This window comes from Falsiroseomonas sp. E2-1-a20 (genome assembly GCF_051433195.1).
GTDB lineage: Bacteria > Pseudomonadota > Alphaproteobacteria > Acetobacterales > Acetobacteraceae > Falsiroseomonas.
The window spans coordinates 1-182,684 of record NZ_JBHMFT010000012.1; the positions used below are offsets into that span (position 1 = coordinate 1).

Here is a 182,684-nt window from a genome sequence, read left to right on the forward strand (position 1 = left end):
CTCGCAGATCCGGCGGGCGAGCAGGACGGTGCCCACCGCGCCGGCACCGATGGCGAGGGTGGTCACGGCGCCGGCCAGCAGCATGCCGCCCATCATGGTTCCTGCGGCCATTCGCAGCATCATCGCGATCACTCCATTTGCTGGGGGACTATCTGGGCGGGGCGCGGCGGGAGTCCAGCGGTGCGGGCGGCGGCGGGAGGGATCGTTCCGCGGCGCAGGAGCACACGATGCTGCCATCGGCCAGGCGGTTCGGCATGGTGGGCTCCGCGCAATGCGGGCACTCCACGGGTTCGGGGCGGGTCAAGTCGATCGGGATCGCTCCTTGCAAGGTCAGGCATGCGGCCCGCGGGGTTGCCGCGGCAGGGTCACGTTGGCATGTTCCCGCCGCATACATCCCCCCCAGGACATGGCGGCGCCGCGGCGGTGCCGCGACGGCGGTTGTGAAGGATACCAGGCATGGCGAAGATCAAGGTGAAGACCCCCGTCGTGGAGATGGACGGGGACGAGATGACGCGGATCATCTGGGGGTTCATCAAGGATCGCCTGATCCTGCCCTACCTCGATGTCGACCTGAAGTACTACGACCTCGGCGTGGAATACCGCGACCAGACCGATGACCAGGTGACGGTGGATGCCGCCAACGCCACCAAGCAGTACGGCGTCGGCGTGAAGTGCGCGACCATCACTCCGGATGAGGCGCGCGTCGCGGAATTCGGCCTGAAGAAGATGTGGCGCAGCCCGAACGGCACCATCCGCAACATCCTGGACGGCACCATCTTCCGCGAGCCGATCATCTGCCAGAACGTGCCGCGCCTGGTGCCGCATTGGTCGAAGCCGATCGTCGTCGGCCGCCATGCCTATGGCGACATCTACCGCGCCGTCGAGATGAAGATCCCGGGCGCCGGCAAGGTGACCATGACCTACACGCCGGAAGGCGGCGGCGCGCCTGTCGAGATCGGCGACTTCCAGTTCAAGGCGCCGGGCGTGTTCATGGGCCAGCACAATCTGAACGCCTCGATCGAGGGCTTCGCCCGCGCGTCCTTCAACTACGGGCTGGCGCGGAAGTATTCCGTGTATTTCAGCCACAAGAACACGATTCTGAAGGCCTATGACGGCAACTTCAAGGACATCTTCAAGTCGATCTTCGACGCGGAATTCGCCGACAAGTTCAAGGCGGCCGGGATCGTCTATGAGGACCGCCTGATCGACGACATGGTGGCCTCCGCGCTGAAGTGGGAAGGCGGCTACATCTGGGCCTGCAAGAACTACGACGGCGACGTGCAGTCCGACATCGTGGCGCAGGGTTTCGGCAGCCTCGGCCTGATGACCTCCGTGCTGCTGTCCCCGGATGGCAACACGGTGGAATCGGAAGCGGCGCACGGGACGGTGACGCGCCACTACCGCGAGCACCAGAAGGGCCGCGAGACCAGCACGAATCCGATCGCCTCGATCTTCGCCTGGACCCGTGGGCTCGCCTACCGGGGCAAGTTCGACGGGACGCAGGATGTGGTGGACTTCGCCGATGCGCTGGAGAAGGTCTGCATCGAGACGGTGGAATCCGGCGACATGACGAAGGACCTCGCCATCCTGATCTCCAAGGACCAGCCCTGGCTGAACACCCAGGCCTTCCTGGCGAAGCTGGACGAGAACCTGAAGAAGAAGATGGGGTGAGACGGGACGGCATCAGGTCAGCTAGTCTGACCTGATGCCGATCTTCTCGACCCTCGACTGGCTGGCGCTGACGGTCTTCGCGTCCTGCTGGCTGGGCTACTCCAACCTGGTCGACCGGGTGCCGCGCATCCACCGGTCCAGCGTCATCGCGGCGATGGACGAACACCGGCGGCGCTGGATGCGCGCCATGCTGGACCGGGACAACCGCATCGCCGACATGGCGGCGATCGGCAACCTGATGAACAGCACCAGCTTCCTCGCCACCACCAGCATCTTCATCCTGGGCGGCCTGGTGGCCCTGCTCGGGGCGCCGGATCTCGGGCAGCGGGTGGTGCAGGCGCTGCCCTATGCGGCGGTGCCGAACGAGGTGCTGTGGGAGCTGAAGATCGGGCTGCTGCTGCTGATCTTCGTCAACGCCTTCTTCGAGCTGACCTGGGCATTGCGGCAGTTCAACTACACCTCGATCCTGGTCGGCGGCATCGCCTCCGGCGCACCCTCCCCGGCCAGCATCGGGCAGGCGGAGGCGGCGGCGCGGGTGCTGAACCGCGGCGCCCGGCACTTCAACACGGGGCTGCGCAGCTACTATTTCGGCCTGGCGGCACTGGCCTGGATCGTCCACCCGGTGGCGCTGATGGCGACCAGCCTGTTCGTGCTGCGCGAATTGCACCGGCGGGAGTTCAAATCCGCGGTGCGGGAGGCTTTGACGCCTTCGCCCTGATCAGGCCTGCCGGAGATCGGCCAGGCGCAGGTCGGTCAGGACCATGTGGCCGACGCTGTGGGTGATCATTTCCGGGATGCCGGCGGCCATGGCCACGGCCTGCGGGGTGACGCCGCAGCCCCAGAACATCGGCACCTCCTCCGGCGCCAGGTCGCAGGCAGTGGTCCAGTCGGCGCGGCTGGGGTCGACGCCGATGGCGGCCGGGCTGCCGACATGGACGGGGCCGCCATGGGTGGCGGGGTAGCGCGCCGTCACCGCCCGCACCTGGTCCGCCCAGCGTGGCGGGATCGGCTTCAGGCTGACCACCATCGGGCCACGGAACGGGCCGGCCGGAATGCAATCGAGGCTGGAGGTGAAGGTCGGGATGCGGCTGCCCCGGCGGAAGCTGCGGGCCGGAATGCCCTCGGCCTCCAGCGCCGCGTCGAAGGACAGGCTGCAGCCCATGACGAAGCCGACATGGTCGGGGCGCCAGATGGCGCGCAGGTCGGAGACTTCCTCGACGAACTGGCCGTGCCGGTAGATCCGGTAGCGCGAAAGGTCGGTGCGCAGATCGCTGCCGGGGGCGACCTGGCGGGCCTCCGGGTCACCGGTGTCCGTGACGTCCAGAAGGGGACAGGGCTTCGGGTTGCGCAGGCAGAAGCGCAGGAAATCCAGCGCCTGGGCCTCGGGCAGGATGGCGAGGTTGGCCTGGATGTAGCCGCCGGCGAGGTCATGCGTGGTGCCGCGCCACTGCCCGGCGCGGATGGCGGCGCGGGTCTCGGCGGCGGTGCGGCCGGCAAGGTCCTCGCGCCGGAGGTCGTCGAGCGGCATGGCTGGCCCCCTTTCCAATCCGGGAAGCCTGCGGGCAATCAGGGCAGGCGGCAAGCCGCGCGGCGCAGGGCGGCCACCTGGTCCAGCGGCAGGGCCTGACCGGTGACCCGGCGGCCATCGAGGCGGGATGAGATGGTGGTGGCGCAGCACAGCGCGTTCAGCACCGCCTCCTCCGTCGCCTCCGCCGCGGCGACGAACAGCGCCGACATGCGGTCGTTCGGCCAATCCGCGACGGCGCCGCGCTGCGGCGTGCGGCGGACATCGGCGTGGGTGGCGAAGGCCAGGGCATAGTCGCCCGAGCCGTCCGAGAAGGCGGCGCCGGTGCGGGCGATGCCGGCCATGGCGCGGCGGGCCAGGCGCTGCAGGTTGCGATCCGACAGCGGCGCATCGGTGGCGACCACCACCATGACGGAGCCATCGGCATCCGCCTGTTCCGCCGCATGTTCGGCCAGGTCGTATTTCCGCAGCAGCCGGCCCAAGGCCAATCCATCCATCAGCAGCGCCCCGCCGTAATTCGCCTGCACCAGCGCGCCCACCGTCCAGCCGCCGAGTGCGGCGGGCAGGAGGCGGGAGGCGGTGCCGATGCCGCCCTTCCAGCCGAAGGCCATGGTGCCGGTGCCGGCGCCGACGCTGCCCTCCGCCACCGGGCCGTCCGTGGCGATCTCCAGCGCCTGGCGCATGTGATCGGCGGTGACGCCGCGGGCGCGGATGTCGTTCAGGCGGCCGTCATTGGTCTCCCCGACGACGGCGTTGACGGAGCGGACCGACTCGCTCCCGGGCTGCGCCAGCGTCCAGTCCACCAGCGCCTCCACCGCCCGCCCCACGGCGAGGGTGTTGGTGAGGAGGATGGGGGTTTCCAGCTCGCCGAGTTCCTGCACCTGCGTCACGCCGGCCATCTTGCCGAAGCCGTTCATGGCGAAGAGTCCGGCGGGGACGCGGCTGGCGTAGGGGTTGCCGGGGTGGGGCAGGATGGCGGTGACGCCGGTGCGGGTGGCCTCGCCCTGGATCAGCGTGACCTGGCCCACGCGGACGCCGGCGACGTCGGTGATGGCGTTGTGGGGGCCGGGGGCGAGGAGGCCGGGGGCGAAGCCGAGGGTGCGGGCGCGGAGGCTGGTTACCAATTCGGCACTCCCTGAGATGCGGCCATCTCTTAATTGGCTGGGTTTGGCGCGGAAATGCCCTATATCCAGAAGATGTCGCAGAATGCCAACCAGCCGCCCCCGTCGCAGCCAAAGCCTCCGGCCGAGGCGCCGACGCAGCAGCAGCCGAACCCGTTCATCCCGAATGCCCCGCGACCCGCCCTGTATTACGCGGTCAGGTCTTCGACTGCGCCGGCCAATCCCGAACCCGCTCCTCGGCCAGCCACGCGGTAAGGCGGCCCATAAACAGGAATGCAAACGCCACGACGGCAAAGCCGATCGTCACGCGCCACTGCCCGGAGAGCGCCAGGATCGAAGCCATCGCCGCGCCGCACACGGGCGGGAGCAGCGCCGTATGCAGCGCGGTCTCGAACCGTGACGCAGCCAGGCGACCAAGGCGATCATTCGAGCTGATGGCGCGGTCAAGCTCGTAGGCGATGGCCAGATAGACCTTGTCTGCAGGCTGCGTGTCGTACCCGGAGTTCAGCAATTCGCCTGGACGTATGGCGCCGATGGCGAAACTGGTCGGTCGTAGGGCCCAAGCCGCTCTGAAGGCCGCGAACGCGAAGATCAGGCCCGCCACGCCTAGACCCAGCCCGGCCCAGGGCGGCAGGCCCTCCGCTGCACCACCCTGCTGAACGCCGAGCAAGACCACCACACCGCCCAGGCTGCCGGTGGCAAGTGACAAGGTTGCCTGGAGGAGGCCGAGGGATTTGGTCTCCAGCCCCTTCAGCGCATCGCCCTGTGCCAGGATGACAGCCTGTGCCTGACGCAGGATCTCCTGCGCCGAGGCTTGGTCACGTTCAACATGGGCGCCTTGGCCACTCACCCCGCCAACGCCGCCCTCACCGCCGCCAGCGCCTCCGCCGCCTTCCCGGCGTCCGGGCCACCGGCCTGGGCCATGTCGGGCTTGCCGCCGCCGCCCTTGCCGCCGACGGCGAGTGCCGCGGCGCGGACCAGGGTGGGCGCATCCGCCTTGTCCTTCGCGGCGGGGCCAAGGCCGACGAAGATGCTGGCCTTGCCTTCGGCGGTGGAAACCAGGGCCACGATATCGGCGGTGTCCGCCTTCAGGATCGCCTCGGCGACACCCTTGAGGTCGCGCGGCGGCATTTCGCCCAACTCGCGCAGCGCCAGGCGCAGGCCGCCCACGGTCTCGACCTCCGCCGCCGCGCCGCCCGTCGCCAGCTTCTTGCGAAGGTCGGTCACCTCGCGCTCCAGGCGCTTGCGGTCCTCCAGCAGGCCGGCGATGCGGTCGGCCAGCTCGGCGGGGCGCGCCTTGAGGACGGCGGCGGCGTCGTTGAGCTGGCGGTCGCGCTCCTCCAGCAGCTTCAGCGCCGCCTCGCCGGTCACCGCCTCGACGCGGCGGATGCCGGCTGCGACGGCGCCTTCGGAGACGATGCGGAACAGGCCGATGTCGCCGGTGCGGCGGACATGGGTGCCGCCGCACAGCTCCAGCGAATAGACGCCGTGGCGTTCGGTGGCGGCGGGGTCGTGGCCCATGCTGACGACGCGGACCTCGTCGCCGTATTTCTCGCCGAACAGGGCCATGGCGCCGACGGCCACGGCCTGGTCGGGCGTCATCAGGCGGGTGACGACCTCGGCATTCTCGCGGATGCGGGCGTTCACCTCGGCCTCGACCCAGGCGAGGTCGTCATCCTTCATCGGCGTGGGCTGGGAGACGTCGAAGCGCAGGCGGTCCGGCGCGTTCAGCGATCCCTTCTGCGCGACATGCGTACCCAGGCGGCGGCGCAGCGCCTCATGCAGCAGGTGCGTCGCGGAGTGGTGCGCGCGGATGGTGGATCGGCGCGCGTGGTCGACCTCGGCCACCACGGGCAGGCCGAGTTTCGCCTCGCCGTGGGCCACGATGCCGTAGTGGACGAAGACGTCGGACAGCTTCTTCTGCGTGTCGCGCACCACGATGCGGCAGGCCTCGCCGGCCGAGATCAGGCCGGCATCGCCGACCTGGCCACCGGATTCGGCGTAGAAGGGCGTCTGGTTCAGCACCACCGCGACCTCGGTGCCGGCCGGCGCGGAGTCGACCGGCTTGCCGTCGACGAGGATCGCCAGGATCGAGCCCTCGGCGCTTTCGGTCGAGTAGCCAAGGAACTCGGTGGCGCCGAGCTTCTCGCGGATGTCGAACCACTGGGTTTCCGTCGCGGCCTCGCCGGACCCGGCCCAGGCGGCGCGGGCGCGCTGCTTCTGCTCGGCCATGGCGGCCTCGAAGCCGGCGGTGTCCACCGACTTGCCCTCGCCGCGCAGCGCATCCTGCGTCAGGTCGAGCGGGAAGCCGTAGGTGTCGTAGAGCTTGAAGGCGACGTCACCCGGAAGGGTGCCCTTGTCGCCGAGCTTGCCCGATTCGTCCGACAGCAGGCCGAGGCCGCGCTCCAGCAGCGAGCGGAAGCGGGTCTCCTCCAGGCGCAGGGTCTCGATCACCAGGGTTTCCGCCCGGAAGATCTCGGGGTAGGCGGCGCCCATCTGGCGGGTCAGGGCCGGGACCAGGCGGTGCAGCAGGGGCTCCCGCGCGCCCATCATGTGGGCGTGGCGCATGGCGCGGCGCAGGATGCGGCGGAGGACGTAGCCGCGGCCCTCGTTGGAGGGCAGCACGCCATCGGCCATCAGGAAGGTGCCGGCACGCAGGTGGTCGGCGACGACGCGGTGGCTGGTGCGCCAGGGGCCGTCCGGGTCCTGGCCGGTGGCCTCGGCGCTGGCCAGGATCAGGGCGCGCAGCGTGTCCGTGTCGTAGTTGTCGTGCTTCCCCTGCAGGATGGCGGCGAAGCGTTCCAGGCCCATGCCGGTGTCGATCGAGGGGCGCGGCAGCGGCACGCGGGTGCCGGGCGGGCCTTCCTCATACTGCATGAAGACCAGGTTCCAGATCTCGATGAACCGGTCGCCATTCTCGTCCGGGCTGCCGGGCGGGCCGCCGGCGATCTTGTCGCCATGGTCGAAGAAGATTTCGGAGCACGGGCCGCAGGGGCCGGTGTCGCCCATGCGCCAGAAATTGTCGGAGGTCGGGATGCGGATGATGCGGCTGTCCGGCAGGCCGGCGATCTTCTTCCAGAAGACCGGCGCCTCCTCGTCCTCCGAATACACCGTGACCAGCAGGCGGTCCTTCGGCAGGGAAAAGTCGCGGGTCAGCAGGGTCCAGGCGTGCTCGATCGCCTGGTCCTTGAAGTAGTCGCCGAAGCTGAAATTGCCCAGCATCTCGAAGAAGGTGTGGTGCCGGGCGGTGTAGCCGACATTGTCCAGGTCGTTGTGCTTGCCGCCGGCGCGCACGCATTTCTGCGCCGTGGTGGCGCGCTGGTAGGGGCGCTTTTCCTGGCCGGTGAAGACGTTCTTGAACTGCACCATGCCGCTGTTGGCGAACATCAGCGTCGGGTCGTTGCGCGGCACGAGGGGGGAGCTTTCCACCACCTCGTGCCCGTTACGCCCGAAATAATCCAGGAAGGTGGCGCGGATGTCGTTGCTGCTGCTCATGGTCTCGGCATGTCTCTCAACGGGCCGGGATCGTTAGAGCAGAATGAGGAAAACCGGAAGCTTCAGTCCCGATCCGTCTTCAGGACGCGGCCATCGCGCGGGTCGATATCCACCTCGATCTCCCGGCCCTGGGCGTCGCGGCCCTCGACCTCCCACTTGCCGTCTTCGCATTCCACCTTGCGAAGCTGGGTGACGCCTGCCTCCCGGCCGATCTCCGCCGCGCGGGCCAGGTCGATGCCGCCCTGGCAGTCGCGCGACGCCGCGGCGGGCGGCGTCTGCGCCATCACGGGCATGCCGGCGAGAAACAGGGTGGCGAAAGCTGCGGCGAAGGGCTTGGACAAGGGGCTGCTCCGTTCAGGGTCAGCACCAACCAACGCCGCAGCGGATTAAGGTTCCGTCACTCCGCCGCGGCGGCATCCTCCCCCTCGCCGGCCAGCATGGTGCTGGCGAGGCCGTTGGCCTGGTCGCGGATGCGCTTTTCCACGCTTTCGGCCATGGCCGGGTTGTCGCGCAGGAACTGCTTCGCATTCTCCCGCCCCTGGCCGATGCGCTGGCTGTCGCAGCTGAACCAGGCGCCGGACTTCTCGATGATCCCGGCCTTCACGCCGAGGTCGATGAGCTCGCCGACCTTGGAGATGCCTTCGCCATACATGATGTCGAACTCGATCTGCCGGAATGGTGGCGCCATCTTGTTCTTCACCACCTTCACGCGGGTCTGGTTGCCGGTGGTGGTCTCCCGGTCCTTGATCGCGCCGATGCGGCGGATTTCCATGCGGATGGAGGCGTAGAACTTCAGCGCGTTGCCGCCCGTGGTCGTCTCCGGGTTGCCGAACATCACGCCGATCTTCAGGCGGATCTGGTTCAGGAACACCAGCAGGGTGTTGGAGCGGGAGACGCTGCCGGTCAGCTTGCGCAGCGCCTGCGACATCAGGCGGGCATGCAGGCCGACATGGGTGTCGCCCATCTCGCCTTCGAGTTCGGCCCGCGGCACCAGCGCGGCGACGCTGTCCACCACCAGCACGTCGATGGCCCCGGATCGCACCAGCGTGTCGCAGATCTCGAGCGCCTGTTCGCCCGCATCCGGCTGGCTGATCAGCAGGTTCTCGATATCGACGCCGAGCTTCTTGGCGTAGCCCGGGTCCAGCGCGTGTTCCGCGTCGATGAAGGCGCAGGTGCCGCCGCGCTTCTGCGCCTCGGCGATGATGTGCAGGGCCAGCGTGGTCTTGCCGGAGCTTTCCGGGCCATAGACCTCGATGATCCGCCCCTTCGGCACGCCGCCGATGCCGAGCGCCAGGTCCAGCCCGAGCGAGCCGGTGGAGATCACCTCCACTTCGTCGGTCGCGGCCTTGTTGCCCATGCGCATGATCGAGCCCTTGCCGAAGGCGCGTTCGATCTGGCTCAGCGCGGCGTCCAGAGCCTTGGTCTTGTCCATGCGGCTCGCTCTCCCGAAATCCGATCTCAACCTATGGGTGAAATTGAGGCAGGTCCATCACCTGCCGGTCAATCCCTTTGACCGGGGGCGCCCCGAAAAAGGGGCGGCAGCACCGGTCGGCTGAGCGGAATATCGCCCGGAACAGCGGTTCCGACAAGAACATTTAGGAAACTTTCAGCGTCTCCACCGGCAAAATCGCCTTCAGCTCCGCCACCAGCGCCCCCAGGCTGTAGGGCTTGGCCAGCAGGCGGATGCCCTCCGCGTTCAGGTCGCGGCCGAGCGCCGCCTCGGCATAGCCGGACATCAGCAGCACCGGCAGGTCGGGCCACTTCCGGCGCAGCTTCGCCGCCAGTTGCAGCCCGTCCAGCCCCGGCATCACCACGTCGGACACCATGGCGAGCGGCATTGTGGCGCTGCGGTCCAGCGCCTCCAGCGCTTCCTCGGCGCAGCCGGCGGTCAGCACGTCGAAGCCGGCGCGGCGCAGCGCCCGTTCGGCCAGGCGCAACAGCGGCACCTCGTCCTCCACCAGCAGGATCGGGCCGCCTGCATGGGTCACCAGGGGCACCACGCCCGCCGGCTGCGGCAGGGGCGGCGCGGCGACCATCGTCGTGGGCAAGGGGGCGTCGGCCGGGCCTTCGTGCCGCGGCAGCCAGATGCGGAAGCGGGTGCCCTGCCCCGGCTTGCTGTCCACCGCGATGAAGCCACCGGATTGCCGGACGATGCCGTGCACGGTGGACAGGCCGAGCCCGGTGCCGCCGCGGTCCCGGCGCGTGGTGAAGAAGGGGTCGAAGATGCGCGGCAGCACGTCCTCCGGGATGCCGGCGCCGCTGTCGGCGACTTCCAGCATGGCGTAGCGGCCGGGCGGCAGGACCTCGGCGCCCAGCGGTTCCGGGCGCAGCACCACGGCGTGGCCGGTGCCGATCCGCATGGCGCCGCCATCCGGCATGGCGTCGCGGGCGTTCAGCGCCAGGTTCATGATGACTTGGTCGAGCTGCGTCGGGTCGATCCGCACGCGGCGGGCCGGCTCGTCCAGCGTCAGGGCCAGCCGCACGCGGCTGCCGAGCAGGCGGTGCAGCAATTCGCCCATCGCAGCGACGGCCTCGTTCAGGTCGACCACGCGGGGGCGCAGCGCCTGCTGGCGGGCGAAGGCGAGGAGCTGGCGCACCAGGGCGGCGCCGCGCCCGGCGCTTTCCATCACCTGGCGCAGCTCCGGCCCGGCATCCCCGGCCGGCGCCCGGGCCAGGGCGGATTCGGCGCTGCCGGCGATGGCGGTCAGCAGGTTGTTGAAGTCATGCGCGATGCCGCCGGCCAGGGCGCCCACCGCCTGCAGCCGCGCCGCCGCCGCCTGTTCCTCCGGCGGTCGCGCCAGGATGCGGGTCAGGCGCAGCACGGAGTTGCCCTCCTGCATCGGCAGCCGGCGGCGCTCCGCCTCGAAGCGCGGCGAGCCTTCGACGGCCAGCGTCACGACCCAGCGCTGGCCGGAGGCGAGCGCGGCCATCGCCTCGCTGCTGCGGTCATCGGCCAGCAGGCGCTTCAGCTTCAGGCCGGGCCGCAGCGGTAGCATCGGGCCGCAGAGCGCGGCGAAATCGCTGTTCCAGGCCACCAGGCAGTCTTCCTGGTCGACCAGGGCAAGGCCGGTGCCGGCCGCCTCCAGCACCGCCATCACCGTGGCGTCCGGGCCGGGCCGCAGGGTGCGGCTGAGCAGGGCTTGCAGCTTGCGTCGAGTTTCAGTCACGCCACTCTCCTGCTCCGGCGCCAGGCGGCGCCGGATGATTGCTTGCTGCGGTCATTTCGCATCCGTCCTGGCCGCGGCGCCACGCTGGCGCCAGACGAAGGCGATGATTTCCGCCACGGCCTGATAATGTTCCGCGGGGATTTCGGTATCCACCTCCAGCCGCCACAGGGCACGGGCGAGGGGTGGATTGGCGACGAGGGGCACGCCGGCGGCCTCCGCGGCCGCGCGGATGCGGGCGGCCATGGCATCGACGCCCTTGGCCACCAGCGTCGGCGCCGCGCTGTCGCCGCCATAGGCCAGGGCCACGGCGTAGTGGGTCGGGTTGGTGATGACGACGGCGGCCTTCGGCACCGCCGCCATCATGCGCTGCCGGCCGCGGGCCAGGCGAAGCTGGCGGCGGCGCGCCTTGAGCATCGGATCGCCTTCCGCATCCTTCGCCTCCTCCCGCAGCTCCTTGATGCTCATGCGCAGGCGGCTGAGGTGGCGGAAGCGGACCCACAGCATGTCGAGCGCGGCGATGCCCGCGAAGGCGACCAGTGCGGCCAGCATCAGGCGCAGCGCCGCGGCGCCGGCCGAGGCCGGCAGCGCGCCCGGCGCCTGGTGCAGCGAGGCCTGGAGTTCCCTGAGGTCGCCCAGCGCGAACCACAGCGCGGCGCCGACGAGCCCCAGCTTCAGCAGCGTGCGCAGGAATTCCGCGGCGGATTCGGGCGCGACCAGGCGCTTGGCGCCAGCCAGCGGGCTGATCTTGTCGAGCCGCGGCACCATCGGCTTGGCCGAGACCAGCCCGCGGGTCTGCAGCAGCGTGGCGGCGACGGCACCGAGCGCCGCGGCGGCCGCCACCGGCAGCACCGCCATCAGGCCATGCCCGGCCAGGATCTGCACCGCCTCCGCCATGACCAGTTCGTGGCTGCGTTCCATGGTGGCGCGGAGCGCGCGCAGGATAGCGGCGCCCATCGGCGGCAGCGCCAGCATGGCGGCGAGCGTGCCGGCGGCCAGCGCGGCCCAGCCCACCACCTCCCGCGACAGGGCGACCTGGCCATCCTCGCGCGCGCGCTCGATCCGCCGTGGCGTGGCGGGTTCCGACCGGTCCGCCGCATCGGCGGCCTCGCCATCCCCGGCCATGGCTCAACGCGCCCCGGGCAGGGCGAGGAAGCTGGCGCGCAGGGCCTCGGCGAAGGTCGCGATCATCGGCGGCGCCAGCAGGCCGAGCAGGGCCAGCCCGGCCAGGATCTGGCCCGGCACCGCGACGAAGAAGGTCTGCACCTGCGGCGCCAGCCGGGCGAGCAGCCCGAGCGCCACGTTCAGGACGATGGCGCCGATGACGAAGGGCGCCGCCAGGCGCAGCGCCAGCGCCAGCGCATCCGCGCCGGCCTGCGCCAGGGTGGCGGCGGCGGCACCGGCGGGGAACGGGTTGCCGGCGGGCAGCACGGCGTAGCTTTCGGCCAGCGCCCGCAGTGCGACGCCATGCAGCCCCGTCGCCATCACCAGCACCACCGCCAGCAGCCCGAGCGCACGGCCGAGCGCGGTGGCCTGCAAACCAAGGCCCGGGTCCACCACCAGCAGCCCGCCCAGCCCGATCAGCGCCGAGATCGCCTGGCCCGCCATGGCGAAGGCCAGCAGCGCCAGCCGCGCCAGGCCACCGATCCAGAGGCCGATGAGGATTTCCGTTGCCAGCAGCCGCAGCGCATCGGCGGCCTCCTGCGGCACCGGCGGCAGGCCCGGCGCGACGATCGGGAACAGCAGCGCGACCAGGGCGAGCCCGAGGCCGAGCCGCAACGGTGCCGGCACCTCCTCCTCCCCCAGTCCGGGCAGCAGCATCACCGCGGCACCGAGCCGCGCGAAGACCACCACGGCCTGGAAGGCGATGGCCGGCAGGGTCTGCAAAAGGGCGAGATCGGCCTCGTTCACGCCGCCCGACTCATGGCGCGCCTCCCAGCGCCCGGCTCATGGCGCGCCTCCCAGCGCGACCATCCGGTCGAACAGCGTGCGGGTCCAGCCTGTCATGGCGGCCAGGGTGAAGGGGCCGAGCAGCAGCATCAGCGCGCCGCCGACGACGAGCTTGGGCAGGAAGGCGAGCGTCGCTTCCTGAATCTGCGTCAGCGCCTGCACCAGCGAGACGACGAGGCCGATCACCAGGATGGCGACCAGGGGCGGACCCATCACCTGGGTGGAGACCCACAGCGCTTCGCGCAGCGCCTGGCCCATGGCCTGTTCCGACATCGGCCCTCCTGGCCCTCCACGCGCGCGCCGCTTTCGGCCCGCATCAGATCGGCATCCGCATCACGTCCTGGTACGCCGCGACCACGCGGTCGCGCAGCGACACGGCGGTCTGCAAGGCGAGCTCGGCGCGGGAGATGGCGAGCACCGCCTCCGTCACGCTGCCCTGCCCCATGAGGGCCTGGGTCGAGGTGGCCTCGGCGCTGCGGCCGACCTCGATGCCGGATTCCAGCGCGCGGGTCATCGCCGCGCCGAAACCGGTGCCGGCGGGTTCGGCGCCGGCCGGACGGGCGGCGGAGGCATAGGCGGCGGCGGCCTGGACGGCACCGACCGGCATCAGCGCGATGACCTAGCGGCGGTCATCGCAGCGCCTCGATGGCGCGGGTCAGCATGCCGCGGGTGGTCTCCAGCACGGACAGGTTGGCGCTGTAGCCGCGCTGCGCCTCCCGCATGTCCATCACCTCCACCACGCTGTCGACATTCGGCGTCTTCACGTAGCCCCGCGCATCGGCGGCGGGATGGGCCGGGTCGAAGCGCGTCGGGAAATCGCCGGGCGCGGTGCCGATGCGGGAGACGGCAACGGTCTCCGTGCCCGCGCCGGATCCGCTGCCCAGGGCGCGGTCCAGCCGGTTGGCGAAGCTGACGGTGCGGCGGCGATAGGGGTCGGCGCCGGCGGATTCCCCGGTGCTGTCGCGGTTGGCGAGGTTTTCCGCCACCACCCGCAGCCGGGTGGACTGCGCCGCCATGCCGGCGGCGGAAATGCGCAATGCGCGGTCGAGATCCATGCCTGGCCTCCTCCTGACGCCCCGCTCAGCCCTGGCGGCCGAGCGCGAGGCGGAACATGCCCGTGAAGCTGCGATGCACCTGCATGGCGAGCGCATGCGCGGTGTCGGTCTCCGCGATGCGCACCGCCTCCCGGTCCAGGGACACGGCGTTGCCATCCGGCGCGGCCTCGGCCACCGAACGATCCTCCCTTCCGCCATCGCGGGCGCGACCGCCGGCGTGCAGGTGGTTGGGGGCGGTGCGCGCCAGGGGGGGCTGCATCGTGCCGGCCAGCATGCGGGCGAAGGGCGTGAGATCCCGCGGGCGGAACTCCGGCGTGTCCGCATTGGCGATGTTCTGCGCCAGCACGGCCTGCCGCCGGTCCAGCCAGCCGAGACGCCGCGCGGCGAGGTCCAGCGGTTCGGCGCGCGGGCCGGGGCGGCTCAGTCCAGTGCCCAGACCGGGCGGGGTGAGGTTCAGGGGCTCCATGCGGCGCATCCTGCCGCGCGGACATGAATCAATGGTTGCCACCCCGGGCTGCATTGCGCGGTCCGGGGCGAATGGCATCTTCGCGGGCCGCATCAAGGATTTGTTCACCCGGGCCTGCGCCAATAGGGGCATGTCGGATGATCTCAGCCCGGGCCACGCCGCCGCCTTCCCTGACGCAGGCCTGCACGCACGCGCCGTGCAGGCGGCGATCGAGGCGATGGGCGGCACCGTGCTGATGGCGCGCGCCCTGGTGGAATCGGGGCGGCGGGTGGATCTCGAGGGGCTGGACCGCGACGCCACCGCGCTGTGTGCCGCCGTTCTCGGCCTGGCCGGGGACCAGGGAAGGCTGCTGCGCCCGGCGCTGGAGGGGCTGCTGCGGCAGGTCGACGGCCTGCTGGCCGAGGTGGCGCGCAACTGAAGCGACACGGCGCCCAGGACGGGTCGCCGGATGCAGGGGTGTCAGGATGACCGAAGCGAGCCTGCCGAGCGCGGCGCTGACCGCCCTCGCCGCATTGCTGGCCGTGCTCGCGGCGCTGCTGCTGGCCGGGCGTGCCGCACGGGCGGCCGGCATGGGCGCACGGCCGGGCAAGCGCCTGGCGGTGGAGGAGACGTTGGCGCTGGACGGCCGGCGGCGGCTGACCCTTTTGCGCTGCGAGGGCCGCCAGCTGCTGCTGCTGACCGGTGGGGCGCAGGAGGTGGTGGTGGGGTGGCTGCCGCCGGACCCGGCCGCGCCTGCGCCCGGGTCACTATCGTCCGGGGCGCCGCCGCGATGAGGTGGCTGGTCCTGGCGCTGCTGCTGCTGCCGGGCACGCTGGCGGCGCAGAGCCTGAACCTCGACCTCGGCGCGGGCCAGGCCGGGACCACGGCGCGGCTGCTGCAATTCACCGCGCTGATCGGGCTGCTGTCGCTGGCGCCGTCGCTGCTGGTGATGATGACCGCCTTCGCGCGCATCGCCATCGTGCTGGCCCTGCTGCGCAGTGCCATCGGCGCGCCCTCCATCCCGCCCAACCCGGTGCTGATCGGCCTCGCGCTGTTCCTGACCCTGTTCGTGATGGAGCCGGTGCTGCTGCAATCCTGGCAGCAGGGCATCCTGCCGATGGCGGAGGGGCGCATCGGCGAGCTTGCGGGGATGCAGGCGGCGGCCGAGCCGTTCCGACTCTTCATGGCGGCCCAGGTGCGCGACGACGACCTGGCGCTGTTCCTCGACCTCGCGGACCTGCCGATGGTGGGCGCGGCGGAGGCGCCGTGGCGGGCGCTGACTCCGGCCTTCATGGTCAGCGAATTGCGCCGCGACTTCGAAATCGGGTTCCTGGTGTTCCTGCCCTTCCTGGTGATCGACCTGGTGGCGGCCAGCCTGCTGATGTCGCTCGGCATGATGATGCTGCCGCCGACCGTGGTGGCGCTGCCCTTCAAGCTGGCCTTCTTCGTGCTGGTCGATGGCTGGCGGCTGATCGCGGGAAGCCTGGTGCAGGGATTCGCGCCGGGCTGAGCGCGGTGCGGCGCCGGTGAAATGCGCGAAACCAAATAGTCGTTGCGCCGCTTGCGCCGCGCGCCGCACCGTCAGGTTCCGTTTTTCCGGGGTGCGTCATGCCACGCTGGATCATCGCCCTGTCGCTGGTCTGCGCGTTGTCGGCGACTCTGCTCGGCGCCCTTTGGGCGACGCTGCTGCCGGCCCGGGCCGCCCTGGCGCAGGCGCCGGCGCGGGAATCGCGCATTGTCCAGTGCAGCGTGCCGGCGTCCCGCGACGTGCCGTGGCAGGTGGGGTCCGGCTTCATGGTGCTGGGCGATGTCGCGCAGCACCTGACCGTCAGCGCGCCGGCACTGCCGTTGCAGGCGGTGCGGCAAACCTCCAAGGCCGTGCCGACGCTGGAGCTGACGTTGTCCCGGCCGAGCTGGTTGACGCCTGTGGAATGGCGCAACGCCTGGTTCGAGGCGGTGGTGTATCCCGCCGACCGATCGCCGGTGGCCTTGCGGGAAGCCGACCTGACGCGCGGCACGGTGCTGCCGCCAACACCAAATGACGACGAGACGACCGTTTCCGCCGTCTTCCCGGCACTGGAGGCGGGATGGCGACCTTCCTACTGGGAGGTGGTGCTGCTGCTTTGCGTCGATCCGGTGGAATCGCTGAACCCGCTGCGGGCGAATGGCCGGGAGCTGCGCGCCTATGCGCGGCAGCCGATGTTCGTCTCCAAGCTGCGCACCTCGGCCTCGGCCGGGCTGGCGACGAGCCTGCTGGCCTATCTGCTGCTGGGCTTCGCGGCGATGCAGATCCATCAGCGGCAATATGCGCATAGCCGCGCGCTGCTCGGCAGCGGCGCGCCGAGTGCCTATGGCTATGCGCTGCGGCCGACGGTGATCGCGCAGGACAGCTTCGGCTATTGCAGCCTTTCGCGCTTCCAGGTGCTGCTGTTCACGCTCGTGCTGGCCGGCGTCTATGCGTATGTGATGGCGCGGACCGGGGAGTTGCCGAACCTCAGCACCAGCGTGCTGACGCTGCTCGGCGTGACGCTGACGGGTTCCACCCTGGCGCGGCTGACCGAAGGCTCGGTGATGCACACGCAGAACCGCATGTGGCTGTTCGGCACCGGCGTGCTGGACCCGGCGCCGCGGCTGCCGCGCTGGACGGACCTGGTGGAATCCGATGGCGAGATCGACGTGACGCGGGTGCAGGCGCTGCTGTTCAGCCTGTTTGCCGCGATCGCGCTGGTGGTCACCGGCACCGGCGACCTGGCCAATTTCGAGATTCCGGACCAGCTGGTGACGCTGATCGGCATCAGCCAGGCGGTCTATGTCGCCGGCCGCGCCCTGCCGCGGGATTCGGCGAAGCGGCTGAACGAGGAAGTGGCGGCGATCCGCGATGCGGAAGCGCGCGCGCTGGCCAACCCGGCGGACGCAACCGCATTGAAGGATTTCGAGACGGCGCGCAACGCGGTGGCGGCCTCGCTGCGCGACGTGTTCAGCGAGCGGTTCCAGGACATGCGGCTGCGGACGCTGAGGCCCGGCGACCGGGTGCCGCCGGCGGTGGAGCCGGCCTGAGGCTGCGCGCCGTCAGCCCCGCGGCAGGTGCATGCCGATGTAGGGCGGCAGGTTGAAGGCACCGACATGGATTTCGGGAGTCCAGTAGCGCGTGGTGTCCAGCACGCCGGCGACATCGGCGCGGCGGCGGATCTCGGCGACGTCCACATGCCGGCAGCCGGCATCCTTGGCGGCCCAGCCCAGCGTCATGAAGCCGCCGACATAGGTCGGCACGGCGGCGACATAGGCGAAGACGTCGGGGAAGGATTTGGCGCGGCGGAGCGAGGTCTGGCGCAGTTCCTCCGCCTGCATGAAGGGCACGCCGCACTGGTTCACCACCAGGCCGCGGTCGGACAGCAGGCGGGCGCAGTTCGCGTAGAACTCGTCGGTGAACAGTACCTCCCCCACCCCGATGGGATCGGTGCTGTCGACGATGACCACGTCGTAGCTGCCGGCCTCGGCCTGGCGGACATGGTCTATGCCGTCGCCGACGATGACGGTGGCGCGCGGGTCGGTCCAGGCATCGCCGCCGATGCCGGGCAGGTGTTCCTTGGCGAGGCGGATGACCTCCCCGTCGATTTCCACCATCACGGCACGCTCGACGGTGCGGTGCTGCAGCACGCGCCGCAGCACGCCGCCATCGCCGGCGCCGATGATCAGCACGCGCTTCGCGTCGCCATGCGCCAGCAGCGGCACATGGGCGAGCATTTCCTGGTAGACGAACTCATCCGCCTCCGTGATCTGGACCACGCCGTCCAGCAGCATGACGCGGCCATGCAGGTGGCTTTCGAAGATGCGGATGTCCTGGAACTCCGACTTCACATGCGCCAGGTCGCGCTTCACCAGGAAGCGCTGGCCCCATTCGGCGTAGAGCGTCTCGTTCACCCAGGTCTCGTCGGCCATCGTCGCTCTCCGCACGCGAAAAAAGGGCGGACCCTGCGGTCCGCCCCGAACCCGTCCGGCCCCTGGGGGCCGGGATCAGCCGATCAGGCCGCGCTTGTGCTCGGCAAGCTGCACGCGCTCGGCAAGGAAGCCCTTCTTCAGCGCCGGCAGCGCCTTGTAGGGGTCGCAGTCGCCGCAGACGAAGATGTCGAGCGCCGCGTAGTCGCGTTCCGGCCAGGTGTGGATCGACACATGGCTTTCGGCCAGCACCAGCACGCCGCTGACGCCACCATTCGGGGAGAAGTGGTGGAAGTGGCCGTGCAGGATGGTGGCGCCGGTGGCCAGCGCGCCCTCGCGCAGCACCGCGTCGATATGGTCGGGGTCGTCGAGATTCGTCGCCCCCCACAGGTCGATGATCAGATGCGTTCCCGCATACCGCACGCCGTTGCGATGGACGAAATAGTCCTTCGTTTCCGCCGAGCGGTTCTCATCAATCTGGGCGTCGCTCGGGAGATCCGAGACCATCCCCAGTTGGACGAGAGCTTCCATGTTCAGGGCTCCTTCCAGCCAGCAGATGACCGGGATGATCGCTCGCCGCGGGAGTGCGGCTGTTCAAAGCAGATCGGGTCAAGGCGGCGGCATATGGGGCAAAGCCGGGGGGGGTGCAAGCGAAATCGGGACCGAACGCCGCAAAAAAACATGGTCCCCCCCCGGGGGGGACCGGTAAACGCTCCGGCCCCCCCCGGGGGGTCGCCGGAAGATCATCTTGTCACAGGGGTTTCGCTCCGAAACCCGTCCAGTCGGGAGGGCAGGCCGCGCGCGACATCAAGCTCCCGGCCCAGGCGTGGCAGGTCGGACAGGCCGGCGACGCGGTCCGCCGTGAGCAGGGTGAAGGCGTCCGAGAGCGTGCCGCCCATGCGGCCCTGTTCTTCCGCCCGCAACGCCGCCAGCGCCGAATCGTCGCCGGCCAGCGTCAGCAGCGCCGCCAGGCGGGCGACCAGGGGCTGGTGTTCGGCGAGGAGCGGCGCGGGCGGCGGCGGGGCCACGGCATCCAGGTGCTGGCGCAGTGCGGCGGCGGCACCCGGCCAATCCTGCTTCTCCTCCAGCAGCGTCGCGAGTTCGGCCGCCGCCGCGGGGCCTGCGGCGCGGTATCGCGCAACCGCCTCCGGCACCCGCCCGGCACGCGCCAGGGCACGGGCCTCCAGCAGGTGACGCTGCCGGGTGAGATCGGGCGACAGCCCCTCCCCCGCCGTATCGGCAAGCGCGGCCAGCGCCGCCGGGTGGTCGCCGGCCGCCAGGCCAAGGCCGGCGAGGCGGGCGCCGATGCGGCCGCGCGCCTCGGCATCCGGGGCGCGGGCGATGGCGCCGCGCAGCACGTGGCTGGCGCGGTCCAGCAGGTCCAGCGCCGCCAGCCGGTCCGCCAGCGAACCAAGGGCCCGTTCGGACGCCTCGCCCGGCGGCAGCATCTCCGCATGGGCGTCGTAGAGGACCACCGCTTCCAGCGGCGGCGCCTTGTCCAGCGCGCCGAGCAGGGCGGCGACCTGCCGCTCCCGCAGGCCGGGGGCGAGGTCGGGGAAGATCGCCGCCGTCTCCCGCAGCAGGTCGAAGGCGCCGCGCCAGTCGCCGGCCTGCTGGCGCAGCTCCGCGAGGCGGGACCGGCCCTCGGTCTCCAGCGCATCGCCGCGCCAGGCGGCGAGGGTGGCTTCGAGCGCGGCGGCGGCGCCGGCGGCGTCGATCAGGCCGGTTGCAAGCCGCAGTTCGGCGGCGCGGCGCATGGCGATGGCCCGCGCCCGGCGGTCGCGGCCGGCGGCCAGGGCGTCGTAGGCGGCCAGCGCCGGGGCCGTGGCGCCCTCGGCTTCCAGGATGCGGGCACGGGCGAGCGCCAGGGGCGGATCCTCCTGGTCCCGCGCCGCGAGCAGGCGGCGGGCGGCGGCGGGCTCGCCCCCGGCGGCCAGCGCCTCCGCCGCCAGGGGCGCGAGGCGGGCCTGCAACGGCTCGGGGTAGGCCAGCAGCAGCGGCAGGCCGGCGGCGACGGCGGCGGCGCCATCCTGGCCGCGCGCGGCGGCGAGCAGGCCGCGCCACAGCGCCACCTCGTCGTTTTCGGGCAGGCGCGGGTGGTCCAGGCCGCCGGCTTCCGCCAGGCGCCCGGACAGCAGGGCGGTGGCGCCGGCCAGGGCGCGGGCGCGCGGGGTTTCGGCCAGCGCCGGATCCTCCCGCGTCGCCAGGCCCACCATGGCCTGCGCTTCCTGTGGCAGGCCCAGCGCCAGCAGGGCTTCCGCCGCCTGCAACCGGGGCGGGCCGCGGCCGAGCGGCGGGCTGGCGGCCACGGCGGCGGTGGCGCCGCGGGCACGTTCCTGCAGCGCGGTCAGCGACTCGGCCGGCAGGTCGAAGATGCGGGTCATGGACGCGGCGGCCGCGGCGGCGCCCGGCGTCTCGGGGCCGAGCGCCAGCTCCGCGCCGGGCGCGGCGCCGGCCACGAAGCGGCCTTCCAGCACCCGCAGCGTCACGGTATCGGCGCGCGGCAGCAGCGCGGCGCCGAGGCGGGTCGGCAGCAATTCGAAGATCGCGGCGCGGCGGCCGGCGGGCACGGCTTCCGCCCCGTCCCGGACGGTGCCGACCAGCAGCGAGGTGCCGGTCTCCGGGTCGAGGACGGAGACGCTGCCGAGGCCGCGTGTGGCGCGCAAGACCAGGCGGATCGGCGGGCCGGGTTCGACCTCCGGCAGGATGGCGCGCAGCGCGACCTCGCCGGCGGGCTGGTCGAGCAGCCAGGCCTGGCCTTCCCGCCGCAGGCGCGGATTGGGCAGGGCCGCGGCCGGCAGGCGCAGCGTCGTCGCCTGCGGGCCGCTGCTGGTTTCGGCATTGGCGAAGGTTGGATCGGCGCGGAGTGCCGTGAGGTCGAGCGGCTGCGGCTGGTCCAGCACCAGCATCCACAGGCCGCCGCGGCGGAACAGCGCGGCACCGGTCTCCGCGCCGGCCGGGATGGACAGCGTGGGGCCGGGCAGCAGGCGGATGGCGAGGCCGGGCGTGGCGGCGGGCGATGTCACAGGTGCGGGGACTGGCGACGGGGCGGGCGGCGCCAGCGGTTGCACGGACACCGGTTCCCGCGGTGCGGCCTGCACGATGACGGGTGCCTCGGCGGGCGGCGGCACGGCGCGCTGGAAGGGCGCGTTCCCGGCCGGTGCCGGGCGGGCGGCCGGTGCAACGGACCCTGCCGGTGGCGCCACATTTTGCGCCGGGCGGGCTGATGCGGCGGGCGTGTCGCGCCTGGCATCCAGCAGGTCCAGCACCACGCGGTTGCCGAGCCGGAAATGTCGCAGGCGCGTGCCGGGCGCGGTGGTGATCTCGGCGCGGGCGCCGTCCGAGGTCAGGCCGCGCAGGTTGCGGACCGGGCGCCGCGCTGCGGCCAGGTCGAAGGCGGCGGGGCTGGCGAAGTGCAGGACGATGCGGCCCTCGCTTTCCTCCACGCGGTAGTCGACCGTGGCGGGCCAGTCGAACACCACCCGGCCGAAGCCGGGATGGTCACCGACGCGCACGCCGACCCGGTCCTGCGCCAGGACAGGGGCCGCGACCAGGAGGGCCAGGGCGAGGCCGGCCGCGCCGGAAAGGCCACGCAACATCCGCCTGCCCTTCCCGTGCCGCGCCATGGTCAGTCGAAATCCGCCAGCAGCTTGTCGATATCGGCCTGGCTGACGCCGGCGCCGGGAAGCTGCGGGCCATGCGCCAGGCGGCGGCCCTCGGTTTCGGGCTCCGCGGGCGGGGCCGGCGAAGGGTCGGGTGGTGGCCCATGGGCGGCGGCGGCGCCGAAACGGGAGGTGACCTGCGCAACCCGCGCCTCGATCGCCTTCAGTGCCGAGACCACCTTGCCGATGCGCTGGCCGGTGATGTCCTGGAAGCTGCAGGCTTCGTAGATGCGGGTGACGGCGGTGCCCAGCGCCTCCGCCTCCGCCCCGCCGACGCGCGCGGCGACGCCTTCCAGCGTCTCGCACACATCCAGGATCTCGTTGGTCGCGGCGGCGGTGTGGCCGACGATCGCATCCAGCTCATCCGTCGCCGTCGGGATGTGGCTGATGGTGATGTCCTCGACCTGCAGCGAGGCGATTTCCTGCTTGGCGCGCGCCACGGTGCGGCCGAGCCCTTCCAGCTCCGCCAGCAGCGAGGCCTCGACCAGCGTCAGGTCGCCGGACATGCTGCCGAGCACGGCGCGCACGGCCGCGTCGATGCGCGCATCGCCTGCGACGATCCGCGCCGCCTCCGGGTCCACGGGCGCGATGATTCCGTCAGGCATTCGCCATCACCTTCTCGATCTTGCCGCGCAGCGTCTCGGCGTTGAAGGGCTTGACGATGTAGTTGGAGACGCCGGCCTGCTTGGCGGCGACCACGTTTTCCGTCTTGCTCTCGGCGGTGATCATGATGAAGGGGGTGGATTTCAGCCGCGCGTCGGCGCGCACCTCCTTCAGCAGGTCGAGGCCCGTCATCGGCGCCATGTTCCAGTCACTGATGACCAGGCCGAAATTGCCGGCGCGCATCTTGGCCAGCGCCTCCGTCCCGTCCATCGCTTCCTCGACATTCTCGAAGTCGAGCTGCTTCAGCAGGTTGCGGATGATCCGCAGCATCGTCTTGTAGTCGTCCACGATGAGGACCGACGTGTTCTTGTCCATCTGGCCATGCGCCCTTTCAACCGATCCATCCGCCATCCTGGCGCCACCTACTGTGCCGCGACGCGGCCGGCGCGCAGGCGCGCCAACTCCGCCGTCAGCAGCCGCGCCCGGTCCGGGCGCATGGCGCCCATCACCGGTGCGGCCTTCGCTTCCCGCATCTGGTCCATCAGCCGGACCAGGACGGGCATTTCCAGCTCGTCGAAGATCACCGCCGCGTCGCGCGGCCGCATGCCTTCGTAGAGCTTCACCAGGCCCCGCATCCCGGCTTCCTCGCGGGTCGCGCGGTCCTGTTCCATCGCCTCCAGCCGGCGTTGCAGCGCGACCAGTTCCTCGACGCGCTGGGCCAGGCGGCGCTCGGCGGCGGCGACCAGGGTTTCGCGGGCGACGGCCTGCGCCTCCCGCTGCTCGATCGCGGCGCGGCGGGCGCGCAACTGCTCCAGCACTGCGCGTTCCGCGGCCTGTTCGGCGGCGGGTGCGGGCGACGTGGGTGGCGGCGCCGCAGCCGGCGCGGCGGCGGCCGGCGGCGTTGTGGGCGCCTGGGCCTGGGGCGCCTGGGACTGGGGCGCCTGGGACTGGGGCGCCTGGGCCTGAGCCTGGGCGATCCCCGGCCACGCCACCTCGCCCGCGCGCCACAGGCGTTCCGCCTTGACCACGGCGAGCAGCGCCATCAGGCCGAAGCAGACCGGCAGCAGGCGGAGGCGCGGGATCGTCATCGGCCACCCCGCAGCGCCCGCAACAATTCGCGCTCGGCCTCGCTGCGCGGCGCGGGGCCGGCGGCGGGCGGCGGTTCGGCGGCGGCCGGGCGGGCCTGGCGCACCAGGCCATCCAGCCGGTCGGCCAGCATCTCCGCGCGTTCCGTCAGGAAGCGCAGATCCTCGCGCAGCGGCGTCGCTTCCGCCACGCGCTCGGCGACGTTGCGGCCGGCCTGTTCGGCGGTGGCGCGCAGCCGCGCCAGCGTGGCCTCCGCCGCATCCCCCGCGGCGGAGATGCCGGCGGCGCCGGCCTCCATCGCGGCACCCTCGCGGCGCAGCGCGGCGATCTGGCGTTCCAGCCGCCAGCCGAAGGGCACCGCGATGGCCAGCAGCAGCAGCAGCGCGCCCTGGGCGGCCCACTCGATCAGGCTCATGCGCCGCGTCCCTCCAGCCGGGCCTGGATCGCCGCCGGCGATACCTCCCGCCCATTGTCGATGCGCACGGCGAGGCGATTCTCCCGCCGGCCGAGTTGCCCCTCGAACAGCGGCACGTCGCCGCAGCGCAGCCGCACCGGCGCGCCGGAGGGCGAGGCCAGCATCAGGCGATCGCCGACATTCAGCCGCAGCACCTGCGACAGCAGCATGGTCTGCTCATCCAGCACCACGTCCAGCGCCACCTCGGTCTGGCGCAGTTCCTCCGCCAGGTGGGTTTCCCAGATGCTGTCGCGGCCGAAGCGTTCGCCCATGAATTGCTGCAGCAGCAATTCGCGCACCGGCTCCAGCGTCGCATAGGGCAGCAGGATGTCGATGAGGCCGCCGCGATCCTCCATGTCCACCCGTAGCCGGGCCAGCACGGCGGCGTTCGACAGGCGGGAGACGGCGGCGAAGCGCGGATTGACCTCCAGCCGGTCGAAGCGGAAGTCGATCGGGCACAGCGGCTCGAAGGCCGCGCGCAGGTCGCCGAGCACCACGGTGATCAGGCGCTCGACCAGCGTGCGCTCGATGGTGGTGTAGGGCCGGCCCTCGATGCGCATGGCGGCGGTGCCCCGCCGGCCGCCGAGCAGCACGTCCACCACCGAATAGATCAGGCTGCTGTCGACCACGACCAGCCCGTAATTGTCCCACTGCTCCGCCTTGTAGACCGCCAGCATGGCGGGCAGCGGGATGGAGTTCAGGTAGTCGCCGAAGCGCAGCGACGTCATCGCGTCGATACTGATCTCGACATTGTCGGAGGTGAAGTTGCGCAGCGTGGTGGACATCAGCCGGACCAGGCGATCGAACACGATCTCCAGCATCGGCAGGCGTTCATAGGCGATCAGGCCCGCGGAGATGATGCGCTCGATGCCGCTTTCGGCATCGTCGCCGGAGGGGCCGTTCTCGAAGCCCAGCAGGCTGTCGATCTCGGCCTGGTTGAGCACGCGCGCGGCATCGGCGGGCGGCGGGCCGGGGGCGGGCGCATCGTCGAAGGGGTCGGGCGCGCCGGCGGCATCGACCGAGGCGCCCCAGGCGGCGGCGAGTTCGTCCTCCTCCGGCGTGCCGCTCATTGGACCAGCATTTCCAGGAACAGCACGTCGGTGATGCGGGCCGGATGGGCGGCGAGCGTGGCGCGGGCGATCAACTCCTCCCGCAGCCGGTGCGTGCCGGCGCTGCCGCGCAGCTCATCCGGCCGCACCTCCCGCAGGTAGGTCTGGAACAGATCGAGCAGGCGCGGCATCGCCGCGGTCACCGCGGCCGCGTCCTCTGCCTTGCTGATCTCGAGCTTGGCGCGCAGGCGGACGAAGACCGGGCGGCGGCCTGGCGCGTTCAGGTTGGTGATGATTTCCGGCAGCTCGACGAAGGCGGGCGGGCTGCGCGGTGGCGGCGCGGGCTCGGCGGGGGTTTCGGCGGCGGGCGGTTCCGCGTTCAGGCCGAGCAGGCCGGGCAGGATGCCGCTGAACCACAGCCCGGCCCCGGCGCCGAGCAACAGGACGGGCAGCAGGATCAGCAGCAGCTTCTTCCTGCCGCCGCCTTTCTTCGGGTCGGCCGGGGCCGCCCCCGCCGCCGCATCCATCTTGGCTGCCGCCGCCATTCGTCCGTCCGAGCCTTCCTGCCGTGTCCGTGTCGCGTCGTCCTCCGGGCACCATGACGCAGCGGGCTTGAGGGAGGGTTAAAGCGACCGGTGTTTGCCGGGTGGCGGCGAATTCTGCCGGACGGGCGGCAGAAGCTGCGCGGCCCGGGCGCGCACCGGCTGGCACACGGCTTGCCCTGTGCCTGGCGGAACGCGGAGCCTGATCGACCCATGGACAGCCCCGGCTACATCGTCCTGTCGCGCCTGGTGGCGCAGAGCCGCGCCTCGGCGGTGACGGCGAACAACATTGCCAACGCCGATACGCCGGGCTTCCGCGCCGCGCGGCCGCTGTTCGGCACGGTGCTGGAGCGGCAGCTGGATGCGGCGGTCCCCTCCGGCGGCCGCGACCTGGCCTTCGCGCAGGACCGCGCCACCTGGCGCGACACGGCGCCGGGGCCGCTGGCCGCCACCGGCAACCCGCTGGACCTGGCGCTGGCGGCGCCGGAGGGATTCTTCGCCGTGGAGACGCCGCGCGGCGAACGCTTCACCCGCGCCGGCCGCTTCACGCTGGACAATGAGCGACGCGTGGCGGACGCCGAAGGCAACCCGGTGCTGAGCACCACCGGCCAGCCGATCCGCGTCGCCGAGGGCGACAGCCGGATCGAGGTGATGGGCGACGGCACGCTGCGCACCGAGACCGGCCCGGTGGCGCAGTTGCGCGTGGTGCGGTTCGAGGACCGGCAGCGGCTGAACGCGGAGGGCGACCGGCTGTTCGCGGCGCCGGAGGACATGCCGGGCGAGGCGGTGGAGCGTCCCGGCGTGGTGCAGGGCGCGATGGAGGGCAGCAACGTCCGCCCGGTGATCGAGCTGACCCGGATGACCGAGGACCTGCGGGAATTCCAGTTCGTGGCGCAGATGGCGGAACGCGAGGGCGAACGGCTGGGCAGCGCGGTGGAGCGGATATTGCGGCGGAAGTAGCGCGGCGGCGCGGCCCCCCTCACCCCGACCCTCTCCCCCCATTGGGGGGAGAGGGAGAGAAAAAGGAACAAGAAGAATGCGCAGCCTGCATATCGCCGGGACCGGCATGATGGCCCAGCAGACCAACGTCGAGGTCATCTCCAACAACATAGCGAACATGAGCACCACCGGCTACAAGCGCCGGCGCGCGGAATTCCAGGACCTGATCTACCAGAACATGCGCCGCGTCGGCTCGCAGTCCGCCGATACCGGCAGCGTGCTGCCCTCCGGCGCGCAGGTCGGGCTCGGCGTGAAGACCGGGGCGGTGTACCGGATCTCGGAACAGGGCAGCCTGTCGCAGACCGAGAACCGCTTCGACATGGCGATCCGCGGCAACGGCTATTTCCAGGTCACGCTGCCCTCCGGCGAGACCGCCTATACCCGCGACGGCACCTTCGCGCTGTCGCCGGAAGGCATCATCGTCACGGCCGATGGCTACGTGGTGCAGCCCGGCATCGCGGTGCCGGCGGCGGCGCGCGACGTGACCATCAACGCGACGGGCGAGGTGCTGGCCAAGCTGGACGGCCAGGTGGACCCGCAGAATGTCGGGCAGATCCAGCTCGCCATCTTCGCCAACGAGACCGGGCTGGAGGCGGTGGGCGACAATCTGCTGCTGGCGACGCCGGGCTCCGGCGCGGCGCAGCAGGGGGCGGCGGGCACGCCGGGCTTCGGCCAGGTGCTGCAGGGCTTCGTCGAGACCAGCAACGTGAACGTGGTGCAGGAGATCACCAACCTGATTACCGCGCAGCGCGCCTATGAGATGAACAGCAAGGTGATCTCGGCCAGCGACGAGATGCTCTCCACCCTGTCGCGGCTGCGGTGAGCATGATGCGCCGGCTGCTGCTGCTGCTGCTCTGCCTCGGCGCCCCGGCGGCGGCGCAGGACCTGCCCACGCTGCGGCCCTTCGCGACGGTGGAGGACGCCACCGTGCGGCTGGAGGACCTGTTCGACGGGCTGGGGGCGCGCGGCGCGACGGCGCTCGGCCCGGCGCCGCCGCCGGGGCAGCGGCTGGTGGTGGAGGCGGCGCAACTGGCCGCCATCGCCCGGCGGCACGACATCGCCTGGCAGCCCAGCGGCGGCGCCGATCGCGTGGTGCTGGACCGGCCGGGCCGCGCCCTGACGGAGGAGGAGGTGCTGGATGCGCTGCGCCAGGTGCTGGGGCCCCAGGGGGTGGAGGAGGCGGCGGACCTCGTGCTGAGTGGGTTCAGCGCGCCGCTGCTGCCGCCCGCCGCCCTGCCGCAGATCCTGGTGGAACAGGCGCGCTACGAGGCCGGCAGCGGACGCTTCGGCGCCAGCCTCGCCGTGACGGCGGAGGGCATGAAGACGCAGCGCATCCGGCTCGCGGGCCGCGTGGTGGCGACGCATCCGGTGCTGGTCGCGGTGCGGCGGATGGCGGTGGGCGAGGTGCTGCGGCCGGAGGATGTGCGGCTGGTGCGGCTGCCGTCCAGCCAGGGCCGCCCCGGTGCGGCGGAGCGTGCCGACCAGGCGGTGGGACAGGCGCTGCGGCGGCCGGCGGCGGCGGGGCAGCCGCTGCTGCTGGCGAGCCTGGCGCCGCCGCTCGTGATCGAGCGCGGTGCCACGGTGACCCTGCACTACGAGACACGCGGGCTGGCCATCACGGCGCAGGGGCGCGCCATGGAAGGCGCGGCGCGCGGGGCGGTGGTGCCGGTGATGAATCTCGGCAGCCGGATCATCGTGGAGGGGCGCGCGATGGGGCCGGGCCAGGTGCGGGTGGAGGCGGGGCGATGAGGCGCCTTGCCCTGGTGCTGCTGCTGGCCCTGCCGGCCTGTGAACGCCTCTCGGAGGTTGGGCGGGCCCCGATGATGGCGGCGATGGACAACCCGACCGCCGCGCCGGGCTACCAGCCGGTGTCGATGCCGATGCCGGCGGCGCAGACGCCGAACCATGGCGGCAACAGCCTGTGGCGCCCCGGCAGCCGCACCTTCCTGCGCGACCAGCGGGCCGCGGCGGTGGGCGACCTGATCACGGTGCTGGTCAGCATCCAGGACACCGCGCAGTTGCAGAACACCACGGCGCGCGAGAGGGAGGGGACGGATACCATCGGCCTGCCGCGGCTGTTCGGCCTGGAATCCTCGCTGACGCGCATCCTGCCGAACACCATCGATCCCTCCGCCCTGGTGCAGACCAACGGCGCGCAGACCACCAACGGCACCGGCTCCGTCCGCCGGACGGAAACGGTGACGCTGCGGCTGGCAGCGACCGTCACGCAGGCGCTGCCGAACGGCAACCTGGTGGTGGCCGGCCGGCAGCAGGTGCGGGTGAACCATGAGTTGCGCGACCTGCAGGTGACGGGCGTGATCCGGCCGCAGGATATCGGCAGCGACAACACGGTGCGGCACGACCGGCTGGCGGAGGCGCGGATCGCCTATGGCGGGCGGGGCACCATCTCCGATGTCCAGGCGCCGCGGATCGGGCAGCAGCTCCTGGACATCGTCTCGCCGTTCTGAGCCGGTTTATCTGGCGCATTCTCCGAGTCGTCAGGCGTATCCGCCCGACTCGTCAATGCTTCAGATCACGGCCGGCCGGCGGCGCTGGATCAATTGCAGCAGCAGCACGCCGCCGCCGAAGACGATGCCGATGCCGTCCGTCAGCAGGCCCGGCTTGATCAGGGCGAGGGCGGCGATGAACAGCGCCACCCTTTCCCACATCGGCATCGGCCGCAGCAGGTAGGCGTGCAGCGAGGCAGCCAGCAGCAGGCAGCCGGCGGTGGCGCTGGCGACCGCGAAGATCACCTCGCTCCAGGTGCCGATCAGCAGCAGGGCGGGCTGGAAGACGAAGATGAAGGGCACGATGAAGCCGGCCGCGCCGATCTTCATCGCGGCCCAGCCGGAACTCCACATGTCCGTCTTGGCGAGGCCGGCGGCGGCGAAGACCGCCAGCGCCACCGGCGGGGTGATGGCGGACAGGATGGCGAAGTAGAAGGCGAACAGGTGCGCCGCCGGCACCACCACGCCCATGGCGATCAGCGCCGGCACCAGCAGCGAGACCATGACGATGTAGGCCGGCGTGGTCGGCATCCCCATGCCGAGGATGATGCCGGCCATCATGGTCAGGATCAGCGCGAAGATCAGGTTGTTGTTGGCGACGTTGACGACGAGCTGGGTGAAGGTGATGCCGAGGCCGGTGAGTGCGATCAGCCCGATGACGATGCCGGCGCAGGCGCAGGCCATCGCGATGCCGAGCGAGTTGCGCGCGCCGTCCAGCATCGCATCCCACACCCCGCCGAGGGTCACATGGTGGCGGCTGTTGGCGCGCAGCGCGGCGGCCGGGAAGCAGGACAGGGTCGCGACCAGCGCCACCAGCGGCGCGGAATAGCCGCCGAACAGGCCGATGATGATGACCAGGATCGGCAGGAACAGGTGCCAGCTTTCGCGCATCACGTCGCCGAGGCGCGGCACCTCGTGGTCCGGCAGGCCGGCGAGGCCGGCGCGCTTCGCCTCGAAATGCACCGCGGCGAAGGTGGCGACATAATAAAGGAGTGCCGGGATCAGCGCCCAGGTGACGACCTGGAGGTAGGAGACGCCGAGGAACTCCGCCATGACGAAGGCGGCCGCCCCCATGATCGGCGGCATGATCTGCCCGCCGGTGCTGGCCACCGCCTCCACGCCCGCGGCGAATTGCGGACGGAAGCCGCTGCGCTTCATCAGCGGGATCGTCACCTGCCCCGTCACCATCACGTTGGCGACGGCGGAGCCGGAGACGGAGCCGAACAGGGAGGAGGACACCACGGCGACCTTGCCCGGTCCGCCGCTGCTGCGGCCGGTCAGGGCGAGCGCGAAATCCATGAACAGCTTGCCGACTCCCGATCTCTCCATGAACGAGCCGAACAGCACGAAGATCACGACGAAGCCGGCGGAGACGCCGAGCGTCGAGCCGAAGATGCCGTCCGTGGTCAGGTACAGCTGGTCCAGGATCGCCAGCGCGCCGACGTCGGTGAAGAAGTAGGACCACACCAGGAAGACGCTGGCGGTGATCGGCAGGGCGAGGCCGATGACGCGGCGCGTCGCCTCCAGGATCAGGACCGTCAGCAGCCAGCCGCCGATGATGTCCGCGGGGCGCGGGTCGTCGATGTAGGGAATGCGGTTGACCAGCCAGTCATACTCCACGAACAGCCGGCCGACGGCCCAGATGGACAGGGCGCAGAGCAGCCAGTCCTCCGGTCCCGGCGCGCGGCGTTCGCCATCCTGGCCCTTCCGCAGCGGGAACATGATGAAGACCAGCGACATGGCGAACAGCAGGTGGGTGCCGCGGAAGATCACCGCCTCGGGCGGCGACAGGGCGATGGCCCACATGTGGTAGATCGCCATCGCCGCGGCGATGGTGCCGGCCAGGCCGTGCATGGCGCGCGCGTAGGTCATCCGCTGGTCCTAATCGAATGGGCGGTCGGGGCCTGCCGCTGCGGCAGGCCCCAGGTGGTCAGCGGCTCAGCGGGCAGCGGCTTCGCGGTAGAAGCGGGCGGCACCGGGGTGCATCGGCACGCCGATATCGGCCGCGGCGGTCGCCGGCGTGCTGTTGCGCATGGCGCTGACGATGTTGCGCAGCGTGTCCACGTTGTCCCACAGCAGCTTCACCATCTGGTAGACCTGCTCCTCGTTGCGGTCGCAGTTGGTGATCAGGTGCGCGGTGTAGGTGATCTGCACCGGCGTGCCCTGCTGCTGCGGATAGGTGTTGGCCGGCAGCGCCTCCCCCTGGTAGCCCGGGTTGATGGCGCGCATGCGCTCCACATAGGGCGCCAGGTCGATGATCCGCATCTGCCGCGCGCTGGCCAGGTCCATCACGGAGCTCGCCGGGATGGTGGTGCCGAGGGTGAAGACCTGCGCATGGCCGTCCCGCAGCAGGCCCACCGCATCGGTGTAGCTGGACTGGAAGCTGGCGCGCACGTCGCTGTAGGACATGCCGGCGGCCTGCAGGATGTGCTGCGTGACCACTTCCGCCGTGTTGCCGCGCGGCTGCAGCGCGATCGGGCGGCCGCGCATGTCCTCGATCCGGTTGATGCCGGAATCGGCCAGCGCGATCACCTGGAACCACTGCGGGTACAGCGAGCCGATGTTGCAGACATTGCTCACCTTCTCCGGGAAGGGGGCGTTGCCGGCGATGCCGTCGACGGTGCTGATGGAGTTGCCGAAGGCGACGCTGGCGCGGCCGCCGCCGATGCCACGGACATTGGCGACGCCGGCACCCGGCAGGGTCTGCACGGTGATGCCGGGGATGGCGCGTTCCCAGATGTTCTTCAGCGCGCCGGCAATCGGCACCCAGGCGCCGCCCTGCGGGCCGGTCATGAAGCGCAGGGTCTCCTGAGCCGAGACGGGGGCGGCGAGGGACAGGCTGCCGGCAAGGCCGAGCGCCATCACCGCGGTGAGGTTCTTCATTTTATCATCTCCCAGCAAGTTCTTGGACGGCCCTGTTTAGCGCCTGTGCCGCCTGCGGCAACCCCGCAAGCTGTCCGCGGACCTTTCGGGGCGTTATCCTGGCGCCTCGGCAAGGACATTCAGGCCCATGTGTGGACGCTACCTGTTGCAGCGCAGCCCGGCGGAGCTGGCGCAGTATTTCGGCACGGTAAACCCGACGCCGAACCACGCCGCCTCCTGGAACATCGCGGTGACGCAGGACAGCCTGGTGGTGCGCCGGCATCCCGAGAGCGGCGAGCGGCACCTGGACCGGCTGCGCTGGGGCCTGGTGCCGCGCTGGGCCGCGGATACCAAGGACGCCGCGAAGCTGATGAATGCGCGGGCGGACGGCATCGCCGAGAAGCCATCCTTCCGGGACGCCTTCCGCAAGCGCCGCTGCCTGGTGCCGATGGATGCCTTCTACGAATGGCGCAAGGCGGAGGACGGCACCAAGCAGGCCTATGCGGTGGCCCAGGCGGATGGCATGCCGATGGCCGTCGCCGGGCTGTGGGAGGGCTGGAAGCAGCCGGATGGCGCCTGGCTGCGCAGCTTCACCGTGATCACCACCGACGCCAACGAGAAGCAGGCGCTGGTGCATCACCGCATGCCGGTGGTGCTGCCGCCCGAGGTCTGGGACGCCTGGCTGGGCGAGGAACCGGCGGAGCCGGAGGAGCTGCTGGAGTTGCTGGTGCCCTGCCCGGCCGAGGAATTGGTGGCCTGGCCGGTGGACAACCGCGTCGGCAAGGTGTCGGAGAACGATGCCAGGCTGGCGCGGCGCGACCCTGGTGCCCGGCCGCCGCCGGGGCTGGATGACGCGCCGCCGGGGTGGGTGGGGTAAGGCCCCCCTCACCCAACCCTCTCCCCCCGCCGGGGGGAGAGGGCTTAGGGTCAGTCGTCGCGGTGGACGCGCTCCATGCGCTCGTGGCGCTCCTGCGCCTCGATCGACAGGGTGGCGATGGGGCGGGCTTCGAGGCGGCGGAGGCCGATCGGCTCCCCGGTTTCCTCGCAATAGCCGTAGGTGCCGTTCTCCACCCGCTCCAGCGCCTGGTCGATCTTGGAGATCAGCTTGCGGGCGCGGTCGCGGGTGCGCAGTTCCAGGGCGCGGTCGGTCTCGACGCTGGCGCGGTCCGTCAGGTCGGCCTCGATGATGCCGCCCTGGCCCATGGAGGTCAGGGTCTCGCCGGCCTCCCGCAGCAGGTCGTTGCGCCACTTCAGAAGCTTCTGCCGAAAATACTCCAGCTGCAGGGGGTTCATGAACTCTTCGTCGCTCATCGGACGGTAGTCCGGCGGCAAGGTCACCAGCATGGCAGGACGTCCCCAAGCTTCTGCCACCCCAGGCCCGGCGCCCGGCTGGCGGAAGCGGCCGGACCATAGTGGCGGGGATGGGGCGGAAGCAAGGCCTCGTTTCGGTGCAAGCGTCTGATCTGCGCCCGCTTTTCAGTTGCGTTAAACCTGCGCGACGGTTCTGCGCGCGATCTCCAGCCGCGCCCGCAGCCGCACCTGCTGCACCAGGGCGGCCAGCTCGGGCTCGAGCCCGGCCGGGCTTTCGGCGGCGAGACGCTCCAGCCGGTCCAGCCGGCCGGGGTCCGTGGCGCCGCGCAGCAGGTCCAGTTGCAGGCCGCGCATCTCCTCCAGCGCCTGGCCGGCGCGGCGGCGGGCGCGGGTGGCGGGGGGCTCGGGCGGCGGCGCGGCGCCGGCATCCTGCAAAGCCAGCAGCGCGCCGGTGGCGGCGGTGGCGGAGAGTTCGGGCGGCGCCCCGGCCTCCGCGGCCTGCCCGGGCAGGGCGAAGCCGGCGCCGCCGCGACGGGGGCGGCCGGAGGCCACGCCGCCGATCCCGGTTGGTCGTAGTGGACCCATGGACATGGTCTGCATCCCTTCCTGCCGGGCGGCACGGCAGCCCCTGCCCCATCCCGGCACATCCTGCCGCCCGATCCCCCGCAAACCCTGGCACGTGCCTTGCGAAGGTCGTCCCGCCCCCGGGCTCCCGGGGCGCGGAGGTCAGCTTGTCCGGAAAACCTTGCCCGAGAATGAGGATCGTGGGTCGCCTCGTGCTGATGCTCGCCCTGGCGCTGGCGCCGGGTGACGGGCTGGCCCAGCAGGTGCGGATCAAGGACATCGCCGATGTCGAGGGCATGCGGGAGAACCAGCTGGTCGGCTACGGGCTGGTGGTCGGGCTGAACGGCACCGGGGACCGGCTGCGCAGCGCGGTGTTCACCCGGCAATCGCTGATCGGCGTGCTGGAGCGCCTGGGCGTGAACACGCGCGACCAGGAACGCCAGCTGGATACGCGCAACGTCGCGGCGGTGATGGTCACCGCCAACCTGCCGGCCTTCGCCCGCACCGGCGGGCGCATCGACATCGCGGTGTCCGCGCTCGGCGATGCCACCAACCTGACCGGCGGGATGCTGCTGGTGACGCCGCTGCTGGGCGCGGATGGGGAGGTGTATGCGGTGGCGCAGGGGCCGGTGGTGACGGGCGCGATCTCCGCCCGGGGCGCGGCCGGGTCCGTCACCCGCGGCGTGCCGACGGCCGGGCGCATCGCCAATGGCGCGACGGTGGAACGCGAGGTGCCGTTCCGCTTCGCCGCCACCAGCCAGCTGCGGCTTTCGCTGCGCAACCCGGACCTGACCACGGCGCGGCGCATCGCGGCCGCCATCAACGCCAGCGCCGGCAGCACGGTTGCCACCGCGACGGACCCGCGCACCGTCAGCCTGGCGCTGGCGGGGCGGGATTCCATCGGCTTCCTGGCGCAGATCGAGCAGTTGCGCGTGGTGCCGGACCAGGTGGCGCGGGTGGTGATCGAGGAAGCCTCCGGCACCATCGTCATGGGCGCCAATGTCCGGCTTTCGACCGTCGCCATCGCCCAGGGCAACCTGACCATCCGCATCACGGAGACGCCGCAGGTGGTGCAGCCCAATGCGCTGGCCGGCGGGCAGACCGCGGTGGTGCCGCGTACCGACGTGCAGGTGGACGACCAGGCGGAACGGCGGCTCGGCATCCTGCGCGGCGGCGTGACGCTGGAGGAGCTGGTGCGCGGGCTGAACGGGCTGGGCGTCGGGCCGCGGGACATGATCACCATCCTGCAGACCATCAAGGCGGCGGGCGCCCTGCAGGCCGAGCTGGAGGTGCGCTGATGGATGTCGCACCCGTCCGACTTCCCGCAGCCGGCAACAGCCCCGCCGCGATGCGGCAGGCGGCCCGGAACTTCGAGGCGCAGGCGCTCGGCGCCCTGTTGCAGCCGATGTTCCAGGGCCTCCGGACCAGCGGCACCTTCGGTGGCGGCGCGGCGGAGGCGCAGTGGCGCCCGATGCTGGTGGACGCCATCGCGAAAGATCTTTCGCGCATCGGCGGCCTCGGCATCGGCGAGGCGGTGCTGCGCGAGTTGACGCGGATCGCCGGCGCGCAACCCGGCACGACCCAGAACACGGAGACACCATCCCCATGATGCAGCCCCTGATCGTCGCCGCCCAGCGCCTCGCGGAAGCCCTGCGCGCGGAGAACGAGGCGCTGGCGCGGCTCGACCTCAATCGTGCCGGGGCGCTTTCGCTGCCGAAGCAGCAGGCCTCCGACGCCTTCGCCGCCGCCTATGCCGCGGCGAGCCGGACCAACACGCGCGCCGAGGGCGCTGAACGCGCCCAGGCGGAAGCCCTGGCCGGCGGCCTGCGCGACCTGGGGGCGGAGAATCGCCGTCTGCTGGAACGCGCGATCGACCTGCAGTCGCGCGTCATCGAGACCATCGCCGGGGCCAGCCGGCCGAAGGGGCCGGGCACCTATGGCGACCAGGGGCGGAACCGGGAGGGGCGGGGCGGGCCGCTGTCCCTCTCCTCCCGCGCCTGAGGGCACGGCTTGCGGCGGATGACGGGGGGGCGCAGCTTGGCGGTCCCGCATGTTCCGCCGCAATGCAACATTCCTGGTCATCTCCGCGCTGACGCTGGCCTCCGGCATCGCGGTGCTGTTGCTGCGCGGCCAGTCCGCCGTGTGGCATGCGCTGGGCGCCACCTGGGACCTGATGCTGACGGTGCTGCCCTCCATCCTCGGCGGGCTGCTGCTGTCGGCTGCGCTCCGGCAACTGGTGCCGCCCGGTGCGCTGGCGCGCTGGATGGGGGCGGAAAGCGGGCTGCGCGGGCTGCTGGTGGCGACGGCCGCGGGCATGGCGATGCCGGGCGGGCCGGTGGCCGCCTTTCCCGTCGTGCTGGTGCTGGCGCAGGCGGGGGCGGATCGCGGCGCGCTGATCGCCTTCGTGCTGGCCTGGTCGCTGAACGGCTTCCAACGGATCGTGGTGTGGGAACTGCCGATCCTCGGCCCTGATTTCGCCCTGCTGCGATTCCTGTGCGGGCTGCCGCTGCCGGTGCTGGCCGGGCTGTTCGCGCGCTGGCTGCCGATTCGCTGGACGCCGGCGGATGCGCCTGGATTGCAGGCCGCACCGCTCAAGGACCAGGCGCCATGACCTTCGGCGTGATCGCGATCTGGGTGGTGGCGCTGGGCGCGCTGGCGATGTGCCTGCGGCGCAGCCCGTCCGTCGCACGCCGCGCGGTGCAGGATGCCACCGGCGGGCTCGGGCGCGTGCTGCCGGTGATGCTGATGGCGCTGCCCATGGCGGCCTTCGTGGCGGAGTTGATCCCGGCGGGCTGGGCGGAAACCTGGCTCGGGCCGGAGAGCGGCGTCGGCGGCATCGTGCTGGCCTCGCTGGCGGGCGGGCTGATGCCGGGCGGGCCGTTCGTGGCGTTTCCGCTGGTGCTGGGGTTCCTGAAGGCCGGCGCCGGGCCGTCGCAGATGGTGGCGCTGATTTCCGGCTGGGCGATCCTCGGCCTGCACCGGACCCTGGCGTGGGAATTGCCGATCCTCGGCGGGCGCTTCATCCTGCTGCGGCTGGCGGCGAGCTTCAGCCTGCCGCTGCTGGCGGGGCTGGCGGCGGAGGCGATGCTGCCGCTGTTCCCCGGCGTCGCCGCGCGGTGAGATTGCCGTAATCCTGCCGTTGCGGCATGGGATGCCCCGCGCATGCCTGATGATTCCGCCCTTGCCGACGCCGAATGGACCGCGCTGCTGGAGGCGCGGCACCGTGGCGTGCCCGGTGCCGGGCCGTTGGCCGCGTTGTTCGCGCCGTTGCTGGTGCCGGCCGCGGCGGCGGATGGCTGCGTGGTGATCGGCCGGCTGGCGCAGACGCTGGATGGGCGCATCGCCTGCGCCAACGGCGCCTCGCAATGGATCGGCGGGCGCGGCGATATCCTGCACACGCACCGGCTGCGGGCGCTGTGCGACGTGGTGCTGGTAGGCGCCGGCACCGTGCACCATGACGACCCGCGGCTGACGACGCGGGAGGTGGCGGGGCCGAACCCGGTGCGCGTGGTGCTGGACCCGCAGCGCCGCCTGCCGGTGACGCACAAGGTGTTTTCGGACGGTGCGGCGCCGACGCTGCTGGTGACCTCCCTGCCCGGCGCCGCGCGCCATGGCCAGGCGGAGGTGGTGGTGCAGCCGGATTTGCCGGGGCTGCTGCGCGACCTTGCCGCACGCGGACTCGGAAAGATCTTCGTGGAGGGTGGCGGGCGCACCGTCTCGGCCTTCCTCGCCGCCGGCTGCCTGGACCGGCTGCACCTGACGGTGGCGCCGGTGATCCTGGGCTCCGGCATTCCCGCCTTCACCCTGCCCGAGGCCGCCTGCATCGGCGACGGGCTGCGCTTCCGCTGGACACCGCATGTGATCGGGGACGACATGCTGTTCGACATCGCGCTGGATCGCGTCAAGCCGGGGAACCAGGTGGCATGAAGGCCCAGGCATTGTGGATCACCGGCCCGTTCCAGGCCGAGCTGCGCGAGCACGAGCTGGAGATTCCCGGCCCCGACCAGGCGCTGGTGGTCACCGCGGCCAGCGGCATCTCGCGCGGGACGGAACGGCTGGTGTTCGCTGGGCGCGTGCCGGAAAGCCAGTGGCCTGCGATGCGGGCGCCGCTGCAATACGGCGAGTTTCCGGCGCCGGTGTCCTACGGCTATGCCGCGGTCGGCATGGTGAAGGCGGGGCCGGCGCATCTGCATGGACGGCGCGTATTCTGCCTGCACCCGCACCACGATGCCTTCGTCGCACCGGCGGCCATGTGCGTCCCCGTGCCGGATGCGGTGCCGGACCGGCGCGCGGTGCTGGCCGCCAACATGGAAACCGCGGTGAACATCCTGTGGGATGCGCGGCCGCTGGTGGGCGAACGCGTGCTGGTGGTGGGCGCCGGCGTGGTGGGGCTTCTGGTGACCTACCTGCTCGGCCGGATGCCGGGGCTCGACCTGCATGTCTGCGATCTCGATGCCTCCCGCCGCTCCATCGCCGAAAGCTTCGGCGCGGCGTTCTGCGCGCCCGAGAATGCACCGGCGGAGCGGGACCTGGTGATCCATGCCTCGGCGAGCGCCGACGGCCTGCGCCTGGCGCTGTCGCGCTGCGGCTTCGAGGGGCGGGTGGTCGAGGCCTCCTGGTTCGGCGATCGCGGCGTGGAGTTGCCGCTGGGCGAGGCGTTCCATGCCAAGCGGCTGGTGCTGATCTCGACGCAGGTGGGCCATGTGGCACCGGCGATGCGCGGGCGGCGCACGCATGGCGAGCGCCTGGCGCTGGCGCTTTCGCTGCTGGCGGATGCGCGGCTGGATGCGCTGCTCGGGCCGGAGACCGCCTTCGCCGATCTGCCGCATGCACTCGGTGCCTTGCTGTCGCCACCATCGGGGGCACATCAGCCGCTCTGCCCCGTCGTCATCTATCCATAGAGTGAGTCACCGCATGTTCAGCCTTACGGTCGTCGACCACATCATGATCGCGCATTCCTTCCGCGGGGAGGCCTTCGGCCCGGCGCAGCGCCTGCATGGCGCGACCTTCGTGGTGGAAGCCGAATTCCGCGCGCCGAAGCTGGATGACCTGCACCTGCTGGTCGATATCGGCCTTGCCAAGGATCATCTGCGCGCCATCCTGGCGCCGATGGACTACCGCAACCTGGATGCCGAGCCGGTCTTCGCCGGCAAGAACACCACCACCGAATATTTGTGCCTGCACATCCACGGCCTGCTGGCCGAGGCCTGCCGCACCGGCGTGCTGGGCGATGGCGGCAAGGCGGTCACCGGGTTGAAGATCCTGCTGCGCGAAAGCCACGTCGCCTGGGCAGCGTTCGAAGGACCGGTCTGACCTTGCTGATCCATTTTCTCGTCCCGGCGCCGTTCGAGGCGATCTCGGGTGGCTATGGCTATGACCGGCGCCTCGTCGCCGGCTGGCGCGGCCTGGGGCATGAGGTGCGCGTGGTCGAACTGGCCGGCGCGCATCCGCTGCCGGACGAGGCGGCGCTGGCCGCCGCGCGCGATGCGCTGGATGCGGTGCCCGCGGAAGCGCGCGTCGTCATCGACGGTCTTGGCCTGCCCGCCTTCGCGCCGCTGATCGATGTTCTGGAGCGGCGCCGTGCCGTCGGGCTGATCCATCACCCGACGGCGCTGGAACATGGCAATCCGGGGCCGGTGCGGGATGCGCTGCGCGAGGCCGAGCAGGCGATGTTCCCGCGCCTCGCCCGGCTGGTCGCGACCAGCAACCTGACGGCGCGGCGGCTGGAGCCGGAATTCGGCGTGGACCCCCCGCGCGTCGGCGTGGTGGAGCCCGGTACCGACGCGGCGCCACGCAGCGCCGGGTCCGGCGGGCCAGGCTGCGCCATCCTCGCCATCGGCACGCTGGTGCCGCGCAAGGGCCATGACGTGCTGCTGCGCGCACTGGGCCTGCTTCCGGATTTGGACTGGACGCTGACCATCGTCGGCCCGCCGCGCGACAAGGTGCATGCCGATGGGCTGCTGGCGCTGGTCGAGGAATTGAAGCTGACATCTCGGGTAGCCTTCGCGGGCGAGGTGACCGGGGAGGCGCTGGACGCGCTGTGGGCGGGCGCCGACCTGTTCGCGCTGGCGACGCATTGGGAAGGCTACGGCATGGCGGCGGCGGAGGCGCTGGCGCGCGGGGTGCCGGTCGCCATCACCGCCGGCGGCGCGATCGCGGAGGTGGTGCCGATGGAGGCGGGGGTCGTCTCGCCGCCGGCGGATCACGTGTCCCTGTCCCGCGCCATGCGCCGCGCCATCTTCGACACGGACCTGCGCGCGGAGATGGCGGAAGCCGCCTGGGCAGCCGGCCAGAAACTGCCGCGCTGGGATGATCGCGCGGCGGCGTTCCTGGCCGAACTCGAAAAGGCCACGGGCTGAGCATGGCTGAGAGCTTCGACGGGGATTGGCTGGAACTGCGCGAGCCGCATGACGCGGCCGCGCGCAACCTGGGGCTGGCACAGGCGCTGGCGGCGGTGCTGCCGGCGCGGCCGCGCATCATGGACCTCGGCGCAGGCACCGGGGCCTTGCTGCGCTGGCTGGCGCCGGTGATCGGGCGGGCGCAGGCCTGGACGCTGGTGGATGCGGATGGCGGGCTGCTCAGCCGCGCCTTCGCCACCACCGCGGACCATGCGGAGGACCAGGGCTGGCCCGCCACCTTCGCCTCCCGCAAGACGCTGCTGGTACATGCGCCGGGCGGCGCCTGGCGGGTGGAGGGGCTGATCGCGGATCTGCGCGATGCGCCGGCCGGGCTGCCGCTGCACCAGGTGGATGCGGTGGTGAACACGGCCTTGTGCGACCTGGTGTCCGAGGATTGGATGGCCCGGATCGCCGCAGGCTGCGCCGCGCACCGCCTGCCCTTCTACGCCGCGCTGAACGTCACGGGGCGGGAGCGCTTCGACCCGCCGCATCCCGCCGATGCGCTGGTCAATCGCGGCTTCGCGCGCGACCAGCAGCGCGACAAGGGGTTCGGCGGCATCGCGCTCGGCGCACGGGCGCCCGCTGTCATCGCGGCGGCCTTCGCGGCGCACGGATACTCCGTGCAGCGCGCGCCGAGCGACTGGCGCATTCCGCGGCGCGCGCCGGAGATGGCGGCGGCGGTGGCCAGCGGCCACGCGCAGGCGGCGATGAGCCGGGAGCGGCGGGAACGGTTGAAGCTGCTGGACTGGGCGGTGGACCGGCGGGCGCAGGCGGGGCTACAGCGGCTGGCGGTGCGGATCGGCCACGCCGACGTGCTGTGCCTGCCGCCGCCGAAGTAATCGCCTGGGGAGTGAAACCATGAGCCTTCTGCTCGGCTGCATCGCCGATGACTTCACCGGCGCGACCGACCTCGCCTCCATGCTGGTCAAGCACGGCATGACCACGGTGCAGGTCATCGGCGTCCCAGATGGCGCCCTGCCGGAGGCCGATGCGGTGGTGATCGCGCTGAAGTCGCGCACCATCCCGGCGGGGGATGCGGTGGCGCAGAGCCTGGCGGCGGCGGAAGCGCTGCTGGCGGCCGGCGCGACGCAGCTGCTGTTCAAATACTGCTCCACCTTCGACAGCACGGATGAGGGCAATATCGGCCCGGTCGCCGATGCGCTGCTGAAGCGGCTGGGCGCCGGCTTTGCGCTGGCCTGCCCGGCCTTTCCGGCGAATGGCCGCAGCATCTACCAGGGGCATCTGTTCGCCGGCAGCCATCTGCTGAGCGAGAGCGGGATGGAGAACCATCCGCTGACGCCGATGCGCGACCCGAACCTGGTGCGCGTGCTGGGGCGGCAGACGGAAGGCTCGGTGGGGCTGGTGCCCTTCGCGGTGGTCGAGCGTGGTGCCGGTGCGATCCGCGATGCGATGACGCGGCTGGCGGAGGGCGGCCGGCGCTACGGCATCATTGATGCGGTGACCGACGCGCATCTGCTGGCGATCGGCGAGGCGGCGGCGAAGCATCCGCTGATCACCGGCGGGTCCGGCATCGCCATGGGGCTGCCGGCGAATTTCCGCGCCGCCGGGCTGCTGCCGGAGCGGCCGGATGCGGCATCCCTGCCGGCGCCGCAGGGCATGTGCGCGGTGGTGGCGGGCAGTTGTTCGCGCGCGACGCTCGGACAGATCGGCTTCGCGCGGGACCACGTGCCGGTGCTGGAGCTGGATGCGCTGGCGCTGCCGGATGCCGCGGCGCTGGCGGCGCAGGCGCTGGAATGGGTGCAGGGGAAGCTCTCGGCCGACCGGCCCGTGGTGATCGCGGCGAGCGCGCCGCCGGACAAGGTCGCGGCGTTGCAGGCGAAGCTGGGCCGCGACGCGGCGGGCGTGCTGGTGGAGGATGCGATGGCGGCGGTCGCGGCCGGGCTGGTGGCGCGCGGCGTCGGCCGGCTGGTGGTGGCGGGCGGCGAGACCTCCGGCGCCGTGGTCTCCCGGCTCGGCGTGCAGCAGCTGCGCATCGGCGCGGAGATCGACCCGGGCGTGCCGTGGACCTTCGCGGCGCCGACCGGCATCCACCTGGCGCTGAAGTCCGGCAATTTCGGCGGCCGCGACTTCTTCCTGAAGGCCTTCGAGCATGCGTGAGATCCTGCTGCGGACGCAGCTTTGCGAACTCGCGAAAAGCCTGTTCGAGCGCGGCTACAGCGTCGGCACCGCCGGCAACATCAGCGTGCGGCTGCCCGATGGCTACCTGATGACGCCGACCAATTCCTGCCTCGGCCGGCTGGACCCGGAGCGGATCAGCAAGCTCGGCCCGGACTGGGCGCATCTCTCGGGCGACAGGCCTTCCAAGGAGGTGTTCCTGCATCGGGCCGTGCTGGATGCGCGGCCGGAGGCGGGCGCCGTGGTGCACCTGCATTCGACGCACGCCACCGCGATTTCGTGCCTGGCACCCGAGGGCGGCGATGCGGAAATCCCGCCGCTGACGCCCTATTTCGTCATGCGCATCGGCCGCCGCCTGCCCTGCGTGGCCTATTACCGCCCCGGCGATGCGGCGATGGAGCCTGCGGTGCATGCGGCGGCGCGCGAGTCGAAGGCGCTGCTGCTGGCCAACCACGGGCCGGTGGTGAGCGGTGCCAGCCTGGCCGAGGCGGTGCATGCGGCGGAGGAGCTGGAGGAGGCGGCGCGGCTGGCGCTGCTGCTGCGCGGCGTGCCGGGCGTGCGGGCGCTGAACGCGGCGCAGGTGGACGACCTGCTGGCGACCTTTGGCTAGCTAGAGCGACGCGCCAGCATCCAGCCGGATGACGTAGCTGCGCCACTCGGCGCGGGTGGCGATGCGCTGGTACAGCGCGATGGCGGCGGCATCATCCTCCGGCACGATCCAGCGCAGGTGGCTCCAGCCGCGTGCACGGCCTTCCGCGACGGCGGCCTCGATCAGCGCGCGGGCGAGGCCCTGGCCGCGCGAGGCGGGGCGGACGAACAGGTCGTCCAGCATGCCGCAGCGCCGTGCGAAGACCACCTCCGGCAGGTCGAACAGGATGGCGAAGCCGAGCGGCGTGGCGGCTTCATCCTCGGCCAGCAGCACCTCGGCCGCCGGGTGCGTGGCCAGCAACGCCGCCTGCGCCTCCGGCGTCGCGATGGTGGCGCCCGCCAGCACGCCTCGCATCTCGGCGGCGTAAAGCGCCAGCAGCGGCGCCAGGCGGTGCCGGTCCTGCGGCGGCAGGAAGTGGATGCGGGTGCTCATGCGGTCTGTACCTGGACATGAAAAAGGCGCCGCCCGCGGATGCGGACGGCGCCTTTCGATGAACGCCAGAGCCTCAGGTGCTGGCTTCGGTCGCGGGCGCGGCCGGCGCTTCCGAGGCCGCAGCGGCGGCAGCGGCCTTGCGCGCGGCGCGGGTTGCCGCACCCTTGCGGGCGGCTTCCGAGCGTGCGGAGGACGCGGCCTTGGCGGCGGCGGTCGGCCGCGGTGCGGCGGCCTTGCGCGGCGCGGCCTTCTTCGCGGCGGTCGCCTTCTTCGGCGCGGCGGCCTTGCGGGTGGCCGGCTTCTTGGCGGCTGCGGCCTTGCGCGGAGCCGCCTTCTTCGCGGCGGCGGCCTTCTTCGGCGCGGCGGCCTTGCGGGCGGCCGGCTTCTTCGCGGCGGCAGCCTTGCGCGGCGCGGCCTTCTTCGGCGCGGCGGCCTTGCGGGCGGCCGGCTTCTTCGCGCTCGCGGCCTTCTTCGGCGCGGCCTTCTTCGCTGTCGTGGCCTTCTTCGGCGCCGCCTTCTTCGCCGTCACAGCCTTCTTTGGCGCAGCCTTCTTCGGCGCGGCCTTCTTCGCGGCGGGCTTGCGCGTCGTCGCGGCCTTGGCGGCGGGCTTGCGCGCGGCCGGCTTCTTGGCGGCGGGCTTCTTCGCGGCCGGCTTCTTCGCCGTCTTGCGCGCGGCGGCCATCGCCATCGGCTGGGCGCGCGGCGCGGCCTCGTCCGTCGCGATCGTGTCGTTGATGTCGGTCATGGTGGTCAGGGTCTCCGCTCGGTTCCGGTGATGGTGTCTCGTTGGTGCAGACGGGCCGCCCGGCTTGCGCCGCGCCGCACTTTAGAAGCCAGGTCGGAACGTCCGGTTTCCACGGAGGGCGCGATTCCCGTCTCGCGCCTTGCCGTCGCAGCCGCTGTCCGTCTCGCGCCGGCGCCGGTGGGACGCTGCTGCGACGTGATGTCGCGCGGCGTCCTCTCGGCCTCTCTCCCGCCGAGCCGGATTACCGTGATGGCATCCGGCGGCGGTGCGGAGAGGTTCGTGCGCTGCACGATGCCCTGCTCCACGAGCCTGCGGTCCATGGACCGATCCTTCCTGTGCGTGCCTCGCCTGCGTGCGGCGCAGCGCCCGTCGCCGTGATGGCTGCGGGGCGCTGCGCGAATCGCGTCAAGCGATGCGTGCAACGTCACGCTATCCGTGTGCGCATGCTGCGTGTCAAACGGAATCGCACGAAAGCCGTGCACGCTTGTGCAATGCCTGTGCAGCGACGGTGGCTTGAAGGATGCGCGGCGTGCCGCGCGACCGCGCGAAAGCGTCGCGCCAGACAGAGCCGGCGCGACGCGAAGTGGTCAGCCGCGTGCGGAGATCGGCGGCACCGGGCGCTGTTCCGGCCCGACATAATGCGACAGCGGGCGGATCAGGCGGTTGTCGGCGGCCTGCTCGAAGACATGCGCAGCCCAGCCGGTGATGCGGGAGCAGACGAAGATCGGCGTGAACATCGGGATGTCGAAACCCATCAGGTAGTAGGCGGGGCCTGCCGGGAAATCGAGGTTGGGGTGGATGTTCTTGCGCTCCAGCATCTGGCGCGCCAGCACGCGGCTGGTCTCCATCCAGCGCCGGTCGCCGACGACGTCCGCCATCTTCTCGGCGTATTTCGTCATCGTCGGCACGCGCGAGTCACCGGACTTGTAGACCCGGTGGCCGAAGCCCATCACCAGGGCGCGGTGGTCGAACTTGCCTTCCAGCCAGTCCACCGCCGCCTCCGGCGAGCCGACCTCCTTCAGCATGTGCATCACCGCCTCGTTCGCACCGCCATGCAGCGGGCCCTTGAGGGCGGCGATGGCGGCGGCGATGGCGCCGTGAAGGTCGGCGCCGGTCGAGGTGACGGTGCGGGCGGTGAAGGTGGAGGCGTTGAAGGTGTGCTCGGCGTAGAGGATCATCGAGACGTCGAAGGACTTGATGACCTCCGGCTGCGGCACCTTCCCGAAGACCAGGTGGAAGAAGTTCTCGCAGAAGGGCAGCGCGGGATCGGGTGCGATCGGCTCCAGCCCCTTCGAGATCCGGTTGGTGGCGGCGACCGCGGTGGGCAGCTTGGCCAGCAGCCGCATCGCCTTGCGGCGCTGCGCGGCGTCGGAGACGTCGGCGGCCTCCGGATCCTCCATGCCCATGAAGGACACGGCGGTGCGGATGGCGTCCATCGGGTGCGCCTCCCGGGGGAACTCCCGCAGCACGCGCAGCAGCGCGGGCGACAGGGCGCGGTTCGCACGCTCCTCCGCCTGGAATTCCTTAAGCTGCGCCGCGGTCGGGAGTTCCCCATGCCAGAGCAGCCAGGCGACCTGCTCGAAGTCGGTTTCCTCGCACAGGTCCTGCACGGCATAGCCGCGATAGGTGAGGCTGTTGGTCTCCGGCATCACCTTGGAGACGGCGGAGACGTCGGCATAGACGCCGACGAGGCCCTTGTAGAGGGTGGGTTCGGTCATTGGGTTTCTCCGTGTTTCGGCGTGGGAGCGACCGCATAGAGCAGGTCCGGCTCCGCTTCTTCCGTATCCGCGCCATCGGACCCGCCGATGATGCGGAAGCCATGCGTCTCGTAGAAGCTGCGCGCGCCCGCGTTGCGCGCGATGCAGAACAGCGAAAGGCTCCCGGCATGCGCGGCCAACGCCTCCGCCAGCAGCAGCGTGCCGATGCCGCGGCGATGCCAGGCCGGGTCGAGGTAGAGGTGGAACACCATCGGGCCGTGCCGGTCATCGGTCCCGTGGCCGATATAGCCCACGGGCACCGCATCCGCTTCCGCCACCCGCACCGCGTGGTGCGCCATCAGGTGCCCGGCCAGCCAGCCGGCCACCTGCGTCGGGTCGAAGCGTTCCACCAGGCCGGGCAGCGCCGCCTGCCGCGCCGCCAGGTAGATGCGGGCGAGCGCCGCCGCATCTCCTGCCACCGCGTCCCGCAGCGCCACCCCGGCCATCAGAAGATGCCCGGCTTGGCATCCGCCAGCGTGCCCGCCGGCAGCACCACGTTCAGCCCGGCCAGTTCCTCGGCCGTCAGCTTCGGCAGGTCCTGCACCAGTTCGAGGAAGCGGTTCTGCTCGCGGGTCGTGATGATGCCCTCGGTCAGGATACGGAACTTGTTGATGTACTCCTCCCGCCCGAAGGGGCGCGCGCCGTTCGGGTGGGCGTTGGCGACGCCGAGTTCGTCGATCAGCTTCGAGCCGTCCTTCATGATGATCTCGACGCGGCCGCCGAAGGCCAGCACCTCCGGGTCGCGGGAGTGGTACTTCGCGGTCCACTCCGGGTCCTCGGTGGTCTCGATCTTGTGCCAGAGGCGGACGGTGTCGGCGCGGCCGGCGCGCCTCGGCGCGTAGCTGTCCACGTGGTGCCAGCGCCCGTCCTGCAGGGCCACGGCGAAGATGTACATGATGGAGTGGTCCAGCGTCTCCCGGCTCGCCTTCGGGTCCATCTTCTGCGGGTCGTTGGCGCCGGTGCCGATCACGTAGTGCGTGTGGTGGCTGGTGTGGATGATGATCTTCTCGATCGCGTCGAAGTCGCCGATCTGCTCCCGCATCCGGAAGGCCAGGTCGATCAGCGCCTGGGACTGGTATTCCGCGGAATGCTCCTTGGTATAGCTGTCCAGGATGGCGCGCTTGGGCTCGCCGGCCTCGGGCAGCGGCACCTCGTAGTACACCGGGTCGAAGACGGTCTTGCGGCCCTGGCTGTCGGCCTGCGTGCGGCCGGACAGGACCCAGGCGATGACGCTGTCCTCGCCTTCGTAGATCGGGCTCGGCGCGCCTTCGCCGCGCATGCAGCGATCCACGGCTTCCACCGCCAGCTTGCCGGCGTGCGCCGGGGCATAGGCCTTCCAGGACGAAATCTCGCCCTTGCGGGACTGGCGGAAGGACACGCTGGTGTGCAGCGCCTGCTGGATCGACTGGAACACCACCTCCTGCTTCAGGCCGAGAAGCGTGCCGATGCCGGCGGCGGCGGCGGGGCAGAGATGGGCGATGTGGTCCACCCGGTGCTCATGCAGGCAGATCGACTTCACCAGGTCGATGTGCAGCTCGTAGGCCGTCGCCAGGCCGCGCACCAGGTCGCGCCCGCTGCGCCCCATCGCCTGCGCCACCGCCAGCACGGGGGGGATGTTGTCGCCGGGGTGGGAGTAGTCGGCGGCCAGGAAGGTGTCGTGCATATCGAGCTCGCGCACCGCGGTGCCGTTCGCCCAGGCGGCCCATTCCGGGGACACCGTCTGGCCGGACTTCACGCCGAAGACGGTTGCGCCGCCGGCCTTCTTCATGTGGCCGAGCGCCATGCCGCGGGCGGAGACCACCGGGCGGCGGTTGATGGCGGCGATGGCGACGCTGGCATTGTCGATGATGCGGTTGATGATCATGCCGGCGGTGTCCTTCGGCACCGCCACCTTGTCGGTCGCGACGCCGGCCATCTTCCAGGCCAGCTGGTCCTCGCGCGCCAGCAGCGCCTTGGAAGGATGGACCTTCACGGGATGCATCTTCATTCGTGTTTTCCTCGAACTGCCGTGATGAACAGGCTGGGTCTTGTGAACCCTGGTTGCGTCATCGTCCATTCCGATTGGTGTGGCAACGCGATAGGGTTTCGGTATCGCGTCAGGGCCTCAACGCCATGGATTTCCGTCTGGTGCGCCGGCTCGGCCACTTCCTTGCCGTGGCGGAGGAAGGGCATTTCGGTCGCGCCGCCGCGCGGCTCGGCATCTCCCAGCCACCGCTGACGGCGCAGATCCAGGCGCTGGAGCGCAAGCTCGGCGTGAAGCTGCTGGACCGCACCGGCAAGGGCGCGCGCCCGACGCGGGAGGGCGAGGCGCTGCTGCCGCTGGCGCGGCGGCTGGCGGAGGAGGCGGCGCAGCTCGAAGCCCTGGCGCGGGAATTGCGCGCCGGGCGCCACGCGCCGGTGGCGCTGGCCTGCGTCACCTCCGCGCTGTTCGACTACCTGCCGCCGCTGGTGCGCGGCCTGCAGGCGGCGCGGCCTTCCTCCGCCATCGTGGTGCGGGAGATGGACACGGCCGATGCGGTGGAGGCGCTGCGCCGCGGCGAGGTGGACCTCGCGCTGTTGCGGCTGGAGCGCGACCGGCATCCGGTGCGGCTGCGCAGCCTGGGGCGGGACGTGCTGGCGGCAGCATTGCCCGCCGCGCATCCGCTGGCGGCGCAGGACGCGCCGCTGGACCTGGCGGCGCTGGCGGATGAGCCGATGCTGGTGCTGCCGCGCGCGATCAGCCCGGCCTATTCGGACGCGATGGTCGCGGCCTGCCGCGCTGCCGGCTTCGCCCCGCGGGCGGAACGCGAGGTGGGCTCGGCGATGGCGCAGCTCGGCTTCGTCGCGGCGGGGCTGGGCGTGGCGCTGGTCTCGGCCGGCATGGCGCGGCTGCGGCCGCCGGGGGTGGCGTTCCGCGCGCTGGCGGGCCCGATCCATGCGGTCGGCGTGGCGCTCGCCTGGCATGCGGAGCGGGAGACCGAGGCGACGCGGCTGGCGTTGGACCTGGCGGAGGCGCTGTTTCCGACCTGCCCGGAAGACAAGGCCGCCGCGATGCGCTAAGCCGCGCGCATGGATCTCTCCCCCGACCAGGTCAGGGCAGCCCGCGCGGCGGGTTGCGCCTTCCTCCCCGCCACCGACGACCAGGTGGCCCGCCTCACCATGCAGCGCCGCATCTTCCGCATCGACGGGGTGCCGCATCTGGCGCAGCGCGCCGACAGCGGCTTCTACGAGACGCATGGCACGCTGACGCCGCTGCTGGGGGCCGCCGCCGGCGAGCCGGCCGCGCCGCCGCCCGAGACCCTGCAGGAGGCGGAGGCGGCGGATGCCTCCGCGACGCTGGCGCTGGCGGCGGAAAGCCGCGGCGGGCGTGGGGCGCAGGTGATCCGGCGCGGACGGCCGCGGGGCCCGCGCGGCGGCTGAAGCTGGCGTTACGGCGGCCTGGCCTCCCCCGGGGGCCGGGCCGTTTCGCTTTGGCGTGTTGCGAATGCCTCTCAGTTGCGTTATAGGCGCGGCAGGAGCATTTGCCCGATGAGCCAGACCCTGACCGACCGACCCGCCGACCTGCCCGACCCGCCGCCCCGCAGCGTCCCGAGCGGCGAGTTGCTGCGCGGGGCGCGGGAATTGCTGATCCTGCACCAGGGCGAGACCTATCGCCTGCGGCTGACCAGCAACGACAAGTTGATCCTGACCAAGTAGCGCCCGCCCGCCTCCCACCTCCCTGCCCCCACGCCAAGCCAGCCGCAGCGCCAGCCAGGCCACCCTCCGCCCGGAGCATCCGCATGGCTTTCGCACGACTGGCTTCCTCCACCCTCAGCGCGGCGATCTTCGCGCTGGCAGCCTCACCGGCGGGGGCGCAGACGAATCCTCCCGGCGCCGTCACGGCGCTGGATGCCATCACCACCACCGCCACCCGCACCCGCGCCGTCTCCGGCGATGTCGCGGCGCCGGTCACCGTGGTCGGGCGCGAGGAGATCGAGCGGCGCGACGCGCGCAGCGTGGTGGATCTGATCCGCGACATCCCCGGCGTCGAATCCTCCGGCGTGCCGCGCACCACCGCGCTGCAACCCGTGATCCGCGGGCTGGGCGACGAGCGCATCGTGCTGCGCACCGATGGCGCACGGAACAACTTCAACGCCGGCCATCGCGGCCGCACCTTCGTCGACCCGGACCTGCTGCGCCAGGTGGAGGTGCTGCGCGGGCCGGCCAGCACGCTGTATGGCTCCGGCGCGCTCGGCGGCGCGATCTCGCTGCGGACGATCGAGGTGGAGGACATCCTGCAGCCGGGCGCGGCCTTTGGCGGCACGCTCGGCGCTGGCTGGCAGAGCCAGGGCAGCGGGCCGCGCGGCAGCCTGGCGTTGGGTGCGCGGGCCGGTGATTTCTCGCTGCTGGGCGCCGTTGCGGGCTTCACCAACGGCAACTTCACGGACGGGCGCGGCACCACCATTCCCTATACGGGCGACGATGCGGTGTCGCTGCTCGGCAAGCTGGGCTGGAATCCGGGCAACCACCGCTTCCAGCTCTCGGCGCTGCGCTTCCGCGACGACCACCAGATCCCGATCTCGGCCAACACCGCGACCACCACGGGCATCACGGATCGCGACACGGTCTCGGAAAACCTGTCCTTCCGCTGGTCCTACGAGGATGAGGCGCTGCCCTTGTTTGCGCCCCAGCTTGTCCTGTACCGCACCCATGTGGACCTGACGGAGCAGCGGCTGACCGGGGCGCGGGTGCGCGACCGGACGGAGCTGACCACGATCGGCCTCGACGCGCAGAACACCTCCCGCTTCGGGCTCGGCCCGACGCGGCATGCGCTGACCTTCGGCACGGAGATCTACCGGGACGAGCAGGAAGGCCGCGCCAATGGCCTGGCGCGCGCGCAGTTCCCCTCCGCCGAGCAATCCGTCACCGCCTTCTTCGTGCAGGACGAGATCAGCCTCGGCGCCTTCACCCTGACGCCGGGCGTCCGGCTGGACCGCTTCGAGCAGGAAAGCCCGGACGGCCGCAACGACCGCAGCTCCGAACGCGCCTCGCCGCGCGTGGCGCTGGCCTGGCAGGTGACGCCCTGGCTGCAGCCCTATGTCAGCTATGCCGAGGGGTTCCGGGCGCCGTCGCTGACGGAACTCTACGTCGCCGGGCAGCACTTCCCGGGCAACACCTTCGTGCCGAACCCGAACCTGCGGCCGGAGGTCTCCCGCAACAAGGAAGCCGGCGTGAACCTGCGCTTCTCCGACGTGATGCAGCCGGGCGACCGGCTGCGGGTGCGGGTCGCGGCGTTCCGCAACGATTTGGACGACTTCATCGAGCAGACCGTGCTCCGCAGCACCACCGTCTCCGCCAACGTCGCGGAGGCGCGGATCGAGGGCGTGGAGGCGGAGGCGCAGTATGATGCGGGGCTCTGGTATGTCGGCCTCGGCGCGGCGGCGCTGAAGGGCGACAACCTGGTGACGGATGAGCCGCTGGCCTCCATCCCGGCGCACCGGGTGACGCTGTCCGCCGGCTACCGCTTCCTCGACCAGGGCGTGACGGTCGGTGGGCGGATCACGGCGGCGGCGGAACAGGACCGGGCGCCGAACCGGCCGGGCGTGGCGCAGCAGACCTCCGGCTACGGGCTGGTCGACCTGCATGCGGCCTGGACGCCGACCTTCGCGCCGAATGTCCGGCTGTCGGTCGCCGTCGACAATCTGTTCGACCATGCCTACCGGCGGTCCAACTGGAACAGCGACCCGGCGCCGCCCTTCTACGATGTCGGCCGCAACATCCGCGGCGCGCTGCGCGTCAGCTTCTGAACCGGGGGATCTTCATCATGCCAAGCCTGAACGAACGCCATGCGGAGCTGCTGCGGAACGGGCCGGCCGGCCAGGGACCAATCCGTGCGCGCGATGCGGCGCAGCGCCTCGGCACGACGGAGGCGGCGCTGGTCGCGGCCGGCGCCACCGGCACGGCCACGGCGCTGAGGCCGGACTGGGGCGCGCTGTTCGCGGCGCTGCCGCGGCTCGGGCGGATCATGGCGCTGACGCGGAACGAGAATGCGGTGCATGAACGGCACGGCGCCTTCCAGGACGTGACCAGCGGGCCAGGGCACATCCTGGTGCTGGGGCCGGATATCGACCTGCGGCTGTTCCCCGGGCGCTGGGCGCATGGTTATGCGCTGGGCGGCGAGCGACCCTCGCTGCAGATCTTCGATCGCGACGGCACGGCGGTGCACAAGGTGTTCGCGACCGCGGACACCGACCGCGCGGAATGGGACCGGGTGGTGGCGGAATTCGCCACGCCGCTCGCCGCGCTGCCGCCGATGGCGCCGCCGGAGCCGGTGGCGAAGCCGGCGGAGACGCCGGTGGATACGGCGGCGCTGCGCGGCGAATGGCAGGCGCTGCGGGACACGCACGACTTCATCACGCTGCTGCGCCGGCACAAGGCGAGCCGGCGGCAGGCCTTCCTGAATGCGGGCGAGGACCTGGCGCTGAAGCTGCCGGCGGCGGCGGGGATCGCCACGCTGCAACGCGCGGCGGAGGCCGAGGTGCCGATCATGGTCTTCGTCGGCAACCGCAGCGCCATCCAGATCCACACCGGCCCGGTGACCCGCCTGCGCGCGACGCCCGGCTGGTTCAACGTGCTGGACCCCACCTTCAACCTGCACCTGCGCGAGGCCGGCGTGGCCGAGGCCTGGCGCGTGGTGAAGCCGACGGAGGATGGCGACGTCACCTCCATCGAGCTGATGGATGCCGATGGCGAGGTCATCGCGATGCTGTTCGGCGCCCGCAAGCCGGGCAAGCCGGAACTGCCGGAGTGGCGGGAGCTGGTGGCCTCGGTCGCCGCTTCTCCCTGGCCCGCCGAGCGCGCGGCATGATGCGGCGGCGCGCGCTGCTGGCCGTGCCGCTGGCGCTGCCCGTGGCGGCGCGCGCGGCCCTGCCGCGGCTGGTCTGCGTCGGCGGCGCGGTGACGGAGACGGTGTTCGCGCTGGGGGCCGGCGCGCAGGTGGTGGCGGTGGACAGCACCAGCCGCTTCCCGGCGGCGGTGCAGCGCCTGCCGCAGATCGGCTACCTGCGGTCGCTCGCGCCGGAGGGGCTGATCTCGCTCGACCCCGACCTGCTGCTGCTGTCGGACGAGGCCGGGCCGCCTCAGGCACTCGCGGTGCTGCGGGCGGCGGGCGCGCCGCTGTCCATGGTGCCGGATGGCGCCGGTGGCACGGCGGTGGTGCGCAAGATCGAGGCGGTGGCGCGGGCGCTCGGGCGCGATGGCGCGGCGCTGGCGGCGACGGTGGCCGAGGATTGGCGGGCGCTGGATGCGCCGATGGCGGCGCTGCGGCCGGTGCGGGCGATCTTCGTGCTGTCGGCGTCGCGCGGCGCGCCGCTGGTTTCGGGGCGGGACACCCACGCCGATGCGCTGCTGCGGGCGGTGGGGGCGGAGAACTGCGTGCGGGAGTACAGCGGGTACCGGCCGCTGTCCGCCGAAGCGGCGGCCGCCTTGGCGCCGGAGGCGGTGGTGATGATGGACCATGCGCTGGCCGAGGCGGGCGGCATTGATGCGGTGCTGCGGATCACGGCGTTGGCGGTGACGCCGGCGGCGGCGGCGCGAAGGGTGGTGGCGCTGGAGGGCGGCTACATGCTGGGCTTCGGGCCGCGGGCGGCGCATGCGCGGCGGGATCTGGCGGCGCTGCTGCATCCGGGTGCCGTGCTGCCGATGCTGCCGGCGCGCGACTGGGTGTGACGGCTCGGGCGGTCCCCCTCACCCAACCTTCGACGCAATGCGTCGAACCCCCCATCGGGGGGAGAGGGCTATTGGTGCTGGGGGGTGGGGCGCTGTTGCTGGTGGCGGCGATGGCGGCGGGCGTGCTGCTGGGGCCGGCGGGCATCTCGCCCGGCGGGCTTTCGGCGGTGCTGGCGGATGCGCTGGGGTTGTCCGAGTTGCCGGATGCGTTCCGGCGCGATGCGGCGGTGCTGGGGGTGATCCGGGCGCCGCGCGTGCTGATGGCGGCGCTGGTCGGGGCGGGGCTGGGCGCGGCGGGGGCGGCGATGCAGGGGTTGTTCCGCAACCCGCTGGCGGACCCCGGGCTGATCGGCGTTTCCGCCGGCGCGGCGCTGGCGGCGGTCGCGGCCATCGTCTTCGGCGGGACCGTGTTCGGCGCGGCGGCGGGCGCGCTCGGGCTGTGGCTGCTGCCGGTGGCGGCGTTCTGCGGCGGGCTGGCGGCGACGCTGGTGATGGTCCGCCTCGGCCATGTCGGCGGCGTCACCGGGGTTGCAACGCTGCTGCTGGCGGGCGTCGCGGTGAATGCGCTGGCGGGCGCGCTGACCGGGCTGCTGATCTTCACCGCGGATGACCGCCAGGTGCGCGACATCACCTTCTGGACGCTCGGCAGCCTGGCCGGGTCGCGGTGGGAGCAGGTGCCGGTGGTGGCGCTGCTGGTCGGGCTACCGGTGCTCGGGCTGTGTGCGCTGGCGCGGCCGCTGGATGCGCTGCTGCTGGGGGAGGCCGAGGCGTTTCACCTGGGCCAGCGCGTCGAATGGGTGAAGCGGGTGGCGGTGCTGCTGGCGGCCGTCGCGGTGGCGGCGGGTGTCGCCTTCACCGGGTTGATCGGCTTCGTGGGCCTGGTGGTGCCGCATCTGCTGCGGCTCGGCTTCGGCTCCGGCCACCGGCTGGTGCTGCCGGGGTCGGCGCTGCTGGGCGCGTCGCTGCTGGTGCTGGCGGACCTGGTGGCGCGCAGCCTGGCGGCACCGGCGGAACTGCCGGTGGGGGTGGTGACGGCGCTGCTCGGCGCACCCTTCTTCCTGTGGCTGCTGCGGCGGGCCGGGGCGTGATCGCGGCGCGGGACATCGTCGTGCGGGCCGGCGGCCGGGCGCTGCTGGACCGTGTCTCGCTGGAGGTCCGCGCCGGCGAGGTGCTGGTGCTGGCCGGGCCGAACGGCGCCGGCAAATCGACTCTGTTCAAGGTCCTGGCCGGGGAACTGGCGCCGCAATCCGGCACCGCCACGCTGGACGCCTTGAGGCTGCGCGACTGGCGCCCGCTGGACCTGGCGCGGCGGCGCGCCGTGCTGGCGCAGCATGTGGCGCTGGCCTTCCCAATGCCGGTGCGGGCGGTGGTGGCGCTGGGCCGCCTGCCCTGGCACGGCACGGCGCAGGCGGCGCGCGACGCGCAGGCCATCGCGGCGGCGCTGCGGGAGGCCGATGTGGCGCATCTGGCGGGCCGGGCGCATGCGACGCTGTCCGGTGGCGAGCGTCAGCGCGTGCACCTGGCGCGCGCGCTGGCGCAGCTCGATGGCGCGGTGATGCCGGCGGCGCTGCTGCTGGACGAGCCGACGGCGAGCCTCGATGCCGGGCACCGCGCCGCGCTGCTGCGCCGGCTGCGGCGCCTGGCCGGGCGGGGCCTGGCGGTGCTGGTGGTGCTGCATGACCTGCAGGAGGCCGCCTTCGTGGCGGATCGGGTCGCGCTGCTGGAGCAGGGCCGCCTGGTCGCCTGCGGGCCGCCGGCCGCGGCGCTGGACCCCGCGCTGCTGGAACAGGTCTATGGCCTGCCCTTCCGCCATGTCCCGGGGCTCGGGCCGATCCCGTTGCTGGCCGGCCAGGATGCGGCCCAGGATGTGGCGTTGACGCTAGGATAGAAAATCCGCAAGGGTGATCCCGCCTGGATTGTGGGGGTCGGGTGAAGGCGCGGGGCGTTCGCGGGGTTTTCGGGCTGGCGCTGGCGCTGCCGGTCGCGGGCTTCGCCCAGGGCACGCCGCCGCCGCAGCCGGGGCTGATCGAGCGCATCGCGCCCGCCCCTGCCCCGGCGCTCGGCCCGGCGCTGCTGCCGCCGGAACCGAGGGCGACCACCGGGCCGGGGGCGCAGCGCGGCGTGCGGCTGGGCGCGGTGCGGCTGGCCGGCAACACGGCTCTGGATGCGGCGGCGCTGCGGCCAGGATTTGCCGGGCTTGAAGACCGGATCGCGACGCTGGCGGAGATCGAGGCGGCGCGGCTGGCCGTACTGTCCGCCTATCGCGCCGCCGGCTTCGCCTATGTCGCCGTCGCGGCGGGCCTGACCGCCAACGCCTCCGGCAGCGCCGACCTGGTGCTGACGGTGACGGAGGGGTTCATCGCCGGGCTGGCCATGGAAGGCGACATAGGGCCGGCGGAGCGGCAGGCGCGGCGCTTCTTGGAGCCCCTGGTCGGCCAGCGCCCCCTGCCCCACGCGGCGCTGGAACGGGCGCTGCTGCTGGCCGGCGACATCCCGGGCATCGAGGCCAGCGGGTTGCTGCGGCCGGCGGAGGGGGACCCCGGCGCGCTGCAACTGGTGGTGCGGCTGGCGCGGCGCGCCGTCTCCGGCTTCGCCACACTGGACAACCGGGGCCATGCCTCGACGGGCGCCTGGCAGGGGTTGCTGGTGGGGCAGGCCAACGCGCGGGGGTCGCGGGGCGAAAGCGGGCAACTCGCACTGTTCCAGACCGATGGCCATGGCCAGAGCTTCGGCCAGGCGGGCGCCGAGATGTTCCTGGGCGGCTCCGGCCTGCGGCTGCGCGGCTTCGTGGGCGCCGGGCGGGCGGCGCCGGGCGGGACGCTGGCGGCGCTGGGCTATGCCGGGGAGACGCGGGTGGCGGGGGTGGCGCTGGCGCATCCGCTGGTGCGGTCCCGGCCGCGCAACCTGACGCTGACGGCGCAACTCGATGCCTTCGAAAGCCTGGTGCGGCTGCGCCCGGCCCCGGAGGCACCGCGCGAGCGGGCCAGCCGGGATGCCGTGCGGGCGCTGCGCCTGGGGCTGGAGGGCGAGGCGCGGGATGCCCTGGTGGATTGGGCCCCGGCGGCGGTCGTCAGCACCCTGACGCTGCGGCTGAGCCGGGGGCTGGAGGCCTTCGGCGCCAGCGACGGCCGCCACGGCACCAGCGCCCGTCTCGGCAGCGACTTCGGCTTCACGCGGGTGGTGGCGGAGGCCTCGCGGACCCAGCCGCTGCTGCTGCCGCTGCCGGGCTGGATGCTGTCCGCCAACGTCGCGGGGGCGGTGCAGTGGAGCGACGATGTGCTGCCGCCGGCGGAGAAGTTCTACCTCGGCGGCAACCGGCTGGGGCGCGGCTTCCATGCCGGGCAGGTGGCGGGGGACCGGGCGCTGGCCGGGACGCTGGAGCTGCAACTGGCCGGGACGCTGGGCGGGCTCGGCACGCAGTTCTACCTGTTCCGCGACGAGGGACGGGCGCGCGATGCGGGGGGCGAGGCGCGGCGCCTGGCCTCGGTCGGCGGCGGCCTCCGCCTGCAACTGACGGAGGCGGCGCAGCTGGAGCTGGAGGCGTTGCACCGCATCACCCGCACCCCCGAGGGCGCCAATGTGCGCCAGCTTGCGGAGGAGGCGGTGTTTACCCGGCTGCTGCTGCGGTTCTAAACCCACGCGACACTGGGAGATTCGCATGACCGGCATCCTGAGCGACCTGCGCGTGGTCGAGGTCTCGGCCTTCATCGCAGCGCCCATCGGCGGCATGACACTCGGGCAAATGGGGGCGGAGGTGATCCGCATCGACCCGATCGGCGGCAACATCGACTACCGCCGCTGGCCGCTCGCCCCCTCCGGCACCTCGCTCTACTGGACCGGCCTGAACAAGTCGAAGCGCAGCGTGGCGCTGGCGCTGCACAAGCCGGAGGGGCGCGAGATCGCCCGTGCGCTGATCTGCGCCCCGGGCGAGCATGCCGGCATCCTGCTGACCAACCTGCCGGCCAGTGGCTGGATGAGCCATGAGGCGCTGTCGAAGGACCGCGCCGACCTCATCATGCTGCGGCTGACCGGCAACCATGATGGCTCCGGCGCCGTGGACTACACGGTGAACTGCGCCAGCGGATTCCCGATGGCGACGGGCACGGGCGCCGAGCCCGTGAACCACGTGCTGCCGGCCTGGGACATCGCCGCGGGGCTGTACCTTTCGACCGGCCTGCTGGCGGCGGAACGCGCGCGGCGGCGGGACGGCCAGGGGCGCGAGGTGACGCTGGCGCTGTCCGACGTGATGCTCGCCTCCGTCGCGACGCTCGGCTACGTCGCCGATGTGCAGGTGAACGATGCGGTGCGGCCGGCGATGGGCAACGATCTGTACGGCGCCTGGGGGCGCGATTTTCCGACGAAGGATGGCCGCCGGGTGATGGTCTGCGCCATCTCCAACCGGCAATGGGCGGCGGTTGGCAAGGCCACGGGGCTCGCCGGGAAGATCGCGATGATCGGGCCGATGCTCGACGTCGATTTGAACGACGAGGGCGGGCGGTTCGAGGCGCGGCACGCCATCAATGCGGTGCTGGCGCCGTGGTTCGCCCGGCACACGCTGGCCGAGATCGGAGAAGCCTTTGCCGGCAGCGGCGTGCTGTGGGGCCCCTACCAGGATTTCGCCCAGCTGGTGCGGGAGGATGCGCGGTGCTCCAAGGCGAACCCGATGTTCTCCGAGATCGAACAGGCGGGTGTCGGGCGCATCCTGGCGCCGCGCGTGCCGTTGGGCATGGCGGAGAATGCGCCGGCGGCGCCGGCCCCGCGCCTTGGCGAAGATACCGATCGGGTGCTGGCGGAGGTGCTCGGCCTCACCACCTCAGCCATCGGCAAGCTGCATGATGCCGGCACAATCGCCGGCCCCGGAGGAGTCTGACATGGACCAGATCGTCGCCACCATCGGCACCGCGCGCGACCTGTTCGGCCATGCGGGTGCGGCGCTGGCCGCCGCCGAGCGGCTGCATGAGGAAAGCCGCCGTGCCATCGCCACGCTGCTGGCCCCGGCCGGGAAAGTCGATGCGGCATTGCTGGAGCGGCACCAGCTCGCCGGCCATGGCCTCGCCTGGCAGGCGACCTATGTCGCGGCGCTGCGGGAGACGCTGCGCTGGGCGCAGCGGCTGGACCAGGCGGGGCGCTTCGGCGCGCTGGAACAGGGCATCCTCCGCCTCGGCTTCGCGGAATACATGGCGCAGTTGGCCGGCGGCATCCCGATGAGCCAGGCGGAGATGGTGCGGCCTTCCGACATGGGCGTGCCGCCCGCCGCGGTCGCGCGCTTCGCCGCCGAGCCCGCCATCGCGGCGCTGTCCGACCTGCCGGCGCTGGAGGCCGCGCGCACGCTGCTGGCGGCGGAGGCCAGCGAGGGCCGGCACGGCGCCGACCACCTGGAGGATGAGATGCTGGAGGCGACGCAGGCGGAGTTCCTGCGCTTCGCCGCCGCCGAGATCGCCCCCTACGCGCAGGACTGGCACCGCAAGGACGAGCTGATTCCACTGCCCGTCGTGCAGAAGCTGGCGGAGATGGGCGTGTTCGGGCTGACGGTGCCGGAAGCACATGGCGGCCTCGGCCTCGGCAAGGTGGCGATGTGCCTGGTGTCGGAGGCGCTGTCGGGCGCCTATATCGGCGTCGGCTCGCTTGGCACGCGGTCGGAGATCGCGGCGGAATTGATCCGGCTCGGCGGCACGCCCGAACAACAGGCCAGGTTCCTGCCCGGCATCGCCTCCGGTGAAATCCTGCCGACGGCGGTGTTCACCGAACCGGACACCGGCTCCGACCTCGGCAGCCTGCGCACGCGCGCGGTGCGGGAGGGCGACACCTATAAGGTGTATGGCGCGAAGACCTGGATCACGCATGGCGCACGATCGGACCTGATGACGCTGCTGGTGCGCACGGAGTCGGGCGTGCCGGGCTACCAGGGGCTTTCGATGCTGCTGGCGGAGAAGCCGCGCGGCACGGATGCGGACCCCTTCCCCGCCGCCGGCATGGCGGGCACCGAGATCGAGGTGCTCGGCTATCGCGGCATGAAGGAATACGAAATCACCTTCGACGGCTTCGAAGTGCCGGTGGCCAATCTCCTCGGCGGCGTCGAGGGGCGTGGCTTCAAGCAGTTGATGGAAACCTTCGAAAGCGCCCGGATCCAGACCGCGGCGCGCGCGCTCGGCGTTGCCCGGAATGCCATCGAACTCGGCGCGACCTATGCGCGGGACCGCAGGCAGTTCGGCAAGGCGATCCAGCATTTCCCGCGGGTTTCGGGAAAACTGGCCTGGATGGTGGCGGAGACGATGATGGCACGGCAGCTCACCTATTTCGCGGCGCGGCAGAAGGATGCCGACCGGCGCTGCGACATCGAGGCGGGGATGGCGAAGCTGCTCGCGGCGCGCGTCGCCTGGTCCAATGCGGATTGCGCGCTGCAGATCCATGGTGGCAACGGCTATGCGGTGGAATATCCGATCAGCCGCGTGCTGTGCGACGCGCGCATCCTGTCGATCTTCGAGGGGGCGGCGGAGATCCAGGCACAGGTGATCCTGCGCGGGATGCTCGGCCGGGTGAACTGACGGAACGCTCGACGTCCCGGCGCGCTGCATCGTGATGCGCAGCCGGGACATGACCAGACGATGCTGAAATGGGTGGTTGGAATCGCCGTGGCGCTGACGCTGCTGGCGCTTGTCGCGCGGGTGCTGCAGCTTGGAATCTCGCTGGCCCTGATCGGTGTCGCGGTGGTCGCCGCCGTCATTGCCGTGGTGCTCGGCTTGATCACGCGGGCACGGAGCGGCAGCGATAGCGACGCCTCGTGAAGGCGAGCCCGTCGTCTCCGTCGCAACCATTTCAGCCCTCGTAGCGTTTCCCTTCCATCAGCCGCCCCGGCCGGATCGTCGCGAGACTGGTTCAACAGGGCGGCAGCAACGGAAGGAGCGATGCAATGAACGCAAAGACGAAACTGCTGGGCGCTGCCGCCCTCGGCCTCATGGTCGCGGCTTGTGGCACCGACCCGCGTGAACGGACCACGGGTGGCGCGGCCGCGGGCGCGGCGACAGGCGCGGGCATCGGTGCCCTGGGCGGGCCTCCGGGCGTCCTCGCCGGGGCTGCAATCGGCGGCGGCGTCGGCGCCGTGACCGGTGCCACCACCGACCCGAGCGACGTGAACCTGGGCCGGCCGGTCTGGAACGACCCGCAGGCGCGCATCCCCGGCGTCACCAACAGCGGCAGCACGACGGCCACAGGCGCGGCGGCCGGCGGCGGCGGCTCCTACGGCGCCAGCACCACCCGCCAGGCACAGAGCGCCCTGAACTCCCGCGGCTACGATGTCGGTCAGGTGGATGGCGTGATGGGCCCGCGGACCAGCCGCGCGGTGCGCGAGTTCCAGCAATCCAACAACCTGCCGGCCACCGGGCGCCTCGACCGTGAGACGCTTTCCGCGCTGAACGTCAGCGGCGAGCAGAGCATGCGCGGCTCCTCCAACCGCAACGGCGCCTATATGGGCGGCGGCATGGTGGGCGGGACGCAGACCAGCCAGCGCATGACCAATCCGGACCGCAGCGGCGTGGCGACGGACGCCGACCCCGGCACCGGCGGCACCGGTGGATCGGGCGGCAGTGCGCGCGCGCCGCAGAGCCCGAACTACGGCGGCACCACGCCGACCACCGACCAGGAACGGCGCGGCGCGGCGACCGGCGCCGATCCGGGAACCGGCGGCACGGGTGGCTCCGGCGGTGGCTCCACCGGCATGCCGCGTGGTCCGGGCGTCTCCGCCTCCCCCAGCGCGGCCGGGGGCCCGCTGGAGCGGAGCGGGCGCGCGACGGATGCCGATCCGGGCACCGGCGGCACCGGCGGTTCGGGCGGCGGCGCGACCGGCATTCCGCGCCGCTGATCCTGGCGCACGGCGTCTCGGGCCGGGGGGCAACCCCCGGCCCTTTTTCATGGCCGGATCAGCTTCCCATCATCGTGTTCGGCAGGAAGGTCACGAGGCCCGGGAACAGCGTAACCAGCGCCACCGCCGCGACCAGCAGGAAGAAGAACGGCATGGTGTTGCGCGCCACCGTCATCATCGGCCGTCCCGTCAGCCCCTGCAGCACGAACAGGTTGAAGCCGACCGGCGGCGTGATCTGCGCCATCTCCACCACCAGCACCACGAAGATGCCGAACCAGATCAGGTCGAAGCCGGTCTGCGCGATGATCGGCAGCACCACGCTCGCGGTCAGCACGATCATGCTGATGCCGTCGATGAAGCAGCCCAGCACCAGGTAGATCAGCGTCAGCACGGCGATGATCATGAACGGGCTGAAGCCCTGGCTGCCGACCCAGGTGGCCATGGCCGCCGGGATGCCGGAATAGGCCATGGCCTTGGTCAGGAAGGCGGCGCCGGCCAGGATCAGGTTGATCATGCAGGACAGGCGCACGGCACCCATCAGGCTCGCGGTGAAGGATTTGCGGGTCAACGTGCCGCCGAAGGCGGACAGGGCCAGCGCGCCGGCGACGCCGAAGGCCGCGGCCTCCGTCGCCGTGGCCCAGCCGAAATAGATGCTGCCCATCACGAAGCCGATCAGCACCAGCACCGGGATCAACTGGCCGCTGACCCGCAGCTTTTCGCGGAACGGCATCGGCGGATCGGCCGGCGGCACCAGCTTCGGGTTCAGCAGCGACCAGATGGCGATATAGCCGCTGAACAGCAGCATCAGCAGCAGCCCGGGCACCAGCCCCGCGATGAACAGGCGGACGATCGAGACCTCCGCCGCCACGCCATAGACGATCATCACGATCGAGGGCGGGATCAGCAGGCCGAGCGTGCCCGCCCCGGCCAGCGAGCCGATCGCCATCGGCACGTGGTAGCCGCGCTTGGTCAGCGCAGGCAGCGACATCTTGCCGATGGTGGCGGAGGTGGCGGCGGAGGAGCCGGAGACGGCGGCGAAGATGCCGCAGCCGATCACGTTCACATGCATCAACCGCCCCGGCAGCCACTGCACCCAGGGTGCGAGGCCGCGGAACATGTCGTCCGACAGGCGGGTGCGGAACAGGATCTCCCCCATCCAGATGAACAGCGGCAGCGCCGCCAGCGTCCAGCTTGCGAGCGAGCCCCAGACCGCGCTGCCCAGCACCTTGTCCGCCGGGAAGCTCGCCATGCCGGACATCAGCAGCGGCATCGCCACCACGCCGACCAGCCCCGTCATCAGCAGGCCAAGGCCGATCCAGACGCCGAGGCCGAGGATGAGGAACAGCACGCCGAGCAGCAGCAGCCCGGCCTCCGTCTGCGCGAGGTCCATGTTCAGATTTCCCCTGCGGCGCGTTCGACGGCGGAGAGTTCGGCGGCGCGGCGATAGGACGGCGTGCCGCCGGCGAGGTGGACCACCAGGTCGTCCAGCAGTGCCACCGCGAACAACACGCAGCCGACGGCGCAGGCGGCCTGCGGCACCCAGAGCAGCCAGGGCACGGTGCCCTGGGCGACATCCTCGAACATCCAGGAATCATGCGCGAGGTCGGCGACCGACCAGCCGAGGAAGGCGGCGAGCCCGGCGCTGAGCACCAGCGCCACCGCCTCCATCACGGTGCGGGCGCGGCCCTTCAGGTGGCCGATGATGAGGTCGACGCGGATATGCGCGCCGTGGCGGAAGGCATAGGCCAGCGGCAGCAGGGCGGAACCCGCGACGGCGAAGGCCGTCAGGTCGTCCACGCCTTCCAGGTTCGCGCCGAACTGGCGGCTGACGACCTGGGCGGTGATCAGGCCGAAGATGGCGAACAGCGAAAGGGCGCCGGCGATGCCGCCGGCGAGATACAGCAGGTCCAGACCGCGCCGCATCAGGATCGCGCCCCGCAGGCGGGACAGGGAGCAGGACCGGGAGCAGGACTGGGCATGGTGGCGCGGCCTCCTTCGCAGGACGGGCTGATGAAAGCGCGGCGTGGGCCTTGGCGGAAGCGGCCCTGGGCGGGTGGATCGGCCGGCCGGCCGGCGATTGCCCAAGGCAAGGGCGGAATTCGGCCGGTGCTGCGCGGGAATGGGCCAGGAACTGGAAGGCCGCGCTGGCCCCCCTCACCCAACCCTCTCCCCCCGGTGGGGGGAGAGGGCTCAGGGTCAGGCCTTGTAGTCGGCGATCAGCTTGGCGCCGTCGGCTCCGGCACGGGCCACCCACTCATCCGTCATCGTCGCGCTGACGCGGCGCAGGCCGGCGAGGAATTCCTCGGTCGGCGGCACGATCTGCATGCCGCGCTGGCCCAGCGTCGCCTCCGTGCTGCGCTGCGCCTCGGCGCTCATCTCGTAGCCGCGGGTCTCGGCAGTGGCGGCGGCGGCGCGGACCGCGGCCTGGTCGGCGGCGGACAGCGCTTCCAGCGCCCGGCGGGACACCAGCACGGCGTTCTTGGTCATCGAGAAGCCGAGCGGGGTGAACACCTTGGCGTAGTCCCAGGCGGCGGTGTCGACGCCGGTGGCGGCGGAGGTGATCTGCGCCTGCACCACGCCGGTGGCGAAGGCCTGCGCCAGTTCGGCGGCCTGCACCAGCGTGGGCTGGGCACCGACGAGCGCGGCGAAGCGGTTGGTCGCCGGGCTGAAGGTGCGGAAGCGCAGGCCGCGCAGGCCTTCCAGCGTCGGCACCGGGTTCTGCGCATACAGGCCCGCCGGCGGCCACGGCACCATGTACAGCAGGCTGAGGCCCTGGCGCGCGAGCCGCGTCTCGATATACGGCTTCTGCAGGTCGGCGAGCTTCTTCGCCTGCGCGAAGTTGGTGACGAGCTGCGGGATCGCGTCGGCGTCGAAGAATACGTCCTCGTTGGCGTAGGCGGTCAGCAGGATCTCGCCGGCCTGCACCTGGCCGGTCTGCACGCCGCGCTTGATCTGCGGCATCGGCAGCAGCGAGCCGCCCGAATGCATCTGGATGCCGAGCCGGCCGCCGGTGGCGGCCTCGATGTCGGTCAGCATCTGGCGGATGTTGCGGGTGTGGAAATTGCCGTCCGGGTAGGGCGTGGCCATCTGCCAGCGCGTCTGCGCCGCGGCGCCGCGCGTCAGCGCGGGCATGGCAAGGGCGGCGCCGGTGGCGGCGAGGAGGTGGCGGCGGTTGATCATGGTGAAGCTGTCCCCCGGATGTTGATCTCCGTGGGTTCAGCATCGCCTCCAAAGCCCAGGCACGGCAACCCCTTAACGTGCCGGTCGCGTGCCCATGGCAACGGTCCGCTCATCCATCCGCGGCTCATGCACGAGGCCGCGGCGGGTCGCCCAGCTGTTGGAGATGTTGAACAGCGGCACCATCGCCACGTCGTCGGTGGCCAGCCGGATCGCCTGGCGCAGCACGGCGGCGCGGTCTTCCAGTTGCAGCAGCGTCGCCGCGCGGTCGGTCAGCGCGTCGAGTTCCGGGTTGGAATAGCGCGCGGCATTGGCGGCGCCGCGCTGCGCCGCGCGGTTGAAGGTGCCGAGCACGCTGATCAGGAAGCTGCCCGCCTCCCCGGTGCTGCTGCCCCAGCCGGCGAGGCGAATCGGGTATTCCTGCCGGGCGGAGCGGGCCGAATAGGCCGACCAGGGCTGCGCCTCCACCGCGGTGCGGACGCCGATCCGTGTCCACATCTGCGCCACCGCCTGCGCCGTGCGGGCATCGTTGGGATAGCGGTCGTTCGGTGTGAACAGGGTCATCCGGAAGCCCTGCGGGAAGCCGGCCTCGGCCAGCAGGCGGCGCGCGCCCTCCGGGTCGAAGTCAGGCACCGGCACCTCCGGCGCGTGGGTGGTGGTGCCGGCGGGCATCCACTGGCCGGCAGGGGCGGCGGCGCCTTCCATCACACGGTCGACCAGCGCCTCTCGGTTGACCGAGATGTTCAGCGCGCGGCGCACGCGGACATCGTCGAAGGGGTTGGCCTCCAGCGGCCTTCCGTCATTGTCCGTCACCTGCGGCGGGGCGCCGCGGCGGGACCGGTCGAAGGCGATGAAGATCAGGCGCAGGCCCTGCACCTCGGCCACGCTGACGCGTTGGTCGCGCTTCAGGCGGGCGAGGTCGGTCGACGGCACCTGGTCGATCAGGTCGACATCGCCGGCCAGAAGCGCGGAGACGCGCGCGGCGTCGTTGGCGATGATGCGGTAGGTCACCCGTTCCCACGGCAGCCGGTCGCCGAACCAGGCGGGGTTGCGCGTCAGTTCGAAGCGGTCGCCGGGGGTGGAGCCCGTGATGCGGAAGGGGCCGGTGCCGATGGCGGCGCGGCCTGCGTTGAAATCCTCCGTCCCACGGCCTTCCACCGCATGCTTCGCCACCATGGCGATGGAGCCGAGTTCCACCGGCAGCAGCGGATGCGGCGCCGCGGTGTGGAAGCGCACGGTCAACGCATCGACGATCTCGGTGCGCTGGATGGCGCGGACGAAGGGGCTGAAGCTGGCGGGCGAATTCGGAACCAGCGGCGGGCGCGCGACGGAAAACGCCACATCCTCCGCCGTGAGGGGCTGGCCGTCATGCCAGGTGACGCCGGGGCGCAGCCTGAACTCCCAGATGGTGGGTGCCACCGCCTCCCAGGATGCGGCGAGGCCGGGATATGTCTTCACCTCCGCGTCGCGTTCCACCAGGCGATCGAAGATGTGCATGGACAGGGCGAAGTTCGGCGCGGCGTTGTAGAAATGCGGATCGACGGAGGTGGGCGGCGCGGCGGTCGCGACGGTGAGGCTTTGGGCCCCTGCCCCCAGCGGGCCGAGGGAGAAGACAAATGCCAACAGGACACGCCGCATCCGGATCACCCCGCGCTTTCGACGTAGTGCCGCAATTCCTCGGCCTCGTGCAGTGCTTCCTCGATCCGCGCCTTCACCAGGTCGCCGATCGAGACCATGCCGGCGAGGCTGCCATCCTCCTCCATCACCGGCAAGTGACGCACGCGGCGGTCGGTCATCAGGGCGAGCGCCTCCGGAATGCGGGTGCGTGGCGTGACGGTGTGCAGCGCGCGGGTCATCAACTCCGCCACCGGCATGGTGACAGAGGCCGCGCCGTGTTCGCCGACGACGCGGACGATGTCGCGCTCGCTGACGATGCCGAGCACGTCGCCGGCGGAATCGCGCACCAGCGCGGCACCGATGCGGTTCTCCGCAAGCACGCGCGCCACGCTGCCGACGTCGTCATTGGCGCCGACCGAAATCACCGTCGTGCCCTTGCGGTGCAGGATGATGGCGATGGTCATGATGTTGTTCCTCCCGATGGCGCGGGCATTCACCCGGCCCTCCTCCCGCGATGGTGGCAGGGTGACGGGGGCGGTTTCAAGGATTGCATGACGTCCGGCCTGATTGACTGGGCGCCGCGCCCGGTCCACCCCTTGCGCAAATCGGCTCGGGGGAAGCAGCAGACCATGCGGGCGACGGCGGACAGCGTGCGGGCGCAGATCCTGGCGATCCTGGAAGCCTGGGGCATGCCGGGGGACCTGGCGACGGAAACCGCCGAGGTGATGGTGGACACCGACCTCTCGGGCGTTGACAGCCACGGGATCGGGATGCTGGCGAGCTACGAGGCGATGCGCCGGGCGGGACAGGTCAAGCTGAATGCGCGGCCGCGCATCGAACGCGATGGCGGCGCGGTGGCGCTGGTGGATGGCGGCGCGGGGCTCGGCCATCCGGCGGCGGCCTACGCCATGCGCATGGCGATCAAGCGTGCGAAGCAGCATGGGGTGGGCGCGGTCGCCGTGCGCAACAGCCATCATTTCGGCGCGGCGGGCTGGTATGTGAAGCTGGCGGCGCGGGAAGGCTGCGTCGGGCTGGTGACCAGCGGCACGCGGACCATGGCGATGGTGCCGACGCATGGCGCCATGCCGGTGCTCGGCACCAACCCCATCGCCTTCGCCGCCCCCGGCCAGCGGCACCCGCCGGTGGTGCTGGACATGGCGACGACGACGACGGCGGCGAACAAGGTGCGCTCCCGCGCCATGCGCAACAAGCCGATCCCGGAGGGCTGGGTGGTGGATGGCGCGGGCCGGCCGGTGACCGAGGGTGCCGCCGCCGTGGCGCAGGTGTTCGAGCGCGCCGAGGGAGGGCTTTCGCCGGTGGGCGGCACGCCGGACATGGCGAGCCACAAGGGCTACGGCCTGGCGCTGATGGCGCATATCCTGGGCGCCACGCTGTCCGGTGCCTCGTTCTCCCCGATCCGGGTGAAGACGCAGCGGCTGGAGGACCCGGACGATATCGGCCACTTCATGCTGGCGCTGAATCCCGCCGCCTTCCGGCCGGAGGGCGATTTCGAACAGGACCTCGACCAGGCCGTGGACGTGCTGCGCGCGACGCCGGCGGCCGACCCGGCGCAGCCGGTGCTGGTGCCGGGCGACCCGGAGCGCGCCGAGCATGCGGCGCGGCTGGCCGGCGGCATTCCCATCCCGGCTGCGCTGGAGGCGCAGATCCGCGCCATTGGCGAACGCGCCGGCGTGCCCTTTCTCCTCATCGAAGCCTGAAGGATCCTTGCGACATGGCCCACCCCAGCCTGCGGCAGGCGCTTGCCGCCGATGAATTCATCCTCGCCCCGGGGGTGTTCGACATGATCTCCGCCAAGGTGGCGGACGGCATGGGGTTCAAGGCGCTGTACGCGACCGGGTTCGGCGTCACGGCCTCGCATCTCGGGCTGCCGGATGCGGGGATCGCGACCTATACGGACATGGTGTCCCGCATGGGCACCATCGCGCGGGGCTGCACGACGCCGGTGATCGCCGATGCCGACACCGGCTATGGCGGGCTGCTGAACGTGCGCCACACCGTACGCGGCTACGAGGATGCCGGCGTCACCGCGATCCAGATGGAGGACCAGGAGGTTCCGAAGAAATGCGGCCACACGCCCGGCCGCAAGGTGATCCCGGCGGAGGAGATGGCGCTGAAGATCCGCGTCGCGGCGGAGACGCGGCGCAGCGAGGATTTCCTCATCATCGCCCGCACCGATTCGCGCACCTCGCTGGGGCTGGAGGAGGCGATCCGGCGCGGCAAGATGTTCGCGGAAGCCGGCGCCGACGTGATCTTCATCGAGAGCCCGGAGAGCGAGGCTGAGATGGCCGAGGTCGGCCGGCAGATCAGGAAGCCGCTGTTTGCCAACATGGTCGAGGGCGGCCGCACGCCGATCGTGCCGGCGGACCGGCTGCACGCCATGGGCTACCGCATCGCGATCTACCCGGCGGTGGGTTTCCTGACCGTGGCCGCGGCGCTGACCAAGGCCTATGGGCAGCTCAAGGCCGATGGGCATTCGAACAACATGGGCGTCAACGACGCCTACAGCTTCGCCCGCATGTGCGAGCTGATGGGCTTCCCGGATGTGTGGGAGTTCGACCGGAAATGGGCCGAGGCGGCGGGCAACCTGCCGGCGAAGGCCGCAGAATGAACGACGTGAAGGCGCTGCTGTTCGACGTCTTCGGCACCGTGGTGGACTGGCGCAGCGGCGTGGCGCGGGAGGCGGCGCCGTTCCTGGCGAAGCACCTGCCCGGCGTGGACCCGGCGGGCTTCGCCGATGCCTGGCGCCGGCGCTACCAGCCGGCGATGGAACAGGTGCGCAGTGGTGCGCGGCCCTTCGTGCGGCTGGATGTGCTGCACCGGGAGAACCTGGAGGCGGTGCTGCGCGACCACGGCCTCGACCCGACCGGCATCGCGGAGGCGGAGCTGGATGGGCTGAACCGCGCCTGGCACCGGCTCGACCCCTGGCCGGACAGCGTCGCGGGGCTGCACCGCCTGCGGTCCCGCTTCATCATCGCGCCGCTGTCGAACGGCAACATCGCGCTGCTGTTGAACATGGCCAAGCGCGCCGGGCTGCCCTGGGATGCGATCCTGGGTTCCGAGGTCTCCCAGGCCTTCAAGCCGAGCCCGGCCGCCTATCTTCGCACGGCGGAGGTGCTCGGGCTGGCCCCGGCGCAGTGCATGCTGGTGGCGGCGCATAACGGGGACCTGGCGGCGGCGCGGAAGACCGGGTTCCGCACGGCGTTCATCCCCAGGCCGACCGAGCACGGGCCGGGGCAGGACAAGGACCTGGCGCCGGCGCAGGATTGGGACTTCGTGGCGGAAAGCTTCCCGGTGCTGGCCGACCAATTGGACTGCACCGCTTGATACCGGCCTGATGCGCCGCGACACTGGCGGCGCATCACGGCAGGCTCCCGACCCTACATGTCCTTCCCGCATGACGACGCCGCCTGGGCGGACACCGCCGGCTTCCTGCGCAGCCGCATGGCGCCCGCAGACCGGGTGGTGGCGCCGGACCCGTTCCGCTGGGCGATCCCGCGCGCCGAGCGCTTCGATTCCATCGACGGCCACGCGCCGGCGGATTTCGCCTGGGTCGTGGTCCACAAGGGCGAGCTGGACCGGCTGCCGCGCCTTTTCCTGGATGCCCTGGTGGTGCAGGCGGCGCCGGTTTTCGCCAATGCGGTCTTCGTGGTCTTCGCCCAGGGCTCCGGCCTCGCCGACCTGACCGAGACCGACCACCTGCGCGCCTTCCAGGTGAACTACCAGGCGCTGCCGCCGGCGCCGGAGCCGGTGCTGCAACTGGCGGAAGCGTCGCCCGAGCCGGTGGCACCGCCCCCCGCCCCGCGCCCGCTCCCCGCGCCGGTGCGGGCGCCACGGCCGGCAAGGCCGCCGCCGCGCATCGCCGACGTGCCGCCGCGGCCCTGGCTGGTGCCCGGCGGCGAGCCGGGCGCGGCGCGCGAAAATGCATTTCAGGCGGAGCTGGACCGGCTGATCGTGGACTACCTCGGCCCGGCGGCGGGGGAGGCGGTGCTGGATATCGGCTGCGGCGCCGGCCGGCTGGCGCCACTGCTGCCGCAGGCCGCGCAGGTGACGGGCATCGACCTCTCGCCTGCCGCGATCGCGGCGGCACAGGCCCGCCATGCCGGGCTGCCGGCCTTCGGCTTCACGCGCATGGATGCGGCGCGGATGGCCTTCGACGAAGCCAGTTTCGACACGGCGCTGCTGATCGACACGGTGGAGGCGCTGGCCGACCTGCCCGCCGTGCTGGCGGAGGCCTCGCGGGTTCTGGCGCGCGGCGGGCGGCTGATGCTCAGCGCGACGAACCGGGACAGCCTGGCGCTGCGGGCGCAGCGCCGCCTCGGGCTGGCGACGGCGGAGGTCGGCTTCGGCGTGGCGGAACTCACCGGGATGCTGCGCGCCGCGGGGCTTGCGGTGGTGCGGAGCGATGGGTGCTTCCTCTCGCCAGGCTGGGCGCTGCCGGGCGCGGCGCCGGGGCTGACGGCGCTGGAGGAGGACCCGGAATTCATCGAGGCGGCGCGGCTGCTCGGCCGGCGCGCGGGGCCGGAGCACGCGCTGGCCTTCGTGCTGCTGGCGCGGAAAGGCTGAAATCAAATTCCGCGGATCGTGACCGATTCGACCTCAGGCGCCGGCGCTTTGCTCGGCTCGCCGCATTTGCGGCGGCGGCCATTCGGCCGCAGGTCTCGATCAATGGGCGCGCCAGCAGGCCGCGTCTGCCTCAGCCGGAGGCGATGCCGCCCTCGCGGATGATCGGCGTCCAGCGCGCCACCTCGCGGGCGATATGCGCCGCGAAATCGGCCGGGCTGCCGCCGACCACGGCACCCGCCTGGGTGTCGAAGATGCGCTGCTTCACGTCCGGCATGGCGGCGATGCGGCCGAACACCTCGTTGATCCGCTGCGCCAGGGCCGGCTCCATGCCGGCAGGGGCCACGATGCCGTGCCACACCGCGGTCTCGAAGCCCGGCAGCACGGTGGACACGGCGGGCACGTCGGGCAGCAGCGGCGTGCCGCTGGCATTGCCGATGCCGAGCGCGCGGGCATTGCCCTGGCGGATCTGGCCGATGCCGGAGGAGACGGTGGGGAAGCCGAACTGCGCATCGCCGCGGATCAGCGCCGTCACCATCTCCGCGCCCGAGCGGTAGGGCACGTGCACCATCTTGATGTCGGCCTCCTTCAGGAACAGCGCCATGAACAGGTGGCTGCCATTGCCGTTGCCGGCGGAGGAATAGGTGAAGCCGTCCGGCCGGGCCTTCGCCTGGGCGATCACCTCCCGCATGTCCTTCGCGGTCACGCTGGGATGCGCCATGAGGACGGCGGGCAGGTTGACCAGGTGGATGATGGGGGTGAAGGCGGTGGGCGGGTCATAGGTCAGGCTCGGGATCAACTCCTTGCCGATCGCGTTGGCGCCGACATCGGCCATCATCAGGGTCAGGCCGTCCGGCTTCTCCCGCGCCACCACGGCGCCGGCGATGGTGCCGCCGGCCCCGGCGCGGTTTTCCACCACCAGGGTCTGGCCGCCGGTCACTTCCGGGAACTTCGCGGCGACGGTGCGGGACAGCGTGTCGATGGCGCCGCCGGCGCCGAAGGGCACGATCAGGCGGATCGGGCGGTCCGGCCAGGGGGATTGGGCGCGCGCGGCGCCGCTTGAGATCGCCGGGGCCGCGAGGGCGCCGAGACCAACCAGGACGTGTCGACGCAACAGCTTGGACGACATGTTTCGTTCCTCCCTTGAGATATTGGAAGCAAAATGACCCAGCCTGGACTGGCGCGCAACCGCGGAACGCCCTGTAGTGGGGTCCGCCTCGGGAATCGGAAGCCCTGCCATGACCTGGTCCATCGTCGCCCATGACCCGGAAACCGGTGCCTTCGCGGTGGCCGTCACCACCTGCGCCTTCGCCGTCGGCGCCTCCTGCCCCTTCGTGCGGTCCGGGGTCGGCGCGGTGTCCACGCAATCCATGACCAACCGCTACCTGGGCCCGGCGGTGCTGGATGGCCTGGCGCGCGGGCTTTCGCCGGCCGCGGCGATCGAGGGCGCGCTGGCGGGCGACGAGGGGCGCGGGCTGCGGCAGGTGCATGCGGTGGACCGGCACGGGCGCAGCGCGGCCTATACGGGTGGCAACTGCGTCGAGTGGTGCGGCGACGTGACCTCCGCCCATGTCTCCTTCGCCGGCAACATGCTGGCCGGGCCGGCGGTGCTGGCGGATACCTACGCGGCCTTCGTGGCGAACCCCGACCTGGTGCTGGCGGAACGCCTGCTGGCGGCGCTGGATGCCGGGGAGGCGGCCGGCGGCGACCGGCGCGGCCGGCAGTCCGCCGCGCTGGTGCTGACGACCACGGAGGATTTTCCGGACCTGTCGCTGCGCGTCGATGACCATGCGCTGCCGCTGGTCGAGCTGCGCCGGCTGTACGGCATCTGGCTGCGCGACCGCGCGCCGGGGCTGCGCGACCAGCCCTCCAAGGCGCGGCCCTCCGGCCTCACCGACCTCGATGGCATCGAGCAGCGCTGGATGGCCAAGGGGCTGGACCTCCGCCTGCGGCGCTGAGCCGGCGTCGCTCAGCGTGGCGAAACCTGGTTTGTTCAAGCCCTGGGTCGCGGCACTTTCGGCCACGCTGCTGATGCAGACGGTGGGCACCTTCCTGAGCCAGGCGGTGCCGGTGGTGGCGCCGCTGATGACGGCGGAACTGGGCCTGCCGCCGGAGAGCATCGGCAATTTCTCCAGCCTGAATACCCTGGGTGCGATCCTGTTCCTGCTGTTCGGCACGCCGCTGGTGGCGCGCTTCGGGCCGCTGCGGATGTTGCAGGGCGGCGCGCTGCTCGGCAGCCTGGCCTTGGCGGCGGCGGCGGGCGGGGTGGTCTGGCTGCTGCCTCTGGCGGCGCTGCTGATGGGCGTGGGCTATGGCCCGACCGGGCCGGCCGGCAGCCGCATCCTGCAGGCCACCGCGCCGCCGCGGCACCGGGTGCTGATCTTCTCCATCAAGCAGGCCGGCGCCCCGGCGGGCGGCGCGCTGGCCGGCTTCATCGCCGCACCCGTGGCTGCGCTGTATGGCTGGCAGGCGGCGCTGCTGGTGGGCATCGTGGTGGCGCTGGCCTGCGCCGTCGCGATCCAGCCGATGCGCGCCACGCTGGATGCCGAGCGGGACCCGGCGCGGCCGCTGCGGGAGGCCTTCGCGCTGAAACGCCTCGGCGCGCCGCTGGCGGCGCTGCGGATGCACCCCGTGCTGCCACGGCTCACCTTGCAGGCCTTCGCCTTCGCCGCGTTGCAGGGCAGCCTGTTCAGCTTCACCGTGACCTGGCTGGTGCAGGAACACGGCGCCAGCCTGACCGCGGCGGGCGGCCTGTTCGCCGCGATGCAGCTGGCCGGGGTGGCCGGGCGGCTGGTGCTGGGCTGGGCGGCGGACCGGCTGGGGGATGCGACGCGCAGCCTGGCGGTGCACGGGCTGGTGGCGGCGGCGCTCTCGGCGGCCTGGGTGCTGGCCGGGCCGGGCGGGCCGGGCTGGCTCGGGCTGCTGCTGGCCATGGCGTCGGGCTTCACTGCGGCCAGCTGGAACGGGATCTTCCTGGCGGAGGTCGCGCGGGTCTCGCCGCCGGACCGGGTGGCGGAAGCCTCCTCCGGCGCCATCCTGCTGTGCTTCCTGGGCTACCTGACGGCGCCTGCCGCCTTCGCCTGGACGGTATCCGCCACCGGAAGCTGGGTGCTGCCCTTCCTGGTGGGCTGCGGGTTGCTCGCGGTGGTGTCGCTGCTGGTGCTGTGGGGTGGACGGCGCGGCGCCACCAGCTAAACCGGCTGCGGCAATTAAGGAAGCGCAGCATGGCTGTCACGCTCGGCATCGTCGGTTTCGGCATCATGGGGGAACGGCTGCTGCGGGCCGCGCTGGCGCATGACCAGGCGGTGATCCGGCCGGTCGCGGTGTGGGATCCCTCCCCGGCCGCGGCCGCGCGGCTGGCGGAGGTGGCGCCGGGGCTGCCGATGCTGGACAGCCCGGCGGCGGTGATCGCGGCCTGCGAGGCGCTGTACGTCGCCTCCCCGCCCAGTTCGCACCTGGACCATGCCGGCGCGGCCTTCGCCGCCGGGCGCGCGGCCTTCCTGGAAAAGCCGCTGGCGGCGGATCTGGCCGCGGCGCGCAGCTTCGTGGCGGCGGCGGAGGCCAGCGGGGCGCGGGCGGCGGTGAACTTCCCGATGGCGTCCTCCCCGGCCGTCGCCCAGCTTGCCGCCTGGCGCGCGGGCATGGGCGCGCCGCGCGCGCTGGGCATCCGGGCGGCGTTCGCCACCTGGCCGCGCGGCTGGCAGCAGGGCGCGGCCGGGTGGCTGGCGAAGCGGGCGGAGGGTGGCTTCACGCGGGAGGTTCTCTCCCACTTCCTGTTCCTGACGCGCCGGCAGCTCGGCCCGCTGGAACTGCTGGAGCGCGACGCCACCTTCCCGGCCGGCGACGGTGCCGAGACGGCGGTGCGGGCGCGGCTTACGGCAGGCGGCGTGCCGGTGACGGTCGAGGGCCGGGTCGGCGGCACCGACCGCGACGAGGCCAATGAATGGCGGCTGGAGGGTGAGGCGGGCAGCATCCGCCTGCGCGACTGGTCGCTGGCCGAGCGGCTGGAGGCGGATGGCGCCTTCCGCCCGGCGCCCGACGCGCTGCCGAATGAGCGGATGCGGCCGATGGTGCTGCGCGGGCAGCTCGACAAGGTGGCGGCCCTGACGCGCGGCCAGCCGCAGGATCTGGCGACGCTGCGGGAGGCGCTGGAGGTGCAGGAGGTGGTGGAGGCGATCCTTGGCGGTTGAGCGACGCGCCCTGCTGCCGGCACTGGTGCCAGTCCTGCTGGCCTCGGCACCGGCACATGCACAGCAGCGCCTGGTGCCGCGGCGCGTCGACAGCCCCGAGGGCATGGCCCTGGTCGAGGCGCTGCGTGGCGGCGGGCTGGTGATGTTCTTCCGCCACGCCGACACGCGCGGCGAGAACTGCGACCGCAGCTACCGCATCGGCGACCGCGCCGGCCAGCGCAACATCGGGCCGGAGGGCCGGGCGCAGGCGGCGCGGATCGGACCTGCCCTGGCTGAACTGGGCATTCCGGTCAGCCGCCCGGTGCTGGCGGGGCCGGTGTTCCGGGCGCGGGATACCGCGGAAATCGCCTTCGGCGCGGAACACGTTGCGGTGACCGACAGCCTTCTGGCGGACGACTATGCGGGCGGCCGCCTGGCCTGGGTCCTGGCCGAACACCGGCGGCTTTTCGCCGCGCCTGTTTCACCCGGCGGCAACCGCATCCTGGTCGGCCACCGGACGCCCGCCATCATGGTGGCCGGCGAGTCGGTCGGCGGGCGCGCCTTTCCGGAGGGGGCGGCGCTGGTGCTGCGGCCGCTCGGCAACGGCTTCGAGGTCCTGGGAATCCTGGACCTGGTGCCGCTGCCCGGCGGCGGGTTCCATATGTGCGGCTGACCATCCGCCAAGCCCGGATGACGGATTCCTGACGCGGCCGGAGAGGCAACCTCCTGCCGATCCAGGCTTTTTGGCCGGCATGTCTACCAACACCCAGGCCGACCCCCAGGAATTGCTGGCCCAGCAGGCGGCGCTGGCCCGCTTCGGCGAATTCGCGCTGAGATGCGACGACCTCGGCGACATCCTGCACGAAGCCTGCCGCCTGGTCGGCGAGGCGCTCGGCACCGACCTCGCCAAGGTGGTGGAGTTGCAGCCCGATGGGCTGACGCTGCTGGTGCGGGAGGGGGTCGGCTGGCAGCCCGGCGTGGTGGGCGAGGTCCGCACCGACATGGCGCATGGGCCGGAGGGTCTCGCGCTGCGCACCGGCCAGGCGGTGGTCTCGCCCGACCTGACCCGGGAGGACCGCTTCGAGATCCCGAACTTCGTCCGCGAGCATGGCAGCCAGGCGGCGGTCTGCGTCGTCATCATGGGCGTGGACGGCACGCCGCCCTATGGCGTGCTGCAGGTGGACAGCCGGCGGGGGGAGGCGTTCGGGCCGGCCGATATCTCCTTCCTGCAGACCTACGCCAACATGCTGGCCTCCGCCGTCGGCCGGCTGCGCGCCAGTGCCGAATTGCGCCGCAAGGCGGAGGACAACGAACGCCTGCTGCGCGAATTACAGCACCGGGTGAAGAACAACCTGCAGGTCATGGTGGCGATGCTGGACCTGCAATCGCGCCAGCTGCGCGCGCCGGAAAGCAAGGCGGCGATGCGCGGCGTGGCGCGGCGGGTGGAGGCGCTGCGCCTGCTGCACGACAAGCTGCATCTGTCCGGCGAGGTGGACCAGATCGACCTCGGTGAATACCTGGCGCAGCTCAGCGCCGGGCTGCTCGGCTTCCACGAGGGCGGGGCGGCGCGCATCCAGCTGGTGCTGGAAGTGCAGCACGGGCTGATCGCCTCCCCGGACCAGGCGGCGCCGCTGGGCCTCGCGGTGAACGAGTTCATCACCAACAGCCTGAAGCACGCCTTCGGCAATGGGCCGGGCCGTGTCGGGCTGAGGCTGGAGGCCGAATCGACCCAGCGGGCCAAGCTCAGCCTGTGGGACAATGGCCACGGCCTGCCCTTGCCGCGGAAGACGGGCGGCAGCGGGATGCGGATGATCGACAGTTTCGGCCGGCAGCTCGGCTCCGCCGTGCATTGGACCAGCGACAACAGCGGCACGCGGCTGGAGATGACGATCCGGCTGCGCAGCGGTTAAACCTCGTAGGGCAGGCCCACATAGTTCTCGGCCAGCGTCGTCATGGCGGCGCGGCTGGTGGAGACGTAGTCGAGTTCCGCCACCTGCACCCGATGCTCGAAACGGTCCTCGCCATCGAAGCGGTGCAGCATGGAGGTCATCCACCAGGAGAAGCGCTGGCCCTTCCAGATGCGGCGCAGGCAGATGTCCGAATACTGTTCCAGCAGCGTCGCGTCGCCCTTGGCGAAGAAACGCTCCAGGCCACGGGCCAGCACGCGGATGTCGGCGATGGCCAGGTTCATGCCCTTGGCGCCGGTCGGCGGCACGATGTGGGCGGCGTCGCCGGCCAGGAACAGGCGGCCATGGCGCATCGGCTCCACCACATAGCTGCGCATGGCGGTGACGCCCTTCTGGAAGATCGGGCCTTCCTGGAGTTCCGCGCCGCAGCCAAGGCGCTTGTGCAGTTCCGCCCAGATCCGCGCATCCGGCCACAGCGCGAGGTCCTCGTCCGGCGCGCATTGCAGGTACAACCGCGTCACCGTCTCCGACCTCATGGTGGCCAGGGCAAAGCCGTCCTGGTGGCGGGCGTAGATCAGCTCCTCCGACACCGGCTTGCTGTGCGCCAGGATGCCGAGCCAGGCGAAGGGGTAGATGCGGTCGTAGATGCGGATGATGTCGTCCGGGATGGCGCCGCGGCAGATGCCGTGGAAGCCGTCGCAGCCGCCGATGAAGGCGCAGTCCAGCACCTGCGCCACGCCGTCGTGGGTGAAGCTGATGCGCGGGGTGTCGGAGGTGACGTCATGCACCGCGACGTCCGCCACGTCGAACAGGATGGCGGGGCTGCCGGAGCGGGTGCCGGCGGCCAGCCGCGCGGCGATCAGGTCCTTCACCACCTCCTGCTGGCCGTAGATGGTGACGACCTTGCCGGTCAGGTCGGTCAGCGGGATGCGGTGGCCGGCGCCGTCGAAGCGCAGCTCGATGCCGTGATGCGCCAGGCCCTGGCGGTGCAGGCGGTCCGCCACGCCGGCCTCGGTCAGCGTGTCGACGCTGCCCTGTTCCAGCAGGCCGGCGCGGACGCGTTCCTCAACGTAGGAGCGCGACCGCGCTTCCAGCACCACGCTGTCGATGCCGGCCAGGTGCAGCAGGTGGGACAGCAGCAGCCCGGCGGGGCCTGCGCCGATGATGCCGACCTGGGTGCGCATCGCCTTGGGTCTCCTTGGTCCCTGGCCCGTATGTGCCGCGCCGGGCAGGCTTGGCAACGGGGCAGGCGACGAATTGTTGTGATCCATAACAATCAGGCGGGCCGTGCTACGGATGACCTGGCCGCTTGGCGCGGGATCGGGCGGCTGTCGCCACATGGTCATCAGGGCGTCAAGCGACTGCAACACCAGGCAAGCTAGAGGGGCGCGACCTTCCTCGGAGGACGCCGCCATGATCCGTCGCCGCACCACGCTTGCCAGCGCCGCCGCCTTCCTCGCCGCCCCCGCCCTGGCGCAAGCCGATTGGCGCGGCGCGTTCCGGGAAATCCGCTACGGCATCATTTCCTCGGAGAACGAACGCGACGCGATCGCGCGGCAGGGCGGGTTGCAGGCCTATGCGGAGCGCCGGCTCGGCGTGCCGCTGCGGGTGTTCCGCGGCACGGACTATGCGGGGGTGGTGGAGGCGCTGCGGGCCTCGCAGCTCGAATTCGCCTATCTCGGCCCGGCCGCCTATGCGCTGTCGCGTCGCGCCATGGGCGAGCGGGTGCAGCCGCTGCTGCGCTACCGCAACCTCGACGGGTCGGAGGGCTACTACTCCGTCGTCTTCGTGAAGGCGGACAGCCCGGCGCGGTCGCTGGCCGATCTGCGCGGCAAGTCGTTTGCCTTTGCCGATCCGAACTCCGCCTCCGGCTTCGCCGCGCCGAACTACTTCCTGCGGCGCGAGGGTTTCGCGCCGGCGCAGCATTTCGGGCGCACCGGGTTTTCCGGCAGCCATGAGCAATCCGTCGTCGCCGTGCTGAACGGCACCTTCGACGCCGGGGCCACCTTCTGGAACAACGAGGCCAGCGGCAACATCCAGCGCATGACCGAGAAGGGCATGATCCCGGCTGGTGCCACGCGCATCATCTGGCGCAGCCCGCTGATCCCGTCCTCCCCGGTCGTCACCCGCGCCGAGCTGCCGGACGGCCTGAAGCGCGACTTCGTGGCGATGATGCAGGCGATGGCGCAGGAGGCTCCGGAGGCGCTGCGCCAGCTCAACCCGAACACCACCGGCTTCGTGCCGGCGCGGCACGAGGATTATGCCGACGTCATCGCGATGACGGAGGAAAACCAGGCGAGCCGGCGGGACCGTCGTTCTTGAACTCCGCCACGCTGGCCGGCCGGGCGTGGGACCGCGCGGCACGGCGGCGGCGCCTGCATTGGCTCGGTGGCGCGCTGCTGATGGCGGGTGCCGTCGCGGTGGCGTCCGTGGTCGGGCAGGTGGATGCGGCGCGGCTCTGGGCCGGGCTGCCGATGGCGGCGGACTATATCGGCCGCACCATCCCGGTGCTGCGGGCGGAGACGCTGGGCGCCGATATCGCCGAATGGATGTGGGGCTTCGACGTCTGGCTCGGGCTGCTGCTGGACACCGTGCTGATCGGCTATACCGGCACCGTGCTCGGCGCCACGCTGGCCCTGCTGCTGTCCTTCCCGGCGGCGACGACGCTGGCGCCGGGCTGGGTGGTGACGCTGGTGCGGCGCTTCCTGGAGTTGGCGCGCACCGTGCCGACCTTGGTCTTCGCGCTGATCTTCGTCTACGCCTACGGCCTGGGTCCGCTGGCCGGCGTCCTCGCCATCGCGCTGCACACCATGGGCGCGCTCGGGAAACTGTTCGCCGAGGTGCATGAGGATGTGGACCCGCGCACCGTCGATGCGGTGCGCTCGGCGGGCGGGAGCTGGGCGCAGGCGATGCGCTACGGCGTGCTGCCGCAATCCCTGCCCGGCCTGCTGTCCTTCGGCCTGCTGCGCTTCGAGATCAACGTGCGGGAGGCCTCCGTGCTCGGCATCGTCGGTGCCGGCGGGATCGGGGAGGAGCTGTACCTGGCGGTGCGGCAATTCGAGTATCCGGACATTTCCGCCATCCTGCTGCTGATGCTGGCGATGGTGACGCTGATCGACCTGCTCTGCGGCCGGCTGCGGCACCGCATCCTGGGCGCCGAGGCGGTACGGCCGGCATGATGGCACTGCGCACCCCCTGGGTCTTCGCCGGCGGCTTCGCGCTGCTCCTGCTCGGGCTGTGGCGGGTGGATGCGGCGCCGGACCGGCTGATGGAAGGCACGGCGAAGCTGGGCTGGCTGGCGGCGCTGATGTGGCCGCCCTCCCCCGGCGGCGCGCTGGCCGAATTGCTGAGCGCGCTCGCGGAAACGGTGGCCATGGCCTTCCTCGGCACGCTGCTGGCGGCGGTCGTGGCGCTGCCACTGTGCCTGTTCGGGGCCGGCAACATCATCGGCAACCGCCTGCTGCGCTTCACGGTGCGCCGCAGCTATGACGGGCTGCGCGCGGTGGACAGCCTGGTCTGGGCGCTGGTCTTCGTCTCGGCCGTGGGCATGGGCCCCTTCGCCGGCATCCTGGCGCTGGCGGTGCCGGATATCGGACTGTTCGCGAAGACCTTCTCCGAGGCGCTGGAAAGCGCCGACCGGCGCCAGGTGGAAGGCGTGCGGGCGGCCGGCGGGTCGCGGCTGCACGCCATCCGCTACGGGCTGCTGCCGCAGGCGGCGCCGGTGATGCTGACGCAGTTGCTGTACATCTTCGAGAGCAACACGCGCTCCGCCACCATCCTCGGCGTGGTCGGCGCCGGCGGCATCGGCCTGGCGCTGGCCGACCGCATCCGGCTGAACGACTGGGACGAGGCCGCCTTCATCGTGCTGATGATCCTGGTGACGGTCGGGCTGATCGACCGGCTGAGCCGCGGCATCCGCCTGCGGCTGATCCAGCCATGAGCCGGCAGCTCGGCGCGGCGCCGCTGATCCATCCGACGGCGAGCGTCAGGGACAGTACCCTCGGGATCTACACGGAGGTCGGCGCCCGCACCTCCGTCGCGGAGGCGGTGTTCGGCGACTACGCCTATGTCGTGAACGACAGCCAGATCATCTACGCGACGGTTGGCAAGTTCTGTTCCATCGCCAGCCACACGCGGATCAACCCCGGCAACCACCCGCTGGACCGCGTGGCGCTGAGCCATTTCACCTACCGCGCCAGCGCCTATGGCCTGGGGGAGGACGAGGCCGGATTCTTCGACTGGCGGCGCGACCACCATGTGACGCTGGGGCATGACGTGTGGATCGGGCATGGCGCGATCGTGCTGCCGGGGGTGACCATCGGCACCGGTGCGGCGATCGGCGCCGGGGCGGTGGTGACGAAGGACGTGCCCGCTTTCGCCGTCGCGGTCGGCAATCCGGCGCGGGTGCTGCGATATCGCTTCACGCCGGAGGTGCAGGCGAGCCTGCTGCGGATCGCCTGGTGGGACTGGACGCGGGAGCAACTGGCCGAGGGGCTGGCGGATATGCGGCGACTGAAGGCCGAGGATTTCTGCGCGCGGTATGAGGGTGGCGCGGCCCCCCTGACCCACCGTTGAACGCATGCGTTCAACCCCCCCGAGGGGGAGTGGGATTCGCGGCTACCCGCGAGGCCGAAGCCGGCCTACGGTCCGGGCCGCCGCCATTTGCCATGCCGCGACGCCGCCGAGCGCACCAAGCGCCAGCAGCAGCCTGGCGCTGTCCGGGATCGCGTGCAGGAAGGCGACCGCGAGGCCCAGCGCGCCGAGCAGCAGGCGCAGCATGGTCCCCATCGGCGCCAGCAGGAACCCCGCATAGGCCGAGGTGAACAGCACCAGCGCGCCGGCCATGATGGAGATCGACAGCATGATCTGCACCAGGCCGCCGCGCATCATGATGCCGGGGTCGTAGATGAACGCGAAGCCGACCGCGAAGCCGGCGATGGCGAAGCGGGAGGATTGCAGCGCGGTCATGGAGGGGCTGGATTTCGCGATCGCCGCCGCCGCAAAGGCCGCCGCGGCAACGGGCGGCGTGGTGTCCGCCAGCACCGCGAAATAGAAGACGAACATGTGCGCCTGCAGCATGTCCACGTTCAGATAGGCGCCGAGTTCCAGCACCTGCGGCACGCCGATGGCGGCGGCGATGATGTAGCTCGGCGTGGTCGGAATCCCCATGCCGAGCACCAGCACGGTGATCGCCAGGAACAGCAGCAGCAGCGCCAGGTTGCCGCCGGCCAGTTCCTTGATGATGCCGCCGAAGGCCACGACCATGCCGGTGGCGGTCAGCGCGGAGACGACGATGCCGGCGCCGGCGATGGTGACGGCCAGCGGCGCCATGGTCAGCCCGGCGCGCGCCAGGCTGTCCACCACCTGCATCGGCGTCATCCGGCTGCGTCGCCGCAGGAAGGCGACGCCCACCATCGACAGCGTGGCGCAGAAGGCGGCGAAGTTGCCGGACCAGCGTTCCGTCATCAGCCAGACCAGCACGCCGATCGGGATGACCAGGTGGGCATCGGCCAGCACCTCCCGCCACGCGGGGATCTCCGCGGCCGGGACGGGGGCGAGGCCGAGCTTCTTCGCCTCGAAATGCACGGCGGACAGGATGGCGAAGTAGTACAGCACGGCGCCGGCCGCGGCGGCGACCAGGATGTTGCCGTAGGGAATGTTGGTGATCTCGGCCATGACGAAGGCGGCCGCCCCCATCACCGGCGGCATCAGCGCGCCGCCGACGCTCGCGGCACTCTCGATTCCGCCGGCGACCGCCGGGCGGTAGCCGACGCGGATCATCAGCGGGATGGTCATCGACCCGGTGGTGACGACGTTGGAGACGGAGGACCCGCTCATCGTGCCGAACAGGCCGGAGGTCACCACGGCGACCTTGGCCGGCCCGCCGGAATACCGCCCGGCGACGGCGCTGCCGAAGTTGGAGAACAGCCGCCCGGTGCCGCTGCCCTGCATGAAGCTGCCGAACAGGATGAAGACGGCGATGATGGTGGCGACGATGCCGGTCAGCGGCCCGTAGACGCCGCCGGCCGTGGGAACCAGCCAGGAGGCCTCGACGATCTCGGCCGGCGTGAAGGGCCGCGCGTTGAGCATCCCCGGCACCAGCCAGCCCCATTGCATGTAGGCCAGCGAGATCGCGACCATGATGGCGAGGCCGGGTTCGACCGCGCGCCTTATCGCCTCCAGCAGCGTGACGATGGCGAGGATGCCGAGCGCCATCATGGTGGGCGTGAAGGGGTCGACGTACTCCATGCGGTCGGCGACCGCCATCCAGTTCCACATCACCCAGGCATGCGGAACGCCGGAGGCGACGGCCCAGACCCAGTCCAGCACCGAGGGCCGATGCTTCGGCGACCGCGTCTTCGATGCCGGGTACAGCAGGAACAGCAGCGGCGTGAACACCAGCAGGTGAAAGCCGCGCATCTGGATCGGCTCGGGGAAGCCCGTGCCGCCGAAATAGAGGTGGACGGCCGCCGCGGCCGCCGCCCACGCCCAACAGACCCACTTCAGTGGGCCGACGAGGTCCCGCATCCTGCCGCGCCGGCCCGGTCCGACTTCCGGGTCTTCGCTCAGGCCGGCATCACGCCGGCTTCGCGGAACGCCCGCGCGGCGCCGGGGTGCAGCGGCACGCCGCTGTACTTCCAGGCCACCGCCGGGTCGAAGGCGCCCATGCTGGCGTGGATCTGCGTCAGCCGGGTGCCGCGGTTCTTGATCAGGGTCTTGGTGATGCCATAGGCGGCATCGGCCGGCAGCGCCTCGTTCGCCAGGATGACGCTGTCCATCGTCGTCACCATCAGGTCGGCGGATTGCAGCTGCGGGTAGGTGCCGGCGGGCAGCTTGCCCTCGGCATAGGCGTAGGTGTCCGCCAGGTGCTTGCGGACATCGTCCGGGAAGCCGACGAGCTGCGAGGCGCGGCGGCCCTGGCCGATCTCGGTCAGGATCGCGGCCGGCTTGGCCAGCGCGCAGTACAGGTAGTCCACTTGGCCATCGGCATAGGCGGCGGCGATGTCGGCGTAGCTGCCGTTCAGGTAGCGGCCGCCCTCGGCGCGGATCTTGTCCGGGCTGGAGCCGAGGAAGCGCAGGATGCGCTGCAGGGTCATCTCATCGGTCGAGGAGCGCTGCGGGCAGGCGATCCTGAGGCCGCGCTGGGTCAGGATCTCCCGCATCCCCTCCGGCCCGGAGCCCACGGCGCGGACCAGGTTGTGCTCGGTCGGGCTGTAGCCGGTGCCGAGCGAGCGCAGCTTCTCATGCTTGGCGGTGTAGGGCTCCTCGCCCCGCGCGGCCGCCGCGGTGAAGGCATCGATGCCCCAGCCGAGCGGCGACTGGCCGTTGTTGACGCGGGTGGAATTGGCAAGGCCCCCGCCGGGGACGACGCGGATGCGGATGCCCGGGTTCTCCTCCGCGATCAGGGAGGACAGGCCGGCCGCCATGGTGTACCAGCCGCCGCCCACGGACCCCGCGACCCATTCCAGGGTCTGCTGCGCCTGGGCGGTGCGGATGAAGGGCGTGGCGAGCGCGGCGCCGCCGAGCAGCAGGACGCCGCGACGTGAAATGATGTTGGCCATCGAGGGCCTCCCCGTTTGTCTGCGGGGCGATCATGCGCGCCGTCCCGGCCGGCTTGCAACCGGGTCCGGGGCGGCTTTGCGCGGCGGCCGGAGCGGTCCTGCTCAGCTTCGCAGCAGATAGGGGCGTGCGGCCGCCATCGCGGGCACGCAGCCGGGTGCGGCCTGCCCCAGCACCGCCTGCGGCTCCACGGTGCCGATCCAGCTCTGGAAGGCGGTGGAGATGGCCCAGATCGGTTCGGACATGGCGCGCTGCACCAGGGCCGGGCCGGCGCTGACGGCGCAGGCGGCGACGCCGGCCATCACGGCGGGCGGGGCGCTGGCTTCCGCCAGGCGGGACTGCATCTCGGCCTGCAAGGGGTTCAGCAGGAACAGGGAGACGAGGAAAGCCATCAGGTCGTGCATCAGGGAAACCTCCGGATCGCGGCCGTGGCCGCAAGGGAGGTCCGACATCGCGCGGCGCGCCAGAGGGGCCCGGACCTGGACGCGCATCTGGCCGCGCGGCGCGGCGGCTTCAAGATCCCGGCTGCGCCATTGCGCGGCGGCGACGCGGGACGGCATGCTGCGCGGCACAACCGACCCGAGCCGGAGATCGCCATGCATCGCCGTACCCTGCTGACTGGCCTTGCCGCCGGCCTGGCGCTGCCCGCCGCGCCCGCTTTGGCGCAGGGCGAGGCGGCGCATACGCTGCGCTTCATCCCGCAGGCGGATGTCACGACGCTCGACCCGCTGAACACCACCAGCTACGGCGTCCGCAACCACGGCCACATGTGCTGGGACACGCTGTACGGCCCGGGCAGCGACTTCACCATGCATCCGCAGCTGGCGGAGGGTCATGTGGTGGAGGAGGACGGGCTGCGCTGGGTCTTCACGCTCCGCGCCGGCATCCGCTTCCATGACGGCGAGCCGGTGCGCGCGCGCGATGCCATCGCCTCCATCGCCCGCTGGTCGGCGCGGGACACGCTGGGCCAGACGCTGCGCGCGCGCACCGAGAGCATGACGGCGCTGGACGACCGGCGCTTCGAGATCCGCCTGAAGCAGCGCTTCGGCCCGATGATCGAGGCGCTGGGCAAGCCATCCGCCTACCCCTGCTTCATCTTCCCGGAACGCTTCGCCACGGTGGACCCGACGCGCCCCTTCACGGAGGTCGTGGGCAGCGGACCCTATCGCTTCGTGGCGGATGAGCGGCTTTCGGGTGCCCGGGTGGTGTACCGGAAATTCGCCGAATACGTGCCGAACCCGAACCCGCCCAACCTGCTCGGCGGCGCCAAGCATGCGCATTTCGAGCGGGTGGAGTTCCGCGTGATGAGCGACGCCGGCACCGCGGCCGCGGCACTCCAGGCCGGGGAGGTCGACTGGTACGAGCAGGTGGCGCCCGACCTACGGCCGATCCTCGCCCGCCACCGCGACATCACGGTGGAGCGCATTGATGCCGGCGGGCTGATGGCCTCGCTGCGCATGAACCACCTGCACCCGCCCTTCGACAACGCGGCGGTGCGCCGCGCGCTGCTGCATTCGATCAACCAGGCGGACTTCATGGCCTCCATCATGGGCACCGACCGGGCGCTGTGGCAGGACGGCATCGGCGCCTTCCCGACCTCCTCCGCCCTGGCCAATGACGAGGGCATCGGCGCGCTGACCGGCCCGCGCAGCTTCGATGCGGCGCGCGCGGCGCTGCGGGCGGCGGGCTACGCCAACCAGCCGGTGACGGTGCTGCACCCGACCGACGTGGTGAACAACAACACCATGACGACGGTGCTGACCGACGCGCTGAAACGCTCGGGCCTCAATGCGGAAAGCGCCACCAGCGACTGGGGCACGGTGCTGCAGCGCCGCGGCCGGATGGAGCCGCCGGCGCAGGGCGGCTGGAACGCGCTGGTGGTGCTGTTCGGCGGCGTCGACCTGGCGAACCCGGGCGTGCACCCGCTGCTGCGCGCCAATGGCCGCCAGGCCTGGTTCGGCTGGCCGACCAGCCCCGAACTGGAGGCGATGCGCGACGAGTGGCTGGATGCCGGCTCGCTCGACCAGCAGAAGGGCATCGCGCGGCGCATCCAGGCGCAGGTCTGGCAGGACGTGCCGTTCATCCCGCTCGGGCAGTACTTCATCGACAGCGCCTGGCGGAAGACCCTGTCCACGCCGCAGAAGGGGATGACGCTGCCGATCAACGTGCGGCGGGTCTGACACAGCCGTAACGCACGGATGATTGCTGGCGCAGCAGCGGGTGGTGTATCGCCCGAAAATGCTCCGCCAGTTCATCCGCCTGTACCGCCCGCATCTGCGCCTGGCGCTGATCTCCTTCGGCTGCGCCGCGCTGTCGGGAGTGCTGGAGCTTGGCTTCCCGATGGCCGTGCGGGGCTTCATCGACCATCTGCTGCCGCAGCAGGACATGCGGCTGATCGGCTTCGCCGTCATCGCCCTGCTGGCGGTGTACCTGCTGAACGCGGCGCTGATGGCGATCATCACCTATTGGGGCCACGTGCTCGGCATCGCCATCGAGACGGAGTTGCGCCGCCGCGCCTTCGACCACCTGATGCGGCTGTCCTTCCGCTTCTACGACAACCAGAAGACCGGCCACCTGGTCGGCCGCGTCACCAAGAACCTGGAAGACATCGGGGAGGTCGCGCATCACGGGCCGGAGGATCTGCTGGTCGCGGTGCTGACCTTCCTCGGCGCCTTCGCGCTGATGGTGCTGGTCAGCCCGGAGTTGGCCCTGATGACGGCGGCGATCGTGCCGCTGGTGGGCTGGGTGGTGGCGCATTACGGCGGGCGGATGACGCTGAACTGGCAGGCGCAGTTCGGCCGCGTCGGCGCCTTCAACGCCCGCATCGAGGAAGCCATCGGCGGCATCCGCGTGGTCAAGGCTTTCGCCAACGAGGCGCATGAGCGGAAGCTGTTCGCGGACGACAACGCGAAATACCAGCGCACCAAGCTGGACGCCTACCGCATCATGGCCGTCAGCATCACGCTGAACTACCTGGGCATGCGGCTGGTGCAGTTGGTGGTGATGCTGGCGGGCGCGGGGTTCATCGTCGCCGGGCGACTGTCCATCGGCGATTTCGTCGCCTTCCTGCTGCTGGTCGGCGTGTTCTACCGGCCGCTCGAGAAGATCAACGCCGTCATCGAGACCTACCCCAAGGGCATCGCCGGCTTCCGCAGCTTTCTCGACCTGCTCGCGACGCAGCCGGATATCGCCGATGCGCCGGATGCGCAGCCCGCGCCGGCGCTACGTGGCGCGGTGCGGTTCGAGGGCGTGAGCTTCGGCTACACGCCGGGCCGCCCGGTGCTGCGCGGCGTGGACCTGGTGGTGGAGCCGGGGCAGACCATCGCGCTGGTCGGGCCATCGGGCGCCGGCAAGACCACCATCTGTTCCCTGCTGCCGCGCTTCTACGACGTGGAGGCCGGGCGCATCACCATCGACGGCCTCGACATCCGCCGGATGACGCTGGAATCACTGCGCGGGCAGATCGGGCTGGTGCAGCAGGACGTGTTCCTGTTCGCCGGCAGCATCCGGCAGAACATCGCCTATGGGCGGCTCGGTGCCAGCGACGCGGAGATCCTGGACGCCGCCCGCCGCGCCCGGCTGGACGCGCTGATCGCGGAGATGCCGGAGGGGCTGGACACGCTGATCGGCGAGCGTGGCGTGAAGCTCTCGGGCGGGCAGAAGCAGCGGCTGGCGATCGCGCGCATCTTCCTGATGAACCCGCCGATCCTGATCCTGGACGAGGCGACCAGCGCACTGGATACCGAGACGGAGCGGGCGATCCAGCAGGCGCTGGCGGAACTCGCACGCGGCCGCACCACGCTGGTCATCGCGCACCGGCTGGCCACCATCCGGGACGCGGACCGCATCGTGGTGGTGACGGAACAGGGCATCGCGGAACAGGGCAGCCACCGGGACCTGCTGGCGGCGGAGGGAGTGTACCGGCGCCTACACGACGCACAGTTCGCGGCGGCGGAGTAGCGGCGGGAAAAGCCCTCTCCCCCCGCTTTGGGTGGAGAGGGCTTTTGTCAGGCGCGGGGCTTGCGGGGGGCGGCGGCGGCGTGGCGGGGGGGGCCGCGGTGGGCGTGGGGCGGCGGGCCGCGATCGGCGCGGGGCGGGCCGCGGTATTCGCGCGGCGTGCGCGGCGCCTCCCGCGGCGGAGCGCGGTTCGGGGCCGGGGCGTGCGCCATCGGCTCGATCCGGATGCGGTCGTCCTCGTCGTTCGTCACGGTCTGCGCCGAGGCGGCGAAGCGGGCGGCGGCCCAGGGGGCGATCTCCACCCGGGTCTCACGGTCCATCACCTCGATCCGGCCGACATCGCGCCGCGTCAGGTCGCCGCGGCGGCAGATGAAGGGCAGGATCCAGCGCGGGTCGGCCTGGTCGTGGCGGCCGATGGACAGGCGGAACCACACCCCCTCCCCGCCCCCTTCGCGCGGCGCGCGGGGCGCCGGCGGCGGCAGGGAGGACAATTCCTCCGGGGCCGGCAGGGAGGAGCGCAGCGCCTGGAACAGCGCGGCGGCCACCTGCTCCGGCGACTTCTCGGCCAGCAGGGCGCGAGCGAGTTCCAGGTCGTCCTCCTCCGCCACCGCATCGACGGCGGTGCGGGCCTGGATGGCGAGGCGTTCGCGATCCTTGGCGCGGACATCCTCGGCGCTGGGCGGGTTGGACCATTCGGCCTGGATGCGGGCGTTGGACAGCAGGCGTTCGGCCAGGCGGCGGCGGGCGGGGGCCACCAGCAGCACGGCGACGCCCTTGCGCCCGGCCCGGCCGGTGCGGCCGGAGCGGTGCTGCAGGGTTTCCTTGTCGCGCGGCAGTTCCGCGTGGATCACCAGGCCGAGATCCGGCAGGTCGATGCCGCGTGCCGCCACGTCGGTCGCGACGCAGACCCGGGCGCGGCGGTCGCGCAGTGCCTGGAGCGCGCGGTTACGCTCCGCCTGGGTCAGTTCGCCCGAAAGCGCCACGGCGGAGAAGCCGCGTTCCACCAGGCTGCCATGCAGGCGGTTCACCTGCTCGCGGGTGTTGCAGAACACCAGCGCGCCGCCGGCCTCGTACCAGCGCAGCGCGTTGACCACGGCGGCCTCGGCCTCGCGCGGGCCGACCAGCATGGCGCGGTAGGCGATGTCGCCATGGCGCTCGCCCTCGGCCGTCGCCGCGATGCGCAGGGCGCCGCGCTGGTAGGACGCCGCCAGCGCCACGATCTCCCGCGGCACCGTCGCCGAGAACATCAGGGTGCGGCGGGCTTCCGGCGCGCCTTCCAGGATGGCTTCCAGATCGTCCCGGAAGCCCATGTCGAGCATCTCGTCTGCCTCGTCCAGCACCGCGGCGCGAAGCTGGGACAGGTCCATGTTGGTCCGTTCCAGGTGGTCGCGCAGGCGGCCCGGGGTGCCGACGACGATCTCGGCACCCATGCCCAGGGCACGGCGGTCGGCGCGCACATCGGTGCCGCCGACGCAGGCGATGACGCGGACGCCGGTGCCGGAATAGAGCCAGGCGAGTTCCTCCCGCACCTGCATCGCGAGTTCGCGGGTCGGTGCGATGACCAGGGCCAGCGGCTTCTGGCTGCGGCCGCCTTCCAGCACCTGCTCGGCGATCGCCAGCCCGAAGGCGACGGTCTTGCCGGAGCCGGTCTGGGCGGAGACCAGCAGGTCGCGCCCCGCGGTGGCGGGGTCCAGCACGGCGGCCTGGACGGGGGTGGGTTCGGCGTAGCCACGCTCGGCCAGGGCCTGGGCGAGACGTTCGGGGAGATCGGGAAAGGGCATTGTGGGGGCTGCCTAGCTCATTCTGCCGCGCGGCGCACGGATTCCCGGGCGCAACGCCGCATGGCTGCCCCGCGTTCGGTTCGACGACGCGCCCCCCCCCCTCACCCAACCCTCTCCCCCCGTTGGGGGGAGAGGGCCATTCCTCAGCCGGCCAGCGCCAGCACCCGGCGGGCGCGGATCAGCACCGGCTCGTCCACCATCATGCCATCCACGGTGAAGGACCCCCGACCCTCCGCGGCGGCGGCCTCGGCGGCGGCGACGTGGCGGCGGGCCAGCGCGACCTCGGCCTCGGAGGGGGAGAAGCCGGCATTCAGGATCGGCACCAGCGACGGGTGGATGCAGGTGGCGCCGACGAGGCCGGAGCGGCGCGAGCGGGCGACCAGGTCGCGGATGCGCGCCGCATCGCGGAAATCCGCCACGGTGCCGAGGGTGCCGAGCGGGGCGACGCCGGCGGCCACCGCGGCGATGACCATGCGGCGCTTGGCCAGCACGATCAGCTCGTCATCCGGCTGCGCGCCGCATTCGGCGGCGAGGTCCTCCGCACCCACCAGCAGGCCGGCGATGAGGGGGTGGGCGCGGGCGATCGCCTCGATTTGCAAAAGCGCGGCGGCGGTCTCCACCACCGGGACGATGACCATGCGGCGCGGCGCCGCGGCCAGCAGTTCCGCCGCGAGCACCACATGGTCGGGGCCGAGCACCTTGGTCAGCAGGATGCCCTCGGCGCCGGCGGCAATGGCCGCCTCGATATCCGGCAAGGCGAGGCGCAGCGGGCGGTTGACGCGGACCAGCACGGCGCTGCCGCCGGAGGCCGCCAGCGGCACCGCCTCGGCCAGCGCGGCGCGGGCTTCGGCCTTGCGGTCGGCGGGCACGCTGTCCTCAAGGTCCAGGATCACCGCATCCGCCCCGGCGCCCGGCGCCTTGGCGACGAAGCGCGGGACGTTGGCCGGGACATACAGCATGGAACGCCAGGCGCGGGTCATTTTTCCGAACTTCCTTGCAGCACGATTCGGGCCGCACGCATGCGCGCCAGTTCTGCCTCACCCAGCAGCGGCGCCAGGATTGCATCATTGTCCGCGCCCAGCTTCGGCGCGGCATTGCGGAAAATGCCGGGGGTGGCGGACAGGCGCGGCACCTCGCCATGCATGGGCAGCCAGCCGCCGGGCATCTCGGCATCCGGCACTTCCACCAGCGCCTCCCGCGCCGCCACGTAGTCATCGGCGTCGAGGTCGGCGACATCCATGATCGGGCCGATGGTCACGCCGTCCCGGTCGAATTTCGCCAGCGCCTCGTCGCGGTCCATGCCGGCCAGCGCGTCGCGGATGATGCCGTCGATGACCTCGATGTTGGCCAGGCGATCCGGGTTGGAGCGGAAGCGCGGGTCGTCCACCAGCTCCGGCCGGCCGATGCTGTGCATCAGGCGCACGAACACCGCCTGGGTGCTGGTGGACAGGCTGAGCCAGCCGCCGTCCCGGGTGCGGTAGGCGTTGCGCGGCGCGGTGTTGGTGCTGCGGCTGCCGGTGCGCGGCTTCACCTGGCCGCTGACGCGCCAATTCGCCATCTGCGGCTCCAGCACCGCGAAGATCGGCTCGAACAGGGAGAGGTCCACCACCTGCCCCTCACCCGTCGCCGTGGCGTGGTGCAGCGCGATCATCGCCGCGGAGGCGCCGTAGAGGCCGGCATAGGCATCCGCCATGAACATCGGCGGCAGCACCGGCTCGCGGTCGGCGAATCCGTTCAGGGCGGCGAAGCCGGCATAGCCTTCGACCAGCGTGCCGAAGCCGGGCTTGTGGCGGAACGGCCCGGTCTGGCCCCAGCCGGAGACGCGCACGATGACCAGCCGGGGATTCAGCGCCAGCAGCACGTCGGGGCCCAGCCCCATCTCCTCCAGCACGCCGGGCCGGAAGCTCTCGACGAAGATGGCGGCGGTGGCGGCCAGGCGCTTCACCACCTCCACCGCCTCGGCGCGGCGCAGGTCCAGGCACAGGCTGCGCTTGTTGCGGCACCAGGTCTTCCAGGCGGTCTCGATCCCGCCGACCTTCCAGGCGCGCAGGCTGTCGCCGGCCGGTGGCTCCACCTTCAGCACCTCCGCCCCGTGGTCGGCCAGCACCTTGGTCAGCATGTTGCCGGCGACGAGGCGGGACAGATCGACCACCCGCACGCCGTCCAGCGCGCCGCGCGCCGCCGGGTCGAAGTCCCGCCGCCGCTTCGCGCTCTGAGGCCTTGTCTGTTCCACCCGAATCTCCTCCGCGCAAGGCGTAGGCGCCGCTTCCGGAGGGGTCAATCCGGCTCGACCTGCGCGGCCGTCCGGCGTATCTGGTGCAGGTCCGCATCGTTGCGGCAGGATGCTCGCTATGACCCTCGCCGGCCTGTCGCTGCGTGACCTGGAATACCTGCTGGCCGTCGGCGAGCATCTCAGCTTCGGCCGCGCCGCGCAGGCCTGCGCCGTCAGCCAGCCGACGCTGTCCGCGCAGATCCGCAAGATCGAGGAGCTGCTCCAGGTCGAATGCTTCGAGCGTGCGCCGCGCGGCGTGCTGGTGACGCCGCGCGGGGCGGAGCTGGTGGCGCAGGCGCGGCTGGTGGTGGCGGAGGCGCGGCGGATGTTCGAGATCGCCGCCGCCGGCGCCGCGCCGCTGGAGGGCACCTTCCGGCTCGGCGTGATCTCGACCCTCGGCCCCTACCTCGTGCCCTTCCTGCTGAAGCCGCTGCGGGCCCGCTTCCCGAAACTGCGCCTGCTGCTGTCGGAGGGGCTGACCCGCCAGCTTTCGCGCCAGGTGGAGGAAGGCGAGCTGGACGCCGTGCTCGCCGCCTCCCCCATGCCAGGGCCGGACCTGACGGAGCTGAAGCTGTTCCGGGAGGAGTTCGTGCTGGTGGTGCCGCGCGACCACCCGCTGGCGCGGGTCGAGCAGGTGAGGCGGGAGGATATCCCGGTGCCGGAGCTGATCCTGCTGAGCGAGGGCCACTGCCTGCGCGACCACGCGCTGGCCTACTGCCCGACCCGGCTGCAGGAGGATCGCCCGGAATTGCAGGCGGCGAGCCTGGAGACGCTGCGCCAGATGGTCGCGGCCGGCGTGGGTGTCTCCTTCATGCCGCAGCTCGCGGTGCAGGTCGGCGCGCTGCTGGACGACATGGTGGCCTATCGCCGCATCGGCGACGGCAGCATGGCGCGCGACGTGGCGCTGTTCCACCGCCCCGGCTTCAGTCGCATCCGCGACGTGCGCCTGCTGCGTCAGGCGATCCGGGAAATCCTGGCTGAACAGAGCGCGGTGAAGGTGGCGGCGACGCTGGCGTGAGGAGGCAGGGTGGCACGGCCCCCCTCACCCAACCCTCTCCCCCCTGATGGGGGGAGAGGGCTTACCGGTCAGCCGGCGCCGATGCCGGCGCGTTCGATCACGGCGCGCCAGCGCGGAATCTCCGCGGTCAATTGCGCGGTCAGCGGGCCGGGGCCGTCCATGCGGATGATCGCCGCGGCCGGGCCGAGGCGGGCGATCAGCGTCTCGTCGTCCTTCATCGCCATCAGTTCCTCGACAAGTCGCGCCATCATCGGCGGGGCCATGCCCTTCGGCGCGAACATGGCGAACCAGTTCGGCGCGGCGTAGCCGGGGACGTATTCGGCGATGGCGGGAATGTCCGGCACCGCCGGCACACGCTCCGGCATCGTCATGCCGAGCAGGCGGGCGCGACCCTGGCGGTGGTGGGACAGAACCTCGACGCTGCTGCCGAAGACGAAGTCGATGTCGCCGGTGTAGATGGCATTCACCGCCTGGCTGACGCCGCGATACGGCACATGCACCGTCTCGATCCCCGCCAGCGCCGCGAATTGCGCCCCGGCCAGGTGGTTGGCGGACCCCACGCCGCCCGAGCCGTAGGTCAGCCTGCCGGGGTTCGCCTTCGCCTCCGCCAGCAGCGAAGGCAAATCGGCGAAGCGGCTGTCGGCGCGCACCATCATGCCGGCGGGCACGTCGCAGACCACGGTCAGTGGCGCCAGGTCGCGCAGCGGGTCGAAGTTCAGTTGCTTCTGCAGGGTGGGCAGGATGGAGATGGAGGAGGAGATGAACAGCAGCGTCGCGCCATCCGCCGGCGACTGCGCCACCATCTGCGCGCCGAGCCCGCCGCCGACGCCGGGCCGGTTCTCGATGATGAAGGTCGCACCCATGCGACGGCTCAGGCGCTCCGCGATGATGCGGGCGGGGATGTCCTGCGGGCCGCCGGCGGCGAAGGGGATGACGATGCGGACCTGGCGCACCGGCCAGGCCTCCTGCGCCCGGGCCGGGTTGATCTGGGGCGCGGTCAGCGCGGCGCCGGCCAGCAGCAGGGCGTTGCGTCGGTTCATGGTGGTCTCCTCCGGTCCGGCGCGTCTGTGCGTGCCGTTGCCTGGGCATGATGGCGTGCGACAGGGCCGGCGTCACCCTTGCGGCCGCGAACGCCGTGATGGACGCAGGACGCGATTTGCGACAAAGACGGAATTAGCGCGGGGGAGAACCCGCCTGGGACTCGGGAGACCTCACCATGACACGTCCAACCACCCCCTTCCTGTCCGGCCGCCGTGACCTGATGCGCCTGGGCGCCGGGCTCGGCGTTGCGACCGCACTGCCGGGCGCCGCGCGGGCGCAGAGCTTCGCCGGGCAGACCATCGAATTCGTCATCCCCTTCGCCGAGGCCGGCGGCAGCGACGTGTGGGCGCGCTTCATGGCGCCCTATCTCGGCAAGTACCTGCCGGGGCAGCCCAACGTCATCGTCCGCAACGCGCCGGGCGGCGGGTCCATCACCGGGACCAACACCTTCTTCCAGCGCGCCCGGCCGGATGGCCTCAGCTTCATCGGCACCTCCGGCTCGACGCAGTTCCCCTACCTGCTGGGCGACCCGCGGGTGCGCTACGATTATACCAAGATGATCCCGACCTACGTCTCCCCCACCGGCGGCGTGGTCTACCTGCCGAAGAGCCTGGGCATCGAGAACGTCTCCCAGATCGGCCGGCTGCGGGACCGGGAGCTGATCTATGGCAGCCAGGGTGCCACCTCGCTCGACCTGGTGCCGATGCTGGCGTTCCGGCTGCTCGGCCTCAACGTGCGCCACGTCTTCGGCATGCGCGGCCGTGGCGAGGGACGGCTCGGCCTGATGCGCGGCGAGATCACGATCGATTACCAGACCTCCTCCGCCTACATCACGCAGGTGATGCCGATGGTGCAGGCCGGCACGGCGGTGCCGATGTTCTCCTGGGGCGTGCTGGACGGCCAGGGTAACGTGCAGCGCGACCCGTCCTTCCCCGACCTGCCGCATTTCGTCGAAGCCTTCGAGATGGTGAACGGCAGCAAGCCGTCCGGCGTGGAGTTCGACGCCTATCTCGCCTTCTTCGCCTCCGGCTTCGCCGGGCAGAAGCCGGCGATGCTGCCGAACGGCACGCCGGCCAACATCGTCGCCGCATACAAGAAGGCCTTCGCCGATGCGGTGGCGGACCCGGAGTTGCAGGCGCGCAAGGGCGACGTGCTCGGCGAGTACAAGCAGGCCGTGGGCGATGACGTGGACGCGGTGTACCGCGTCGCCACCACCATCCAGCCGGCGGCGCGGGAGTGGGTGCGGAACTTCCTCGCGACCAACCACAACGTCCGCTTCTGAGCCGTCCGGCGGGCGTGGCGCAAAGGCGCCCGCCCGCTGGTCTGCCTGACCATAACGGCACGCGACGCGAAGGCTGCCCACCCGATGATCGACCTGTTCTTCGCGACGCTCAGCAGCCTGCTGACCTTGCAGCACATGGGCTACATGCTGGCGGGCGTCAGCCTGGGGCTCGTGATCGGCGTGCTGCCGGGGGTGGGCGGCATCGCCGGCCTGTCGCTGCTGCTGCCCTTCCTGTACGGCATGAACGAGACCTCCGCGCTCGCCATGCTGATCGGCCTGCTGGCCATCGTGCCGACGGCGGATACGTTTACGTCCATCCTGATGGGCATCCCGGGCTCCTCCGCCTCCCAGGCCACGGTGATGGATGGGTTTCCGCTGGCCAAGCAGGGCCAGGCGGCGCGGGCCCTGTCGGCGGCCTTCGCGGCGTCGATGATCGGCGGGCTGTTCGGCGCGCTGCTGCTGACCTTCGCGGTGCTGGTGGCGAGCCCGATCATCCTGTCCTTCGGCTCCGCCGAATTGTTCATGCTGACGCTGTTCGGGCTTTCCATGGTGGGCGTGCTGTCGGGCGCCAACATGGTGAAGGGCATCGCCTCCGCCTGCCTCGGCCTCGCCTTCGGCCTGGTTGGCGCGGCGCCGGCGACCAGCGAGTACCGCATGGATTTCGGCCTGCTGTACCTCAGCGACGGCATCCCGCTGGTGGCCGTGGCACTCGGCATCTTCGCATTGCCGGAGATCCTGGACCTGCTGCGTGGCGGCGGGGCGATCGCGCAGGGCGCGCCGCTCGGCAAAGGCTGGTACCGCGGCGTGTCCGACACGCTGCGGAACATCTGGCTGACGCTGCGCTGTTCCGGCATCGGCGCGCTGATCGGCGCCATCCCCGGCATCGGCGGCAGCGTGGTGGACTGGATCGCCTACGGCCACGTCGTGCAGACCAGCAAGGACCGGTCGCAGTTCGGCAAGGGCGACATCCGCGGCGTGATCGCGCCGGAATCGGCCAACAACGCCACCGCCGCCGGCGCGCTGCTGCCGACGCTGCTGTTCGGCATCCCCGGCTCCGGGTCGATGGCGATCTTCCTGGCGGCGATGATCCTGCTCGGCATCCAGCCGGGCCCCGGCATGGCGAACGAGAACCTGTCCGTCACCTACACCATCATCTGGTCGCTCGCGATCGCCAACGTCATCGGCACCGCGATGTGCATCCTGCTGGCGCCGGGCATCGCGAAGCTGACGGCGGTGCGCTACGCGCTGATCGCGCCCTTCATGATCATGGTGATCTGCTTCGCGGCCTTCCAGGCGACGCGCAGCTTCGCGGATCTGATGGCGCTGCTGGCGATGGGGCTGGTCGGCCTGTTCATGCGCCGCTTCGGCTGGTCCCGCCCCGCCTTCCTGATCGGCTTCGTGCTGGCGCTGGGTGGCGAGCGGTATCTGTACCAGGCGGTGCAGTTCTACGGCTGGGGCTTCGTGACGCGGCCGCTGGTGCTGGTGATCGGCGCGATCACGCTGCTGTCGATCTATTTCGGCCTGCGCGGCACCAAGGTGGGCGCGACGAAGATCGAATCCGAGGGCTCGGCGGCCGCGTCGGTCGCGCAGCGCATGACGCCGCAGATCGTCTTCACGCTGGTCACGCTCGGCGCCTTCGGCTTCGCCATCCAGCAGGGGCTTCAGGTTTCGTTCCTGGCGATGATCTTCCCGGTCAGCGTCGGCGTGGTCGGTGGCCTCGCGGCGCTGCTGCTGCTGGTGCAGCAGGTGCGCGGGCCTGTGGCGGCGGGGTCGGCCAATTTCGATGGCGAGGCGAACGCCACGGATGGTGGTCCCTGGCGCTTCCTGTTCTGGTTCCTGGGCTTCATGGCCGCGATCGGCCTGGTCGGCTTCTTCGCCGCCCTGATCGGCTTCTTCCTGGCCTTCCTCCGCATCATCGCGCGCTCCTCCTGGCTCCAGGCGGTGCTGCTGACGGCGGGTGCGGCGGGGCTGATGCTCGGGCTGGCGAACGCGCTGAACCTGGTCTTCCCCGGCGGGCTGCTGCAGGAGTACTACGACCTGCCCTGGCCGTTCCGCTGAGACCGCCGCAAGGACCACCCATGACACTGCAAACCGCCATCCCCTGCACCTTCATGCGCGGCGGCACCAGCCGCGGCCCCTACTTCCTGCGCGGCGACCTGCCGGCGGACCGTGACGCCGCGGGGCGCGTGCTGATGGCGGTGATGGGATCCCCGGATGCGCGGCAGATCAACGGCCTCGGCGGGTCCACCACGCTGACCAGCAAGACCGTGATGGTGAGCCTGGCGGAACCCGGCCAGAAGCAGCAGGTGGACTACCTGTTCGCGCAGGTATCCGTGGACAAGGCCTTCGTGGACTGGGGCCCCACCTGCGGCAACATGCTGGCCGGCATCGGCCCCTTCGCGATCGAAAGCGGCCTGGTGCCGGCCGAGGATGGCGAGACCCGTGTGCTGATCCGCGCCGTCAACACCGGCGCGCTGATCGAGGCGGTGGTGCAGACGCCAGGCGGCCGCGTGACCTATGACGGCAATGCCAGCATCGCCGGCGTGCCCGGCACCGCCGCCCCCATCGTGCTGAATTTTGCGGACGCCGTCGGCGGCGCCACCGGCAAGCTGATGCCGACGGGCAATCCCCTGGACCACATCGAAGGTGTCGACGTCACCTGCCTCGACGTGGCGATGCCCGTGGTGATCGCCCGTGCCCGCGACCTCGGCAAGACGGCGCGGGAGACGGCGAAGGAGTTGGATGCGGACCGGGACTTCATGGACCGCATCGAGCGCATCCGCCGCGCCGCCGGCCTCGCCATGGGCATGGGCGACGTGGCGGGCAAGGTGATGCCGAAATTCGCCATGGTCGGCGAACCCGCCGGCGGCCGCGGCGTCGCCGCGCGCTACTTCACGCCGCTGGCCACGCATGAGGCGATGGCGGTGACGGGCGGCATCTGCATCGCCAGCGCCTGCAAGCTGCCCGGCACGGTCGCCGCAGGCATCGCCGTGGTGGATGACGCGGCGCGGGAGATGGTGGTGCTGGAACACCCGACCGGGGTGATGGAGGCCGTGATCACCACCGGCACCGCGGAAGACGGCAGCGCCACCATCCTCGGCGGCGGCACGCTGCGCACGGCGCGGCGCATCATGAAGGGCGAGGTCTACATCCCCGCCACCGTCTGGGACGGCTCCACGGGCTGATCCGCCAGCCCGGTGTCTTCATTGGCCAGCGGCACCTCGATGCCGCAGGCCAGGCCGGATTCCCGCCAGTCCAGCGAGAGCGATCCGCCGAGCTGCCGCCGGATCGTCCCATCCAGCACCCGCGCGCCGAAGCCATGCCGGCCCGGCGGGGCGGCGATGGCCGGGCCGCCGCTTTCGCGCCATTGCAGGCACAGCCGCGCGGATTCATCGTCACGCTGACGGGGGCAGCGTTCCCAGGTGATGTGGACCTGCCCGGCCTCGACGGACAGCGCGCCATGCTTCGCGGCATTCGTCGCCAGTTCATGCACCGCCATCGCCAGCGGCTGCGCCATCCCCGGCGGCAGTACCAGCGGCGGGCCGCTCATCTGCACGCGCGCGCCGCCGAGGAAGGGCGCGAGTTCCCCCCGCAGCAGCGTGTCCAGGTCGGCGCCGGCCCATTGTTCCTCCGCCAGCAGGGTCTGCGCCCGAGCCAGCGCGGCGACACGGCCCTCGACGATGCTGGCGAAGCTCGAGAGATTCTCCGCCCGGGTCAGGCGCAGGATGGTCTGCACCACCGCCAGCGCGTTCTTCGCCCGATGGTCGACCTCCCGCGTCAGCAGGGCCTGGCGTTCCTCCCCGGCGCGGCGGCGGGTGACGTCCTGCCCGATGCGCAGGAAACCGCGGATGCGCCCATCCGCGTGGCGCATCGCCGAGACGCTGCCCTCGATGAAGACGCGGATGCCGTCATGCCGCAGGCGCCAGCCGACATCCGGTGCCGTGCCGTCGCGGCGCGCCAGGGCGAGCTGCCGCTCGGGCTGCCGGCCGTCCCGGTCCTCCGGCGTGAAGGTGATGGCGGCGGGGCGGCCGATGGCCTGGTCCTCGGTCCGGCCGAACACCGCGGCGGCGCCGGGCGGCCACAGGTCGATCAGACCCTCCGCGTCAGTGGTGAAGATGGCGTAGTCGCGGGCCCCCTCGACGATCAGCCGCAGCCGTTCCTCGCGGTCCGACAGCGCCATCTCGGCGCGGCGGCGCTTGGTGATGTCGTTGAACAGGATCGCGACACGGCGCTGCGCCGGATCGCCGACACGGAAGGCATAGACGTCGTACCAACGATCATCGAGGCCGGCCGCGTGGTTCTCGAATCGCGTCGGCGCGCCGGTCAGGGCCACGTCGCCATAGATCTGGAACCAGTACGGCTCGAGATCCGGGACCAGTTCCAGGGCGGTCCGTCCTTCCGCGTCCTGCAGGCCGGTATGGCGCAGGAAGGCGGGGTTCACCTCGACGAAGCGGTAGTCGCAAGCGCGGCCCTCGGCGTCGAACAGCACCTCGACAATGCAGAAGGCCTCGTCGATCGCCTGGAACAGCATGCTGTAGCGCGCCTCGGCATCCTGCCGTGCGTGCACCCGCCGGGTCGTTTCGTGGCACAGCACCAGCACGCCGCCGACGCCATGCTGGGCGGCCGGGTCGTCGATCGGGCCGAAGCTGTAGGTCCAGTAGACCTCTTCCTGGCGGCCAAAGCGCCAGATCGGAACCAGGTGGTCCTCGTGCCAGGTCGGCTCGCCGCCCTGCATCACCTGGTCCACCTGCCAGCCGATCAGCGGCCAAGCCTCCGGCATCGCCTCCCGGAAGGGAATCCCGAGGATGCGGGGATGCGCCTCCGGACCCAGCGAGGCGGCGTAGGCGTCGTTGTAGAGGCAGCGATGATCCGGGCCCCAGAAGATGAACACCGGGTGCCGCGTGGTCAACATCAGGCGGAGCGCGGTGCGCAGCCCCTGCGGCCAGGCCTCGATCGGGCCGAGCGGCGTTGCCGCCCAGTCATGTGCCCGGATGCGCGCACCCATCTCGCCACCCGCCGCGATGGCGGTCGGACCGGGTCTTGGTGCGACGTGCCGCGTTGCGGAGGGGCCAGGGTTTTGCATGTGCTATGGCAACGACGTAGCGGCCCAAGGGTTCAAGTCAACCTGAACGATAAGTCACAGGGGCTTGCCAGGCTCAATCAGGCCGTGATGCGCGAGGCCGCCGAGCAGCGCGGCGACATCCCGGCGCAGCCGGTCGGTGGGGATGTCGGCGAAGACCTCGGCCAGCGCATCCGCAAGTTCCGTGGCGCTGGCCGGCTCCTCCAGCATCGCCCAGACGGCATGGGCCACGGCGTTGAGCTGCCAGAAGCCGGCCTCCCCGGCATGCCACAGGAAGGCGGCCTCCCCGTGCCGCCGCAGCACGACGCAGGTGGCGCGGCGGTAGGTCTGGTGCTGCGGCACGGGCACAAGCCGCGTCGGGCTTGGCGGGATTTCCGGGCCGAGCGCGGGCGGCGGTCCGGCCGCCGCCTGGCCGAAGGCCCGGCGCAGCAGCGCGACGGCGTCCTCCAGCCCGGAATAGACCAGCTTCACGCAGGTCAGGCCGGCGGCCAGGGATCGCGCGGCCCCGAAGGCCGCGTCGGGCGTGCCGGCCATGTTGCGCGCGAGCAGGTGGTGCAGCGCCTCGGCCGGTGCCACGCGGTGCAGGCGCGCCGCCCCGCGCGGCCGGCGTTGCAGCACCACGAGGGCGGCCAGCGCGGCGCGGGTGCCGTGCGGTACCAGGTTCGGCGTCGCCACATAGGCATAGCGCCCATCGCTCGGCCCGGCCCGGCGGGCGACATGGGCGCGGAAATCGTCGCTGGATGCGGCGGGCAGCGGCAGGCGCAGGCGCGGCGCGATGCCCAGCGCATGGGCCTGGCCATCCGGCAGCAGCGGCAGCACGTCGTCGCCGAAGATCTCGAGATCCGGCTCCGCACCCAGCCGGGCGACCAGCGTGCTCTTGCCGGCATGGGCGCTGCCGGCCAGGGCGATGAGGCGGCCGGCGATGCGGAAGGCCCCGCAATGCAGCGCCAGGCTGCCCGGGCGCTGCTCGTAGAAGCCCTGCGCCAGGTCCGCCACCAGCCCGCACAGCGCGCCGGCGGTGGACAGGCCGGGCAGCGGCGCGTCCAGCAGGGCGGAGTGCAGGCGGTAGCCGCCATCCTGCGGCACCAGCCAGGCCAGTGCATCGGCCGGGATGTGCGCCGCATGGCTGACGCGCGGGGTCCAGCCGCGCAGGATCCGGTCCAGGCCCTGCGTCAGGCCGGCATCGTCCGGCAGCAGCACCGGCCGCGCCAGGCCAGGGAAATCCAGTCGCAACCACTCCGCGACCGGCATGACCCCCGTTACGTCCCCGCGCAGCTAGCGGCTCGGCCGGGAGGGCCGCGAGGGCCGCGAGGCGCGCGGACCGCGCACCCGGGACGGGCGCGAGGGGGCCGAGGGGCGGGAGACGTTGGCCAGATGCTGCGCGCGGACCTCCGAAAGCCCGAACAGCGTCGGCGCCACGTAGCCGGCGCCGGCCGCCAGACCCAGCCGTGCGAGCATGCGGCGGCGCGAGGAGGCGGGGTTGGCGGGGTTCGACATGGGACTCATCCTTTCCGGGACTTCATGAAGATCGGCTTCAGGGCGGCTACGCTGGCGGGCAGTGTCAGGCGGCTCCGCCGCCGGGGCAGGTGTCAGGCGGCTCCGCCGCCGGGGCAGGTGTCAGGCGGCTCCGCCGCCGGGGCAGGTGTCAGGCGGCTCGGCCGCCGGGGCAGGTGTCAGGCGGCTCGGCCGCCGGGGCAGGTGTCAGGCGGCTCCGCCGCCGAGGCAGGTGTCAGGCGGCTCCGCCGCCGAGGCAGGTGTCAGGCGGCTCCGCCGCCGGGGCAGGTCCTGCGGTAAGGATCCTGACCGCCGCCAGCATTCGCCGTGATTTGTGCCACCGGAAGGGCGAATCATGGCGGCAATCGGCGCTCGCCTCGAAGCGCCGAGCACGTCGCAGCCCCGAAGGCCTGGATGGACACCGGTTCATCAGGCAGGCCGCGGCGTTCGCGGACGTTTTCGACGGGCAGCGGGCCGGCATCACGATGAGGCGATTGACCGGCTGTGCCGACGCGATATCGTCACGATCCGGCGGTCGCCGCCCGCGTGGCGCGCCGGCCCATCGGGGAACAGCACCGTGCAGCACCCGACCCGAACGGCCAAAGCCCCGAACGAGACAGGACGTCCTGCGGCGCTGGCCCCGCTGCTGCGCCTTGCGGCGCGTGGCCTCGGTGCGCCGCACGCCTTGGCCTGGCTGGCGGACGGCGGGATGCTGGCGATCGAAGGGCCCGACGCCGCCGCCGCCGAGGATTTCTGCGCGGCGGCCTTCGCACGCGGCGGCGAATGGCTGCAGGCCGATGCGACGGACCAGCCGGATCTCGCCGCCCTGCCGATGCGCTTCCGCGCGGCCGTGCCGCTGCGAGGCGCGTCGGGCGCACCGATCGGCGTGCTGGCCGTGCTGGACGGACCGCCGCGCCCGGGCCTGGATGCGGCGCAGCGGGCGGTGCTGGAGGATTGTGCCGCGGCGATCTCCGCGGTGTTGCCTGCCGCGCCGGCGCCGCGCGATGCGCTGCTGCGCATCGTGGCGGAGGCACCGAGCTTCGCCGCCGCGATCGACGCCGCGATGACCATGCTGCGCGACGCCACCGGCAGCCTGCTGTGCCTGTTCTTCCGACTGGCCCCGGATGGCCGCCGCCTGCAACTGGTCAGCGGCCAGGGCAGCGGGCCCTTCGCGGACGGTGCGCATGTCGCCGGGCTGCGGGCGCTGGACCTCGACGTGCACAGTACCGGCGCCGGCCAGGCGCTGCTGGAGGACCGGCAGATCATCGTCGAGGGCTTCGACGACGCGGCGCTGCGGCGCTGGCCCGGCGCGGCGCTGGGCGCCACGCGCGGCATGGCGGCGATGGTGCTGACGCCGGTGACCATGGCCTCCGAACGCTGCTGCATCGCCTTCGGCTTCGGCCCCGGCCGCACCGACCTGGCCCAGGTGGCCGCGCTGCTGCGGGATGCGGCCGGCGCGCTGCACCCGCTGCTGCGCCGGCTGCGGGACACCGAGGAGCTGGAGCTGTTCCGCCGCGTGGTCGAGGCCAGCGGCGACCCGGTCGTGGTGGCCGATGCCGGCACGCAGCACCCGGACGGGCCGCGCATCATCTACGCCAACGCCGCCCTGCTGCGGCAGACCGGTTATGCGGCGGCGGAGCTACTCGGACGCAACCCCCGCCTGCTGCTGGCGCCGGAGGCCGATCCGCAGGCCTGCCGGGCGATCCGGCAGGCGCTGGCGGATGGCCGGCCGGTGCGGCAGGAAATCCGCAACCGCCGGCGCGACGGCAGCCTGTACTGGGCGGAGGTGAACATCTCCCCGGTCACCGACGCGGCCGGCTGGCGGACGCACTGGATGGCGATCCAGCGCGACACGACGCGGCAGCGGGAGGAGACGACGGCGCTGAGCGAAAGCGAGGCCGCCTTCCGCGACCTGTTCCACAACCACCCGGCGCCGATGTGGGTCTATGACAAGTCCACGCTGGACTTCATCGAAGTGAACCAGGCGGCGGTGGCGGCCTATGGCTGGACGCGGGCGGAGTTCCTGCGGATGAACCTGCTGGACATCCGGCCGGAAGCCGAGCGCGCCCGTGTCGCCGCGGCGGCGCAGGGCTTCACCGAGGGCCTGCTCGTGACCGGCCCCTGGACGCATCGCACGGCGACCGGCGCGGAACGCCAGGTGCAGATCCTGTCGCGCGTCATCACCTTCCGTGGCCAGCCTGCCTCCCTGGTCGTGGTGATGGACGTGACGGAGCGGCTGCGGGCGGAAAACGCGGCGCGGGAGCTGGCCGCCGACCTGCACGCGACCTTCGAGAGCTTCAGCGACGGGCTGGTCGCGATGGGCGCCGACTGGCGCTTCACCTACGTCAACGGACATGCGGAGAGGCTGCTGCGCCGGAAGGCCGCGGCGTTGATCGGCCAGCAAATCTGGGATGTCTTCCCGGAGGTGATCGGCACGGAGGTGGAGCACGCATACCGTACCGCGCTGGCGAAGCGCGAGACCCGCAACTTCACCTATTTCTTCGCGCCGCTGGAGACCTGGTTCGACATCACCGCCTACCCCGCGCGGGACGGGCTGACCCTGTATTTCCGCGACGTCACCGAACGGAAGCTGGCCGAGTTGCAGATGGCGCAGCAGGCGGCGCTGCTGGACCAGGCGAGCGACGCCATCCTGGTGGTGGACCAGGACCATCGCGTGCAGTTCTGGAACCGCAGCGCGGAGCGCCTGTATGGCTGGAGCCGGGCGGAAGTGCTGGGCCGCTCGGCGCTGGAGCTCACCTCGGACGATCCCGTCGCCTGCGGCCACGCCTTGCGGGCCGTGTTGCGGGACGGCGCCTGGACCGGCCAGGTGGGCCAGCGCCGCAAGGATGGCAGCCGGCTGATGGTGGAAGGCACCTGGACCCTGGTGCGCGATGCCGCAGGCGCGCCCCGCGCCATCCTGGCGGTGAACACGGACATCACGGCGCGGCTGGAGCTGGAGGGCGCGCTGCGCCAGGCGCAGCGGCTGGAGGCGATCGGCCAGTTGACCGGTGGCGTGGCGCATGACTTCAACAACCTGCTGACCGTGATCCTGGGCAATGCGGAACTGCTGGCCGAGGCGCTGCAGGCGGCTCCCGGCTCGCCCGATCCGGCGCAGGTCGAGATGGCGGAAATGGCGCGGATGACCATGGCCGCCGCCGAACGCGGCGCCGCGCTGACCGGCCGGCTGCTCGCCTTCTCCCGCCGCCAGGCGCTCGACCCGCGGGCGGTGGACCTGCCGCTGCTGCTGGGGGAGTTGGCCAAGATGCTGCGGCCGACGCTCGGCGAACATGTCGAGACGGGGCTGGTGCATGCCGAAGGCCTGTGGCCCGCCATGATCGATGCGCCGCAGCTGGAGAATGCGGTGCTGAACCTGTGCCTCAACGCCCGCGACGCCATGCCCTCCGGCGGCCGGCTGATGATCGAGACGTCGAACGTGACGCTGGACGAGACCTATGCCCGGCACGAGGCGGAAGTGCTGGCAGGCGACTACGTGATGATCGCCGTGTCCGACACCGGCAGCGGCATGACGGCGGAGGTCGCGGCCCGCGCGGTGGAGCCATTCTTCACGACCAAGGAGGTCGGCCAGGGCAGCGGCCTCGGGCTCAGCATGGTGTTCGGCTTCGTCAAGCAGTCCGGCGGCCACCTGAAGATCTATTCGGAGCCCGGCCTCGGCACCACGGTGAAGCTGTACCTCCCGCGGGCCAGCGGCAGCGCCGGCCACGGCAGCCGGCGGGCGGAGGCGGAGCCGCCACGCGGCCGGGCGGAACGCCTGCTGGTGGTGGAGGATGACGGGATGGTGCGCGCGCACGTCGCGACGCAGTTGCGCGACCTCGGCTACGAGGTGATCGTGGCAGCGAACGCAGCCGAGGCGCTGGAGGTACTGCGCGCGCCCGCCCGCATCGACCTGCTGTTCACCGACGTGGTGATGCCGGGCGCTGTGCACGGCCCGGCCCTGGCGGAGGCGGCGCGCCGGCTGCGACCTGGCCTGCGGGTGCTGTTCACCTCCGGCTACACCCAGAACGGCATCATGCACCACGGCCGGCTCGACCCCGGCGTGCTGCTGCTGAACAAACCCTACCGCCGGCGTGACCTGGCGGAGAAGCTGCGCCTTGCGCTGGAGCGGGTGCCGGACGAACCAGAGGGTTGAACATTTTACTGGGACATGAAGCCCGCAACGGGGGCGTGCGGGGGTAAATCGCCCCAAGGTTGCCAAAGCTGCGTCCTGGGCGATAGATATATGTGGCGCATCTTCTTTGCCGCCCTGCCGGGAGCGCCCATGGCCGCCGACTCGACCGCCGCTCCGCATGACCTGCGCGAAACGCCAGCCGTGCCACGACCGGTCCTGGTGGTGGAAGACGACGCTGCCGTGGCGAACACCGTCTGCGCCGCCCTGGCACGGGATGGCTGGACCACCATCACCGCCCGCACCCTCGCCGAAGGCCGGGTCCGCCTGCACCGGGACAATCCCCGGCTGGTGATCGTCGACCTCGGGTTGCCCGACGGCAACGGCATCGCCTTCGTGCGCGAAGCCGCCGGCTGCCCCGGCCGCGGCATCATGGTGATCAGCGGACGGGGCGACGAGGTGGATCGCGTCGTTGGCCTCGAGGTCGGCGCGGACGACTACCTGACCAAGCCCTTCTCACTGCGCGAGATGGTGGCGCGCATCCGGGCGCTCAGCCGCCGCCTCGATACCGTGGTGGCGACCGGGCCGGCGGAGCCGCTGCAAGGCCCCGGGCCGGCGGAGCCGCTGCAAGGCCCGGTGCCGGCGGAGCCGCTGCAAGGCCCGGTGCCGGCCGCCGCGAGCGAGCCGGAGGATCGGCCACCGGCGGCGCGGCCGGGCGGCGGTCCGGCGGGCTGGACCCTGGAGGGCACCCGCCTGCAGCCGGCACGGTTCCGGCTGGTCGCGGCCGATGGCACCGAGACCCGGTTGACCGGCGGCGAAGCCGGGCTGCTGGCGCTGCTGCTCGCCTCGCCCGAGCATCTCGCGGATCGCGGCACGATCTCGGAGGCGGTGCTGGGCCGCAGGCTGCTGCCCGAACAGCGCGGCGTCGACCAGTTGACCTCGAACCTGCGCCAGAAGCTGCTCGGCGCGTCGGGCGGCCGCATCAGCATCGCGGCCCTGCGCGGCAAGGGCTATCGGCTCGTGTGGTGACGGACCGTTTCACCGTCGGCGCCACGGCGGCCGAGGCCGGGGCACTCGGCATCCTGGTGGTCGATGACGAGCGCCTGATCGTGGAGTTGCTGCTGCGGTCGCTGTCGCAACGCGGCTACCGGGCGCAGGGCGTCGGCAGCGCCGAGGCCGCGAAGGCCCGTGTCCGGGAGGATCCGGACATCGCGGTGGTGCTCACCGATGTGCGGATGCCCGGCCAGGATGGGCTCGCCCTGGCGGAGGACCTGCTGCGGGAACGACCGGAGATGTCGGCGCTGGAAGTCGTCCTGCTGACCGGGGCCGCCACCACCGATGTCGCCCTGGCTGCGCTGCGGGCGCGCAGCTTCGACCTGGTGCAGAAGCCGCTGCGGCTGGCCGAGGTGGCGCTGGTGGTCGAACGCGCCCTGGCAAGCAGCCGGCAGCGCCGGGAAGGCGCCACGCGCATCGCCGAGGTCGAGGCCCGCATCCAGGCGGCGGAGACCGAGCGCGCGCGCCTGTCCGAGCATCTCGCGGCCTCCGCGGTGCGGCTCGATGATGCGGAGTCGGCGCTGGCCGCCAGCCGGCGGATGCGCGGCGACCTGCTGGCGGTGATCTCGCACGAGATGCGGACGCCGCTCATCCCCATCCTCGGTTTCTCCGAGATCCTGTCGGCCAGCCCTGCGCTGCGGCCGGAGGAGGTGCGTGACTTCGGCCGCCTGATCCATGACGGCGCGGATCGGCTGCTGTGGCTGATCGAAGCGGCGCTCGACATCGTGGCGCTCGACCACGGGCGTGGGCTCGGCGTGCCGGTGGCGGAGCCTTCGGACAGGCTGCTGGCGCGGGTGGCGGCACGGATGGGACGGGCGGCGGCGGCCTCGGGCGTCGCGCTGCTGACGAATGCGGCGCCGCAGCACTTCGTGGCCGGCGACCTGCGGCTGCTGGAGAGCGCCCTGGCGAACCTGGTGGACAACGCCATCAAGGCTTCCGCCGGCGGCACTCCGGTGGAACTGGGCTGCACGGGGGGGCCTTCGGGCGGCACGGTGCTGCTGGTGCGCGACCGCGGCCCGGGCCTGCCGGACGGCCTGCGCGACCAACTCGGGACGCCGTTCCTGCAGGCGGACATGTCGAAGACGCGGGCCTGGCCGGGCGCCGGGCTCGGCCTCGCGCTGGCCGGCCGCGTCGCCGCGGCGCATGGCGGGCGGCTCGACCTGCGGCCTCGGCCGGATGGGGGGACCGAGGCGCGGATCGAGCTTCCGGCCCCGGCCGCCGGCGGCTGAGGCCGGCCGCGGTCCAGACCCCGGCCTTTCAGACTCCGGCCTTGGCGCCCTGGGCGCGGAGTTCCGCGTAGCGGCGCACCACGGCCTCCTGGTTGTCCTCGCACCACTGCGCCATCCGCTGTTCCTCGCGCAGCGACAGGTCGAGCGGCGCGTGGGCGGCGCTGTGCCCGGCGAGTTCGGCCAGGGTGATCAGCGACTTGTAGGACGCGATCTCGAAATGCTCGAAGGCGTAGTTCGCCAGCGCGTTCTTCAGCACCTCGTCCGGCATCACCGCATGGCCGATCGCCGCCATGTTGCCCATGAAGCCGGTCGCCATGTCCTTCAGCGCGGAGTGCGAGGTGCCGAGCCCGGCCAGCAACTCGTCCAGCCGGTCCCGCTGCACCTCGCTTTCCTGGATGTGGCGGCGCAGCGCCTGCTCCATCTCGGGGTAGTTCTCCAGCCGCTCCACCTGGCGCGACAGGATCTGGATGGCCTGGGTCTCGAGGGCGCGGGCATTGACCAGCCCGTCGACATAGATCTCGCGGTAGTTCTGCTGCATGGCGTTCTCCGATCGATGAGGCGCGCCGGACGCCTGCGGCATCCGGAATTGTCGCGCCCGATGGTGGGCCGGTGCGGCCCCGCGGAGATGCAACGCAGCCCTCGCCGGAGGTTCATGGCGGACGCGGAACGCCTGGATGACGAGGCGCGGAGCGTTACGCCGGCGCCAGGATGTCGCGGACGCGGCCGCCGAGGTCGTCCATGTCGAAGGGCTTGGTCAGCAGCGCCATGCCCGGCTCCAGCGCCACGTCGCCGATCACCGCCACCTCGGCGAAGCCGGTGATGAACAGCACCGGCAGCCCGGGGCGCAGGAGCCTTGCGGCGTCGGCGAACTGCCGGCCGTTCATGCCGCCGGGCAGCCCGACATCGGTGACCAGCAGATCGACCGATCCCGCCCGTCGCAGCGCCCCGAGGCCCGCGGCGCCGTCCGGTGCCTCCACCACCGCGCAGCCGAGTTCGGCCAGCACCTCCGCCACCAGGGTGCGCACGGCTTCCTCGTCATCCACCACCAGCACGGTCTTGCCCCGCTGCGTCGTGGCTGCGGCGCGCCGAGGCACGTCCGCTTCGGCACCCCGCGCCGCGCCATTGTGGCGCGGCAGGAACAAGGTGGCCATGGTGCCCTGGCCGGGTGCGGAGACGATACGCACCTGGCCACCGGATTGCCGCACGAAGCCGTAGATCATGGACAGGCCGAGCCCGGTGCCCTTGCCCTGCGGCTTCGTGGTGAAGAACGGGTCGAAGGCGCGTTTCACCACCTCCGGCGTCATGCCCGCCCCGGTGTCGGTGACGCTGACACGGACGTATTCGCCGGGTGCCAGGTCCTGGTCCGCCGCCATCGCCCGGTCGAGCCGCGCATTGGCGGTGGCGATGCCCAGCCGGCCGCCATCCGGCATGGCGTCGCGGGCGTTGATGCACAGGTTGAGCAGCGCGTTCTCCAGTTGGTTCCGGTCCACCATCGTGGTCCAGGCGCCGGGCTCCGGCTGCACCTCGACCTTGGCCGCCGGGCCCACGGTGCGGCGGATCATGTCCTCCATCCCCAGGATCAGCCGGTTCGGATCGGTCGGCTGCGGATCCAGGGTCTGGCGGCGGGAGAAGGCCAGCAGCCGGTGCGTCAGCGCGGCGGCGCGGGAGGCGGCGGTCTGCGCCGCGGCGACATAGCGGCCCAACTCGTCGAAGCGGCCCTGCAGGCGGCGCTTCTCGAGGAAGGACAGGCTGCCGATGATGGCGGTCAGCAGGTTGTTGAAATCGTGCGCGATGCCGCCGGTCAGCTGGCCGACCGCCTCCATCTTCTGCGCCTGGCGCAGCTTTTCCTCCGCCGCCGCGCGTTCCTCCTGCTCGCGTCGCAGCGCCGCGGTGCGTTCCGCGACGCGTTGTTCCAGGGCCTCGTTCGCGGCCTGCAACTGGGTCTCGAGGCGCTTGCGGTCCTCGATATCCTCCATCGTGCCGTACCAGGCGATGGGCCGGCCTTGCGGCGCACCGGGCGGGCGGCGCGGGAAGCCGCGGGCGCGCAGCCATCGCCAGGTGCCGTCGGCGGTGCAGATCCGGGCCTCGACGTCGAAGGGCGTGCCGTCCGCCACCGCCTGCGCCCAGGCGGCCTCCATGCGGGGGCGGTCCTCCGGGTGCGCGGCGCCGGCCCAACCGCGGGCCACCGCGTCCCGGTGCGGCAGGCCGGTCAGGTCCAGCCAGCGCGGGCTGAAGCCGGTGACGGTGCCGGAGGCATCGGCGGTCCAGGGGATCTGCGGATTCAACTCGACGGAGGCGCGATGGTGGTCCTCGCTTTCGCGCAGGGCGGCCTCGGCGCGGCGGCCCTCGGCGGCGATCCGCAGCCGGTTCACCGCGGCGGCCAGCAGGTTGGCGTAGCTGCGCAGGAAGCTGATCTCGTGGTCGTCGAAGTTGCGCGGATGCCGGCTGTCCACCTGCAGGATGCCGTAGGGCGGGTGATCCTCCGTGCCCAGGATCACGACATTCACCAGGGCGCGGACGCCGGCCGCGCGGATGAATTCCGGGTGGGTGAAGCGCTCCTCCGTCTCGATGTCCGGCGACATGGCCGGATCGCCGGTATCCAGCGCGTAGCCTTCGGAGGAGCCGGCATGGGCCTGCACCCGGACCTCGCCCACCACGCCGGGCGGCCAGCCGATGCCGGCGCGGACCAGCAGGGTGCGGCCATCCTCCTGCAATTCCATGACCTTGGCGAGATCGGCCCCGAGCGCGGAGCGGACCAGCGTGCAGGCTTCCTGCAGGATCTCCTGCAACTGGTCCAGCCGCAGCGCACGCTCGCCGAATTTTGCGAGGGCCTCCTGCTGGCGCTGAAGCTCGCCCTCTCGTTCAGATGTGTTCATCCGCCCGACCTGTGTTCGCACGCAGGTGCCACGTCGGGACGCGGCAGGACCCTGCGGTGGGGTTTCACCCCGTTGCCATGCTGGCGGGAAAAACAATCGAGGCTTGGGCGGGTTTCGCGCGACGGCGAATAATCACGCGGGCGAACCTTTCGCGGCGAGGCCTGCGGCGGGGCGCGAAGGGCGGGCGCGGCAGCATCCGCGGCGCTGCGGAACGTGTATGTGCTGCCCGTGCGGCCCCGGCGGGGCCTGGAGTCGGAGAGGCGAGATGACGAGCCGGGACCACCACCCCTCCCTGCTGGCCGGGCTGATCGGCAGCGGCATCCAGGCCTCCCGCACGCCTGCGATGCAGGAGCGGGAGGGGGCGGCGCAGGGGCTGCGGCTGGTCTACCGGCTGATCGACCTGGACCGGCTGGGCCTGGGGCCGGAGGCGCTGGAGGAGTTGCTCACGGCGGCGGAGTGGATGGGCTTCGCCGGGCTGAACATCACCTATCCCTGCAAGCAGGCGGTGGTGCCGCTGCTGCACGAGCTTTCCCCGGATGCGCGCGCGCTGGGCGCGGTGAACACCGTGGTGCTGCGGGATGGCCGGCGCATCGGCCATAACACGGATGGCTCCGGCTTCGCGGAAGGCTTCCGGCGCGGGCTGCCGGGTGTGGCGCGGGCGCGGGTTGTGCAACTGGGGGCGGGCGGCGCCGGGGCGGCGGTGGCGCATGCGCTGCTGGCGGAGGGCACCGGGCTGCTGACGGTGGCGGATACCGACCCGGCGCGGGCCGAGGCGCTGGCGGCGGGGTTGCAGGCGCGCTTCGGCAGCGACCGCGCCGCGTCCTGCACCGATCTCGCCGCCGCGGTGGCGGCCGCCGATGGCCTGGTGAACTGCACGCCGGTCGGCATGGCGAAGCTGCCGGGCCTGCCACTGCCGGCGGCGCTGCTGCGGGCCGCGCTGTGGGTGGCGGAGATCGTCTATTTCCCGCTGGAGACCGAATTGCTGCGCACGGCCCGGGCGCTCGGCTGCCGCACGCTGGACGGCGGCGGCATGGCGGTGTTCCAGGCGGTCGGTGCCTTCCGGCTATTCACCGGCCTGGCGCCGGATGCCGACCGGATGCTGCGGCACTTCGCGGAGATGGCGGCGGCATCGGATTAGGCCGCGGCAGCGCTGTCCTGCAGCAGGGCGAGCAGGCGGGAATCGTTGCTGCGGGCGACGTTGAAGCGCAGCCGGTCGCTCGGCTGGCGGCCGGGGCGGAACAACTCGCCGCGCGCCAGCAGCACGCCGCGGCGCCAGGCTTCCTCGGCCAGGCGCCCGGCCTGCCAGGCGGCCGGCAGGCGGGCCCAGATGAACAGGCCGGTGGCGCTGGCGTCGCCGATCTCCATCCCCAGCGCCGCCAGGTGTTGCGCCACGGCGCCACGGGCGGCGGCCAGCCTGGGGCGCAGCCGGTCGAGGTGGCGGCGATACTGGCCGCCGGCGAGCATCTCCAGGATGAGCAGCTCATCGACGGAGGAGCCGGTCAGCACCGACAGCGCCTTGGTCTCCAGCAGCGCCGCGATGCGCGCCCGCGACGTCGCCAGGTAGCCGACCCGCGCGCCGGGGCCGAGCGTCTTGGTGTAGCCGCCGACATAGACCACCTGATCCCCGCCGCCGAGCTGCACCAGCCGCACCGGGTTGCCGGGATGCAGGTCGCCATAGGCGTCGTCCTCCACCAGCAGCAGCCCGTGCCGTTCGGCGATGCCGAGCAGGCGGTGCAAATTGGCGGGGGTCGCGGTCCAGCCGGTCGGGTTGTGCAGCACGGACTGCACGAAGAACAGTTTCGGCCGGTGCTGCCGGCAGGCGGCCTCCAGGGCGTCCAGGTCCAGGCCTTCGGGGTGGCGCGGGACGGGCAGGATGCGGACACCGTGGCGCTCCAGCATCGGGAACAGCAGGAAATAGCCAGGGTCCTCGACCAGCACGGTGTCGCCGGGGCGCAGCCAGGTCTGGATCACCAGGGCCAGCCCGTGCGAGGAGCCGAAGGTGGTCAGCACGCCATCCGCGCCGATGGCGATGCCCTGCGCCGCCAGCCGGGACGCGATCTGTTCGCGCAGCGCCTCGATTCCCTGCGGCGGGGCGGCGTGCGGCAAGGTTTCGGCCAGGCGGCGCTGGAAGCGGGCCAGCACCGGGCCGGTCCAGGCGTCGCGCACCCATTCCAGCGGGAGGTAGCCATTGCCGGGGGACAGCGCGGTGCCCTGGGCATCGATCGCGGCCTGGGCGAGACCCAGCGGATCCGCGGTATCGGGCTCCGGCAGCGCGACCACGTCCTGCCCCTGGTCTGGCTGCAAGGCGGGCAGGCCGGCGAAGACGCCGGAGCCGGGCTGCGCCACGACCAGGCCGCCGGCTTGCAGCCGGTCATAGGCCTCCACCACCGAATGCAGGCTGACTCCGAGCCGGCGCGCGAGGCCGCGGATGGAAGGCAGCCGGGCGCCCGGCGCGACCTCCCCCTGCCGGATCGCGGTGGCGAGGCGCGTCGCGATCTGGTCCGCGACGGAGGCCGCGCCGCCACGCTCGACCGTGAAGGCGAGGCTGGTGCCGGGGGTGCGGGACGCGGGCGGCGGTTCGGGGGAAGGCAGCATGCCCGGCCAAGGTCGCGCCGCAGCGTCACGGCTGCAAGGCGCAACTGTACCGGGGCGGGCGCCGAACAGTTCGCTGTCATCCCGCTGTCACCGTACCGGGACGGCGACGCGCGACGCGCCGATGCTGGCTTCAGGCGGAGGCAACGACGATGGATGCGGCGCGGGACAGGCTGGCGGCAATCCGGGCGGAGGTGGCGCGGCAGGGCCATGCGCTGCTGGACGCCGGCCCGGTGGCGCCCGGCTTCGCCGCGAGCTTCGAGGACCTGGCGCTGGATACGCATATGGGCGATGGCGGCCGCTACCGCCTGCGCCGGCACGCCACCTTCGCCGCCGCGCCGGGCGAGGCCGGCATCGCGCGCCAGCCGCACCGGCCGCACCGACAGGCGCTGATGCACAACCGGCTGAATGGCGACGTGGATCGCTGGTTCGAACCGGTCCTGCCGGAGGTGGAGCCGGCGCTCGCGCCCATCCTGGCCTTCTGCCGCGACCTGGCGGATGGGCTGCAACCCGCGCCCGCTTCCTGGGAGATCGAGGTGCACCAGTTCCGCATCCTCGGCCAGGCGGGTGCGCCGGGACTGCCGACGCCGGAGGGAGTGCACCGGGATGGCGTCGACCTGGTCTTCATCATGCTGGTCGGCCGCCGCAACGTGACCGGCGGGCGGACGCTGATCCAGGATGCGGCGGGCCGCATGCTGGCCGAGGTTGAACTGGCGGAACCCGGCCAGGCGATGGTGCTGGATGACCACCGCATCCGCCACGGGGTGACGCCCATCGCCCCGCGTGACGCCGGGGTGGCGGCGACGCGGGACGTGCTGGTGGTGACGTTGTCCCGGACCCCCTCACCCAATCCTCTCCCCCTGTAGAAGGGGGAGAGGGCTTTTTCTACATGCCGAGGGCGCGGCGGTAGAGGTCGAGCAGGGTCTCCTGCTCCTCCACCTCGGCCGGTTCCTTCTTGCGCAGGGAGATGATGGCGCGGATCACCTTGACGTCGAAGCCGGCCGACTTGGCCTCGGAGAAGATGTCCTTGATGTCGCCGGCGAGCGCCTTGCGCTCCTCCTCCAGCCGCTCCACCCGCTCGATGATCGACCGCAGGCGGTCGACGGCAATGCCACCGACCTCGGGGTCCGGGTCCTTCTCCTGGCGGTCGCGGCTGGCCTTGGCCTCCTGTTCGTCCAAATCACTCATCCGAGGCCTCCAGGCAGTATGGGGAGGCGCGGCGTATAGCGGCGGTGCCGCGGGCAGGCAAACCGGGCCAAGGGGACGTTCAGTGTCCCGGATTCGTCGCCGCGAACTTCGCCTTCTGCTCGGCCGAGGCCTCCTTCTGGTGCAGCGCCTGCCACTCCTTGTAGGGCATGCCGTAGACGATCTCCCGCGCCTCGGGGTCGGAGATCGTGGTGCCGCGGTCGGCGGCTTCCTCGCGGTACCAGCGGGAGAGGCAGTTCCGGCAGAAGCCGGCCAGGTTCATCATGTCGATGTTCTGCACGTCGCTGCGCTCGCGCAGGTGCTGCACGAGGCGGCGGAAGGCGGCGGCTTCGAGTTCCGTCCGGGTGGCGGCGTCGATCTCGGGCATGGCGGAGTCTCCTGCTGTCCTGGTCTAACCGGGGCTAGATGGTCCATCGCGCGGCGCTTCGCCATACTGGCTGCCACAAGGGGAACCCGGATGGCCTGGACGGATACCGACGCCCGCGCGGCTTTGACCAAACTTTTCCAGGCGGCGGTGGCGAGCGCCGATCCGCGCGTGGTGCTGGCGCGGCACCTGCCGGAGCCGCCACGGGCGGGCCGCGTGGTGGTGGTCGGCGCCGGGAAATCCGCCGCCGTGATGGCCGCGGCGGTGGAGGATGCCTGGCCGGACCTGCCTCTGTCCGGCGTGGTGGTGACCCGATATGGCCATGGCCATCCGACCCGGCGCATCGAGGTGCTGGAGGCGTCGCACCCGGTGCCGGATGCCGCCGGGGCCAAGGCGGCGCGGGTGGTGCTGGAGGCTGTGGCGGGGCTGACGGCGGACGACCTGGTGCTGTTCCTGGTCTCCGGCGGCGGCTCGGCGCTGACCACCCTGCCCGCCCCCGGCCTGACGCTGGAGGACCTGATGGCGGTGAACCGGGCGCTGCTCGCCTCCGGCGCCACGATCAACGAGATGAACTGCATCCGCCGGCACCTGTCCGCCTTTTCCGGCGGGCGGCTGGCGCTGGCGGCGGCGCCGGCGCGGGTGGTGACGCTGGCGATCTCGGACGTGCCGGGTGACGACCCGGCCGCCATCGCCTCCGGACCTACGGTGCCGGACCCGACCAGCTTCGCGCAGGCGCGGGCGCTGGTCGCGCATTACCGGATGGACCTGCCGGCGGCTGTGACGGCGCACCTGGCGGCGGCGGCGGAAGAAACCCCGAAGCCGGGCGACCCCCGGCTGGGCGAGGTGGATTACCGCTTCATCGCGACGCCGCGCCTGGCGCTGGAAGCCGCCGCCGCCGAGGCGCGCGATCTGGGCCTCACCCCGCTGATCCTGGGCGATGCGCTGGAAGGCGAGGCGCGGGAGGTGGGCAAGGTGCTGGCGGGCATCGCGCTGTCGACGCGCGCGCATGGCCACCCGCTGCCCGGCCCCTGCGTGCTGCTGTCGGGCGGCGAGACCACCGTGACCATCGGCGCCGAGGGCGGCGGGCGCGGCGGACGGAACGGGGAGGCGCTGCTGGGCTGCGCGGTCACGCTGGACGGCACGCCCGGCATCTGGGCGCTGATGGGCGACACGGACGGAATCGACGGGTCGGAGGACAATGCCGGGGCGATCGCGGCGCCGGATACGCTGGCGCGGGCACGGGCGGCGGGGCTGGACCCGCGGGCGGTGCTGGGGCGGCATGACAGCTACGCGCTGTTCAAGGCACTCGGCGACCTGCTGGAGACCGGGCCGACGCTGACGAATGTGAATGACTTCAGGGCGGTGCTGGTGGGGTAGGCCCCCTCACAACCGTAGGCCCCCCCCCTCACCCGGACGACGCACTGCGTCGGCCCTCTCCCCCTTTCGGGGGAGAGGGCTTTTGGGAGAGGCTTAGCGCAGGACGATTTCCACGCGACGGTTCTGCGGCTCGCGCACGCCGTCGGCGGTCGGGACCAGCGGCCGGCTTTCGCCGAAGGCCTGCACGCTGATGTTGCTGCGCTGGATGCCACGGCGCTCCAGCTCCGCCGCCACCGCACCCGCGCGGCGCTCGGACAGGCGCTGGTTGTACTGCGGCGTACCGGCGCGGTCGGCGTGGCCGGCCACCTCGATGCGCGTCACGCCCTGGCCGGTCGCGTTCTGCGCCGCGTCGCCGATGATCTGGCGGGCACGGTCGGTCAGGTCGGCGCGATCGAAGTCGAAGAACACCAGGTAGGTGCGCGCCGGCGCCGGGGCGGCGGCCGGGGCGGGCATCGGCGCGGGCTCCATCACCGGCGGCGGCGGCGGGGTCTGGCCGAAGGCGTAGCGGATGCCGAGCAGGATGGAGTGGTTGTAGTTCTCCGACTCCGTGCCGCCACGCGCCACGGTGAAGGCACCGCCGCCGCTCTCGGTGCTGATGTCGTGCTCCAGCGTACCGAGGAAGCGATATTCGGCGGTGAAGGCCAGGCCCGGCGCCCACTGCGTCAGCGGCACGGACGCACCGACGATCGCCTGGTAGGCGAAGCGGCCGTCGCTGCCATCGGTGCGCACCGCGCCGCCGAGCACGTTGGCGCGGACATCGTCGAATTCGCGCCAGATGTAGCCGGCACCGACGCCGACATACGGCATGAAGGAGAAGCCGCCGAAGTTGGCGCCGACATCGAAGTCATACAGCGCATTGGCCATCACGCCGTAGCTGCGCGCGGTGCCGGCGGCGCGGCTGGTGCCGCCGAAGCCGCTGATGCTGTCGACCTCGTTCTCGCGGTAGCTGCCCTCGATCTCGGCGCGGAGGCCGTTGCCGAAGCCATAACCGAGGCTCACCACGCCGACCCAGCCCATGTCGAAGGACACTTCGCCACCGGTCGGCCGGCCCGAAAGGCGCAGCGTGTCGGCAAGCTGGCCGGTGGAGGAGATGTCGGTGTCCTGCAGCCAGTTCAGGCCGGCGCCGGCACCAATGTAGAAGCCGTTGACCTGCTGCGCCTGGCTCGCCGCCGGCATCATCAGGGGCACCGCCAGAAGCGGGGCGGCCAGAAGGGTCTTCCTGAAGCTCATCGATCGTATCTCCGGTCGGACGAATGTTCCGGGGCGGGTGATCTCCGGCCGCGGCGTCCTGCAGGTTGAACGCGGTTCCCTGCGAAAGGCGGCATGGGCCAATTATTTTGGGAGGGGGTGTGGCAGGAATGCCGCAGGTTGCCCGCGAAGCCACGCTCCACCCCGGATAACTTAGCAAACATAAGCAAAAGAAATGGATTTGCGGCGCGCGCTTATATCCCCTAAGCATAAGGCATGCGCGACCCCAACCTCGAAGCCCTGCTGATCCAGCGCGGCGCCGTCACCCGTATCGCAACCGCCCTCGGCATCTCCACCGCCGCCGTCTCGCAGTGGCGACGGGTGCCGGAGGATCGGGTGGTGGAAGTCGCACGTGCCCTGGGCGTGCCACCCGCCACTGTCCGGCCGGATGCGCCCGAGGCGCCGCCCGAAATTCCCCGCCGCGAAGGATCAGCCCGCCCCATGGCCACCCGCCCACCGCTTCGCCGCCGGCGCCGGACCAAGATCATCGCGACCCTCGGCCCGGCCTCCTCCTCGGCCGAGGTGATCGAGCGGCTGTTCCGCGCCGGGGCCGACGTGTTCCGGTTGAATTTCAGCCATGGCAGCCACGAGGATCATGCGGCGCGGATCGCGACGATCCGGGCGTTGGAGGAGAAGGTCGGCCGGCCGATCGGCATCCTGGCCGACGTCCAGGGGCCGAAGCTGCGCGTCGGCAAGTTCCAGGCCGGCCGGGTGCAGTTGCAGACCGGCCAGAGCTTCCGGCTCGACCTGTCCCCCACGCCCGGCGATGTCCGCCGCGTGCAACTGCCGCATCCCGAGATCATCCAGGCCGCCGGCATCGGTACCACGCTGCTGCTCGATGACGGCAAGCTGCGCCTGCGCGTGACCCACAAGCGGGAGGATCACCTGGAGACCCTGGTGGTGGTCGGCGGGCCGCTGTCGGACCGCAAGGGCGTCAACGTGCCGGATGTGGTGCTGCCGATCCCGGCGCTGACGGAAAAGGACCGGATCGACCTCGACTTCGTGCTGGATCAGGGCGTGGAGTACATCGGCCTGTCCTTCGTGCAGCGGCCGGAGGATGTGATCGAGGCGAAGCAGATCGCCGCCGGGCGCGCCTGGATCATGGTGAAGATGGAAAAGCCGCAGGCGGTCGAGAACCTCGACGCCATCCTGGCGGAGGCGGATTGCGTCATGGTCGCGCGCGGCGACCTCGGCGTGGAATGCCCGCCGGAGGAAGTACCGCTGATCCAGAAGCAGATCGTCCGCGCGGCGCGGCTGCTGGGCAAGCCGGTGGTGGTGGCGACGCAGATGCTGGAAAGCATGATCACCGCGCCCTCCCCCACCCGGGCCGAGGCGCAGGACGTCGCGACGGCGGTGTTCGATGGCGCGGATTGCGTGATGCTGTCGGCCGAGACCGCCGCCGGGCAGTTCCCGTTCGAGGCGGTGAACATCATGGACCGCATCGTGGCGCGGGTGGAACAGGACCCGGACTGGCGCCGCCTGACGGATGCCGCGCGCCCGGCGCCGGAGAAGAACTCGGCCGGCGCCATTGCCGCCGCGGCGCGGCAGGTGGCGCAGACGATCGAGGCGGAGGCAATCGCGACCTTCACCTCCACCGGGTCCACCATGCTGCGCGTGGCGCGGGAGCGGCCGAGTTGCCCGATCCTCGGCCTGACCGCCAGCATGCAGACGGCGCGCCGCATGGCCGTGGTCTGGGGCGTGCACCCGATGATGACGGTGGAGCTGCATTCCATGACGGACATGGTCGCCAAGGCGATCCGCGCCGCCAGCCAGGAAGGCTTCGCCAAGGCGGGTGACGAGGTGGTGGTGACGGCCGGGGTGCCCTTCGGCACGCCCGGCACCACCAACGCGCTGCGCGTCGCCATCGTGAAATAGCGCGCCGCGGTTGACCTGGGCGGCAGGCGCGCGTTCCCTGCGGCCGTAGCCTGGAGTTGCCACGATGAGCCTGCGCCGCCTGTCCCTCGTCCTGCCGCTGCTGGCGGGCCTTGCCTCCCCCGCGGCCGCACAGCAGGCGGGGCTGTATGACGTGACCGGCACCAACCTGGACGGCACCAGCTATACCGGCGTGGCGCAGATCCAGCAGGTCGGGCTGTCCTCCTTCACCATCCTGTGGCGCATCGGCAACCAGGCGGTGGAGGGCGTGGGCTTCGCCTCCGGCCGCACCATCGCGGTGGCCTATGGCCTGTCGCGCCGCCCGGGCATCGGCATCTACGCGCTGAACCCAGATGGCAGCATGGAGGGCGAGTGGACCATCATCGGCGCGCCTGCCAATGCGCGGGAAAGGCTGGTGCCGCGCAATCCCCCCGCCGCCGCCGCGGCACCGCCCGCCGCCGCCGCGGCACCGCCGGCTGCAACCGCGCCTGCGAACCCTTCGGCCACGGTGCCGCCCGCCGCCGATCCGCCTGCCACCCTGCCCGACGCGGCGCCGCCGCCGGCGACTCCGGCCCCGCAGTAGCGGCCTACCGGCCCCGCGCCCGGCGTTCCCCGGCCAGCAGCGCCGCCTTGCGCGGTACGCCCCAGCGATAGCCGGTGAGGTCGCCGCTGGCGCCGACCACGCGGTGGCAGGGCACCGCGAGCGCCACCGGATTCTGCGCGCAGGCGCGTGCCACGGCGCGCGTCGCCGCGGGCTGGCCGAGTTCCGCCGCCAGGCCGGAATAGCTGCGCGTCTCGCCGAGCGGGATGCGCGTCAGCGCCTCCCACACCCGGCGCTGGAAGGCGGTGCCGCGCAGGTCCAGGGGCAGGGCCAGCGCGGCGGATGGCTCGGCCAGGAAGGACGCGATGGCCTGGACCGAGGCGGCCAGGTGGTCCGGCGCCGGCGCGATTCGGGCCCGCGGGAAGCGGGCGCGGAGGTCGCCTTCCAGGGACTCCGGCGGCTCGGCGAAGCCGATGTAGCAGATGCCGGCCCCGGTCGCGCCGACCAGCAGCGGCCCCATGGCGCTGTCGGCATGGGCGATGTGGATCACCTCCCCGGCCCCGCCGCGCCGGGCGGCGCCGGGGGTCATGCCGAGGTGGCGGCCGGGGCTCTCGTAGACGCGGCTTTCGCTGCCGAAGCCGGCGCCGGCCACCGCCTCCGCCACCCGGTCCCCGGCGGCGAGGGCGGCGTGCAGGCGGCGGGCGCGGACTCCCTCGGCGTAGCTGCGCGGCGTCACGCCGGTGATGTCGCGGAACAGGCGCAGGAAGTGGTGGCGGGCATAGCCGGCGCGGGCGGCGAGCGCCTCCAGCGAGGGAATGGTCTCGGCTGCCTCGATCATGGCGCAGGCGGCGGCGACGGCCTCGGCATGCAGGCGGGCGCGGTCGCCCCTGGGGTCGCAGCGCTTGCAGGCGCGGAAGCCGGCGGCCTCGGCGGCGGGGGCATCGGGGAAGAATCGCGTGTTGCGGCGGAGCGGCGGGCGGGCCGGGCAGCCGGGGCGGCAGAACACGCCCTGGGTGGTGACGGCGTAGAGGAAGCCGCCGCAGGCGGGGTTTGCCTGGCGGTCCAGCACCGCCTGCCAGCGCAGGCCGTCGAGGATCTCGGGGAGCGGGGCTTCGGGCATGGCGGTCACCACATCAGTGCGTTGTCGGGCAAATTGGCACCGCAGCACCCGCCGCCGCCATCCGCGGGTTGCGGCGCAACGCCTACAGCGCGACGCCTTCGACCCGCCGCACCAGCTCCCGCCGCCGCTGGTCACCGCCGGGCAGCTTCGGGTGCAGCGCCAGGGCGGCGTCGAGGCTGCGCAGCGCACCGCGCAGGTCGCCGGTTTCCTCCTGGAGCTGGGACAGTTGGACCAGCGCGCCGAAATGCCGCGGCTCCAGCCGCAGCGCCTCCTGCAGGTCGCGCGCGGCGGCGGCCGTGTCGCCGAGGCGGGCATAGGCCTGGGCGCGCAGCAGCCAGCCATCCGCCGCGCCGGGTTCCAGCACCAGTGCGGCGTCGAAATCCTCCAGCGCATCCGCGGTCGCATTCGACTGGATGTTGCGGACGCCGCGTTGCAGCAGCAGCGCGGCGGCGGGCGAGACGGCGCGGCTCCAGAGCGCGCGGATGCGGGCCTCGACGAGCTGGCCGCCTTGCGTGTCGGGAGCGGCCTTCAGCGCCTCGAACAGCTGGTCGAGCTGGGCCTGGCGGGTCTCGGCCGGGGTTCGTGCGGCCGGTTGCGCCAGTGCGGGCGGCGCGAGGAGCAGCAGGACCAGGGCGGCACGGAGCATCATGGTCACAGCCTCCGGAATCGGGTGCCCGGGGCGCCGTTTCGGCTCATGCGGTGGCACGGGCCGAGCGGGCGGTGGCCACGGCGCCGGGTTCCGGGCCACCGGCCATCCAGTCCAGCAGTTCCACCGTGTGGACGGTGGGCATCGCACCGCCGGCCAGTTGCGTCAGGCAGCCGATGTTGCCGGCGGCGATCAGGTCGGCGCGGGTGCGGTCCAGGTTGGCCAGCTTGCGGTCGCGGAGTTGGCCGGCGATCTCGGGCTGCATCAGATTGTAGGTGCCGGCGCTGCCGCAGCAGATATGGCCCTCGGCGGGTTCCTTCACCGCGAAGCCGGCGCGCTTCAGCAATTCCTTCGGCGCGGTCGTGATCTTCTGGCCGTGCTGCAGGCTGCAGGCTGAATGGTAGGCGACGGTGAGATCCGGCCTGGGCCGGCACGGCGCGTAGTCGAACTTCTGCAGGACCTCGGTGATGTCCATCGCCAGGGCGGAGATGCGGGCGGCCTTGTCGGCATCCGGCTGCGTGCGGAACATGAAGCCGTAATCCTTCACCGTGGTGCCGCAGCCCGAGGCGTTGACAACGATGGCATCCAGGCCCTCCCCGTCCAGTTCCGCGGTCCAGGCGCCGATATTGGCGCGGGCCAGGCGCATCGCCGGGTCGTGGTGGCCCATGTGGTGGTCGAGCGCGCCGCAGCAGCCCTGGTCCCGGGTCACCACCACATCGAGGCCCATGCGGGTCAGCAGGCGGATGGTCGCCTCGTTGATCGAGGGGGCCAGCACCTTCTGGGCGCAGCCCGTCAGCAGCGCGACCCGGCCGCGGCGGTGCCCCTCGGCCCGGTGCACGCCCGGCCGGTCCATCGCACTGGCCGGCGGCACGCTTCCGGGGGCCAGCCGGAACATCGCCCGCAGCCGCTGCGCCGGCATCGAGGTGCCCGGTACGAAGCGGGACAGATGGCGGCCGAACACGGCGCCGCGCAGCGCCAGGCGGAAGCGGCCGGGATAGGGCAACAGGGCCGAGAGCAGGCGGCGCAGCGCGCGTTCGGCGGGCGGGCGCTGGTAGGTTTCCTCGATGTGGCGCCGGGCGTGGTCCACCAGGTGCATGTAGTTCACGCCGGAGGGGCAGGTCGTCATGCAGGACAGGCAGGACAGGCAGCGATCGACATGCTTCACCACCTCCGGCGTCGCCGGCCGGTCGTTCTCCAGCATGTCCTTGATCAGGTAGATGCGGCCGCGCGGGCTGTCCAACTCGTCGCCCAGCAGCAGGAAGGTCGGGCAGGTGGCGGTGCAGAAGCCGCAATGGACGCAGGTCCGCAGGATGCGGTTGCTCTCGGCCGTATCCGGGTCGCGCAGCTGTTCGGCCGTGAAGGTGGTCTGCATCTCGATCTCCCGCCGCGTCCTACATAGGGTCTGGCCCGGCCGGCCGGAAGCCGCGGAATGCAGGGCATGGGGAACCGCCGGGCTGCCGCGGCGCTTGCAGAACGCCCCTCATCCGCGGCGTGGTTTCCAGGGCGAGGAGACGCAGGATGCGCGACCCGACACGGACCGATGCCGGCCACCGCCCGGTGACCACCAGCCTGGCGCAGCCCGGCCAGGTCGCCCGGCTTGGCGCTGCCGAGGTGGCGCGCCAGCAGGCGCTGCTACGGATCGGCCGGCCGCAGGAAGCGGCGCGGCAGGATCGGCGCAGGGGCGACCGGCGCTCCGCCTGAGCCCATTCGCGGCCACCGCTATCCCCAGGCGGCGTCCGCATCAAGCGGGAACACCGGGCGCGGCAGGCCGCGGAATTCGAAGCGCGACAGCACCGGGCTGACCAGGCCCGGCGCGTCCACTTCCAGGGTCCGGTCGGGCGTCGCGTAGATGTCGAAGCCGGCGCGGAAATGGCCGCGCGACTTCACCACGATGGTGCGCGCCGCCTCGACGTCGACGCCGAGGATCTCCAGCATCGCAGGGTCCAGGAGCTGCCGACGCAGGCTGCCCACGGCCAGCAGCAGGCCGCTATCCTCCAGTTCCAGCAGCGCCGCCGGGCCGATGGAGAAGGCGCGGCCGGCGATGCTGCCTCGGCGTCCCACGCCGGTGCCGTCCGACAGCGCGCGGACCGTGGCGCCGGTCCGGAAGGTCTCGGCGAAGGGGCCGGGCGTCGCGTTGGCCACCGCCTGCATCCGGGCGCCCTGCCCGGCCGCATGGGCGGCGGCGGCGAGCACCGGGTCGATCAGCACGCCGAACACCACGCCGCGGGCCCTCGATTGATGCAGGGCAGCCAGCAGCGCGGTGGTGTTGCCGCCGCCGCCGCCGCCGGGATTATCCGCGACGTCGGCCAGCACCAGGCGTGGCACGGCCGCATCGGCGCCGGCCGCGACGGCCAGCGCCACCGCATCGGGGATGGAGGTCAGCGTTCGGCTCAGCGCCGCGCGATCCTGCCAGATGCGACCCGCGAGGCGTTCCGCGAGCGCCTTCGCCTTGGCGCCCTGCCCCGGCCGTGCCGAGGCCCAGACGCAGAGGCCGCATTTCGGGATGTCGGTATAGGCGAAGCCGCCGGTGACGGAGACGCCGACCAGATCGGGGTCCGCCTCCCGCGCCGCGACGCCTTCCGCGATGGCGGCGGAATAGGGCGAGGCCTCGGCGGTCAGCAGCGTGACGGTGGGCGGCGTCATCGGCAGGCGGATGAAGTGGGTTTCGGGCCGTTCGCCGCTGGCCAGCATGTGGCGAATGGCGCCGGCGGCCTCCGAGGCGCGCTCGCGCATGTCGACATGGGGATTGGTGCGGTAGGCGATCAGCAGGTCGGACAGCGCGATCTGGCGGTCGGAGACGTTGCAGTGCAGGTCGAGCGTGCCGACGATCGGCACATCCGGCCCGACGACCTCCCGCAGCATGGCGAGGATGGCGCCGTCGGTGTCCGCCTCCTCCGCCGCGCGGCTGGCGCCGTGGCTGGCGACGTAGACGGCGTCGACCGGGCCGGCCGCTTCCAGGCGGGCGCGCGCGATCCTCAGGAACTCCGGGAAGATGCCTGGCGCCATGATGCCGCCGGGGGGCGCGGTGATGACGATCAGCGGCACCGGCTCCCATGCGCCGGTCGCGTCCATGCGGGTGTAGAAGCCCGGGATCTCGGTGGGGACGGCGCTGACCTTGGCGCGTCCGGCCTCGGTGATCGCCTCGCCCTCGACCCAGCTCTGCTGCTCGAAATCGAGCCGGGTGGTGGGCGGGGAGAAGGCGTTGACCTCGAGATGCAGGCCGAGGATGGCGACGCGGGGATTCACAGGCTGGCCCTCATGCGACCGGGGTTGAACAGGCCGTGCGGGTCGAGCGCGGCCTTCACGCGGGCGGCGATGGCGGACAGCGCCGGAGCTTCCGGCGTCAGCACCGGCACGGCGGCGCGCAGCGGCGCGGGGGCGCGGAACAGGGTGAAGCTGCCGCGGGAGGCCAGTGCGGCCTGCATCACGGTCTCATGCGCGGCCTCCGTCGCCGGCCCGGCGATCCAGACCAGGCCACCGCCCCAATCCAGCAGCATTTTCCGGGTGGGATCGGCCAGGGCGGCGACCACGGCGGGGGCAGCGCTGGGGCGGACGGAGATGCGCCAGACGGCCTCCTCGGGCGCGGCACCCAGGGGTTCCGCATCGCGCACGCGGCGCCACAGCGCCTCCGACTCCTCGCGCGGCAGCAGCGTGACCTCGCCATGCGCGAGCAGGTCGTCGCGCAGGCGGCCGCCGCGGTAGGCGACGCTGTCCGGTAAATCCTCCAGCCGCAGCAGCGCGGTGGCGCTGCCGTCCGGCGCCGGGATCAGCGCGGCGCCGCTGACGCCGTAGGGGCTGGCGAGGCCGGCGGACAGGGCGCGGATGCCGGTGGCGAGGCCCGCCACGGCCACCGACAGCGTCGCGGAGTCGCGCGCCGCCGGCAGCACCTTCAGCGTCACCTCCGTCATCACGCCGAGCGTGCCGTGGCTGCCGGCCAGCAGCTTGCACAAATCGAGCCCGGTGACGTTCTTCAGCACCCGCCCGCCGCTGCGCTGCACCTCCCCCATCCCGTTGACGAAGCGGATGCCGAGCAGGTGGTCGCGCAGGGCCCCGACGGTGATGCGGCGCGGACCGGACAGGTTGGTGGCAACGATGCCACCGATGGTGGCGGGCTGGTCCGCGCCGAAGAAGGCGGACAGGTCGGGCGGCTCCGGTGCCAGCATCTGGCCGTGCTCGGCCAGCGCCGCCTCGATCTCCGGCAGCGTCGTGCCGGCGCGGGCGGAGAGTACCAGCTCGGTCGGCTTGTACAGGGTGATGCCGGTCAGCGCGCGGGTGCTCAGCGTCTCCGCCGCCTGCACCGGGCGCAGCAGGGCGCGCTTGGTGCCGTTGCCCTCGATGGCCAGCGGCTCGCGCGCCGCGCGCACCACATCGGCGAGCGCGGCCTCGTCGTGGGGTTCGATCATGCCGCGTCCAGCAGCGGAAACACCTTGTGCGGGTTCAGCAGCCAGGCGGGGTCGAAGGCGGATTTGATGGCGCGCTGCTGCGCCAGCTCATGCGGGTGGAACTGGACGTGCATCAGGTCGCGCTTTTCCACGCCGACGCCGTGTTCGCCGGTGAGGCAGCCGCCGACCTCGACGCACAGCTTCAGGATGTCGCCGCCGAAGGCCTCGGCCTTGTGGAAGCTGGCGGGGTCGTTGGCGTCGAACATGATGAGGGGGTGCAGGTTGCCGTCGCCGGCGTGGAAGACGTTGGCGACCTGGAGGCCGTACTGCACGCTCATCTCCCCGATGCGCTTCAGCACATGCGGCAGCTCGCCGGTCGGGATGGTGCCGTCCATGCAGAGGTAGTCGGGCGAGATGCGGCCGACCGCGCCGAAGGCGCCCTTGCGGCCCTTCCAGATCGCGACCGACTCCTCCGGCGTCTGCGCCACCTTCAGGCTGATCGGGTCGAAGCGCGAGCAGATGTCCTTGATGCGGTCGAGCAGCGCGTCCTGTTCGGCGACGCTGCCCTCGACCTCGATGATCAGCATCGCCTCCGCGTCCAGCGGGTAGCCGGCATGGGCGAAGGCCTCGCAGGCATGGATGCAGGGCTTGTCCATGAATTCCAGCGCCACGGGGATGATGCCGGAGCCGATGATGGCGTCCACCGCCGCCCCGGCGATCTCCGTGCCCTTGAAGGCAGCCAGCATCGCACGCGCGCCTTCCGGGCCGCGCAGGATGCGGACGGTGACCTCGGTGACGATGCCGAGCATGCCCTCGCTGCCGGTCATCAGGCCGAGCCAGTCATAGCCGGCGGCATCCAGGTGGTCGCCGCCGATCTCGACGATGTCGCCGGTGGGGGTGACCATGCGCAGGCCGAGCAGGTTGTTGGCGGTGACGCCGTATTTCAGGCAATGCGCGCCGCCGGAGTTCATGTTGACGTTGCCGCCGATCATGCAGGCGAGCTGGCTGGACGGGTCGGGGGCATAGAAAAAGCCCTCATGCTCCACGGCCTTGGTGATGCCGAGGTTGGTGACGCCGGCTTCCACCACCGCCAGGCGGTCCTCGAAATCGATCTCCAGGATGCGGTTCATGCGCATCAGGCCGATCACCACCGCATCCTCCAGCGGCAGGGCGCCGCCCGAAAGGCTGGTGCCGGCGCCGCGCGGGACCACGCGGATGCCGGTCTCGTGGCAGTAGCGCATCACGGCGGCGACCTGTTCGGTCGTGGTGGGCAGCACCACCGCGAGGGGGATCTGGCGGTAGGCGGTCAGGCCATCGGTCTCATAGGGACGCAGGCGCAGCGCCTCGTGGATCACGCCCTCGGGCGGCAGCATCGCCTGCAAGGCGGCCACGATCTCGGCGCGCCGGGCCAGGATATGCGGGAATGGCGGCGGCAGCGCGATCATGGCGGAGGCTCCTCGGCATGGCCGGGAAGATGGAGGCGCGGGGCGCGGCGGGCAAGTCGGCAGGTGGCCTGGCGCCGATACATCGGGCGAACGAACCGGGCGGCCCGACCGGCGTTGGTCATGCGTGGTCATCCGAAAGGGAGACTCGCCATGAAGACCGCCTTGCGTGCAACCGCCATCGGCCTTGCAGCGCTCTTCACCTTCAGCGGTTCAGCCGCGGCGCAGCAAGCGCAGTCCCAACCACGACAGCACGTGATCCAGACGCCGGAGGAGATGCGCTGGGGTCCCGGCCCGGCGTCCCTGCCAAAGGGCGCGGAGGCCGTGACGCTGCACGGCAACCCATCCACCGATGGGCTCTTCACGCTTCGGCTGCGCCTGCCGGCGGGCTACATGATTCCGCCGCACACACACCCGCGGCCGGAGATCGTCACCGTGATCTCGGGCACCTTCCACCTTGGAACCGGGGAGACGATCAATCGCGAGGAGGCGAAACCCCTGCCCGCGGGCAGCTTCTTCGCCTTCTCGCCGGGCATGGCGCACTTCGCCTTCACCCGGGAGGAGACGGTGGTGCAGCTCAACAGCACCGGCCCCTGGGCGCTCGACTACATCGACCCGGCGGACGACCCGCGCGGGCAGACGAGCCAGGCGACAGGACCGGGCAGCACCGCGACGCCCGTCTCCGGCGGCGGGGCCACCCGATAGGCCGGACCGGTCGAGGGCGGTTCGCGGAACAAGACGACGCCGCGCCAGGGAACCTGGCGCGGCGCGAAAGCACGAACCAATCCGCCCCGGAGACCCGGAGCGGCGACGCCTCAGCCCTGGCGGGCCTTCAGGCGCGGGTTCTTCTTGTTCAGCACATAGGTGCGGCCACGGCGCCGCACCAGGATGCAGTTCTTGTCACGGACCTTGGCGGTCTTGAGGCTGTTGCGAATTTTCATCTGCATGGTCCTGGGAAGGCTGGGCCAGATACGGGGCGGGTCGCGCCGAGTCAACCTTGGCGGGTTCAATCCGCCGCCAGTTTCCCGGCCGCACCCTCCGCCGCGATGATGCGCAGGAAGCCGTCCCGGGTCTGTGGCAGCTTGCGGCCGAGGATCTGCTCGGCGACCTGCGTGCGCAACACCTGGGCGGTGCCACCGGCGATGGCGAACATGCGGGCGTCGCGCAGGTAGCGCTCCATCGGGTTGTCCTTGGAATAGCCGGCCGCGCCCCACACCTGCAGCGCGTTGTTGGTCACCCGGATTGCCATTTCACTCGCAAAGACCTTGGCCTGGGCGGCGGCCAGGCGGTCCGGGAAGCCGGCCGGGCCGGCGCTGCGGGCGGCGCGGTGGACCAGCGCGCGGGCGGCCTCCACCTCGATCGACATGTCGGCCAGCATCCAGCCGAGGCCCTGGAATTCCGCGATCGGCCGGCCGAACTGGGTGCGGGCATTGGCGCGGTCGACCGCATGTTCATAGGCGCCGGCGGCGAGGCCGAGCGCCACCGTGGCGGCGCCGACGCGCTGGCCGTTATAGGCATCGATCAGCCGCCCGAAGCCGCGCTGCCAGCCGCCCGGCGCGCGCAGCACCATGTCGTCCGCCACTTCGAGATCGGAAAACTGCAACTCCGCCTCCGGCATGCCGCAGAGGCCGAGGGAGGGGATGCGCCGTGCGACGATCAGCCCGGCCGGGGCGCCTTCGCCATCGCGCACCACCAGGAAGCCGCCGATGCCCTTGAAGGCGCCGTCCTCGATCACCCGGGCGAAGATCAGGTGCAGGCGGGAGACGCCGCCGCCGGTGATCCAGGTCTTGCGTCCGTTGATCACCCAGCGATTGCCGCGGCGTTCCGCCGTGGTGGTCATCTCGGTCGCGGCGGAACCGGCATCGGGTTCGGTGATGCAGATGGCGGGCTTGTCGCCGGCCAGGACCAGCCCGGCGGCCAGCTTCTTCTGCGCCTCGGACCCGTAGGCCATGATGGCGCCGACCGCGCCCATATTGGCCTCCACCGCGATGCGGCCGCAGACGGCGCAGGCCTTGGACAGTTCCTCCACCACCAGCGCGGCATCGAGCACGGACCCGCCGGGGCCGCCCCATTCGCGCGGGATGGTCAGGCCGGTGAAGCCGGCTTCCGCCATGCGCTGCACCATCGGCCAGGGGTACAGGCCGCTGCGGTCGGTCTCGGCGGCCTGGGCCGCGGCCTCGCGGGCGAATTCGCGGGCGCGGTCGCGCAGCGCGGCTTGCTCCGGCGTCAGTCCGTCGGTGGGCGTCATGGGGCGAGCCTTTCCTCGATGGCTGAAGCGGCCCGCTGGTCCAGGCCGAGGGTCTTCGCGAACCGGTCGAGCCAGGCGCGTTCGGGCGGCGTGATTTCCCCCATCGCCGCCACGGCGGCGGCGTAGAGGCGGGCGCGCAGCATCGGGTCGCCGGCCTGGGCGGCGAGCGCCTCCGGCGTCAGCGGCGTGTCGAAATCGGCGAGGACGAAGTCGCGTTCCTCCGCGGTGAGGTCGGCGGCGTCGAGCTGGCCGGCGATGCCGGCGCGTTCTGTGGCGTCGACCGCGCCATCGGCCTTGGCGGCGGCCACCATGGTGCGGATCAGCAGCAGGCTTTCCTGATCTTCAGCAGAAGGTGGCGCCTCGGCGGGCGCGACGTAGGGGGAACCGGTCTGCGGGATGCGGCGGGAGGGGGCCTGGCTGGCGCCCGTCCATTCCGGCAGCGGGCGGGAGGGCGGCGGGGCGGAGGCCTGGCCCTGGTTGCGGGTCATCGCCTCGATCGCGACGCCGGCGAGGCCGGCCAGGGCGCGGACGATCTGCGCCTGGCTGCTGCGGCCGCCGAGGGCACCGCCGAAAGGCTGGGTCGTGCGGCGCCGCCGGCGCGGCGACCGCGTGGCGCCACCCAGAAGCGCGCCCAGGACACGGGTCAGATCCATCTTGCCACTCCCTGATGCCATTCCTAAGCCGGACGCGCCGGCTTGGGAACCGTCAGCGGCCGAGCAGGCCGCGCAGGAGATCGACCGGGTCCGGGCGGCGCGCCTCGGGTGCCGCGGGCTGCGGCGTGGCCGCCGCGGGTTCGGGCGCGACGGCCGTGGCGGGGGCCGGGCCGGCGGTGCCGCCGCGCGCCTCCGCCAGCGCCGCGCCGCATTCCCCGAGCGGTGCCGCCGCCGCGCGCTGGCCGCCGCCGCCCAGAATCTCGGCCAGGGCCTGCAAGGAGCGGTCCGGCGTCCGCTGCTGCGACAGGAAGGCGCCGATGCCCGCCGCTGCCGCGGCGCCGGGCTCGACACCGACCCGCGGCGCCCGCCAGCTTCCGGCGATGCTCACCGGCGCGCGCAGCGCCACCGGCCCGGCGCGCAAATCCGTCTGCAGGCGCAGCGCCAGCGTTTCGTCGCGCAGGTCGATGGCGCCGGTGCCGGCGATGCGGCCGAGGGCGCCTTCGGCGTACAGCGTGGCGATGCGCAGGATGCCGCCCTCCGCGGGGGCACGCAGCGCGAAGCAGCGCAGCGGGATGTCCTCGTTGCCGCCGGGCAGGACCATGCCCAGCACCTCCTGCGGCAGGGCGCGCAGCAGCGAGCGCGGCACGCGGCCATCGACCAGCGCCAGCCCGAGATGGCCCGCGGCACTCGCCGCGACGGCGCGGACGTCCGCGCCGGTGCCGGCGAGGTCGGCATCGAGCTGCGCCGACCCGATCAGCAACGGGTCGCGGCCCAGAGCCCGGGACAGTGCCGCCATGTCGAGGCCGGGCGAGGTGGCGACGACGTGGAGGCGCGGCGGGTCGGCACGGCCATCGGCCTCGATGCGCAGGGTAACCGGACCGGCCGGGGTCTGGGCGGAGAACGGGGCGATGTGGCCGGTGCCGTTCTCCAGGACCAGGCGGGCGGAAACCTCGCGCCAGGGCTGGCCGCCGGCGGTGATGGCGGGGGCGCTCAGGCGCAGGTCGGCGTCCAGCGCGCGCAGCGCCGCATAGGGCAGCGGCGTGGCGGGGATCACGCGGTTGTCGGCAGCAGCGGCTGGCGCTGGCGTCGCGGATGCGGGTGCCGCGGGTGCGGCGGCCGGTGCCGTGCGGGCGGCGCGAAGGGCGTCCACATCGAGGCGCGGGAAGGCCAGCGTGCCGGTCAGGTTCGGGCGCGCGGCCAGGGCCAGGGCGAGGTCGCCCTGCACGGCGGCGGCCGGATGTTCGGCACGCAGGCCGTTCAGCCGCAGCCCACCGGCGAGGCCCGGCCCTGGCGCGACGAGCCGCCCGGAGACGCTGCCGGGGCCGGCCACGCCGTAGGGCGCGAGGTCGGCAGCCTCCGCGGTGATCGCCAGGTCGACCCCGCGCAGCGCGAGGGGCTGGGCGATGGCGCCCTTGACGGTGCCGGCGACCCCCTGCCCTTCCAGGCGCAGGTCGACCGGCAGCGGCCCGGCGCCCCCGGCCAGCAGCAGCGCGGGCGTGCCGGCCTGCCCGGCGAGACGCAGCGGCTGGCCCTCCACCGTCAGGTCGGCCGCCAGCGCGATCGGCGCCTCCAGCCCTGCCGCCGTCAGTTCGGCGCCACGGATGGCGAGGCCGGGGCGCAGCGCGGACAGGTCCGAGGCGCCCACCACCAGCCGCAGGTCGCGCACGGCGGACACCGCGTCGCCGGTCCCGGCGACGGCGGCATTCGCCACCACGTCGCGGAGTGGCGGCAGCGCGACGCCCTGCGCGAGCGGGGCAAGGCTGGACAGGTCCGGCACGCGCGCCTCCACCCGGCCCTCCCAGGCCTGCCCGGCCAGCGTGCCGTCCAGCTTCGCCTCGGCGCCCGCCGCGCCGAGCGTCGCCGCCACCGGCCAGGGCTGCGCGCCGCCGAACGCCGCGAGGGCGCCGGTCTCGGCGCTCAGCGCGACGGGCTGGCCGCGCAGCACCACCTCGCCCTGCGCCGTCATCGCGGCGCCGAGGGGGGCGGTGGCGTCCAGACGGGTGAACTCGACGGTCTCGGCCATCCCGTTGCGGGCGTCGCGCCAGGCGATGCGGCCGCGTTCCAGGCGCAGCGCGTCGATGCCCAGCGCCAGCGCCTCCCGCACCGCTTCCTCCGGCGCCGGCTGGGTGGGCTCGGCGGGTTGCTGGGCGCGGGCGAACTGCCAGTTGCCGCGGCCCTGGGCGTCGACCTCCAGCAACAGGTCGGTGTCCTCCAGCTCGATGCGGGAGATGCGGATCTCGCGGGACAGCAGCGGCAGCAGCGCGGCCTGGACCTGGACGCGGCGCGCGGTGAGCATCTGCGGCCGGCTGCCGCCCTCGGCGTTCGCCAGCGCCACGTCGCGCAGTTCCACGGTGGGCACCAGCGACAGGCCGAGGCGCATCTCGCCCACAGTGAAGGCGCGGCCGGTGGCGCGTTCCACGGCGGCGACCAGGCGCGGGCGGAGGGACTCCGCATCGAGCAAGACGAGCGCGGCGCCCAGGACCAGGGCTGGCAGGCCGATGACCAGGGCCAGCAGGATCCAGGGCCAGCGGCGACGGCGGGGGGCGGGCTGTGTCATGCGGCTGTCTACCATCCGCGGGACAGCCTCACCTACCCCGCGTGTTCAACTCACCCGGCGCGGCTTCGGCGTGCGCGGCGCCTCGAAGCCATAGAACGCGAATGTTTCCTTCATGTGCGGCGGCAGCGGCGCGGCCACTTCCAGCCAGCCGCCGGCCGGATGCGGCAGGCGCAGCGCGCGGGCGTGCAGGTGCAGGCTGGCGGGCAGGCCCTCCACATGCGCGGCCTGGCCGCCATATTTGCCGTCGGCCAGGATCGGGCAGCCCAGCGCCTCCGCCGCATGGACGCGAAGCTGGTGGGTTCGGCCGGTCAGCGGCTTCATCTCCAGCCAGGCGACCTTGCGGCGCACCACGTCCAGCGTGCGGAAATCCGTGATGGCGTGGGTGCCGTCCTCCCCGTGTTCGGCCGGCGCCGTGCGTTCGCCGCGCGGACCGCCCTGGCGGACCAGGGCCATGTTGATGCGGCCGGCGGGCGGGCTGGGCTCTCCCAATACGACCGCCCAGTAGGTCTTCTCGATATCCCGCCCGCGGAAGGCGGCGGCGAGGCGGGAGGCGGCGGACAGGGTGCGGGCGAGCACCAGGACGCCGGAGGTGTCGCGGTCCAGCCGGTGCACCAGGCGGGGGCGTTCGACGGCGTCGAACTGCAGCGCATCGAGCATGCCGTCCAGGTGGCGCGCGATGCCGGGGCCGCCCTGCACGGCCAGGCCATGCGGCTTGTCCAGCACCAGCACATCGGCATCCTTGTGGATGACCATCTGGTGCAGCGCCTTGACGTCCCGCTCATCCACCGGCTTCGGGGTGCGCGGCAGGTCACGGGCAGGGTTTTCCGCCACCGGCGGGATGCGGATTTCCTGGCCGGCTTCGAGGCGCGTGTTGGCCTCGGCGCGCTTGCCGTCGACGCGGATCTGCCCGGTGCGCAGCATCTTCTGCACGGCCCCCTGGGTCAGCGCGGGGACGTGGCGCTTCAGCCAACGGTCGAGACGGGTGTCGCCTTCATCGGCGGCGACTTTCTTGAGCTGCACGGTCATGGCGTGGGCATAGCATGGATGCGGCGGGTGCAAGCTCCTTGTGCCGCGATCGCGGCGGGATATATGGTCATCTGGGATGACCAGTTGGGGGATGACATGCCCACCACGAAGCTGATCGGCGCCACCGAGTTCAAGGCGACCTGCCTCGAGATCCTCGACCGCGTCGGCGCCGGGGAATGGGACCGCGTGGAGGTGACGAAGCGGGGCCGCGTCGTTGCCGTGCTGGTGCCGCCGACGCCGCCGGCGGCCGAGGTGGCGGCGCTGCACGGCTTCCTGCGCGGCAGCGTGACCATCCCGCCCGGCTTCGACCTGACTGCACCGGTCGCGGACGAACCCATCGCGGCGGAGCAGGGCGACCTGCACGGATGAGCCGGGATGGCGTGCTGCTGGACACCTGCGCGGTGATCTGGCTGGCGACCGGCGCGGCGATGGCGCCGGAGGCGCTGGACGCCATCCAGCAGGCCGGGCGCGGCACCGGCATCTTCGTCTCGCCGGTCTCGGCGTGGGAGGTCGGGCTGCTGGCGCGGCCCCGCCCGAACCGCCAGGCGCTGGCCTTCCTGCCGGACCCGAAGACCTGGTTTGCCCGCGTGATGGCCGGCCCCGGCATCCGGGAGGCGCCGCTGACGCCGGGGGCCGCCGTCGATTCCTCCTGGCTGCCGGGCGACCTGCATGGCGACCCGGGCGACCGCCTGATCATCGCGACCGCCCGCGACCGGGGGCTGCCGGTGGTGACGCGGGACGCGGCGATCCTGGCCTATGGGCGGTCGGGCCACCTGGCCACCATCGCCTGCTGAGGTTGCCGCCAAGGTTGCCCCTGGCCGCCCGGCGTTGTATCCGCGCCCGGACATTCCCCACCGCTCATTCAGGACTACCGCACCATGGCGAAGATGCAGGCCAACCAGATGCGCGCCGGCATGGTCATCGAGTTCGAGGGCCAGCGCTACACCATCATCCGCCAGAACATCATGATTCCTGGCAAGGGCAATGCGATCATCCAGGTCGACATGCGCAACATCAAGACCGGGTCCAAGAAGGACCAGCGCTGGCGCACGGCGGATACGGTCGAGCGGCTGATGACCGAGGACAAGGAGTTCACCTTCTCCTACGCCGAGGGCGACATGATCGTCCTGATGGACCCCGAGACCTATGAGCAGACCCAGGTGCCGAAGGACATCCTCGGCGACCGCCTGCCCTTCCTGGTCGAGAACATGACCGTCGGCGTCCGCCTGATCGAGGGCGAGCCGGTGGCCATGACCCTGCCGGAGCAGGTGACGCTGGAAGTGGTGGAGGCCGATCCGGTGGTGAAGGGCCAGACCGCGACCAGCAGCTACAAGCCCGCGGTCCTGTCCAACGGCGTGAAGACCATGGTGCCGCCCTTCATCACGGTGGGAGAGCGCATCGTGGTGAAGACGGAAGACGGCAGCTACTACGAGCGCGCCAAGGGCTGATCGCGGGGGGTCCCCCCTCACCCGCTTCGGCTAGGCGCTGCGCGCCAAGCCTGCGCAGCCCTCTCCCCCCGCTGGGGGGAGAGGGGGCAGGCGCAATGCTCATTCAATCCGGAATCTTCTCCATGGCCGTCTCGCCCCGCCTCTCCGCCTCCATGACGGTGCTGCAAGCCGCCATGCAGAAGGCCGCCCGCCGGCTGCTGCGGGATTTCGCCGATGTCGAATCGCTGCAGGTGACCGCCAAGGGCGCCGGCGACTTCGTCAGCCAGGCGGACCTGCGCGCCGAGCAGACGCTGCGCGAGGAACTGTCCCGCGCACGGCCGGGCTGGGGGTTCCTGATGGAGGAATCCGGCGCGTCCGGCGCGGATGACTGGGAATGGCGCTGGGTGGTGGACCCGCTGGACGGCACCACGAACTTCCTGCACGGCATCCCGCACTGGGCGATCTCGGTCGGCGTCGAGAAGCGCACCGGGGAGACCACCTCCGAACTCATGGCCGGCTGCATCTACAACCCGGCGGGCAACGAGATGTTCTGGGCCGAGAAGGGCATGGGCGCCTTCCTCAACGACAAGCGCCTGCGCGTCTCGGCGCGGCGCGACATGGGATCCGCCGTCTTCGCCACCGGCATCCCCTTCGCCAAGGTGCAGCGCAAGGCGGAGTTCTCGGCAACCCTGGCGCGGCTGATGCCGCAGGTGGCCGGCGTCAGGCGCTTCGGCGCGGCGGCGCTCGACCTCGCCTGGGTCGCGGCCGGGCGGTATGACGGGTTCTGGGAACTCGGGCTGAACAAGTGGGACATCGCGGCCGGCCTGGTCATCGTGAAGGAGGCCGGCGGCTTCCTCTCCGACCCCGCCGGCGGCGAGACGCATTACGAGACCGGCGACGTGGTCTGCGGCAACCAGGCGCTGCATCCGAAGCTGCGGGACGTGGTGGCGGAGGGGATCGCCGCGGCCCAGGCGCACCGCGCCGCGTCCGTAACGAGCTGACGATGGCGCGGGCTGGCCTGACAGGCTAGCCTTCCGGAATCATGCGATTCCGCGCCCTTATCGCTGCACTGCCGCTCCTCCTGGCCGTCTCCGCGGCCGGGGCGGAAGGCGTGTTTCCGCGGCCGGAGGGCGGCTGGCGCGTCGAGTTCTCGCAGGGCCAGTCGGCGCTGAGCACGCGGGACCGGCAGGCCCTGGCCGGCATCGCGCAGACCCTGGCGCCAATCCCGGCCGGCCGCATCACGGTGCAGGCGCAGGCCAGCGGGCCGGCGGACGATGCCTCGATCGCGCGGCGGCTGTCGCTGGCGCGCGCGGCCGCGGTGCGGGATGCGCTGGTGGCCGCGGGCCTGGTGGCGACGCGGGTCGATATCCGCGCCCTCGGCCGGCTGGAACCGCCGGCCGACATTGCCGAGATCCTTCCGCCGGGCGTCCCGCGCGCCACGCCGGGCACGAGGTAGCCGCATGACCAACCCGACCGTCTTCCTGTGGCGCATGCTCGCCTTTCTCGCGGCGGTGTCGCTGCTGGTCGGGCTGCTGTCGGGCGAACTGGCCACCGCCTTCGCCGCCAACCCGATGCTGAACGGCGTCATCGCCGTGGTGCTGCTGCTCGGCATCGGCTGGAACATCCGGCAGGTGCTGGTGCTGACGGCGGAGGTCGAATGGCTGGAGGCGTTCCGCAAGCCCGGCGTCGCCGCCCCGCGCAAGCCGCCGCGGCTGCTGGCCGCCATGGCCAGCATGCTGGCGGGCCGGCGGTCCGAACGCCTGTCGCTGTCCGCCATGGCGATGCGCAGCGTGCTGGACGGCATCTCCTCGCGCCTCGATGAAAGCCGCGAACTGTCCCGCTATGCCACGGGGCTGCTGATCTTCCTCGGCCTGCTCGGCACCTTCTGGGGGCTGCTGATGACCATCGCGGCGGTCTCCGACGTGATCGGCGGCATGTCGGTGGGCTCGGGCGACATCAATGCGATGTTCAACCAGTTGAAGACCGGCCTGGCGCAGCCGCTGCGCGGCATGTCCATCGCCTTCTCCTCCTCCATGCTCGGCCTCGCCGGCGCGCTGGTGCTGGGCTTCCTCGACCTCACCGCCGGGCAGGCGCAGAACCGCTTCTATTCGGAGCTGGAGGATTGGCTGGCGGGCGCCACGCGGCTGTCGTCCGGCGCGCTGGGCAACGAGGGCGAAGGCTCCATGCCCGCCTATGTCCAGGCGCTGCTGGAGCAATCCGCCGAGAACATGGAGGAATTGCAGCGCGCCATCGGCCGTGGCGAGGATGGCCGGGCGCAGTCCAACCAGGCGCTGATGACGCTGACCGAGCGCCTGTCGATCCTGGCGGACCAGATGCGCGCGGCGCAGGTGCTGATGTCGCGCATGGCGGAAAGCCAGTCGCAGCTGATCCCGACGCTGAAGAACATGGCGGATGCCAATGCGCATGGCGCGCTGGACGATGCCTCCCGCGGGCATATCCGCAACCAGGAACTCTACCTCGCCCGCATCCTGGAGGAGATGACCCAGGGACGCATGCAGGCCACCACCGAAATCCGCAACGAGATCAAGGTGCTGGCCCGCACCATCGCGGCGCTGGCGGAAGACCCGTCGCGATGATCGTGGCGGCCTGATCCATGGCGTTGGGGGGTCGCCGGCGGCGGGGCGGGGGCGGGTTGGATGCCTGGCCGGGCTATGTGGACGCGCTGTCCACGCTGCTCATGGTCATCATCTTCGTGCTGCTGGTCTTCGTGCTGGGCCAGGGGTTTCTCTCGGTGGCGCTGTCCTCGCGCGACCGGGCGCTGGACCGGTTGAACCGGCAGGTCAGCGAGTTGTCGGAACTGCTGTCGCTGGAACGTGGCCAGGCGGAGGAACTGCGCGGCTCGCTCGGGCGGCTGACGGAGGATCTGCGGGTCGCCGTCGCGGCGCGGGATGCGGCGCTGGAGGGGGTTTCGGCGCTGCGCGAGGAGCGCGACCGGCTGGTCGGCGAGCGCGATGCAGCGCGCGGCGAACGCTCCCGGCTTTCGGCGCGGCTCGCCGACCTGGACTTGTCGGCCCGCGACGGTTCGGCCCGGATCGCGGAGCTGGAGGGCCGGCTGGCGGAGGCGCAGGCGCGGGCCGAGGCGGCGGGCGGCGACACCGCGCGCACCGTCCGCACCCTGACCGATGCGCAGCGGCTGCTGGCGGCGGAACGCGCGGCGCTGGAGGCGGTGCGGCGGGACCTGGCGACGGCGCGGGGCACCGTGGAGACCCTTGGTCGGGACCTGGCCGGGGAGCGCACGGCGCGGGAGGCCACCGCGCAGAACCTGGAGGCGCGGCAGCGGGAGGCGCAGGCGCTGGCGCGCGACCTCGCCGCGGAACGCACGGCGCGCGGCGCGACGGAGGCCGAACTGGCCGAGGCGCGCGCGCTGTCGGCACGGGAGCTGGCGGCACGGCGGCAGGAGGCGGAGGCGCTGGCGCGCGACCTGGCCGCGGCGCAGGCGGCGCTTGGCGCGACGGCGGCCGAACTGGCGGAGGCGCGCGCGCTGTCCGCGCAGGAACTGGCGGCGCGGCGCCAGGAGGCGGAGGGTCTCGCGCGCGAATTGGCGGCGGCGCGGGCGGTGCTGGAAGCCACGCGGCAGGATCTGGCTTCGGCGCAGGGCTCGGCGCAGGCGCTGTCGCGCGACCTGGCCGCGGAACGCGCGGCGCGGCAGGCGACCGCGCAGGAACTGGCCCAGGCACGCGCCACCGCGGCGCGGGACCTGGAGGAACGGCGGCGCGAGGCGGCCTCGCTGGCGGCGGAACTGGCGCAGGCGCGGGCCGGGCTGGAGGCGGCGCGGCGCGACCTGGCGGCGCTGCGGGCGGAGGCCGAGCGGCTCGACCAGACCGTGACGGCGGACCGCGCGACGATCCAGGCGCGGCTGTCCGACATCGCAGGCCTGACGCAGCAGATCTCGGCCTTGCAGGCGTTGCGGGACCAGTTGGAGCGTCAGGCGCAGCAGGCGCTGGCCCGGGCCGAGGGCGAGGCGCGGCAGCGGGCTTCGGTGGAACAGGCCCGCGACGAGGCGCTGGCCCTGCTGCGCGGCGAGCAGGCGCGCGTGGCACAGGCCGAGCAGGGCCGCACCGCCGCGGCGCAGCTGGCCTCGGAGGCGAACCGTCGCGCGGCGGAGGAGGAGCGCCGGCGGGCGGCGGCCGAGGCGCAGGCGGGCGAGTATGGCCGGTTGTCCGAAAGTGCCCGCGCCCAGGTGGCATTGCTGACCCGGCAGTTGGAGGCGCTGCGGGCGGAGATGGCCCGCGTCGCCGGCGCGCTGGATGCGGCGGAGGATGCCGGGCGGGACAAGGACGCGCAGATCGTGGCGCTCGGCCAGCGGCTCAATGTGGCGCTGGCGGCGCGGGTCGAGGAATTGCAGCAATACCGCTCCGACTTCTTCGGCCGGCTGCGGCGCGTTCTCGGCGAAAGGCCGGAGGTGCGGATCGTCGGCGACCGCTTCGTGTTCCAGTCGGAGGTGCTGTTCCCGGTCGGCTCGGCGGAGATGTCGCCGGCGGGGCAGCAGCAGATGCGGGAGCTGGGGACGGTGCTGCTGGAGTTGTCGCGGCAGTTCCCGGCCGATCTCGGCTGGCTGCTGCGCGTCGATGGGCACGCCGATCGCAGCCCGATCCGTGGCGGCGGGCGCAACGCCAATTGGGAATTGTCGGCGGCGCGGGCGCTGGCGGTGGCGCGGCTGCTGATCGATGCCGGGCTGCCGGCCAACCGCGTCGCGGCTGCCGCCTTCGGCGACACCCAGCCGCTGGATGACCGCGACACGCCGGAGGCCCTGGCGCGCAACCGGCGGATCGAACTGCGGCTGGAGCCGGCCCCCACCGGCTCGCTGCCGCAGCGGGCCGCGGCCCCGGCGGCGCCGGACCTGCGGCGCGTGCTGGCGGAGGTGGCGCAGGGCCAGGCCTGCGCGCGGCTTTCGGTGACGGGCGAGGACCCGCCGCGCCTGGCCGGCCTGGCCCGGCGTGCCGCCGAGCCGGCGCTGCGCAGCGCCTTGCAGGCGCGGGGAGCACCGGCGGAGGCCCTGGCGGTGAGCGGCTTCGAAGGCCCGTATTGCGAGGTGCTGGCCGCGCTGCGCCAGGTGCCGGGCGAAGGTGGCCTTGACCTGGTGGGCAGCGGTGCGCAGCCGGATGGGGCGCCGCTGCGCTTCGACGTGGCGATGCCCGGCTGGGGCGGGCAGCTGGCGCTCTACTACCTGTCCACCAGCGGCGAGGCGGTTCGGCTGGAAGACCGCGCCGGGCTCGCGGCGGGGGCACGGCTGCGGCTGCCCGGGACCGGTGCCGGTCCCTGGCTGGTGGGAGCGCCGTTCGGCACGGACCTCGTGCTGGCCGTGGCCAGCGAGGGGCCGCTTCTCGCCGCCTCCCGGTCGCAGGTGGAACCGGTGGCGGACTTCGCCGCAGCCCTGGCCTCGGCAGTGGAGGCGGCGCGGCGGCAAGGCCGGCGGGTCGCGGCGCGGACCATCGTGGTGCAGACGGTGCCGCGGTGAGGAGCCAGGCGATCGGGCGCGTCACCGCCCTCACCCGCTTTCCCGTGAAGTCCATGGCCGGCGAGGCGCTGGAGGCGGCCGAGTTGCGATGGTCCGGGCTGGAAGGCGACCGGCAGTACAGCTTCCTGCGCAGCACCAGCCGCAGCCATTTCCCCTGGCTGACCGGGCGCCAGGTGCCGGGGCTGGTGCGCCATGCGGCGCGCTACCTGGAGCCGGAGACCTTGCGGACTTCGCCGGTCGAGGTGACCGATCCCGAGGGGCGCGTCATGGCGCTGGATGATCCGGCCCTGGCCGAAACCCTGGCGGTGGAGGCCGGGGAGCCGGTGGCGCTGCTGCATCTCGGCCGCGGCGCGTTTGACTCGATGCCGATCTCGCTGGTGACGACGGGCAGCCTGGCGCGGCTCGATGCGGCGCATGGCACGGCGCTGGATGCGCGGCGCTTCCGCATCAACATCGTCATCGAAAGCGAGGCGGCGGAAGCCGGCTGGCAGTCCCGCCGCATCGCCATCGGCGCCGCCGAGTTGATGGTCAGCGGGCCGGCGCCGCGCTGCGCCATGGTCACCATCTGCCCGGATACGGCCGCGCGCGATGCCACCGTGCTGCGGACCGTGGCGCAGCATTTCGGCAATGATCTCGGCATCTACGCCGCCACCGCGCGCTGCGGGCCGATCAGGGTTGGCGATGCGGTGCGGCTGCTGGATTGAGACAGGATCTTCTTCGAACGGATGCCGCCCATGTCCACCCTGCACGTCGTCGACCACGCCCTGCTGGCGCACCGCCTGGCGGAGCTGCGCGACGCCGCCACCCCCTCCCCGCGCTTCCGCAAGCTGCTGGCGGAAATCGGCGCGATCCTGACGCTGGAGGCGACCCGCGACCTGCCGACGGAGCTGCGCGCGGTGACCACGCCGCTGGTCACGATGGACCACCGGATGCTGGCGGCGCCGGAGCCGGTGCTGGTCGCGGTGCTGCGGGCCGGGCTTGGGCTGATGGAGGGTGGCATGCAGGTGCTGCCCGAAGCGCCCGTCGGCCATGTCGGCCTGGTGCGGGACGAACACACGTTGAAGCCGAGCCAGTACATGCTGCGGATGCCGCCCGAAGTCCGCACCCGCGGCGCCATCCTGTTCGACCCGATGCTGGCGACCGGCGGCAGCGCGGTGGCCGCGGTGCAGCGGGTGAAGGAGGCCGGCGCGCCACATCTGCGCTTCGTCTGCGTGGTGGCGGCACCGGAAGGGGTGGCGCGGCTGGCCGCGGCGCATCCGGACGTGCCGATCTACACCGCGTCGCTCGATGAGAAGCTGGACCATCGCGGCTTCATCGTGCCGGGGCTGGGCGATGCCGGGGACCGCTGCTTCGGCACGGTGGAGTAGGCGATCAGATCAGCCGGGCCTCGAAGGGCGGCTTCAGGTCGGGCGCGTCGAATTCCACCACCCACAAATCGGGGTCGCGCTGCACCTGGCGCTCGACATAGGCATCGGCCGTGGGCTGGTCCACCGGGGCGGTGCCGGTGCCGCGCATCCAGGCGGCGCGGCCTTCGGCGTCACGCACCTGCGACAGCACCATCATCTCGTTGCGGGCGCGCAGCACGCACAGGATGCCACCCGCATCCGGGTCGCCCTTGCGCAGCACGGCCCCTGACCGGCCGGCGATATCTGACAGGCGCAGGGCCATGGACACCCATATGCTTGCCTTAACCTTCGGTTCCATGCGCCGGATAATCTGCCCATGGCCGGGGCGGCGCAACCCACGGGCCGGTGCTTCCGCAGTCGCAGCAAAGGGGCGACCGAACACCATCTTGCGAAGCCCTCGCCGCCGCGCCATTGACGCGGCGGACGGAGAGACCTCGCCATGGCGAAGACGCAGGAATTGACCGAGGGGCAGCGCGCCTATGAGGCGCGCAGGGCGGCGAAGGCCGGGGTGAGCCTCGACAAGTGGCTGGCCGAGAAGGACCGCCGCATCCGCGCCGAGGAAGCCGCCGCGGCGAAGCTGGCCGCGGCGGAGAAGGCGGCGGAGCCGGAGAAGAAGGGCTGGTTCGGCCGGCTGATGGACCGCGCCAACAAGCCGATCAAATAGGCCCTCACAGCATCCGCAGCAGCGTGCCGTCGCGCCGGATGGCGTGGTGGTAGATGGCGCCGCCGATATGGGCGGCCAGCAGCAGCGGGAAGGTCCAGCCGAGCAGGCTGTGCATCCAGTGCAGCACGCCGGCCAGGGCCGGCGCGGCTTCCATGAACTTCGGCAGGTCGATGAAGCCGAGGAAGGCGGTGGCGCCCTGCATCGGGAAGCCATAGGCATTGGTGGTGAAGAAGCCGAGCAGCGGCTGGATGATCAGCGCCGCATACAGCGCGTGGTGCACGAAGGCCGCGGCGCGGCGCTGCGTCGCCGGCACGTGGTCCGGCAGCACCGGCGCCTTGCTGAAGCCGCGCCAGGCGAGGCGCGCCAGGCTCAGGCCGAGGATCAGCAGGCCGAGGCTCTCATGCAGCGCGTAGAAGGGCATCTTCGCGTCATCCTTCATGAAGCGGATGACCAGCCCGGTCAGCAGCGCCAGGAACAGCAGCGGCACCGTCAGCCAGTGGAACCACTTGGCCAGCCGCGAATACTGGCCATCGGGGTGCAGCGTGTCCCGCCCCTTGATGGGCGCCTGCATCGGCGTCTCCGTCGCCAGGTCCATGCGCAGCCTGCCTCCCGTTCCGCCCGCGACTATGGCACGCCGGCCGGCGATCCATGAAAGCGAAACCATGATCGCGGCGCATGCGGATTGGAGCCTCGCGCCGGGCAAGCGCTGGATGGCGGTGGCGCGGCGGCAGGGCGGAGGCTGGCAGGCGGAGGCGCCAAGGCCGGTCGGCGATACCGCGCGCCTGCTGCCCGACCTGCTGGCGCCCGGCCTGCCGGTGGCGCTGGGTCTGGATTTGCCGCTCGGCGTGCCGCGGGACTGGGCGGCGCTGCGGCCGGAGGCGGATTTTCCGGCCTTCCTGGCCGGGCTGGTGCGGGATCCCGCCTTCTTCCTGGTGGCGGCGACGCTGGCGGAGGTGGCGCCCGCACGGCCCTTCTACCCGGCGCGCGGCATCAAGGGGATGACGCGGGCGGGCCACGCCGCGGCGCTTGGCCTGGCCGGGCCGGCATCGCTGTCGCGGCTCTGCGACCGGGCGACGGCGACGCGGCCGGCGGGGGCGCCGGTGTTCTGGACGCTGGGCGCCAACCAGTCCGGCAAGGCGGCGATCGCGGCCTGGCGGGATTGGATCGCGCCGGCACTCGCCGCGGGGGCGCCGGTTGCGCTGTGGCCCTTCGCCGGCGGCCTGCATGCGCTGCTGGCGCCGGGCCGCGTGGTGCTGGCCGAGGTCTATCCGGCGGAGGCGCTGCGCCAGTTGGGCCTGCGGCTGGCCGGCAGCAAGCGGCTGCAGGCGCCGCGCCGGGCGATGGCAGCGGCGCTGCGGGCGGCGATGGCGCGGCTGCGGGTGGAACCCTCCCCTGCCCTGGCCGAGGTCATCGCCGATGGCTTCGGCGCCGATGCGGCGGGGGAGGACCGGCTGGACTGCGTGCTCGGCCTGCTGGCGCTGGTCGCGGTGCTGGACGGGGCGCGGCCGGACCATGTGCCGGAGGACCCGTGGGTGCGGCGGTGGGAAGGCTGGGTGCTGGGGCAGACCGACCTGCCGCGCTGACAGGCGCCCGGAGCGAAACCGGCATCGCGCGCGTTGTGGGCCTGCCATCCGATTGCACAGTGAGGTTGCCCCCGATGTTCTTCGAAAGCTGGTTCGGAATCCTGCGCGTGCTGGTCGTCGGCACGCTGGCCTATGCGGCGCTGGTCGTGATGCTGCGGGTCTCGGGCAAGCGGACGCTGGCGAAGCTGAATGCCTTCGACCTGATCGTCACCGTGGCACTCGGCTCGACCCTGGCGACGGTGCTGCTGAGCAAATCCGTTGCCTTGGCGGAGGGACTGGCTGCCTTCGCGCTGCTGGCGGGGCTGCAATATGCGGTGGCGTGGCTGTCCGCGCGGTCACCACGCTTCAGCGACCTGGTGAAGTCCGAACCGACGCTGCTGCTGCATCGCGGCCGGTTCCTGGAGGGCGCGATGCGGGCGCAGCGGGTGACGCGGGCGGAAATCCTGGCCGCCTTGCGCGGTTCCGGGGCCGCCGAGCCGGGACAGGTGGCGGCGGTCGTGCTGGAAACCGACGGCAGCCTGAGCATCGTCCAGGGCTCCGCAAGTGGCGCGGGCGCGCTGGAGGGTGTCGATGTCTCCCGCTAAGGCGGTTTCACCTGTGCCATGCACAGGTGAAACCGCCTTAGCTGTTGATTTGGCGCATTTTCCGAGCCGTCAGGCGTATCCGCCTGACTTGAAAATGCTCTAGGCTTTCACGTCCGCATACAGCCCCGCGGCGCGCGCGGCCTGCTTCGCCAGCGCGACCAGCAGGTCGAGCTGCGGGGTCGGCGTGCCGGTCATGCGCGCCAGTTGCAGCGGGATCTCGAAGATGCCGTCGATCTCCATCGGCCGGCCGATCTCGAGGTCCTGCAGGATGGAGGGCTTGTGCGCCATGTTGGCGCCGGCCACGCGTTCGATCGCGGCATCGGGCAGGTGGATGCCGAGTGCCGCGGCGATGGCGCGGGCTTCCTCCGCGCTGCGTCGCGCGGCCTGGCGCAGCACCGGGTCGGCGAAGGTGTCGCGCACGCCGCGGCGGGACAGCACGGTGAGCGGGCCGTTGGAGAGGTTGCCGAGCAGCTTGGACCAGACCTCGAAGCGGATGTCGGGCGTCACCGGGGATGGCATGCCGCCGGCCGCCAGCACGGCCGAAATCGCCTGGGCGCGGGCGGAAATGGCGCCGTCCGGCTCGCCGAGGATCACGCGGATGTTGCCGTGTTCGGAATGCACCACGCCGGGGGCCACGACCTCGGCGGCGGAATAGACCACGCCGCCGATGGTGCGGCCGATGCCGACCGCGCTTTCCATGGCGCCGTCCGGGTCGACCTCCGGCAGCCGGCGCCCGTGATGCGGGCCGGGCTGGCTCAGAAAGTACCACCAGGGGATGCCGTTCATCACGAAGGCGACGGCGGTCTCCGGCCCCAGCAGCGGCGCGATGCCGGCAGCCACAGCCGGCAGCGCCGGCGCCTTGACGGTGACGATCACGGCATCCTGCGGCCCGAGATCCGCTGGATTCTCGCTGGCCTTCGGGTGGCTGAGATGGGTGCCGTCATGGGCGTGGACGGTCAGGCCATTGGCCTGGATCGCCGCCAGGTGCGCGCCGCGCGCCACCAGCGAGACCTCGGCCCCGCCGAGCGCCAGGCGCGCCGCGATATGCCCGCCGATCGCGCCGGCGCCGTAGACGCAGATTTTCATGGGCAATGGCCTTCCTCGGGTCAGGCGAGCAGTTCGAGTGCCGCGCGGGACAGCGCCTGCACGCCGTTGCCGATGCAGGCCTCGTCGGGCTGGTAGTGCGCGTTGTGCAGGCGGTCGTCACGGCCGGGCGCACCGCTGCCGATGCGCAGGTGGAAGGATGGCGCGCGGGCGGCGAATTCGGAGAAATCCTCGGAGCCCATGGAGGGTTCGCCCTCCTCCGTCACGTCGCCGAATTGCGCGGCGACGGCGGCGAGCACCGGCCCCATCACCCGGTCGTCATTCACCAGCGGCGGCACCATGCGCTGGTAGTCCAGCGCGCACTCCACGCGCATCGCGACCTCCAGCCCCGCGGCGAGGCGGCGGATCGCCGATTCGGCGGTGACGCGGGCGGCTTCATGCAGGGTGCGGACGGTGCCCTTCAGGTGCACGCGCTCCGGGATGATGTTGTAGGTGGTGCCGCCGCTGAACTGGCCGATGGTGACGACGGCGGGGTGCAGTGGCTTGACCTCGCGGCTCACCACCGTCTGCACCTGCGCCACGAAGCTGCTGGCGGCGACGATCGGGTCGATGGCGGCGTAGGGGTGCGCCGCGTGGCCGGACTTGCCGCGCACCACCAGGTCGAAACGGTCCGATGCCGCGAGGCAGGCGCCGCGGGCGAAGCCGAAGCGGCCGACCGGCAGGTCCGGCTGGTTGTGGAAGCCGAGCGCGAGGTCCACCCCCTCCGCCGCGCCATCCGCGATCATCGCCGCGGCGCCCTGCAGCACTTCCTCGGCCGGCTGGAAGACCAGTTGCACCCGGCCGGCAAGCATCGGCGCCAGGTCCTTGAGCAGGGCGGCGACGCCGAGCAGCGTGGCGGTGTGGATGTCGTGCCCGCAGGCATGCATCTTGCCGGCGACCTGGCTGGCGAAGTCGAGGCCGGTTTCCTCATGGATCGGCAGCGCGTCCATGTCGGCGCGGATGGCCAGCGTCGGGCCGGGGCGGCCGCCCTCGATGGTGCCGATGACGCCGGTGCCGCCGAGTCCCGTGCGGTGCGGGATACCGAGGCGGGCGAGTTCGGCGGCGACGATGCCGGCGGTGCGGGTTTCCTCGAAGGCGAGTTCCGGGTGCGCGTGGATGTCGCGCCGGATCGCAACCAGCGCGGGCGTGATCCGGGCGGTTTCCTCGCGGATCTGTCGCTCCGAATCATTGATGCGCATTTCGGGTTGCTCCACGCAATTTCATGGCGCCATGGTAGGTGAAGAAGAGGTCATTACAAGGCCGCCGGCTTGCGACGCCGGGAAGCACCGTGGCATAGGCTTAACAAAGCTCACTGGTCCAAGAATTGGGGAGACCTTCATGTCCATGCGACTGACGCGACGAAGCCTGGTTGCCGCGACCGCCCTGTTGGCTGCCCCGGGCCTGGTCGCGCCGCGTCTTGCGCGGGCGCAGGCCTGGCCGAATGGGCCGATCCGGCTCGTGGTGCCTTTCGCGCCAGGCGGCAGCACGGACCTTGCCGCGCGACTGGTCGCGGATGGGCTGGCGCAGCGGCTGGGCGTATCCGTCGTGGTCGAGAATCGGGCCGGCGCGGGGGCGACCACCGGCAGCCAGATGGTCGCCGATGCGCCACCGGATGGGCAGACGCTGGTGATGAGCAACATCGCCAGCCACGCCATCAGCCCGACGCTGTACGGCAACCTGCGCTACGACCCGGTGCGGTCCTTCACCCACATCGCCATGGTCATCACCAACCCCTCCGTCTGGGTGGTGCATCCGCGCAGCGAGATCGCCAACCTGGCGGACCTGGTGCGGGTGGCGAAGACGCGGCAGGGCGGGCTGGACATGGCGTCCTCCGGCGCCGGGTCCTCCAACCACCTGCTCATGGTTCGGTTCTGCGAGCAGGCCGGCATCCCCTTCACCCATGTGCCGTTCCGCGGCGCCGGCCCGGCGATGACGGCGGTGATCGCGAACCAGGTGCCGATGATGTCCGACAGCCTGCCCTCGGCGGCGGGCCACATCCGCCAGGGCAGCGTGCGCGCCATCGCGATGAGCAGCGCGCAGCGCCACCCGGGCTTCCCGGAGGTGCCGACCTTCATCGAGCAGGGCTTCGACCTGTCCAGCACGTCCTGGTTCGCGCTGTCCGGCCCGGCGGGGATGGACCCGGCGGTGGTGCAGCGCCTGAACCGGGAGGTGAAGGCGGTGGTCGCGACACCGGACAGCCAGCGGCGTTTCGCCGAGATGGGCGGCACGCCGGGCGACATGACGCCGGAGCAGTTCACCGCCTTCGTGGCGGAGGAAGTCGCGCGCTGGGCGCCGGTTGTGCGGGCATCCGGCGCGACGGTCGGCTGATGGCCCGGCACGGGTGATTCGGCCGGTGTGCTGACCTTTCCCGGTTGGCGGGGCCGTCGGGCTTGTCTAGGGTCCGCTTGGTTAAGGCGGGTAAGGCGGGTGACGGACCCGCCGTCCGGATGCAGGGGCGGGTGACGCGGCGCTGGGGCCGCGCCACCCGATTGGCGTAAGTGGATCGGGCCGCGTGCGGCCGGCAGCAACTGAGGTGCGGATGAAGATCAACGCGAGAGACCTGACGGCGGGGCTGATGCTCCTGGCAATCGCCGCCGCGGGGTTGTGGTTGAACACGGACCACACGCTGGGCGACGCGCGCCGCATGGGCCCTGGCTACATGCCGTTGCTGGCCTTTGGCACGCTGTTCGGCCTCGGGGTCGTGGTCTCCCTCATGGCGCTGTTCAGCGGCCCGGACCCTCTGGAGCGCTGGGCGTTCCGGGAACTCACCCTGATCCTGGTGGCGCTTTGCGTCTTCGGGTTGATTCTGGAAAAGGCCGGGCTGTTCCTGACGCTGGCGGTCACCATCGGCATTTCGACCCTGGCCGACCGGACGCACAAGCCGCTCGGCGTACTTGCGCTGATCGCCTTCCTGATGGCGCTGTGCTGGTTCGTGTTCATCCAGCAGCTGGATATCCGGATCAGCGTCTGGCCAACCGTGTTCGGGTATTGAGGGACAGAGATCGATGGAAACCCTCTTCACGAACCTGGCCCTCGGGTTCAGCGTCGCCTTCAGCTTCGAGAACCTGGCCTTCGCGCTGCTCGGGGCCTTCATCGGCACCGCGATCGGCGTGCTGCCGGGCATCGGGCCGGTCGCCACCATCTCCCTGCTGCTGCCGATCACCTTCGGCATGTCGCCGACCACCGCCATCATCATGCTCGCGGGCATCTACTACGGCGCGCAGTACGGCGGCTCGACCACCGCGATTCTCCTGAATTTGCCAGGAGAGGTCAGTTCGGTCGTCACCGTCATCGAAGGCTACAAGATGGCGCGGAACGGACGCGCCGGGGCGGCGCTGGCCACCGCGGCGCTCGGCAGCTTCTTCGCCGGGTCGGTGGCCACCGTCGTCGTCGCCGCCTCCGGCCCGTTGCTCACCTCCGTCGCGCTGTCCTTCGGGCCGGCTGACTACTTCTCCCTGATGTTCCTGGGCCTGATCATCTCCGCCGTGCTGGCGCAGGGCTCGGTCATCAAGGGCGTCGCCATGGTGGCGCTCGGCGTCAGCCTGGGCATGGTCGGCACCGACGTGCAGACCGGCCAGCAGCGCTTCACCTTCGGCATCCCGGAACTGTCCGACGGCGTCGGCTTCGTCGCCATCGCCATGGGCATGTTCGGCATCGCCGAGATCGTGCTGAACCTGGAGCGGCCTGAATCGCGCAACGTGCTGACCCACAAGGTCGGCAGCCTGTTCCTGACGCGCGAGGAATTCCGCCGCGCCGTCCCCTCCGTGCTGCGCGGCACGGTGCTTGGCACGGTGCTGGGCATCCTGCCGGGTGGTGGCGCCTCGCTGTCCTCCTTCGGCTCCTACATGCTGGAGCGGAAGGTCTCGAAGTTCCGGCACCTGTTCGGCACCGGCGCGATCGAGGGTGTGGCGGGGCCGGAGGCGGCGAACAACGCCGCGGCGCAGTCGAGCTTCATCCCGCTGCTGACGCTGGGCATCCCGGCCAACGCCGTGATGGCGCTGATGGTCGGCGCGCTGATCATCCAGGGCATCCAGCCTGGCCCGCGCATGGTGGAAGCGCAGCCGGACCTGTTCTGGGGCCTGATCTGCTCCATGTGGGTCGGCAACCTGATGCTGCTGGTCATCAACCTGCCGATGATCGGCATGTGGGTGAAGCTGCTGGAAGTGCCGTATCGCCACCTGTACCCGGCGATCATGATCTTCTGCGCGATCGGCATCTATTCCATCAACAACAACGTCTTCGACGTCTACCTGATGGTGCTGTTCGGGCTGTTCGGCTACCTCTGCTCCAAGCTGAAGCTGGAGGGCGCGCCACTGCTGATCGGCTTCGTGCTCGGGCCGATGATGGAGGAACACCTGCGCCGCGCCATGCTGCTGTCGCGCGGCGACGTGATGGTGTTCATCGAGCGGCCGATCTCCGCCTCCATGCTCGGCATCGCGGCCATCGCGATCCTGGCCATGGCGTTGCCAAGCCTGCGGTCCGGCAAGGAAAAGGCGATGGCCGAGGGCGGCTGACGCGTTTTTCGATGCGCCACGAAACGGGGGCCGTCCTGCGAGGGACGGCCCCTTCTTCATTCCGGGAGATCTCGACATGGACCTGCAACTGGCCGGCAAGGTCGCCCTGGTGACCGGCGCCTCCGCCGGGCTCGGCCGCAGCATCGCGCGCCTGCTGGCGGAAGAAGGCTGCCGCCTGGCGCTGCTCGCCCGCCGCATGAACCGGCTGGAGGATTTCGCGGCAACGCTGCCCGCCGGCGTAGAGGCGCTGCTGCTGGCGGAGGACGTGACCGACCCCGGCGCAGCGGCCCGCACCCGCGACGCCGTGCTGGCCCGATTCGGGCGCTGCGACATCCTGGTGAACAACGCCGGCGGCAGCCGCCCGCAGACCGATCTGGGGCCCGATGACGTCTGGCAGGAATCGATGGAGATCAACTTTCATGCCGGCCGCCGCATGGCGCATGCGCTGATCCCTTCCATGCAGGCAGCGGGCTACGGCCGCATCGTCAACATCACCGGCAGCGACGAGCCGCACATCATCAACGCCGCCAACGCCCCGAACGGCGCCGTGCATATCTGGGCCAAGGCGCTGTCCCGGCAGCTGGGCCGGGACGGCATCACGGTGAACTGCGTGCCGCCGGGGCGCCTGCGGTCCGAGCAGATCGATGCCCGCATCCTGCCGACCGAGGAAGCGCGGCGTGATTGGGCGGCGCGGGAGGTGCCGGTGGGCTTCATCGGGGAGCCGGACGACCTCGGCGTGCTGGTGGTGTTCCTGTGCTCGCCGCGGGCGCGCTACATCACCGGGCAGGTGGTGCATGTGGATGGCGGCACGCACCGCTTTAGCCATTGAGGGCTTGACCTGCATCAGGGCGCGGGCGCGCAGGGCCGGGCATCCTGGCCACTGGACGTCGACGCAGGGATGGCCGTCATGACCTGGTTGGTACGAGGCCTGCTGGTTGCCGCCGGCGCCATCGCCGCGCTGTTCGTGGCGCGGGATGCGCCGAATTTCGCGGTGGTGGAGGGCATGGTGGCGGTGGTGCTGGTCGCCGGGATCGTGCTGGCGGTGGCGCTGACCCGGCGGAAGTAGCGCCCTGTTTCCATTGCTGATCTCAGGGGGAAGCTGCGGCCGATCCGGCTGACCCGTTTGGCTGCCCGCTCAGGTGAACCACAGCAACCCATCGAACTCGAATGGCCTGGGCAAGCTGCCCTCCGTCCTGCCAGCCCAGGTGACGGAGGCATCAGTGGCGCCGTTTCCGTCAAGATCCATATGCAAAGTGGCGCCCTTCCAACCCAGCGCGCCGTCGCTTTCGAGCCAGATGCTCCGACTGATGCCTGGCCTCCACCCCCAGATCGAGAGCTGCTCGCCCGCCTCCCAGTCGGTGATGGTGCCCCATGTCACAAGGCCACCACGGCCATCCAGAAAGAATACGTCCCGGCCGCTGCCGCCGGTCAGGAAGTTCGACCCCACGCCCCCGTCGAGCACGTCGTCGCCCGCACTCCCGTCCGCCGCGTCGTCGCCGCCCAGCAGGTTCATGAAGTCGTTGCTGTCCGTCCCGCCGACCGCCTCGCCCGCAGCGGAGCCCAGGAAAGCGAGTTCGAGATGAGGCACCGGGCCGGAATAGGGCATCGCCTCCTCCGCCGACGCCACTCCGCCGCGCGTGATCGAGATGCTGGTCGTGCTGATTTCCCGATCATCGAACCGCAGCCGCTCGATGGAAGTGAGCGAGTCGGTGCCGTCGGGTCCGACCACCGTCCAGGTCCCGTTGCCGGAGCGGGCGATGGCATAGTCTGCGTGCAGTCCCGCGAACACCGCCGTGTCCATGCCGTGGCCACCGTCCAGGCTGTCATTCCCGGGACCGCCGTTGAGCACATCGCGTCCCCGATCGCCGAGAAGCACATCATCCGCCGCAAGTCCCGAGAGGGTGTCATCGCCCGCCAAGCCCTGCAGCAGGTCGCGCCCTGGCCCGCCCTGCAGGGCGTCGCCAAGCTCCGTCGCCGCCTCCACGGCCGGAGATCCGTCGGCGAGGTTGCGTCGCCAGCCGATGGCGGCGAAACCGCCGCCGCTCGCCGCCGCGAGGTCCCACCGCCCGTCGCGGTCCGCGTCAACAGGCTCGAGCGCCCAGCCCTCCATCCAGGCAAGCGTGCCCGTGGCGGCGAACCGACCCGATCCATCGTTGAGATGCAGCGTCGGCAGCGCACCAGGGCCCACCCGTTCTGTCACGATATCCGTGAAGCCGTCCCCGTTGAGATCCATCTGGTGGAGGTACTTGATCCAGCCTGGAGTGGCTGTCGGATCCTGGGGCATGCGGCTTGCCGTCTCGTCGCGAAAGGACTGACCGTTCTCGTTGACGAGAAGCTGGATGTAGCCGCGGGTGAAGCCGGCGTTGATCCAAGCGATCGCGAGGTCGGGAAACGCATCGCCGTTCAGGTTGATGGTCTGGATGTCATAGGCTTCGGGCGTCATCTTGTATGCGTTGGTGTAGCCCGGCATGGGATCGAGCGGCGGGGCGGCTATCGCGATGGGTGACGCGCCCGCGAAGCTGCCGCGGTCGTTCAACCGCACCTGGGTCGGCTGCTTTTCGCCCCAGGACGTGCCGAGCACGAGGTCGGCCCAGCCGTCGCGGTTGAGGTCGGCCAGAAGCGCGCTCGTGAAGGTGCCGCCGCCTTGCCCAATGGCCTGGATCTGCGCTGGCAGGCGCGACGGATCGGCCGTGAAGTTGCCGGAGCCGTCATTGAGCAGCAGCTGCGGATTGATGAGGTTCTGGCCGAAGACGTTGCCGACATAGATATCGATATCGCCATCGTTATCCACATCACCAATGGCGGCAGAATGCGTGAAATCCGACTGGGCCGGCAGTTGAGCCGTGGCATCCCGGAGCTGTGTGGCGCCTGTCGAGAGGACCAGCCGGTTCTGAGTGCCAGGAAATGGCGCGGCATCGTAGCCATGGTCGGCCACGAAGAAATCAGCACGCCCGTCCCCGTTGAAATCAGCCACGACAATTTTGCGGGGATGAACAGTGGTCGGCACCGCACCTTGGAAGACCGTGCTGGTGATATCGGTGAATCCGCCCGCACCGTCGCCACCCAGGACCTGCAGCGGCACGCCGCGATCCTCCAGGGGAAAGAGAAAGCGGGCCACGACAAGGTCGTCCACGCCGTCTCCGTTGAAGTCGCCGCGGGCCAACTCGTGGATGGCGCCCTCGCGCAGCGTCATCGGATAAAGGCTGGAGGGCGCAAAGTTCCACGTCACGGACTGTCTCCCCTGGCGAGCGCACGATCCGCGAGCGCTCCCATCCGCGGAATCAGCAAACTATTGCGTAATTGCAATATTACTGTGTGTGAGTCAATTCAGCGCCTGTAGGCGATGGATGCCCTGGACACGCCGGGTGGGCTTTCGCGAGCCGATCTGGCTGGTGGCCATTGCGGAACGGGCTTGCCTCCGCCCCGGCTTGCCCGGATACGCTGCCAATATGGAAATCGTGCAGGCCGTGCTGGCCCTGATCGCGGCCTGCATCGGCTTCGCGCTGATCGCCCGCCGGCTGAACCTGCCCTACGCCATCATCCTGGTGCTGGGCGGGATGGTGCTGGCCTTCATCCCCGGCCTGCCGAGCGTGACGCTGGACCCGCAGATCGCGCTCGCCTTCTTCCTGCCGCCGCTGTTGCAGGGCAGCGCCTGGCGGACGGATTGGCGGGCCTTCCGCACCAACCTGCGGCCCATCCTGCTGCTTGCCATCGGCGCCGTGCTGTTCAGCGCGGCCTGCGTCGCGGTGGTGGCGAAGCTGCTGATTCCCGACCTGCCCTGGGCCGCGGCGGTGGCGCTGGGGGCCATCGTGGCGCCGCCGGATGCGGTGGCGGCGGCCGCCATCCTCAGCCGGCTGCCGATGCCGCGCCGGCTGGTGACGGTGCTGGAAGGCGAGAGCCTGGTGAACGACGCGACGGCGCTGGTGCTGTACCGATTCGCCATCGCGGCGGTGGCCGCCGGCGCGATCTCCTTCACGGAGGCCGCGGGCAGCTTCGTGCTGGTCGCCATCGGCGGCATGGTGGTGGGCTGGCTGTTCGGCTGGCTGGCGGACCACGCCTTCCGCCGGCTGCGCGACCCGCTGCTGGAAATCTCGGCCAGCTTCGTTGCCTGCTTCGGCAGCTTCCTGGCGGCCGATGCCATCGGCCTGTCGGGCGTGATCGCCGTGGTCACCACCGGGCTGATGCTGGGCCAGTTGCAGCACCGGTCCCTGAGCCCGGCCAGCCGGTTGAGCGCGCAGGCCGTCTGGGCCTTCGTGGAATTCGTCCTGACCAGCCTGATCTTCATCCTGGCCGGTCTGCAACTGCGCGCGATCCTGGAGCGGCTTGGGGAACGCGGCGTGCTGGAACTGGCGGTGCTGGCGGTGGCGGTCTCCGTGGCCCTGATCGCCAGCCGGTTCCTGTGGGTGTTTCCGACCGCGCTGGTGCCGGGGGCGCTGCCGGGGCCGGATGGCAGGCGGGCGCCGGTCTCCCACATGCTGGTGGTGTCCTGGTGCGGGATGCGCGGCGTGGTCTCGCTGGCCGCGGCGCTGGCGCTGCCGCTGGATTTCCCGGAACGCGACCTGATGGTGTTCCTCGCCTTCTGCGCCATCCTGGCCACGCTGGTGTTGCAGGGCACGACACTGGAATGGGTGATCCGCCGGCTCGGCGTGGCGGAGACGCGCGTCGCCGGGATGCCGCCGACGGAGGCGCAGGCCCGCCGCCATGTCGCGCGCGCCAGCCTGGCGGCGGTGGAGCAGCGGGCGGAGGACATCCTGGAAGGCGCCGTGGCGCGCGACCTGCTGGCCGAATACCGGGAGAAGGCGCGGGTGTTCCACGGCGTCGCCGATGGCGGCGGCCATGCGGAGCTGGAGGCGCGCATGCGCATCCGGCTGGCGGCGCTGCGGGCCGGCCGCGCCGCGCTGCTGGACCAGCACCGCGAGGGCGCCTTCAATGACATGATGCTGACCAGCCTGGAGCAGGAAATGGATCTGGAGGAATTGCGCATCCTGCGCCTGCTCGGGGCGACCCCCGCGGCATGAGCGACGCCCTGGCGCAACAGCTGGAGGCGGCGCGGCGCGGGCTGCTGGACCTTTCCACGCGCAACCGCCTGCTGGCGCTGCCGCAGCCCGGGCGGTCCCGCGGCGTGGTGCGGCTGGATGACGAGGATGCCGGCTTCGTCCTGTCCACCCTGCTGGACGGACGCGGCTTCGGCTTCGAGGCGGCCCATGATGCCCCGGAATCCGCCCCGCGCCGCGGCCGCCGGACGGTGCGGGCGGAGGGTGTCGCCACCGCCGATGCGGAGCAGAGCCGGGAGGATGCGCGCCGCGACAACCGCCTGCGCGTGCGCCTGCCGCGGGAGGATCTGGCGCGACGCCTGCGCGACCTGATGCAGGATGCCCGCACGGCGCGGGAGGAAACCGGCATCGCGACGCTGTCGCTGGCCATCGGCGGGCTGCTGTGGCGCGACCCGGCGACGCCGGAGACCGAGCGCCTGGCGCCTTTGGTGCTGCTGCCGGTGGCGCTGGAACGCCAGGGCGTCTCGCAGAATTTCCGGCTGAAGGCGACGGGGGCGGAGCTGGAGGAGAACCTGTCGCTGCGCCAGAAGCTGCTGTCCGAATTTCGCGTCGAGCTGCCGCCGTTTCCGGAGGAGGCGTTCGACCTCGCGGCCTGGAGCGAGGCGGTGAAGGCGGCGATCGGTTCTCGGGAAAACTGGGACGTGGTGCCGGATTCGCTGGCAGTCGGGCTGTTCTCCTTCCAGAAATTCCTGATGTGGCGGGACCTGGACCCGGGGGCGAACCCCGGCCTGCTCACCCACCCGATGATCCGCGCCCTGGTGGGTGGGGAGCATCTGGAAACACCGCCGCCCTTCGCGGACGATGCGGATGTGGATGCGGAGATTCCGGTCGAGCGGCTCGACCATGTGATGGAGATGGATGGCAGCCAGTCGCTCGCTGCCGAGGCGGTCCGGCGCGGCGGGCATGTGGTGATCCAGGGTCCGCCCGGGACCGGGAAAAGCCAGAGCATCGCCACCATCATCGCCCAGGCCGTGCTCGATGGCCGCACCGTGCTGTTCGTGGCGGAGAAGCTGGCGGCGCTGGAGGTGGTGGAACGCCGCCTGGCCCAGGTCGGGCTGGGGCCGGCCTGCCTGGAGCTGCATTCGGAGAAGCAGTCGAAGCGCGCGGTGCTGGACGAGCTGCGCGCCACCCTCGCGCGGCCGCCGGTGGCGATGCCGGACCGGGCGCCGGTGGTGCGGCGGCTGGGTGCGCTGCGCGGTCGGCTGAACCAGCATGCCCGCGCCATGGGGGCCGCCGTGGGCGAAAGCGAGCGCGCGCTGCATGCGGTGGTGGGCGGGCTGGCGGCGCGGCGGGTGGCCGGCGTGCCGGTGCCGGATTTCGCGCTGGCCGCGCCGGGCTCGGATGCCTCGTGGGATGCGGCGCGGATCGCCGCGGCGCGGGCTGCGGTGGCGGAGTTGGCCGCGACGGCCGGCGGGGCACGCAGCATCTGGCGCGGCGTCGGCGAGATCCAGCCGATGGCGCAGGAACGCCTGATGGCGCGGCTGCCGGCGCTGATCCGGGCGCTGTCCGCCGGCGCGGCGGCGCTGGCCTCGGCAGCTACGCCGGGACGGCAGGAGGCGGGGCGGCTGCTGGCGCTGTCCCGCGCCGTCGCCGCCGCGCCGGCGCATGACCGGGCGGCGATGGCGCATCCGGCCTGGAGCGCCGACCCCGGCCCGTTGGCGAACGCTGCAGAGGCGACGGCGCGGGTCGACGCTGCCACCCGGGACCCGCGCCTCCGGCCGGGCGCGCTGCGCGTGGCCGGGCTGGCGGAGGCGCGGGACACGCTCGCCGCCGGCGGCGGTTTCTTCAGCTTCCTGTCCACCGCGCAGCGCACCGCCAAGGCGCTGGCGGCGCAGGTGGTGGCGGACGGGGCGCCGGTGCTGCCGGCGCTGGAGGCGGCGCTGGCGGCGCAGGACGCGGCGCGCGGCCTGGAGGATGCAACGCTGCGCGCCGCCTTCGGCACGCTGTGGGGCGATGCGGCGGCGATGGCGGCGCTGGTCGCCTGGCGGGTGCAGCATGGCGCGGCGGCATCGGCAGCGCTGGCGGGCGGGATGGCGGTGCTGGATACCGCGCCGGTTGAGGCGGCGATCGCGGCCCATGACGAGGTGGCGGAGGCGACGGGCCTCGACGCGGTCGCTGCCTTCGGTGTGGCCGATCCGCCGCTGGCCGAGGTCGCGGCCCGGCTCGGCGACTGGGCGGCGGAGCCGGAGGCCCTGCCCGCCTGGCTCGCCTGGCGCCGCGCAAGGGCGGCGGCTGGGGAGGCGCTGGCGCCGCTGGCGGAACGGCTGGCGGATGGGCGCCTGGCACCGGAAGCGGCGGCTGAGTGCTTCGTCGATGCGCTGGACGAAGCGCTGCTGAAGGCGGCGATGCGGGCGCGGCCGGAACTCGCCGCCTTCGACGGCGCCGGCTTCGACCGGCTGCTGGCGGAGTTTGCCGAAGCCGATGCCGCGCGGATCGAGTTGGCGCGGGCAGAGGCGGCGGCGACGCATGCGGCGGCGCTGGCGCGGGTGCGCGACATGCCGGGCTACCGGCTGTTGCTCGGCGAATTCGAGAAGCGACGCAGCCACCTGCCGGTGCGGGAATTGCTGCTGCGGGCGGGCGGCGCGGTGCAGGCGGCGAAGCCGGTGTTCCTGATGTCGCCGCTATCCGTCGCGCAATTCCTGGCGCCGCCGCATGGGCTCAAGCCGGGCCTGAGCTTCGATCTGCTGGTGATGGACGAGGCCTCGCAGATCGAGCCGGTGGATGCGCTCGGCGCCATCGCGCGCTGCCGCCAGGTGGTGGTGGTGGGCGACGACAAGCAAATGCCGCCGACGCGCTTCTTCCAGCGCATGACCTCGGAGGACGAGGCAGCCGATGAGGAGGAGTTTTCGGAGACCGTGGAGGCCCGGGAGGTCGAGAGCATCCTCGGCCTGGCGAATGCGCGCGGCGTGCCCAACGTCATGCTGCGCTGGCACTACCGCAGCCGGCACGAAAGCCTGATCGCCACCAGCAACGCGCAGTTCTACGGCGGGCGGCTGATGGTCCTGCCCTCCCCGCGCGGCCGGTCGCCGGCACTCGGCCTGTCCCTGGTCCGGGTGGAGGGGCAGTGGGAGGCTGGCGCCGGTGTCAACCGGGCCGAGGCCCAGGCGGTGGCGGAGGCGGTGCTGCGCCATGCGAGGGAGACGCCGGGGGAGACGCTCGGCGTCGCCGCCTTTTCGCTGCGCCAGCGCGACGCGATCCTGGATGCGGTGGAGACGCTGCGGCGCGAGGATGACACGGCAGAGGCCTTCTTCACCGCGCATCCGCAGGAGCCGTTCTTCGTCAAGAACCTGGAGAACGTGCAGGGCGACGAGCGCGACGCGATGTTCGTCAGCGTCGGCTACGCGAAGGGCGCCGATGGCAAGGTGGCGATGCGCTTCGGGCCGCTGTCGCTGGAGGGCGGGGAGCGGCGGCTGAACGTGCTGATCACCCGCGCCAAGACGCGCTGCGTGGTGTTCTCCGGCCTCGGCGCGGAGGATATCGACCTGGAACGGGCGCGTGGCCCGGGCGTCGCCGCGCTGAAGACTTTTCTCCAATTCGCTGCCGGCGGAGACCATCGGCGGACCACCGGCGGGGCGGCGGAAGCGCCGCTGGCGCGGCTCATCGCGCGTGAGATCGCGGCGGCGGGGCTGGAGCCGGTGGCGCGGGTCGGCAGCGCCGGCGTGTTCCTCGATGTCGCGGCGCGCGAGGCCGGGGATTTCCTGCTCGGCGTGGAGGCGGATGCGGCGGAGTGGGCGGCGATGCGCGCGGCGCGGGACCGCGACCGCGGACGCGGCGCGGCGCTCGGGCGGATGGGCTGGCGGCTGCACCGCGCCTGGAGCCTCGCCTGGCTGCAACGGCCGGAGGCGGAGCGGGCGCGGCTGCGTGCGGCGCTCGGGCTGGCGCCGCCGGTGGCGGAGGCCGCGCCGGCCGGCGCCGATCCGGGCCTCGCGGTGCCCTATGCGGAGGCGGCGCCGGCGGTGGACCGGACGGTGCCGATCCCCGACACGCCCTTTGCCCGGCTGGCGGAGACGCTGGCGGAGGTGATCCGGGTGGAACAGCCGGTGCATGCCGAGGCCGTGCTGGAACGGGCGCGGCTGCTGTGGGGGATCGACAGCCTGGGTGCTGCGGACCGCGCGGCGCTGCAACAGGCGCTGCGGCTGGCGGCACAGTTGCAGGGCGTCAGCGAGGCCGCCGGCTTCTGGATCGCGGAGGACGCTGGGCCGGTCGCACCACGCGACCGCCGCGCCGTGGCGCCGCATCTGCGCCGCGCGGCGCTGCTGCCGCCGGCCGAGATCGCCGCGGCGGCGCAGGCGCTGCTGGAGGCGCTGCCCGGTTCGACGGAGGCGGAGCTGGTGGCGGGCGTGGTGCGGCTGCTCGGGCTGGAGCCGGCAGCGGCACCCGGCGTTGGGGCGCGCATCGCGGCGCTGGTCGGCGCCGGCACCCTCCGGCCGGCAGGCTGACCCTCAGCCGCGGATCAGCACCACCGCCTCGATCTCCACCGCGATGCCGCGCGGCAGGCTGCCCATGCCGACGGCGGACCGCGCCGGGCGGCCGGCATCGCCGAACACCTCCACGAACAGGTCGGTGCAGCCGTTGATGACCTCCGGCTGCTCGCCGAAGTCGAGGCCGGCGCGGACCATGCCGAGGACCTTGAGGATGGTGTCCACGCGGTCCAGCGTGCCGAGGGCGGTGCGCATGTTGGCCAGCAGGTTCAGCCCGCAGAGCCGTGCGGCGTCGTAGCCCTGCGCCACCGTCAGGTCGCCGCCGAGCACGCCGGTGACGGAGCTGCCATCGGCGCGCCGCGGCCCGACGCCGGACAGGAACAGCAGCCCGCCACCGATGCGCCAGGGCACATAGTTGGCCAGCGGGGCTGGGGCGCTGGGCAAAGTGAGGCCGAGTTCGGCGAGGCGGCGTTCGGCAGTCATGCTCGTGGTCTCCCTCGGCGTCGGGCGGCGGCGTCAGGCGGCGGCCCAGCCATGCTGCGCGAGGATCGCATGGCTGGCGCGGATGTCACCATCCGGGTCGGCGCCGGGCTTGGTCGCATCGGTGATGATCTCGAGCACCGTCATGCCGGTGTAGCCGATCTCCCGCAGCGCGGCGCCGGCGGGGCCGGGCTGGACGATGCCGGTGCCGAGGCGGTTGTGCTTGAAGACCTCATAACCGCTGTCGGAGATGTGGACGTTCTTCAGGCGGCTGCCCATCATGCGGATGGCGGCGGGCACGTCTTCCCTGATGTAGGCGCTGTTGCAGACATCGAAGTTCAGCCCGACCTCCGGGCCGATTTCCTGCGCCACCTCCAGCATGTCGCGTGCCGTCGGCAGGAAGGTGAAGGGCACGTTCTCGAGGATGATCTCGACGCCGGAGCCCTTCGCGAAATCGACAAGCTCGCGCATGCCCTCGATGAACCAGGCGCGCATCCAATCGACCGGCGGGTCGATCAGCGAATTCACCGGGCCGGGGATGGCGCAGACATAGGGGCAGCCCCAATCGGCCGAGAGGTCGATCGCTTCCCGGTACCGGTCCAGCGTGTAGCGGCGCATCTTCGCGTCGGTGCTGTTCGGGTTGTTGTCGAGCAGCGGGTAGCAGAAGGAGGTGATGGCGCAGCCGGTGTCACCGAGCCAGGCCTTGTATTCCCGGCGCCTGGATGGCGTCAGTTCGGACGGCCAGCAATGCGGCGGGAAGACCATCATCTCGAAGGCCTTGTGGCCCTGCGCGTGCAGGTGGCGCAACGCGCCGAGGCCGTCATGCGAGTAGAGGTAGGGGAAGGTGGAGACGGCGACGGGCAGGTCGGCCATGAGGGATCCTCCTACAACGTGTGTTCAAGACGGGTGTTGACGACTAGCTCGGCGATCGTCGCGGTGTCCGGAAGGCGCAGCAGCAGCGCCACGATTTCCGCGACCGTCGCCGGCGAAAGCCGCGTGGAGGAAACGCCAGGCAGGCCCGCCAGCAATTCCGTGTCGATGGCGCCGGGACACAGCGCGGTGACGCGCACGCCATCCTCCCAACCCGCGAACTTCGCCGCCTGGCTGAGCGCGACAAGGGCGTGTTTCGTCATGGCGTAGCCGATGGAGACGGAGGGGTCGCGGATGCGCTTGCCGTCGGTGGAGGCGATGTTGACGACGCGGCCATGCCCGGCCGCGCGCAGATGCGGCAGGGCGCGGCGCGTGGCGCGGAACGGCGCCTTCACGTTGACCGTCCAAAGCTCGTCCAGTTCCGCTTCCCCGCCCTCCTCCCACGTCACGCGGCGCAGGATTCCGGCGTTGTTGATGAGGGCGTCGAGGCGGCCGTGGCGTTCCACCACGGCGTCGATCCAGGCCTCCGCCGTGGCCGGTTCGGCGGCGTCGTGGCGGTGATAGCTGATGCGGTCCTCGCCGAGCTTGCGGCGGGTGGCGGCCACGTCGCGCAGGCCGAGCGCCAGCGTGTAGCCCTCCGCGTGCAATCGCTGCGCGATGGCGGCGCCGAGGCCGCGAGAGGCACCGGAGAGGGCGACGACGCGGCCTTCCGGGCGCAGCAGTTCCGCATCGCGCATGATCAGAACAGGCCCTGGTAGACGCCGCCATCATTGACCAGGTTCTGCGCCGTCATGAAGCCGGCCTGCGCGCTGCACAGGAAGGCGACCAGGTCGCCATTCTCGGATGGGTCGGCGAAGCGGCCGGCGGGGCAACTGCCGATGCGGTCGGCGACCATCGCCTCATAGGTCGTGCCGCGACGGGCGGCGTGGCCGTGCAGGTTGGTGCGCAGCGCGTCGGTATCGAACAGGCCGGGGCAGACGGTGTTGACGGTGACGTTGTGCGGGATGAGTTCCCGCGCGATGGAGCCGATGGCACCGGACAGCGCGACGCGCGCCGCGTGCGAATGCGCGAAGCCGATCTGCGGAAACTTGATGAAGCTGACGGAGATGCTGACGACGCGCCCGAATTTTCGGTCCGCCATGCCGGGCGTGACGCGGGCGATGAGGTCCATCGAGGAGTGGAAATGCACGTCCCACCAGTACAGCCACTCCGCCCGCTCCCATTCGCGGAAATTGCCGGGAACCTGGCGGACGCCCGGATTGCACACCAGGATATCCGGTGTCGGACAGGCCGCGAGGATGGCGTCGCGACCCTCCGCCGCATTGACATCCGCCGCCACGGTCTGCACCGCGACGCCGGTCTCGCGGCGCAGAGCCTCGGCGGTCGCCTCCAGCGCCTCCACACCCCGCGCGACGATGGTGAGGTTCACACCCTCCTTCGCCAGGGACCGAGCGCAGCCCTCGCCCAGGCCGCGGCTGCCGCCGCAGACGATGGCGTGGCGTCCCCTGATGCCGAGATCCATCTACAGCAGCCCCAGTTCGACAAGGCCGCTGCGCAGCCCGTCAAGTGGCGCACCGGACAGCGAACGCAGCGGCGGGCGCGGCACGCCGCCGCCGGCGAAGCCCAGCATGTCCATCGCCGCCTTGGTCGCGGGATACAGCGTGCGGCCGCCGGAGGTGAACAGGTCCGTCATGCGGCGCCCGGTTTCCTGCAGGGCGGCCGCTTCCGGCTTGCCGTCACGCGCGGCGTAGAACAGGTCGAGGCAGCCGGTCCAGACATTCGGGAAGCAATCCACCGTGCCATCGGCACCCAGCGCCACAGCGGGCACGCCGAAGACGGAGGACGGGCCGCAGAACACGCGCAGCCGGTTCTTCACGGCCAGCATCGTGCCGTAGAAGTTGTTCCAGTCGCCGGAGGATTCCTTGATGGCGACGACCTTCTCCAGATCCGCCAGCCGGTCGGCCAAGGCGGGGCTGATGGCGTTCACCGCGTTGCCGGGGATGTTGTAGACCGCAATCGGCAGGTCGATGGCATCCGACACGGCCTTGTAGTGCGCGAAGATCTCGTCATCCGACAGCTTCACGAAATAGGGCGGCAGCACCAGCACGCCATCGGCGCCGACTTCCTTCGCGTGCCGCGCCAGCGCGATGGTATCAGCCTCCCCGATGCAGCCGGTGCCGACGATGACGGTGCCGCGGCCGGCGGTGGCGGCGACGGCCTCGGCGTAGAGCGCCTTCCGTTCATCGAGGCTCAGCGCCCAGAACTCCCCAGTGCAGCCGACCGCGACGATGCCGGTGGCGCCGGCATCCAGCATGCGGGTGACGTTGGCGCGGAAGCCGGCGCTGTCGATGCGGCCATCGGCGTGGAAGGGCGTGGTGAGCGCGGGCATCGGGCCCGACCAGTCGACGTCATCGCGGTTCACGGGGTGACTTCCTCTCGCGCATCGAGGCGCAGCGTGGTGGTGGCATCGAACAGGTGCAGCCGGTCCGGGCGCAGGTCGAAGGGAACGACCTCACCGGCACGCAGGCCGGATTCAGCCGATGCGCGGGCGGTGAGCGGGGAGCCACCGGCATCGAGCATGACGATCGTCTCGTGCCCCGTGGGTTCCACCACGCGCACGATGGCGCGGTGCGGGCCCTGGCCCAGCAGCACATCCTCCGGCCGCACGCCCAGCGCAACCTTCGTCGGGGTTCCGGCAGGCCGGAAGGGGATCGTCATGGCGGGATGATGAAAGCGTCCGTCCGCGAAATTGCCGTGCAGGATGTTCATCGGCGGCGTGCCGATGAAGCCGGCGACGAAAAGGTTGGCGGGGCGGTCATAGACCTCCCGCGGCGGCGCGAATTGCCGAAGTTCGCCACCCTCCATCACCGCGATGCGGTCGGACATCGTCATCGCCTCGAGCTGGTCGTGCGTGACATAGACGAAGGTGCGGCCAAGGGATCGGTGCAGCTCGATCAACTCGGCGCGCATATGCGCGCGCAGCTTGGCATCGAGGTTCGAGAGCGGCTCATCGAGCAGGAAGACCTTCGGGCTGCGGACCAGGGCGCGGCCAAGGGCGACGCGCTGCTGCTGGCCGCCGGAAAGCTGTCGCGGCTTGCGGGTCAGAAGCGCCTCCAGCTTCAGCATCTCCGCGATGCGCCGCACCTGCGCCTCGCGTTCGGCGCGCGCCAGGCCCTGCTTCTTCAGCGGGTAGGCGATGTTCTCGCCCACCGTCATGTGCGGGTACAGCGCGTAGGACTGGAACACCATGGCAACGTCACGCTTGCCCGGTGCGATATCGTTCACCACGCGGCCGCCGATGCTGATGGTGCCGCTGGTCGGGAACTCCAGCCCCGCCAGCATCCGGAGGCTGGTGGTCTTGCCGCAGCCCGAGGGGCCGAGCAGCGAGATGAATTCTCCGGCGCGAATCGCCAGGTCGAGCTCGCGGACCGCGACGGCGCCGCCGAAGGATTTGTGGATCTTCGCGAAGGTAACTTCGGCCGCGCTCACCCCTTCACGCCCCCGGCGCCGAAGCCGCGCGTCAGGTAGCTTTGCAGAAAGGCGAAGATGATGATGAGCGGCAGGCTCATCATGACGGAAGCCGCCATCAGCAGGGACCATTCGATGTTGAAGGCGCTGACCAGCATGCTCATCACACCGGTCGTCAGCGGTCGCGCCTCGTCCGTGTTCACCAGCACCAGCGCATACAGGTACTCGTTCCAGGACAGGATGAAGGTGAAGAGGCAGGTGGAGATGATGCCTGGCAGCGCCTGCGGCAGGATGACATCGACGAACGCCTCCATCCGCGTGGCGCCATCGACGAGCGCCGCGGCCTCCAGATCATCCGGGATGCCCTGCATGAAGCTGCGCAGCAGCCACAGCGCATAGGGCAGCGCGAAGCTGGTATAGGCGATGACCAGGCTGAGCAGCGAATTGGCGACGCCGAGCCAGACCATCATCAGGTAGAGCGGCAGGATCAGCACGACGGACGGCAGCAGGTAGGTGAACAGCACGAGCTGCGCCAGGCGGTCCCGCCCGGGATAGCGGAAGCGCACCAGGCTGTGCGCGCCCAGCGTCGCCACCAGCACGACGAGGATGGTGGTGGAGACCGACAGAACCAGGGAGTTGCGCATGAAGGTGAGGAACGGCGTTTCCCACAGCAGGCGCGTGTAGTGTTCGAAGGTGATCTGCTCCGGCCAGAAGGTCGGCGGCATGCGGAACAGCTCGAACTGCGGCTTCACCGACGTGATCAGCATCCACAGCAGCGGGAAGGCCGTGACCAGAACGATGGTCCAGGCCATCAGGTTGAACAGGATGCGCCTCATCGGTCGGCCTTCGCACGGCGCAGGTACAGCACCATGAAGACCAGCATCACCAGCATCATCGCGACGGCGACGGCGGTGGCACGGCCCATGGCGTCCATGCCGAAGGCTTCCTTGTAGACCATCAGCGGCAGGGTCTGCGTGGCGATCAGCGGCCCGCCGCCGGTCATCAGGAAGATCAGGTCGAATTCCTTGAAGTCCCAGATGGCGCGCAGCAGCACGACAACCAGCAGCACGTCCTTCAACTGCGGCAGCGTCACGTCCCAGAAGCGGCTCCAGGCGCCGGCACCGTCGATGGTCGCCGCCTCGTAGAGCTGGTCCGGAATGGTCTGCAACCGTGCCAGCACGGCTATGACGACGAAGGGGAAGTACTTCCAGGCGCCGACCAGCACGATGCTGACCATCGCGTTCGGCATGGAGCCGAGCCAGTCCAGCGGCATGTCCAGGATGCCGGCCCACATCATCATGTGGTTCAGGATGCCGTAGAGGTCGTTGAACAGCCAGCGCCAGACCAGCACGGCGACGACGGTGGAGACGAAGTACGGGAACAGGATCAGGCTGCGCGCCAGCGCGCGGAAGACGATGGCCTGGTGCAGCATCAGCGCGGCGGCGATGCCGAAGACCACCTGCAGCGTCAGCGTGCACACCGTCCAGACCAGCGTGTTGAACAGCGAGCGCCAGAATTCCTGGCCCGCGAACAGCTCCGCGTAGTTCTGCAGGCCGACGAAGTTGCCGCGCAGCGTTGGCGTGTAGATGTTGAACAGGCTGAGATAGATGGCCGAGACCAGCGGATAGACGATGACGGCGCAGAAGATCAGCACGCTGGGGGCGATGAGCATCACCCCCAGCCAGGCGTCGCGCCGATCGAGCGGATTCATACCAGCGGATTCATGGCGACGCGGTTCAGCCGCGCATGATCTGCTCAAGCCGCTGCGCCGTGGTGGAGACCACCGCGGCCATCAGCTCGTTGTTGACGACGTAGCGCTGCACCGCCTCGGCCAGCACGTGGCTCGCGATGATGCGGCCGGCGGAGGTGTTCGGCTTGTGCGTGGTGGATTCCCAGCCGAGGTTGTGGCCGGACGCGGCGGAGGACGACATCAGGTCGACCTCCGCGCGGTACTTCGTGATCAGCGCGTTCTCCTGGTACTGCGGCATGGCGGAGATCGTCTTCAGCACCGGCAGCACATGCCCCGGCGCCGCGTGCAACTGGCGGATGTAGCCATCGGCGCGGAACAGGTGTGCCGCGAAGCGCTTCGCCAGCGCCATGTTCGGCGCCACCTTCGGGATCATGACCGATGGGAAGTCGTTGAAGGTCCAGTGCGGCACGCTGGCGGAGATGGTGGGGTATTGCGCACAGGTCACGCTGTCCGCGATGCGCGGGTTCTGCGCGGCGACGTTGGCAAGAACACGTCCGGTGTAGATGCCGGTTGCGGTGGCGCCGGCGACGAAGGCCGTCAGGCTCTCGCCCCAGGAATAGTTGGTGGCACCCGGCGGGCAGAATTCCCGCATCGACTTGTAGAATTCCAGCGCGTTGCGGAAACTGTCGCTGTCCACCGCCACCTGCAGGTCCGGCGTGAACACCTGACCGCCGGCGCCGTGCACGAAGCAGACGAAGATCAGGCTGGTCATCGAATTGCGCGCATAGGGCAGCGGTGCGCCGAAGACGCCGCCGCGCTGCATCCTGCGGCAGGCGTCGCGCAATTCGTCCCAGGTGCGCGGCGCGGCGCCGATGCCGGCGGCCTGCATCAGGTCGCGGCGCAGCCACATCATGTTGGCGGCGGAACTGCCGATGCCCGTGCCGGCATACTGGCCGGGCGTGATCTCATAGATGCGGTTGGCCCCCTCGTAGTAGTTCGCCGTGCCGACCGCCTCGATGACGTCGTTCATCGGCTCCAGCAGGTTGTTCTGCCAGTAGGTCGCCACCGCGAAATGCGGCAGGTGCGTCACCACGGAAGGCACCTGGCCCGAGGCGAAGGCGGCCGCCATCTGCGCCGGATAGCCCTCGTCAGAGGTCGCCTCGAACACCACGCGCACGCCAGGGTTGGCTTCCTCGAAGGTGCGGATCTGGAAGTTGTAGGCTTCGCGCTGCGCCGGCGCGGTCTGCGGCGACCACCAGCGCAACGTCGTCTGCTGCGCCTCGGCGGGGCGCGCCACGGCGCCCGCGATGGCTGCGGCACCCAATCCCAATCCCAGGCTGCGGCGGCTGAAATCCGTCATGTCTCGTTCCCTCCCTCACGCGGCGTCGCCATCGGCGGCGACCGCCAGGCGAACGAGTGACCGCAGTGTGAAACGCGTTGTGACGCCTCCGCAAGGGGGCAACAGCGTTGACGCCTCAGTTTTTCAGCGCCAGTGTTCGCCCAGCGAACAGCCGGAGCCTGCCCGATGGATGATGCGATGCCCCGCGACCTGCACCTGGCGGAGCCGCAGGCGACGCCGCGGGGCGAGGACCGGGAGATCGTGCAATCCGTGCTGCGCGCGCTGGATGTGCTGCGCAGCTTCGACCGCCACACGCCACGGCAGACGCTGTCCCAGGTGGCGGACCGCACCGGACTCAGCCGTGCCACGGCGCGCCGCTTCCTGCTGACCTTCCGCCAGGCGGGCTACATGGAACAGGAGGGCGCGTTGTTCCGGCCGACGGCGAAGCTGCTGGAACTCGGCCATTCGGCGGTGGCGTCGCTGGGACTGTGGGACATCGCGCGGCCGATCATGGCGGAGCTTGCGGCGAAGCTGGGCGAGGCCGCCTTCGCCGCGGTGCTGGACGGGCAGGATGCGCTTTACGTCGCGCATGCGCCCTCCCCCGGTCGCGTGGTTGCGGTGGGCATTGCGGTCGGGCGCCGGCTGCCGGCGTACTGCACTTCCGTCGGTCGCGTGCTGTTGGCGGGGCTGCCCGACGTGGCGCTGGCGCAGGCGCTGGCGGCGATGAAGCCGGTGGCCTTCACGGACAACACAGTGACGTCCCGCCCGAAGCTGCGCGCGTTGATCGAGGATGTGCGGCGCGATGGCTGGTCGATGGTGGATGAGGAGTTGGAAGTCGGGCTGCGCTCCGTCTCCGTGCCGTTGCGCGCGCCGGGCGGCGCCGTGATCGCCGCGCTCAACGTCTGCGGCCCGAGCGCGCGGGTGACGCCGGAGGTGTTGCACAGCCGCTTTCTGCCGGAGATCCTGGCGGCGGCGGAGCGCATCAACCGGTCGCTGCGGGACTGAATCGCGCGGCGGTGAAGCGCGCGACATCGAAGCCGGGATCACGGCCCAATAGAAGTGCGGCGGCCATGGCCGCGACCAATGGGCCAAGCGTGTAGCCGGCGTCGCCGGGCACCGCCACATGCACGCGCGGCTCGCCGGGCAGCGGACCAAGGATGCACTGGCCATCCGCGGTGGTATTCACGCCGGCCCAGCTTCGCAGCAGCCGCAGGTCGCCGATCGGCGGCACGATGTGCTGCGCCAGTGACAGGTTGCCGATCAGCGACGCCGGCTCCACCGTCGGAAAATCCTGTGCGCCGCTGAACCGCGCCGGCCAGCCGCCGCCGATCACGACCTGGCCGGCGGCGAGCTGCTTCAACGTGATCATGCGCTCCGCATGCTGCACCAGGTGCAGGATCAGCGGCGCGGCGGCCTCCGTGATGTTCATGTGCAGCGGCTCCGCCACCACCGGCACATGCAGGCCGAGCGAGGCGGCGAGGCCCGCGGTGCCGGCGCCCGAGGCCAGCACGGCACGCCCGGCCCGCACCACCTCCCCGCCGGCGCAGTGCAGCAGCATGGCATCCGGCTGCGGCTCGATGCGCGTGACCCTGGTGTTCGCGTGGTGCGGCACGGCGCGTGCGTGCAGGTCGCGGCGCAGCGCCTCGTTGGCCAGCAGCGGGTTCAGCTTGCCCTCGTCGGCGCAGAATTCCGCGCCGTGAACGGCCTCGCCGAGATAGGGCGCGATGCGGCGCAGCGCGGCGCGGTCCAACATCTCCACATCCAGGCCCAGCTCGCGCTCGCGGGTGCATTTGCGGGCGAGGAATTCGTAGTGCTCCGGCGTCTCGCACACCATCAGCCCGCCGGAGCGGCGCAGTTCGAACTCCGCGCCGAGGTCGGTGGCCAGCGCCTGCCAGCTTCGCACGGCGGCGGGATACAGCGGCAGCGAGGCTTCGAGGTTCGGCACCAGCTCCGGATACATGCGCAGGAAGCGCGACTGCATCTGCACGTGCAGGCTGCCGGCATTGACGGTGGTGCCGGCGTGGTGGCCGGAATCGATCAGCACCACGTCCTGGCCCTCCCGCGCCAGGTCACGCGCCAGGCACAGGCCGATGATGCCGCCGCCGATGATGGCGATGTCGTGCGTCACGCGGTGAGGTCGGAGATGCGGACCGGGCGCGTCGGCGCACGTGGTGCGAAGGCCACGGTTGTACCAAGCAGGTCCGCGAGCAGTGGCGCGCAGGCACGGCCCTGGCATCGCCCCATGCCGCAGCGGGTGCGGCGCTTCAGCGCGCCGAGGTCGCAGGGCAGCGCCGCCTCCACCTCGCCGAGCGTCACCTCCTCGCAGCGGCACAGGATGGTGTCGGCTGTCGCCAGGGACAGCCCGGGGAATGGCGCGCGGAAGACCTGCCAGAGCGCCGCCTGGAAGGCCCGGTGGCGCGCCAGGCGGCGCTGCGCGGCACGGTCCTCCGGCACGGCGTGGCCCAGCAGTCGGGCGGCTGCGAGGCCGGCCAGCCGCCCCTCCTCCCGCGCTGCCGGTGCACCGCCGAGGCCGGTGGCATCGCCGACGGCGAAGAGGTTGGGCGGGTGGCCCTCCGTCTCGAAGGCACGCAGCAGCGCATCCTCGGGCGCGAAGCCGTGGCCGCACAGCACGGCGTCGACGGCGAAGCGGCGGCCGTCGGAAAGTTCCGCGTGCAGCGCGCCGTCGCGGGTGACGCGGTGGAGCACGGTGCCGCGCAGCAGCGGGATGCCGCGCCGGCGCAGCGCCGCCAGCATCGCCACGCCCTTCGCCGCAAGGGCCGGCGAGGCGGCGGCCATGCGAGCCAGTGCCGCAGGCCGTATGCCATGTGCGGCCTCCGCCACCGCCACCACCTGCCCGCCACCGGCCGCGAGTTCCAGCGCCACCTGGAGGTTCAGCGGCCCGTTGCCCGCCACCAGCACCCGCGCGCCCGGCAGCGTGCGATGGCTGCGCCACAGCGTCTGCGCCGCCCCCGTCGTCATCACCCCTGGCAGCGTCCAGCCCGGAAAGGGCACGGCGCGTTCATAGGCACCGGTTGCGATGATGGCAGTGCGCGGGCGCAGGCGCAGCGTGCGGCCGGCTTGCGTGGCCAGGAACAGCAGCGGCGCGAAGGCGCCCCAGACCTCGACGCCGCCCAGGATGCGCGCGCCGGCCTGCTGCGCCGCGCGTAGCAGTTCCGCACCTTCGCGCTGCTGCGCATCCAGCAGCGCGTGGCCCGGTGCCGGTTGCTTGTAGTACTGGCCACCCGGCGTGCTGCGTTCATCGACCAGCAGCACATCGAGGCCGGCGCCACGCGCGGCGATGGCGGCGGACAGGCCACCGGCGCCGCCGCCGATCACCAGCAGGTCCGGCGTTTCCTCCGGCAGGTCAGTGAAACCGATGGGCGGCGTCCCCGCCTCGCGCGGCCCGATCGGTGCCGGATGCGGCTGGCGCTGCACCACCATGCCGGGCGCCACGGTGGTCATGCAGGCGCGGCGGTTCGGCAGCCCGTCCACCACCATGACGCAGTCCTGGCAACTGCCCATGCCGCAATACAGGCCGCGCCCTTCGGGCCCGCGGCGCGTGTCGCGCAGATCCAGCACGCCGGCGGCCGTCAGCGCGGCGGCGAGGCTCTGACCCTCCCGCGCCGGGATCGCGCGCCCCTCGAAGCGGATCACTCGGCGGCTTGCGAGAGGCGGGCAGCGCGCTTGCGCAGATGCGCGCGCCAGGTGGTGGCCCAGCGTGCCGGATCCTCCGGCGCCTCGCTGTCCACGCGGCCGATCGGCGCGTGGTGCGGGGCGGTGCGGACGAGGTCCGGGTTGGTGCGCGCTTCCTCGCAGACCTTGGCGAGGACGTCGCACCAGAGGTCGATATCCTCCTTCGACCACAACTCGCCCGCTTCCGGCGTGAAGGGTTCCGGCACCACCCATGGCTCGTGCGAGAGCCATGGCGCGTCGATGCCGTAGTCGGTCATGCGGTTGCCGACTTCCACCACGCCGATGCCGGTCTCCTCCTTCAGCGGGCCGAGGCCGTAGCGCGTCATCTCCATCCGCCATGCCTTGCCGGCGGGATTGGAGCGCGCGACGCCGGGGATCGCGAGCAGCTTCTTCTCCATGTAGTTGTTGGCAAGCACGGCAAGGTCCGCCGCTTCGCGAATGCCATCGGCCCCCATGCCGCGCGACCACAGATAGGCGCGCATGACGATGTGCAGGTTGCCGAGGAATTCGCGCACCTTGCCGACGGATTGCGCGCGGTCGTGGTCCAGGCGGTAGCGGCCATCCTGCTTCACCACCACCGGCTTCGGCAGGAAGGGCAGCAGTTCCGCCGAGCAGCCATAGGCGCCGACCGCCGGCCCGCCGCCGCCCTTCGGGCCGCCGAAGGTCTTGTGCAGCATGAACATGCAGGCGTCGAAGCCGAGTTCGCGTGCGCGGATGCGGCCCATCACGCCGTTGAAGTTCGCGTGGTCGTAGAAGGCGAGCCCGCCCGCCTGCTTCACCAGCGCGACCCATTCCGCGATCTGCGGGTTGTAGACGCCCATGTCGTCCGGGTTGTTGATCATCAGCGCCGCGGTGCGGTTCGACAGCGCCGCCTTCAGCGCCTCGATGGAGGGATAACCGTTTTCCTCCAGCATCAGCGTCACCACCTTGAAGCCGGCGGTCGCCGCGGTGGCGGGGTTGCAGGGATGCGCCTGGATCGAGGTGATGATCTCGTTGCGCTGTTCAAGTTCACCCTTCGCAGCCAGCCAGCCGCGGGTGACGCAGGCGTGGGTGTAGGCGGCATCGGCGCCACCGGCGGCCTGGAAGGTGAAGCCATCCATGCCGGACAGCTCGCGCAGGATGAGATCGAAATTGTGCACGATCTCCAGCAGGCCCTGCATGGTCTCCTCGGGCTGCAGCGGGTGCATTTCCGCCATCTGCGGCCGCAGGCCGAGCGCCTCGCCGAGGCGCGGGTTGTATTTCATGGTGCAGGTGCCGAACAGGCTGACGCCCATCATGCCGAGAACCTGCTGCGACAGATGCAGGTAGTGGCGCAGCGTGTCGTGCTCCGTCAGCTCCGGCAGCGCCGGCTTGCGGGTGCGGCGCATGCCCTTCGGCACCAGCGCGCTGGTGTCGGTTTCCGGGCGCGGAAAGACGATGCCGCGGCGGCCGGGCACGCCGAGTTCCATCACCACCGGCTCATGCCACTTCGCCTGCTGGATGGTCTTCATCGCAGGATCTCCTTCAGGGCCTCGGCAAGTCTGTCGATGTCGCCGGGGCTATGGATTTCCGTCACCGCGTAGAGCGCGGACTGGCCGAGTGCGGGAATGTCCGCGGAAAGATCCTTGCCGCCGAGGATGCCGCGTTCCAGCAGCGCCGCATTCACCTGCGCCACGCTGCGATCCGCGAAAGTCACGACGAATTCGCGGAAGAAGCCGCCGGTCCAGCGCACGGAAATCCCCGGGATGGCGTCGAGCTTCCGCGCCGCGTCGTGCGAGCGGGCCAGGATCAGCTCGCCAACTTCGAAAAATCCATCCGGCCCCATCAGCGTCATGTAGGCGGCGTTGGTGATGGCGGTGAGGTAGACTGAATTGCCGGTCCAGTCCTTGCCTTCCTCCCGCATCCCGTAGCTGGACTGGTGCGACAGGCTGAGCGCGAAGCCGTGCTCGCCGGGGTTGCTGGTGGTGGTGATGGAGATGTTCAGCGTCGGGTATTCGCGGGCGAAGCGTTCCTCATCGCGCGAGGCGATGAAGCCGCCGGCGCCGCCGCCCGCGCTCATATGCGCACCCAGCGTCTGCGTGGTGCCGACGACGATGTCCGCGCCGTAGTCGGGCGGTGGCGCCAGCACGCCGAGGCTGATGGGGTCTACGCCGGTGATGACGAAGGCCCCGGCTTCATGCGCCAGGCGGGCGATCTCCGCGCCCTGCGTCTCGATCAGGCCGAGGAAGGAGGGGTTCTCGAAATACACCGCCGTGGTGTCGGCGTCGAGCTTTCCGCGCAGGTCCGCGAGGTCCAGAAGTCCGTCTCGCATCGCCACCGTCACCACCGCGATGCGGCTCGGCATCGCCTCCGGCTCGCAGTATTGCCGGATCACCGCCAGGCGTTCCGGGTCCATCCATGCTGGTACCAGCACCGTGCGGCGGCCGTTGATGCGCGACGACATGCGGATGGCGTTGCCGGCGGCGCAGCCCCAGGAATAGACCGGCAGGCCGACATAGTCGCAGGCGACCAGCTCGCCGAGTTGCGAGCAGAACTCGAACCAGGCCTGGTTGCGACCGTGGTCGGACATCGGCGTGCCCCAGACCGAGGTCAGGAATTCGCTGCGCCCGGCGATCTCGTCGCAGATGGCTGGCACATGGTGCTGCCAGATGCCGGCGCCGAGGAAGGAAAGCAGCTCCTCGCAGCTGCGGTTCTTCGCCAGCAGGGACAGCATGTGCCGGCGCAGCTCCGGCTCCGATCGCAGGGCGGGCGGCAGGGCGAAGGCGTGCTTCGTGCGGTGGGCGTCGGGGATCTGCTCGAACAGCGCCTCGATGGAGGGCGCGCCGGTCTCGCGCAGCATGGCGTCCTTGATGGCGGGCACGGAATTGGCCATCCAGGGATGGGCTGTGGTCATGCGAGGCTCCTGTCAGGCGGCGATGCGCAGCATGGCGGTGCGGCCGGGCGCGGTGTGCACGGCGATGTAGCCGGCGAGCGCGGCGTCCAGCGCCGGCTCCCCGGTATCGACATGCAGGCAGGCGGGGTCGAGCAGGGCGAGTTTCTGCGCGCCCGCCACCACCATGATGTTCTCCCGCCCCAGGCGCCGCAGCACGGCCGGGCTGAGCTGCTGGTTGCCGCGGCCGAGCAGGAAGCCCTGGCCGCCGGTAACGCCGATGATGGCGGTGGCGGGCGCCTCGTCCAGCAGCCGCAGCAGCTGCGCCTCCGACACATCGGCGGCCAGCAGGCGCCGATCCAGGGCCACGTCCACGCCCATCAAGGTCCCGTCGAAGCCGAGCGCCTGCTTGATGCGGCGCGTGGTGGTGCCGCAGCCCAGCAGGTACAGCCGGCCTTGCCGCATCTGCCCGACCAGGCGCCGCGCCAGCGCATCCAGCGCCGCCTCATCCGGCACGGAGGCGCCCGCCTTGCAGGCCTGCATCAGGCGGGACTCGCGCGGCACCTTGGCAAAACCGTGCAGGCGCGGGCTGACACGGCCTTCGCGCAAGGCGTCCTCGTCCAGATCCATGACCTCGGCCTCCCGCAGCAGGCCATCCCGCAGGAAAGCGGCGGCGACCCGGCCGGCGGCGGCGGGGCTGGTGGCGAAGACGGCGGATTGCATCTTCACGCCGGTCGGGATGCCGAGGATGGGCAGCGCCGTGCCGAGGGCCGCCAGCACATCCCGCGCCGTGCCGTCGCCGCCGGCGAACAGCAGCAGCTCCACGCCCGCCGCCTGCATGGCACGCGCCGCTGCGCGTGTCGCCTCGGCGCCGGTGGCGGAGAGGTCCAGGGTGGCGCAGGGTCGGCCGGCGGCGGCGCAGCTAGTGGCGCCCATCGCGCCGGGTGCTGCAAGAAGCTCGATTCCGTCCGGCAGTTCGCGCAGGGCGCGCGCCGCGCGCTCGGCGGAGACGGGTCGCGCGCCGAGCTCACGCGCGCGGGCGAGCGTGGCCGCACCGTCGGTGCCCTTCAGCCCGACCCGCCCGCCCATGCCCGCGATCGGGTTGACGATCACGCCGATTCGCCGCAACCCCGACGCCCCTCCCCCGTTCGCAGGCCGAACAGGCCGCTGCACTGCGCACAGTCTGGCGACGCAGGGCCGGCAGCGCAACCGTTTCCCTCAGGCCGGGTCGGCGGTGCGGACCGCCGGTCCGGACGTGCTGGTTCCGTCGCGACCGGTTGAGGACGCGGGCACCGGCTGCCGCAGCACGTTCCTCGGTGCAGATGGCCGGGCCAAGCCGGCCGGCAAGCCGCGGCACCGCTGCGGCGAGTGCGGCGAGGTCGCCATTCTCCGGCACCCTCCCATGCGCGACGCAGACCGCGCCTGTCGCCGTCCGGCCGGCCTCGAAGGCCTGGTCCGGATCATTGGCGGGCGACACCTTCTCAATGCTGTCCTACCAGGGCGAGGTCCGGCAGCGGCTGCGCCTGGGCGCGACGCGTGAGGGACGCCTGAAGGCGCTGGTGGTCGAGGCCGACGTCGCGGTGGGCGCGGCGGGCCAGTATGTCGAACCGGTCGGCAGCTGGTCCTGCCAGATCTACGCGCAGGCGGCGCATCTGCTGCGGCACCGCGTCGCGCGGCTCGACCTGAACGGCACGGGCTGGATGCGTGCGCCAGGCGGGACGGGCGCGGTGTTCGCGCTGGAAAGCGCGATGGACGAGATGGCGCATCGCCTCGGCATGGATCCGCTCGACCTTCGCCTGCTCAACCACGCCGACCGCGACCCGGAGAGCGGCAAGCCCTGGACCAGCAAGCATCTGCGCGCATGCTACGAGGCCGGCGCGGACGCCACTGGCTGGCGCGCGCGGCCACGCGGCGGGACGCTGCGGCCGCAGGACAGTCGGCTGATCGGGCATGGGATCGCGACGTCCTACGGATCCTGCTTCCGCTTCCCCGCCAGCGTCGCCGTCTCGCCGGGCCGCGACGGACGCGCCGTGGTGGCCGCCACCGTGGCGGAGATGGGCCAGGGCGCCTGGACCGGCCTGCACAGGCTGGCGGCGGAAGCGCTGGGACTCGATCCCGGCGATGTCTCGCTGCAGACGGACCGGACGGACCTGCCGGCCGGCGCCGGCGCCATTGCGCCTGCGCGACCTGCCCCTGCGCATCGACCGCCGGCTGGCCGCGGCATCGCCCCATCTGAACCCCGGCGAGGAGGCCGCGTGATGGACCTGGTCCTGAGGATCAATGGCCAGCCGCGGGAGGTCGCGGTGGACGCGCGCGCGACGCTGCTGGACCTGCTGCGGGACGGGCTCGACCTGATTGGCACCAGGCGCGGCTGCAACGGCGGCCAGTGCGGAGCCTGCACCGTGCTGGTCGGGGGACGTCGCGTGCTGGCCTGCCTGACACGCGCGGCCAGCGTGCGGGAGCCCGTGACGACGATCGAGGGTCTCTCAGACGGACAGGCGCTGCACCCGATGCAGCAGGCCTTCCTGGACCACGATGCGCTGCAATGCGGCTATTGCACGCCGTCAGTGCCACGGAGATCCGCGTGGCGATGAGCGGCAATCTCTGCCGCTGCGCGGCCTATCCCGACATCGTGGAGGCGTTGCTGGCCGGTGCGGCCGCGATGGCACAGGGGGCGCTGCGATGACGCACCTCGGCTTCGAACGCGCGGCCGACGCCGCGGATGCCTCCCATCGCCTCGGCACCGGCCCGGGCGCCCAGATCCTCGCGGGCGGCACCGGAACGGTGGACCTGATGCGGCTGGGCGTGACGGCGCCCGAGCGGCTGGTCGAGATTCTGGACCTGCGCGCCGAACACGCCGCGATTCTGTTCGGGAGGGCGGGCGCCAGCATCGGTGCGCTCGCCACCATGGCCGAGGTCGCGGCACATCCCGCAATCCGCGCGCGCTGGACCGCGGTGGCGGAAGCGCTTAATCAATCCGCCAGCCCGCAGATCCGCAACGCCGCGACGATCGGCGGCAACCTGCTGCAACGGACGCGCTGTGCCTATTTCCGCGACGCGGCCTCGCCTTGCAACAAGCGACGACCAGGCACCGGCTGCTCGGCGCTGGAAGGCGGGCTGACGTGGGACCTGGCCATCCTGGGTACCAGCCCGCACTGCATCGCCAATTATCCGGGCGACCTCGCGGTCGCGCTCAGCGCGCTCGATGCTTCCATCACGGTGGTTGGTGCGGATGGCAACTGGCGGAGCGTCGCGGTCGAGGATCTGCACCGCGAGCCTGGCGAGCGGCCGGATCTCGACACGGTGCTCGGAGCTGGGGACCTGATCCTGGCCGCGCACCTGCCCGAGCTGCATTGGAGCCGCTCATCCTACCTGAAGGTCCGAGATCGCGAATCCTACGCCTTTGCGCTGGTCTCCGTGGCTGTCGCCCTTCGCCTGGAGGAGGGGCGCATCGTCGACCTGCGCATCGTATTGGGCGGCCTGGCGACGAAACCCTTGCGTTGCCGCGCCGCGGAGGAGGCGGTGCGGGGTCGGTCACTCGATCTGCACCTGGCCGCGCAGGCCGCGGCGCTGTGCCTGGAGGGCGCCCAGGTCGATGCGGAGCGAGCCTTCAAGGCGGAGCAGGGGCGGCGGGCGATTGCACGCGCGCTGCTCGCCGCGGGCGGACACGAAAAAGCCGCCTGCCGAGTGGTTTTCCGAGGCGGCTTTTGATGGGCTGATGCGATTGCGCGATGTGGGATGCGGGGACGCGCAACCGACGATGCCAATACGTGACGGTCGGCATCTGACCCGCCCACTTGTCGCAGAGGACAAGGCCGGACACCTCCGGTCCCCTTGCGTAGGAAAAAAGTAGTCGGTCGCAGAAGCTGGTTTTCGACCCTGGCGATACCACGCCGCCACCCCGAGACACTGCAAACCAGCCCGGAGTGAGCGCCCTCGCACCCGATGCTTCAGGGACGGGCAATCTGACCGCGGCGCGACCTGCGGGCGCGCACCCGCCTTGAGCACTGCCCGGTCCGGGCAGTGATCCCGTTCACCAGCGCTGGTCCCCGCCGCCGCTGCGTGATGACCTGCACCCAATTCTCAATAGCCGGAACCGAGCCCATCCCGGGCGTCTGGCCGGTCGCGAAGACATGCGGGAAGGCACGGAATGGCGCGTGGCATTCGTGGCGCGACAGCCTTCTTCTGGGCCATCGCAGCCCTGTCGTCTCCGCTGCTGGCTCAGACCGGTCCAGAGGCGGGCGGCTTTGTCGGGCGGGAGACGCGAGAGATCGTCGAGATCTGTGCGTTGCGTCCCGGCCTGGCCCAGTACCCGGGGGCGCGGGCCTTCTGCCATGGCTACCTGACCGGCGCCTACTCGACGCTGCTGGCGGACCGCCCTGCCGGCGCGCCGCCGCTGCACTGCAACCTGCCGGCAAGCCGTCAGGAGCCGATCGATCGTTTCGTGGCCTGGGCGCAGGCGAGGCCTGACCAGTTGCGCGCCTTTCCCCCCAACGCCTTCCTCCAATTCATGGACGTAGCAAGCGAAGCGACTGAATCGTTCGGCGGGCTGAGGCCGAACGACTTGCCGTGTTTGAGGAACGCCAGATCCAGGCGCTGGCCGAGGCGGCAAGGGCCGGCGAGAGGTCTGCCCTGGCTGAGCGGCGGGCGGCCGACCTTGAAGCAGAGCTCGCGCTCCTTCGCGCGAGCGATGCGGAGCGCGTCGCCGAGGTCGCCCTACTGCGGGCGCTGATCAAAGAGCGGGAGACTCAGGGCGTGGTTGCGGCGGTGGTACCGGCAGCCACAACCAGGCACGACGGGCGCGTCGCGGCTGCGACGCGCCCTCACGGGCAGCGTCGCCGGCCAAGCCCTGATCGTAAGCCTGCCCGCGGCTTGGCAAGTCCCGCCAGGCGTGTCGCTGACGATGCGCCGATCGGCGTCATTGCGAACGCGGTTGACGCTGTCGCCGAGGTGGCATGATGGTCGGAGACCGGTTTGGGAGGGGCAAAACCACTGCCCCCGGCGGAATCGCATCGATGGAACATCCTGCCAGCATGGTGAGCCGGGAATCAGTGCCGCCGGACCGGGGTGGTGCGCCTGAGGCCAGGCCCCCCGTGCGCGGACGCCTGAGTTGATCGCGCTGGCGCGGGCGCTGGGGCGTGATTCGGCACGCCGAAATGGCGGGCGCCGGGCTCACAGCATCCCCGAAGCAGCGCTCCTGCTGCTGCTGGTGGCCGCGCTCTTGGCCGTCGCTCTGGCCTTTGCTGGCCGGTAAGGAGGCCCTCAGCGTGCGCTGCGCCATCTACGCCCGCTACAGCACTGACATGCAGTCCACCATTCGATTGAAGACCAGTTTCGGATCTGCCAAGCCAAGGCCGAACAGGAGGGTTGGGAGGTCATCGGCACCTACAGTTACTTTGCGATTACCGGCCAGATCAGGGCACGTCCGGACTATTCGCGCTTGCTGGCCGACGCCCGTGCCGGGTGCTTCGATGTGGTTCTGTCGGAGCAGCTCGACCGACTGAGCCGAGACAGTGAACACCTGACCGGCCTCTACGAAAGAATAATTTTCGCCCGCGTTGGCGTGGTGACCTTGATGGATGGCGCGGTCAACGACCTTCACATCGCCTTCAAGGGGATGATGTCGGCGTCAAACATGAAGGATCTGCGGCAAAAGACGCATCGCGGCCTTGAGGGACGTGTGCGCGCTGGCCGCAGCGGTGGCGGTCTCTCCTACGCCTACCGCGTGCGGCGCGGCTTCCAGGCAGATGGGACGCCGATCACCGGTGACCTCGAGATCGAACCGGCGGAAGCAGCGATCGTTCGCCGCATTCTTGAAAGCTATGTCGCCGGCCAGTCGCCGCGATTTATCGCGGTGGCGCTGAACGCGGAGGCGGTGCCCGGCCCACGGGGCGGCCATTGGACGGCGTCCCTGCTCCTCGGCGGGGCTGCACGAGAGACCGGGCTGCTACGCAACCGGCTATACCTCGGGGAGCGCGTCTGGAATCCGGCAGATGTGGGACAGGGATCCTCACACGGACAGGCGGGTGGCGCGACCGAACCCACCGGAGGCGTGGCTGATCACGCAGGTGCCGGGTTTGGCCATCGTGGAGTCCGGGCTTTGGCACGCGGCGCAAAAGCGCCTTGAGGCCGGGCGGCGGATCGTCGTCCCGGCTGCGCCAGAAAACCGTGGCCTCGCACTATCCGCCGCCCGGCGTCCCCGCTGGCCCCTGGCCGGCCTGGTCCGGTGCGGCCTCTGCGAGGGACCGATGTCGGTGATCGGTAGCGGCGGCCGGCTGGGCTGCTCAAACCACGTCGAGCGCGGCACCTGCACAAATCGGCGGACGGTGGCGCGCGACAAGGTGGTCATCCGGGTGCTGACCGGGCTCAAGGAGCGGCTGCTGGCGCCGGAGTTGGTAGAGGAGTTCGTCAGGGCCTACGCCGCCGAGGTGAATGGGGCGTACCGGGAGCGTGGCTCCCGCCGCACCACGCTAGGCGGCGAAGCTCGATCGACAGGTCCGCAACCTCCTGGAATTCATCAAGGACGGCCACGGCAGCCCCGCCATGGTAGCCGAGTTGCGCGAGGTGGAGCGGCGGCGTGAGGCGCTGCACGCCGGCAGTGCCGCCACGGCGACACCCGAGCCAGTGCCGGACAAGCACCCGGATTTGCCGGCGCTCAACCGCCGGCGGGTGGAGGCGCTGGAAGAGGCGCTGGGCGATCCTGCGACTGTCGGGCCGGCGACGGAGGCACTGCGGTCGCTGGTCGATGCGATCCTGGTGATTCCGGGGGAGCGGCGTGGGGAGGTCTCGCTCACGCTGCGCGGCGACCTGGCGGCGTTGCTGGATGCGAAGTCCAGCGATACCAGCCAGCTGGACGCCCTACGCCAGAACGGCAAAACCCCTATTCGCATGGTGGCGAACAGGGATTCGGAGGGACTCTTGGGGACGT

The 182,684-nt window shown here is 71.7% G+C and carries 174 protein-coding genes and 3 pseudogenes; 92 read left to right on the forward strand and 85 right to left on the reverse strand.

The features are described 5' to 3' along the window. Nucleotides 1-456 precede the first annotated feature (456 nt). Nucleotides 457-1,671 carry an NADP-dependent isocitrate dehydrogenase gene (locus tag ACFHPP_RS15535; RefSeq protein ID WP_437164160.1) on the forward strand — a complete coding sequence of 405 codons (1,215 nt, stop codon included), beginning with the start codon at nt 457-459 and terminating at the stop codon, nt 1,669-1,671. 34 nt (nt 1,672-1,705) lie between these two features. Further along, entirely contained in the window at nt 1,706-2,389 is a 684-nt protein-coding gene (locus tag ACFHPP_RS15540) for a DUF599 domain-containing protein (RefSeq protein ID WP_437164161.1), read from the forward strand. Here ACFHPP_RS15540 and ACFHPP_RS15545 read toward each other — a convergent pair whose 3' ends face one another. The 13 genes from ACFHPP_RS15545 to ACFHPP_RS15605 form a co-directional block, all read right to left on the reverse strand. Further along, nucleotides 2,390-3,199, reverse strand: coding sequence for a D-glutamate cyclase family protein (locus ACFHPP_RS15545; protein ID WP_437164162.1), 810 nt, complete (start codon nt 3,197-3,199; stop codon nt 2,390-2,392). Between the two features lie 38 nt (nt 3,200-3,237). Continuing rightward, complete coding sequence (locus ACFHPP_RS15550) at nt 3,238-4,320, reverse strand: P1 family peptidase (RefSeq protein WP_437164163.1); 1,083 nt, start codon at nt 4,318-4,320, stop codon at nt 3,238-3,240. Nucleotides 4,321-4,513: 193 nt separating this feature from the next. Beyond that, the gene (locus tag ACFHPP_RS15555) at nt 4,514-5,167 is read right to left on the reverse strand and encodes a hypothetical protein (protein ID WP_437164164.1); all 654 of its coding nucleotides are present in this window, start codon (nt 5,165-5,167) and stop codon (nt 4,514-4,516) included. Beyond that, on the reverse strand, nt 5,164-7,812 hold the full coding sequence (gene alaS, locus ACFHPP_RS15560) for an alanine--tRNA ligase (RefSeq protein ID WP_437164165.1): 2,649 nt from the start codon (nt 7,810-7,812) through the stop codon (nt 5,164-5,166). The genes ACFHPP_RS15555 and alaS overlap by 4 nt, the downstream gene beginning before the upstream one ends. Nucleotides 7,813-7,874: 62 nt before the next feature. Beyond that, nucleotides 7,875-8,153, reverse strand: a complete 279-nt coding sequence (locus ACFHPP_RS15565; RefSeq protein ID WP_437164166.1) for a PepSY domain-containing protein — start codon at nt 8,151-8,153, stop codon at nt 7,875-7,877. A gap of 56 nt (nt 8,154-8,209) precedes the next feature. Continuing rightward, nucleotides 8,210-9,244: a recombinase RecA gene (gene recA / locus ACFHPP_RS15570; protein ID WP_430667938.1), complete on the reverse strand. Its 1,035-nt coding sequence runs from the start codon at nt 9,242-9,244 to the stop codon at nt 8,210-8,212. Nucleotides 9,245-9,407: 163 nt separating this feature from the next. Then, nucleotides 9,408-10,979 (reverse strand): ATP-binding protein, encoded by a 1,572-nt coding sequence (locus ACFHPP_RS15575; protein ID WP_437164167.1) that lies wholly within the window; start codon nt 10,977-10,979, stop codon nt 9,408-9,410. Nucleotides 10,980-11,030: 51 nt separating this feature from the next. Then, nucleotides 11,031-12,101 carry an EscU/YscU/HrcU family type III secretion system export apparatus switch protein gene (locus tag ACFHPP_RS15580; protein WP_437164168.1) on the reverse strand — a complete coding sequence of 357 codons (1,071 nt, stop codon included), beginning with the start codon at nt 12,099-12,101 and terminating at the stop codon, nt 11,031-11,033. A 3-nt stretch (nt 12,102-12,104) separates the two neighbouring features. Further along, nucleotides 12,105-12,887 (reverse strand): flagellar biosynthetic protein FliR, encoded by a 783-nt coding sequence (locus ACFHPP_RS15585; protein ID WP_437164169.1) that lies wholly within the window; start codon nt 12,885-12,887, stop codon nt 12,105-12,107. Between the two features lie 36 nt (nt 12,888-12,923). Beyond that, nucleotides 12,924-13,199, reverse strand: coding sequence for a flagellar biosynthetic protein FliQ (locus ACFHPP_RS15590; protein WP_437164170.1), 276 nt, complete (start codon nt 13,197-13,199; stop codon nt 12,924-12,926). A gap of 43 nt (nt 13,200-13,242) precedes the next feature. Further along, nucleotides 13,243-13,533: a flagellar hook-basal body complex protein FliE gene (locus ACFHPP_RS15595; RefSeq protein ID WP_437164171.1), complete on the reverse strand. Its 291-nt coding sequence runs from the start codon at nt 13,531-13,533 to the stop codon at nt 13,243-13,245. 22 nt (nt 13,534-13,555) lie between these two features. Next, complete coding sequence (gene flgC, locus ACFHPP_RS15600; protein WP_437164172.1) at nt 13,556-13,981, reverse strand: flagellar basal body rod protein FlgC; 426 nt, start codon at nt 13,979-13,981, stop codon at nt 13,556-13,558. 25 nt (nt 13,982-14,006) lie between these two features. Next, nucleotides 14,007-14,447: a flagellar basal body rod protein FlgB gene (locus tag ACFHPP_RS15605; protein ID WP_437164173.1), complete on the reverse strand. Its 441-nt coding sequence runs from the start codon at nt 14,445-14,447 to the stop codon at nt 14,007-14,009. Between the two features lie 31 nt (nt 14,448-14,478). Here ACFHPP_RS15605 and ACFHPP_RS15610 point away from each other — a divergent pair, with 31 nt between their 5' ends. The 4 genes from ACFHPP_RS15610 (at nt 14,479) to ACFHPP_RS15625 (ending at nt 17,483) form a co-directional block, all read left to right on the forward strand. Next, nucleotides 14,479-14,865 (forward strand): hypothetical protein, encoded by a 387-nt coding sequence (locus ACFHPP_RS15610; RefSeq protein ID WP_437164174.1) that lies wholly within the window; start codon nt 14,479-14,481, stop codon nt 14,863-14,865. A 46-nt stretch (nt 14,866-14,911) separates the two neighbouring features. Continuing rightward, nucleotides 14,912-15,220: a flagellar biosynthetic protein FliO gene (locus ACFHPP_RS15615; RefSeq protein ID WP_437164175.1), complete on the forward strand. Its 309-nt coding sequence runs from the start codon at nt 14,912-14,914 to the stop codon at nt 15,218-15,220. Then, nucleotides 15,217-15,936 carry a flagellar type III secretion system pore protein FliP gene (gene fliP / locus ACFHPP_RS15620; RefSeq protein WP_437164176.1) on the forward strand — a complete coding sequence of 240 codons (720 nt, stop codon included), beginning with the start codon at nt 15,217-15,219 and terminating at the stop codon, nt 15,934-15,936. The genes ACFHPP_RS15615 and fliP overlap by 4 nt, the downstream gene beginning before the upstream one ends. Before the next feature lie 98 nt (nt 15,937-16,034). Beyond that, nucleotides 16,035-17,483 (forward strand): hypothetical protein, encoded by a 1,449-nt coding sequence (locus ACFHPP_RS15625; protein WP_437164177.1) that lies wholly within the window; start codon nt 16,035-16,037, stop codon nt 17,481-17,483. A 12-nt stretch (nt 17,484-17,495) separates the two neighbouring features. Here the strand turns inward: ACFHPP_RS15625 and speE are convergent, their stop codons facing one another. The 9 genes from speE to ACFHPP_RS15670 form a co-directional block, all read right to left on the reverse strand. Continuing rightward, nucleotides 17,496-18,365: a polyamine aminopropyltransferase gene (gene speE / locus ACFHPP_RS15630; protein ID WP_437164178.1), complete on the reverse strand. Its 870-nt coding sequence runs from the start codon at nt 18,363-18,365 to the stop codon at nt 17,496-17,498. Nucleotides 18,366-18,440: 75 nt separating this feature from the next. Beyond that, nucleotides 18,441-18,893, reverse strand: a complete 453-nt coding sequence (gene speD / locus ACFHPP_RS15635; RefSeq protein WP_430667951.1) for an adenosylmethionine decarboxylase — start codon at nt 18,891-18,893, stop codon at nt 18,441-18,443. 212 nt (nt 18,894-19,105) lie between these two features. Continuing rightward, nucleotides 19,106-21,961, reverse strand: a complete 2,856-nt coding sequence (locus ACFHPP_RS15640; protein ID WP_437164179.1) for a hypothetical protein — start codon at nt 21,959-21,961, stop codon at nt 19,106-19,108. A gap of 29 nt (nt 21,962-21,990) precedes the next feature. After that, nucleotides 21,991-22,629 (reverse strand): protein phosphatase CheZ, encoded by a 639-nt coding sequence (locus tag ACFHPP_RS15645; RefSeq protein ID WP_437164180.1) that lies wholly within the window; start codon nt 22,627-22,629, stop codon nt 21,991-21,993. Then, a complete protein-coding gene (locus tag ACFHPP_RS15650; protein ID WP_430667954.1) occupies nt 22,622-23,002 on the reverse strand; it encodes a chemotaxis response regulator CheY in 381 nt (126 codons plus the stop codon). The genes ACFHPP_RS15645 and ACFHPP_RS15650 overlap by 8 nt, the downstream gene beginning before the upstream one ends. A gap of 47 nt (nt 23,003-23,049) precedes the next feature. Further along, nucleotides 23,050-23,715, reverse strand: coding sequence for a MotE family protein (locus ACFHPP_RS15655; RefSeq protein WP_437164181.1), 666 nt, complete (start codon nt 23,713-23,715; stop codon nt 23,050-23,052). Further along, entirely contained in the window at nt 23,712-24,128 is a 417-nt protein-coding gene (locus tag ACFHPP_RS15660; protein WP_437164182.1) for a DUF6468 domain-containing protein, read from the reverse strand. Before ACFHPP_RS15660 ends, ACFHPP_RS15655 begins: the two co-directional genes overlap by 4 nt. Beyond that, nucleotides 24,125-25,237 (reverse strand): flagellar motor switch protein FliM, encoded by a 1,113-nt coding sequence (fliM, locus tag ACFHPP_RS15665; protein WP_437164183.1) that lies wholly within the window; start codon nt 25,235-25,237, stop codon nt 24,125-24,127. Before fliM ends, ACFHPP_RS15660 begins: the two co-directional genes overlap by 4 nt. Next, nucleotides 25,234-25,761 (reverse strand): flagellar basal body-associated FliL family protein, encoded by a 528-nt coding sequence (locus ACFHPP_RS15670; RefSeq protein WP_437164184.1) that lies wholly within the window; start codon nt 25,759-25,761, stop codon nt 25,234-25,236. The genes fliM and ACFHPP_RS15670 overlap by 4 nt, the downstream gene beginning before the upstream one ends. A 210-nt stretch (nt 25,762-25,971) precedes the next feature. On the opposite strand from ACFHPP_RS15670, the gene ACFHPP_RS15675 reads away from it, so the two are divergent. From ACFHPP_RS15675 to flgH, 4 genes are all read left to right on the forward strand, one after another. Beyond that, nucleotides 25,972-26,718 (forward strand): flagellar hook basal-body protein, encoded by a 747-nt coding sequence (locus ACFHPP_RS15675; RefSeq protein ID WP_437164185.1) that lies wholly within the window; start codon nt 25,972-25,974, stop codon nt 26,716-26,718. A gap of 76 nt (nt 26,719-26,794) precedes the next feature. Next, the gene (gene flgG / locus ACFHPP_RS15680; protein ID WP_437164186.1) at nt 26,795-27,580 is read left to right on the forward strand and encodes a flagellar basal-body rod protein FlgG; all 786 of its coding nucleotides are present in this window, start codon (nt 26,795-26,797) and stop codon (nt 27,578-27,580) included. Nucleotides 27,581-27,582: 2 nt separating this feature from the next. Further along, entirely contained in the window at nt 27,583-28,506 is a 924-nt protein-coding gene (gene flgA, locus ACFHPP_RS15685; RefSeq protein WP_437164187.1) for a flagellar basal body P-ring formation chaperone FlgA, read from the forward strand. After that, nucleotides 28,503-29,225: a flagellar basal body L-ring protein FlgH gene (gene flgH / locus ACFHPP_RS15690; protein ID WP_437164188.1), complete on the forward strand. Its 723-nt coding sequence runs from the start codon at nt 28,503-28,505 to the stop codon at nt 29,223-29,225. The genes flgA and flgH overlap by 4 nt, the downstream gene beginning before the upstream one ends. 60 nt (nt 29,226-29,285) lie before the next feature. On the opposite strand, the gene ACFHPP_RS15695 is transcribed toward flgH, so the two are convergent. Next, entirely contained in the window at nt 29,286-31,136 is a 1,851-nt protein-coding gene (locus ACFHPP_RS15695; protein ID WP_437164189.1) for a TRAP transporter permease, read from the reverse strand. Between the two features lie 66 nt (nt 31,137-31,202). After that, complete coding sequence (locus tag ACFHPP_RS15700; RefSeq protein WP_437164190.1) at nt 31,203-32,147, reverse strand: TAXI family TRAP transporter solute-binding subunit; 945 nt, start codon at nt 32,145-32,147, stop codon at nt 31,203-31,205. Nucleotides 32,148-32,274: 127 nt separating this feature from the next. Between ACFHPP_RS15700 and ACFHPP_RS15705 the strand changes: the two genes are divergently transcribed. Further along, nucleotides 32,275-33,003 carry an SOS response-associated peptidase gene (locus tag ACFHPP_RS15705; protein ID WP_437164191.1) on the forward strand — a complete coding sequence of 243 codons (729 nt, stop codon included), beginning with the start codon at nt 32,275-32,277 and terminating at the stop codon, nt 33,001-33,003. A 50-nt stretch (nt 33,004-33,053) separates the two neighbouring features. Here the strand turns inward: ACFHPP_RS15705 and dksA are convergent, their stop codons facing one another. Both dksA and ACFHPP_RS15715 read right to left on the reverse strand, forming a co-directional pair. Then, nucleotides 33,054-33,467 carry an RNA polymerase-binding protein DksA gene (gene dksA / locus ACFHPP_RS15710; protein WP_430668136.1) on the reverse strand — a complete coding sequence of 138 codons (414 nt, stop codon included), beginning with the start codon at nt 33,465-33,467 and terminating at the stop codon, nt 33,054-33,056. Nucleotides 33,468-33,611: 144 nt separating this feature from the next. Next, nucleotides 33,612-34,028, reverse strand: a complete 417-nt coding sequence (locus ACFHPP_RS15715; protein WP_437164192.1) for a flagellar assembly protein FliX — start codon at nt 34,026-34,028, stop codon at nt 33,612-33,614. Nucleotides 34,029-34,192: 164 nt separating this feature from the next. Here ACFHPP_RS15715 and ACFHPP_RS15720 point away from each other — a divergent pair, with 164 nt between their 5' ends. The 12 genes from ACFHPP_RS15720 to otnC are packed head-to-tail and all read left to right on the forward strand — an operon-like array spanning nt 34,193 to nt 43,145. Beyond that, nucleotides 34,193-35,299, forward strand: a complete 1,107-nt coding sequence (locus tag ACFHPP_RS15720; protein ID WP_437164193.1) for a flagellar basal body P-ring protein FlgI — start codon at nt 34,193-34,195, stop codon at nt 35,297-35,299. Further along, a complete protein-coding gene (locus tag ACFHPP_RS15725; protein ID WP_437164194.1) occupies nt 35,299-35,610 on the forward strand; it encodes a rod-binding protein in 312 nt (103 codons plus the stop codon). The genes ACFHPP_RS15720 and ACFHPP_RS15725 overlap by 1 nt, the downstream gene beginning before the upstream one ends. Then, entirely contained in the window at nt 35,607-36,002 is a 396-nt protein-coding gene (locus ACFHPP_RS15730; protein ID WP_437164195.1) for a hypothetical protein, read from the forward strand. Before ACFHPP_RS15725 ends, ACFHPP_RS15730 begins: the two co-directional genes overlap by 4 nt. A gap of 49 nt (nt 36,003-36,051) precedes the next feature. Continuing rightward, nucleotides 36,052-36,612 (forward strand): hypothetical protein, encoded by a 561-nt coding sequence (locus ACFHPP_RS15735; RefSeq protein WP_437164196.1) that lies wholly within the window; start codon nt 36,052-36,054, stop codon nt 36,610-36,612. Beyond that, nucleotides 36,609-37,121, forward strand: a complete 513-nt coding sequence (locus tag ACFHPP_RS15740) for a hypothetical protein (protein ID WP_437164197.1) — start codon at nt 36,609-36,611, stop codon at nt 37,119-37,121. The genes ACFHPP_RS15735 and ACFHPP_RS15740 overlap by 4 nt, the downstream gene beginning before the upstream one ends. Nucleotides 37,122-37,163: 42 nt before the next feature. Continuing rightward, nucleotides 37,164-37,928: a RibD family protein gene (locus ACFHPP_RS15745; protein ID WP_437164198.1), complete on the forward strand. Its 765-nt coding sequence runs from the start codon at nt 37,164-37,166 to the stop codon at nt 37,926-37,928. After that, a complete protein-coding gene (locus tag ACFHPP_RS15750) occupies nt 37,925-38,902 on the forward strand; it encodes a zinc-dependent alcohol dehydrogenase (protein ID WP_437164199.1) in 978 nt (325 codons plus the stop codon). Before ACFHPP_RS15745 ends, ACFHPP_RS15750 begins: the two co-directional genes overlap by 4 nt. A 13-nt stretch (nt 38,903-38,915) precedes the next feature. Next, nucleotides 38,916-39,314, forward strand: coding sequence for a 6-pyruvoyl trahydropterin synthase family protein (locus ACFHPP_RS15755; RefSeq protein WP_437164200.1), 399 nt, complete (start codon nt 38,916-38,918; stop codon nt 39,312-39,314). Between the two features lie 2 nt (nt 39,315-39,316). Then, nucleotides 39,317-40,360 (forward strand): glycosyltransferase family 4 protein, encoded by a 1,044-nt coding sequence (locus ACFHPP_RS15760; RefSeq protein WP_437164201.1) that lies wholly within the window; start codon nt 39,317-39,319, stop codon nt 40,358-40,360. 2 nt (nt 40,361-40,362) lie between these two features. Next, nucleotides 40,363-41,238, forward strand: a complete 876-nt coding sequence (locus ACFHPP_RS15765) for a class I SAM-dependent methyltransferase (RefSeq protein ID WP_437164202.1) — start codon at nt 40,363-40,365, stop codon at nt 41,236-41,238. A 19-nt stretch (nt 41,239-41,257) separates the two neighbouring features. Further along, on the forward strand, nt 41,258-42,517 hold the full coding sequence (otnK, locus tag ACFHPP_RS15770; protein ID WP_437164203.1) for a 3-oxo-tetronate kinase: 1,260 nt from the start codon (nt 41,258-41,260) through the stop codon (nt 42,515-42,517). Then, complete coding sequence (gene otnC / locus ACFHPP_RS15775; RefSeq protein ID WP_437164204.1) at nt 42,510-43,145, forward strand: 3-oxo-tetronate 4-phosphate decarboxylase; 636 nt, start codon at nt 42,510-42,512, stop codon at nt 43,143-43,145. Before otnK ends, otnC begins: the two co-directional genes overlap by 8 nt. Here otnC and ACFHPP_RS15780 read toward each other — a convergent pair whose 3' ends face one another. The 6 genes from ACFHPP_RS15780 to ACFHPP_RS15805 form a co-directional block, all read right to left on the reverse strand. Further along, a complete protein-coding gene (locus tag ACFHPP_RS15780; RefSeq protein ID WP_437164205.1) occupies nt 43,146-43,616 on the reverse strand; it encodes a GNAT family N-acetyltransferase in 471 nt (156 codons plus the stop codon). Nucleotides 43,617-43,689: 73 nt separating this feature from the next. Next, the gene (locus tag ACFHPP_RS15785) at nt 43,690-44,361 is read right to left on the reverse strand and encodes a hypothetical protein (RefSeq protein WP_437164206.1); all 672 of its coding nucleotides are present in this window, start codon (nt 44,359-44,361) and stop codon (nt 43,690-43,692) included. A gap of 5 nt (nt 44,362-44,366) precedes the next feature. Then, a complete protein-coding gene (locus ACFHPP_RS15790; protein WP_437164207.1) occupies nt 44,367-44,681 on the reverse strand; it encodes a hypothetical protein in 315 nt (104 codons plus the stop codon). Between the two features lie 267 nt (nt 44,682-44,948). Then, nucleotides 44,949-46,079, reverse strand: coding sequence for a bifunctional 2-methylcitrate synthase/citrate synthase (locus tag ACFHPP_RS15795; protein WP_437164208.1), 1,131 nt, complete (start codon nt 46,077-46,079; stop codon nt 44,949-44,951). Continuing rightward, nucleotides 46,076-46,564 (reverse strand): N-acetyltransferase family protein, encoded by a 489-nt coding sequence (locus ACFHPP_RS15800; RefSeq protein ID WP_437164209.1) that lies wholly within the window; start codon nt 46,562-46,564, stop codon nt 46,076-46,078. Before ACFHPP_RS15800 ends, ACFHPP_RS15795 begins: the two co-directional genes overlap by 4 nt. Beyond that, the gene (locus tag ACFHPP_RS15805) at nt 46,564-48,105 is read right to left on the reverse strand and encodes an MmgE/PrpD family protein (RefSeq protein WP_437164210.1); all 1,542 of its coding nucleotides are present in this window, start codon (nt 48,103-48,105) and stop codon (nt 46,564-46,566) included. Before ACFHPP_RS15805 ends, ACFHPP_RS15800 begins: the two co-directional genes overlap by 1 nt. A gap of 125 nt (nt 48,106-48,230) precedes the next feature. On the opposite strand from ACFHPP_RS15805, the gene ACFHPP_RS15810 reads away from it, so the two are divergent. The 13 genes from ACFHPP_RS15810 (at nt 48,231) to ACFHPP_RS15870 (ending at nt 61,662) form a co-directional block, all read left to right on the forward strand. Next, the gene (locus ACFHPP_RS15810; RefSeq protein WP_437164211.1) at nt 48,231-49,157 is read left to right on the forward strand and encodes a LysR family transcriptional regulator; all 927 of its coding nucleotides are present in this window, start codon (nt 48,231-48,233) and stop codon (nt 49,155-49,157) included. 9 nt (nt 49,158-49,166) lie between these two features. Next, nucleotides 49,167-49,517, forward strand: a complete 351-nt coding sequence (locus ACFHPP_RS15815; protein ID WP_430667986.1) for a hypothetical protein — start codon at nt 49,167-49,169, stop codon at nt 49,515-49,517. Nucleotides 49,518-49,625: 108 nt separating this feature from the next. After that, on the forward strand, nt 49,626-49,793 hold the full coding sequence (gene hemP / locus ACFHPP_RS15820) for a hemin uptake protein HemP (RefSeq protein WP_437164212.1): 168 nt from the start codon (nt 49,626-49,628) through the stop codon (nt 49,791-49,793). Between the two features lie 83 nt (nt 49,794-49,876). After that, entirely contained in the window at nt 49,877-51,883 is a 2,007-nt protein-coding gene (locus tag ACFHPP_RS15825; protein WP_437164213.1) for a TonB-dependent hemoglobin/transferrin/lactoferrin family receptor, read from the forward strand. Nucleotides 51,884-51,900: 17 nt separating this feature from the next. Next, on the forward strand, nt 51,901-52,944 hold the full coding sequence (locus ACFHPP_RS15830) for a hemin-degrading factor (protein ID WP_437164214.1): 1,044 nt from the start codon (nt 51,901-51,903) through the stop codon (nt 52,942-52,944). Further along, nucleotides 52,941-53,804: a heme/hemin ABC transporter substrate-binding protein gene (locus ACFHPP_RS15835; RefSeq protein ID WP_437164215.1), complete on the forward strand. Its 864-nt coding sequence runs from the start codon at nt 52,941-52,943 to the stop codon at nt 53,802-53,804. The genes ACFHPP_RS15830 and ACFHPP_RS15835 overlap by 4 nt, the downstream gene beginning before the upstream one ends. A gap of 74 nt (nt 53,805-53,878) precedes the next feature. Continuing rightward, complete coding sequence (locus ACFHPP_RS15840) at nt 53,879-54,892, forward strand: FecCD family ABC transporter permease (RefSeq protein WP_437164216.1); 1,014 nt, start codon at nt 53,879-53,881, stop codon at nt 54,890-54,892. Further along, nucleotides 54,889-55,692, forward strand: coding sequence for a heme ABC transporter ATP-binding protein (locus ACFHPP_RS15845; protein WP_437164217.1), 804 nt, complete (start codon nt 54,889-54,891; stop codon nt 55,690-55,692). The genes ACFHPP_RS15840 and ACFHPP_RS15845 overlap by 4 nt, the downstream gene beginning before the upstream one ends. A 41-nt stretch (nt 55,693-55,733) precedes the next feature. Next, a complete protein-coding gene (locus ACFHPP_RS15850; RefSeq protein WP_437164218.1) occupies nt 55,734-57,437 on the forward strand; it encodes a ShlB/FhaC/HecB family hemolysin secretion/activation protein in 1,704 nt (567 codons plus the stop codon). Between the two features lie 25 nt (nt 57,438-57,462). Further along, a complete protein-coding gene (locus ACFHPP_RS15855) occupies nt 57,463-58,674 on the forward strand; it encodes a CoA transferase (protein WP_437164219.1) in 1,212 nt (403 codons plus the stop codon). A 1-nt stretch (nt 58,675) separates the two neighbouring features. Continuing rightward, entirely contained in the window at nt 58,676-60,349 is a 1,674-nt protein-coding gene (locus ACFHPP_RS15860) for an acyl-CoA dehydrogenase family protein (RefSeq protein ID WP_437164220.1), read from the forward strand. A gap of 60 nt (nt 60,350-60,409) precedes the next feature. Further along, nucleotides 60,410-60,589 carry a hypothetical protein gene (locus ACFHPP_RS15865; protein ID WP_437164221.1) on the forward strand — a complete coding sequence of 60 codons (180 nt, stop codon included), beginning with the start codon at nt 60,410-60,412 and terminating at the stop codon, nt 60,587-60,589. A 125-nt stretch (nt 60,590-60,714) separates the two neighbouring features. Next, nucleotides 60,715-61,662, forward strand: a complete 948-nt coding sequence (locus tag ACFHPP_RS15870; protein WP_437164222.1) for a peptidoglycan-binding domain-containing protein — start codon at nt 60,715-60,717, stop codon at nt 61,660-61,662. 58 nt (nt 61,663-61,720) lie between these two features. On the opposite strand, the gene ACFHPP_RS15875 is transcribed toward ACFHPP_RS15870, so the two are convergent. The 5 genes from ACFHPP_RS15875 to ACFHPP_RS15895 form a co-directional block, all read right to left on the reverse strand. Next, nucleotides 61,721-63,052: a TRAP transporter large permease gene (locus ACFHPP_RS15875; RefSeq protein ID WP_437164223.1), complete on the reverse strand. Its 1,332-nt coding sequence runs from the start codon at nt 63,050-63,052 to the stop codon at nt 61,721-61,723. 2 nt (nt 63,053-63,054) lie between these two features. Continuing rightward, nucleotides 63,055-63,585 carry a TRAP transporter small permease gene (locus tag ACFHPP_RS15880; protein ID WP_437164224.1) on the reverse strand — a complete coding sequence of 177 codons (531 nt, stop codon included), beginning with the start codon at nt 63,583-63,585 and terminating at the stop codon, nt 63,055-63,057. 273 nt (nt 63,586-63,858) lie between these two features. Beyond that, nucleotides 63,859-64,842, reverse strand: coding sequence for a TRAP transporter substrate-binding protein (locus ACFHPP_RS15885; protein ID WP_437164225.1), 984 nt, complete (start codon nt 64,840-64,842; stop codon nt 63,859-63,861). 72 nt (nt 64,843-64,914) lie between these two features. After that, a complete protein-coding gene (locus ACFHPP_RS15890; RefSeq protein WP_437164226.1) occupies nt 64,915-66,477 on the reverse strand; it encodes an ABC transporter substrate-binding protein in 1,563 nt (520 codons plus the stop codon). Between the two features lie 5 nt (nt 66,478-66,482). After that, nucleotides 66,483-66,920 carry a CBS domain-containing protein gene (locus ACFHPP_RS15895; protein ID WP_437164227.1) on the reverse strand — a complete coding sequence of 146 codons (438 nt, stop codon included), beginning with the start codon at nt 66,918-66,920 and terminating at the stop codon, nt 66,483-66,485. A 165-nt stretch (nt 66,921-67,085) separates the two neighbouring features. On the opposite strand from ACFHPP_RS15895, the gene ACFHPP_RS15900 reads away from it, so the two are divergent. The 4 genes from ACFHPP_RS15900 to ACFHPP_RS15915 are packed head-to-tail and all read left to right on the forward strand — an operon-like array spanning nt 67,086 to nt 71,040. Then, nucleotides 67,086-68,174 carry an Ldh family oxidoreductase gene (locus ACFHPP_RS15900; RefSeq protein ID WP_437164228.1) on the forward strand — a complete coding sequence of 363 codons (1,089 nt, stop codon included), beginning with the start codon at nt 67,086-67,088 and terminating at the stop codon, nt 68,172-68,174. Nucleotides 68,175-68,188: 14 nt separating this feature from the next. Continuing rightward, nucleotides 68,189-69,085, forward strand: coding sequence for an isocitrate lyase/PEP mutase family protein (locus tag ACFHPP_RS15905; RefSeq protein WP_437164229.1), 897 nt, complete (start codon nt 68,189-68,191; stop codon nt 69,083-69,085). Beyond that, nucleotides 69,082-69,801, forward strand: coding sequence for a haloacid dehalogenase type II (locus ACFHPP_RS15910; protein WP_437164230.1), 720 nt, complete (start codon nt 69,082-69,084; stop codon nt 69,799-69,801). The genes ACFHPP_RS15905 and ACFHPP_RS15910 overlap by 4 nt, the downstream gene beginning before the upstream one ends. A 57-nt stretch (nt 69,802-69,858) precedes the next feature. Further along, complete coding sequence (locus ACFHPP_RS15915; protein ID WP_437164231.1) at nt 69,859-71,040, forward strand: class I SAM-dependent methyltransferase; 1,182 nt, start codon at nt 69,859-69,861, stop codon at nt 71,038-71,040. Between the two features lie 130 nt (nt 71,041-71,170). Here ACFHPP_RS15915 and ACFHPP_RS15920 read toward each other — a convergent pair whose 3' ends face one another. Further along, nucleotides 71,171-72,166 carry a Bug family tripartite tricarboxylate transporter substrate binding protein gene (locus ACFHPP_RS15920; protein WP_437164232.1) on the reverse strand — a complete coding sequence of 332 codons (996 nt, stop codon included), beginning with the start codon at nt 72,164-72,166 and terminating at the stop codon, nt 71,171-71,173. A gap of 109 nt (nt 72,167-72,275) precedes the next feature. Between ACFHPP_RS15920 and ACFHPP_RS15925 the strand changes: the two genes are divergently transcribed. The 5 genes from ACFHPP_RS15925 (at nt 72,276) to ACFHPP_RS15945 (ending at nt 77,116) form a co-directional block, all read left to right on the forward strand. Next, nucleotides 72,276-72,995 (forward strand): DUF1028 domain-containing protein, encoded by a 720-nt coding sequence (locus tag ACFHPP_RS15925; RefSeq protein ID WP_437164233.1) that lies wholly within the window; start codon nt 72,276-72,278, stop codon nt 72,993-72,995. 16 nt (nt 72,996-73,011) lie between these two features. Next, nucleotides 73,012-74,232: an MFS transporter gene (locus ACFHPP_RS15930; protein ID WP_437164234.1), complete on the forward strand. Its 1,221-nt coding sequence runs from the start codon at nt 73,012-73,014 to the stop codon at nt 74,230-74,232. A 29-nt stretch (nt 74,233-74,261) separates the two neighbouring features. Further along, nucleotides 74,262-75,227 (forward strand): Gfo/Idh/MocA family oxidoreductase, encoded by a 966-nt coding sequence (locus tag ACFHPP_RS15935; protein ID WP_437164235.1) that lies wholly within the window; start codon nt 74,262-74,264, stop codon nt 75,225-75,227. Then, nucleotides 75,217-75,879 carry a hypothetical protein gene (locus ACFHPP_RS15940; RefSeq protein ID WP_437164236.1) on the forward strand — a complete coding sequence of 221 codons (663 nt, stop codon included), beginning with the start codon at nt 75,217-75,219 and terminating at the stop codon, nt 75,877-75,879. The genes ACFHPP_RS15935 and ACFHPP_RS15940 overlap by 11 nt, the downstream gene beginning before the upstream one ends. Nucleotides 75,880-75,958: 79 nt before the next feature. Further along, complete coding sequence (locus ACFHPP_RS15945) at nt 75,959-77,116, forward strand: sensor histidine kinase (protein ID WP_437164237.1); 1,158 nt, start codon at nt 75,959-75,961, stop codon at nt 77,114-77,116. On the opposite strand, the gene pobA is transcribed toward ACFHPP_RS15945, so the two are convergent. Further along, on the reverse strand, nt 77,113-78,297 hold the full coding sequence (gene pobA, locus ACFHPP_RS15950) for a 4-hydroxybenzoate 3-monooxygenase (RefSeq protein ID WP_437164238.1): 1,185 nt from the start codon (nt 78,295-78,297) through the stop codon (nt 77,113-77,115). The two genes, ACFHPP_RS15945 and pobA, sit on opposite strands and share 4 nt — an antisense overlap. Before the next feature lie 229 nt (nt 78,298-78,526). On the opposite strand from pobA, the gene phnD reads away from it, so the two are divergent. From phnD to ACFHPP_RS15970, 4 genes are read left to right on the forward strand one after another with little or no spacing between them, the layout of a single operon-like run. Continuing rightward, nucleotides 78,527-79,435: a phosphate/phosphite/phosphonate ABC transporter substrate-binding protein gene (gene phnD / locus ACFHPP_RS15955; RefSeq protein WP_437164239.1), complete on the forward strand. Its 909-nt coding sequence runs from the start codon at nt 78,527-78,529 to the stop codon at nt 79,433-79,435. Next, a complete protein-coding gene (gene phnE / locus ACFHPP_RS15960; RefSeq protein WP_437164240.1) occupies nt 79,432-80,292 on the forward strand; it encodes a phosphonate ABC transporter, permease protein PhnE in 861 nt (286 codons plus the stop codon). The genes phnD and phnE (ACFHPP_RS15960) overlap by 4 nt, the downstream gene beginning before the upstream one ends. Beyond that, nucleotides 80,289-81,053, forward strand: a complete 765-nt coding sequence (phnE, locus tag ACFHPP_RS15965) for a phosphonate ABC transporter, permease protein PhnE (RefSeq protein WP_437164241.1) — start codon at nt 80,289-80,291, stop codon at nt 81,051-81,053. The genes phnE (ACFHPP_RS15960) and phnE (ACFHPP_RS15965) overlap by 4 nt, the downstream gene beginning before the upstream one ends. After that, nucleotides 81,050-81,688 carry a chloramphenicol acetyltransferase gene (locus ACFHPP_RS15970; protein ID WP_437164242.1) on the forward strand — a complete coding sequence of 213 codons (639 nt, stop codon included), beginning with the start codon at nt 81,050-81,052 and terminating at the stop codon, nt 81,686-81,688. The genes phnE (ACFHPP_RS15965) and ACFHPP_RS15970 overlap by 4 nt, the downstream gene beginning before the upstream one ends. Nucleotides 81,689-81,730: 42 nt before the next feature. On the opposite strand, the gene ACFHPP_RS15975 is transcribed toward ACFHPP_RS15970, so the two are convergent. The 3 genes from ACFHPP_RS15975 to ACFHPP_RS15985 form a co-directional block, all read right to left on the reverse strand. After that, nucleotides 81,731-83,641 carry a TRAP transporter permease gene (locus ACFHPP_RS15975; RefSeq protein ID WP_437164243.1) on the reverse strand — a complete coding sequence of 637 codons (1,911 nt, stop codon included), beginning with the start codon at nt 83,639-83,641 and terminating at the stop codon, nt 81,731-81,733. A gap of 38 nt (nt 83,642-83,679) precedes the next feature. Continuing rightward, a complete protein-coding gene (locus ACFHPP_RS15980) occupies nt 83,680-84,675 on the reverse strand; it encodes a TAXI family TRAP transporter solute-binding subunit (RefSeq protein WP_437164244.1) in 996 nt (331 codons plus the stop codon). A 102-nt stretch (nt 84,676-84,777) separates the two neighbouring features. Beyond that, entirely contained in the window at nt 84,778-85,275 is a 498-nt protein-coding gene (locus tag ACFHPP_RS15985; RefSeq protein ID WP_437164245.1) for a hypothetical protein, read from the reverse strand. Between ACFHPP_RS15985 and ACFHPP_RS15990 the strand changes: the two genes are divergently transcribed. Then, the gene (locus tag ACFHPP_RS15990) at nt 85,270-86,853 is read left to right on the forward strand and encodes an ABC transporter substrate-binding protein (protein WP_437164246.1); all 1,584 of its coding nucleotides are present in this window, start codon (nt 85,270-85,272) and stop codon (nt 86,851-86,853) included. The two genes, ACFHPP_RS15985 and ACFHPP_RS15990, sit on opposite strands and share 6 nt — an antisense overlap. A 43-nt stretch (nt 86,854-86,896) precedes the next feature. Continuing rightward, nucleotides 86,897-88,633: an ABC transporter ATP-binding protein gene (locus ACFHPP_RS15995; RefSeq protein ID WP_437164247.1), complete on the forward strand. Its 1,737-nt coding sequence runs from the start codon at nt 86,897-86,899 to the stop codon at nt 88,631-88,633. 47 nt (nt 88,634-88,680) lie between these two features. Here the strand turns inward: ACFHPP_RS15995 and ACFHPP_RS16000 are convergent, their stop codons facing one another. The 3 genes from ACFHPP_RS16000 to ACFHPP_RS16010 all read right to left on the reverse strand — a co-directional run bounded on the left by ACFHPP_RS16000 (nt 88,681) and on the right by ACFHPP_RS16010 (nt 92,644). Continuing rightward, nucleotides 88,681-90,411, reverse strand: coding sequence for a DEAD/DEAH box helicase (locus ACFHPP_RS16000; protein WP_437164248.1), 1,731 nt, complete (start codon nt 90,409-90,411; stop codon nt 88,681-88,683). A gap of 143 nt (nt 90,412-90,554) precedes the next feature. Next, nucleotides 90,555-91,391 (reverse strand): HpcH/HpaI aldolase/citrate lyase family protein, encoded by an 837-nt coding sequence (locus tag ACFHPP_RS16005; protein WP_437164249.1) that lies wholly within the window; start codon nt 91,389-91,391, stop codon nt 90,555-90,557. Continuing rightward, entirely contained in the window at nt 91,388-92,644 is a 1,257-nt protein-coding gene (locus tag ACFHPP_RS16010) for a CaiB/BaiF CoA transferase family protein (protein WP_437164250.1), read from the reverse strand. The genes ACFHPP_RS16005 and ACFHPP_RS16010 overlap by 4 nt, the downstream gene beginning before the upstream one ends. A 118-nt stretch (nt 92,645-92,762) precedes the next feature. On the opposite strand from ACFHPP_RS16010, the gene ACFHPP_RS16015 reads away from it, so the two are divergent. Beyond that, nucleotides 92,763-93,701 carry a LysR substrate-binding domain-containing protein gene (locus ACFHPP_RS16015; protein ID WP_437164251.1) on the forward strand — a complete coding sequence of 313 codons (939 nt, stop codon included), beginning with the start codon at nt 92,763-92,765 and terminating at the stop codon, nt 93,699-93,701. A gap of 68 nt (nt 93,702-93,769) precedes the next feature. Here the strand turns inward: ACFHPP_RS16015 and ACFHPP_RS16020 are convergent, their stop codons facing one another. Continuing rightward, nucleotides 93,770-94,741, reverse strand: a complete 972-nt coding sequence (locus tag ACFHPP_RS16020) for a Bug family tripartite tricarboxylate transporter substrate binding protein (RefSeq protein WP_437164252.1) — start codon at nt 94,739-94,741, stop codon at nt 93,770-93,772. 176 nt (nt 94,742-94,917) lie between these two features. Between ACFHPP_RS16020 and ACFHPP_RS16025 the strand changes: the two genes are divergently transcribed. The 3 genes from ACFHPP_RS16025 to ACFHPP_RS16035 all read left to right on the forward strand — a co-directional run bounded on the left by ACFHPP_RS16025 (nt 94,918) and on the right by ACFHPP_RS16035 (nt 99,209). Beyond that, the gene (locus tag ACFHPP_RS16025; RefSeq protein WP_437164253.1) at nt 94,918-96,024 is read left to right on the forward strand and encodes a Bug family tripartite tricarboxylate transporter substrate binding protein; all 1,107 of its coding nucleotides are present in this window, start codon (nt 94,918-94,920) and stop codon (nt 96,022-96,024) included. An 84-nt stretch (nt 96,025-96,108) separates the two neighbouring features. Next, entirely contained in the window at nt 96,109-98,082 is a 1,974-nt protein-coding gene (locus tag ACFHPP_RS16030) for a tripartite tricarboxylate transporter permease (protein WP_437164254.1), read from the forward strand. A gap of 20 nt (nt 98,083-98,102) precedes the next feature. Further along, on the forward strand, nt 98,103-99,209 hold the full coding sequence (locus ACFHPP_RS16035) for a 4-oxalomesaconate tautomerase (protein ID WP_437164255.1): 1,107 nt from the start codon (nt 98,103-98,105) through the stop codon (nt 99,207-99,209). On the opposite strand, the gene ACFHPP_RS16040 is transcribed toward ACFHPP_RS16035, so the two are convergent. The 3 genes from ACFHPP_RS16040 to ACFHPP_RS16050 all read right to left on the reverse strand — a co-directional run bounded on the left by ACFHPP_RS16040 (nt 99,170) and on the right by ACFHPP_RS16050 (nt 102,601). Further along, nucleotides 99,170-101,029 (reverse strand): PAS domain-containing protein, encoded by a 1,860-nt coding sequence (locus ACFHPP_RS16040; protein WP_437164256.1) that lies wholly within the window; start codon nt 101,027-101,029, stop codon nt 99,170-99,172. The two genes, ACFHPP_RS16035 and ACFHPP_RS16040, sit on opposite strands and share 40 nt — an antisense overlap. A 132-nt stretch (nt 101,030-101,161) precedes the next feature. Continuing rightward, nucleotides 101,162-102,355: a PqqD family protein gene (locus ACFHPP_RS16045; protein ID WP_437164257.1), complete on the reverse strand. Its 1,194-nt coding sequence runs from the start codon at nt 102,353-102,355 to the stop codon at nt 101,162-101,164. A 24-nt stretch (nt 102,356-102,379) separates the two neighbouring features. Next, nucleotides 102,380-102,601 carry a hypothetical protein gene (locus ACFHPP_RS16050; protein WP_437164258.1) on the reverse strand — a complete coding sequence of 74 codons (222 nt, stop codon included), beginning with the start codon at nt 102,599-102,601 and terminating at the stop codon, nt 102,380-102,382. Nucleotides 102,602-103,175: 574 nt separating this feature from the next. Between ACFHPP_RS16050 and ACFHPP_RS16055 the strand changes: the two genes are divergently transcribed. The 3 genes from ACFHPP_RS16055 (at nt 103,176) to ACFHPP_RS16065 (ending at nt 109,003) form a co-directional block, all read left to right on the forward strand. After that, nucleotides 103,176-106,745, forward strand: a complete 3,570-nt coding sequence (locus ACFHPP_RS16055) for a PAS domain S-box protein (RefSeq protein ID WP_437164259.1) — start codon at nt 103,176-103,178, stop codon at nt 106,743-106,745. Between the two features lie 129 nt (nt 106,746-106,874). Then, nucleotides 106,875-107,750 (forward strand): response regulator, encoded by an 876-nt coding sequence (locus ACFHPP_RS16060; protein WP_437164260.1) that lies wholly within the window; start codon nt 106,875-106,877, stop codon nt 107,748-107,750. After that, on the forward strand, nt 107,747-109,003 hold the full coding sequence (locus ACFHPP_RS16065) for an ATP-binding protein (protein ID WP_437164261.1): 1,257 nt from the start codon (nt 107,747-107,749) through the stop codon (nt 109,001-109,003). The genes ACFHPP_RS16060 and ACFHPP_RS16065 overlap by 4 nt, the downstream gene beginning before the upstream one ends. A 28-nt stretch (nt 109,004-109,031) precedes the next feature. Here ACFHPP_RS16065 and ACFHPP_RS16070 read toward each other — a convergent pair whose 3' ends face one another. Together ACFHPP_RS16070 and ACFHPP_RS16075 are read right to left on the reverse strand one after the other, a co-directional pair. Next, complete coding sequence (locus ACFHPP_RS16070; RefSeq protein ID WP_437164262.1) at nt 109,032-109,541, reverse strand: ferritin-like domain-containing protein; 510 nt, start codon at nt 109,539-109,541, stop codon at nt 109,032-109,034. Between the two features lie 154 nt (nt 109,542-109,695). Continuing rightward, on the reverse strand, nt 109,696-111,879 hold the full coding sequence (locus ACFHPP_RS16075; RefSeq protein WP_437164263.1) for an ATP-binding protein: 2,184 nt from the start codon (nt 111,877-111,879) through the stop codon (nt 109,696-109,698). Nucleotides 111,880-112,144: 265 nt separating this feature from the next. On the opposite strand from ACFHPP_RS16075, the gene ACFHPP_RS16080 reads away from it, so the two are divergent. Then, nucleotides 112,145-113,017, forward strand: coding sequence for a shikimate dehydrogenase (locus ACFHPP_RS16080; protein ID WP_437164264.1), 873 nt, complete (start codon nt 112,145-112,147; stop codon nt 113,015-113,017). Here the strand turns inward: ACFHPP_RS16080 and ACFHPP_RS16085 are convergent. Beyond that, a complete protein-coding gene (locus ACFHPP_RS16085) occupies nt 113,014-114,474 on the reverse strand; it encodes a PLP-dependent aminotransferase family protein (RefSeq protein ID WP_437164265.1) in 1,461 nt (486 codons plus the stop codon). The genes ACFHPP_RS16080 and ACFHPP_RS16085 overlap by 4 nt on opposite strands. A 149-nt stretch (nt 114,475-114,623) precedes the next feature. On the opposite strand from ACFHPP_RS16085, the gene ACFHPP_RS16090 reads away from it, so the two are divergent. Continuing rightward, nucleotides 114,624-115,337 (forward strand): 2OG-Fe dioxygenase family protein, encoded by a 714-nt coding sequence (locus ACFHPP_RS16090; RefSeq protein ID WP_437164266.1) that lies wholly within the window; start codon nt 114,624-114,626, stop codon nt 115,335-115,337. A gap of 19 nt (nt 115,338-115,356) precedes the next feature. On the opposite strand, the gene ACFHPP_RS16095 is transcribed toward ACFHPP_RS16090, so the two are convergent. Together ACFHPP_RS16095 and ACFHPP_RS16100 are read right to left on the reverse strand one after the other, a co-directional pair. Further along, on the reverse strand, nt 115,357-115,659 hold the full coding sequence (locus tag ACFHPP_RS16095; protein WP_430668045.1) for a DUF2312 domain-containing protein: 303 nt from the start codon (nt 115,657-115,659) through the stop codon (nt 115,357-115,359). A 79-nt stretch (nt 115,660-115,738) separates the two neighbouring features. Beyond that, nucleotides 115,739-116,044 carry a DUF1244 domain-containing protein gene (locus ACFHPP_RS16100; protein ID WP_437164267.1) on the reverse strand — a complete coding sequence of 102 codons (306 nt, stop codon included), beginning with the start codon at nt 116,042-116,044 and terminating at the stop codon, nt 115,739-115,741. A gap of 90 nt (nt 116,045-116,134) precedes the next feature. On the opposite strand from ACFHPP_RS16100, the gene ACFHPP_RS16105 reads away from it, so the two are divergent. Continuing rightward, nucleotides 116,135-117,418: a glycerate kinase type-2 family protein gene (locus tag ACFHPP_RS16105; protein ID WP_437164268.1), complete on the forward strand. Its 1,284-nt coding sequence runs from the start codon at nt 116,135-116,137 to the stop codon at nt 117,416-117,418. A gap of 93 nt (nt 117,419-117,511) precedes the next feature. Here ACFHPP_RS16105 and ACFHPP_RS16110 read toward each other — a convergent pair whose 3' ends face one another. Further along, on the reverse strand, nt 117,512-118,648 hold the full coding sequence (locus tag ACFHPP_RS16110; RefSeq protein ID WP_437164269.1) for an OmpA family protein: 1,137 nt from the start codon (nt 118,646-118,648) through the stop codon (nt 117,512-117,514). 459 nt (nt 118,649-119,107) lie between these two features. Here ACFHPP_RS16110 and pyk point away from each other — a divergent pair, with 459 nt between their 5' ends. Next, nucleotides 119,108-120,541 carry a pyruvate kinase gene (gene pyk / locus ACFHPP_RS16115; RefSeq protein ID WP_437164324.1) on the forward strand — a complete coding sequence of 478 codons (1,434 nt, stop codon included), beginning with the start codon at nt 119,108-119,110 and terminating at the stop codon, nt 120,539-120,541. A 64-nt stretch (nt 120,542-120,605) separates the two neighbouring features. Further along, nucleotides 120,606-121,121, forward strand: coding sequence for a hypothetical protein (locus ACFHPP_RS16120; RefSeq protein ID WP_437164270.1), 516 nt, complete (start codon nt 120,606-120,608; stop codon nt 121,119-121,121). A 4-nt stretch (nt 121,122-121,125) separates the two neighbouring features. On the opposite strand, the gene ada is transcribed toward ACFHPP_RS16120, so the two are convergent. The 3 genes from ada to glcF all read right to left on the reverse strand — a co-directional run bounded on the left by ada (nt 121,126) and on the right by glcF (nt 124,217). Beyond that, complete coding sequence (gene ada / locus ACFHPP_RS16125) at nt 121,126-122,199, reverse strand: bifunctional DNA-binding transcriptional regulator/O6-methylguanine-DNA methyltransferase Ada (RefSeq protein WP_437164271.1); 1,074 nt, start codon at nt 122,197-122,199, stop codon at nt 121,126-121,128. An 82-nt stretch (nt 122,200-122,281) separates the two neighbouring features. Beyond that, a complete protein-coding gene (locus tag ACFHPP_RS16130; protein ID WP_437164272.1) occupies nt 122,282-122,848 on the reverse strand; it encodes a tetratricopeptide repeat protein in 567 nt (188 codons plus the stop codon). A 43-nt stretch (nt 122,849-122,891) separates the two neighbouring features. After that, nucleotides 122,892-124,217, reverse strand: a complete 1,326-nt coding sequence (gene glcF / locus ACFHPP_RS16135; protein WP_437164273.1) for a glycolate oxidase subunit GlcF — start codon at nt 124,215-124,217, stop codon at nt 122,892-122,894. Nucleotides 124,218-124,363: 146 nt separating this feature from the next. On the opposite strand from glcF, the gene ACFHPP_RS16140 reads away from it, so the two are divergent. Then, the gene (locus tag ACFHPP_RS16140) at nt 124,364-124,546 is read left to right on the forward strand and encodes a hypothetical protein (RefSeq protein ID WP_437164274.1); all 183 of its coding nucleotides are present in this window, start codon (nt 124,364-124,366) and stop codon (nt 124,544-124,546) included. An 18-nt stretch (nt 124,547-124,564) separates the two neighbouring features. Here ACFHPP_RS16140 and ACFHPP_RS16145 read toward each other — a convergent pair whose 3' ends face one another. From ACFHPP_RS16145 to ACFHPP_RS16155, 3 genes are read right to left on the reverse strand one after another with little or no spacing between them, the layout of a single operon-like run. After that, on the reverse strand, nt 124,565-126,091 hold the full coding sequence (locus ACFHPP_RS16145) for a M81 family metallopeptidase (RefSeq protein ID WP_437164275.1): 1,527 nt from the start codon (nt 126,089-126,091) through the stop codon (nt 124,565-124,567). Continuing rightward, nucleotides 126,088-127,248, reverse strand: a complete 1,161-nt coding sequence (gene glcE / locus ACFHPP_RS16150) for a glycolate oxidase subunit GlcE (RefSeq protein ID WP_437164276.1) — start codon at nt 127,246-127,248, stop codon at nt 126,088-126,090. Before glcE ends, ACFHPP_RS16145 begins: the two co-directional genes overlap by 4 nt. Continuing rightward, nucleotides 127,245-128,672 carry an FAD-linked oxidase C-terminal domain-containing protein gene (locus ACFHPP_RS16155; protein WP_437164277.1) on the reverse strand — a complete coding sequence of 476 codons (1,428 nt, stop codon included), beginning with the start codon at nt 128,670-128,672 and terminating at the stop codon, nt 127,245-127,247. The genes glcE and ACFHPP_RS16155 overlap by 4 nt, the downstream gene beginning before the upstream one ends. Before the next feature lie 150 nt (nt 128,673-128,822). On the opposite strand from ACFHPP_RS16155, the gene ACFHPP_RS16160 reads away from it, so the two are divergent. Continuing rightward, nucleotides 128,823-129,374 carry a cupin domain-containing protein gene (locus ACFHPP_RS16160; protein ID WP_437164278.1) on the forward strand — a complete coding sequence of 184 codons (552 nt, stop codon included), beginning with the start codon at nt 128,823-128,825 and terminating at the stop codon, nt 129,372-129,374. Between the two features lie 110 nt (nt 129,375-129,484). Here ACFHPP_RS16160 and ykgO read toward each other — a convergent pair whose 3' ends face one another. The 5 genes from ykgO to ACFHPP_RS16185 all read right to left on the reverse strand — a co-directional run bounded on the left by ykgO (nt 129,485) and on the right by ACFHPP_RS16185 (nt 135,153). Next, nucleotides 129,485-129,610 (reverse strand): type B 50S ribosomal protein L36, encoded by a 126-nt coding sequence (gene ykgO, locus ACFHPP_RS16165; RefSeq protein WP_430668059.1) that lies wholly within the window; start codon nt 129,608-129,610, stop codon nt 129,485-129,487. 65 nt (nt 129,611-129,675) lie between these two features. Further along, nucleotides 129,676-130,917 carry a 3-sulfinopropanoyl-CoA desulfinase gene (acdA, locus tag ACFHPP_RS16170; protein ID WP_437164279.1) on the reverse strand — a complete coding sequence of 414 codons (1,242 nt, stop codon included), beginning with the start codon at nt 130,915-130,917 and terminating at the stop codon, nt 129,676-129,678. After that, nucleotides 130,914-131,570: a DUF533 domain-containing protein gene (locus ACFHPP_RS16175; protein ID WP_437164280.1), complete on the reverse strand. Its 657-nt coding sequence runs from the start codon at nt 131,568-131,570 to the stop codon at nt 130,914-130,916. Before ACFHPP_RS16175 ends, acdA begins: the two co-directional genes overlap by 4 nt. A 52-nt stretch (nt 131,571-131,622) precedes the next feature. Then, entirely contained in the window at nt 131,623-134,127 is a 2,505-nt protein-coding gene (locus tag ACFHPP_RS16180) for an AsmA family protein (RefSeq protein ID WP_437164281.1), read from the reverse strand. Between the two features lie 45 nt (nt 134,128-134,172). Then, nucleotides 134,173-135,153, reverse strand: coding sequence for an RluA family pseudouridine synthase (locus tag ACFHPP_RS16185; RefSeq protein WP_437164282.1), 981 nt, complete (start codon nt 135,151-135,153; stop codon nt 134,173-134,175). Between the two features lie 63 nt (nt 135,154-135,216). On the opposite strand from ACFHPP_RS16185, the gene ACFHPP_RS16190 reads away from it, so the two are divergent. The 9 genes from ACFHPP_RS16190 to upp all read left to right on the forward strand — a co-directional run bounded on the left by ACFHPP_RS16190 (nt 135,217) and on the right by upp (nt 143,426). After that, nucleotides 135,217-135,522: a type II toxin-antitoxin system Phd/YefM family antitoxin gene (locus tag ACFHPP_RS16190; protein ID WP_437164283.1), complete on the forward strand. Its 306-nt coding sequence runs from the start codon at nt 135,217-135,219 to the stop codon at nt 135,520-135,522. Continuing rightward, nucleotides 135,519-135,947, forward strand: a complete 429-nt coding sequence (locus ACFHPP_RS16195) for a type II toxin-antitoxin system VapC family toxin (RefSeq protein ID WP_437164284.1) — start codon at nt 135,519-135,521, stop codon at nt 135,945-135,947. The genes ACFHPP_RS16190 and ACFHPP_RS16195 overlap by 4 nt, the downstream gene beginning before the upstream one ends. An 84-nt stretch (nt 135,948-136,031) precedes the next feature. After that, nucleotides 136,032-136,601, forward strand: coding sequence for an elongation factor P (gene efp / locus ACFHPP_RS16200; RefSeq protein ID WP_437164285.1), 570 nt, complete (start codon nt 136,032-136,034; stop codon nt 136,599-136,601). Between the two features lie 122 nt (nt 136,602-136,723). Then, nucleotides 136,724-137,581 carry an inositol monophosphatase family protein gene (locus ACFHPP_RS16205; protein ID WP_437164286.1) on the forward strand — a complete coding sequence of 286 codons (858 nt, stop codon included), beginning with the start codon at nt 136,724-136,726 and terminating at the stop codon, nt 137,579-137,581. Nucleotides 137,582-137,622: 41 nt separating this feature from the next. Then, the gene (locus ACFHPP_RS16210) at nt 137,623-138,036 is read left to right on the forward strand and encodes an OmpA family protein (protein ID WP_437164287.1); all 414 of its coding nucleotides are present in this window, start codon (nt 137,623-137,625) and stop codon (nt 138,034-138,036) included. Nucleotides 138,037-138,040: 4 nt separating this feature from the next. Then, the gene (locus ACFHPP_RS16215; RefSeq protein ID WP_437164288.1) at nt 138,041-139,177 is read left to right on the forward strand and encodes a flagellar motor protein MotA; all 1,137 of its coding nucleotides are present in this window, start codon (nt 138,041-138,043) and stop codon (nt 139,175-139,177) included. A 56-nt stretch (nt 139,178-139,233) separates the two neighbouring features. Next, nucleotides 139,234-142,059, forward strand: a complete 2,826-nt coding sequence (locus tag ACFHPP_RS16220) for a peptidoglycan -binding protein (protein ID WP_437164289.1) — start codon at nt 139,234-139,236, stop codon at nt 142,057-142,059. Next, nucleotides 142,056-142,763: an MOSC domain-containing protein gene (locus ACFHPP_RS16225; protein WP_437164290.1), complete on the forward strand. Its 708-nt coding sequence runs from the start codon at nt 142,056-142,058 to the stop codon at nt 142,761-142,763. Before ACFHPP_RS16220 ends, ACFHPP_RS16225 begins: the two co-directional genes overlap by 4 nt. A 30-nt stretch (nt 142,764-142,793) precedes the next feature. Then, on the forward strand, nt 142,794-143,426 hold the full coding sequence (gene upp / locus ACFHPP_RS16230) for a uracil phosphoribosyltransferase (protein WP_437164291.1): 633 nt from the start codon (nt 142,794-142,796) through the stop codon (nt 143,424-143,426). 4 nt (nt 143,427-143,430) lie between these two features. Here the strand turns inward: upp and ACFHPP_RS16235 are convergent, their stop codons facing one another. Further along, nucleotides 143,431-143,763 carry a DUF1491 family protein gene (locus tag ACFHPP_RS16235; protein ID WP_437164292.1) on the reverse strand — a complete coding sequence of 111 codons (333 nt, stop codon included), beginning with the start codon at nt 143,761-143,763 and terminating at the stop codon, nt 143,431-143,433. A gap of 141 nt (nt 143,764-143,904) precedes the next feature. Between ACFHPP_RS16235 and ACFHPP_RS16240 the strand changes: the two genes are divergently transcribed. Beyond that, nucleotides 143,905-144,129, forward strand: a complete 225-nt coding sequence (locus tag ACFHPP_RS16240) for a hypothetical protein (protein ID WP_437164293.1) — start codon at nt 143,905-143,907, stop codon at nt 144,127-144,129. Between the two features lie 4 nt (nt 144,130-144,133). Here ACFHPP_RS16240 and ACFHPP_RS16245 read toward each other — a convergent pair whose 3' ends face one another. After that, entirely contained in the window at nt 144,134-144,724 is a 591-nt protein-coding gene (locus ACFHPP_RS16245) for a cytochrome b (protein WP_437164294.1), read from the reverse strand. Nucleotides 144,725-144,791: 67 nt separating this feature from the next. On the opposite strand from ACFHPP_RS16245, the gene ACFHPP_RS16250 reads away from it, so the two are divergent. Together ACFHPP_RS16250 and ACFHPP_RS16255 are read left to right on the forward strand one after the other, a co-directional pair. Beyond that, nucleotides 144,792-145,712 carry a hypothetical protein gene (locus ACFHPP_RS16250; RefSeq protein WP_437164295.1) on the forward strand — a complete coding sequence of 307 codons (921 nt, stop codon included), beginning with the start codon at nt 144,792-144,794 and terminating at the stop codon, nt 145,710-145,712. 74 nt (nt 145,713-145,786) lie between these two features. Beyond that, nucleotides 145,787-146,296 (forward strand): DUF421 domain-containing protein, encoded by a 510-nt coding sequence (locus tag ACFHPP_RS16255; RefSeq protein WP_437164296.1) that lies wholly within the window; start codon nt 145,787-145,789, stop codon nt 146,294-146,296. Nucleotides 146,297-146,395: 99 nt separating this feature from the next. On the opposite strand, the gene ACFHPP_RS16260 is transcribed toward ACFHPP_RS16255, so the two are convergent. Both ACFHPP_RS16260 and ACFHPP_RS16265 read right to left on the reverse strand, forming a co-directional pair. Then, nucleotides 146,396-147,382 (reverse strand): ketopantoate reductase family protein, encoded by a 987-nt coding sequence (locus ACFHPP_RS16260; protein WP_437164297.1) that lies wholly within the window; start codon nt 147,380-147,382, stop codon nt 146,396-146,398. Nucleotides 147,383-147,402: 20 nt separating this feature from the next. Next, complete coding sequence (locus ACFHPP_RS16265; RefSeq protein ID WP_437164298.1) at nt 147,403-148,578, reverse strand: M20 metallopeptidase family protein; 1,176 nt, start codon at nt 148,576-148,578, stop codon at nt 147,403-147,405. Nucleotides 148,579-148,717: 139 nt separating this feature from the next. On the opposite strand from ACFHPP_RS16265, the gene ACFHPP_RS16270 reads away from it, so the two are divergent. The 5 genes from ACFHPP_RS16270 to ACFHPP_RS16290 all read left to right on the forward strand — a co-directional run bounded on the left by ACFHPP_RS16270 (nt 148,718) and on the right by ACFHPP_RS16290 (nt 152,959). Further along, a complete protein-coding gene (locus ACFHPP_RS16270) occupies nt 148,718-149,707 on the forward strand; it encodes a Bug family tripartite tricarboxylate transporter substrate binding protein (protein ID WP_437164299.1) in 990 nt (329 codons plus the stop codon). A 211-nt stretch (nt 149,708-149,918) separates the two neighbouring features. Beyond that, nucleotides 149,919-150,371, forward strand: coding sequence for a tripartite tricarboxylate transporter TctB family protein (locus ACFHPP_RS16275; protein ID WP_437164300.1), 453 nt, complete (start codon nt 149,919-149,921; stop codon nt 150,369-150,371). Nucleotides 150,372-150,384: 13 nt separating this feature from the next. Then, complete coding sequence (locus ACFHPP_RS16280; RefSeq protein ID WP_437164301.1) at nt 150,385-151,893, forward strand: tripartite tricarboxylate transporter permease; 1,509 nt, start codon at nt 150,385-150,387, stop codon at nt 151,891-151,893. 76 nt (nt 151,894-151,969) lie between these two features. Continuing rightward, the gene (locus ACFHPP_RS16285; protein WP_437164302.1) at nt 151,970-152,722 is read left to right on the forward strand and encodes an SDR family NAD(P)-dependent oxidoreductase; all 753 of its coding nucleotides are present in this window, start codon (nt 151,970-151,972) and stop codon (nt 152,720-152,722) included. A gap of 78 nt (nt 152,723-152,800) precedes the next feature. Further along, complete coding sequence (locus ACFHPP_RS16290) at nt 152,801-152,959, forward strand: hypothetical protein (protein ID WP_437164303.1); 159 nt, start codon at nt 152,801-152,803, stop codon at nt 152,957-152,959. A 69-nt stretch (nt 152,960-153,028) separates the two neighbouring features. On the opposite strand, the gene ACFHPP_RS16295 is transcribed toward ACFHPP_RS16290, so the two are convergent. Further along, nucleotides 153,029-155,122, reverse strand: a complete 2,094-nt coding sequence (locus ACFHPP_RS16295) for an FG-GAP-like repeat-containing protein (RefSeq protein ID WP_437164304.1) — start codon at nt 155,120-155,122, stop codon at nt 153,029-153,031. A gap of 220 nt (nt 155,123-155,342) precedes the next feature. Between ACFHPP_RS16295 and ACFHPP_RS16300 the strand changes: the two genes are divergently transcribed. Continuing rightward, nucleotides 155,343-156,911 carry a Na+/H+ antiporter gene (locus tag ACFHPP_RS16300; protein ID WP_437164305.1) on the forward strand — a complete coding sequence of 523 codons (1,569 nt, stop codon included), beginning with the start codon at nt 155,343-155,345 and terminating at the stop codon, nt 156,909-156,911. Further along, nucleotides 156,908-161,386 carry a DUF4011 domain-containing protein gene (locus ACFHPP_RS16305; protein ID WP_437164306.1) on the forward strand — a complete coding sequence of 1,493 codons (4,479 nt, stop codon included), beginning with the start codon at nt 156,908-156,910 and terminating at the stop codon, nt 161,384-161,386. The genes ACFHPP_RS16300 and ACFHPP_RS16305 overlap by 4 nt, the downstream gene beginning before the upstream one ends. Nucleotides 161,387-161,389: 3 nt before the next feature. Here ACFHPP_RS16305 and ACFHPP_RS16310 read toward each other — a convergent pair whose 3' ends face one another. Genes ACFHPP_RS16310 through ACFHPP_RS16350 form a run of 9 tightly spaced genes read right to left on the reverse strand, consistent with a single transcriptional unit; the run spans nt 161,390 to nt 169,236 of the window. Further along, entirely contained in the window at nt 161,390-161,851 is a 462-nt protein-coding gene (locus tag ACFHPP_RS16310) for a RidA family protein (RefSeq protein WP_437164307.1), read from the reverse strand. Nucleotides 161,852-161,884: 33 nt separating this feature from the next. Further along, nucleotides 161,885-162,721: a sugar phosphate isomerase/epimerase family protein gene (locus tag ACFHPP_RS16315; RefSeq protein ID WP_437164308.1), complete on the reverse strand. Its 837-nt coding sequence runs from the start codon at nt 162,719-162,721 to the stop codon at nt 161,885-161,887. 11 nt (nt 162,722-162,732) lie between these two features. After that, on the reverse strand, nt 162,733-163,455 hold the full coding sequence (locus ACFHPP_RS16320; protein ID WP_437164309.1) for an SDR family NAD(P)-dependent oxidoreductase: 723 nt from the start codon (nt 163,453-163,455) through the stop codon (nt 162,733-162,735). A 2-nt stretch (nt 163,456-163,457) separates the two neighbouring features. After that, nucleotides 163,458-164,240, reverse strand: coding sequence for an SDR family oxidoreductase (locus tag ACFHPP_RS16325; RefSeq protein WP_437164310.1), 783 nt, complete (start codon nt 164,238-164,240; stop codon nt 163,458-163,460). Beyond that, the gene (locus tag ACFHPP_RS16330) at nt 164,241-165,140 is read right to left on the reverse strand and encodes a dihydrodipicolinate synthase family protein (RefSeq protein ID WP_437164311.1); all 900 of its coding nucleotides are present in this window, start codon (nt 165,138-165,140) and stop codon (nt 164,241-164,243) included. It lies immediately after the preceding gene. Further along, nucleotides 165,137-166,207, reverse strand: coding sequence for an ABC transporter ATP-binding protein (locus ACFHPP_RS16335; protein ID WP_437164312.1), 1,071 nt, complete (start codon nt 166,205-166,207; stop codon nt 165,137-165,139). The genes ACFHPP_RS16330 and ACFHPP_RS16335 overlap by 4 nt, the downstream gene beginning before the upstream one ends. After that, the gene (locus tag ACFHPP_RS16340) at nt 166,204-167,022 is read right to left on the reverse strand and encodes a carbohydrate ABC transporter permease (protein ID WP_437164313.1); all 819 of its coding nucleotides are present in this window, start codon (nt 167,020-167,022) and stop codon (nt 166,204-166,206) included. Before ACFHPP_RS16340 ends, ACFHPP_RS16335 begins: the two co-directional genes overlap by 4 nt. Beyond that, the gene (locus ACFHPP_RS16345; RefSeq protein WP_437164314.1) at nt 167,019-167,897 is read right to left on the reverse strand and encodes a carbohydrate ABC transporter permease; all 879 of its coding nucleotides are present in this window, start codon (nt 167,895-167,897) and stop codon (nt 167,019-167,021) included. The genes ACFHPP_RS16340 and ACFHPP_RS16345 overlap by 4 nt, the downstream gene beginning before the upstream one ends. A gap of 25 nt (nt 167,898-167,922) precedes the next feature. Further along, nucleotides 167,923-169,236 carry an ABC transporter substrate-binding protein gene (locus ACFHPP_RS16350; RefSeq protein ID WP_437164315.1) on the reverse strand — a complete coding sequence of 438 codons (1,314 nt, stop codon included), beginning with the start codon at nt 169,234-169,236 and terminating at the stop codon, nt 167,923-167,925. Nucleotides 169,237-169,401: 165 nt separating this feature from the next. Here ACFHPP_RS16350 and ACFHPP_RS16355 point away from each other — a divergent pair, with 165 nt between their 5' ends. Next, on the forward strand, nt 169,402-170,220 hold the full coding sequence (locus ACFHPP_RS16355) for an IclR family transcriptional regulator domain-containing protein (RefSeq protein ID WP_437164316.1): 819 nt from the start codon (nt 169,402-169,404) through the stop codon (nt 170,218-170,220). Here the strand turns inward: ACFHPP_RS16355 and ACFHPP_RS16360 are convergent. Genes ACFHPP_RS16360 through ACFHPP_RS16380 form a run of 5 tightly spaced genes read right to left on the reverse strand, consistent with a single transcriptional unit; the run spans nt 170,198 to nt 176,884 of the window. Further along, on the reverse strand, nt 170,198-171,343 hold the full coding sequence (locus ACFHPP_RS16360; protein ID WP_437164317.1) for an NAD(P)/FAD-dependent oxidoreductase: 1,146 nt from the start codon (nt 171,341-171,343) through the stop codon (nt 170,198-170,200). The genes ACFHPP_RS16355 and ACFHPP_RS16360 overlap by 23 nt on opposite strands. After that, nucleotides 171,340-172,869, reverse strand: a complete 1,530-nt coding sequence (locus tag ACFHPP_RS16365) for an FAD-dependent oxidoreductase (protein ID WP_437164318.1) — start codon at nt 172,867-172,869, stop codon at nt 171,340-171,342. The genes ACFHPP_RS16360 and ACFHPP_RS16365 overlap by 4 nt, the downstream gene beginning before the upstream one ends. After that, complete coding sequence (gcvPB, locus tag ACFHPP_RS16370) at nt 172,866-174,398, reverse strand: aminomethyl-transferring glycine dehydrogenase subunit GcvPB (protein ID WP_437164319.1); 1,533 nt, start codon at nt 174,396-174,398, stop codon at nt 172,866-172,868. Before gcvPB ends, ACFHPP_RS16365 begins: the two co-directional genes overlap by 4 nt. Then, nucleotides 174,395-175,780: an aminomethyl-transferring glycine dehydrogenase subunit GcvPA gene (gene gcvPA, locus ACFHPP_RS16375; RefSeq protein WP_437164320.1), complete on the reverse strand. Its 1,386-nt coding sequence runs from the start codon at nt 175,778-175,780 to the stop codon at nt 174,395-174,397. Before gcvPA ends, gcvPB begins: the two co-directional genes overlap by 4 nt. Nucleotides 175,781-175,792: 12 nt before the next feature. Further along, the gene (locus ACFHPP_RS16380; RefSeq protein ID WP_437164321.1) at nt 175,793-176,884 is read right to left on the reverse strand and encodes an ATP-NAD kinase family protein; all 1,092 of its coding nucleotides are present in this window, start codon (nt 176,882-176,884) and stop codon (nt 175,793-175,795) included. A 356-nt stretch (nt 176,885-177,240) separates the two neighbouring features. Here ACFHPP_RS16380 and ACFHPP_RS16385 point away from each other — a divergent pair. From ACFHPP_RS16385 to ACFHPP_RS16415, 7 genes and pseudogenes are all read left to right on the forward strand, one after another. Then, nucleotides 177,241-178,140, forward strand: a pseudogene (locus ACFHPP_RS16385) (molybdopterin cofactor-binding domain-containing protein); the annotation flags it as partial. Between the two features lie 2 nt (nt 178,141-178,142). Beyond that, nucleotides 178,143-178,340, forward strand: a pseudogene (locus tag ACFHPP_RS16390) (hypothetical protein); the annotation flags it as partial. Between the two features lie 98 nt (nt 178,341-178,438). Then, entirely contained in the window at nt 178,439-179,467 is a 1,029-nt protein-coding gene (locus ACFHPP_RS16395) for an FAD binding domain-containing protein (protein WP_437164322.1), read from the forward strand. 439 nt (nt 179,468-179,906) lie between these two features. Beyond that, nucleotides 179,907-180,488 carry a hypothetical protein gene (locus ACFHPP_RS16400; protein ID WP_437164323.1) on the forward strand — a complete coding sequence of 194 codons (582 nt, stop codon included), beginning with the start codon at nt 179,907-179,909 and terminating at the stop codon, nt 180,486-180,488. Nucleotides 180,489-181,076: 588 nt separating this feature from the next. Then, nucleotides 181,077-181,883: a recombinase family protein gene (locus ACFHPP_RS16405; protein ID WP_437164325.1), complete on the forward strand. Its 807-nt coding sequence runs from the start codon at nt 181,077-181,079 to the stop codon at nt 181,881-181,883. Further along, the gene (locus tag ACFHPP_RS16410; protein ID WP_437164326.1) at nt 181,843-182,337 is read left to right on the forward strand and encodes a zinc ribbon domain-containing protein; all 495 of its coding nucleotides are present in this window, start codon (nt 181,843-181,845) and stop codon (nt 182,335-182,337) included. The genes ACFHPP_RS16405 and ACFHPP_RS16410 overlap by 41 nt, the downstream gene beginning before the upstream one ends. Next, nucleotides 182,300-182,684 (forward strand): annotated as a pseudogene (locus ACFHPP_RS16415) (hypothetical protein); the annotation flags it as partial. The gene ACFHPP_RS16410 and the pseudogene ACFHPP_RS16415, both read left to right, overlap by 38 nt.

Coding starts and splice junctions, on each gene's coding strand:
- ACFHPP_RS16190 (WP_437164283.1), top strand. CDS start 135,217: ATGGTCATCTGGGATGACCAGTTGGGGGATGACATGCCCACCACGAAG.
- ACFHPP_RS15925 (WP_437164233.1), top strand. CDS start 72,276: ATGACCTGGTCCATCGTCGCCCATGACCCGGAAACCGGTGCCTTCGCG.
- flgH (WP_437164188.1), top strand. CDS start 28,503: ATGAGGCGCCTTGCCCTGGTGCTGCTGCTGGCCCTGCCGGCCTGTGAA.
- ACFHPP_RS15880 (WP_437164224.1), bottom strand. CDS start 63,585: ATGCGGCGCGGTCTGGACCTGCTGTATCTCGCCGGCGGCATCGCCGGC.
- ACFHPP_RS15595 (WP_437164171.1), bottom strand. CDS start 13,533: ATGCCGGTCGGTGCCGTCCAGGCCGCCGCCGCCTATGCCTCCGCCGCC.
- ACFHPP_RS16235 (WP_437164292.1), bottom strand. CDS start 143,763: ATGGAACCGAAGGTTAAGGCAAGCATATGGGTGTCCATGGCCCTGCGC.
- ACFHPP_RS15645 (WP_437164180.1), bottom strand. CDS start 22,629: ATGCCTGACGGAATCATCGCGCCCGTGGACCCGGAGGCGGCGCGGATC.
- ACFHPP_RS16120 (WP_437164270.1), top strand. CDS start 120,606: ATGAGCCTGCGCCGCCTGTCCCTCGTCCTGCCGCTGCTGGCGGGCCTT.
- glcE (WP_437164276.1), bottom strand. CDS start 127,248: ATGATCGAACCCCACGACGAGGCCGCGCTCGCCGATGTGGTGCGCGCG.
- ACFHPP_RS15580 (WP_437164168.1), bottom strand. CDS start 12,101: ATGGCCGGGGATGGCGAGGCCGCCGATGCGGCGGACCGGTCGGAACCC.
- ACFHPP_RS16105 (WP_437164268.1), top strand. CDS start 116,135: ATGGCCTGGACGGATACCGACGCCCGCGCGGCTTTGACCAAACTTTTC.
- ACFHPP_RS15745 (WP_437164198.1), top strand. CDS start 37,164: ATGCCTGATGATTCCGCCCTTGCCGACGCCGAATGGACCGCGCTGCTG.
- hemP (WP_437164212.1), top strand. CDS start 49,626: ATGAGCCAGACCCTGACCGACCGACCCGCCGACCTGCCCGACCCGCCG.
- ACFHPP_RS16085 (WP_437164265.1), bottom strand. CDS start 114,474: ATGCTGCCTTCCCCCGAACCGCCGCCCGCGTCCCGCACCCCCGGCACC.
- ACFHPP_RS16340 (WP_437164313.1), bottom strand. CDS start 167,022: ATGAGGCGCATCCTGTTCAACCTGATGGCCTGGACCATCGTTCTGGTC.
- ACFHPP_RS15655 (WP_437164181.1), bottom strand. CDS start 23,715: ATGACGATCCCGCGCCTCCGCCTGCTGCCGGTCTGCTTCGGCCTGATG.
- ACFHPP_RS16345 (WP_437164314.1), bottom strand. CDS start 167,897: ATGAATCCGCTCGATCGGCGCGACGCCTGGCTGGGGGTGATGCTCATC.
- ACFHPP_RS16025 (WP_437164253.1), top strand. CDS start 94,918: ATGACACGTCCAACCACCCCCTTCCTGTCCGGCCGCCGTGACCTGATG.
- flgG (WP_437164186.1), top strand. CDS start 26,795: ATGCGCAGCCTGCATATCGCCGGGACCGGCATGATGGCCCAGCAGACC.
- ACFHPP_RS15765 (WP_437164202.1), top strand. CDS start 40,363: ATGGCTGAGAGCTTCGACGGGGATTGGCTGGAACTGCGCGAGCCGCAT.
- ACFHPP_RS15535 (WP_437164160.1), top strand. CDS start 457: ATGGCGAAGATCAAGGTGAAGACCCCCGTCGTGGAGATGGACGGGGAC.
- ACFHPP_RS16040 (WP_437164256.1), bottom strand. CDS start 101,029: ATGGGTGCGCGCATCCGGGCACATGACTGGGCGGCAACGCCGCTCGGC.
- efp (WP_437164285.1), top strand. CDS start 136,032: ATGGCGAAGATGCAGGCCAACCAGATGCGCGCCGGCATGGTCATCGAG.
- ACFHPP_RS16215 (WP_437164288.1), top strand. CDS start 138,041: ATGACCAACCCGACCGTCTTCCTGTGGCGCATGCTCGCCTTTCTCGCG.
- ACFHPP_RS16070 (WP_437164262.1), bottom strand. CDS start 109,541: ATGCAGCAGAACTACCGCGAGATCTATGTCGACGGGCTGGTCAATGCC.
- ACFHPP_RS15735 (WP_437164196.1), top strand. CDS start 36,052: ATGTTCCGCCGCAATGCAACATTCCTGGTCATCTCCGCGCTGACGCTG.
- speE (WP_437164178.1), bottom strand. CDS start 18,365: ATGGCCGACGAGACCTGGGTGAACGAGACGCTCTACGCCGAATGGGGC.
- ACFHPP_RS15715 (WP_437164192.1), bottom strand. CDS start 34,028: ATGTCCATGGGTCCACTACGACCAACCGGGATCGGCGGCGTGGCCTCC.
- ACFHPP_RS15590 (WP_437164170.1), bottom strand. CDS start 13,199: ATGTCGGAACAGGCCATGGGCCAGGCGCTGCGCGAAGCGCTGTGGGTC.
- ACFHPP_RS15670 (WP_437164184.1), bottom strand. CDS start 25,761: ATGGCGGCGGCAGCCAAGATGGATGCGGCGGCGGGGGCGGCCCCGGCC.
- ACFHPP_RS15615 (WP_437164175.1), top strand. CDS start 14,912: ATGACCGAAGCGAGCCTGCCGAGCGCGGCGCTGACCGCCCTCGCCGCA.
- ACFHPP_RS16180 (WP_437164281.1), bottom strand. CDS start 134,127: ATGACACAGCCCGCCCCCCGCCGTCGCCGCTGGCCCTGGATCCTGCTG.
- otnK (WP_437164203.1), top strand. CDS start 41,258: ATGAGCCTTCTGCTCGGCTGCATCGCCGATGACTTCACCGGCGCGACC.
- ACFHPP_RS16090 (WP_437164266.1), top strand. CDS start 114,624: ATGGATGCGGCGCGGGACAGGCTGGCGGCAATCCGGGCGGAGGTGGCG.
- ACFHPP_RS16015 (WP_437164251.1), top strand. CDS start 92,763: ATGACCCTCGCCGGCCTGTCGCTGCGTGACCTGGAATACCTGCTGGCC.
- fliM (WP_437164183.1), bottom strand. CDS start 25,237: ATGAGCGGCACGCCGGAGGAGGACGAACTCGCCGCCGCCTGGGGCGCC.
- ACFHPP_RS16100 (WP_437164267.1), bottom strand. CDS start 116,044: ATGCCCGAGATCGACGCCGCCACCCGGACGGAACTCGAAGCCGCCGCC.
- ACFHPP_RS16275 (WP_437164300.1), top strand. CDS start 149,919: ATGAAGATCAACGCGAGAGACCTGACGGCGGGGCTGATGCTCCTGGCA.
- ACFHPP_RS15970 (WP_437164242.1), top strand. CDS start 81,050: ATGAGCCGGCAGCTCGGCGCGGCGCCGCTGATCCATCCGACGGCGAGC.
- ACFHPP_RS15625 (WP_437164177.1), top strand. CDS start 16,035: ATGCCACGCTGGATCATCGCCCTGTCGCTGGTCTGCGCGTTGTCGGCG.
- flgC (WP_437164172.1), bottom strand. CDS start 13,981: ATGGATCTCGACCGCGCATTGCGCATTTCCGCCGCCGGCATGGCGGCG.
- ACFHPP_RS15865 (WP_437164221.1), top strand. CDS start 60,410: ATGCTGAAATGGGTGGTTGGAATCGCCGTGGCGCTGACGCTGCTGGCG.
- ACFHPP_RS15650 (WP_430667954.1), bottom strand. CDS start 23,002: ATGGACAAGAACACGTCGGTCCTCATCGTGGACGACTACAAGACGATG.
- ACFHPP_RS15920 (WP_437164232.1), bottom strand. CDS start 72,166: ATGTCGTCCAAGCTGTTGCGTCGACACGTCCTGGTTGGTCTCGGCGCC.
- ACFHPP_RS16020 (WP_437164252.1), bottom strand. CDS start 94,741: ATGAACCGACGCAACGCCCTGCTGCTGGCCGGCGCCGCGCTGACCGCG.
- ACFHPP_RS15910 (WP_437164230.1), top strand. CDS start 69,082: ATGAACGACGTGAAGGCGCTGCTGTTCGACGTCTTCGGCACCGTGGTG.
- ACFHPP_RS16320 (WP_437164309.1), bottom strand. CDS start 163,455: ATGCGCGATGCGGAACTGCTGCGCCCGGAAGGCCGCGTCGTCGCCCTC.
- ACFHPP_RS16060 (WP_437164260.1), top strand. CDS start 106,875: ATGGCCGCCGACTCGACCGCCGCTCCGCATGACCTGCGCGAAACGCCA.
- ACFHPP_RS16290 (WP_437164303.1), top strand. CDS start 152,801: ATGACCTGGTTGGTACGAGGCCTGCTGGTTGCCGCCGGCGCCATCGCC.
- ACFHPP_RS16205 (WP_437164286.1), top strand. CDS start 136,724: ATGGCCGTCTCGCCCCGCCTCTCCGCCTCCATGACGGTGCTGCAAGCC.
- flgA (WP_437164187.1), top strand. CDS start 27,583: ATGATGCGCCGGCTGCTGCTGCTGCTGCTCTGCCTCGGCGCCCCGGCG.
- ACFHPP_RS15545 (WP_437164162.1), bottom strand. CDS start 3,199: ATGCCGCTCGACGACCTCCGGCGCGAGGACCTTGCCGGCCGCACCGCC.
- ACFHPP_RS16255 (WP_437164296.1), top strand. CDS start 145,787: ATGTTCTTCGAAAGCTGGTTCGGAATCCTGCGCGTGCTGGTCGTCGGC.
- ACFHPP_RS15975 (WP_437164243.1), bottom strand. CDS start 83,641: ATGCGGGACCTCGTCGGCCCACTGAAGTGGGTCTGTTGGGCGTGGGCG.
- ACFHPP_RS16270 (WP_437164299.1), top strand. CDS start 148,718: ATGTCCATGCGACTGACGCGACGAAGCCTGGTTGCCGCGACCGCCCTG.
- ACFHPP_RS15885 (WP_437164225.1), bottom strand. CDS start 64,842: ATGATCAACCGCCGCCACCTCCTCGCCGCCACCGGCGCCGCCCTTGCC.
- ACFHPP_RS15915 (WP_437164231.1), top strand. CDS start 69,859: ATGTCCTTCCCGCATGACGACGCCGCCTGGGCGGACACCGCCGGCTTC.
- gcvPA (WP_437164320.1), bottom strand. CDS start 175,780: ATGACCACAGCCCATCCCTGGATGGCCAATTCCGTGCCCGCCATCAAG.
- ACFHPP_RS15815 (WP_430667986.1), top strand. CDS start 49,167: ATGGATCTCTCCCCCGACCAGGTCAGGGCAGCCCGCGCGGCGGGTTGC.
- pyk (WP_437164324.1), top strand. CDS start 119,108: ATGGCCACCCGCCCACCGCTTCGCCGCCGGCGCCGGACCAAGATCATC.
- ACFHPP_RS16095 (WP_430668045.1), bottom strand. CDS start 115,659: ATGAGTGATTTGGACGAACAGGAGGCCAAGGCCAGCCGCGACCGCCAG.
- ACFHPP_RS16160 (WP_437164278.1), top strand. CDS start 128,823: ATGAAGACCGCCTTGCGTGCAACCGCCATCGGCCTTGCAGCGCTCTTC.
- ACFHPP_RS16310 (WP_437164307.1), bottom strand. CDS start 161,851: ATGACTGCCGAACGCCGCCTCGCCGAACTCGGCCTCACTTTGCCCAGC.
- alaS (WP_437164165.1), bottom strand. CDS start 7,812: ATGAGCAGCAGCAACGACATCCGCGCCACCTTCCTGGATTATTTCGGG.
- ACFHPP_RS16260 (WP_437164297.1), bottom strand. CDS start 147,382: ATGAAAATCTGCGTCTACGGCGCCGGCGCGATCGGCGGGCATATCGCG.
- ACFHPP_RS15830 (WP_437164214.1), top strand. CDS start 51,901: ATGCCAAGCCTGAACGAACGCCATGCGGAGCTGCTGCGGAACGGGCCG.
- pobA (WP_437164238.1), bottom strand. CDS start 78,297: ATGCGCACCCAGGTCGGCATCATCGGCGCAGGCCCCGCCGGGCTGCTG.
- ACFHPP_RS15780 (WP_437164205.1), bottom strand. CDS start 43,616: ATGAGCACCCGCATCCACTTCCTGCCGCCGCAGGACCGGCACCGCCTG.
- ACFHPP_RS15825 (WP_437164213.1), top strand. CDS start 49,877: ATGGCTTTCGCACGACTGGCTTCCTCCACCCTCAGCGCGGCGATCTTC.
- ACFHPP_RS15795 (WP_437164208.1), bottom strand. CDS start 46,079: ATGACCGAACCCACCCTCTACAAGGGCCTCGTCGGCGTCTATGCCGAC.
- ACFHPP_RS15870 (WP_437164222.1), top strand. CDS start 60,715: ATGAACGCAAAGACGAAACTGCTGGGCGCTGCCGCCCTCGGCCTCATG.
- ACFHPP_RS16050 (WP_437164258.1), bottom strand. CDS start 102,601: ATGTCGAACCCCGCCAACCCCGCCTCCTCGCGCCGCCGCATGCTCGCA.
- ACFHPP_RS15905 (WP_437164229.1), top strand. CDS start 68,189: ATGGCCCACCCCAGCCTGCGGCAGGCGCTTGCCGCCGATGAATTCATC.
- ACFHPP_RS16155 (WP_437164277.1), bottom strand. CDS start 128,672: ATGATCGCGCTGCCGCCGCCATTCCCGCATATCCTGGCCCGGCGCGCC.
- ACFHPP_RS15695 (WP_437164189.1), bottom strand. CDS start 31,136: ATGACCTACGCGCGCGCCATGCACGGCCTGGCCGGCACCATCGCCGCG.
- recA (WP_430667938.1), bottom strand. CDS start 9,244: ATGGACAAGACCAAGGCTCTGGACGCCGCGCTGAGCCAGATCGAACGC.
- gcvPB (WP_437164319.1), bottom strand. CDS start 174,398: ATGAAGACCATCCAGCAGGCGAAGTGGCATGAGCCGGTGGTGATGGAA.
- ACFHPP_RS16030 (WP_437164254.1), top strand. CDS start 96,109: ATGATCGACCTGTTCTTCGCGACGCTCAGCAGCCTGCTGACCTTGCAG.
- ACFHPP_RS16395 (WP_437164322.1), top strand. CDS start 178,439: ATGACGCACCTCGGCTTCGAACGCGCGGCCGACGCCGCGGATGCCTCC.
- ACFHPP_RS16080 (WP_437164264.1), top strand. CDS start 112,145: ATGACGAGCCGGGACCACCACCCCTCCCTGCTGGCCGGGCTGATCGGC.
- ACFHPP_RS16130 (WP_437164272.1), bottom strand. CDS start 122,848: ATGATGCTCCGTGCCGCCCTGGTCCTGCTGCTCCTCGCGCCGCCCGCA.
- phnE (WP_437164241.1), top strand. CDS start 80,289: ATGATGGCACTGCGCACCCCCTGGGTCTTCGCCGGCGGCTTCGCGCTG.
- ACFHPP_RS15810 (WP_437164211.1), top strand. CDS start 48,231: ATGGATTTCCGTCTGGTGCGCCGGCTCGGCCACTTCCTTGCCGTGGCG.
- ACFHPP_RS16325 (WP_437164310.1), bottom strand. CDS start 164,240: ATGGATCTCGGCATCAGGGGACGCCACGCCATCGTCTGCGGCGGCAGC.
- ACFHPP_RS15835 (WP_437164215.1), top strand. CDS start 52,941: ATGATGCGGCGGCGCGCGCTGCTGGCCGTGCCGCTGGCGCTGCCCGTG.
- ACFHPP_RS15790 (WP_437164207.1), bottom strand. CDS start 44,681: ATGGACCGCAGGCTCGTGGAGCAGGGCATCGTGCAGCGCACGAACCTC.
- ACFHPP_RS15900 (WP_437164228.1), top strand. CDS start 67,086: ATGCGGGCGACGGCGGACAGCGTGCGGGCGCAGATCCTGGCGATCCTG.
- ACFHPP_RS15945 (WP_437164237.1), top strand. CDS start 75,959: ATGTCTACCAACACCCAGGCCGACCCCCAGGAATTGCTGGCCCAGCAG.
- ACFHPP_RS16110 (WP_437164269.1), bottom strand. CDS start 118,648: ATGAGCTTCAGGAAGACCCTTCTGGCCGCCCCGCTTCTGGCGGTGCCC.
- ACFHPP_RS16045 (WP_437164257.1), bottom strand. CDS start 102,355: ATGCCGGTCGCGGAGTGGTTGCGACTGGATTTCCCTGGCCTGGCGCGG.
- ACFHPP_RS16350 (WP_437164315.1), bottom strand. CDS start 169,236: ATGACGGATTTCAGCCGCCGCAGCCTGGGATTGGGATTGGGTGCCGCA.
- ACFHPP_RS15985 (WP_437164245.1), bottom strand. CDS start 85,275: ATGCATGGCGATCTCCGGCTCGGGTCGGTTGTGCCGCGCAGCATGCCG.
- ACFHPP_RS15875 (WP_437164223.1), bottom strand. CDS start 63,052: ATGGACCTCGCGCAGACGGAGGCCGGGCTGCTGCTGCTCGGCGTGCTG.
- ACFHPP_RS15980 (WP_437164244.1), bottom strand. CDS start 84,675: ATGGCCAACATCATTTCACGTCGCGGCGTCCTGCTGCTCGGCGGCGCC.
- ACFHPP_RS15990 (WP_437164246.1), top strand. CDS start 85,270: ATGCATCGCCGTACCCTGCTGACTGGCCTTGCCGCCGGCCTGGCGCTG.
- ACFHPP_RS16400 (WP_437164323.1), top strand. CDS start 179,907: ATGGCGCGTGGCATTCGTGGCGCGACAGCCTTCTTCTGGGCCATCGCA.
- ACFHPP_RS16175 (WP_437164280.1), bottom strand. CDS start 131,570: ATGGATCTGACCCGTGTCCTGGGCGCGCTTCTGGGTGGCGCCACGCGG.
- acdA (WP_437164279.1), bottom strand. CDS start 130,917: ATGACGCCCACCGACGGACTGACGCCGGAGCAAGCCGCGCTGCGCGAC.
- ACFHPP_RS16140 (WP_437164274.1), top strand. CDS start 124,364: ATGCGCGACCCGACACGGACCGATGCCGGCCACCGCCCGGTGACCACC.
- ada (WP_437164271.1), bottom strand. CDS start 122,199: ATGCCCGAAGCCCCGCTCCCCGAGATCCTCGACGGCCTGCGCTGGCAG.
- fliP (WP_437164176.1), top strand. CDS start 15,217: ATGAGGTGGCTGGTCCTGGCGCTGCTGCTGCTGCCGGGCACGCTGGCG.
- ACFHPP_RS15660 (WP_437164182.1), bottom strand. CDS start 24,128: ATGAGCCTGATCGAGTGGGCCGCCCAGGGCGCGCTGCTGCTGCTGCTG.
- ACFHPP_RS16245 (WP_437164294.1), bottom strand. CDS start 144,724: ATGGACCTGGCGACGGAGACGCCGATGCAGGCGCCCATCAAGGGGCGG.
- ACFHPP_RS16210 (WP_437164287.1), top strand. CDS start 137,623: ATGCGATTCCGCGCCCTTATCGCTGCACTGCCGCTCCTCCTGGCCGTC.
- ACFHPP_RS15935 (WP_437164235.1), top strand. CDS start 74,262: ATGGCTGTCACGCTCGGCATCGTCGGTTTCGGCATCATGGGGGAACGG.
- ACFHPP_RS16005 (WP_437164249.1), bottom strand. CDS start 91,391: ATGACCCGCGCCTGGCGTTCCATGCTGTATGTCCCGGCCAACGTCCCG.
- ACFHPP_RS15720 (WP_437164193.1), top strand. CDS start 34,193: ATGAGGATCGTGGGTCGCCTCGTGCTGATGCTCGCCCTGGCGCTGGCG.
- ACFHPP_RS15540 (WP_437164161.1), top strand. CDS start 1,706: ATGCCGATCTTCTCGACCCTCGACTGGCTGGCGCTGACGGTCTTCGCG.
- glcF (WP_437164273.1), bottom strand. CDS start 124,217: ATGCAGACCACCTTCACGGCCGAACAGCTGCGCGACCCGGATACGGCC.
- ACFHPP_RS16285 (WP_437164302.1), top strand. CDS start 151,970: ATGGACCTGCAACTGGCCGGCAAGGTCGCCCTGGTGACCGGCGCCTCC.
- ACFHPP_RS16240 (WP_437164293.1), top strand. CDS start 143,905: ATGGCGAAGACGCAGGAATTGACCGAGGGGCAGCGCGCCTATGAGGCG.
- ACFHPP_RS16305 (WP_437164306.1), top strand. CDS start 156,908: ATGAGCGACGCCCTGGCGCAACAGCTGGAGGCGGCGCGGCGCGGGCTG.
- ACFHPP_RS15800 (WP_437164209.1), bottom strand. CDS start 46,564: ATGGCCGGGGTGGCGCTGCGGGACGCGGTGGCAGGAGATGCGGCGGCG.
- ACFHPP_RS16185 (WP_437164282.1), bottom strand. CDS start 135,153: ATGACCGTGCAGCTCAAGAAAGTCGCCGCCGATGAAGGCGACACCCGT.
- ACFHPP_RS15725 (WP_437164194.1), top strand. CDS start 35,299: ATGGATGTCGCACCCGTCCGACTTCCCGCAGCCGGCAACAGCCCCGCC.
- ACFHPP_RS15755 (WP_437164200.1), top strand. CDS start 38,916: ATGTTCAGCCTTACGGTCGTCGACCACATCATGATCGCGCATTCCTTC.
- ACFHPP_RS16315 (WP_437164308.1), bottom strand. CDS start 162,721: ATGGCCGACCTGCCCGTCGCCGTCTCCACCTTCCCCTACCTCTACTCG.
- ACFHPP_RS15700 (WP_437164190.1), bottom strand. CDS start 32,147: ATGAAGAACCTCACCGCGGTGATGGCGCTCGGCCTTGCCGGCAGCCTG.
- upp (WP_437164291.1), top strand. CDS start 142,794: ATGTCCACCCTGCACGTCGTCGACCACGCCCTGCTGGCGCACCGCCTG.
- ACFHPP_RS16280 (WP_437164301.1), top strand. CDS start 150,385: ATGGAAACCCTCTTCACGAACCTGGCCCTCGGGTTCAGCGTCGCCTTC.
- otnC (WP_437164204.1), top strand. CDS start 42,510: ATGCGTGAGATCCTGCTGCGGACGCAGCTTTGCGAACTCGCGAAAAGC.
- ACFHPP_RS16195 (WP_437164284.1), top strand. CDS start 135,519: ATGAGCCGGGATGGCGTGCTGCTGGACACCTGCGCGGTGATCTGGCTG.
- ACFHPP_RS16355 (WP_437164316.1), top strand. CDS start 169,402: ATGGATGATGCGATGCCCCGCGACCTGCACCTGGCGGAGCCGCAGGCG.
- ACFHPP_RS16000 (WP_437164248.1), bottom strand. CDS start 90,411: ATGCCCTTTCCCGATCTCCCCGAACGTCTCGCCCAGGCCCTGGCCGAG.
- ACFHPP_RS15740 (WP_437164197.1), top strand. CDS start 36,609: ATGACCTTCGGCGTGATCGCGATCTGGGTGGTGGCGCTGGGCGCGCTG.
- ACFHPP_RS15890 (WP_437164226.1), bottom strand. CDS start 66,477: ATGCGGCGTGTCCTGTTGGCATTTGTCTTCTCCCTCGGCCCGCTGGGG.
- ykgO (WP_430668059.1), bottom strand. CDS start 129,610: ATGAAAATTCGCAACAGCCTCAAGACCGCCAAGGTCCGTGACAAGAAC.
- ACFHPP_RS15860 (WP_437164220.1), top strand. CDS start 58,676: ATGGACCAGATCGTCGCCACCATCGGCACCGCGCGCGACCTGTTCGGC.
- ACFHPP_RS15640 (WP_437164179.1), bottom strand. CDS start 21,961: ATGTTGCGTGGCCTTTCCGGCGCGGCCGGCCTCGCCCTGGCCCTCCTG.
- ACFHPP_RS15805 (WP_437164210.1), bottom strand. CDS start 48,105: ATGAAGATGCATCCCGTGAAGGTCCATCCTTCCAAGGCGCTGCTGGCG.
- ACFHPP_RS15675 (WP_437164185.1), top strand. CDS start 25,972: ATGGACAGCCCCGGCTACATCGTCCTGTCGCGCCTGGTGGCGCAGAGC.
- phnD (WP_437164239.1), top strand. CDS start 78,527: ATGATCCGTCGCCGCACCACGCTTGCCAGCGCCGCCGCCTTCCTCGCC.
- ACFHPP_RS15785 (WP_437164206.1), bottom strand. CDS start 44,361: ATGACCGACATCAACGACACGATCGCGACGGACGAGGCCGCGCCGCGC.
- ACFHPP_RS16035 (WP_437164255.1), top strand. CDS start 98,103: ATGACACTGCAAACCGCCATCCCCTGCACCTTCATGCGCGGCGGCACC.
- ACFHPP_RS16075 (WP_437164263.1), bottom strand. CDS start 111,879: ATGAACACATCTGAACGAGAGGGCGAGCTTCAGCGCCAGCAGGAGGCC.
- ACFHPP_RS16300 (WP_437164305.1), top strand. CDS start 155,343: ATGGAAATCGTGCAGGCCGTGCTGGCCCTGATCGCGGCCTGCATCGGC.
- ACFHPP_RS15610 (WP_437164174.1), top strand. CDS start 14,479: ATGGTTGCCACCCCGGGCTGCATTGCGCGGTCCGGGGCGAATGGCATC.
- ACFHPP_RS16265 (WP_437164298.1), bottom strand. CDS start 148,578: ATGCGCATCAATGATTCGGAGCGACAGATCCGCGAGGAAACCGCCCGG.
- ACFHPP_RS16250 (WP_437164295.1), top strand. CDS start 144,792: ATGATCGCGGCGCATGCGGATTGGAGCCTCGCGCCGGGCAAGCGCTGG.
- ACFHPP_RS15895 (WP_437164227.1), bottom strand. CDS start 66,920: ATGACCATCGCCATCATCCTGCACCGCAAGGGCACGACGGTGATTTCG.
- ACFHPP_RS15855 (WP_437164219.1), top strand. CDS start 57,463: ATGACCGGCATCCTGAGCGACCTGCGCGTGGTCGAGGTCTCGGCCTTC.
- ACFHPP_RS15750 (WP_437164199.1), top strand. CDS start 37,925: ATGAAGGCCCAGGCATTGTGGATCACCGGCCCGTTCCAGGCCGAGCTG.
- ACFHPP_RS15705 (WP_437164191.1), top strand. CDS start 32,275: ATGTGTGGACGCTACCTGTTGCAGCGCAGCCCGGCGGAGCTGGCGCAG.
- speD (WP_430667951.1), bottom strand. CDS start 18,893: ATGGAAGCTCTCGTCCAACTGGGGATGGTCTCGGATCTCCCGAGCGAC.
- ACFHPP_RS15605 (WP_437164173.1), bottom strand. CDS start 14,447: ATGGAGCCCCTGAACCTCACCCCGCCCGGTCTGGGCACTGGACTGAGC.
- ACFHPP_RS15730 (WP_437164195.1), top strand. CDS start 35,607: ATGATGCAGCCCCTGATCGTCGCCGCCCAGCGCCTCGCGGAAGCCCTG.